The sequence below is a fragment of the Noviherbaspirillum aridicola genome (assembly GCF_019656455.1).
Lineage (GTDB): Bacteria > Pseudomonadota > Gammaproteobacteria > Burkholderiales > Burkholderiaceae_D > Noviherbaspirillum > Noviherbaspirillum aridicola.
In genome coordinates, this window is the sequence record NZ_BPMK01000004.1 from 56,770 (window position 1) to 262,437 (window position 205,668).

Genomic DNA, 205,668 nt, shown 5'->3' on the forward strand with positions numbered 1-205,668 from the left:
TACCGGCGGCGGCGGAGCAAGGTCGAGGCGCGCGGTCTGCGCTTCCTGGCCACCCGCTTCGCCGCGAAGGAAGCGTTTTCGAAGGCGATCGGACTCGGCATGCGAATGCCGATGACCTGGCGGGCGATGCAGACGCTGAACGCCCCGGGCGGCCGTCCCGTGCCGGTTGCAAGCGGCGCGCTCAAGGAATTCATGGAGGCGCAGGGGCTGACTGCGCAAGTATCGATAACCGACGAATCCGACTATGCGGTCGCCTTCGTCATCGTGGAGAAAAAATGATCAAGCACGCGGACAAGGCGGCACTCGGGCCGGTTATGCTGGATGTGGTTGGCACTTCCCTGACGGAAGACGATCTGCGTCGCATTCGCCATCCGCTGACCGGCGGCGTGATCCTGTTCGCCCGCAATTATGAGAACCGGTCGCAGCTGGTCGCCCTGACGCAAGCCATCCACGAGGCACGTCCCGGCGTGCTGATCGCCGTCGACCATGAAGGCGGACGGGTGCAGCGTTTTCGCGGCGATGGCTTCACCCGACTTCCGGCCATGCGCCGGCTGGGCCAGTTGTGGGACCGCGACGTGCTGGCCGCGGTCAAGGCCGCCACCGATGTCGGCTTCGTGCTGGCGTCGGAATTGCGCGCCTGCGGCGTCGACCTGTCCTTTACGCCCGTTCTCGACCTGGACTATGGCGAATCCGGCGTGATCGGCGACCGTTCCTTCCACCGCGATCCGCGCGTGGTCACGCTGCTCGCCAAGAGCCTGAACCATGGCCTGGCCCTCGCCGGCATGGCCAATTGCGGCAAGCATTTTCCCGGGCACGGTCATGTGAAGGCCGACTCGCACGTCGAGATTCCGGTGGACGAGCGCGGTCTCGACGAGATACTTGCCGACGATGCCGCGCCCTACAACTGGTTCGGCATCGGCCTGTCGGCAGTCATGCCGGCTCATGTCATCTATCCCAGGGTCGACAGGCACCCGGCGGGATTCTCGAAGAAATGGCTCGGGATACTGCGCCGCCAGCTGGCTTTTGCCGGCGTCATCTTCAGCGATGACCTGAGCATGGAGGGCGCGAGCGTGGCCGGCAGCGTGGTGGACGGCGCAACTGCCGCCCTGTCCGCGGGATGCGACATGGTCCTGGTCTGCAACCGGCCCGAGAAGGCGGACCAGTTGCTCGAGGGCCTGGACCCGAAGCTGGCGTCGGCCGAGTCGGCGGCCCGGATCGCCGCGCTCGTGCCGCAGGGCGAGCCCCTGGACTGGGACAGCCTGCAGCAGGACGGCCGCTACCGCGCCGCCCGCAAGACCGTGCAATCCCTGATGGACGATTGAAGAGGATCAGTCAATGCCGGAAACGACCAGCCCCGACGCGCGCGCGGCGCTGCTGGACACCGTCGCCAGCCTGCCGCACCTGCCGGGGGTCTACCGCTACTTCGACGCCGACAACAAGCTGCTTTATGTCGGTAAGGCGCGGGATCTGAAGAAGCGAGTGTCGAGCTACTTCCAGAAGACGCTTGCCAGCCCGCGCACGGCGATGATGGTGGAGCGCATTGCTCGTCTCGAGACCACCGTCACGCGCAGCGAAGCCGAGGCGCTGCTGCTCGAGAACAATCTGATCAAGACGCAGCAGCCGCGTTTCAACATCCTGTTCCGCGACGACAAGTCCTACCCGTATCTCAAGATCAGCGGGCAGGAAACGCCCCGCATGGCCTACTACCGCGGCGCGGTCGACAAGAAGAACCAGTATTTCGGCCCGTTCCCGAGCGCCTGGGCGGTCAAGGAATCCATACAGATCCTGCAGAAGGTTTTCCAGCTGCGGACCTGCGAAGACACTGTGTTCGCGAACCGCACGCGTCCCTGTCTGCTGCACCAGATCCAGCGCTGCAGCGCGCCCTGCGTCAATGCGATCAGCAAGGAAGACTACGCGCTCGACGTCGAGAATGCGGCGAAATTCCTGCGCGGACGCCAGAACGAAGTGCTGGCATCCCTGGAAAAGAAGATGCACGACTTTGCCGCCGAGCTCAAGTTCGAGCAGGCAGCGACAGTCCGCAACCAGATCACCGCGCTGTCGCGCGTTCTGCATCAGCAGAGCATGGAGACCATCGGCGACGCCGACATCGACATCATCGCAGTGGAAGTGCAGGGCGGGCGCGCCTGCGTCAACCTCGCCATGGTCCGCGGCGGACGGCATCTCGGCGACCGCGCCTACTTCCCCACCCATGTCGACGATGCGCTCGCCGCAGCGGAGGGGCCGGTCGAGGTCGAGGTGCTCAAGGCCTTCCTTGCGCAGCATTACGCCGACCTGTTCATTCCCGGCATCCTGATTCTCGGCGTCGAATTCGACGAGCCGGAGCTGATGATGGCGCTGACCGAGCAGTGCGGCCACCGTATCAATCTCGTATTCCAGCCGCAGGGCCAGCGACGGCAATGGCTGGAAATGGCGCAGAAGGGCGCCGGGATCGCGCTCGCCCGCCTGCTCGCCGAGCAGGGTTCGCAGCAGGCGCGCACGCGCGCCCTGGTCGACGCGCTCGGCATCGACGCCACCGATATCGATGCCTTCCGCGTCGAATGCTTCGACGTCAGCCATACCCAGGGTGAGGCGACCCAGGCCTCCTGCGTCGTCTTCCATCACCACGCGATGCAGAACGGCGAGTACCGGCGCTACAACATCAACGACATCACCCCCGGCGACGATTACGCCGCCATGCGCCAGGTACTCACCCGGCGTTATGAAAAAGTGGTCAATGGCGACGGCGTGATGCCGGACGTGGTGCTGGTGGACGGCGGCAAGGGGCAGGTGGAGATGGCAAGGCAGGTCTTTACCGAGCTGGGCCTGGACATCGGCCTCATCGTCGGCGTCGCCAAGGGAGAGGGGCGCAAGGTGGGCCTCGAGACCCTGGTGTTCGCCGACGACCGGGCGCCGCAGGAGCTGGGCAAGGAATCCGCCGCGCTCATGCTGATCGCCCAGATCCGCGACGAGGCACACCGTTTCGCGATCACCGGCATGCGCGCCAAGCGGGCGAAGGCGCGACAGACTTCGCGGCTGGAAGAAATCGAGGGCATCGGCGCCAAGCGGCGGCAGCGCCTGCTGGCCCGCTTCGGGGGACTGCGCGGCGTTGCCGATGCGAGCGTGGAAGAGCTGGCATCGGTCGAAGGCATCTCCCGCCAGCTGGCGGAACAGATTTACAAGCAGCTGCATTGAACAGCGTAGAATCCGGGGCAGCGGGAATTGCGGTGCGATCAATTTCCGCGAGATAATCAGCACATTTTTCAGGCCCCGACTCATGCCGTTCAACATTCCGATTCTTCTCACCTGGCTGAGAGTCGCATTGATTCCGCTGGTAGTGGGGGTGTTCTATCTGCCCGAAGCCTGGCTGTCCTCGCCTGCCAAGGCCGTCGCGTCCACGCTGATTTTCATCATCGCCGCGGTCACCGACTGGTTCGACGGCTTCCTCGCCCGGCGCTGGAATGAAACCTCGGCCTTCGGCGCCTTCCTCGATCCCGTTGCCGACAAGCTGATGGTGGCCGGCGCCTTGCTGGTCCTGGTCGAATTCAGCCAGGTCAATGCCGTCATCGCCTTCATCATCATCGGGCGCGAGATCGCGATTTCCGCGCTGCGCGAATGGATGGCCCAGATCGGCGCATCGAAATCCGTAGCGGTCAGTTCCATCGGCAAGATCAAGACGGCCGCGCAGATGACGGCGATTCCGCTTCTGCTCTACGGCGTGCACTACGACAGCCTGCTCGGCGTGATCGCCGTGCGCGAAGTCGGCGGGCTCCTGATGTGGGTCGCCGCCGTGCTGACCGTCTGGTCGATGTTCTACTACCTGCGCAAGGCCTGGCCGCTGATCAAGGAAAAGGCGGGGCGCATGATTTGAGAGGCGGGGCGTGTCACTTGACAAAAAAAGATACGTCTCTATAATGCTTCCCTGTTGTCGACGCGGGAATAGCTCAGTTGGTAGAGCGCAACCTTGCCAAGGTTGAGGTCGAGGGTTCGAGACCCTTTTCCCGCTCCAGGATTCTGAAGGGAAGCTTGTCGAAAGCTTCCTTTTTTGTTTCAACCGGGTGGGTGCCGAAGTACCGGCTCGCCCGATGAAAAGAGCAGTTTGCACGACGCGGGAATAGCTCAGTTGGTAGAGCGCAACCTTGCCAAGGTTGAGGTCGAGGGTTCGAGACCCTTTTCCCGCTCCAGATTCCGGACGCGCGCGACATAGCAAGCGAGTCCATGGCCAGACCCACTGCGGCAACATGCTCGCGGGTTTATGGTTAAAATGGCTTCCCATGGCGGGGTAGCAAAGTGGTTATGCAGCGGCCTGCAAAGCCGTAGACGCCGGTTCAATTCCGACCCCCGCCTCCATATAAATCAATGGGTTAGCTCCGAAAGGGCTAGCCCATTGTCGTTTCAACCCCCTGTGCTGCAGGGGGCACGCCCCCTCCCGCTACGCCCATGTAGGCCGTTGAGCCGCGCCGGGTCATTGGATTGGGGGTACTTTCGGTGTCTGTCTACGTCAAGCGCACGGCCAATGGCCGCTACCAGTTGCGCGTGCGCCACGCGCTGCTGCAACCCAACGGCGAGTTCTATCTCACCTTCACTGAAGAAGCCGATGCCCGCCGCTACGGCGACCAGCTCGATCATCTACTGGCGCGCGGCGTCGTGCCGAAAGACCTGCTGGAGCGGCCCGACACGACGCGCGACGGTTGGTCGCTGAGTCGCTGTATCGCCGAATACCTCCGGGTGGAGGACGTCAAACCGAGCGAAGCGGCCCTGCTGGCGACGGTCCGGCCGGAAGTCGGGCACGTAATGACTTGGGCGCTGAGCTACGACTGGGCCGAAGGCTGGGTGCGGACGATGAAACGGGAAAAGAACCTGGCACCCAGTACTATCCGTCACCGGCACGGCGCATTGGCGCGGTGTCTGGACTGGGTTATGCGCAAACATCTGCATGTCTTGGCAAGCAATCCGCTGAGGCTGCTCAAGCGCGGGTTTGCCACGTATTCAGCTGAAGACGGCCGGGTCGCCATCGCCCACGGCGGCACGCGGAAGCAGGACCGGGAACGAAATCGGCGACTGGCCGGCGACGAGGCGCAGCGCCTCACTGAGGCGGTCCGGGCCGACCCCGAACTCGAGCTGCTGTTTCACCTCGCGCTCGAGACCGCGATGCGGTTGCGCGAATGCTACACCCTGACCGTCGACCAGGTCCGGCTCGACCAGCGAACGATTCTGCTCGAGACGACCAAGAACGGCAGCAGCCGGCAGGTGCCGATGAGCCGACCGATTCATACGCGGCTGACCGCCTACCTTACCGCCCATCGCACGGCGATCGCCGACCGTGGCGGCCGGCTCTTCAGCTGCTGGGCCGGGCAAACGGACGAAAAAGTACTTGACCGGATCACGAGCCGGGTCTCGCATCGGTTCGCACTCGTCGTCCGCACTGCCGGCCTGCACGATTTCCATTTCCACGACCTGCGCCACGAAGCGACCTGCCGGCTGTACCTGCGCACGCATTACTCCGACGTGCAGATAGCGCGCATCACCGGCCACCGCGATCTGCGGATGCTCAAGCGCTACGCCAGCCTGCGCGGCTGCGAACTGGCGGAGGGAATGTGGGGCTGGGACGGGTGCAGTGCGGCTGGCGGTGAGCCGGCCGCCCGCACGCGGCGGGTCAAGAAATCGGCGCCCCGCTAAGCGGCGCGGGGCCCGGCCGCGCGGCGGCGGCCATCGTTCCGGTGGCCGGCGGCCCAGCCGAGCCCGATACCGGAAAACGACGTGCGCAGCGCATCCGTACCGGTTCCCAGGGGGATGCGGCGGGCGACAACGGACGGGTGCGACAGGACACGTCCCGATCTCGCCGAGTACACCGCCGAAAACGGCGCCTGTCATGTCCGGATGTCAGTGCCATGCCACTCCGCAGTTGCAATGTCCGGATCTTGTCGGGACCAGCCCCACATGCGGTCGGCCAGTTCGCTACCGCGCAGGCTCGCGTAGCGCTTGAGCATGCGGAAATCGCGGTGGCCGGTGATCCGGGCTATTTGCACGTCCGTGAAGTTCGTCAGCAGGTAAAGCCGGCACGTCGCTTCGTGGCGCAGGTCGTGGAAGTGGAAATCAATCAGGCCAACCGCGGCGACCGCGTCAGCATAGAGACCGGAGACATGGGCCGTGATCTTGTCGAGTTCCTCGTCATCGGTCTGGCCCTGCCACCAGCTGAAGAGCCGCCCGCCGCGCGCGGCAATTGCCTCGCAGTTCGCTGCGAGGTACTCGCTCAGCCGCCTGTGGATGGGCTCGCTCATCGGCACTTGACGGGTGTCGCGATTCGGGTTCTCGGTCAGGCAGATGGTGCGCCGGTCAAGCCAAATCTGGTTGACGCTGAGCGTGTAGCATTCGCGCATTCGCAGCGCCGCTTCGAAACCGAGATGGTGAAGCAGCTCAAGCTCAGGGTCTGCTTCCAGCTTCGCTTCCAATAGCTTCGCTTCATCCTCCGGCAGTCGCCGGTTGCGTTCCTGATCCTTCTTGACGGTTCCGCCGTTTGCGATCGCCACGCTGGCGTCGGTCTTCGAATACGTCGCATAGCCCCGCTTGAATAGACGGAGCGGGTTCGTCGCCAGAATCTCCGGATGACTGTTGGTGACCCAGTCGAGACACCGGGCGAGCGCACCGTGACGCTTTCGTATCGTGCCCGGCGTCAGGTTCTGCTCCCGTTTCATCGTCTGGTGCCAAGTTTCGGCCCAGCTGTACGACACGTCCGCAGTCGTGGCCTTACCGAGTTGACGGCGAAGCGTCGCGAGCAACTTGTAGTCACTGTGCTTCACGTCTACCGTCTTCAGGTACTCGTCGATGCACCGAGCAAGGCTCCACCCTTTCTTGGGGGCCGGCGCGATCAACTGGAGATCGGTGGGGACGATGCCCAGATCGAGGGTGGCCTGCAGACTGTCACCATATTCACGAGCCGTTTGCTTGTCATCGAACGTCGCGTAAAACTCGCCGTTCGGCGGAATCAACGGGTGGCGTACGCGCAGTTGATATTGATTCTTGCCCCGGGTTCTGACATAGACAGACATTCAATTCTCCTATAGATGAAAGTTGGCCCTGCATGACACGACGGAGCCGTCCTGTGATCACCGATGCGCGCACAGCGGCGGCTGCTCAGTCGCGCATCGGTCAGATTGATGCCGGTTAGGTCTTTTCTTGAAGGTCGGGCAGGGTGGGCAGGGGCCGCCTGCGCTTCTTGGCCTGGCGGCCCACGAACTCCGCCAGCGGCGTCGCCGCCGATGTCGCACGCTCGCGCCGCTGTTCCGCCTGTCGCGCGCTCTCAAGTCGCAGGTATTCGGTGACGGACTCCCGGAGGAAGACCCAGTTTTTCCCGATCTTCGCGCCGACGAGCTTTCCGGTACGAGCGTGTAGTTGAACGGCCGCAGAGGTCGTCTTGAGCAGCCCGGCCGCGGCGGCGACGCCAAGGAATTCCCGATCGCCGTCTGTTCGGCGCCGCCGCGCGCTAAAAAGCTTGCTCCGGACACGGCGCCACTGCGCGGGCCACCTGCTCGGATTTTTACCTTTACGGTTCGCCGAGTCGGGAGAGTCATCCTCTGAATATTGCGGCTCGTTCTTTCGTTTGCTCATCTTCGTTGTTGCTCCTCTCCCTGAGTACGGATATGCCAATGCTTGAATCGATCACTGCCGGTGCAGGCGCGCCCGACATGTCACCAGAATTAGCGACATCAGCATTAGAACCTATGCCGCAAAGCACTTTGCAGTATTAGTCTTCAGCTATTGGCTGTTGGCGTGCAATAGGTTTTGCCGAGTTGGTGAACATGGCATTTCGCTCCACGTTTGCAGGTATGGGGTGCTCCTGACCCCGGCTTTGTTAGCTGCGAAGTATTCAACTCGCGCGACTTGGCCTGATGTGGCAGCTGGTCGTCACACACACCTGCTCATCGCCGTCGACGAAAGGCCGTAGTCCATGAATTCATATCGAATCCTCGCGTTGACAGCGGCGGGCATACTCGCGGGAGGAGCGAGACCGTGTCCTCGCCGGAACGCTGAGAAGAGAGTGATGGGGTTGTTGCGCCGCCGGCGGAGACTGAAAGCGATTGTCGTACGCCAATCCCTGCTGTCATTTCCGCCCGCGTCCGTGACAAACCGACCGGCATCCCTTATCACGCAACGCTCATTCAGGGTGTACACCTTCCCTGCGAAAGCCGGGTCTGTTTGGACGTGACGATTTCGTGCCGTACGTACTGGTGACCGTCCAACCTAGCGATATGATGGTTAGCGCGGCCGTTCAGGCTAGGACGGAGTCAAGGGGGAGCGAATGCAAGGCAATGAGAGAGTGGATGCGGCAGCAAGTGCTCCTTGACCCTGCGACCCGTGCGGACCATTCCGCAAGTTAGCCTGCGCTGCGCCTGCCGGCCGGGCGGTTGGTGACAGGCGGACTTCGGTTAACGGGATTTGAAGGATGCCGGCACACTTTGGCATGGACGCAGTCCAACTGTCTTTAGCGAGGCGGTTTCGGTTGCCGCCGGCAAAGTGGGGATTTTATGAAGCGTATTGAGCGGGACGGCAAATTCTATCGCCTCAGGCGCGGCAAGCTAGTGGAGATTCCGGCCGAGTGGGTTGGCGAGGTCACGAGTAGGCAGTCCATTCGCAGCCGCCCCAGTAAACAGATCGGCAAGGTGGCGCGCGAGGTCAAGTATGACTACAACCATAACGTCAAGGATCGCGAGATCGAGATTGCGGACGAGTTTGCGGCGCAGGATCTGCGCGACATGCATCGGAAGCGCTTCTAGATACCCGACAGCTCCGCTACAGCCGGCAGTGAAAGGAACAGTAAAACCCAGCCCTGTTTTCATTTCTCCAGCCGCCGGACGATTGCCGCCGCTTACTACTTCCATTTCAAGTTCACTCCTCTCTTATCACAAAAAGGTTGCGCTGTGCGCCGTTCCACGGGCTCCATCCCGTCTCGATTTTTACCGGTTCCGGCAGACCCGTACCGCATACGGAGTCGGAGAAAATCCTTGGACAATATTTGCAGGCGCGGCCACAGCAGGGGCCGTAAATCGACAGATTCCGTGACAGTCACGCGTGACTGTCACGGTCTGGAAAAGGAGGGGCTGCAAATGATTGTTGAAGACGCCGACGACCAGTCTAAACCGGAACCTAACCGCAAGGCGCGCGCAGAAGAGGAGAAGCATTTGTCACGTGAACACGGTCTTCGCAGGGTTCGAGCGTATGTCGCAGCATCAGGCCGGAAGCAAGAACGTAGTCCCGACGCTGTGCGGCAAAAGCGCATGCGCGACAAACGCAAGGAAGCCGGACTTGTCTCGGCACCGATCCCGCAGCCGGTTGCTGACGCAATTCGTACGGAGGGAAGTTTTGACCAGTGGCTGGCCAAGCAGATCGCGACGAACACCGAAAAGCTACGAAAATCGCTTGCGACGATTGGGTCGGAGCAGCGACGGCTGATCAAACTCGGCCAGCGGGTCGACGCGACGACCGGGCTGCGGCGCTGGATCGTCGATAAATTGCTGGTGTAGCCTTTCTCGGCCTCCGAGATGTGCCTTGGAGGCCGTTCCACATGTCTGCAGGACGTCGCAAGTGGAAAGCAGCCGTGGCATCAATGGCAGATATGCAATGTCGACGCTCTGTGTCAACTAATCGCTGCCGGGTAAAGTGCCTGTTCAGCAGCCGTCTCACCGGGTCTTTGCGTTCTGTTGCTGTCGCCATGGGGGGCGGAGGTGGCTGATGTTTAATTCATGCTGATAATGCACCGCTGAGAGCACCTGGGACTGAACGATGTCGGTGATGGCACCGGCGCCGACATTCGTTCCAAAGACAAGCACGCAAACATACTCGGTGGAGCCAGGAATGCGGATCACGGCCCAAGGATCAGCTTCCAGTTCTGCATACGATTCGCGTATGCGCAGTCCGCGCGGCCACACTTTGTCAAGGATGATCCTTAGACCTGGCACGCCGCATTTTCGCAGGCCCTTCACGATAGTATGAAGCATGTACGGGTCGAGCGACCAAGCTTCCCGGTCCCACAGGTGGCGCAGCATACGGCCGCCGGTAGTTCGGAGACGAAGGGCGCACTCCTCGTTGCTGCAGAGCGCGCTGACGTCAACCTTCACTCGCCTAGTACGTACATCGGGACCGGGTAGGTGCTCATGAAGTGCAGTGGACCCGGACAATGGTGGACCGCTGGAGCCCGAAGCAAAGACGGAGTGCATTGCAGCCCTTTCTCAAATTAAGCGGGGATGAGCCAGGCAACGCTCGAATGAGCGCGGGTTGATAAGACCCGCGCGTCAACACCTTCAACTGAAACTCAAATCTAGCTGCAAAAATCGAGATCGCAAGTGGTTTTGTGGCTCCACCCACGATCCAAGGCTTTGTAGGGATTTGTCTTCTTCCTAATTGCCTCCGTAACGTCCCCGCGCCCCTACCTGGTGGGCCACGATGGAAGTCCGACATGATCAAAGGAGGACTCATGCATCACACTCTCGCTTATCTGGCCATTGCTAACGGCGCCCGTTCCGTACCGTCAGCTCAACGTGGATACCTGCTTCGGTCACAGATGCTGCTCGTCCGTGAGCTCACCACGCTCGCTGCGCGCTTGGAGGAAGAGGACGGGTGTTGGGACATGGAGCACCTGATTGCACGAGCAGTGACCCAGGCGATGCCCGGAAAACGGTCGGACCAGGCGCCGGTGGCCGCGGTGCTTCGTGCTCATGCAAGCGCGTTATGGCGCTGCGTAGATACCGACTTCGTGCACGCATGCAGAGGAAGTCATCCCCTGGACCCGGTAAAGGCGTCGGAGCGCGCTCGCCTTCCGAAGCTGGAAGCCCTTTATTTCCTTGGGCCGGAAGCCCTCGCTATTCTGCCCGAGGAAGAGAAAGCTGACTTCGTGGCCTGTCTGCAGGCAGTTCTATGCATTGAGTGCGAGCATTCCGTGCTGGTCTTCCGGCGCAACGGTGGACCAGCGCATCAACTACTGATCCACTACAGCGCGGCGCCGGAGTCGGAGGAGCTGAATCTGGCTGCCTCCGTGCAGGCGATGTTCATGAGGCTACTTGCAGCCCGTCGGCGTGCGCCGGGGACTGGTTCATAGCCATGTGGGATTACCACGCCGGGCGGCGTCATTCGAGCGCCGCCCGGCGTTTTCCGAACGAGGGCCGAGGACGACATCTTTCCCAAATTACGTTCTTCACTATGCATCACCAGAACTGAGGAATGATGCATAGTCGGTTTATTGAGCATTGCATGTTATCTCGGCCTCGTCGTAAGCATCAGCATTGCGATGGGGGACATCAAGTTTTTTCGCGAGAAGTTATAGGCTACGCTGTTCGCGTATGAAATGAGACCTGCCGCTCGCTCACAGTGGAGGAGTGTGATGAAAGTTCAGTTCTTGCACGTCGACTATGCCAAGCGGGTACGGGAACGTAGCTCCGCCAACAGGCGCAATGGCGCCGATCCCAATGGAGGTACTTTCCGTTCGGCGGGGTGGAGCGCCGCCGATCTCCTTGCCGAAGCCGAACGCATACCCGAGCACTGCCCCCACGTATGCAACCCACAGCCACCGATCGTCCTCCACGGCGTTACCCCCATGGCGGTTCTGCCAATAATTGGTGAATGGGTGCAGGCACAACAGAAAGCTAGTGCGACGTCGGAGCGGCCCCGGGGGCGCCGCTACCCGAAAAACCGGCCAGTAGTGGCGGTTGGCGTGATCTCCTATCCACAAGACGCCCGTGAACAGTGGCCGTCGTATCGGGACGCATGCATCGAGTGGCTTCGGAGACGATATGATGATCGTCTGCGAAGTGTAGTCGAACATGTCGACGAAGCTCACCCACATATCCACTATGTGCTGGTGCCATTGGAAAACGAGGGATTCGAAGCAGTGCACGAAGGTTATGCGGCTCAACTCAGGCGTCGAAGAGAGTTTTTTGCAGAGACCGGGACTCGTGGAAAAGGGGAGCGGCTTGGCACGTATCGGGTAGCAGCCATGCGTGCGCTACAGGATACTTTTCATCTCGAAGTGGCAATGCATTTCAATCTGGCGCGGACGGGCCCGAAGCGGGTCCGGACCAGTTACGGTGAGGCTAAGCGGCGCCGGCTCCAGGAGCAGGAAGCCGAACAGATCTCCCTTGAAGAGTGGCTCGGAGAACAGCAGGCGCAGAAGAAGGCGGAGGAAGTCGCGCAGTTGTTGGCGCAGCTGAGTGGGGATGACAACGAAAACATTGACGAATGGCGAGAGGAGGAGGCTTGTCGGCTTGCTCTTTGGGAACTGACGAAGGATGCAGTGAACACGGTGTGGAAGATTGGCCGGGCGTCCGACGTCCCGGCAGTTAAGGGGGCCGCTCAGATCCTCGTGCAACGCTTTAACGCCCTGGTGGAGCGCGGGAGGCCAGTCGCTGGCCGCATGCGTCGAATTCGGACCTAGAAAAATTGGCCGATAATGAAACCCCCGTTGGGGGCATGTTTTCTGGGTTCTTCTTGGTTTTTTCGGCCCTCTCCCTCTCCGCGCCGCGGCGGCAGGAGCATTTGCGTTACGCAGTAACGCGGCCTGTCAGTAGACCCCGTACTCCATCCGGGCAAGGAGGTCCATCACCAGCTGCGGCTCTGTCTCGAGGATGTCGACCGGGCGTTGCTGATTCAGGTCGACGGCGCCCGCATCCACTCGCGGGCGGCCGCCTCGCTTCCCAGGACCTGCATCGCGTAGGCCAGTGCTGCATTAGGTAGCTCCAGCCCCCCAAGGAAACCGCGTGGAAACTCGCTGGCGATCTCAACCAGGTGCGACAGCGTACCCAACGCGCGCACTTGGTCGCCAGTCAGTCCGCTTAAATCGAACTGCACCCTCAGATACTGGTATTTCTGCGAGCAGAGCACGGTTGTGCCGAACGCACGCGCCACCGCCTGCATCGCCTCGCGGTACTCCTGCCAATGCGCCGGTTCCATTTTCATGCTCGAGAAGATTTGGAGGCGGCAGTAACCGGATTCGAACCAGGCAGGCCGGGTAACTAGTCCGGCCGGATTGGGTATGACCCCGCTCCAGTAGCATGCTGCGCACACATACTACCCCGCGCCCAAGCGCGGCCCACTGCCTACCTCGCCAGTATAGTCAGTCCGAAACGGTTCGCGCACAGAACGTTTCGCAGTAACGTTGTGACTCGAAGCTGCGCCGCACCTGGGGCAGAACGCAAAAGGCTCACGTCGATGCCGCCATCAGCAAGGACAACCTGTCGCTCGATGGAAAGATACAACGGTAAGCCGCTATACATTACACTGCTGCACGTCCAGCAAAGCTTAGCGTTTCCGACACGCCGACACCTCCGCATGCATAACGAATCGAGTCCTTCCGGCAAACGCCCCCACCCGCCCGAGCTGCTGAGCGAGAAACTGACCGCGATGATCGAGGCCCTCCCGCCCTCCGGCGTCACGCTCAATCATCTGCTCGCGCTGGCCGGGAGGGACGGTCTGATGATCCTGACCGCGCTGCTGGCGCTGGTGTTTCTGATCCCGGTCTCGATCCCCGGCGTCAGTACAGTATTCGGTGGCGCGATCCTGCTGATTGCCGTGTGCCGGATGCGTGGGCGCGGCCTGTGGCTGCCGGAGCGACTGCGCACCAAGGTGATCGCCACCGATAAATTGCGACCGGTGCTGCAGCGGTCGCTGCGCTGGATGGGGTACCTCGAGCGCGTGTCCGAGCCGCACCGGCTGACCTGGCTGGTCCAGGGCAGCGGCGCCACGATGCTCAACAATGCGGCACTGGTCCTGGGCGCGGTGCTGCTGATGGCGCCGTTCGGATTGATCCCGTTTAGTAACACCTTCCCCGCGGTCGCGCTGATGTGCCTGGCGATCGGCCTGGTCCAGCGCGACGGCGTTTCCATCATGCTCGGCCACGTCGCCAACCTAGCCACGATCGGCTACTTCGGCCTGCTGCTGACTGGCAGCGGTCTGGCGATACGCGAGGCGTTCAACCGGGTCGCCGGCTAACCGCCGGCTGGAGCGGCCCGGCCCCGGCCGCGGGTGCGGCTAGCGCGCAACACCTGGTCCGGCCTGCTGCGCCAGATCAGACATCCCACCACCTCCCTTGATACGCTCATCCCTAATGCATCGCGCCCGCGGCGGGCGATACGCGGCGGCGGCGCAGGGTTTGTCGAGTGGGAGGAGAAAATGTCTTTGCGAGGGGAGATCCGCCAGATTGTCGTGGCACAGTCGATCTGGCTGGCGCTGGTGCTGTCCGTCCTGGCGGCGGTTTTTCGGGGGTGGATGGGACCGTGGCTGACAAGCCAGGGTGTGTCACCGGAGATTGGGCAGGGCACATTGGTGGTCGCCTGCCATGCCGCGGTGCTGCACGCGGCCCTGGTCATTCACAGGCGCGTTGGCAGGGTGCGCCGGCACGCGGAGCGTGTCGACCATGCGGCGGAGTGGCTGCAGCGCTTCGCCGGGCGGCGCGACGTCGCACGATAGTGCCGTCCGCCGGTGCTCCGGCTGGTCGCCTAAGAGCTTTTCGTTCAGGAGGTGCCAGTAGACGGACACGAAACGATGCCGCCTCGGGTAGTGCTCAGCGTTACGCAGTAACGGTCTCGACCAGCCAGGTCTGGGCGTACGTCTGGCTCATCTCGCCGCGCTCGAAGCCGCTGATGCTGATACGGTCGCCCTTGATGTAGATGACGGCCGCGTCGACCAGGGGTGGCAGCATGTCCCGGCCCAGATCCGGTGCAGTACATCCCAGCAGCCTGGCAACGCGCAGGAAGCGCCGGAGCAGCTCGTCCTTGTTCTCTTCGATGCGGAGCTCGCCGGCGACTGGCTGCAGCTGCGCGAGCTGCCATCGAGGCACCTGGATGCCGTCCCGCCACAGTCGGACCACATGCACATTCATCGTTATACCGTCAAATCGTCATACGGTCATACCATTTATGCCGTTACTGCGTAACGTGGCGTCAGGGGCGAGTTCGGGATTCCCCCTTTGCCTGCTCGATGTCGGCCAACACGCGCTCGATCGCCGCCACGGCGTGCTGGGGTGGTTCTGGCTCCTCGGGGCCGGCGGCAAGCAAAGCGCGGATGCGATCGGCGTTAGCCGCTAACACTTCGCCCGGTTCCATCACCCCGTACCGAAGCCTTGCCCATTCGCCCATGACGCGCTCCCGAGGATACACGAAGTACTGTATAAAAGAACAGTATGCGAGCAGGAAGTTCACCAGCTGTTTCGCGTACTAAGTAATCCGCATGCCGGGGCTATACTGACCGCATGGACCAGAAACTCGTGGACACAGCAACGCTCACCGGCCCCCTCCGTGTGCCAGGCCCGAGTAATTGGCGCGAAAAGTATCGAGCAGCCGTGGAAGCGCAATGCGCGCAAGATTTGATGTTGAAGTGCACGACTTGTGGGTGGATTCACATCGCCAGCAGCGAGCGGGATGCGGCCGGACGGGTTGCGTGTTTTTCGTGCGGGCGCAGTTATGAGCACTTTGTCCGCGCGAGCGTCGATGACGTATTGCAGGTGGTAGGTGCCGCAGCACAGGTCATTTCTACGCCTCCGCAATTTGGCGGTCCAGAACCGTAACTGCATAAAAAATAGGCAGAAGTTACTCACAAAAAACGTAGACAAGCCTGTGGGTATCCGCTGACTTGTTTGGATAAGTGTCTGAAATGAAACGGAAAAATTGCTTTGCACCAATCGCGGCAGCGGCCGGGTAATCCACAGGAATTGGCAAGACATTCACAGGTTATGGACTAGCGCGATCCACAGCAAACCCCCAGAATCGTGCACAGGATAGGCAGCGGCGGGAGAACGTGATGGACGATCTGATCGTAAGCGACCCGGACATTCTGGGTGGGACGCCTGTTTTCAAAGGCACGCGCGTCCCCCTCGCGATACTGTTTGAGAACCTAAAGGACAACCTCACGCTCGCCGAAATCATCAAGGACTATCCAACGCTCTCGCGCGATCAGGCGGTCCGGGCGCTGCGGGAAGCGCAGCGATACCTGGTAGCCGCCGCGCGACGCGTTACGCGGTGACGCTGCGTGGGCATCATTGGCAGTCACCGCGAGCGGTCGCATTGCATCAACCGTGACCATCACCGAGGAGAGTCCCGTGAAGATGCGGACCAGACGCCGCGTCTATGCTATTTCCCGCCGTGCCGGCCGGTGGCGTTGGCATGCTCAAAGCACTTGCAGGGCCGTTCCCCGAGCTCAGCTTTTGCCCGACCGGCGGCATCACGCAGCAGAGCGCCCCCGAATTTCTCGCACTGTCCTGCGTACCCTGCGTCGGCGGGTCATGGCTGACGCCGCAGGAACTGGTGCACGCGCAGGACTGGACTGCGATCCGGTCAATCGCGGCAGCGGCAGCTGCGCTGCGCCGGGCGGCCTGAGATGCCTGTGCCTCCCGCGCCTTCCAAGCGTATTGGACTGGCCGCCAACCGCTCCCACCATGCCGACACCCACGCCGCGCTGTCACAACTGCTGACCCACGGCCGGGACGCGATCGAACACTGGCTCCAGCCGACGCTTGTCGTCGTCGGCAGGACAATGGACGCGATAGAGAACTACGGATTATTGCCGGGCTACGGCCGCTTCGAACGGTTCCCGTACGGACGCGAGGGCGGACTCATGATGCTGGTGTCCCGTGTTGTCGATCCGGTTCCGGCTCGCGGCGTCGATGCCGTGATCTACCTGATTGACCCGGTCGATCCATCATCGAGCTTTCCGGAGGCCTCGGCACTTAAGCGACAGTGCATTATTCATGGCAAGCCGTTTCTGTCGACGCTGGCGAGCGCGCGGGAATGGCTCGATCTGGAGGCGATGGTAGCAGGCGCTCCGGGACCGGGCGCCGGCGGTCCTGATCTTGAGGAAGACTCGATTGCCCTGATCGCACACGACGCGATGAAGGGGCGGATGATCGAGATCGCCGAGAAGCATTTCGAACTGCTCGACCGATTCGCATTGCGTCATGCGACCGGCACCACTGGCGCTTTGTTAAACGAGCTAGCTGTGCGGCGAAAGGGCAAGGAAGGAGAGGGCTGGGTAAAGCCACTGCTTAGTGGACCGATGGGCGGCGATGCCCAAATCGCTGAACTCATCCTGCGCCGCCAGTGCGGCCGCGTAATCTTCCTAGAAGATCCGCATGTGGCCCGCCAGCACGAAGCGGATATCCAACTGCTGGAACGCGCGGTACGTACGGTTACTGAGTTTGCGGTCCACATAAGCGACGCCCGAACCGCTGATCGTTGGTTGAGTCTTCTGGGACAGTACCGGGCTGCTCCTGGCCGTGCCAGGCCACGAGCGTGATCGCTTCAAGTACACCCGCGTCACCCGGGAATTCGGTTCCGGCTCCCAGGGACGGCTGCATCATACTCAGGGAGTGGACTGTTCATTCCTTCGGATATGCCGCTAACACTTCCGCCTTGTTAAGGTAGCTTGAGATCCAGCAGGACGGAAAGCGCGTCTTGCTTATCCTGCACTGAAAGCGCCAGTTTTTCAGCCAAGGCGTGGGGAAATCTCCCCCGTGTCTGAATCTTTGGGGAACACGTTCATAGTGTATGCGAGGGACACGCACTCAGGACATCGCCCTGCCGGAGATTCGGGTTAGTTCATCGTAACCAACTCTGCGCGTCCCATGAGCACGTGCCAGATCCTTTTGTCATGCATCAGACGTCGGTCTACCGCATCCTTCCTGAAGACATCCAATTTCCCCCGGCGAAAAATCGGCATTCGGCCAGTTTGAACTCAAGCCGGTGCTGCTGAAGTCGGATGATCGAATGGCGGCTTTGGGTCGAGACCGGAAGTTCAACGAGTCATAGCGCGCTACCACCCGGAACCATGAGACCCTACGTGTCGAAAGGTTCAAGTAGGTCCAGCGGCGCTGATTTTTTTGAGCAGATTGCGGACGGTGCTCTTGTGCCACTGGCCGCCGCGCCGCGTGCGAATACCTCGCTCGGTTAGAGCTGCGGCTATCGCGCCCAGTGATGTGATGCCTTCCGCTTCTAAAGCATCAATGACTGGTCGGAGATCGGTTGCGTAGGCGTCCGTCTTTGTACGAATCACTCGTATTCCCGCCGCGTTTCCCTTGCGTGCCTGCTTCAATGCCGCTGCCCCGTTTGGGTTACCCAGAACCTTGCCTCGGCGTTTTGCTGCATCTAAAGCATCACGGGTACGTTTCGAGATAGCCTCACGCTCTTGCTGCGCCACAAGCGCCATGATTCCAACCGTGAGTTCATTCGCATCTGGCATATCCGTTGCAACGAATTTCACGCCGGCGTCGCGCAGTGCTAAAAGAAAGGAGGCATTGCGCGACAACCGGTCGAGCTTCGCGATTACAAGCATAGCGCCAGTCACTCGGGCGAGGTGGATGGCAGCAGCAAGCTCGGGGCGCGCGTTAATTCTGCCCGACTCAATCTCCACAAACTCTCTGTTGACCTTCGTGCCTTTGCTAGCAGCGTACGTCTGAATAGCATGACGCTGTGCTTCGATCCCTAATCCAGACTGGCCTTGTTTGACAGTCGAGACACGAAGATAGCTGATGATTTTTATGGTCATTTTGGCGAGGGTATAAAATTGCGCAACGCTCGTTAGGCAGTTCTATACCCTTTGAAAATCTTTGCAAGGGTGGCGCTTCCTCGGCTTGATGCCAAGGCTGGCTTCCTTCATCACCCGCGCCACGCGCTTGTGGTTGACGACATGCCAGCGAACTTTAAGCTCGCGGGTAACCCGGCGGGAGCCATCCCCGGGAAACTCATCCTGATATCGCCGATCAGGTCGACCAAGCGCGCGTCAGGAAGGTCGGCTTCGTTCGCAGTCGAGCGGTAATATTACGTGCTGCGCGGAAGATGGATCACTTGACACCCCCGCTGGATGGAGAGAGATGGGGGCCGCTGATGGGCGATGACGGCTCGTTGGCGCTCGCGGTTCTTGAACGCACGGTTTTTTACCAGGTCCAGTTCCATCGGCAGCCGGTCAACCTTCCGTTCCAGCGCAGCGATCATTGCTTCGTACTCTGCGATGGTGCTTGCGGTGGCCTCTTCCTGGTCGAGCTCGCCATTGCCGTACTGGTTCAGCCAAAGCTGGATCAGGTTTGCTGAAATGCGATACGTCTTCTGCGCCTCCCGGTGCCCCAGCTTGCCATCCCGGAGATCACTGCATAGCTGCAGTTTGAATTCCTGGCTGTGTCGCCGATAGGGTCCTCGTGCGGACATCTGCTGCTCCTTCCTTGAAAGCGCAGCAAGCGTATCAAATTCCCAACCCCTTTCCGCTCCAGGCGCAGGGGGCACTCCACTCCCAAAATGGGTCAATTTTCAGTGAACGTCAACAGGCCGCCCACTGACGGCCTTCTGTGCCTGCCAAGTATTCGCTTATCCATATTCTTTTACCCCCTTGCAGAGAAACCACAGCGTAGCAATTTTTTGCCCCAGGAGGAGTGATTACCCGGGGGCGTCGGGTCTAAACCGGGAGGTGTAAGCCCCAGGGCCCGAAGGTATAAGGGTTGGATAGACCGCGCGGAATGGTCCTACGGACGAATGGAGACCGGAAAGGGCCACGCTGCTGCGGGCGCTGAAAAGCTCTTCCGCTTTTTTTCCCTTGCCAGAACTCCCTTCGGCACTTTTCGCCATTTCTGGAATGAAGATTCCTTGCCAATACCGTAGGATGCAATCGATTCCAGGTGAATGAGCAGTAAGCCTTCGTCAGCCAGCGCTTCAGCGATCTGCTTGATTAATCCCCCTTCTAGCCGGGCTCGCCCTGCTAGAGCCCGAAGGTCTGCGTGGGATATCAGGAAGCGTCCCTTCACCTTTTCGCCAAACTCAGAACGATAAAGGTTGTTTAGGTGAAAGGCGATCTCACTTGGGGTCTTGTTTTGCATTGGGGCCTCAGGTAGGTGTTGGTTCGAAATCATTCATAACAATAAAGCGTGCAGGCGGGATTGCGTTCTTTCAAAGACGTTCGAGTAGGACTTTGGGTGCGGCGTCCAATGACCTCAACAGTACGTCGCTGCGCGGGAGGGCATTGTCGCGTTCGCGCTGCGAATCGACGTAGCTGGACAAGCGTCGAGCATCCTCGGCAGAGTCCGACACCAAGTCCTCATTGCTGCCGCATTCCACCGTTGCATTGCGTGGCCTTACAAAATTGTGGGCAGGGCATCACCGCAGTCTCCGGAATTCCCATGGCGCGAGCGGATCTGCGTCGCGCCAGAGACCTCTCTTTGCGCGGCGCGCGGCGCTTTCCGCGGCGCCATACGTGTTTTGGTCGCGCGGCGATTGTTCTGTTGCGTACGCCTTGTAATGCCACGCCATTCCGGCGCCGACCATATCGAGGTTGACGTCACGGCCGGAGACCCGGACCTTTCCGATAACGCGGCCGTAGCGGTCGGCCTTGTTCCATTCCACCTGCACGGTCTGGCCGAAAGCAAGTTCGGAAAGATGCTGCCGCGCCCGCTCGCCGAAAGCTTGCCGCCTTTCCGGGGCGTCGATGCCGGCCAGGCGGATCTTGTACTGCTGACGGCCCTCGACAAGCACCGTCAGCGTGTCACCGTCCGCGATCGATACGACACGTCCGGTAAGCTCGGCGGCGTGCAGGCCGGTTAGCGGCCACAGAAACGCAGAGGTCAGCACGGCCGAGCCAATCGCTTGCAGGGCCAAAATCATTGGCTGGCCTCTCGCTTGTAGAAGAATCCCTCGACCTGCCTGCGTGCCCGGTCGCGAGCATTGCCGTCGGCAATGGTGGTCGTCAGGTGGACGAAATGGCGGCACTGCGGATCCTGCTTCTTGCTCCAGTTGAGGATGGGTTGCATCGCCGCGGCAAAGTTGGCCGGTGTCAGGAAGCCGGAAGAAATGGCTTGCTCAAGCCCAGGTAGCGATCGCGCCTCCTGCTCGCGGTGCGGCAGCCATGCCTTGCTCACGACATAGCCGTCCGGCCGGGTCTCGACATTGATCAGGAATTCAATCTTGCCGTTCTCGTCAGGCCAGCAGGGAGGATGATCCACGCCACCCTTACGGTTGAGTTGACGCGTGAGATAGGCGAGCTGGCCTCGCAGGTCGGTGTTTTCTCTCTTCAGGTCAGTAGGATTGGTTTGGCTTCTGGCGAGCTGTTCGGATTCCCTGCCGCCGTCGACCAGCTGGCGAACGGCTTCCGATTCGGTTCCCGGTTTGATCTTCCGACCGAGCTTGTCCCTAACCTCCTGGTGCAGGGCATTGGTGGCCGCAATGGCGTTCCTCACCCGCTCCAGCGCCGCCTTGCGATCCTGTGTTTGGCGCGCACTTTCATCGGACGGGGCCCCATCCGGGTGTTTGTCGTCGCCGTGCTGATCCCCCTGGGCCAGCTTGAGTATTTGCTCCTGAAGCGCGAGGGCTCGCTCGATCTCCTCCTGGGTGACTTTCGCACCGTCGCTATTCGCTTCTTTCGCAATTTGTTCTCGAAGGGCGGTCAAGGCGGTAAAGCGATCGTTGAGTTCGCGCAGTTGCAGACGCAAGGCATCGCGCTCGGCGCGCGTCTGGACCGCCTCGCGCAGACGACTGATGGTCTGGTCGGGATCACCATGACTGCCGGCCAGCAGCGTGCCCTTCAGTTCCTGGCTGGCTTCCCGCATCGCTGCGATCACGCTCTCCGGATGCTTCACGGCCTCCGCCTCGGCAAGTCGCCGCCGGGCCTCTGTCTTCTCCTTGCTTTCGAGGAAAAGCATGTAACCCATGAGGAGCATGAGCAGAAAGACAAGGACGAACGCAACTTCGCTGAGCGATGTCGGGAAAACCTGGTCGTTCTTCTTTTTCAAAGTTCAGCCCCTTGGAGTGGGTACGCGGTCTGCCGCCCGTTCCACGGGAGCTCCATGCGCGGGATCCGGGTGTCCTGGCTGTCCGACCGTGTCGTCCGGCTTGACAAGCTTCAGTTCGCTGCCTGGTTCGCCGGTGACTTCCACCCTCACCGCCACCGCCCGAGCGGCCTGGTCCGCCACCGCCCCGAGCACTGCGTCGGTAACGAGGGCGGCCTGGGAGACCTGCGCAGCGTGCGTCACTTCCTGGACGTCGGCTCCAGGGCCGCCGGCCTGCGGTCGGACCGAGGTACTGAATCCATTCAAGCTGTCGATGGCGCTGGCTACCTTGCCGCTCGCGTTGCCGATCAATTGCGATACCGCTTGAATTCTTTCTGCCGCCTGAGTCGAGGCCTGTGCGGCGGCGGTGACGGCCGGAGTCACTTCGCGGACCGACGCAATGAGTCCCTCATTGCTGATAACCATGCCTTCCAGCTGGCGCACGCTGTCTCCCGCGACGGCGTTGGCTTCCTGCATCCGCTGGGCGACGATGAGTGCTGCTGCAGCGTGCCCTCCCAGGGCGGAAGCGAGTTCGCCGGTACTGCCGTATAGTTTTCCGGCCTGCTCATCCACCTTCTGCATGAGGCCGGCCGAGGCCGCCGCATTGGCATCGAGTTTCGTGACAAGAGCCGTCATGGCTTCCTGGATCTCGAGGCGCAGGGCGGTGCTCTCCTGGGACAGGGACAGAAGCTTGGCAAGCAATTCACTTGAGACCCCGTTGCTGGTGCCAATGGCTTGCGCAGCGGACTGCAGGGTTGCCTCAATCATCTCGAGGCGGGACGTCAGATTGACAAGCGATTTCAGCTGCAAGCCAGCATTTTCAACGATTGCGCGTTGCTGATCCGACAGCGTCAGGACCGCGGCCATCACGTCCTTGGTCAGTTCGGCTTTCGTGGTGATGTTCCTTAGCAGTTCGCCGATCGCGGTGGCCGAAGTGCGCACTTCAGTCGATACCATCTGCACGCTCTGGCCGAGGCCTGCAGCCTCATTTTTCAACAGTTCGAGTGGCGCCTTGAGTTCACGAGCAAAATAGTCGTCGGGGAAGGTCGTTTCTGCGAGGCGCTTTGTCACTGCATCGGCGAAGTCACTCACCCTGCGTTCAATGCCATCAAGATTTCCCTTGATGCCCGCGGTATAGATATCGACTGTCCTGGCCAGGCGTGACGTCGCCTGACCCACCTCCTTAATCAGTGCGGAAAAAGCGGCCTGGTTTTCTTTAGCAAGCTGTTCAAAGAAGCTGGCGAGGGATTGAGCATACTGCTGGCCGAGAGATTCAACCTGCCGGTTGACGTTCTGGGTGGTCATTTTTGCGGCATCCATCACCTGGTGCTCGAACTGCTTGAGGTTATCCACGACCGACTTGAGCTGCAGGACGAAGGCCCGGGTCGAATCGATCACCGCTTCCTCCGCATCCCTGAGGGCGTCGTCGGCGTCCTTCCGGAAGCTGACCAGATAAACGCGCACGCCCATGCCGACGACGGTGCTGACCATGGCGGCGCCGAAGCGCAATGCGATATTACGCATGCCCTCGCCAGCCGCGAGACTCGGCAGGTCGAACAGACAGGCGATGATCGAGGTCATCGTGAAGATGAATCCGATGTAGTAACAACTGTCGGCAAACTTCTCTTCCGACACGTCATGATTGCGGCAGTAATAGCCGAGCACGATATAGCCGGCCATGACGGCGAGCGGAATTGCCAGCCCGAGCAACCAGGGAGAATCCAGGAGCACGCTGGTAACCGACGACAGGATCTTGAGGACGAGCGCCAGTCCGAACAGGCGCTGGACGTTCAGTTTGACGGCGTGGTGGGAGGTGGTGTTCATATGGTTCTTATCCTCTGAAACAGGAGATCTCATCCCTTGATGGCGTTGACCGCAGTGACTTTGCCTTTTGCCTTGTACACGTACTCCTCCCAGAAGTACGCCAGTTCCTTCTTCTGCAGCTGCGGGGTGTGCATGAGGATCTGCAGCTCGACTTTGGCGCCTTGCAGATCCGTCATCGCCCGCGCTCCATAGGAGGATTCGGCGAACTCGGAAAATTTCGGCAGCCGCTTGTCCTTGTACATGCTGAACCCGGGCGTGTTGTGCAGCATGTCGGAGAAGACAATGAGCTCGCGCTCGCCACGTACATCATGCTTGCGGAAGCCGATGCTAACGAGCTGCAGCATCTCGAAAATTGGCGATGCTTTGCCTCGGCGGTCAGTGGTGAGATCGTCGGCGACGCCGACCATCGGGTCCAGATACTTTTCCTTGAATATCTTCCGGGCGCGCTCGGGGTTGCCTGTCTTGATGTCTACGTCGCTGCCGTCACCCGGGTTGCACCGCTCGGCCACCGGATCCGCGTTATCCTTGAAGTCCTCTTCCAGCGCATACACCGAGAGCAGGCCGCCCTTCGGAACCCGCTTCCGAATGATTTCTTCGTAGACGACGTCGAAGTCCTTGCGCTGCGTAAAGCTCATCGGGTCCGACTTGTCCACCAACACGATGGTGTGGCTGGTCGGACCGGTATTCGGGCAGAGGGTAACCGGATCGATTCCTTCGGACGTCGTCAGGGCGACATAGGCCATCGCGCCACCGGCCGCAACCACAACGCAGCCGAGCAGGCCGATGACGATCGTGTTCTTGCGCTTGCGTTCCTGGGCACGCCTGCCGGTGCGCCCCATTACCGGGCCTCCTCGAGCGTGCCTTGCGCGGCCGCGGGTACAGAAATTACCCGTCCCGCTTCAGCGTCGGAGGAGGTGCGCCTTCGAGTCGCGCCAGAGGAGCCCAGAAACTGGGCGTCGAGCGACTGCACCGCATCGAAGCGCTGATTGAAAGCCGTTTGTATGCGCGCCCGGATATCCTGCAACTCGTCGACGAAGGCTGCGAGCAGCTCTCTTTGCCGGGCAAGGTTTTTTTGGTCCTCGAGCGTGTCGAAATCCGGCATCTGCAAAGTGCGCAGTTGGGGCCAGATATCGAAATAGGCAGGAGCCGGGGCTCCAGCGCGGGCTATCTTGTTCTCGGTCCGGAATTCCTGGAGCAGCGCCTTCATCGCATCTTCCGCGCCGGCGATCGCATGCCGGAGGTCGTTGGCTGAACGAATCTTCTCGTCGATCAGGTTACTGAAGACGGCGACCGATGTGGTGGCGTGCGCCGCGGTCCGATCCAGCTGTTCGAGTGTGTTTTTCTTGGTCTCTTCCAGGAAGTCGTGAAGATCGTCGATTTCGGCGTTGTAATCGTCAGCGGCCGCTTCGTAGAGCCGCGACTTCTCGCCGTAACCGGGATAGGGATCGTCGGTCTTGTAACCGTCGGCGGTGGCGCCGATGCCGAAGGCCACGCTGACCATGAACAGCAGCCAGGAAGAGATGTCGCCGAGCTGGAAGGTCGACGCTACGATGGTCTGGGCGGCCATGTTCATGGCGTTGTCGACACCGCTGCTGAGGGCGTCGCGGTAGTGCGCAATGCCGAGCGAGATCGCGCAAATGTAGGCGACGCACAGGGTAACGGCGACGCATCCGAGCAGTTTGCGCAGCGGACTGACGTGGTGCACATTGCGAATCAGGTATGCGCCGAACATGAAGGATCCAGCAACGTTCGCGCCGGCGGCGAGTGCCGCGTGAATGAAACCGCCAGTGAGGCCGGTATCGAGACCCTTGGCGAAGAAGAACATGTTGACTGAGGCCTCAAAGACGATCATGGCAGCCGCGATCGCGTAGTGCAGGGCCTTCCCGCCATTCTCAGGGGCTTGGGACAGGCGCTCGATGCGGTTCTGGCGCTTGAAGTCGTCCAGTTCGCGCTTGCGGGCATTCGCTACTTCCGCCAAGTCGCGCAGCTGCGCCGACTTGGCAGTCAGCTCGGCGGCCGCGCGGCGTTCGAATTCTCTGTCGGCCTCGTGCGCCTGGTTGATTTCCTGCGTGATGTCCTTGCGTGAAAGCTCCTTGTTGAGTGAGGCCAGGCGAAGCTGCCCCCAGGCCGCATAGTCAGCCCTTGCCTCCTCGACCTTGCTTACCACGGCGGCTTCCGGGCCGGCCAGCGCGGTGTCGGTTTCCGCTGGCACCCGGACGGCGCCAAGGCGCGCCCCTTCCTGCTTGAGCTTGAGCGAATCGGAAATCGCGCGGATGTCGATCGGGTTCAGATCGGGATTCCACTTCTTGTGCTCCCTCCGAGGCGGAGACGCGATCCACTGCCAGATCGTGCGCAGAATCCCCATGCCGACTCCTTTGATTCTTCTTGATAGTGATGTGCAGGCGCGGACCTGCGGTCTGGATTGCTTTCCGTTGCTGCTATTGAAGTCGTAATTATCTAGTAACAAAGTGTTAGGACTTGGTGTTACATCAGGACTGCGGTTAATTTTTCTCAAACAAGGGATGAGCGCTAGCGCAGGGACTGGAACTTTTCTTCGGAACGCGCCCGGTCGGCTGCGTTTAATTCGTCGGGCCGCGGTCTGGTGCCGCGATTACGGGACGAAGTGCCATCACGTTTTGCAGCAGCGCCAGTGCGCCGCCACGCTTTAGCATGGCGCGCCTCTACTGCATTGATGCCGCGTGCCGTCGCGCGTTGACGCTTGCGCCGCGTCAGGGATTCCGACTGACTGTGAACCTATGATCGGGCAAAACAGGGGGCGACAATGTCTGGAAAGACCAGCGGGACCAGGACCTACGGCGAGCGCCTGAACGCGCATCTGCAGCGTTACAAGGAGGAGGTGCTCGGGCTGACGGAATCCGGGTACTGGTCCCATCAAGGGCGGCAGGTTGCGCATCCCCATATCCTTCCGCCCGCCCGGGGGCATCTCAACCTGCTGCCGGCATACCGGAGCGAGTGGGTGGCCTACTCAAGAGCAGCGACGCCCGCTATCACCCATCACAAGTATTTCCACCACCTGAATTCGTCGCAGGCCATGTGTTTCAATCTCTTCTTTCCGTTCTGTGCGGACGAGGGGAGGCACATGCCGCGCCTGCTCACCGCGCTAGGCCTTCCTGGCGGCACGGTGCGCGCGACATTCGAGAAGGTCTTCGACAAGGCCGAGAGCACCAACTTCGACTTCTTCCTTGAGTATGAAGACGGCCGCAAGGTGTTTTTCGAGCTAAAGCTGTCGGAGTCAGGATTTGGCACGGCCAGCCCTCGGCAGTGGGAGGAGAAATACCGGCGGAAGCTTGAATCATTCTATCGGGTGCCGTTGAGCCGCCTTGTCGATGCGCAATGGTTGGAGCCAGGCCGATTCATGCGTCACTATCAGATACTCCGCAACGTCTCCTATCTGGCAAGTCACGCCGGCAGCACGCTTTTCTTCGTGTTCCCGAGGGCGAATGACTGCCTGGCCAGGGACGCCGCGGCCATTCGCAAAATAGCCGCAGGTTCGCTGGGACATCGGGTCAGGATTCTGCACCTCGAGGACCTGGTGCAGGGCATGCTGACGATGACGCCCGTGTTGGCGCCGCAGCTGCAGGAACATTACGAGCACTTCAGGCGCAAGTATGTGATCTGAAGGGCTGCTCGTCATCCCGGCTGAAGACAGGTCACCTGGGCAATGAGCCGGTCTTTTAGAAGAGTGACCGAAAGTCGATGCATTTCGGCTTTCATCAATACGCAGGGCCCGGGCAGGGGGCATGATAGTCGAACCGCTCGCCAGAAGCGGAGCAGGCAGCAGGGAGCCCCCGCCGAGATGGAATGCTCTGCAAATGAATAAATCTTCCTCCGCGTTTCTGGTTAGTGTCCTTCTTTCAGTATTGATGGCCGGCTGCGGTGGTGGCGGCGGAGGCGGGGGCGACAATGCTGAGGCTGGCTCTGTGACGACGGGGAATACCTCGGGAGGTGCAAGTCCGGCGCCAACCGCGCCTTCGAGTCCTGCGCCCACACCTGCGGCGGGGAATGGGGAAGGATCACGGCCATCTCCTGGGACAACTTCACCGCCTGTCCATCAACCCGCGCCCGTACCTGGTACTGCCAGCCCTGGTACCGTGCCGGACGATCCTGCGCCCGGTGAGACAGGACCGTTCACTGCCTTCCTCAGCATCTCTCCGGAGCAGAACGCCGGACTTCGGGACATCGTGACGCTGGAGGTGCGCGGTGCGGGGATACGCAATGTCGAGCTCGTGCCGCCGGACAGCCCGGGGCCCGTCATTGCGCGCTTCAACGTGGTCAACGAGACGGTCGCGGTGCTGCATCTCGACACCCGCACGATGCTGAACGGCGTGCTTGTCGGCCGCATACTTGCCTACAGCGCGCCACCGGGGGAAGCAGGCGCGTCCATAGAAGTGATGCCGCGGCGCGAGTGGCGCCTAGTCAACGATCCCCAGCCGCCTTTGATCGGGGCTATCCCGCCTCGCAATTATCGCCCCTTCGTCATCATCCAGCCGCGTGAACTGCCGTTCGTCGATCCTGCGCCGCTGCGTGCGCTGTACGGTTTGGATGACGCCGCGCTGGCTGCACGCCTGGCAAGTGACGGTCCGGCCATCCAGGCCATGATGGACCGCTACCAGACTTCCCAGGTCTGGCTGGAGCCGACCGGCATAGACGGTTCAGGTCAGGGCGAGTGGTTCTACTGCCGCAACAACTTGACGGTGGTGGCCTGCCGGGGAGGCTTCATGGTTATGGCGGCGCGCATGGAATTGAACCGGCCCTGATTGTCCGGCGCAGCCGTTGCCCTTGGACGGCCTCGGTAGATTGGGAGCGGGCGTTTATTCGGCGCGAACGGACAGGTGCCAGACAAGATGATCAGGGGAGACGAGATGAATGGGAGTGGAAGCTTCACGATTGCCAACGACGAGACCTTGTGCGCGGCCATCCGGGCCACCCGGCAAACCCTGGTGTATGTTGCACCGGGGATTACCGAGCCAGTCGTGGACGCCATTTCCGAATGCCTCAAGACCAGGCCTCATCTGCTTGTCACGGCCATCATCGACCTCGACCCGGAGGTTTATCGCCTTGGATACGGTACCGAAGAGGGACTGAAGGCCTTGCAGAAACTGGCAGGGCTGCAGCAATTCGCGCTCCGGCAGCAGGAAGGCCTGCGCGTCGGTTTGCTGGTGACGGACGAGCGCACGCTGGTCTATGCGCCGACGCCCTTGCTTATCGAGGCCGGCTCGAAGACGGAACACAAGCCAAACGCCGTGGTAATCTCCCGTACCGCGGACCCGACCGCGGCATTGCTTCATGCCTGCGGCGCGCCCCACGCGGGTAATCCGCTCACCCCGTCCCCGCAGGAGTCAGAAGTAGGCCGACGGCCAGCAACGCCACAAACAGTGCAAGAATCCCTGGCCTCGTTGCAGGACTCGCCCCCGAAGAAGTTTTCCGTGGCACGCGCCGAACGGGTGTTCGAATCGAAGGTACAGTTCGTCGAACTCGAACTCACCGGCTACCGCCTTTCCGCAAAGCGGGTCAGCATTCCCAACGATTTGCTGATAGGCGAGGAGAAGGCGTTGAAGGAGCGCCTGAAAAACAGCTTTCTGCTGCTGCAAGGCGAGCAGGCCATCAAGGTACTGATCCCGCGGTTCGACCCGAAGACGGCGCTGCCCGTTTCGGGCGGAGACTCGGCGCCGCCCATGGAAGAGTGGACTGAAACGAGGCTGGACGAACAGCGCAAGGCGCTGTACGACGACTTCCTGATCAATGTGCCAAAGTTTGGCCAGATCATCATGCGCCGCAATCGGCCCGAGTTCGACCAGCGGGTCAGGCTGCTGGAGGCGCAGATTGCTGCCTTGAATACCGCGATACAGGCGCAACTCCAGGTCAAATTGCTCGGTGCCGTCCAGGCGTTGGCCCTGACCCTGCTGCCAAGGGTGCGCGACCGCCTGCCCCAACGCTACAAGCGCTTTCTGCCCGGCGGCATGCCCGGCGACGACGTCCTGCTCGGAATGCTGGAGCAAGACCTGGCAAGCAGCTTCGGCGGCAGCGCCGACGTATTCAAGGCGGAACTGCGCCATGTTTACAAGGACGTGACATACGAGTCGATCAGGGATCAAGGTTTTCGTGACGCCCTGTCAAAAGCGCTGCGGGACCGAGGGGGAGAGCGGCTGGCGGCGCAGCTGTTTTCAGAACACGATGCGGCGCCGGAAGTTGGTCCCGGCGCCCGGCGCGCTATATTGTGAAGCTTCGAGTCGACCGGCGCGGACAACGATAGCCTTCAAGCCAAGCGATCGTCAATCAACCGCTGCCAGGTGTGTTTTCACCGTTTGACATCGAGTGCCCGTAAGCACTGCTTCTCGCTCCACGCGGGCGGTTGCCAGTTCCGAAGCCTCAATGCCGGCCCCCGGTCCCAGTCGTACCAGGACGCCTGAGTCTCACATCTCTTGATCCGCTATTGCGCCTTGACGAGCTAGTTCTCGCGCCCCGCAAGCCGGAGCATCTCCAGCCTATGGGGCAAGGGTCGGAGGGCGGCGCCGTTCCCTGTTCCATACGGACGCTTAAATTACTTGAACGGGGAGCTCGAATTCGACCAGGACCGGACAATGGTCGCTCATCGCCCAGTTATATGACGCGCTGTTGAGCGGATAGGCGGAGGTCACTCGCTTCTCAAGCCGCTTGCTTACGAAGACATAGTCGTTTTGCCAGTCTTAGGTCTAACGAAGTATTCATGAAGTGGTGCTGGTCAAGCAGCGTCGGCCCCGCGGTCGCTCTCGTTCGCGACGAAGAGGAAACAGTCGCCCAGTCTGTCGGATGCTGGCAGGGATTCTACAAACTGCTGCATGATGCTTGGTCGGATGCCGTTCGCTTCCAGATAACGATACTGGAGTGCGTAGCCTTCGTAGACCCGGTTGCGTGAAGCGAACTTGCGCAAGACATCGATACCTGTTGTATCGGTAGTGCTCGGTTTCAGCTGAGGCAGGCGGAACGGCGACATCTGCGCGCGCAAATCGTCGACCCAAGCAATTCCTTTTTCCGTGCCATGTGCAAAATCCAGCCAGTCGACAATCTCCTCGGTTCGGATGCTCGCCGAGTAGGCCGACAGGAGAAAGCGCTCCGGGTCCTTGCCAAGCGCCAGGTCGCATCCAATGCGGCGGGCTGCCGCAGTCCAGGTTGCATGCGCGTCATCGAGATCGGATACCGCCGTGTCGCGCATGTCCAGTTCTGCCGAGCAGAGCGCATGCCCCAGCGCGGTAACGGTGTAGTACTCTTCGATCGCAAACACGTTTTCGATGCGGTCGACGGCCAACAGCTGGTCGCGGTAACGCTGGTGAATTTCACCGAGTGTCTGGCGCGCATTGATCAGAAGCGGGATGCGTGTCTTGTCCTCGAGGCCAGAATGGATCCCGGAGAGCGTCTTGAGTGCGGTGGCCAGCGCGGCCTTCTCCTGCGACTGCAGAAAAGTCTTGATTGCCTTAACGTCCTTGGCGATCTCATTGAGTTTCTGGTCAATCTGGTTCAGTTTCCTGGCAAGGAATACGAAGCCGGCGCTGCTTACCGCGAGCGTGAGCCCGGATAGAGCGATGGTGCCCTGAGCCAGACTGATCAGCTGCGATGTAGCCGCCTCGATGGCCTTGACGTCTTTGCCAATTTTGTACAGCTGGAAGCTGTTGACGGCATTGAGGACGAGACCGGCAGGGCCGGCAAGTGGAATGGCGGGCGCGGCGGCCAATGAGCTTCCGGCGTTGATGAGATGAGCAACGATTTGCCCCGATGGGTTGCGGATGACGCCGCCACAAATCTTGTAGGCGTTTGTGACGACGCCGTAGAGGACATGTTGGGGAACGGTGCGGGAGAGTGTGAAGCCTGCGAGTTCGCTAATCATGGTGGTTTGACGTTGCCAGTTATCAACAAGATTGTAGTACACGCAGGCGAGTGCAGCTATATAGCTCAGCTGACACGCTTGATATTTTGGTTGGCGTCCCCGGAAGGGACGGATGGCGTGCTGCGCGCACGCCTTCATGAGTTGGTGATTGCCCGCGCGTGAGGGAGTATGGCCTTAAGGCCCGGGGTTAAGGCGGGCTGGAGCAGACTGCGGCTCTAGCAGGCGGGAAGCGGGGGCGCCGTACCGCTGCTTGCGCCGTGGTAGCGCTGGCCGCGCTGGTCAGGGTGGTGGTCGACGTGGGCCGGAGTGGCTCCAGGGCGCGCAAGTTTCTGAGCTCGTGCTCGATAAGCTCGATCATCTGTGCGTGGGTGGCATCACAGCTGCGCCCGTCCACGTTGCAGTCCAGGCGGGAGTTCAGGGCCAGTGTGATAAACACCTGCGCGTCCCGACCTATGCTTGGCGCGCAGGCTGCGTTGTTGGACGCCGAGCATAGTCGCCGTAGGCGTGGCACCGCGAGCGAGACACGCACCAAATCAAGAGAATGCTAAAGGGAGCCGCCGCGCTCCACTACTTGCTCCTGCCGTTGCGTTTGTGCCGTGACCTCGGCCAAGAGCTCGTCCCAATCGTTTGACGGGTTACCTGATTTCAGCATCCTGGCGAAGGTCTTGGTGGCGTCAGACTTACTGCCGTAGGCGCAATGTGTCCTCGTCATTGATCCATCCATAGATGATGACCTTGGACTTGGTGTCGTACCGAAAGAACAGGCTGTACTGCTGGAACAGCTTCGCGCGAAACCAATTCTTGTACTGCTCACCAAGAGTGTCCCCTTGCCGGTATTCCTGGCGGCCCGGATCCTCCGGGATCACCTTGAAGATGAGATGGGTGATGGCGGCGAGCGGCTTCGCTTCCTTCTTTTTCTTGTATTGCTCAGCGTCGGCCTGTCGGAGCTTCTCGACCACGTCGAGCAGGCCCTCATATTGACCCAGGAACTGCGCGTGCAGGTAGATCCGCCAGCCGTTGACGACCAGCGGCTGCGGAGGAGGCGCCATCAATCGTCCTCGAGTGGCGCATTGATGTCGTATTCGACCCCGGCAGTCGCGGCCAGGCCCCGCTCGAGCAACGCGTCCGCGAGCAGCTTGCAAAGTGCCCGCGGCCTGAAGACAAGTCTTTCGACCGCTTCTGGGAGCGGGCTTCCGCGCAGGTCCAGGACGATCTTCAGCATCAGCCACTGGTCGAGGCCCGCTACGCCGGTCAATTCTTCACCGCCGATGATCGCCGGGATCTGAACGCGCACCTGATCCGTCACTTGCGCCACTCGGGTACGTAACGTGTGATTCGGATCGCTGCGTTCACGAAGGCTTTGATCTACTGGGATCAATCTCCCATATTTATGGGGGATTGTGAGCAGCGGAATGGCGGTCATGCGCCTTTCAGCTTAGTTTCCCTGACAACGTTATCTTGCCGGCTTGTAAGATTTGTGTCGATCTATCAGAATAGATCGTTCGGGCTCTTTTGGGAGGCAGTGGTGCAGACGCCAGGCCACTACCCATATTGAATGTTGAGGACGTTCAGCTTGAACGAATTCGAGAGATCCCTCGCTGCGAGAGTGAACCAATTGGAACGAGCTGGGCGACGCCGGCGGCAGTAATGGATGCGATGCCTAGCCCGATTGGAAGCGTGACGTGAAGTTATCCGAATCGATACCAAGACGAATGCCATCAGAAAGACGCGATACGGATAGCGGCGATAACATCTCGCGCACGAGATTCAGGATGAGCGCCCAAGAACGTCCTGCAGAGAGAGCGCCGGGCATGCGTCGCCTCGAAATGAGCGGCACCATGGTTTCGAAGACAGCAGGGGGCACCCAGACGGCTCACGCGAGAGATGATCGTCTTCTTGCCGGGCCGGTCTGGGGCGGAGGGGATTCGGCCGAGGAAAAGAATCCATGACTCACTTGTGCAGGAGTTATGAATGCGGGAAGCGCCACAGCAGGGAGGTGAATTTTTGCCCGTACTGCGGAGCTAGCCAGGCAAATTCTCCGTCTCGAACGCCCACCCCACGGCCGAAAAACGCTCGACAGGCATGGAGTGTATCGAGGAACGATTCTAATATCCTTGCCCGCGCGCCAGAACGCCGGGGGCCGCAAGATGCGCCGCAGGATAACGAACCAGGCAGTGAGATGGCGTCCAGTACAACTGGGACCGCTGCGACGGATCATGCTTCGAAAACTAGCCTTGAAGATCGTGGTAGCGGCGGACAGAGCGGTGGAAGCGAAGCACGTGGTCAGGCCAGGGGAAGTCCCAGGCGCTTGTACTTGTACGCCGGCGCCGCGGTCTTGCTGGTCCTGGTCATGCTAGTGGCCGCCCAGGCTCTTCTCGCACCCCAGAAACGGGAAGTTTTCGCGCAGGTGGCGGACGGGGAAAGTCAACTTGAATGTCCCGAGCAAGTAGACGCGAGCACCATCGTCGTCCTGGACATGCCCACACCATATGATGAGACAGTACGGAAGGAAGTTTCGGCACGGGTTGCAGAGCAACTGAGTGCAGGAGGCCGAGGCGTTCACCGGCTCACCGTATTTTCGACGCTGCAGAGCCCCGAACGGGCCGCCGCTCCGGTTACTTCAGTCTGCAGCGCAACGCCCGAGTGGAGCCGCCTGATCGGCTGGCTTCCCAATGCAATGCCCGGAACGCGCGGCGCGCTCATGAAGGCGCTTGACAACGCGGTACGTTTGGCGCAGCCCGACTCTGCCCGAATGCCAGTTTCAAGACTCTTAGCAGATATCTCGGTGACCCAGTATCTGCGCGCGCCGAGGAACACGATCACGGTGTTCTCGGATCTTCTGGAAGATTCGCCGCGGTTCAGCCTGCGCCGCTGCGATTCAGGCGAGTCCGCCGTTAGCAGCTACAGGGAAATGCGGCGCGGCGCGCTGGAGCGTCCCCAGTTCGGCAACACCTTCGTCTCGCTCAATCTCGCACCCGTGCTCGGAGTGACGGGCAAGACCATTGATTGCCGAAATCACTTTTGGAGATGGTTCTTCAGCGATATCGAAGGGCCGCAGGCCGGTTTGAATTTCAGCTATCTGCCCGGCGGGGTGGAATTGAGTGCCACTAAGGAAGAAACAACGAGATGACTAAGAATTATTTCCCGACGATGATTGGCGCAATGCTCACATCGGTAGTCGTGTTGCTGGCAACGGCCTTCGTTGTTCCGACGACCCCACCATTGGTAGCCATCGTCCTTGCTATTCTCCCGCTAGCGTATTACCACTTCAGATTGCTGTCGCAGGCCAAATCCGGTTTGTCCCAGGTAGAAATCGACAGCGTCTACTATTTTGGCTTCCTGATCACAGTCGCTGCACTGTGCATTAGCGCGTTCGTGGTTGGTGCCGAGGACGCAGCGGCACACGTGGAGACAGTTGTCCACCAGTTCGGGACAGGTTTGATTGCAACTGGATACGCCGTGGTCGCACGCATGCACCTGCAAAGCAAGTGCGTTCAGGTCAACGAGCTCAGCATGGATGAGCTGATGGACAAGTACGTCAGCAAGTCGGCAGAGCTGGTCACCAATGTGGAGACTGCAAGCAACCAGCTCGCTGCGTTTTCCAAGGAGATCGTCGCAAAAACGATCGAGGCTTCTGAATTGACCAGACGCGCCGCCGAAGAGAAGATGCTCGACGTGGCACAGGGATTTGCCGAGGAGATCGCCGATGTGCTGGCATCTGCCACATCGGGCACGCACGAGTTGCGGGTCCTGCTGAACAATACGGCATTCAATGGGGAGCGCCAACAGTATGTACAGAGCGTGAAAAATACGCTGGCCATCACGGCCGACCTCAACAAGGCGCTCGCAGAGCTCACGGCGAAGACCCGCGAGGAAATCGGGGCGGTCCAGAACGCTATTTCCGCCTCTTCCAACCTCGGCGCATGCCTTAACCAGGTGTCTCTCCAAATCAAGGTACTTGGCGGCCCTGGCGGCGATCTGGTGCAGTCTGCGCAGTCTCTGGGCAATGTGAACGAGAGCATTGCCGATACGGCTCGCATTATGGCCGGTTCAGCCGCTTCGCTACAGGAATTTGCGACGGCCGTCAGCGATGCCGGCCCGGCATTCAAGGGCATGCGTGCGGCGACCAAGCGCGCGGCGGACCAGCTGGAAACGCTTGAGGCAGCATCCGGCCGACTGGGGGGCGCAGTTGAGCACATTGCCGAGGCGGCAGAGGCGTCTGATGTTCTTGCTAGGGACATCCGCGGCCTGAGCGTTGTCATGCCAGTACTTGCTCAGCATGCGGGCAATCTGTCCGCGCAGCTGGAAAAGGCTGGCAACATCAGCAGCGGCTTCGGCAAGGAACTGTCCAGGCTTCCCGAGTACGCGCACTCCGTCGAGGCCCTGAATGCACGTATTGCCGCCTCAATTGAGAGCATCGGGCGCGAGGCCGAACGGGGGGCGGCGCAGGCAGCAAAGATTGTCGCGGCCGGGGAAAGCACGGCAAGGACGGCGCAGGATACGCAGAGGATGCTCGACCTCGCGGCAAAGCTCGACAGCACAGTCGTGTCGTTACAGGGAGCGTTCGACGCCTTGTCCGGCTCGGTGGCAAATGCACAGACCACCCTGCTGTCTTCGGCGGAGGACGTGAAGGCGCGCCTTGCGACCTCGGGCCGGTCCGTGGAGGATGAATTGCACCGTGCATCTGCTGCCGCGTTACAGTCCCTCGAACGCCTCAAGGCCGGCACCGACGCAGTGACTGCACCGGTCAGTGATAATCGAGTAACGGGACCTAGCAACGTACCTGCAGAAACAGCATGAAGCGATCAAACGATGTCTATTTCATCACCCTGATTGATCTCCTTGTGCAGATCATCTTCCTCGGTCTGCTCCTGTACGTATTGGCCAAGGCGGTACAGGAACGGGATGACAAGCGCCGTGCAGATGAGAAGGAGGCGACGGCGGCACTGCTCAAGGCGAGCGGGGTTTCGAGTATCACGGAACTTACGGATGAACTGACCAAGCTGGCGCCGCTAAAGGAACTGAAGGGCACGGCAGATTTCATTAGCCGCGCCGGAGGCGCCGCCGAGGTCAAGAAGGCCGCTGAACTTGTAGCGCAGGCAGGCGGCGTGGAGAACCTTTCCACGAAGCTGGCGGAGGCGCAGGCTGCAACTTCCGTGGTATCCGCCGCGGGCGGGATCGAGAAGGTCGCCGCCATCGTGAAGAAGCACGAGGAAGGAAGCGGAAAGCCGCCGTGCCTCTACACCGAAAGCGGAACGAAGAAGGTTGCGCGGCCGGTCGCCATCGTCCTGGCCGATGATTCGTCAATTACGTTCCAGGGGCTGACAAGCGACTTGGCATCAGTGCTCGGGTTGCTGGGCAAGCAGTATGACGCGGTCGAGCGGCTTTCGTTTGCAGAGTTTTCAGCGACGTTTTCTCCGCTGCTTCGTCTGAAACCGGAGTGCCGCTATACCTTGCGTTTCATTGAGAAGACAGATCTGGTGCATGCGCGCGAAGCGGCACGTGCTACCTTCAATCTCAGCATTAGGCGATCAAACTGATCGGCATTGGCCTTGAATCGTCGTGCCTGGAAATGAAGTGTCCGTTCAGGTGCACGGTGACATCGTGAAGCGCAGGGGGTATCGACATGACCAGGACAGGAATTGCCCTATTGTTTGCTCTCGCCCCTGGAACGGCCTTTGCGCACGGTGGTGGTGTCAATAGCGAAGGTTGCCATACTAACCGCAGGACGGGTGATTACCATTGCCACGGAGGCAGGCCAACAACGCCGTCGCTACCGCTGCTCGCGCCATCGAGCGGGCCGGCATCCGGAAACCGGTCATCGGCTTCGTCGTCCTGGAGAACGTCGCCGTTCGCGAACTGTTCGGAGGCCCGTGCGGCTGGTGCTGCGCCCGTACGTCGCGGCGATCCTGGTTATGGCCCTCACCTCGATCGCGACAATGATGGAGTCGGGTGTGAACCGTATCGTCGTTGAACGGAAGTGGCACCCCTAAGCACGGGTGCTCTCCCATCTAAGGCAAGGCAGGCGGCGGACCGAAGGAATTCCGGAGAAGCCCGGGCCCTGCTCAAAGTGTGAGTGGGCCGCGGACAAGACAAGCGCTACTTGCTCGCCAAAACGATGTCGTTTGCGTGTGGCCCGTGCACCAGCTGGACCTTCGAATCGGACTGGCTCATCACCTTATTGTTCACATACAGAAGGGTACGCGCGGTGTAGACGCCCTGAGGAGCGCTTTTCGGCAGTTTGAACGCGAAGGTATTCTGATACTGGCCTGCGCCACCGTTTTCATTGACCACTTTTGGGAGACGGTTAAATTCCTTGCCTTCCGGGTTGATCAGCACCAGCTCTTCCTTGATCTCCTTGACCGGGATATCGCGGCCCGGCACCACTTCGATGTTGGACCTGAGCTGAACATCGCTGCCGGCGCGGATTGCTTGTGATGGCGCAATCGCGGTCGCGTAGCGAACGACCGTGGGCTGCGGTGGCAAAGCACCGGCTTGGCGCCGATAGTCTTGCTCGACCGCCTCGGCGCTTCTCGTTTGTTGCGAGTGAGCGTTAATCGCCACGCAGGCGAGGGCACCAAGCGCTCCGCCGATTGCAGCGCCTGTTGCCATGTTGCGTGTGTTGCCCCCGGCGATCACGGCGCCAAGCACGGCACCGATGGCTCCGATTGCAGCCGCGTTGCATCCGCCGTCGCTCACACTCGCGTTCTGCGTACCGTCTCCGCCGCGGGGCGTTGCACATCCAGCGACAAAAACAGTCACTGCCAAAACACCGGACGCCGACTTCATGAATTTGCTTGCTGCCATGTTTGCTCCCTTGATGCTTATCCTGGTTGTTAACGAATTATTGTTTCTTCCTGCAAAGCCCTGAACTCCGCCGAGCGTGCCCGCTCCAGGAGGCTCCGCGCGCGACGGTTGTCGTGCTCAAGCCGCAATACGTTGTTCGCGTTGGTCATCGCTTCGCGATACCGCTGTGCAGCCAGTGCTGCTTCACCATCGCGCAACAGGCTGTCGATGAAGACTGCGTTTGGATTTGCAGCCGGAGTAGGCGCAGGCATGGATGAAGGAGCCGTAACCGGCGCTGGCGCAGCGATTGACGGAGGGGTAGCTATCGCAGCAGGTGCAGGCGTTGGCGTAGCGACGGGCGGCGGCTCGGCCGCCTTTTGCTGCTGGGTGGCGAGCGTTTCCTTCATCGCGAGGATGCGGTCGGCAAGTTCCGGGCGTTCCCTCTTTTCCAGTGCGGACAAGCGCTGTTGCACGCAAATCGCGTTGCCGCTCTCGAGGCAGGCTTGGGCCTCGTTCAACAGACGTGCTGCGTTGCCGGCCTGGATCTGCTCGCGCAGCTCACGCGTGTCGGCGTCTTCATCCCAGCGGCGAATAAATGCGGCCAGCCTGGACTCCGCCTTGTCGAATGCGCCAGTAGAGATCGCGTCCTCGACTGCTTTCTTGGCTTCACCCCAGGCCTGCTCGCGCTTCTGTCGCTTCGCGCACTCCGGGCCGTATTGACCAATAGCCTGACGCGCCTTCTGCATCTGCTCATCGGTGGCATTCGCATTTTGCATCTCGGCCAGCGTGGCTTTTGCTGCGTCAATCTTGCACTCGCTTGCGAAAGCGACTGCCGCCTTGGACTGTTCTTCGAGCTTTGTCTCATTGCCGACAGAGCCAAGCCAGTAAAGGCCAATCACGACCGACGCGAGAACCCACGGCCATTTCGATTTTTTGCCGCGTTTCTTCTCCGATGTCTCGGGTAATGTAGGCCCCGCGGTAGAAGGGGCCGGGTTTTCGGGGGCTGGCGTGGGAACCGGCGCCGGTGTCTCCACGGTCCGCTCGACTGGGGGCGGGCCGGCGCGCCGCTTGCGCTGAGGCGGTTTGACAGCTTCGAACGTGGCTACCGCAGGAGCCTCGACGACCGGTGCGACCGGGGTGGTGGGCTTTGCCTGTTCCTGAGCAGGCGGCTTTGCGGCATCGCGTGGTGCCGACTGGGCGGACTGATTTGTTCCGCAATACGGGCAATATGAGGCCGCCCGCGGGAACGCGCGACCACAGGTTTCGCTGATACAACGGTAGTTCACTGCTTCATCCACGGGTGGGCCTTACATGTAACGGAACATGACCTGGACCGAGGTGCCTCGCAGCGCGAGGCACCTCCGGCTATCTTCAGTCCTCGGGGTCGGGAATTTCATCTTCCTCGGGGTCGGGGATGGCTCCGGCGAAAAACGAAGCAAGTTCTGCTACGTCCTGCGCGAGCTTCCATTTGTCCGTCTTGGGATTCCATTCCATGTCCCAGACCTTGGTGTCAGCAGTCACCTCGCCGCGGGTGATCATCTCGGCTAGCTCGGCGAGGGGATAGGGGCCCTCCTGCTTCTTGTTGCGGAACACCTTGAATGCGGCGCGGGAAACGGGCGCTGGGGCCGGGCTACGGACAGCTGCGGGCATGCCGACCGGGGCAACTGCGACCGGAGCCTGGGAACCACCGATGAAGGATGCAGCAACCCGTTCGCCGGCGAGCACGGCGGCAGACGGCACGCGTTTGTCAGCGGGACTATCGACCTCCCAGCTGTAGCTGTCAGTAGCCGACCCGGGCACCGTATCGGTCCATTCCGCGATTGCCGCAGCCGCCGTTTCGACCGCCGCGGCCGTAATGGCAGGATTCTGCTGGCGCGCCCGCTTCAGCCATTCCTCATACAGGCGCTTGGCGGTAATGCTGGGCAGCGACGGCGCCGGAGTCTCGGCGCCGGTCTCGTCCTGCTCCATTCTCGGACGGTAGACCTGGTGCTGATAGTTACGCATCAATGCGGCCAGCAGCACGAGCTGAGACGGTCCCATCTGCGACAACTTGTTGTTAACCGCTGCGATGATCTGTTCGCGGTAGAAAGTCGGCAGTCCATTGGAGCGGATAGCGTACTCGTTCCCCATTTGGCGCCATTCACCCGAACCCGGCTCCACCTCGAAGACATATTGGCCCTGGGGCTGGAATGCGGCTTCGCGGTCGAACAGGTCGGCCTTGCGCTTCAGGACGCCCAGAGCAATCGCCTGCAGGAAGTATTCGAAGTCGTCGGCCAACCGGTTCAGCTCATCCATGGTCGGCGCAATCGGGTGACGGTAACGGGTTGCATCGAAGTGCACGTGAGTCGGGATCTTCGGGTTTTCCAGCTGATAGGAAGCGCGCCAGGTCGGCAGCCCGCGCATCACCGTCATCGGGTAACCCGACAGTTCGATATAGCAGGTTGCCTTGCCCGGAATGCCGGTGTTCACCAGGCTTACCAGGTCTCCCGTAAATGACCCGGCGGGAACCGATGCCTTGATCTCCGCTTCCAGGGCGCGCCACGCGGCACTGTCGCCAACCCCGATGAAGCATTTGAACTGGTCGGCACGCGGCGTGAACTCCGCGTTGAAGCGTGTATTGACCCACGGCATCGCGCTCTTTATCCAGTCGTTGAAAACGCGCTGGCGTTCGGCCGGCGGCATCGCCTGCAACTTGTCGAGCAAGGGGTCCACCTGTGTCGTTTCCCCGGCCTGGTCAAGCGTGACCTGTACCTGTGCGCGTCTGAACAGCTTGAGCAACAGATCGGCGCGCAGCTTTTCGTCGCCCAGCTGCGGGAACAGCTTGGCCGACCCGCCAAACTCCAACAGCACGTCTTCGCTCCATGCGCTGATGTCGCCCGACAGCTTCACCGGTTCCGGCGCTTCTTCGCTGGCTAGCTTGATATAGGTTGCGTGCTGATGCCGGGCCTCGTCGCGCAATTGCTGAATGCGCTGGTCAACGGCGCCGAGCATCGCGACCACGCACCGGCGTCCCTCCTGGAATTCCCCGGCGATGCCGGTCCACTGCGCCTGGCCGTTGTCGTCGACGCCCTGGACGTCGCCCAGCCATTTGGACAAAGCCTGCATCACTTCCGACGACTGCGCCGCGGCGACGGAACGCAGATGAAACCGCAGGTAGTCGGCCAGGTCACGCTTGATATGTCCCATCACTTCACGCGACTGGGTTTCCTTGCCGATGCCGAGGAACTTTTTGGTGGCCTGCGAGAGGTTGTCCAGCGATTCCTGGATCTGGCGGGTGCGCAGCGCATCCCGCACTTCACCGTAACGCTTGCTGTTGCGCTCGGCATTGACGAGATCGCGCTGGTGCAGGCGGGCCTTTACCTGTTCCAGCAGCGACAGCACGAATTCGAGCCCGCCCTGTTTGCGGTCATCCAGCAATGCATACAGCTGGCCGCGCGCCTTGTCCTTGATCTTGTCAGTCAGCTCCCGGGTGTGACGCTTGATGCGGTCCTCACTGGTTTCGGCAGTTGCCCCCGCTTCCCGGATCGCGTCGCGCTCAAGCTGCGGAATCAGTTCAGACACTTTTTCGCGCCACAGGCCGAGTTCGAAGCTGCCCATGATGCGCTCGATTTCGTCATGCACCTTGCTCTCGATGCGTTCGAGCAGCGAGCGTTCATCCTTGTCCAGCAACAGCTGGTCCGTCACGGCGTACTCCTGGAACGGGGTGACGTCGACGGTACCGCGCTTGAACTCGGGAAACTCGTCGAATGGCCGCTCGGACATCGCGAGGTGTTCCCGCATGAAGACATCGCGTTGCTGGTCGTTGGCGCGTCGCGCCAACTGGCCGTCGCTGCCCACCAGGCCGAAGAAGGCTTTTACCATCAAGCCGGACAGCTCATAGGCCCGGATGTCCTGCCGCAGGCCTTGCTGCGTATCCAGGGTCGACTGCCCGAAGGCGGAGTAGCCCTTGAAGTACGACAGGCGCATGTCGCCGAACCGCGCCTTCGGCACGCCGGGGTTGAACGGGCCGAGTTTGTGCTGCTGCTGGTTCACGGCAACCGAGCGCTTCTTGTTCGCAAAGTCCGCCGAGGCGAAATCGCTGAACAGGGAGTCAGCCACCATCTCGTACACGTCGCGCACATCTTCCGTGGTCTTGCTACCGACGTTGGAAGTGTCGACAAAATACACGTCATCGAACGGCGTGCCCTTGCCTTTGAGGCTGTCGATATCGGCCCAACGGACCTCGGCGTTCATGTCGCGCATCGCCGTTTCCAGTTCCATCAGGGTGGCATAGGCGTTAGCTTCCGTCCGTTCCTTGTTGGCCTTTGCGTAGCCGGACGGAAGGAACATGACCAGGTCGACCTGGTGGCCGGAGACTTCTTGGGCGGCGAGTGCCTTGGAAATCCAGCCGAGGTCGAGCGCGCTACCGGCACCGGTGCCTCCGGCGCAGGATGCGATGATGACAATACGGAACTTCGACGGATCGATCTGCAGGCCGAGCTGCTGGTACGCATCCTTGCGGACGTTGCCCGCGTTACTCTTCAAGAAAGACAGTGCGCTCTTGATCCGGCCGGTCAGCTTTGGATACTTGTCGAACAAATAGAGGCGCGAGATAGACCGGATCTGGCCGGCGCCCTTGGACGGGTCGATTCCGAGAGAACGCAGCTTGCGTGGTCGCAAGGGCATCCATTTTTCAATGAGCGGGAAGCGCGCCAGGCTGTCGTCCGAGTCATGGTACTGCGCCATGTCGAAGCCTTCGACGAGACGCTCCTCGTCGCTGAACTTTACCAGTTCGTACCAAGGATCGGTTTTCTGCGACTTGCCATCATCTATGACCGCACCGCTGTCCAGATCGAAATGCAGGAAGCGCGCCACTGGAAAATGACCGATCGATTCGACCCGTGTCGGCTGGCTGCGATTCCACACCGCGCTCAGGATCCGGCGCCGGATTCGCATCATTACTTCCATGCCGGTGCCTCCGGCGCCGATGAAAAGCGTCGGCCGCAGGTCGACCAGCTGATCGGTTTTCTTGTCTGCGGTACTCAGGTTTGCGTCTGCCATTTTGTTCTCTCGCGTAGAGGTCCCCGTTCCCTGGGATATGCCCGGGTGGAAGTGACCGTGTCGTCTGGTTTGATGAGGCGAAGGATCGATCAGCGGCGTCCGACAACGACCATTCCGACCAGCGCGGCCACACCGATCGCAACCAGCGGCGCAGTGGTGAACACGTTCAGAAAGCGTTGCGCGTTGACCAGTGCCAGGACAATCGCCGCGCTGAGGAAGCTCAGGCCAAGGAACAATAGCCAGCCGGCGGAGCCGGCGGTCGTCGGCGAGACGCGCTTGGCGACGAGATGGTTGGCATAGGCATTGCGGGCGAAGAAGAATGCGATGAGGAGTACCACGAAGATGCCGCCGCCGATCAGCATTTCACGCGACGACGTCGCGGAGGTGCCGACGAGATCGCCCGGGTTGACTTCGATCGTGTTGGCGGTCGGTTGTTCGGAACCGGCTTGGCGCTCGTTTGTGTTGGCACCGGGTAGCTTGAAGCCAGCATCGGTGTTTGCTTGCGCGAGGATGATTTCGTTGTTGTTGTCTGACATGTTAAATCTCCCTTGAGTCAAAAATCATTGGCCGAGGCGCACTTGCGCCCCTTCCCGTATATCGGTCAGCCGCACCTTGCCGAACCACTGTGTTTTCAGCTCCGCTACCTTTCTTCCGGCAGCGTCGTGTATTGGATAAACCTGGCGGGCCTTGGTCAGCACAGTGCGGGGCTGGCCGTCGACCACGAGCTTGACCGACCGCGCTTTGGTTGCCAGAAGCAGCGCGCCGACCGTCGCGAGGATGGCAGCGGCGGCTGCGGCGAGCAGGGCAATCAGGGGCATCAGGCCAAAATTCACCCGCACCTGGATCGGCAGCGAGATCTTCGAGCCCTTTACTTCAGCAGGCGGGATAAAAAGATCGGGCAACGGATCGCCGGGGAAGAGTTGCGCCATCCGCTCGCGGAACTGGGGCGACAATTCAAGCCGCTGTCCCGTCAGATCGAGCTCCAGCGTGCCGGGCAAGACGAATGCGCGGCCGGCCGCCGATATCGCCTCCAGAGACCAGGTATCCGGCATCTGTGCGACGGGCAGCTGCAGCGTCGAGGACAAGGGCGTCTGCTTGCCGGGTTGGAGCCCGGTTACGACGGTCTTGTCCACTGTAATCGGCTTGCGTTCGCCGGCGAGGACCGAGCTGGCGTTGACCTCCGCTTGGGCGATGGTGTAAGGGTAGATGCTGTTTTCGAGTGCCCACTGGACTTTGGCCACGGGCGTCTTGGCGTCGGAATTGACATCTGCTAGCAGCACGCCGCTTTGGCCCATCGAGAAGCCGACGCCCGGGGATTCGAAGACGCCCTTCGGGTGCAGCCGCACCGTGTCTGCGTCGAGCGGCTTCAGGCGCGCCGGGGATTCGGTGATGATCTTTTGGATGGCGCCGGACTGCACCAGTGCGTCGAGATCGCGGGCTCCCTGTTCCTGGATGCCAAAAACGTAGACCATCAGGCCGTTGGCCTGGAACGACTTGCTCTTCACGGGCATTTGCAGCGGGAAGGCAAGCACCTTCCGAATGTCCTGCCCGCGGTGAATCAGTTCATAGAATTCCCGGTTGCGCTTGGCCGTGGCCTGGTCGTTGTTGGGGCTGTTCTTGTTATTCGTGAAGAGCCACACCAGGCCTGGCTTCTTGCCTAGCGCCTGGTCGATTGCGGTTCTGACGGCTTCGTTCAGGTCGGTGTCGGCCAGGGTCGTGCGGTTCGGCTTGCGTCCCACCTCAAGATTTTGCAGCGCGCCGCTGACGCTGCCGCGAAGCGCTTTGGAATCGCTCGTTACCTTCGCCGACATCAGGGCTTTTGGTGAGGGCGCTCCCGGTTGGCTCTGGTTGAAGGAGGCGAGCACCATCAGGTCGTCGGGCCGCGCCACGGCCATAACCAGCTCGGTGACTAGCGGCTTGTACTGGGATGCGGGATCGGCGAAGAACGGTTCCATCCAGCCCGAGTTCTGGACAAGGAAGACATGGGACGCGGCGAAGGCGTTGGCAGCCGTCAATGCAGCAGCACCGACGGCGATGCGCAAGAATCGGCTCATCATTTGCCGCCTCCGTTCAGTCTCCAGCCGCGCATCTCTCTCCAGTCGGGATGGTGTAGCCAGAGATGGTCCTCATGGACGAACGCGGAAAGTTCAAGCGGCGTGGAGATGCGTGCACGGTCGAGCGTGATGATCTGGTCGCCGATCCACTGCAGCTTTGCGTCGCGCTCTTCGCGGCCGTCGAGCATGGCAGCGGCGGTGCCCACGAAATGATCGTAGCGCAGGACGAGACCGGTACGCTTGCGCCGGTCGCCGCTCTGGCTTAGCAGCACCGGAACCACCAGGGCGTGGGCGTCATTCTCGTCTTCGACGGTGCCCGCGTCCCAAGGGTCCTCCAGCACCTGGTGCCCGAGGCGAAACACAAAAGAGCCGAAGCCGAGGCGAGCGCCGTCTGTAACGGTAGATGGTCCGTCGGGCACGCCGAGCTGGACGTAGGTGAAGCCTTGTTCATTCTGGCCCATCAGCCACAGGCGTCCGTCGCGACTCTGCGTCGCGCCGCCGAATGAAAACCGCGGCTCCCAATCGGCGCGCCAGGGCAACCATTGCGGCTCGGCGCCCGGCTTCCATACAAGATGCCCGCGCTGATGCAGCCAGATGACCTGTCCGTTCAGGGTGATCGGCCGCGACCAGCCGTTGTCGGGCAGTTGTCCGCCTGCGCAGGGGTATACTTGGGGTTGAGGCGCTCGCGCCTTCGCAGTCCACAGGCGAACCCCGTCGCTATCCTTGTAGAGGCACGCAGTATGCTGCTGCACCTGGGCGGGCGCACTCACCAGCGGCTTTTCCCAGACCGGTCTCGTGAGGTAAGACGCGGTGACGGGGTTCAGGAACAGCCGGTAGAGGCCGCTGTCAGTCGGGACGAGTGCAATTTCCCCGGTCTCCGGCACAGCAGGGCGTATCCAGTAATAGGCGGAGCGGGTGAAGCTGAGGCCGGCAGCATCGCCGTCAGCCGCAATCCGGAGCCACTGTTTCTCATGCGGGTCCCAGTATTGCAACGCGTTCTGCTCGAACGAGAGCGCGATCAGACGGTCCGCGAGCAGCCCGAAGCGTGAAGACGCGAACACGCATGGTGCCAGGGGGGGCGACAGCATGGTGGTATCGGGGCGGCCGGTCGACTGTCCGGCCGTGCGGCCACGCACGATCGAATCAAGATTGACCGCCGTGATCGGAAGACCCTTTGGCGCCAGCTCGCTCAGGGAATGGTCCCCGCACGGCCCCCACCATTCGGGTGCCGGCTTCGCGTTAGAGGCCGCGTTGCGCAGCGGCTTCCCGCATTCCGGACAATGGGCAAAGTCGTCCGGAAAAATCGGGGCGCAGCTGCATTGCGTCGGCACCGATGCGCCGATCAGCTGCGCAATGTCCGCGGCCCGGCCGGTCGCTTCCGGGCTCCACGCGATTTCACCAAAATCCTTGGAGCGGGACAGCCCGAAACTGCCATTTTCGTCTTCCTGCCAAACGCCCTTCGGCGTTTCCCATGTAAATGCCATGCTGCCCTCTCAGTTCAGGTAGGCCTGCCAGCCCTGTTCGCCTTTGGCGAAACGCAGGGTCATGGGAAGCGAGAGCGCCCCCACGACCGGGACCTCTTCGGTGACAACGAGAACATCGCAAACATGTCCCGCCGGAGCATCCTGCTTCAAGCAATTACCTAGATTCACCGACGAGGGAATGGCGCCGAATGGGACCGCGGCACCAAACATGCCGCCGGCCTCAAAGAAGAGCCGTCTTACGGCGGTCGCGGCTTCGGCTTCACTCGGAGGGCTAGAACAGCCGGTCATGCTGATAACGCCTGCACATAGCAGGGACGCTGCAAGCCTGGAGCGCTTTGGGATGGGGTAGGAGTTCACAGTCGGGGCTTTACTGAGTGGTCGCGATTCTCTTAACTAGAACGAAAGCGACTTAGATTCGTGATTTGGCGCCTAACCAAACGCGGCGGGCTTGGGAAAGACGCAGCGTTCCGGCACGGACATGCCACGGGACGCGTTTTAGTAAACGATTCAGGTACTCGGGCGCCATACGATTCTGGGCGGGTGGGGACCCACCAGCCGTAATCCTTCTAAAAATTATAAGCGGTCGTTACAGGATGATACACATTTGGCGTTGCTCCGTGTTAATAAGCGTCGCAGTCGGCGCGCCCCTGTTGTGCCCTACCCAATTCATGGGATGGCGCTGTTCGCCGGCATGGCTTTTAATTCGTTCGACCCCGATGGCCGGAACGTACGATTAAGAATCAGGGCCTGGCTGTTACGCCGGGAAGAAACTCAATTCCGGTCCGGCGGACCAGTTCTTCATATGAGATCGGACGACTGACACGCGCCTCATTGGTGTTTTCCAGCCAGTGTGCCCAGGCGCGCCCGGTGCTCTTGTCGTAGACCAGCTTGTAGAGGTAGTCCGGCACCCATACCTTCCCGGGGCCGATGGTCTCCGCTTTCGCGTCGAATACCGGACCGCTGATGACGTATACATCGCCCGATGCACGCATTACATATTTGCGGGTCGCGAGTTCGATGCCCGCCCATGCCCTCTGGTTGTTTTTTGGCGCCTGAGGCACCATGTTCGCGAGCGAGAAACTCTGCGCCATTGCGCGCGTGCTCGGCATATTCGCCGCCGGCGCCATGTGTCCTCGGTCAAAACCGCTCCCCTTGTAGTCCTCAAGCTGCGCGCGATCGGCAAAGGGGAGGCGCGCATCCGCAAAGAAGCGATTGCTGCGTTTCTCATCCTGGGCGTCGATCAGCTGCTCCCGGCTCATGCGTTCGGCGACCAGCAGGGGCGTTTTTGTGACGCCGGAGTGCAGCACGGCGAACGCCTCATAGCACAGAGGCCGCGGCCTCCACTGCGCAAGATTGGCGATCCTTGGCGGGCTGCCATTGAGGAAAAACTGCGGGCACTCGCGGAAGTCCGGCGCGGGACTCGGGTGCGCGTGAACGCCGGTGGCGAGGAGCAGCGCGCCGAGGATAAAGCGCGCTGCTTGGAAAAGGGCCTTTCCGTTGTGTCCGGTGGAGTCTCTCATTGTAGGCGCGTGAAGATAGGACGGATGATGGCTGGCAGTGCGTGCAGAACCGGATAAGAAAGAAATGGCCGTGGGGAGCAAATCATGATTGCTGGCGTTCCGCCAGATCGCCGGCGCCGTGGGTGTCGGGCTATTGACTCCGGTCCAGCTGTTGAAGCTCCAGGAGCCTTGACGCATAAGCGTTGCTGAGGCAGCCGACATCGCTGCTGCAGGTGTTCCTGCTTTTTAGCCACTTTCGCTGGCTATTGACGAGTTCCGACTCTGCCAGTGGATTGGCTTTTTTAATCCGGTTGTATACGGCGGAAAGCTGTTCGTCATATACCGAAAGACGCTGATCTGCGCAGATGACGATTTCAGTCAGCGTAGACGCCTTTTTGCAGTCGTAACTGGCGGCGAGTGACGTACCGGGAAACGCGAGTGCAATAAGAAGTGCACCTGCGATGGCCGCGACCGGTTGCTGCATGTTGATTTCCCCCTCTGTCTGTTTTTTTGTGGCGGAAGTTTATTCGAAATCGGTTGAATCCGCTGCACTGGCGTCGGCTTTTAATTTGGAGACGGCGGTTCTCCATCCATCCTCTGCACTATTACCACCGCGTTTGTTGAAACTCTGAATCTAATCTTGAAGGGACGCTACGAACACTAGCGCTGCAGCAGTCTGCCCGTTGTCGGCCTGAAGCAGCACTTGGATATCACGTGGCAAAAATCTGGCGGCCGACGGACTGTTTTTTAAATGAGGCAAAGAGAATCTGGGTGCGGACGGCGTCCATACTGAGCTGTCGAGTGCATTGCTCAGGCTCTGTCGAGGCCGATACGAGCATCTCCGACGGAAGGAAATAGCGGATCGCCGTGATGAACCACGGCCGATGGCCCGACCTGTGTCGCCTCCGCGCTAATTGTGAAGATCATATATTTATGGGATTGACGTGACGGGACGTGTTGCCCACGATCTTGCCACTCCAATTATCGCTCATTCCCATGACCATCATCATCATTGCGCTTTTACATGCTGTTCCGGTGCTCATTGCCGCAACGTGGTTCAAGACCAAGTCCGCAGTGTTCATCACGGCAGCACTGATGGCCGTGTTCGGTTTTGCTACGGGTGGGCCCGCTTACGGGTTCATCGACCTGCTTGGAACCTCCGTCGGTGTCTGGCTGAGTCTGAAGATGGTTGGGGGCGGACGCGAAGCGTCATGAGGGTTACGGGCTCAATCCGGGTGGAAATGGGCCGCCTTCATTCGGTCGATTCGGTCTTTCGGTAGTTGAGGACCTGGGAGACGCAAGCAGACGAGTTTTGCGCGTACAACGAGCGAGCGTGCACGTCTATTTTGCCTTCCGCCTCTTCATGCGGAAATCCTGCTTTGATGAAGGTTCTTTAGAAAGAACATCTCGTCCACCAATTCCTGGTGCTCTATGGTCTTGCTGTCCAGGACGAGACGATTGGAGGCGCGTCCATAAGTCGGCGATGCAGGCCCGCCTCAGGGGCGCTGCAACGGATCGCTCTGGTCGGCTCCTTGCCCGTTCGCGTGTCCTGCGGCCGCTTGCGCTGCCTGGCCCAGCGTCGTTCCCTCAGGCCCCGTCCCTTGCTAGCAGCCGGCGCGACGAAGTCCGGACAAGGCGGACGGGGAGAGGAACATGGGTGAAGATGAGGAAGTTAGCGTTCCGCTCTCCACCGTGTTCTGCTCACATAGATTCCGCCTCAAACCGGGCGCTCATGGGAATTCATCATTCTTCCGGCGTCCCGGTTTCTCACGCAGTAACCGCTCAAAATACTCGTCGATCATCTCCTGTGTTTTTTTCATCCAGCGCGGGTCGTCCATCCCGGTGTAATCCGGCTTCATCCCAACAAATCGTTCACCCCCTTGCATCGCCTCCCTGGCCGACGTCCGTGCAACTTCACCTGCCCGACCAGGCCGCAACTTGTTCCCGCGGATCGGATGCAGGTAGGAGGCGGGGACAGGGCCGCGCTTGCGGCGGAGTCGCTTCCTGCCAATGGACCACGTCATTGTGTAGCCGCACCTGGGGAAGTTACTGCAGCCCTGGAAGGGACCGTACTTGCCGGTCTTCTCGACGATGGCGCCTGTTTTGCATTGGGGGCGCTGGCAGCAGACGCGGCGTCCCTGTCCGCTTGGAGTCGCGCCGGCACTCCATTTTGACAGTGACAATTACCGCGCTTGCGCTACGCTGAAGTCGAAATTCAGGAAGACAGCGTTCCGGCAAGTGGTTCCCAGTGTTCCAGCGTTCGCCGTCGCTTTTGGCGTAGGTTTGCTAAGTCAGGGCTGTTTTTCCCTTGAGAAGGTACTGTTGCGTCAGCAGTACCTTCGCAACGCGCGCCGAGCGACCGCGACCGGTGCGTGAAATGCCTCGACGGGTCTGTCTTGCAATACGCCTGTATACGTTTGGCAGCTCAGCTGCAAATTGGTGATGAGATTGCGGATCGAAGGGTGACGCATGCTGCAACTGGGCCACTTGAAGGAGCTTGGATGGTCAAGGCCTGAGCGGGCATTTTTCGAGCGGGCGCGTATGTTCTTGTGCCGCCAAGTGGCGGCGAAATGGTTACAATGTATAAAAAGCAAGAGCGAATCTTTTCTCAAGGGGTGGGCCATGCAGGAAAACGTACGTTTTGCAGACAACGCTGCCAAGATCTTCGTGTTCGACCAAGTGTATCCATTGGCAGCGGCCACCGAACAAGCGAACAAGAAAAAACTTTACGCGTTTGGCTTGGCCGCCAAACTCAATCCCTTCAAGCGGCCGAAAGAAGAGACCGTGCTTCTGCTCAAACACGAGCTGCGCTACGAGCCTTTCTGGCACGTCGCCACCAAGCGCGAGGTCGACTTTTCAAGGGAAATCAACTACCCAGTTGACGTCGGCAATGCCTATGCGAACAAGGTCGTCATCAACGGCACGGAATACCCGATCACCGAACAAGGGAACAAGCGGACGATTACGCTTGCCGCCGTGGAGTTCTGCCATCGCAAGATCCCTTATGAGGACTACCTGGATGGCCTGTGCCGCGATGTAAAAAAGGGCGCGCTGGAAAACTACATCCGCAAATACAAGTTGCAGGAACACGTCGAACTGCAATTGCCCGAAGCTGTCGCCTCACAGGTCCGCGTGCCCACGTTACTTCAAAAGGTCAACCAAACGTTGTCCGCGGAAGCCATCAATGCCCATGAATTCCAGCAGGACACAATCACCGTGGAGAAGGCCTACCTCTACTACCGGCCCGTCTTTGCTTTCCAGTATTCCTGGACCACTGAAGACAAGGTCGGCGTGATCGAAGTTGACGGGTTGACCGGCGAGGTCATTGAGAACGGGCAGTGGTTCAAGGATAAGATTGAGTCCATTGCGACGCGGGAAATGATGTTCGAAGCCAGTGCCGAGATTGCAAGTGCCTTTGTCCCGGGCAGTGGGCTCGCAGTCAAGGTAATCGAAAAAATCACGACAGGCAGTTGAGACGTTCTCTAGGACCGCAAGCCCGTCAAACTGCGTCTGGCCAACGTCGATGCTCCGAAAAAGTATCAACCCTTTGGCCAGCGACCGCGACAGTCACTTGCCGATCTATGCTGGAACAAGGATGCCGCTTACACGACGCAGGATATTGAACGTTATGGGCGCATCGTCGCTGTCGTTACATGTGGTGGTATTGAAGTCAACCGGGAGCAGGTCGAGCGCGGGATGGCCTGGGTCTACCCGCGTTATAGCAGGGACCGGTCTCTAGCCAGCGTACAAGACAATGCGCGGACCCGGCAGGCGGGGTTGTGGCAGGATGCCGATCCCATAGCGCCATGGGAATTCAGGAAAAACGGTCGTCGCGCTGATTGATACCCTGGCTTGCACTGCAATATGGGATGAATTTCATGTCCGTTCACTCGGCAGGCCTGCTGCGTGATCCATGTCGCTTCATCTACGGAGAGGTCCCGATTCTCGCATTAGTTGTATCTGCGGCAACGACCTGGCTTGCCGAGATACCCACGCTCTTGCCGCCTCGGACCGGATCGGTGACTTTTGAAGTCGTACCGGCATGCTAGAATTCGACAACTTCTTCGCGGTGCCGACCCTATTAGGGGGCAGCGGAGGGGGCGATAACGTAAGTGCTTGATTTTGTTGGAGGGAAACGGCCTGCAAAGCCGTAGACGCCGGTTCAATTCCGACCCCCGCCTCCACTACATTGATGGGTTAGCTCGAACAGAGCTAACCCATTTTTCATTTCAACGCCCCTGATTCGCAAGGCTTCCGCCACAAGCGAAGGCTTCCTTTCGTGGCAGGGCCCCGAAGACTACATCACGCCGTTTCCGGGATCCGTTCATCCCACATTTTCGAATCATAGAGTGTGCGATCGAGTCGTTGCCAACGCCTGCCCGAGGCGGCGCGACTTGACGTTTTTCTACCTTCTCGTTTTTCACTGGCCGCAGCGGCGCCTCAGGTCAAAACCCATGAAATCGCGGCAAACCACGGATAAGGTAAATCCAACAAATATGTTGCGAGAGTAAATTTTAATTTCGAGTATTAATTCACACATTTACGCGACGCAGGAGCGTTTGCAAATGGTGTGGACTAGCAGTGACCATTGCGAATGTGAAGGAAAATTAGTGTCGTAAAAACAGCCTGTTGCACCCAGCATTTCAGTTTTTCTCCTTCTGCTTTCCGCGGCGAAACTGTAGAATGAACTCGTGAAAACTATTAAATTTGTGAACGGGTGCAAATGTGAATGTTTTGGCTAGTAATTCCCGGCGGTCGCTGGCTGTCGTTTGTTCAACGCTTGTTCTCGTTGCTTTGTCAGGATGCGGGTCTCTCGCCCCGACTGCGGTGTCAAAGCAAGAACTGACCGACGGCCTGGCCACGGATCGCAAAGCGGCCCGTGCAAACGTCGAGCCGGTCACCGGGAAGCTGACGCTGGAAGAGGCGATCGCGCGTGCGCTGAAATACAACCTGGAGCGCCGCAGCCGGATGATGGAGGAGGCGATCGCCTTCAATCAGTTCGACGCGGGCCGCTATGACATGTTGCCGAAAGTGGTGGCGCAGGCGGGCTACCGCTGGCGCGACGAGGAACTGGTCTCCCGCAGCAAGGATTCGGTGACCGGACTGCCATCGCTCGCCAACCCCTTCATATCCAGCGAGCGTGCCGCGACGGTTTATGACCTCGGCATGACATGGAGCCTGCTCGATTTTGGCGCAAGCTATTATGGCGCGCGTCAGAATGCCAATCGCGTGCAGATTGCGGCCGAACGCCGGCGCAAGGCAATGCATCTGCTGATCCAGGATGTCCGCGCTGCCTTCTGGCGCGCCGCGAGCGCCCAACGCTTGCAGCAGCGGGTGGCGGAGACGATCAAGCTCGCCGGGGACGCTCTCGTGGACGCGCGCAAGGCTGAAGCCGAGCAGATGCGCTCGCCCGTTGAGAGTCTGCGTTACCAGCGTCAAGTGCTCGAGAATCTGCGTCTGCTCGAAGCGACCAATCAGGAACTTGCGACGGCGCGGCTGGAGCTTTTGCATCTGATCAACATGCCACTGACGACGCGTCTTGAAGTCGAAGAGCCATCGGAAGCGCTCAGCACCCGCATACTGGAGCTGCCTGTCGAGCGTCTTGAAGACGTGGCGATGGGTCTCAACGCGGACCTCCGAGAGCAGTTCTACAACGCCCGTATCGCCCGCGATGAAACGCGCCGCGTGCTGCTTCGGCTGTTTCCCGGTGTTTCGTTCAACTACAACCTGAAATACAGCACCGACAGTTACCTGGTCAATGAGCACTGGCAGGAAGCCGGCGCGATCATCTCGTTCAACCTGATGAACCTGCTGTCCGGCCCCTCCCAGATGCGTCTGGCGGATGCCGGCGTATCGCTGGCGGATCAGCGACGCATGACCGCTCAAATGGCCGTGCTTACACAGGTACACGTCGCCAGGCTGCAGTACGCGAACGCCATTGAACAGTACCAGCGCGCGGAAGCCGTTGCGGGCGTGGACGCCAAGCTGGACGACATCATGGCCAAGCGCGCGAGACTGGAGGTTCAGAGCAAGCTCGAATCGGTCGCCAACAACACTACTGCCATCCTGAGCCTGCAGCGCCGCTACCAGTCTCTCGTCCAGGCGCATACCGCCGCCAGCAGGCTGCAGGCCACCCTTGGCATGGAGCCTGAGTTCGACAGCATGGACGACATGAGCCTGTCGCAGCTGACGTCCATCGTCGCGCGCGCGCTCAAGTCCTGGAACCAGGCCGAGCTGCCAGATGGCGTGCGGATCGAGGAACCTCGGCAGGAACAAAACAAGAATTCCGGCCGTAGTTGACTTGGCGAATGCACCACAGGTCAATCGGGACCGGGCGTGGGAAACGCTCGGTCTGCTTCCAATACATACATCTCAACATGCCACATCTCCCGCTGGGCCTCGCTGCGCTCGTTGCAGCCCTGATGGCTGTACCCGTATCGGCGGCACCCGCATCGCCGGTTACTCAACCTGCCGCCGCCCCGTCGCCCGAGCACGCGATACGCGTACAACTCCTGCCCAGGCGTTATACGACGCTGGCTGCCGAAATCGGCGCCAAGGTTCAGCGGCTGCCCGTGCCCGAGGGCGAGCGCTTTCGGGCGGGCGATGTGCTCGTCGTGTTCGACTGCTCGATACACGCCGCCCAGTTGAAGAAAGCCGAGTCGTCACACTCCGCGGCCAGCCAGACCTGGGAAGCCAACAAGCGACTCGTCGAACTCAACGCGGCCGGCAAGATGGAGCTGAACGTCGCCAAGGCCGAGATGGACAAGAGTCAGGCCGAGGTCAGCGCCGCTGCGGCATTCGTTTCCAAGTGCCGGATACAGGCACCCTTTTCCGGGCGGGTGGCGGAACAGAAGGTGCGCGAGCAGCAATATGCCCAGCCCGGGCAGGCGCTTCTGGACATCATCGACGACGGCCAGCTTGAGATCGAACTCATCGTACCGTCGAAGTGGATGGCCTGGATGAAAACCGGGCTGGGTTTCCGTGTACGCATCGACGAGACGGGCAAGACGTATCCGGCCAAGATCAAGCGAGTGGGCGCCCGTGTCGATCCGATCAGTCAGTCCGTCAAAGTGCTCGCGGTCGTCGACGGAAACCACCCCGACCTCGTCGCCGGCATGAGCGGCCACGCACAATTCAACGTCCCCGCCACCGGGCAGTAACACGAATCCCTGAGAGTCGCCATGAAATCGAAACCGACCAAAAAGAAGAATGCTCCCGGCCTGGTGTACAGCGAAGCCGGGCCCCTGGTACTCGAACGCCGGCTCATGTTCGACGGCGCGGCCGGTGCCGAGGTGGCAAGAACAGTGGCACTTGCAGACCCGGCGGCCGCGCCGACCGACGGCGCGCATGCGGAACAAAGCGACCCCGGACATGCGGTGAACACGCTCGAAACCGCGATCGCGACTTCACAAGGGGAGGCAGCACCAGGTGCGGTACGGCTGGAACTGACGGAAGCAACGAGTGCTGCCCTGGCAGCGGCGGTTGCCCAGGCACAGCAACAGGTCGCGGCTTTCCTGAATCGGGATGACGCGCGCGAACTCCTGCTGTCGGTTTTCCCGGGCGAACAAGGCGATCAGGCGTCGAAGAACTGGGAAGCAGCGGTGGATGAACTGCTTGAGCAGAAACCAGGCGAGCTGACGCTTCCGATCGAGTTGCGCAGCGATGCCGAAATGGGCGGCGCGCTCGGGGCCTTCACGGCCAGCGATGCGTACGGCCGGGCGGCCATCTATCTGAACCGCGAATGGGTGCAAGCGGCGAGCGCGGCTGACATTACACGTGTGCTGACCGAAGAAATCGGTCACGCCATTGACGCACGCCTTAATGGCGCCATCGACACGGCCGGCGACGAAGGCCAGTTGTTCGCCGCCGTGGCGTCGGGAGCGCTGACGGCTACCCAAGCCATCGATTCCCGGCTGGATGCCGACCATGCGCGCCTGACACTCGACGGGCAGGCGGTCGACGTCGAACTAGCGACGCTGGACACCAGCGGGTGGATCACGATAGGACGGACGTCCGACCCGAACAAGGGCAATACCGATGGTGGCTGGACGGCGGCCGCACCCGATCTGGTGTCCGATGCCACGCATCCCACGCTGCAATACAAGATCACGACGGCAGGGGCAGAAAACTACCTGAACTTCAAGCTGCGTGCGGAGAAGGCGCCGCCCAAGGACCTGATCATCGATTATGGCCAGATCCTGTTCGATCTCACCGCCGACGGCATCCCGGAGTTCGCGCTGTTCCTGCGCGTGGTGCAGAACAATGGCTACAGCGCGAGCACGCAAGTGGACAGCATCACCGGCCATGTCACCAACGTCTCGTCGAACTACACCTACCTGGTGTACTTCGTGCCGCTGACTAAATCCTCGGCAGAATCCAATACCCGGCCCAACAATACCACCTACGCGACTCAGCAGCAGTACCTGATTTATGACTCGTCACGCGACCGCTCCGCGTCGGGCGGCTCTGCCACGCAAATTGCCGGCAACAACTACAACGCCAAGGTCGACGTCTTCTTCGCGCCTTCCAGCGAGCGGGATCTCGACGGCGACGGCATCACCGAGAATTACTACGTCGTCTCGTTCAAGGCGCAGGCCTACGCCGATTTCGCCAGCTACGTGACCAACACCTACCCGAATTTCCAGCCGGTACCGGTGACGAGCTGGCCGACAGGCGGCAGTTCCGCATCACCCGTGCTGTACGGCGCGCCCGTTTCCGCCACCCAGGCGAACTCGGTCAACGGCGACATCGGCGGCGGCGCCTACAACGGTTCGGAAACCTGGCGGGAAATCTTTGGCATCAATGACGCACCGGTAGCCAAGGACAATAGCTACTCCACGCTGGAGGACACGGCCATCAGCGGCCGCAACATCATCACCGACGCCGATCCTGTTGCGGGGACCGATTCCGACTTCGAAACCGCAACTTCGCTGCTGCGCATCGACTCCATCGACGGCACCTCGTTCATCCCCAACGGGACCGACAGCACCCACCTTGCCGCAAATGGCTGGATGCAGGTGAATCTCACCCGTGGCACGCTGTTCATCAAGGCCGATGGCACGATGGACTATCGTCCGGGCGCCAACAGCAACGGCAGCGACAGCTTTACCTACGTGGTCAAGGACGGCAGCGGCCGGGTCTCGGCCAGCAGTGCGACGGTGACGATCAACATCACGCCTGTCAACGATGGCCCGATCGCGGTCAATGACACTAACACCGCCCGTGAGGCGGGTGGAGTGAACAACGGCAGCGGCGGGGTGGACCCGACCGGCAACGTCATCAGCGGGGCGGTCACGCTGACTGCCGGGACCGACGCCAGCAAGGCTGCGGATTCGGACGTGGAGGACGCGGCTGCAGCACTGTGCGTGACTGCGGTGGCGAACGTCGCGGTGAGTGGAGCAGCAACGAGCGTCAACAACACGCACAACGATCTTGCGACATCGTATGCCAACGTTACCGGCATGTATGGCAGCTTGCGTATGCTTGCCGACGGTAGCTACCGCTATGTTGTGGACAACAACAAGGCCGCCGTCCAGGCACTCCGGCTGTCGACCAACACCCTCACCGAGACCTTCACCTACACGCTGACCGACACCAATGGGGCAACCGCGAAGGCGACGCTGGTCGTCACGATCACGGGCAACAACGACGCACCGGCCGCAAATGACGACTACAACTCGGCCAAGGAGTCTCTGCGCACGGACGGCACCGCCTATATGAGTGATGACTTGCTTGGCTCCCGGGCAGAGGGCAACGTGCTCAACAATGACACGGATGTCGACGCGAACCAGGAATCCAAGAGTATTGTCGGGCTGAGTGGGGCGGCGACGCTGGGCAGCGTTACGAGCTCCAGCAGCACGCCTACCCTCAAATTCACAGCGAACACGACTTTCAGGCCTGTTGGTAGCGGTGACGAAGCATGGTTGTTCATTGACGGGGTGTGGCGCGCGATGTTTTCGTCAGACGGACACCAAATTACGGCGACGGGCGGCTACAACGCTGCAGATCGGACAATTCCGCTCAGCGGCACCCCAGCGACGTACTACGATTCGGCCACCAGCCCTCGGAAAGCCATTTCCAGTCTCAGTAATGTCGAGGTTGGCTTCAAAGACTCCACTGAGACGACCACAGAGCAAGACGGTGGTAGTATGAAGGCGGGGAAGGTGTCGTCGAGTTCGAGCGGTACGTCCACCTTCAACCTGTCCGCGGTGCCCATCAGCGGCACTATCAAGCAAGGCATGACCGTGACGGGCGCGGGGGTGCCCGCCGACACCGTCGTCATCGCGGTAACCTATACCAACGGCGTGCCGACCTCGATCACGGTAAACCAGGTCATCAGCAGCGCGCCCGAGACAGTCCTCAGTTTTTCGGCCGCCGCCGGGACCACTCTCACCGGGCAGTACGGAACGCTGGTCCTCAATGCGAACGGAAGTTACACCTATACTCCTACGGCCAACGGTCCGCTAAGCGAAGCCGAGTCCGCCGTCGAGACCTTCCGCTACACCATGCAGGATGCAAGCGGCGTGACCAGCACGGCAGTCCTGTCCATCACGGTCTATGGATCGGGAACCAATGATCCGAACGCTGTCGCCGACACGGGCACGGCGGTCGAAGCGGGCGGTGCCGGCAATGCGGCGCCGGGTGCAACCGCCACGGGCAATGTCACGACCAACGACACGGTACCGACCGGCGGCAAGTACGTGATTGGCGCGCAGGCCCCAGGCGCGGCCTCCATGACTGACATCTTTGCCACCACCACTGGCAATACAACCAATGTCAACGCCTCGGTCACCCTGGCGTCGGTAGCCGGGATCCAGGTCGGTATGCGGGTGGTCGGCACCGGCATTGCCAACAACACCACCGTCACGGCCATCTCTGGCAACACGATAACGCTGAGTCAGAGTGCCACCGCAACGGGTACCGGCGTCTCGCTGTTGTTCGTCGCGCCCGTTGCGCAGGAGCTGACCCTGGCCGGCCAGTACGGCACCCTGGTACTTCACTCCGACGGCACCTATACCTACAGCGTTGACAATGCCAACAGCGACGTCCAGGCGCTGCGACTGGCCTCGGAAACCCTGACCGATACGTTCACCTATCGCCTCGCCAACGGCGCGTTCAGTGCCGGTAAGCAGCTACTGACGGACGTCAGCTCCCTCACTATCACGATTCGCGGCGCAGATGACGCGCCTGTCGCAACCGCCGACTACGGGTCCGCGCTGGAGGCGGGGGCGGGTGCAGGCAGCAGCGCCACCGGCAATGTACTGGTGAATGACCGTGACGCTGACGCCGGTGACGGCATGAGGGTCGTCGGCGTCGTCAATACCGATGCCGCGATCCCCGCGAATGTGACGGTCAGCACCAGCCAGAACGACCTCGGCAACGCCTACGCCGGTTCGACCGGACGCTATGGCACGTTGAAGATCCTGAGTGACGGCAGCTACCAATACGACGTCGACAATTCGAACCCCACGGTGCAGGCGCTGGAAGCTAACAGCACGCCGCTCACCGACACATTTACCTATACCGTTGCCGACAATATCCGCAACGCGACCGCAAACGGCAGTGCCGCACAGACCACGGTGACCATCAGCAGCGCCAACGCCAGCATCGTGGTTGGCGATTGGGTGAGTGGCACCGGTGTCGGCAGTGGTGCGAAAGTGGCCGCGATTACGCGGGACGCCGCCAATGCGATCACTACCATCATGTTGAGCGTCGCCAATACCGGAACGGTATCCGGCAGCCTGTCGTTCTACCAGACCTCGACGGCCACGCTGGTCGTCAGCATTACCGGTCAGAACGACGTTCCGGTCGCCGTTTCTAACACTTACCAGGCCACCGAGGACACGCTCCTGACCGGCAAGAACATCATCGCTGACGACAACAACGGTGCGGCAGCCGGCGGCGTCGATTATGACCTGGAGGGCATGAGCCTGAGCATTGCGAGCGTCAACGGTGTTTCGTTCGCCAGCTTGCAGGCAAGCACTGACAATGCCCATCCTGCCGCAAGCGGCTGGAAAATGGTCACGCTCGCCAACGGCGTGGTCTTCCTGAAGAGCAACGGCGATGCGGAGTACAAGCCATCGGCGAATTCGACCGCGGGCGACAGCTTCGTCTATACGGTCACCGATGGTTCCGCTGAGTCGTCCGCCGCGACCGCCACGTTCAATGTCACGGCGGTCAACGACGCGCCGACCATCGGCATGAATCCGGCGGGCGAAGTGCAGGAAGCGTCGACCAGCAATGGCACGGATCCCGATTCGCCTTACGAGTATCACGAAGGCCATTTCGTCATCGGTGACGTCGACGGATTGTCTGACATCAAGTCGATCACCTTCAAGAACACCGGTACGACTGACAAGACGCTGGTCATCGGGACTGGAGCTGGCGAGTTCGCCTCATTGGCAGCGATGGTCGGTCAAACCTTTACGACCGCTAATGGCACGGTCACCATCACCGGCTACAGCAACGGCGACTTCAGCTATCAGTTCAGGTTGACCAGTCCGACCGTCGACGCGGCTGGCGCGGCGGAGACCAACGGCTTCACGGTGGAAGTCAGGGACATTGCCAACGCCAGCGCGAGTGCAAGCGTGACGATCGACATCGTGGATGACGCACCCGCTCTGATTCCTGCCAACGTTTCCGCAGCAGACGTTATCACCGTCGACGAGACCAGCCTCGCCATTGGCAGTGCGAGCTTTGCCGACAATTTCAGCACCGCATTCAAGATGGGCGCGGACGGCGGCACCGTTGCTTATGCGCTGGTTCTAAGTGGCAGCAATGTCGGCTCCGGGCTATTCGCGATCGACCCGCTTGCGGCAAGCGGGAAGGGTGCCGAGATCCTGATGAGCCAGTCGGGCGACACCATCACGGGTACGGCGGGCGGCCAAACCTATTTCACGATCAAGGTCGACACCACGACCGGGGTAGTAGCTTTCCAGCAAGTCAAAGGCATCTGGCACGCGGACAACCGCAACCACGATGACGTTGCGACGCTGAGCACCGCCAGCGCGGGCGATCTCGTCATTCGCGCGACCGCCACCGATGGTGATTGCGATATGGTGAGCCATACCGTCGATCTGGGTAAGAGCGGCTCCTTCAGGATCAAGGATGACGGACCGGTGGTGACATCCGCCACGCCGGCGACGGCTGCAACCATCCAGCTCGACGAGAACAATATCTCATCTGGCAGCATGAGCAGCACGGGTGATTTCAGCGTGCACTTTTCCAACGCTACGTTCGGCACCGACGGCCAGGGGGCCGCCAGCTATTCCCTGCGCCTGTCGGCCGCTGCGGTGAATTCAGGCATCTATCTCACGGACCCCGGTGATACGGTCTCCAGCGACGGTGACGCGATCGGCCAGGGCGCAGAAGTGGTGCTGAGCATGAGCGGCGGCGAAGTCGTTGGTCTTGTCGGCGCACAGGCGGTCTTGCGCCTCTCGGTCGACAGCAGCACCGGCGTCATCACGCTCACGCAGTATGCTCCCCTCTGGCATGGCGACGCCGGGAATTTCGTGAACACGATGGCGCTCACTCCGGCCGCGGGTAGTCTGATACTCGACCGTGCCGTGTCGGATGCTGACGGCGATATCGCCACCGCGTCCTATGATCTGGGCGTCAATGCATCGCTGAAGTTCAGTAGCGATCCGGCACCCTCGGTGAACTCGATCCGCGTTAACGAAGGCTCGCCGTATGCGGTCTTCACGGTCACTGGCGTCGGCAACCAGCAGGTGAAACTGTCGCTGGCCGACGGCTCAGCCAGGATGGACACCGATGGCACCATCCAGACCGATGGCAGCGACGACTACCGTGGCAGTCTGCAGTATTTCAACGGCAGCAGCTGGGTCAACTACACGCCTGATGCGTTCGTGACCATTCCTGCGGGCGGGGTGCTCTATGTGCGCACCGCCATCGTCCAGGACACGGCGAACGAGGGCGACCATACCTTCACGCTGACGGCCACCGGCACCGGCGGCAACGCCGGTACCGGCACGGCCACCATCGACGACCACGGCGGCGGCGTGAAGTATCCGGACCTGCCGCCGGGCGGCACTCCGCCTACTGACACGACCGGACTCGATGATGACCGCGCACCGGGCGTGAATTCTATTCGCGTCAACGAAGGATCTCCGTACGCGGTCTTCACGGTCACTGGCGCCGGCAACCAGCAGGTGAAGCTGTCGCTGGCCGACGGCACGGCCAGGATGGACACCGATGGCACCATCCAAACCGATGGCAGCGACGACTACCGTGGCAGTCTGCAGTATTTCAACGGCAGCAGCTGGGTCAACTACACGCCTGATGCGTTCGTGACCATTCCTGCGGGCGGGGTGCTCTATGTGCGCACCGCCATCGTCCAGGACACGGCGAACGAGGGCGACCATACCTTCACGCTGACGGCCACCGGCACCGGCGGCAACGCCGGTACCGGCACGGCCACCATCGACGACCACGGCGGCGGCGTGAAGTATCCGGACCTGCCGCCGGGCGGCACTCCGCCTACTGACACGACCGGACTCGATGATGACCGCGCACCGGGCGTGAATTCTATTCGCGTCAACGAAGGATCTCCGTACGCGGTCTTCACGGTCACTGGCGCCGGCAACCAGCAGGTGAAGCTGTCGCTGGCCGACGGCACGGCCAGGATGGACACCGATGGCACCATCCAGACCGATGGCAGCGACGACTACCGTGGCAGTCTGCAGTATTTCAACGGCAGCAGCTGGGTCAACTACACGCCTGATGCCTTCGTGACCATTCCTGCGGGCGGGGTGCTCTATGTGCGCACCGCCATCGTCCAGGACACGGCGAACGAGGGCGACCATACCTTCACGCTGACGGCCACCGGCACCGGCGGCAACGCCGGCACCGGCACGGCCACCATTGACGACCACGGCGGCGGCGTGAAGTATCCGGACCTGCCGCCGGGCGGCAATCCGCCTACTGACACGACCAATCTGGATGACGACCGGCGGCTGAGCGTTACTTCGCGTACGTTCAATGAGGCGTCGCCGTACGTCGTATTCACAGTAAGCGGTGCGCCCGGCCAGCTGGTTGAGCTCGAACTGGGCAATACCACCGATGCGGCGGATAAGGATGCACTGCTCGGCGTAGATACCTCCGACGCGGGCGCCGGTGTACCTCTGCAGGTCTTCAATGGTGCGGCCTGGGTGAATTACATACCGGGCAGCCGGGTCGCAATTCCTGCGATGGGCAATACCCTGCTCGTACGAACCGCTCTCGTCAACGATGCCCAACTGGAGGGAGAAGAAACGCTCGTTCTGCGTGCCACCAACGGCAGCCGCATGACGGCAGAAGGGGTGGCGACCATCGTCGACAATGGAACGGGGGTAGTCTTTGGCCCGGATGGGACGCCGACCGGCAAGACGCCGGACGACGACACGCCCAAACCCCCGCCGCCGGAAACACCGGCCCCTGTCGTCGTACAGCCGGTAGTGGTGATGGCGCAAGTGCCTCAGCCTGTCGCCCAGCCCTTCATACCGGTAGAAGTGCCGCAGCGGCAGCCGGAGCCCGTGCCAGAACCGCCGGCGCTTGCGCTGGCCAATCGGATACCGGATCAGTTTGCGGAACGAGATGGCAACGCCCGCTTTGCGGTGCCCGAGGGGACGTTTGTCACAACCCGTCCCGGCGAGCGCCTCACCCTGGCGGCATACATGGCAGACGGCAAACCGCTGCCAACCTGGCTGTCTTTCAATGGCACGTCCGGGGTTTTCGACGGCAAACCGCCTCCGGGCTTCACCGGCGACCTGCAGATTAAGGTGATTGCACGCGACAGCGCCGGCAACGAGGTGGAGGCCATGTTCCGCTTCCATGTCGGGGACAAGGGCGTTTCCCCGGCCCGCGCCCCCGCGCAGCGCGCGCAAGAGGGTCAGACGAAGCAGGAGGTCAACCAACCGAAGAACCGGAGCCAGGAACCCGTATCCGGTCCCGACGCCGAGGTCGACGAGCGGGCCATGCCGGATGGCGCCGCCAATGCACCGGCGGTGTCGCCGACGGCGGCGAAACCGAGCGTGGGGCGCCCGAGTTTGCAACAGCAGGTGCGCGAACAGGCACAGCGCCTGCGTCCGCAGGTTGCCAAGCTACAGCCAGAGAAGGTAGGCTGATCGCTTGAACGCTCCTGGTATTGCAATGTTGGATAACGATTTACTGGCTGTACAGATGGAGCTGGTCCGGCGGGCGCGAGATGCGGATGATCTCGCGGCGCTCCAGTTCATCGTAGTCAACGATACACATCTGTTGACTCCCTATCGGCAGGCTGTCCTGTGGTTCAGGGGAGAGGGCGTGAAAGCGCTATCCGGGGTCCTGGAGCCCGAGCGCAACGCGCCTTATGTGCAGTGGCTGGAGACGTTGTGCAGTGTGTTGCCGGAGAACGAGCCGGCGACTCTCGATGCTTCATCGGCACCGGGTCCTGCCGCCGGAGACTGGGACGAGTGGCTACCGGCTCATGCCGCCTGGCTTCCTCTGCCCTCGTCACCGGGATCCGGCCTGGTGCCCGCAGGCGGATTGCTCCTTGCCCGGGATGAAGCATGGACCTCGGAAGATCTCGGCGCCCTCCGGGAATGGGTCGCGACGTGGCGCGTGATGCACCACGGGAAAGCCTTGCCCGAGCGCCGTCTTGGATGGCGCGCCCGCGCGGCTCGCTTGCGGGCGCGGATCGGCAAACGCGGCGTGGCGTGGATGGCTGGGGTCGCCCTCGTGCTTGCCGTGCCCGTGCCATTGACTGTGCTGGCACCGGGCGAACTGGTGCCCGCGGACCCGATCATGATCCGCGCGCCATTGGACGGCGTAGTGAGCAAGTTCCACGTGAGGCCTAACCAGCTGGTGACGAAAGGGCAGCCGCTGTTCTCGTTTGACGACATCGCGCTGGGCTCGCGCTTCGAAGTGGCCCAGCAGGCACTGCTCACGGCAGAGGCGGAACTGCGGCAGGTCGAACAGCAATCGATGAGCGATCCCAAGGCCAGGATGCAATTGCCCGCATCACGTGGCAACGTCACCGAGCGTCGGGCGGAGCTGGAGCTGCTTCGCGCTCAGCGCGGACGTCTCGACGTCCTGGCGCCCCAGGACGGTTACATCCTGTTTGATGATCCATCCGAATGGACCGGGCGGCCCGTCTCCACCGGCGAGCGCATCATGCGCCTGGCCTCGGCAGACGACCGCGAGATCGAAGCATGGCTGGGAATAGGCGACGCCATCCCGCTGCCAGCGAACGCGGATGCGAGATTGTATTTGTCCGCTTCGCCGCTCGACCCGGTGACAGGGTATGTGCACTTTGTGTCTCACGATGTCACCCGCCGGCCTGACGGACAGTACGCCTATCGCGTCCGGGCGCGGCTGGAGCAGGGCACCTCGCACCGTGTGGGTCTGAAGGGCACCGTGAGGCTGTCCGGCGAACGCGTGGCCCTCGGCTACTGGATCATCCGCCGTCCGCTGGCGACCATACGTGAACTCCTCGGTATCTGACATCCTGCTGCGCGCCGCCGGCGGCGCCCCTGCCAGGCATGCGCCGCCATGGCCGCAGCTGCGCCAGGAACTGGCCCTGCACCCTGGCCCCAGCCTGCGAAACGGACAGCCGTCGTGGACCTTGCACGACCCGGTGCGCAACCTGTACTTCCAGCTCGACTGGTTGAGCTTTGAAGTCCTGGCCAACTGGGACCTCGCGGATGTCGCGGCGATAGCACAAGCGATCAGCGAAGCGACGACCTTGCGGCCCACCGTGAAACAGGTGGAAGGCGTCGTTCGGTTCTTCGGGCAGAATCAGCTTGCCGCGGTACCCGGCGCAGACAATTCGCGCGAGCTTGCTGCCATGCTCGCTCGCGGGCGACATCGATGGTGGCAGGTGCTGCTGCATCACTACCTGTTTTTCCGGGTGCCGCTACTCAAGCCGGACGCCTTGCTCGGCTGGCTGATGCCCCGGCTCGCTTTCCTGTTCAGCCGCGGTTTCCTCAACCTCAGCTTGCTGGCCGGCCTGACCGGCGTGATGCTGGTGTACCGTCAGTGGAGCGAGTTCAGCAGTACCCTGGTGGATAACCTGAGCTGGTCGGGCGCGGCGGCGTGGGGAATGGTACTGGTTCTCGTCAAGGTGTTGCATGAATTCGGTCACGGACTCATGGCCAAGCGCTATGGCTGCCGGGTGCCGACCATGGGGCTGGCTTTCCTCGTGCTGTTCCCCATGCCCTATACCGACGTCAACGAGGCGTGGAAATTGCGATCGAGGCGTCAAAGGCTGTTGATCGGCAGCGCCGGGGTGCTGACGGAGCTGGTGATCGCGGCATGGGCCACGCTCTTCTGGGTTTTCCTGCCAGACGGCGTGCTGCGCCACATGGCATTCCTGCTATCGACCACGACGTGGATCAGCACGCTGGTGGTCAACTGCAGCCCGTTCATGCGTTTCGACGGCTACTTCCTGCTGTCGGATTTTCTTGAGTTGCCCAATCTGCACGCACGCTCGTTTGCACTGGCACGCTGGAAGCTGCGGGAACTGCTGTTCGATTTCAAAGACCCGCCACCCGAACATTTCTCGCCCGGCATGCGGCGAGCGCTGCTGTTCTTTGCCTGGTTCACCTGGATCTACCGGCTTGTCGTGTTCCTCGGCATCGCGGCGCTTGTGTACGGCTTCTTCATCAAGGCCGTCGGCATTCTTCTGTTTGCAGTTGAAATTATCTGGTTCGTCATCATGCCCGTCATGTCTGAAATAAAGGTGTGGAGCGCGCGGCGCGCTCAGGTATTCTCCAGCCGTCGCGCGCGCATCGGCGCGGTGCTTCTGCTGGTGGCGGCCGGTCTTATCGTTCTGCCGCTGCCGGGCCTGGTTCGCACGGCCGGCCTGCTGCATACCGGTCAGGAGTTACCCGTGCACGCGCGTGAAGCTGCGCGGCTGGCGGCATTGCACGTGAAGGACGGTGCGCGGGTGACGTCCGGCACGCCCTTGCTCTCCATGGACGCGGAAGCGGTGCAGCAGAAACTGGCTGCCGTGGAGGGACGGCGGCAGCGCTTTGAAGCGGAAGTGGCGGTGGCAACCTTCAACGTCGAGCGGCGAGTCCAGCTGCAGGTACGCGAAAGCGAATTGCTGACCGCCGAGCGCACCCGCAGCGCGCTGGAATCGCAGAAGCAGGAATTCGAGCCGGTTGCACGGGTCGACGGGACATTCCGCCTGCTCGATCCCGACCTTCGTCCGGGAACCTGGGTTTCTCGCAACGAGCAGGTGGCCACGGTGGTCACGGACGGCGCGTGGACCGTGGAATGCTATGTGGACGAGGAAAGCGTGCACCGCCTGACGGTCGGCGACACTGCACGGTTCTACCCCGACGGGCGCAGCGGTGCGGTGCTCGAATTGCGGGTGGCCGGTATTGACCGGGATGCGGCACACGTGCTTGATCAGCCTGTGCTGGCAAGCCTGCATGGCGGTTCGATCGAAGTGCGGGAAACAGAAGGAAGGCTGATCCCGGAAAAAGCCGCCTACCGCGTGACCCTGGAAGCAGTATCCCCCAACGAAGAGTTCAAGGGGCACACGTGGCGCGGGAAGGTAGTCATGAGGGCAGCGCCGGAGTCGCTTGCTGCGCGCTTTGCACGGGCAGCGCTCTCCCTGCTATGGCGCGAAGCCGGGCTGTGACGTCCCAATCCTTATCACATGAGGGGGCTGTACAGACGCAGGGCAACAGCAATCCGGACAGGAGGCGGCACCGGCATTGCCAAGGAGGCGGTCCGAAAACTCGCTCCCATTTGTCGCCGTGCAAGCTTGCGATTTTGACGACGCCGGCTGCCATGATAGAATCCGGCCGACTTTTCCACGTTGTCGAGCTTTGCGTGGGGCAGCGGAGGGGCTAGTGCTGTAAGCAGGCGCGTGGCTTGCATAGCCGTGGACGCCGGTTCAATTCCGACCCCCGCCTCCATTTCTTCAAAAAAGCGCCCCGTGCGCTTTTTTTTTACCTGCGTGGCTGCAAGTGCTGCGCGAGCCCGAGTGGTGAAATTGGTAGACACAGCGGACTTAAAATCCGCCGCTTACCCGAGAGGGGGCGTACCGGTTCGATTCCGGTCTCGGGCACCAATTAGCAAGGCGCCACCGCTCCGTCGGCCTGCCGGCAAGTTCATCCGTTAAGAATCCCGCCTCGACATTGCCCTGCGCGGCAGGACTTGCTCCCGCTCCATCCGCTTGCGTTATACTTTCCCCGGGTGCTCACATATTCAGTGTGGCAGGTTTTTGCGACGGTCGGGCCGCCTCGCGGCTTCTTGTCGCCCAATGAACGCACGCTACCTGCATCCGATCCTTCATGCCGCGCTCCCGCCGCGGCTCGCCTCCCTTAGACGACCAAACCCCGCGCCTCGCTTTTGCCGCGCGTTCCTCCGCTTTCGGCAAAGCGCCCGCGCCGTCATTTCCATTCACCGATAACAAGAGAGACAACACTACATGAGTGATATCAACCTCATCGCCGCCGTCATTTTCGGGTTGGCCCTCCTGCACACCTTTGCCGCAAAGTCGTTCGAGCGCATCGCCGACCGCAGTCCCCGGCACGCGGGCCTGTTTCACCTGCTGGGTGAAATCGAGGTCGTCTTCGGGTTCTGGGCATTCATCTTCATCGCCATCATGGCCCTCGTCGCGGGGGGAGACCAGGCGATCGAATACCTGGAGTCCCGGCACTACACGGAACCGCTGTTCGTCTTCGTCATCATGGTGGTGGCGGCTTCCCGGCCGGTACTGGAAGCGGTGAAGGCAGTCATCGGCGCGGCCGCGAAGGCGGCGCCGGTCGACACTTTGCTCGCCCAGGTATGGCTGTGCTTTGCGCTGGTACCGCTGATCGGTTCGTTCATCACCGAACCGGCGGCGATGACGCTTGCCGCGCTGATGCTGGCGCGCCTGGTTTTCCGTCCCGGCATGCCGGAGTGGCTCAAGTACGCCGCGCTCGGTGTGCTGTTCGTCAACATCTCGATCGGCGGGACGCTAACCTCATTCGCGGCGCCTCCGGTGCTGATGGTTGCCTCGACCTGGCAATGGGACAGTGCGTTCATGGCCGCGAACTTCGGCTGGAAGGCGGCCGCGGCCGTCCTCATCAATGCGACCGCGATCTCCTGGCTGCTGCGCAAGCATCTGACGGCGCCGGTAGAGGACATGGACGACAAGCCGCAGGTGCGCGTGCCGCCGGTGGTCATGATGATTCACCTGGTGTTCTTGGCCGCGGTCGTCGTGTTTGCGCACCATCCGGTCGTGTTCCTCGGGGTGTTCCTGTTTTTCCTGGGTTATACCCAGGCCTATGCGCAATACCAAAGTCCGCTCATTCTGAAAGAAGGCCTGCTGGTCGGGTTCTTCCTGGCGGGGCTCGTCGTGCTGGGCGGCATGCAGCAATGGTGGCTGCAGCCCATCGTTTCCAGCCTCGAGCCGACTGCCTTGTTCTTCGGCGCGCTGGGGCTGACGGCGATCACGGACAACGCGGCACTGACTTACCTCGGATCCCTGATCGAAGGGATTTCGGATCCCGCCAAGTACATGCTGGTGGCGGGCGCGGTGGCGGGCGGCGGCCTCACCGTCATCGCCAACGCCCCCAATCCGGCGGGCGTCGCGCTGCTGCGGGAAGGCTTCAACGACGGCAGCATCGGCATCGGCGGGCTGCTGGTCGGGGCGCTGCTGCCCACGGCTGTCGCGGCGGCTTTTTTTCTCCTTTTTTGAGCGGATGATCCCGTTCTCGCACTCGTGAGGTGAAGCGCATGGAAACGTCAGGACAGGATCGCGTGACCGCCCGTCACAGCAGTCGCGCCCCGGATTCGACGGAATCGGTCAGCGGCGCTCCCGGCACCGGAAGCGCCGCGCGATCCTGGCATGATCTCGACGCCGCCGAGGCGGTCCGGGCGCTTGGGGCGACCGTGGCCGGGCTGGACGAAACGGAGGCCGCGCGCCGGCTTGCGCAATACGGGCCGAATGCCTTGCCCCCGCCACCGCAGCGCAGCGCGCTGGTCCGCTTTCTCCGGCAGTTCCATAACGTCCTCATTTATGTGCTCCTGGGCGCGGGCGCAATCACCCTGATGCTCGGCCACATCGTCGATGCCGGCGTCATCGTCGGCGTCGTTCTGATCAATGCGGTGATCGGATTCATCCAGGAGGGAAAGGCGGAACAGGCGCTGAACGCCATACGCAAGATGCTGCCGCTGCAGGCGCAGGTGCTGCGCAATGGAAGACGGGAGATGGTCGACGCCGCCAGCCTCGTCCCGGGCGACGTCGTCTTCGTCTGTTCCGGCGACAAGGTGCCGGCGGACATGCGGTTGCTGGAAACGCGCAGCCTGCGCGTGGGCGAGGCGGTCCTGACCGGGGAATCGGTGCCGGTCGAGAAGCAGGCGGAATCCGTCGCCGCGGAGTGCGAACTCGGTGACCGCACCTGCATGGCGTATTCGGGAACACTGGTCACGTACGGGCAGGGCACGGGCATCGTGGTGGCAACCGGGGCGGCGACGGAGATCGGACGCATCAGCGGGATGCTTGCCAATGTCCAGGAACTGTCCACGCCGCTGCTCAGGAAGCTGGGCGACTTCGGACGCCGGCTGACGTGGGCGATACTTGCCGCGGCAGGGCTGATGTTCGCCGGCGGTACGCTGCTGCGGGGCTACTCGGCCAACGAAATGTTTCTGGCCGCGGTCGGTCTCGCGGTCGCGGCCATCCCGGAGGGGCTGCCGGCGATCATGACGATCACGCTCGCCATCGGCGTACGCCGCATGGCGGGACGCAACGCGATCATCCGTCGCCTTCCCGCGGCCGAGGTGCTCGGCTCGGTGACGGTGATCTGCTCCGACAAGACCGGCACCCTCACAAGAAACGAAATGACCGTGCAGCGCGTGCTGATCGCGGATGAAAGCTTCGAGGTCACCGGTGTCGGTTATGCGCCGGAAGGCGGATTTGGCAGCAAGGTGCTCGAAGCGGATGTCGCGTCGCATCCGGCGCTGCGAGACCTCGCGAGCGCGGCCGTGCTGTGCAACGATGCCAGCCTGCGTCTCGTCGAGGGCGTGTGGCAGCTCGCGGGCGATCCCACCGAGGGCGCCCTGGTCACGCTTGCAATGAAGGCCGGCGTGGACCATGAATCCGAAAAATCGATGCTGCCGCGCACCGACGTCATTCCATTCGAGTCCGAACACCGTTTCATGGCCTCGCTTCACCATGACCACCTCGGCCATGGTTTCGTATTTTTGAAGGGAGCGCCGGAGCGCGTGTTCGAGCTTTGCTCGATGCAGCGTCAGCAGGGGCACGATGTCCCCCTGCGTCGGGAAGACTGGCTGGAACGGATGGATGAGGCGGCGGCGGCCGGCATGCGACTGCTGGCCATCGCTGTCCGCCGTCAGCACGAGGTCGCGCGCGAACTGGTTTTCGCGGAGGTCGAGGCCGGTGGATTCACGCTGCTCGGCGTGGTCGGGATATCGGACCCGCCACGGGAGGAGGCCAGGCGGGCTGTCGCGGCCTGCCTCGCCGCCGGCATCAAGGTGAAGATGATCACCGGGGACCACGTGGCGACTGCCGCGGCCATCGGCAGGCAGCTCGGCCTCGCGCCGGATATCCGGGCCATGGCCGGTTCCAGCATCGAGGCGCTCGACGATGCCGCGCTGCAGGCGGTGGTGGCGAAGACCGACGTGTTTGCCCGCGCAAGTCCGGAACACAAGCTGCGGCTGGTCGGCGCCCTGCAGGCGCAGGGCAACGTGGTTGCCATGACCGGCGATGGCGTGAACGACGCGCCGGCGCTCAAGCGCGCGGATGTAGGCGTGGCGATGGGCTGCAAAGGGACCGAAGCCGCGAAGGAAGCGTCTGAGATCGTGCTGGCCGACGACAACTTCGCATCCATCGTTGCCGCCGTCGAGGAAGGGCGAACCGCCTTCGACAACATCCGCAAGGCCATGCTTTTCATCCTGCCGACGAACGGTGGCGAGGCCGGCATGGTCCTCATCGCGGTGCTGCTGGGGATGGCCCTGCCGATCACGCCGGTGCAGATCCTTTGGGTGAACATGATCACGGCGGTCACGCTGTCGCTCGCGATCGCCTTCGAGCGGTCGGAGGCCGACACCATGCGTCGTCCGCCGCGCGACCCCGGGGAGGCCCTGCTGTCGCCGTATCTGGTCTGGCGCATCGCGTTGGTCTCGGCGCTGCTCGTGGCCGGGAGCCTCGGTCTGTTCCTGTGGGAGAGCGCCAACGGCGCGGAGCTGGAGGCCGCCCGCACCGCCGCCGTGAACGCGCTCGTCATGGGCGAGATCGCCTACCTGTTCAACTGTCGGCATGTGACCGCCTCGTCGCTCAGCATGGAAGGCCTGTTCGGCAACCGCTACATCCTCGCGGCGATAGGCTTGCTCGTTGTATTCCAGCTGCTATTCACCTATCTGCCTGCGATGCAGGCGCTGTTCGGCACGGCGGGCCTGGAGGCGGGCGCGTGGATCAGGATAGGCGCGTTCGGGATCGTCCTGATGCTCATCGTCGAGCTGGAGAAGTGGCTGTTCCGGGGCCGGCGGTCCGCATAGCCGGGCCTGCTTGCAGCCATCCTGACGGCATCACAATTTCTCCGGCAGGCTAAATTTCGCTTCCCCACGCCCGTAAACGGCATGGGGGAATGCTCCCCGCATCCGGTTCGGACCATTAAAACAAAAAAGGGGACATATGAAACTGTCACGATTGGCAATCGGCGCGCGGCTCGCGGTCGGCTTCGCGCTTGTGCTGGTGCTGCTGCTGGTCATGGGCGGTGTCGGCATCCTGCGGATGTCGCAGGTCGAGGAGCGGCTGGAGAACATCGTCGGGAAGAACTATCTGAAGACCGAACTGGTGTCGACGATGGCGGAGTCGGTGCACGTGGTGGCGCGGGTCAGCCGCACCGTGGTCCTGATGAGCGATCCGGCAATGATCGACGCCGAGCTCAAGAAGATCGATCAGGCCAGGCAGACCTACGACACGGCGCTTGCCGCCCTCGAAAAGCTTGCCGGCACGCCGGAGGAGCTGGACTTGCGCAAGAAGATCGGCGGCATGCGCGAGACCACGCGGGCATTGAACAACCAGGTGGCCGAGTACGCGAAACAGGACCAGGACCTGATGGCCACGCAACTGCTGATCAAGGAAGCGGGAACGGCAACCGCGGCGTGGCAGGCGCTGCTGGACGACTACATCAAGCTCCAGAAGCGCATCAACCAGGAGGATCTGGACACGGCCAGGGCCGCCTACCAGGCGGCGCTGGTGCAGACGCTGGCGCTGGCGGCCATCGCCATCGCGCTCGGCATCGCCGCCGGAATCGTGATCACCCGCAGCATCCTGGCACAGCTCGGCTGCGAGCCGCACGAGGCGGTCGACGTCGCCAGCCGCATCGCCGCCGGCGACCTGAGCGGGGAGATCAGTCTCGGCAAGGCGCGCCAGGGCAGCCTGCTGCATGCGATGAAGCAGATGCGGGATAATCTCGCGCGCATCGTCGAGGAAGTGCGGGCCGGCACCGAAACCATCACCACCGCGTCGTCTGAAATCGCCTCCGGCACCCAGGACCTGTCCTCGCGTACCGAGCAGCAGGCCAGCTCGCTGGAAGAAACCGCCAGCTCGATGGAAGAGCTGACCTCGACCGTCAAGCAGAATGCCGACAATGCGCAGCAGGCCAATTCGCTCGCCCGCAGCGCGTCCGAGATCGCGGAGAAGGGCGGCGCGGTGGTGGAAGAGGTCGTCGCCACCATGGGATCGATCAACGCCTCCTCCCAGAAAGTGGTGGAGATCATCAGTGTGATCGACGGCATCGCCTTCCAGACGAATATCCTGGCGCTGAACGCGGCGGTGGAGGCGGCCCGTGCCGGCGAGCAGGGGCGCGGCTTCGCGGTGGTGGCGGCGGAGGTGCGCAACCTGGCCCAGCGCTCCGCGTCGGCGGCCAGGGAGATCAAGGCGCTGATCGCGGATTCGGTCGACAAGGTCGGTCAGGGCGCCCGCCTGGTGGACGGTGCCGGCGAAACCATGCGCGAGATCGTCACGAGCGTCAGGCGCGTGACCGATATCATGGCCGAGATTACCGCCGCCAGTCGCGAGCAGACGTCGGGCATCGAGCAGGTCAGCCACGCCGTCAGCCAGATGGACCAGGTGACGCAGCAGAACGCAGCGCTGGTCGAGCAGGCGGCAGCGGCTGCCACCGCCATGCAGGAGCAGGCCGCCCGCCTGGCCGATGCGGTCCGGGTTTTCAATACCGGCCGGGCCGCCGCCGCAGCAGCAGCGCCGGCGCCGGCGCCGGCAAGGGCGGTCGCACCGGTAAAGCGACCCGCGCCGGCGGTCGTGCCGGTAAAGCGTCCCGCGCCGGCGGCCGTGCCGGCCCCGAAAGCGGTTGCGCAGCTCCGCCGGCCGGCGGCGACGGCTGCGGGCGAGGACTGGGAAGAGTTCTGAGCGAGGGGGCGGGCGCGTGCAACGCGCGCCCTGTCGAGCGGCCGCTTGCCCGCGCCGGAAGGCGGGGAACGCGGCCGCTTTTCATTTGTCGGAAGAAACCGTAGGGGTCGGGGCAGGCGGAATTTTCCGATTTTCAAAAATCAAAGCGAAAGCGTCGCGGACTTTGTTTTTCAAAATCCGGGTGCGGTCAGGTTTTTGGAATTCGAATAATCTGCCGCAGCGATTGAGCGCAAAAGCAAGCCGGAAATCTCTACAATCACGCCGCATCCGGCGCACGCTGTCACTTCGGTAAGATGGCGGGGTGCGCGTCGTTCCGGCCTCGCATCCGGCCGGCACAGCTGACACAACAACAATCCCCGCATTCAACCCATCAGGAGATCAGCAGATGAGCAAGACCGTGTACACGCAGGAGCATGAATGGCTGCGCATGGAAGACGACGGCACCATCACCGTCGGCATTACGGATTATGCGCAGGACCACCTCGGCGACGTGGTCTTCGTCCAGCTGCCGGAAGCCGGCAAGACCTACGCCAAGGGCGATGAAGCAGCCGTGATCGAGTCCGTCAAGACCGCCGGCGAAATCATGATGCCGGCCGACGGCACGGTTACCGAGATCAACGGCGTGCTGGCCGACGAGCCGGGCAAGGTCAATGAAGACGCCCTCGGCGCAGGCTGGTTCTTCAGGTTCAAGCCGTCGCAGGCCGACGCGCTGGCAGGCTTCCTCGACGAGGCCGGCTACAAGGAATACATCGCTTCGCTCGGCTGACCGGGCGTTCCGCAACTCACATCCATATCGTCACAGAGGAAAACATGGTTCAGAAACGTGCCGCGTTCGACACCTTGCAGCAACACGCGGATTTCATCGAGCGCCATATCGGGCCGGCCGACGCCGATCAGCAGGCGATGCTCGAAATGCTCGGCTTCTCCTCGATGGAAGCGTTCATCGGCAAGGTCGTCCCCGGCACGATTCTCAAGCATGAGCCCCTGGCGCTCGGCTCGCCGCGCAACGAGCCGGAAGTGCTGGAAGAGCTGCGCGAGATCGCCTCGCGCAACAAGGTCTTCAAGTCCTTCATCGGCATGGGCTACTACAACACCCACACGCCGCCGGTCATCCTGCGCAACCTGCTGGAAAACCCCGCCTGGTACACCGCCTATACCCCGTATCAGCCCGAGATCTCGCAGGGCCGGCTCGAGGCGCTGCTGAATTTCCAGACCATGATCTCCGATCTGACCGGCCTGGAAATCGCCAACGCGTCGCTGCTCGACGAAGCCACCGCCGCCGCCGAGGCGATGACCTTCTGCCAGCGCGTGGCCAAGAGCAAGAGCAATGTCTTTTTCGTTTCCCGCGAATGCCTGCCGCAGACGATCGACGTGGTTCGCACCCGCGCCGAGCCGATCGGCATCGAGGTGGTGGTCGGCGACCATCGCAGCGATCTCGATGCGCTCGACTGCTTCGGCGTGCTGCTCCAGTACCCGGCTGTCGACGGCGACGTGCATGACTATGCCGAGACCGTCCGGAAAGCGCATGCGAAGAATGCGCTGGTGGTGGTGGCCGCCGACCTGCTGGCGCTGACCATGCTCACGCCGCCGGGCGAGTTCGGCGCCGACGTCGCCATCGGCACTGCCCAGCGTTTCGGCGTGCCGCTCGGCTACGGCGGCCCGCACGCCGCCTACTTCGCCACGCGCGATGCGAACAAGCGGGTGATGCCGGGCCGCGTGGTCGGCGTGTCGATCGACAGCCATGGCGACAAGGCCTACCGCCTGGCGCTGCAGACCCGCGAGCAGCATATCCGGCGCGAAAAGGCGACCAGCAATGTCTGCACCGCGCAGGTGCTGCTGGCCAACATCGCCAGCATGTACGCCGTCTACCACGGCCCCGCAGGCCTGAAAACGATCGCGCAGCGCGTGCATCGCCTCGCCTCGACGCTCGCGGTCGGGCTCGGCAAGCTCGATTGCGAAGTGCGCACCGCCGCGTTCTTCGACACCCTGACCGTGCGCGTGAATGGCCGCGCGGCCGCGATCCACGACAAGGCACGGGCTGCCGGCATCAATCTGCGCGAGATCGACCAGGACACGGTCGGCATCTCCGTCGATGAAACCACGACCGCCGCCGACATCGACACCCTGTGGTCGCTGTTCGCCGGCGCCGGCCAGGCCGCGCCCGCGTTCGCCGAGTGCGAGGCGCAGGCAGAGGACCGCATTCCCGCGGGACTGGTGCGCGGCACGGCCTTCCTGACCCATCCGGTGTTCAATACCCATCACTCGGAAACCGCGATGCTGCGCTATCTGCGCGCGCTGTCGGACAAGGACCTGGCGCTGGACCGCACCATGATCCCGCTCGGCTCCTGCACCATGAAGCTCAATGCGACCACCGAGATGATTCCGGTGACCTGGAAGGAGTTTGCCGCGATCCATCCGTTCGCGCCGCTCGACCAGGCCGAGGGCTATCGTCAGCTGACCAGCGAGCTGGAGCAGATGCTCGTCGCCTGCACCGGCTATGACGCCGTGTCGCTGCAGCCGAACGCCGGCTCGCAGGGCGAGTACGCCGGCCTGCTGGCGATCCGCGCCTATCACAAGAGCCGCGGCGAGGGCCATCGCAATATCTGCCTGATTCCGAGTTCCGCCCATGGCACCAACCCCGCGACCGCGCACATGGCCGGCATGCAGGTGGTGGTGGTCGGCTGCGACGCCAGCGGCAACGTCGACGTCGCCGACCTGCGCGCCAAGGCAGAGAAACATGCGGCCGACCTCGCGGCGATCATGATCACCTATCCGTCCACCCACGGCGTGTTCGAAGAGGCGGTCGGTGAAATCTGCGACATCGTGCACGCGCACGGCGGCCAGGTGTACATCGACGGCGCCAACATGAACGCGATGGTGGGCCTGTGCGCGCCCGGCAAGTTCGGCGGCGACGTGTCGCACCTGAACCTGCACAAGACCTTCTGCATTCCGCACGGCGGCGGCGGCCCCGGCGTCGGCCCGATCGGCGTCAAGTCGCACCTGGCACCGTTCCTGCCCGGCCACCGCATGCTGGAGCGCCGGGAAGCGCCGGTCTGCGCCGCGCCGTGGGGCAGCGCCAGCATCCTGCCGATCAGCTGGACCTACATCAAGCTGATGGGCGCACAAGGACTGAAGCAGGCCAGCGAAGTCGCCATCCTCAACGCCAACTACATCGCGCGCCGCCTGTCGGCGCACTATCCGATCCTGTACAGCGGCGAGGGCGGCCTGGTGGCGCACGAGTGCATCGTCGACCTGCGTCCGCTCAAGGACACCGGCGTCACCGTGGACGACGTCGCCAAGCGCCTGATGGACTTCGGCTTCCACGCGCCGACCATGTCCTTCCCGGTGCCGGGCACGCTGATGATCGAGCCGACCGAGAGCGAATCGCGTGAAGAGCTCGACCGCTTCTGCGACGCGATGATCGCGATCCGGGACGAGATCCGCGCGATCGAGAACGGCAGCATCAGCGCCGAGGACAGCCCGCTGCGCCATGCGCCGCATACCGCGATGGATATCGCCGGCGAGTGGGACCGGAAGTATTCGCGCGAGCAGGCCGTGTTCCCGGTGCGCTCGCTGCGCGGCAACAAGTACTGGCCGCCGGTCGGCCGCGTGGACAATGTCTACGGCGACCGCAACGTGGTCTGCTCTTGCCCGCCGGTCTCCGACTACGAGTAACGTCACCCGACAAGGACTGGAGCCGATGGCGATCAGCGCATTCGAACTGTTCAAGATCGGCATCGGTCCGTCGAGCTCGCACACCGTCGGCCCGATGCGGGCCGCGCTCATGTTCGTATCCGGACTGAAGGAGGCGGGGCTGCTTGCCCGCGTCTCCTCGCTGCGCTGCGAGCTGTATGGCTCGCTCGGCGCCACCGGCAAGGGCCATGGCAGCGACAAGGCGGTGCTGCTCGGCCTGCTGGGCGAAACACCCGACCAGGTCGATACCGACAGCGTGGAGGCGAAGCTGGCGAAGATCCGTGCCGACGGTCGCATTCGCCTCCTCGGCGAGCACGAGATCGGCTTCAGCGAGCGCGAACATCTGCTGATGTACCGGCGTGCGCTGCCCTTGCATCCGAACGGCATGCGCTTCATCGCGCTCGACGGCGACGCCGAACTGGCGGGCAAGACCTACTACTCCGTCGGCGGCGGCTTCGTGCTCAACGAGGACGAAGCGGGCGCCGAGCGCATCGTGCGCGATGCGACGCCGCTACGCTATCCGTTCCACAGCGCGGAGGAACTGCTCGCCCTGTGCCGGGACAATCGCCTGTCGGTGAGCCAGCTGATGCTGGAAAACGAAAAGGCCTGGCGCAGCGAGGACGCGACCCGGGCCGGCCTGCAGCGGATATGGCAGGTGATGCAGGAGTGCGTGCGCCGCGGCTGCGAGCGAGAAGGCGTGCTGCCCGGCGGCCTGAAGGTACGTCGCCGCGCGGCCGAACTGCATCGCAAGCTCAGCAGCACGCCCGAGGCCAGCCTGAGCGATCCGCTCACCACCCTCGACTGGGTCAACCTGTACGCGCTGGCGGTGAACGAGGAAAACGCCGCCGGGGGCAGGGTGGTCACCGCGCCCACCAATGGCGCCGCGGGCATTGTGCCGGCGGTCCTGCATTACTACCGGCGCTTCATAGGCGGCGCCAGCGACGAGGGCGTCATCCGCTTTCTATTGACCGCCGCCGCCATCGGCATCCTGTACAAGGAGAACGCATCGATCTCCGGCGCCGAGGTCGGCTGCCAGGGGGAGGTCGGCGTCGCCTGTTCCATGGCCGCCGGCGCGCTCGCGGAGGTCCTGGGCGGCACGCCGGAGCAGGTCGAGAACGCCGCCGAGATCGGCATGGAACACAACCTCGGCCTGACCTGCGATCCGATCGGCGGGCTGGTGCAGGTGCCCTGCATCGAGCGCAACGCGATGGGCGCGATCAAGGCGATCAACGCCGCGCGCATGGCGCTGCGCGGCGACGGCCATCATTTCGTCTCGCTCGACAAGGTGATCAAGACCATGCGCGAGACGGGCGCCGACATGAAAATCAAGTACAAGGAAACCGCGCGCGGAGGGCTCGCGGTCAACGTGATCGAGTGCTGAACCGGTCCGACAGAATTCAAACCAGAGGAAACATTCATGGATACCCCAGCCCAGCCGCTGTCCCGCACCCCGCTGTACGATCTGCACGTCGAACTCGGCGCCCGCATGGTGCCCTTCGCCGGCTATGAAATGCCGGTCCAGTACCCGACGGGCGTGCTGAAGGAGCACGCGCATGCCCGCACCCGCGCGGGTCTGTTCGACGTGTCGCACATGGGGCAGGTCAGGCTGTCCGGCGATGGCGCTGCGGCGGCGCTGGAAACCCTGGTGCCGGTCGACATCGTCGATCTGCCGCGCAATCTGCAGCGCTATGCGGTGTTCACCAACGAGCAGGGCGGCATCCTCGACGACCTGATGGTGTCGAACGCCGGCGACCATCTCTTCCTCGTGGTGAACGCGGCCTGCAAGGCGCAGGACGTCGCGCATCTGCGCCGTCACCTCGACGGCAAATGCAGGGTGGAAGAGCTTGCCGACCGTGCGCTGCTGGCGCTGCAGGGGCCCGAGGCTGCGGCGGTGATGGCGCGCCTGGCGCCGGAGACGGCGAAGATGATTTTCATGAACACCGGCACGGTCGTGCTAGCGGGTGCCGAATGCATCATCAGCCGATCCGGCTATACCGGTGAGGACGGCTTCGAGATTTCCGTGCCGAACGGGATGGCGGAAGAAGTCGCCCGCCTGCTGCTGTCGCAGCCGGAAGTCGCGCCGATCGGCCTTGGCGCGCGCGACTCGCTGCGGCTGGAAGCCGGGCTCTGCCTGTACGGCCACGACATGGACACCGGGACTACGCCGGTCGAGGCCAGCCTGGTCTGGGCGCTGTCGAAAGCGCGTCGCGCCGACGGCGCCCGTCCCGGCGGCTACCCCGGCGCCGAGGTCATCCTGCGTCAGCTCGCCGAGGGCGTGCAGCGCAAGCGCGTCGGCCTGCTGGTCAAGGACCGGATGCCGGTGCGCGAGGGCGCCGAACTGGTGGATGGCGACGGCAAGCCGGCGGGCCGCGTGACCAGCGGCGGGTTCGCGCCGACGCTTGGGGCGCCGGTGGCGATGGGCTATGTCGCCGCCGCGCTCGCTGCGCCGGGCACCGTGCTGCAGGCGATCGTGCGCGGCAAGCCGGTACCGGTCGAGGTGGCGAAGACGCCGTTCGTGCCGCAACGCTACTACCGCGGCTGAGGCGGCGATGAGCGACACCAAGACCGACAACCCGGCCGCCCCGCGCCCCGTCAGGGCGGGCGAGAAGCTGCGCGGCGCCGAAAAGATGGCGCGCATCCCGATCAAGATCGCGCCGACCGAGCCGTCCCAGTACCTGCGCAAGCCGAAATGGATACGCGCCGAGTTCACCGGCACGAAAGAGGTCCAGCGGCTCAAGGCGGTGCTGCGCGAGAACAGGCTGCACACCGTCTGCGAAGAAGCGAACTGCCCCAATCTGGGCGAATGCTTCCGCAGCGGCACCGCGACCTTCATGATCATGGGCGACATTTGTACCCGGCGCTGCCCGTTCTGCGACGTCGGTCACGGCAGGCCGAATCCGCTCGATCCCGAAGAACCTGCCAATCTCGCCCGCACCATCCAGGCCATGGGCCTGCGTTATGTGGTGATCACCTCGGTCGACCGCGACGACCTGCGCGACGGCGGCGCGCGCCATTTCGCCGCCTGCATCGAGGCGACGCGCCGGAGCAGCCCCGGCATCACCATCGAAATCCTGACGCCTGACTTCCGCGGGCGCACCGAAGTCGCGCTGGAAGTGCTGGCGCAAACGCCGCCGGACGTCTTCAATCACAACCTGGAAACCGTGCCGCGGCTGTATCGCCAGGCACGCCCGGGCGCGGATTATCAGGTCTCGCTGGCGCTGCTGCAGCGTTTCAAGCAACTCCATCCCTCCGTGCCCACCAAGTCCGGCCTGATGCTGGGACTGGGCGAGACGCTGGAGGAAGTGGAGCAGGTGATGCGGGACATGCGCGCGCACGACATCGACATGCTCACGCTTGGCCAGTACCTGCAGCCGAGCGCGCATCACCTGGCGGTGCAGCGCTATGTGACGCCGGAGGAGTTCGACGCGCTCCGGGTGGCGGGCGAGAAGATGGGATTCCGCCACGTGGCTTCCGGCCCGCTGGTGCGCTCGTCATATCACGCGGATCTGCAGGCAAGGGGAGAGTTCGGCAAGGAGGGCTGAGACTAAGTTTCCGCGTGGCAATTTTCCTTTGTTTCGTAGGTGCATGACAGTTGCGCTGGCTCAAATGTTTCCGGCCCTAAACCTGTAACAATTTTCCTGCCGGAAAAGCCTGATCAACTCTTGCACACGCGACCATGAAAAAGATTGCCCCCTCCGAACAGGTTATCGAAGACATTGTCGAAGCCACCCTCGGCGAGCATGCGTCTGCCCGTGAAAAGCACGTGCTGCGCGAGACTCTGCACGGCCTGGTACGTCTGGCCAAGGTGGAGCAGGTGGCGGACATCAAGGCCAATGTGAGGCGCCTCGCCGGCGCGCTCGAAACCCAGTCGGCCAGGCGCAGAGCCAAGGCCATCCTCATGGCCCAGCGCCTGCCCGGCCTGCTCGAACAGGCCCAGCAAGCCTTCGAATTCAAGCACTGAACCGGGCGGCGCACGCCGCGCCCTGCTCCGCCCGGGCGCCGTCTGCAGACGCCCGCGCGCGAAGGTACAATCCCTCGCCTGTGCGCATCTGCGCGCGCATGCCGAACCCATTCCCATGAAAGTCTATAACCTGTGCTGCGGGCAGGGCCATCGCTTCGAAGGCTGGTTCTCCTCCGAGGAAGACAGCCGCGCCCAGCTCGAGCAACAATCGATCGCCTGCCCGGTCTGCGACAGCAGGGCGATCGGGCGCGTGCCATCCGCGCCGAGGCTGAACCTGTCCCAGGGCGGGGCGCCCGTCGATCCGAGTGCGATCCAGGCCAAACTGATGACGCTGCTGCGTCAGGCCGTCGCCCGGTCCGAGGACGTCGGCGAGCGCTTCGCCGAGGAGGCGCGCCGCATGCATTACGAAGAAGCGCCCGGCCGCGCCATCCGCGGCACATCCACCGCCGAGGAATTCGCGGAACTGGTGGAGGAAGGCATCGACGTCCTGCCGCTGCCCGCCATGCTCGATCCCAAGCAGACCCTCCAGTAATTCCTGTTTTCCCTGTCGTGACATTTCGGCACCCTTGCCGGGAAATCCACTGTATAATTTTTTTGAACGGTCGTGCTTTTTGAGCCGGGACATTAGGAGACAGCATGGATTTGAACTACACGGCGGAGGATTTGGCCTTCCGCGATACCGTTCGCGCCTTCCTGGATGCGAACCTGCCAAAAGACCTGCAGCAGAAAGTCCTCAACCACAAGCGCCTGTCCAAGGAAGACTTCGTCCGCTGGCACAAGATCGTCGCCAGGCAGGGCTGGGTCGGTACCGGCTGGCCCAAGGAATACGGCGGCACCGGCTGGACCGCGGTGCAGCGCCATATCTGGGAAGAAGAATGCGCCGCCGCCGGCACCCCGCCCATCCTGCCGTTCGGCGTGAACATGGTGGCCCCGGTCATCATGGCCTTCGGTAACGAAGCACAGAAGAATTACTACCTGCCGCGCATCCTGAATTGCGACGACTGGTGGTGCCAGGGCTACTCCGAGCCCGGCGCCGGCTCCGACCTGGCCGGCCTGAAAACCCGCGCCGAACGCCAGGGCGACCACTACATCGTCAACGGCCAGAAGACCTGGACCACGCTCGGCCAGCATGCCGACATGATCTTCTGCCTGGTGCGCACCGATCCCAACGTCCGCAAGCAGGAGGGCATTTCCTTCCTGCTGATCGACATGAAGACGCCCGGCATCACCGTGCGCCCGATCATCATGCTCGACGAAGAGCATGAGGTGAACGAAGTCTTCTTCGACAACGTCAAGGTGCCGGTCGCGAACCTGATCGGCGAGGAAAACAAGGGCTGGACCTACGCCAAGTACCTGCTCGGCCACGAGCGCACCAACATCGCGGCCGTCGGGCGCGCCAAGCGCGAACTCGCCTTCCTCAAGCGCCTCGCCACCAGGAATCTGAAGAACGGCAAGCCACTGCTCGAAGATCCGATGTTCGCCGCCAAGGTCGCCAGCCTGGAAGTCGAGATCATGGCGCTGGAAGTCACCGTGCTGCGCGTGCTGTCGGCGGAGAACTCCAAGCGCGGACCCGGCCCCGAGGCCTCCATGCTCAAGGTCAAGGGCACCGAGATCCAGCAGGCGCTGACCGAACTGATGGTCGAAGCCGCCGGCCCGTCGGCGATGCCTTTCGATCCGGCCTACCTCGAGGGCGAGCAGGAGCAGAGCATTACCGGCGACAACGACGCCGCGCCGCTGCTCGGCTACTACTTCAACTTCCGCAAGACCTCGATCTACGGCGGCTCGAACGAGATTCAGAAAAACATCATCTCCCAGATGATCCTGGGATTGTGAGGCGACGACCATGGACTTCAACTACACCCCGGAACAGCAGCAATTCCGCGATGCCCTGCGTCGCTTCATCGACAAGGACTACGGTTTCGAGCACCGCAAGTCGATCATCCACTCCGGTGCCGGCGTCTCCGAGCAGGCCTGGAACACCCTGGTAGAGCTCGGCATGACCGCGCTTCCGGTCCCGGAGGAGCAGGGCGGCTTCAACGGCTCGGCGGTCGACATGCTGGTGGTGATGCAGGAGCTGGGCCGAGGCCTGGTGGTCGAGCCGTATTTCGCCACCGTGCTCGGCGCGCAATTCCTGAAGCTCGCCGGCGGCCAGGAATCGCTGCTGGAACAGGTCGCCACGGGCGAACTCAAGCTGGCCGCGGCGATCGGCGAGAAGCAGGCGCGCCATGACCTGCACGACATCCACACCTCCGCCGGGCGCGATGGCGACGGTTACGTGATCAGCGGTGCCAAGAGCGTGGTGATCCATGGCGGCCAGGCCGGCAAGCTGATCGTATCGGCCCGCACCGGCGGCGGCCAGCGCGACACCGACGGCATTTCGCTGTTCGTCGTCGATGCCGATGCGCAGGGAATCACCCGCCGCGACTACCGCACGCTCGACGGCCAGCGCGCGGCCGACATCGCATTCAGCAATGTCCGCGTGCCCGCGACGGCGCTGCTCGGCACGGAGGGCGCCGGCTGGAAGATCCTGGACGCGGCGTCCGACTACGGCGTGGCGCTGCTCTGCGCGGAAGCGGTGGGGGCGATGGACGCGCTCAACGCCGCGACCCTGGAATACCTGAAAACCCGCCAGCAGTTCGGCGTACCGATCGGGAAGTTCCAGGCGCTGCAGCACCGCATGGCGGAGATGTTCATGCAGGCCGAGCAGGCGCGCTCGATGGCGACGCTCGCCGCGGTGAAGGTTTCTTCCACCGACGAGGACGAGCGCCGCCGCTCCGTGTCGGGCGCCAAGATCCGTATCGGCCAGGCCGCACGCTTCGTCGGCCAGCAGGCGGTTCAGCTGCATGGCGGCATGGGCGTGACCGACGAACTGCCGGCCGCGCACCTGTTCAAGCGGCTGACCATGATCGAACTGACGCTCGGCGACACCGACCATCACCTGGCCCGCTTCGCCGCCCGTCCGGCGTTCCGCGAAGCCGCCTGAGAAGGAGAGAGGCATGCCGCAATTGAAATGGTACTTCGAGGATTTTGAGGTGGGCCGGACGATTGCGGCAGGCACGCGCACGGTCACGGAAGAGGAAGTGCTGGACTTCGCGCGCAAGTTCGATCCCCAGCCTTTCCATGTCGATCACGATGCCGCCGCCAGGTCGATCTATGGCGGCATCATCGCCAGCGGATGGCACACCTGCGGGATGATGATGCGGGTGATGGTCGATACCTTCCTCTGCGAGGCCGCGAGCCTCGGCTCGCCCGGCGTCGATGAAATCCGCTGGCTCAAGCCGGTGCGCCCGGGGGACACGCTGAGCATCACCAACACGGTGCTCGAGACGCGTCCCTCGAGCAGCAAGCCCGACCGCGGCGTGGTGCTCACGCTGTGGGAGGCGAAGAATCAGCACGGGGAAGTGGTGGCGACCATCAAGGGCATGGGCATGTTCGCCCGCCGCCCGAAGCAGGACTGATCACCGGTACCCGACAACGGATCCCCGATACCCGAAAAGGAGACAGAATGCGCCATATCGCATCAGTGGAGGAACTCAAGAGCCTGATCGGCCAGGAAGTGGCGGTCAGCGAATGGTTCGAGGTCACGCAGGAACGGGTCAACCAGTTTGCGGAAGCCACCGGCGACCACCAGTGGATCCACCTGGACGTCGAACGCTGCAAGAAGGAGTCGCCCTACCGGACGACGATCGCGCACGGCTTTCTGACGCTGTCGCTGCTGCCGGTGCTGATGCAGCAGGCGGTGTCGTTCCCGCCTTCCAGGCTGTCGGTGAACTACGGGCTCAACAAGGTGCGCTTCCCGTCGCCGGTGCCGGTCGGCAGCCGCGTGAGAGCGCGCGTGGTGCCGCTGGAGGTCGAACCGATCGAAGGCGGCTACCAGATGACCTGGCAGGTCACCATGGAGCGCGAAGGCGGCGACAAGCCGGTATGCGTGGCGGAGTCGCTGTCGCGACGCTACGAATAAGGTAGCAATGAAGGCCGCTGATGCGGCCTTTTTCCTGATCGCCCGGCGCCTCAGCGCTTTTCGTATTGCGTCGCGCCGAACAGGTTCTCCCTGGCCTTGTCGTCCACCAGCGGCTTGCGCGCGTCGGCCAGCACCTGGACGCCGCGCTGCACGGCAGGACGGGCTTCGATCTCGTCGAACCAGCGTTTCGCGTTCGGATAATCGGCCCAGTCTATGCCCTGGTTCTGCCAGGAGCGCAGCCACGGCCAGGTGGCGATATCGGCGATCGTGTATTCGTCGCCGGCGAGGTAGGCATGCTGCGCCACCTGCTTGTCGATCACGCCGTAGAGGCGCTTTGCCTCGTTGGTGTAGCGGTTCACCGCGTATTCGATCTGCTCGGGCGCATAGATGCGGAAGTGATGGGCCTGCCCCAGCATGGGTCCGACGCCGCCCATCTGAAACATCAGCCACTGCAGCGTGGTGAACTTCTCGCGGTCGGTATTGCCGAGGAACCTGCCGGCCTTGCTCGCCAGGTAGACCAGGATGGCGCCGCTTTCGAACAGCGCAAACGGTTGTCCGTCAGTACCCTCGTCGTCGACGATCGCCGGAATCTTGTTGTTCGGGGATATCTTCAGGAAGTCCGGCCTGAACTGGTCGCCGGCGCCGATATTGACCGCATGGACACGGTAGGGCAGCCCGCATTCTTCCAGCATGATGTGGACCTTGTGGCCGTTCGGCGTCGGCCAGGAATAGACGTCTATCATTGTTGTTCTCCCGGGTGTTTGCAAAGCGCCGCATGATTATGCAGCGCTTCGCAAAACCGCGCAGGAGAGGTCAGGAGCGGGTGACGGGCAGTTCCAGCTCCTTCGACGGGATGCTCATGTGCTTGGCCAGCTCCAGCTTGGCGATGGCGTTGCGGTGCACTTCATCCGGGCCGTCGGCGATGCGCAGCGTGCGGTTGCCCGCCCACTGGCCCGCGAGCGGGAAGTCGTCGCAGACGCCGCCGGCACCATAAGCCTGGATCGCCCAGTCGAGCACCTGCTGCGTCACGTTCGGCGCCAGCACCTTGATCATCGCGATCTCGGCCTTCGCATGCTTGTTGCCGACCGTGTCCATCATGTAGGCAGCCTTGAGCGTGAGCAGGCGGGCCGTGTCGATGCGGATGCGCGACTCGGCGATGCGCTCGTGCCAGATGCTCTGCTCGGACACGCGCTTGCCGAAGGCGACGCGGTCGTTCAGGCGCTTGCACATCAGTTCCAGAGCGCGTTCGGCCACGCCGATGGCGCGCATGCAGTGGTGGATGCGGCCCGGGCCGAGACGGCCCTGTGCGATCTCGAAGCCGCGGCCTTCGCCGAGCAGGATGTTGGAGGCCGGCACGCGCACATTCTCGAACAGGATTTCGCAGTGGCCGTGCGGCGCATCGTCATAGCCGAACACCGGCAGCGGACGCTTGATCGTCACGCCGGGGGTGTCGCGCGGCACCAGGATCATCGACTGCTGCTGGTGGCGCGGCGCGTTCGGATCGGTCTTGCCCATCAGGATGAAAACCTTGCAGCGCGGGTCGCCCGCACCGGAGATCCACCACTTGTGGCCGTTGATCACGTAATGGTCGCCGTCGCGCTCGATGCGGGTGGCGATGTTGGTGGCGTCGGAGGAGGCCACCGCCGGCTCGGTCATCGCGAAGGCGGAACGGATCTCGCCGCGCAGCAGCGGCTCGAGCCATTCGCGCTTGTGTTCCTCGGTGCCGTAGCGCTCGATGGTTTCCATGTTGCCCGTGTCGGGGGCGGAGCAGTTGAAGACTTCCGGTGCCCAGGGTACCCGGCCCATGATCTCGCACAGCGGCGCGTAGTCGAGGTTGGACAGGCCTTCCGGCGCACGCACCGACTTCGGCAGGAAGAGGTTCCACAGGCCGGCGGCGCGCGCCTTGGGCTTGAGCTCTTCGATCAGCCTGGTGGGAATCCAGCGGTTGCCCTGCTCGCGGCCGTTGCGGTCGACTTCTTCATCGAAAGCCTTCTCGTTCGGATAGATGTGCTCATCCATGAAGCGGATCAGCTTTGCCTGCAGCTCCTTGCAGCGGTCCGAATATTCGAATTCCATGTTGTCTCCTTGTGGGTGTGGTGTCTGTTCCGGTTCAGGCCTGGGAGGCGTACTTCCAGCCCATCTCCGCCATCGGCCGCGCCGCCTTGCCGGCCTTGAGCGCCTGTTCGCTCGATGCGGTGCCGTCGACGTAGCGCTTCATGATGCCCTGCAGGATGCCGGCCATGCGGAACATGTTGTAGGCGAGGTAGAAGCTGAAGTCTTCCTTGCGGATGGTCTTGCCGGTGCGTTCGCAGTACTTCGCGATATAGGCATCCTCGGAAGGGATGCCGAGCGATGCCAGGTCGAGGCCGGCGATGCCCCGGAACTGGCCGGGCGCGATATGCCAGCTCATGCAGTGATAGGAAAAATCGGCCAGCGGATGGCCGAGCGTGGACAGTTCCCAGTCGAGCACGGCCAGCACGCGCGGCTCGGTGGGATGGAAGATCATGTTGTCGAGACGGTAGTCGCCATGCACGATGCTGGTCTCGTCGCCCGCAGGGATGTGCTTCGGCAGCCACTCGATCAGATTGTCCATCGCCTCGATCTTCTCGGTCTCCGATGCCTTGTACTGCTTGGTCCAGCGGTCGATCTGGCGGGCGAAGTAGTTGCCCGGCTTGCCGTAGTCCGCCAGGCCGATGGCGGCGTAGTCGATCGTGTGCAGCTGCGCGATCACACGGTTCATCTCGTCATAGTGTGCGGCGCGTTCGGCCGGTGTCATGCCCGGCATGGACTGGTCCCACAGCACGCGCCCCGCGACGAATTCCATGATGTAGAAGGCGCGGCCGATCACCGACTCGTCGGTGCACAGCGCATACTGGCGCGCGGCGGGGAAGCCGGCCCTGTTGAGCGCGTCCATGACGCGGAATTCGCGCTCGATCGCATGGGCCGAGGGCAGCAGCTTGGCAGCGGGACCGGGCTTGGTGCGCAGCACATAGCTCTTGCCGCCCGCGGTGAGCTTGAAGGTGGGATTGGACTGTCCGCCGTTGAACTGCTCGACGTCGAGTTCGCCGGAGAAGCCTTCGACATGCTGACGCATGTAGGCCTGCATCGCGCCGAGGTCGAACTTCTGGCGCTCGGACACCGGACGCGTGCCCATGAATTCTTCAAACATCCTGTCTCCTTTGCCGATGAGTTGATTTGTTATCGGCTCATTCTACCGCATAAAAACGTACGGTCGTGCGATTCTTCCGATCGCTGCTCGCGCACGCTGCTTACCGACGGCGGGCCTTCATGTACTGCTCCAGCAGCACTTCCATCGTGGTGTGCCGCGACTCGCCCTGCAGGGTCGACAGCGGCGAGTAGTTGACCATCCTCACCACCCAGTCGGCATGGTCGTCGCCGACATCGATGGCGTTGATGCAGCCGGCGGTCTGCGCCAGATTGCCGAGGAAAATGCGCTGGTTGGTCAGCGCGTAGGAAAGGATGGCGCGGTTGACGCCTCCGTGCAGCACCAGCAGCACGGTATCCCAGTCGCGCTGCGCACGCAGGCGGTCGATCGCCGGATGGACGCGGTCCATCAGCTGGCCGACCGATTCGCCTCCGAGGAATTGCCGCGCTTCCGGCACGACGCCGTCGAAGGCGCCGACGAAGGCTTCGCGCAGCATTTCGTCCGGGATCGCCGACAGCTTGCCGCCGCGCAGTTCAACCAGCTCCGGCCACTGCTCGGGCGTGATGTCCTGCCCGGTCTCGGCCAGGACGCGGGCCGCGGTTTCCACCGTCCGCGGCAGGCCGGAGATGATGACGCGATCGAACCTGAGTCCGGCGGCGGCGAATACCTTGCCGGCGGCGCTCGCCTGCTCGCGTCCGAGTTCGTTGAGCGGGACCTGCTCGGGCAGGTAGGGTTTTCCTTCGCTGTCGAAATAGGTGACGCTGCCATGCCGCATCAGGTAGATGCGGCGTCGCTTGTGTTCGCTCATTTGTACTGGGGCTTTCGTTTTTCGAGGAATGCCGAGATGCCTTCCAGGCCGTCGCGGTGATGGAGGCTTTCGACGAAGTGCCGCTTCTCGCTCTCGACATGTTCGGCCAGGCTGTTGTCCTGCGCCTCGTGCGTGAGCGACTTGATGCGTTCCAGCGCATTGGGGGACATTGCCGCGAACTCGTCGGACCATGCGAGCGCGCTGTCGAGCGCGGTGCCGTCCGCGACGATGCGGTTGACGACGCCGAGTTCGTGCAGCCGGCGCGCTTCCACCGCCTGCCCGCCCATCAGGATTTCCGCCGCCAGCTGCCGCGGCAGGGCGCGCGTGATGAACCAGGAGCCGCCGCCGTCGGGCGTGAGCCCGACCTTCACGTACGCCATCACAAAGCGGCTGGAGGCGCCGGCCACGATCAGGTCGCAGGCCAGGGCGAGCGAAAAGCCGGCGCCCGCGGCCACGCCCTCGACGGCGGCGATCACCGGCTTCGGACAATCGCGTATCGCTTCGATCCAGCCGTTGAGCTGATCGATGGACTGCGCCTGCACCGAGGGATCCTTGCTGCGGTTTTCCAGCAGCCGGTTGAGATTGCCCCCCGCGCAGAAGAAGCCGTCGGCCCCGGTCAGCACCACCGCGCGTACGGAGTCGTCGCGTTCGGCGGTGGTCAGCGTCTCGATCGCCGCGGCGTACATGTCGGGATGCAGCGCATTGCGGGCACCGGGATTGGAGATGGTAAGGATCAGCGTATTGTCGCGGCGCGATGCCTGGAGTTCTGCGGACATGATGGGGGAGGCGATGCTCGTCTGGTTTCCGGTTGAGGGTGCACTATTATTGCCGAAATGCGGGAAGCCGGTTACGCGGGCCGGCGAGCGCGTCGCGCTGCCTTCGGTTAAGCTTGCCGCTGCCTATCATCAGAACGAACAAGGAGACATGATGCTCAAGCTCTGCGGTTTTGCCGTCAGCAACTACTACAACAAGGTCAAGTTCGCCCTGCTGGAAAAGGGTGTCGCGTTCGAGGAAGAGCTGGTCTGGACCGATCGCTCGCCCGAACTCATCAGGCGCTCGCCGCTGGGCAAGGTGCCTTTCTTCGAGACGGAACAGGGCACGCTGTGCGAGTCGCAGGTGATGATGGAGTACATCGAGGCAGCCTATCCGGAAAAGCCGCTGCTGCCCGCGGATCCCTTCGCCGCCGCCAAGGTGCGCGAGCTGATCACGTTCATGGAGCTGCACCTCGAGCTGGTCGCGCGCGAGCTGTATCCCGAGGCCTTCTTCGGCGGCAAGGTGTCCGACGAGGTGAAGGAACGCGCGCAGAAACTTCTCCGGCGCAATGCGGAAGCCTTCGGCCGGCTCGCGAAGTTCTCCCCCTATGTCGCCGGCGACAGCTTCACCATGGCCGACTGCGCGGCGCTGGTACACCTGCCGCTGGTCGGCATGGCCTCCAAGATCATCTATGGCGAGGATGTGCTGGCGGCGCTGCCGGTGCGCGAATATGCGAAGATGATCGGCGAGCGGCCGGCGGCGCAGAAGGTCAATGCCGACCGCAAGGCGAATCAGGAGTTGATGAAAACCCGCGGCAAGTAATCGTCATCCGTCGTCCAGGCGGTGCAGGGCTGCCGCGCCTGCACGCGCCGCAGGCGCAGGTCTGACCGCGCGCCGGCTCAGATCTTCGCCAGTCTCTCGAGCGCCGTGCGCAGCGTCTCGTCCTTCTTCGCGAAGCAGAAGCGGACAATGCCCGATTCGCGCGGCTGGTTGTAGAACGCCGAGACCGGGATGGCGGCAACGCCGATCTCCGTCGTCAGCCACGTGGCGAACTCCGCTTCCGGCAGCGAAGAAACGGCGGAATAGTCGACGCACTGGAAGTAGGTGCCGTCGCCGGGCAGCAGGCGCAGGCGCGTCGACCTGAGGCCGTCGCGGAACAGGTCGCGCTTGCGCTGATAGAACGCGGGCAGGTCGAGGTAGGGCGCCGGGTCGGCCATGTAGCGCGCGATACCATGCTGGACCGGCGTGTTCACGGTGAACACGTTGAACTGGTGGACCTTGCGGAATTCGGCCATCAGCGGCGCCGGCGCGGCGACGTAGCCGATCTTCCAGCCGGTCACATGATAGGTCTTGCCGAAGCTGGACACGACGAAGGCGCGGGCGGCCAGCTCAGGGTAGCGGCTCACCGATTCATGCCGCACGCCGTCGTACACCATGTGTTCGTAGACCTCGTCCGACACGATCAGGATGTCGGTGCCGCGCACGATCGCGGCCAGTGCCTGCATGTCGGCCGGACGCAGGATGGAGCCGGTGGGATTGTGCGGGCTGTTGATCATGATCAGGCGGGTCTTCGGCGACACCGCCGCCTGCACCTTGTCCCAGGGGACGGAATACCCCTGCGCTCCGACTTCCATCTGCACGAACACCGGTTTGCCGCCCGCCAGCTCGATGGCCGGGACATAGCTGTCGTACACCGGTTCGATCACCACCACTTCATCCCCGGGATGCACGCTGCACAGGATCGCGGTCAGCAGGGCCTGGGTCGCGCCGGCGGTGATGGTGATTTCCGCTGCCGGGTCGTAGGCATGGCCGTACAGCGTGTTGATCTTCGCGGCGATCGCTTCCCTCAGCGCGGGCACGCCGGTCATCGGCGGATACTGGTTCAGGCCTTCGCGCATGGCCGCGCCGACCGCATCCACCAGCGCCGGGTCGCACTCGAAATCGGGGAAGCCCTGTCCGAGATTGACCGCGCCCTTTTCGGCGGCGAGCGCAGACATCACGGTGAAGATCGTGGTGCCGACATTCGGCAGGCGGGAAGCCAGGGAGAGCGGGGCGGCGGTCATCGGTGCGTTCATGGTCGTAAGCGGCTGAGCGTGAAAGTAGGGATTTTAACCACCTGCGAGCCATTTTTCCGGCGTGACAATCGCGAACAGTCCGGCGCGGGCATTGCGCCTGGCGAGCTTGAGCAGGGCTTTGTCCTTGGTGATCAGCGCGTGCGCCCCGGCGTCGCGTGCGATTTCGAGGAATTTCTGGTCGTCCGGGTCGGAACAGACCGGCAGCCGGACAGCTTCGGGCGCGGGCTGCGCATCGACGCATGCGATCAGCGCATCGAATTCCGCGATCGCCGCCGGACGGGTTTCCGCGCTCAGCGGCAGGTGGCGATAATCGAGCACCTTCAGCCACTCGGTCCGGCAATCGCTGCGCGTCACCGCCTGCACCGATCCATCCCTGAGCGCCGACTTCAGCGCCTGCCAGCGCGGGTCGTGAAAGACGAAGAGATCGAGGCAGACATTGGTGTCGATCACTATCCTATTCTGTATCATTGGGGCAATTCTTCCGTTTCCTTGCTGTTCATGCTGCTCGTCATTTCTCCCGCCAAGTCCCTCGATTACGACACCCCCGCCCCGGAAGTCCAGCCCACCCTCCCGGATTTCATTCCCCACTCGGCCGAGCTGATCGGGATTCTCAAGGAAAAGTCGCCGGCGGAGCTGGCGTCGCTGATGTCCATCTCGGACAGCCTTGCGGTGCTCAATGCAGGGCGTTTCGCGAGCTGGTCGAGCAAGTTCACCGCCCGCAATGCGCGCCCCGCGCTGTTCGCCTTCAACGGCGATGTGTACGAAGGCCTCGATGCCCGCTCGCTCGGCGTCAAGCAGATCGACTACCTGCAGTCTCACCTGCGCATTCTATCCGGCCTCTACGGCGTGCTGCGTCCGCTCGACCTGATGCAGCCCTACCGGCTGGAGATGGGCACCCGGCTCGCGAACGCCCGCGGCAAGGATCTCTATGCTTTCTGGGGCAGCCTGGTGACCGAGGCCCTGAATGCCGGGCTTGCCGCGCGCAAGGCCAAAGCGCTCGTCAACCTCGCCTCCGACGAATACTTCAGGTCGGTCCGCCCCGCGCTGCTGAACGCGCCGGTGATCACGCCGGTGTTCGAGGACTGGAAGGGCGGGCGCTACAAGATCATCTCCTTCTACGCCAAGCGCGCGCGCGGCCTGATGGCCCGCTACGCGGCCCGCAAGGGCATCACCCAGCCGGAAAAGCTCAAGGCCTTCGACAGCGAGGGCTATGCCTTCGACGAGGCCGCCTCCGGCGAACTGACCTGGGTATTCAGGCGGCGCATCGAGGCCTGAATGAAAAAGGCCTCGCGCTTGCGAGGCCTTTCGTCGTGTCGACCTGGCGCTTACCAGACCTTCCACCAGGGCGTCTTTTCCCTGCGGCCGCCGGCGGCCAGGAATTCGCTGTTGGGGAAGGTGGCGCGCAGGATGCGCTCGCTGTCGTTGCGCAGCTGCGGCATGCCCATCGCCTCGTAGGACTTCATCATGATGAACAGCGCTTCCTCGATCGCGGGCGCGTCGCGGTATTCGGTCACCGCCAGCTGGGCGCGGTTGGCGGCGGCGACATAGGCGCCGCGGCGGTAGTAGTAGTTGGCGACGTGCACGTGATGCTGGGCCAGCGCGTTGACCAGATACTTCATGCGGGCGATCGCATCGGGCGTATAGGTGCTCGACGGGAAGCGCTCGGCGAGCTGCTTGAAGGACTCGAACGCGTCCTGGGCCGACTTCGGGTCGCGTTCGCTCGGGTCCTGGCGGCTGATGAAGTCGAACAGGCTGGCGCGGTCGTTGAAATTGATCAGGCCGCGCAGGTAGTACATGTAGTCGACGTTCGGATGATTCGGGTGCAGCTTGATGAAGCGGTCGACCGCGGCCAGCGCTTCCGGCTGCTCGCCCTGGCGGTAGTGGGCGTAGGCGATCTCCATCTGCGCCTGCTGCGCGTAGGTGCCGAAGGGGTAGCGCGCTTCCAGCTTCTCGAAATGCGAAATCGCCTTGTCGTAGTTGCCGGCGCTCAGTTCGTCGCGCGCCTCCGAGTATAATCTCGAGGCCGACCAGCCCCTGGTTTCGTCAACCTGTTCCGGCAGGATACCGCAGCCGGAAAGGCCCAGCGCCAGGCCAAGGGCCAGGACTCGGACGGCGGACTTCAACGATCTTTTTTGCATGACGTGTGCAGGTGCGCTACTGAACAAGGGGCTGATTATAGCCCATGCCACATTCCTGCAAACAACCAACCCACTTCCCATTTTGAGCAGCCTTCTTCCCGAAACCGAGTTCGACGACGTCGACGACGAAATATCCGCCGGCGGCCAGCCGGAACCGATCACGCTCAGGCTGACGCCCGAACACTGCGGCGTGCGCATCGACAAGGTGCTGTCCCAGCTGGTGCCCGAATTTTCGCGCAGCAGGCTGCAGCAATGGATCGAAGCCGGCCATGTGCTCGTCGACGGCCAGCCGGCCCGCGCCAAGGCCCTGGCGCTGGGCGACGAGACCATCGTCCTGCGGCCGCAGCTGGCGCCGGAGGACAATTCGTTCAAGCCCGAGCCGATCGATCTCGATATCGTGCATGAGGACGAGGCCATCCTGGTGCTCAACAAGCCCGCCGGACTGGTCGTGCATCCCGCCGCCGGCAACTGGTCGGGCACCCTGCTCAATGGCCTGCTGCACCGCTACCCGGACCTGGCGGGCGTGCCGCGGGCCGGCATCGTGCACCGCCTCGACAAGGAGACCAGCGGACTGATGACGGTGGCGCGCACGCTGCAGGCGCAGACCGATCTGGTGCGCCAGCTGCAGGCGCGCAGTGTCAAGCGGGAGTACCTGGCCCTGGTGTGGGGAACGCCGCATCTGAACGGGCGGATCGAAGCGGCGATCGGACGCCATCCGCGCGACCGCGTCAAGATGGCGGTTTCCACCCATTCTTCCGCCAGGCCGGCGGCCACCCAGTACCAGCGCATCGGCCAGGGCGCGCTCGACGGCAAGCCGGTGAGCCTGATGCGCTGCCAGCTCGAGACCGGCCGCACGCACCAGATCCGTGTGCATTTCCAGTCCGCCGGCTTCAGCCTGGTCGGCGATCCGCTTTACGGCAAGCCGCATCTGGCCGCGGTCTTCCCGCGCCAGGCGCTGCATGCCTGTCGTCTCGGCCTGCTGCACCCGGTGAGCGGAGAACATGAAGAATGGGCCGCCGGGCTGCCGGAGGACATGGCGGCGCTGCTCGCGCGCGCCGGTATCGACATCCCGTCGGTCTGAGGGGGAACGGCATGAATTTCATCATTCCCGACTGGCCGGCGCCGGCCAGCGTCCGGGCACTGTCCACCACCCGGGCGGGCGGCGTCAGCACGGGGCCGTATGCGGCGCCCGCGGGCGGCGGGCTCAATCTCGGCGTGCATGTCGGCGACGATCCGGAGGCGGTGGCGCGCAACCGTTCGCTGCTGCGCGCGCATGTGCCGTCCGAGCCGGCCTGGCTCAATCAGGTGCACGGCGTGCGCGTGGTCGACGCGGGCGATGTCGCGGGGGCCGCCGTCGATGCGGATGCCGCCATCGCCTCCGCCCCGGGCGCGGTCTGCGTGATCCAGACGGCGGACTGTCTGCCCGTGCTGTTCTGCGATACCGAAGGCAAGGCGGTCGGCGCCGCCCACGCCGGCTGGCGCGGTCTCGCCGGCGGCGTGCTGCAGGCGACCGCCGCGCGCATGCGGGAAGCGGGTGCCGGCGAGATCATGGCATGGCTGGGACCGGCGATCGGCCCGCAGGCTTTCGAGGTCGGACAGGATGTGGTGGATGCCTTCCCGGGCAGGTCGGATGCCTTCCGCCCGATTCCCGGCCAGCCGGGCAAATTCCTCGCCGACATCTATCTGCTCGCGCGCGCGACGCTGCGGGAAGCCGGCGTGGAGAAGGTCGCCGGAGGAGGGCGCTGCACGGTGAGCGAGCCCGACAGCTTCTATTCATACCGCCGCGACCGCGTCACCGGCAGGATGGCCAGCCTGGTCTGGCTGCGCTGACTCAATTCCCGGAATCGGGAGGCGGTGCGGGACGGCTTTCAGCCTCGCGCGCCGCTCTTTCTGCGTTTTCCGCAAGGATGCGTTTACGTTTGCGTCCGGAAGCACCCATCAAGTATAGAATGATTGTCACAGGTATCACACCGTAGAGCAGGAAGGTCATGACACCCGCGACCACCGTATGCTCGGTGATCGACATCATCAGGACGACGTAAATCCAGGCGATGGCGACGATGTGCATGACAGTGTGTGATTCCGCGGCAAACCGTAACCATACTTGAAATCGGAGACGCAAGCATGAATACCCTCCCGCCGAAGGCCGACCCGGCCGCCTGGACCAGGCAGTTCGCGACCCAGTTCGCCAACCCGGCCGCATGGCAGGACTGGTTGAAGCTGCAGCCGCCGATCGACACCCGGCCGATCACCGCCACCATCAAGGAATTCGGCGCCACCATCGATCCCGGCACGCTCGCCTCGCTGCAGTCGGAGTACATGCAGGAATTCGGCAAGCTGTGGCAGGAAGTCCTGCAGGGCGGCACGCCCTCGCTGACCGACCGGCGCTTCAGCGACCCGCACTGGAAATCGAGCCCGATGCACGCCTTCAATGCGGCCGCCTATCTGCTCAATGCGCGCTTCCTGATGGCCATGGCGGGCGCGGTGCAGGCGACTCCCCGCGCCAGGCAGAAGATCCGCTTCGCGGTACAGCAGATGGTGGATGCGATGTCGCCGGCGAATTTCCTGGCCAGCAATCCCGAGGCCCTGCAGAAGGTGATCGATACCCGGGGCGAGAGCCTGGCCAAGGGCATCACCCACATGCTGGAAGACTTGCAGAAGGGCCATATCTCGCAGTCCGATGAAAAGGCCTTCGAGGTCGGCCGCAACGTCGCCACCACCGAGGGTTCGGTGGTCTTCGAAAACCCGCTGTTCCAGCTGATCCAGTACAAGCCGCTGACCAAGAAGGTGTACGAGCGCCCGCTGCTGCTGGTGCCGCCCTGCATCAACAAGTACTACATCCTCGATCTGCAGCCCGAGAATTCGCTGGTGCGCTACGCCATCGAGCAGGGCCACACGGTGTTCCTGGTTTCCTGGTGCAACCCCGACGCGACGCTCGGCCACCTGAGCTGGGACGACTACATCCTCGACGGCGTGGTCAAGGCGATCGGCGTGGTCAGCGAAATCACCGGACAGGACCAGATCAATGCGCTCGGCTTTTGCGTCGGCGGCACGCTGCTGGCCTCCGCGCTCGCCCTGCTGTACGGGCGCGGAGAAAATCCCGTCGCCAGCCTGACCCTGCTGACCACGCTGCTCGATTTCTCCGACGTCGGCGTCATCGACGTCTACGTGGACGAGGCCCAGGTGGCGATGCGCGAACAGTCGATCGGCAAGGGCGGCCTCATGCCCGGCCGCGATTTCACGGCGACCTTCTCCAGCCTGCGTCCCAACGACCTGGTCTGGAACTACGTCAAGTCAAATTATCTGAAGGGCGAGGATCCGCCGCCGTTCGACCTGCTGTACTGGAACGCCGATGCGACCAATCTCCCGGGGCCGATGTTCTGCTGGTACCTGCGCAACATGTACCTCGAAAACCGCCTGCGCGAACCGGGACAGGTCAGCGTGGCCGGCGAGCCGATCGACCTCGCCGCGATCGACGCGCCGGCCTTCGTCTACGGCTCGCGCGAAGACCACATCGTGCCCTGGAATTCCGCTTATGCATCGGTCGGCCTGCTGAACCCCGGCAAGGCCGGCCGCAACCGCTTCATCCTCGGCGCCTCGGGGCACATCGCCGGTGTCATCAATCCGCCGGCCAAGAAAAAGCGCAGCTACTGGACCAATGAGCAGCCGGCGGCCAGCCACCAGCAGTGGCTGGCCGAGGCGACCGAGCACCCGGGCAGCTGGTGGCCGGAATGGGCGAAGTTCCTCGCCGCCCATGCGGGCGAACAAGTGGCGGCGCCCCGCAAGCCGGGCAGCGCGGCGTATGCGCCGATCGAGCCGGCCCCGGGACGCTACGTGAAGGTGAAGGCCGAATAGGAGAGGGAAAACGCGCGGGGGGAAACGGTCTCTTGTCGGAAAAACAAGAGGCCGTGCCGGCGCCTGCGGAATTGCATGTCAGCCGGTAGTTCCGCACTATAATGAGTCAGGCTTCGGGGCGAACGAACGTTCGCTTTTGAGTAATGGCAGCACGGGGCTGCGTAGATATGGAAAATTCGATGAATAGTGCAAAAAAGATTACAGAGCGCTTGATCAAGAAGTATCCGAACCGCCGCCTGTACGACACCCAGACCAGTTCCTACATCACCCTTGCCGATGTGAAGCAGCTGGTGCTGGACAACGAGGAATTCACCGTGGTCGACGCCAAGTCCGACGAAGACCTCACCCGCAGCATCCTGCTGCAGATCATCCTGGAGGAAGAAGCCAACGGCACGCCCATGTTTTCCAGCGGCGCGCTCTCGCAGATCATTCGCTACTACGGCCATGCCATGCAGGGCATGATGGGCTCCTACCTGGAAAAGAACATCCAGGCCTTCATCGACATCCAGAACAAGCTCGCCGAAAGCTCCAAGGGCTTTTATGAAGGCAAGCCCTTCAGCCAGGAGATGTGGACGCAGTTCATGAACGTCCAGGGGCCGATGATGCAGGGGATGATGAGCAACTACATCGAGCAGAGCAAGAACCTGTTCGTGCAGATGCAGGAGCAGATGCAGAACCAGACCAAGAACATGTTCGGCGCCTTCCCCTTCACCCCGCCCGACAAGAACCGCAAGTAGGCCGCGGCCCGGCCGCTGACGGAATGGCAAGACCACCCGGGGCTCCGGCTCCGGGTGCATGAACGGGTACAATAGCGGATTCGCCTGTACCCGTTATTCCTGCCATGTCCAACCCCTCCCAAACGCCGAAAGTCGGCTTCGTCTCGCTGGGCTGCCCGAAAGCCCTGGTCGACTCGGAACAGATCCTCACCCAGCTGCGCGCCGAAGGTTACGAAACCGCCAAGTCCTACGACGGCGCCGACCTCGTCATCGTCAATACCTGCGGCTTCATCGACGCCGCCGTGCAGGAATCGCTGGATGCGATCGGCGAGGCGCTCAATGAAAACGGCAAGGTCATCGTCACCGGCTGCCTCGGCGCCAAGAAGGACATCGACGGCAAGGACATCATCCAGAGCGTGCATCCGAAGGTGCTGGAAGTGACCGGCCCGCATGCGGTCGGCGAAGTGATGGCGGCGGTCCACAAGCACCTGCCCAAGCCGCACGATCCTTTCCTCGACCTGGTGCCGGCGGCCGGCGTCAAGCTCACGCCCAGGCACTATGCCTATCTGAAGATCTCCGAGGGCTGCAACCATCGCTGCAGCTTCTGCATCATCCCGTCCATGCGCGGCGACCTGGTGTCGCGTCCGATCGGCGAGATCATGCTGGAGGCGGAAAACCTGTTCAAGTCCGGCGTGAAGGAATTGCTGGTGATTTCCCAGGACACCAGCGCCTACGGCGTCGACGTGAAATTCCGCACCGGCTTCTGGAACGGCAAGCCGATCAGGACCCACATGACCCAGCTGGTCACCGCGCTCGGCGAGCTGGCGGCGGCATACGGCGCGTGGGTGCGCCTGCACTATGTCTACCCGTATCCGCACGTGGACGACATCATCCCGCTGATGGCCGACGGCCGGGTGCTGCCTTATCTCGATGTGCCGCTGCAGCATGCGCACCCGGATGTGCTCAAGCGCATGAAGCGTCCCGCCAACGGCGAGAAGAACATCGAGCGCATCCAGGCCTGGCGCAAGCTGTGCCCGGACCTCACCGTCCGCTCCACCTTCATCGCCGGCTTCCCGGGCGAGACCGAAGCGGAGTTCGCCTATCTGCTCGATTTTCTGAAGGAAGCGGAGATCGACCGCCTCGGCTGCTTCGCCTACTCGCCGGTGGAAGGCGCCACCGCCAATGCGCTGCCCGATCCCGTGCCCGAAGCGCTGCGCGAGGAACGCCGCGCGCAGGTGATGGCTTTGCAGGAAGGGATTTCGCGCAAGCGGCTGCAGCAGCGCGTCGGCAAGACCATCCGCGTGCTGATCGACGAGGTGGATTCCTCGGGCGGCGTCGGACGGTCCGCCGCCGATGCGCCTGAAATCGACGGCGTGGTCTACGTGAAGCCGCCGTTCGAGCCGCACCGCAAGCTCAAGGTCGGCGAGTTCGTCGACGTGCGGATCACCGCCGCCGACGCCCACGACATGTGGGCCGAGGCATGATGCGCCAGGCATTTCGCGCGGCGGCGCTCGTCTGCACGCTGGCCGCGCCGCTTGCCGGCGTGGCGGCCGATGCGAAGCAGCTGTTCATCGAGCCGGTCGCCCTGCGCGGCACGCTCGGCGGCGACCCGATCCAGATGAATCTGCGCGCCAAGGAAGAGTTTGCGGATGGCGTGGAAGGCGACTACTTCCGGTTCGGGCAGTCGCTGAAAGTGCTGCTCGCCGGCGAAATCGAGGGAGAGGACGTCTTCCTCGAAGAGTCCGAAAACGGCACCAGCATCTCCGGCGAGTGGAACGGCAAGCTGAGCGGCGACAGCTTCAGCGGCCAGTGGCTGTCGGCCGACGGCAAGGAAAGCAGGCCGTTCAGCCTGCGCATCGTCCGACCAGCGGACACCCGGCGCACGACGGGCGCGGCTGCGGCAAAATAACAGGACCCATCTCACCACGGAGCGAAGAGTGACCACCCGCAAGGCGCTGCAAACCTCCCTGATTCACACCGACTACCGGGCGCCGGAAGGCTTCGGCGCGCTGCCCCATGCCATTCATCACGCCTCGACGGTCCTCTTCAAGGACGTGGCCGCGCTGAGGGCGCGCAACTGGCAGGACAAGAGCGGCTACACCTATGGCCTGCACGGCACGCCCACCACCTTCACGCTGGAGGCGCGGCTCGCCGAAATCGAGGGCGGCAGCCACTGCGTGCTCGCGCCGAGCGGCCTGGCGGCGATCGCCATGGTGGATTTCGGCCTGCTGCGCAGCGGCGACGATCTCCTGATACCCGACAATGTCTACAACCCCAACCGGGAGCTGGGACGCTGGCTGGCGCAGGACTACGGCATCACCACGCGCTTCTACGATCCGATGGCCGGCGAGGGCATTGCGGAGCTGATCCGGCCGAATACCCGGCTGGTCTGGACGGAGGCGCCGGGATCGGTGTCGATGGAAGTGCCCGACATTCCCGCCATCTGCCGGGCGGTGAAGGCACGGCGCGAAGCCGGCCAGGATATCCACGTCGCGATCGACAACACCTGGTCGGCCGGCATTGCGTTCCGCGCCTTCGACCATGGGGTGGACATCGTGATGCAGGCGCTGACCAAGTATCAGTCGGGCGGCTCCGACGTGCTGATGGGGGCCGTGATCACGCGCGACCGCGAGCTGATGCGGCGGATGGAAATGGCGCACATGCGCATCGGCTTCGGCGTCGGTGCGGACGATGCCTATCTCGTGCTGCGCGGGCTGCCGACGATGAAGCTGCGCTTCGACGCGCATGATGCCGGCGCGCGCAAGGTCGCCGCCTGGCTGAAGCAGCGGCCGGAAATCTCGCGCGTACTGCATCCGGCCTTCGAGGACTGCCCGGGCCACGAGACATGGAAGCGAGATTTCAGCGGGGCGGGCGGACTGTTTTCCGTGGTCTTCGACGAACGCTATGCGGAAGCCCAGACCGACCGTTTCATCGACAGCCTGAAATTCTTCAAGATAGGTTACAGCTGGGGCGGCGCGCACAGCCTGTGCGTGCCGTATCGCATCCAGGACATGCGCCGCGGCTGGCAGGGCAAGGGGCAGCTGGTGCGTTTCAATATCGGACTGGAAGAGCCGGACGACCTGATCGCCGACATCGAGCAGGCGTTCGGGGCGCTCTAGCCGGTGGCCCGGGAGACTGCCCGGGCCGTCTCCGGCTAGATCTTCATCGGCTTGTTGTCGGTGAGGTCGAGCAGGCCCTTGATCAGACGGTAGGCCTTCCAGACCCAGGCGCCGGTCCAGATCAGCCAGGCGAGCGGAATGCCGATCACCGTGGCGAACAGGATGCCGCCGACGACCATCCAGAACAGGTACCACCAGAACGAGCGGATCTGCCAGCTGTGATGGCTGTGGACGAAGGTGCCGGCCGCATCATCCCGCTTGATGTAGTTGATGATCAGAGGGATCCAGGAAAAGGCGCCGAGCGAGAACAGGAAACTGATCCCGTGCAGCAGGTAAAGCCACCACGCGAGATTCTTGGCGGACTGCAAGCGCGAATCGAGTACGAGTTCCTGCGACATCTGGCCTCCGTGATGGTTACCTGCAAATAAAGATCACTCGAACAGCGATAAGATTCCGTCAAGTCCCACAAAATTCAAGGCCACGTCGGCCTGCGCACGGACCACCGGCTTGGCGCGGAAAGCGACCGACATGCCGGCAATCGCCATCATTTTCAGGTCGTTGGCGCCGTCGCCCATCACGATCGATTTCTTCGCATCAATGCCAAGCTGGGCGCAGACGCGCTCGACGGTCCGCTTCTTTTCTTCCGCATCGACAATGCCGCCGACCACCCTGCCGGTCAGCCTGCCGTCGACGATCTCGAGTTCGTTGGAGTGCGTGAAGTCCAGGCCGAGGCGCTCTTTCATCCTGTCGGTGAAGAAGGTGAAGCCGCCGGACACCAGCAGGGTCTTGAGGCCGGCCGCGCGGACCGCGGCCAGCATGTTTTCCGCCCCGGGCGACAGCCGCAGGCGTTCGTCGTACACGCGCTGCAGCGCGGAGGCATCCAGCCCCTTGAGCAGGGCCACCCGGCGTGCCAGGCTTTCGCGGAATTCGATTTCGCCCCGCATCGCGGCTTCGGTGATTTCCGCGACCTGCGGCTTGAGGCCCTGCATGTCGGCGATCTCGTCGATGCACTCGATGGTGATCAGGGTGGAGTCCATGTCCATCGCAACCAGGCCGAAGTCCGACAGCCTGCGCCCGGGGGCGGCAAACGCATAGTCGAGCCGGGCGGCAAGGCAGGCGGCGTCGATTTCCGCCTTGAGGCCTTCCGAGAACTGGACGTCCACGCAGCGCCAGGCATGGGCGCCGATCGGTTCGGTGCGGCGGCCGCCTGCGAGGCTGGCGATGCGGGAGACGGAGGCGGGGTCGGGGTTCAGGCCCTGGAGGATCAGATTCATGCGTTGGCTGTGAAGGTGGCGGTATGTCGTGCTGCCTGCTGGTTGTTCATTTCGTTGCTGCCGCCGGCGCGGACTGCAGCGCGCGTATCGTGGTCTTGACCTGGTTGACGCGCGCCGCGAGATCGGGCATCGCCGCCGTAATGCGCAGCTTGTCCTGGCCGTGCAGCCGGATGTGGCGATTCTTCTGCACGAGTTCGATGATGCGCATCGCGTCGACCGGCGGATTCGGCTGGAACTGCAGCACCGCCGACTCGGCGTGGGCATCGATTTTAACAATGCCGACGGCCGTCGCCGCGATCCGCAGCCGGTGGGTGTCGATCAGCGCCTTGGCCGGGTCCGGCAACTTGCCGAAGCGGTCGATGAGTTCTTCCTGCAGCGCGTCGACCTTGTCCTGGCTGTCGCAATTGGCGAATCGCTTGTAGAGCGAGAGGCGCTCGTGCACATCGCCGCAGTAATCCTGCGGCAGCAGGGCGGGCACATGCAGATTGATCTCGGTGGTGTGCGACAGCGGCGCGGCGAGGTCCGGCTCCTTGCCATTCTTGAGCGCCCGCACCGCTTCGTTGAGCATGTCGGAATACAGCTGGAAGCCGATCTCCTGCATTTCTCCCGACTGGTTCTCGCCGAGCACCTCGCCGGCGCCGCGGATCTCCAGGTCGTGCATCGCGAGGTAGAAGCCGCTGCCCAGCTCTTCCATCTGCTGGATCGCTTCCAGGCGCCGCTGCGCCTGCTTGCTCAGGCCGCTGACGTCATGCACGAGCAGGTAGGCATAGGCCTGGTGGTGCGAGCGGCCCACGCGTCCGCGCAGCTGGTGCAGCTGCGCCAGGCCGAACTTGTCGGCGCGGTGCATGATGATGGTGTTGGCGGTGGGGACGTCGATGCCGGTCTCGATGATCGTGGTGCACAGCAGGATGTTGTAGCGCTGGGTGACGAAATCACGCATCACTTTTTCCAGTTCGCGCTCATGCATCTGGCCGTGCGCGACCGCGATGCGGGCCTCGGGAAGCAGGGCTTCCAGCATGGCCTTGCGGTTGAGGATGGTTTCCACCTCGTTGTGCAGGAAGTACACCTGGCCGCCGCGCTTGAGTTCGCGCAGGCAGGCTTCGCGGATCACCGAGTCGTCCTCGCGACGGACGAAGGTCTTGATCGCGAGCCGCTTCTGCGGCGCGGTGGCGATCACCGAAAAGTCGCGCAGGCCTTCGAGCGCCATGCCCAGTGTGCGGGGAATCGGCGTCGCCGTCAGGGTCAGCACGTCGACCTCGGCGCGCAGGGCCTTGAGCGCTTCCTTCTGGCGCACGCCGAAGCGGTGTTCCTCGTCGATGATGACCAGGCCGAGGCGGGCGAACTTGACCTCGCTCGACAACAGCTTGTGCGTACCGATCACGATGTCTATCGTGCCCTCGGCCAGGCCCTTGATCGCGGTGCTGACTTCCTTGCCGGTGCGGAAGCGCGACAGTTCGGCGATCTTCACCGGCCAGTCGGCGAAGCGGTCGGCAAATGTCTGCGCGTGCTGTTCCGCCAGCAGCGTGGTGGGCGCCAGGATCGCGACCTGCTTGCCGCCCATGACCGCGACGAAAGCCGCGCGCAGCGCCACCTCGGTCTTGCCGAAGCCGACGTCGCCGCAGATCAGCCGGTCCATCGGCTGGCCGCTGGTCATGTCCTTGATCACCGCATTGATCGCCGCGCTCTGGTCGGGCGTCTCCTCGAAGCCGAAGCTCTCGGCGAAGGCTTCATAGTCGCGCGCCGAATACTGGAAGGAATGGCCCTGGCGCGCGGCGCGGCGTGCGTACAGGTTGAGCAGTTCGGCGGCCGTGTCGCGTATCTGCTGAGCGGCCTTGCGCTTGGCCTTTTCCCACTGGCCGGAACCGAGCGCATGCAGCGGCGCGTCTTCCGGCGATGCGCCCGAGTAGCGGGAGATCACGTGCAGTTGCGACACCGGCACGTAAAGCTTGGTCTCTTTCGCATACTCCAGGTGCAGGAATTCGGTTTCGCCTTCGCCGAGGTCCATGCTGACCAGGCCCATGTAGCGGCCGATGCCGTGATTCTCGTGCACCACCGGGTCGCCGACCTTCAGCTCCGACAGGTCGCGCACCATGTACTCGACCTGGGTCACCGCTTCCTGCTTGCGGCGTCCGGCGCGGCGTCCCGTGCCCGCGTAGAGTTCGGTCTCGGTGATGAAAGCGAGATCGCCGAATTCCGGCCCCAGTTCGAAGCCCTGTTGCAGCGGCGCAATGCCCAGCACCAGCCGGTCCCCGCGCGAGGCGAAGTCTTCGAAGCCGTCGCACAGCACGGGATGCAGGTCGAAATCGCGGAAATACTGTTGCAGCGTCTCCCGGCGGCCGCCGGAATCCGCGCACAGCATGACCCGTTTCCCGGTGCGCAGCAGGTAGGCGCGGAGGTTCGCCAGCGGATCGTCCGCCCGCCGGTTGACCGCGATATTCGGCAGCGGCGCGGACAGGACGGAAGGCTCGTCGGACTGCTCGATCACCCAGCGTCCGTGCGGTTTGGCCAGGGTGAAGAAATCCTCGTCGGTCAGGAACAGCCGGTCCGGCGGCAGCAACGGGCGTTCGCGGTCGGCCTTCAGGAATTTGAAGCGCGACTCGGTATCGCTCCAGAAGCGCCTGATCGCCGCCTCGATGTCGCCCACGGTGGCGAGCGCCGTCTCCTGCGGCAGGTATTCGAACAGGGTGGCGGTCTGCTCGAAGAACAGCGGCAGGTAGTACTCGATGCCGGCCGAAGCGATGCCGTTGCCGATGTCCTTGTAGATCGCATACCTGGACGGGTCGCCCTCGAATTCCTCGCGCCAGCGGCTCCGGAATGCAGTACGTGCCGCCTCGTCCATGGGGAATTCCCGGCCGGGAAGCAGACGCACCTCGGGCACCGGATAGAGCGAGCGCTGGGTATCGGCGTCGAAGGTGCGGATGGTCTCGATGGTGTCGCCGAACAGGTCGAGGCGGTACGGCAGCGCCGAGCCCATCGGGAACAGGTCGATCAGGCCGCCGCGCACCGAGTACTCGCCGGGCGACATGACCTGGCTCACATGCGTATAGCCGGCCAGCGTCAGCTGCTGCCTGAGACGTGCCTCGTCGAGCGTCTCGCCCTTCTTGAAAAAGAAGGTGTACGCCGCGAGGAACGACGGCGGCGCCATGCGCAGCAGGGCGGTGGCCGCCGGCACGATCAGCACGTCGCAGGCGCCGCTGCGCACCTCATGCAGCGTCGCCAGCCGTTCCGACACGAGGTCCTGGTGGGGCGAGAAAGCGTCGTAGGGCAGGGTTTCCCAGTCCGGCAGCAGGTGGCAGCGCAGTGCGTCCTTGCCGGCGAACCAGGGGATTTCATTGAGCAGGCGCTGCGCCTCGCTGGCGCCGGCCACGACCACCGTCAGCATGCGCTTCTGCTGCTTCAGTTCGGCCGCGGCGCGCGCAAGCAGAAAGGCATCGGCGGACCCGTGCGCGGCGGGCGGGACGAATCGGTGACCAGACCTGGGAAGGGATTTTTTGAGATCGAAGGACATCAATGGACAACACGCGACGGCGCCTGTGCGGCACATCGCGCGTGCTTCGACTGTGAGAAAATATCCGCCGATTATAAACCAGCTGCCTGATCCCGGCCGGAGGCGCCGGGCACGCATCGCCTTGCCTTCGCATGAATCCAGCCCGTCATTTCGCCCTCATCCCCGCCGCCGGCGTCGGCTCGCGCATGGGCGCCTCCCATCCCAAGCAATACCTCGACCTGGCGGGCAAGCCTGTCCTCGCGCATGTGATCGACACGTTTCACGCGGCGCCGTCGATTGCCGGCGTCGTCGTCGTGGTCAGCCCGGAGGATGGCTATATCGATGACCTGGCCGTGAAAGCGGGGCAGGCCTGGCCGCGCCTGAGCATCGTCCGCAAGGGCGGGGCGACGCGCAGGGAGTCGGTGCTCGGCGGTCTGCGCGCGCTCGCCGATCATGCCAACGAGGAGGACTGGGTCCTGGTGCATGACGCGGCAAGGCCGGGGCTGACGGTGGCGCTGATAGAACGGCTTGCGCATGCGCTGGCGGAGGACCGTGTGGGCGGCCTGCTGGCGCTGCCCGTGGTCGACACCCTCAAGCGCAGCGACGACGACGGACGCGCCGAGCGGACGGTGCCGCGCGAGCAGTTGTGGGCGGCGCAGACACCGCAGATGTTCCGCCACGGACTGCTTACCCGGGCGCTGGAACAGGCGCCGGACGTGACCGACGAAGCCGGCGCCATCGAGCGGCTCGGACTGAAGCCGAAACTGGTCGAGGGCAGCCCGCGCAACTTCAAGATCACGCTGCCGCACGATCTCGCCCTGGCCGAACTGCATATGAAAGGACTTGGATGAATCTTCCCCCGTACCGTGTGGGCCAGGGCTATGACTGTCATGCGCTGGTGCCCGGACGCAAGCTGGTCGTCGGCGGCGTGACCATTCCGCATGCCAACGGTCTGCTCGGTCATTCCGACGCCGACGTGCTGCTCCACGCAATCACCGACGCGCTGCTCGGGGCGGCCGGCCTCGGCGACATCGGCCGGCATTTTCCCGATACCGACGCCCGCTTTGCAGGCGCCGACTCGCGCGTCCTGCTGCGGGAGGCCGGAAGCCGGGTGGCGGAAGCGGGCTATGCGATCGGCAATATCGACTCCACCATCATCGCGCAGGCACCCAGGATGGCGCCGCATATCGCGCGGATGGCGGAAAACATCGCCGCCGATCTCGGCATTGCCCCCGGCCAGGTCAACGTCAAGGCCAAGACCAATGAAAAACTGGGTTTCGTCGGCCGCGAAGAGGGCATCGCCGCGGAGGCGATCGCCTTGCTGTATCCGAGCAGGACTTAACCGCCCCCTATGCCCCGCACGACCCGCCCGGTGCCTTCGCAGGTCGGGCACTGGCTGCCGTCGGCGCGCTTGCCGCGTCCGCCGCAGTCGTCGCACAAGTCTTCACCCGTGCCGGGCGCGCCGGGTTGCGCCTCATCCCCGGGCTTCAGGTGATTCGGGGTGCCTGATGAACTGGAAGACGAAGGTGTGGCCATGGCGATTCCTCGATATGGTTGACGCATCGCGAGCCGGTCCACGCCGGCGCGCACAGGCCTGTCCCGCAGGAACATGACAAGCGGTGTGATCCGGTCGGCCGGGGGAAGTTCAGGATGACGGCGCTCAGCCCAGGGTGCCGGTGACGGGAAAGTTGATGCGGATGCGCAAGCCGCCGTCGGGATTGTTGGACAGTTTGAGCGTACCGTGATGACGCTTGACGATACGGTCGACGATGGCCAGGCCGAGTCCCGCGCCGTTGGCCTGGCCGCGTGCGGCGTCGAGACGGGTGAACGGTCTGAGCAGCCTTTCCATTTCATGGTCCGGGACGCCGGGGCCATGATCCGCGAGTTCCACCACGACATTGTTCCCCTGCGTCTTGCAGGAGATGTCGATGCGGGCGATGCCGGTCTCCGGCGTCTTGCCGTAGCGTCTCGCGTTCTCTATCAGGTTGGCGATGATGCGCTTGAGTTCGGTCGCGTTGCCGAAGACGTTGACGTCCTTGGCGATGTCGCTGTGGATCTGCACATCCGCCAGCCGGGATGCCTCATGCGTGCACTCGTCGAGCAAGGCGGTGAGGTTGACGCTGGCGGAGTTGGTGGTATCCGAGGGTTTTGCGTACTCGAGGAACTGGCCGATGATCGCATCCATTTGGGCCAGGTCGGATTGCATGCCCTCCCGCGCGTCGTCGTTCAGGCCGGCCATTTCGACCTCGAGCTGCATGCGCGCCAGGGGCGTGCGCAGATCATGCGAGATGCCCGCCAGGATGACGGCGCGGTCGCTTTCGACGCGGTTGAGGTCGGCCACCATCTGGTTGAAGCTGCGGTTGGCTTCGCGGATCTCGGTCGGCCCGCGTTCCGGCAGCGGGCTCGGCGCCTTGCCCTTTGCGATTGCCCGGGTGGCGGCGGTGATCCGCGCCAACGGCTGGTTGATCAGTCGGGAGATGAACACCGCGCCCAGCAGCGAGAGCAACAGCGTCGCCGTGCCGAGCCCCAGCCACTGTATGCCCGACACGCCCTCTATCCGTTCGCGGTCGAGCCGCAGCCAGTATTCGTCGTCTTCGATCATGAAGCTGACCCAGAAGCCGGCCACGTCATTGACCTTGCCCGCGAACTTGGTCTGCTCGCCGAGCCTTGCCTTGACGTGTGCTTCGAGCACCTTCATCACATCCGTGGCGACGGCGGGCTCCACCACGTCGGTGGCTTCGAGCGGATAGATGCGGATGCCCTCGTTGCTCGCGAGATCGAACAGCAGCTCGCGCCGCAGATCGGGCGCGGAGTGGGTGAGGGCGGCGCGGGTGATGGTGACGATGGAAATGACCTGTGCGGCCATCTGCTGGGCGCGCGGCTCGCGCTCCACCACGCTGAAGCTTGCGACCCAGGTCGTCACGCTGGCGGCAATCAGGAACGCGAGCAGGAAGAAGGTACGCCAGAACAGGCCGCTCCTGAGCCAGCCGAGCCGGTTGCCGATCAAGGAAATCAAGGTCTTGCTTTAACGGGGCTGTCCTTCGGGGATGAACACATAGCCCAGGCCCCAGACAGTCTGGATGTAGATAGGATTCGACGGATCGGGCTCGATCAGCTTGCGCAGCCGGGAAATCTGCACGTCGAGGCTGCGGTCGAAGACTTCGTATTCCCGTCCGCGCGCAAGCTCCATCAGTTTCTCTCGTGACAGCGGCTGGCGGGCGTGGCGCGCAAACACCTTGAGCACCGAAAATTCGCCGGTGGTCAGGGAAATGGTATCCGGGCCTTTTTTCAGGGTGCGGGTGCCCAGGTCGAGAATGAAATCGCCGAAGGCGAAGGTCTGCGGCGTCTCCGAGGGGGCGCCGGGGATTTCGTCGGGGCCCTTGCGCCGCAGGACCGCATTGATGCGGGCCACCAGTTCGCGCGGATTGAAAGGCTTCGGCAGGTAGTCGTCCGCGCCCATTTCCAGGCCGACGATGCGGTCTACATCCTCGCCCTTGGCGGTGAGCATGATGATCGGCGTCTGGTCGCCGGCGCCGCGCAGGCGGCGGCAGATGGACAGGCCGTCCTCGCCGGGCAGCATCAGATCGAGCACGAGCAGGTCGTAGCGCTCGCGGATCCAGAGTTTGTTGAGGGCCTGGGCGTTCTCCGCCGTCACGACGTTGAAACCCTGTTCGCCGAGATAGCGCCGCAGCAGATCGCGCAGCCGAAGATCGTCGTCCACGACGAGAATCTTGCCCTGGTGGGCCGCAGTCCGGGCGGAGCCGGTAGTGCTGGTGATGTTGGTCGTATTCATGGCGCTATGGTAACTTCAGAAATTCCCGGGGCATTCGGGCCGGCGCAAGGCATTACAGAATGTTACATACTTTACCTCGGGCCCGTTATGGCTTTGCGGGATGCAGCTTAGACTCGGGTTAATGCTGCCTCGGGATTGGAAGTCTAGCGCAAAAGCGCTGCCGGGGCGGCCCATCGGAATCGAACCGCAGCCCGAACGCCATGCCATTCAAACCCGGTTTATCTCTACTGCTGATCACCTTTTCCGCGCAGGCCGGGGCTGCCGAGCCGGCCGTGTACAGCCGTGAGTCCCAGGAAGGCGTACGGACGATTCTCCTGCAGAACATGGCCCTGGATCGCTCTCCCGGCCGTCATCCGCCGGCGCAATTCCTGGCCCCGATGCCGGTCGAACGGCGCGCCGCCGAAAACGTCTTTCCCGATCCGGCCAGCGCAATGGGCGCTCGGCTGTCGGATGCCAATCCCTTGCCCCAGGAAAATGTCCGGCGCACCCGCAGCCTGAGCGTGGAAGAGCGCCGCGCGCTGCGGCGCCAGATCGACGAGGTCGGTCACGACATCTACGCGCCCCGGCGCTGACACGGCCGGCGCGCCAGCCTCTTCTTCACCCCGAACGGCGCCGGCGCGCGATGTCCGCGGTCAGCTTGGCCATCTGCTTGTACAAATTCCCGTATTGCTCGTCCCAGTCCTTCACCGCACGATACTGCCGCACGGCGGTGCCGAGATCGCCGCGCGCTATCGGTCCTGTCAGGGCCTGCGTGGTCCCGGCCCGGAACACGTTGTCGACCGTGCCGCGCACCAGCGGTTCCAGCATGCGCAGGGCGTGGTCGGGATCGACGCCTGCCTTCTGATAGGCGTGCTGGGCCACGTCGAGCAGGGTGACCAGGTAATTGGAGGCGAACACGGCGGCGGCGTGATACACCGTCTTGTGGCGCGCATCGACGGCCACGCAGCGGCCGCCGATGTCGGTGAAGGCCGGCTCGAGCAACGCCAGCGCCCGCGCGTCGCCCTCGATGCCGCAGAAGGTGCCGTCGAACGCGACGGCAGCCTGCGCCGGGTCGGCGAAACTGCGGATCGGGTGGACGCTTGCGCAGGCGGCGCCGAGACGGGCAAGCGGCGCGAGCACCTCGGACGACAGCGCGCCGCTGCAATGAAAGACGACAGCGCCCTCACTCACCGTTCCGGCACCGGCAAGCGCCGCCGCGACCGCGGGCAGGGCGTCGTCGGGCACCGCCAGCATCCACACATCGGCCGGCTCCATCTGGTCGAGCGTGTCCACCGGGGCGCCGGCGCCGATGAAGGCCGCCGCCTGGCGGGCGCTTTCCGGGCTGCGATTGCAGATTTGAATCGGGGCGAGCGAACCGCCTGCCGCCCACAGCCTGCCGAGCGTCATGCCGACCTTGCCGCCGCCGATGATGTTGAGGGTTCGTGGCACGCGCGCCTCCGGGATGCTAATTGATCCGCTCCAGCGCTTCCTGCTGCTCGAGCCATTCGTTTTCCAGTTGCTCCAGCTCCCTGGCGAGATAGGCCTGGTCCATGATCAGGGTCTTGAGCTTTTCCTTGTTGGCCTCGTCGTAGATGTCGGAGGCAAGCAGGGCCGCGTCGACGTCGGACTTTTTCTGGCTGAGCTTGGCCATCTGTTCGTCGAGCCGCTTGATGCGCGCTTCGATCGGCTTGCGCAGCGCGGACAGGCGCTGACGTTCCTCGGCTTCCTGGCGCCGCCGCTCCTGGCGGTCTTCCCGCGACTCGGGTGGCGGCGCGCTCGTTTCGGCGGGCGTCGCCGGTGCCGCCGCCGGTTTGCCGAGCTTGGTCTTGAACAGCCAGTCGCGGTAGTCGTCGAGGTCGCCGTCGAAGGGTTGCAGCCGACCTTCGGCGACGATCATGAACTGGTCGGTAGTGGCGCGCAGCAGGTGGCGGTCGTGCGAGACCAGCAGCAAGGTGCCCTCGAACTGGGCGAGGGCCTCGGTGAGCGCCTCCCGGGTTTCGAGGTCGAGGTGGTTGGTCGGTTCGTCGAGCAGCAGCAGGTTGGGACGTTGCCAGACGATCAGCGCCAGCGCCAGGCGTGCCTTCTCGCCGCCGGAAAAGGGCGCGATCTTGCTGGTGACCATGTCGCCGCCGAAGTTGAAGCTGCCAAGGAAGTTGCGCAGCTCCTGCTCGCGCACCGTGGGCGCGATATGGCTCAGGTGCCAGAGCGGCGATTCGTCATGACGCAGCATCTCGACCTGGTGCTGGGCAAAATAGCCGATCGACAGGCCCTTGCCGAGCTTCATGGTGCCGGCCAGGGGCGCGAGTTCGCCGGCGATGGTTTTCACCAGCGTCGACTTGCCGGCGCCGTTGACGCCGAGCAGGCCGATCCGCTGTCCGTTCTGCAGCGAGAAGTCGACCCCGGAGACGATGCGCTTGCCCTCGGGCGTGCCGTCCTGATAGCCGGCGACCACCTCTTCCATCACCAGCAGCGGATTCGGCGCCGACAGCGGTTCGCGGAATTCGAAGCTGAATTCGGCCGCGGCGCGCAGGGGGGCGGTCTCTTCCATCTTGGCGAGCATCTTCATGCGGCTCTGTGCCTGGCGCGCCTTCGATGCCTTGGCCTTGAAACGGTCGATGAAGGATTGCAGGTGGGCGCGCTGCCGCGTCTGCCGCTCGATCGCTGCCTGGGTCAGCGCGATCTGCGCTGCGCGCTGCCGCTCGAAGGAGGAATAGTTGCCGGTATAGCGCTTGAGCTTGCGGTCGTCGATGTGGACGATCACGTTCACCACGCCGTCGAGGAAGTCGCGGTCGTGGGAGATGATGATCAGGGTGCCGGCATAGCGCTTGAGCCAGTCCTCCAGCCAGATGATGGCGTCGAGGTCGAGGTGGTTGGTCGGCTCGTCGAGCAGCAGCAGGTCGGACGGGCACATCAGCGCCTGCGCCAGGTTCAGGCGCATGCGCCAGCCGCCGGAGAAGCTGGCGACCGGCTGTTGCAGCTGGGCCGCCGAAAAGCCGAGACCGGTCAGCAATTGCTCGGCGCGGGAGCGCACGGTGTAGGCGTCGGCGTCGGCAAGCGCGGTGTGCAGTTCGGCGATGCGGTTGCCGTGATGCTGATGGTCCGGCGAATTTTCCAGTGCGTCGAGTTCCGCCTGCAGCGCACGCAGGCCCACATCGCCGTCGATCGCGTACTCCAGGGCGGGACGGTCGAGTGCGGGCGTCTCCTGGGCGACGTGCGCCATGCGCCACTTGGCCGGGAATTCGACTTCGCCGAGATCGGCATGCAGATCGCCGCGCAGCAGTGCGAAGAGACTCGACTTGCCCGCGCCGTTGGCGCCGATCAGGCCGATCTTCTCGCCCGGGTTGAGGGTGAGCTCGGCTTGCTCCAGCAGGGGCTTGACGCCCCGGGTGAGGCTGACTTGTAGCAGGCGGATCATTTTTTCTGCAACTGCTCGGCGGTCAGCATGAAGACCGCATCGTCGCCCGAGCTGGTGGACAGCCAGGTCAGCTCATAATCGGCGAAAGCGGCCTCGGCATGCTCGCGCTCGTTGCCGATCTCGATCACCAGCAGGCCGTCCGGCGTCAGGCGTTCGCCGGCGCCCTCCACGATGCGGCGCACCAGGTCCATGCCGTCGGCGCCGCCGGCCAGCGCGAGCTGCGGTTCGTGCAGATACTCGGGCGGCAGGGCCGCCATCGAATCGGCGTTCACATAGGGCGGATTGCTGACGATCAGGTCGTAGCGCCGCTTCGGCAAGCCGTCGTACAGGTCGGACGCGACCAGGGTGATCCGGTCCTCGAGCTTGTAGTCGTCCACGTTGCGGCGGGCGACGTCGAGCGCTTCCGGCGAGATGTCGACCGCGTCGATGAGGGCGGCGGGAAAGGCATCGGCCAGCATGATCGGCAGGCAGGCGGAACCGGTGCACAGGTCGAGTATGTGGCCGACCTCGTCGGGTTCCCGCAGCCAGGGCGTGAACTGCTCGGGAATCAGCTCGGCCAGGAACGAGCGCGGAACGATCACCCGCTCGTCGACGTAGAAACGATAGTCGCCGAGCCAGGCTTCATGCGTGAGGTAGGCGGCGGGCACGCGATCCCTGGCGCGGCGCTCGATCACTTGCATCACTTCGTCGATTTCGTCGGCCAGCAGGCGCGCATCGAGGAAAGGATCGAGCGTGTCGAGCGGCAGCCTGAGGGTGTGCAGGATCAGGTAGGCCGCTTCGTCGAAGGCATTGCTGCTGCCGTGGCCGAAGAACAGGCCTTCGCGCGTGAAACGGGAGGTCGCGTAGCGCAGCAGGTCGCGTACGGTGGAGAAGGTATTCGTCATGGCGGCCATGTGTAAGAGAGTGCGCTGGCTTGCCGCTCAGCCCAGCAGGTTTTCCAGGGTGCGGCGATAGATGTTCTTGAGCGGCTCGATGTCGGCCACGGCGATGTGCTCGTCGATCTTGTGGATGGTCGCGTTCGGCGGGCCGAATTCGATCACCTGAGGACAGATCTGCGCGATGAAGCGCCCGTCGGAAGTGCCGCCGGTGGTCGACAGTTCCGTGTCGATGCCGGTTTCGGCCTTGATCGCGGCGCTGACGGCGTCGCACAGCGTGCCGCGCGGTGTCAGGAACGGATGACCGCTGAGCGTCCACTTGAGTTCGTATTCGAAGCCATGCCTGTCGAGGATCGCATGCACCCGGCGCTGAAGGCCTTCGACCGTGCTGGCGGTGGAGAAGCGGAAATTGAAATCCACCACGACTTCGCCCGGAATCACATTGGAGGCGCCGGTGCCGGCGTGGATATTGGACATCTGCCAGGAAGTGGGCAGATAGTATTCATTGCCCTCGTCCCATTGTTCGGCGGCCAGCTCCGCCAGCGCGGGGGCGGCGAGATGGATGGGGTTCTTGGCCAGCTGAGGGTAGGCGATGTGGCCCTGTATGCCCTTGATCACCAGCCTGCCCGACAGGGAGCCGCGGCGCCCGTTCTTGACGGTGTCGCCGATGCGGGCGCTGGAGGTCGGTTCGCCGACGATGCAATAGTCGAGCCGTTCGCCGCGCGCCTTGAGCCTGTCGCAGACGACCACCGTACCGTCGGTCGCCGGGCCTTCTTCATCGCTGGTCAGCAGGAAGGCGATGGAGCCGCGGTGATCCGGCCTGGCCGCGACGAATTCCTCGGTTGCCACGACCATGGCGGCAATCGATGTCTTCATGTCCGCCGCGCCGCGGCCATAGAGCTTGCCGTCGCGGATGGTGGGCTCGAAGGGCGCGCTCGTCCACTGATCGAGCGGTCCGGTGGGGACGACGTCGGTGTGGCCGGCGAACACGACCAGCGGCTGTGCATCGCCGCGGCGCGCCCAGAGGTTGGTGACGCCGCCGGATTCGATCGACTCGCAGGTGAAGCCCAGCGGGGCGAGCAGTTCGGCAAGCTTGCGCTGGCAGCCGAGGTCGTCGGGCGTTACCGAGGGCAGGGCGATCAGTTCTTGGGTCAGGGCCAGGGTCTTGCTCATGTTCGCTATCTGAAGATCTGTTGATAAAGCGCGTCGGAGAATCCGACGTGCGTGGCGTCGCCCGCGCGCAGCACGGGGCGCTTGATCACCGAGGGCGTCTCGAGCATCAGCGCGAGCGCGCTCTCGGCATCGGCGATCGCCGCCTTGCGCGCCTCGTCCAGGCCGCGCCAGGTCGTGCCCTTGCGGTTGACCAGGACTTCCCAGTCGACGTCGCGCAGCCAGCCGCGCACGGTGGCGGCATCGAGTCCGGCCTTCCTGAAGTCGTGAAAAGTGTAGGCGATGCCTTGCTGGTCCAGCCAGGTGCGCGCCTTCTTGACGGTGTCGCAGTTGGGTATGCCGTACAGGATGTTGGACATCAGACGTTGAGCGTGAATTCGGTAAAGGTCGGGCCGTCGTCCTTCTTCGGTTCCGGCTCCGGTTCGGGCTTCTTGCCCTGGGCATTGTTGATCAGCCAGTACAGGTTGCTGGCCGAATCGGCGTTGGCCAGCGCCTCGTCCTGGGTAATCACGCCGTCCTGGATCAGCTGCATCAGCGCCTGCTCGAACGTCTGCGAGCCGGGCGCCATGCTCTTCTCCAGCGCTTCCTTGATCTGGCCGATCTCGCCCTGTTCGATCAGCTCGGCGACGTGGCGCGTGTTGAGCAGCACTTCGACGGCGGCGCGGCGGCCGCCGTCCCTGGCCGCCACCAGCCGCTGCGAGACGATGGCCCGGATGGTTGCGGCCAGGTCGGGCAGCAGCGAAGGCCGCGTTTCGAGCGGGTAGAAGTTGATGATGCGGGTGAGGGCCTGGTAGCTGTTGTTGGCATGCAGGGTAGCCACCACGAGGTGGCCGGACTGCGCATAGGCGAGTGCGGCCGACATCGTTTCCTTGTCGCGGATCTCGCCGATCAGGATGCAGTCGGGCGCCTGCCGCAGCGCGTTCTTCAGCGCGACCTGCAGGCTCTCCGCATCGCTGCCGATCTCGCGCTGGTTGACGATGGATTTCTTGTTCCTGAACAGGAATTCGATCGGGTCTTCCAGCGTGAGGATGTGGCCGCTCTTGAAGGTGTTGCGATGGTCGAGCATCGCGGCGATGGTGGTCGACTTGCCCGAGCCGGTGGCGCCGACCACCAGGATCAGCCCGCGTTTTTCCATGATGACGTCCGCCAGCACCGGCGGCACGTGCAGGTCGGCGAGCTTGGGGATGTCGCCCGGGATGTAGCGGAACACCGCGGACAGGCTGCCGCGCTGGCGGAAGGCCGACAGGCGGAAGCTGCCGAGCCCGGACACGGGAATGCCCATGTTGAGCTCGTTGCGGGATTCGAGTTCCTGCATCTGCTGAGGGGAGGTCACTTCCGACAGCAGCGCCCGGATGGTGGCGCCGTCCATCTTCTGCTGGTTGACCGGGAACAGGTTGCCGTTGATCTTGATCTGGATCGGCGAGTTCACCGTCATGAACAAGTCCGAGGCATTCTTTTCCTTCATCAGCTGGAACAGCCGGTCCATTGCCATCTTGTGCTCCCCTCGGCGCGCCCGATCAGGCGTCGCGCAGCAGTTCGTTGATGCCGGTCTTGGCGCGGGTCTTGGCGTCGACACGCTTGACGATGACCGCACAGTACAGGCTGTACTTGCCGTCGGCCGACGGCAGGCTGCCGGACACGACCACCGACCCGGCCGGGATGCGGCCGTAGCTGACTTCACCGGTGGCACGGTCATAGATCTTGGTGGACTGGCCGATGTACACGCCCATCGAGATGACCGAGTTCTCTTCCACGATCACGCCTTCCACGATCTCGGAACGGGCGCCGATGAAGCAGTTGTCTTCGATGATGGTGGGGTTGGCCTGCATCGGTTCGAGCACGCCGCCGATGCCGACGCCGCCCGACAGGTGGACGTTCTTGCCGATCTGGGCGCAGGAGCCGACGGTGGCCCAGGTGTCGACCATGGTGCCTTCATCGACATAGGCGCCGATGTTGACGTAGGAGGGCATCAGCACCACGTTCTTGCCGATGAAGCTGCCGCGGCGCGCGACCGCCGGCGGCACCACGCGGAAGCCGCCCTTGGCGAAGTCTTCCGCGGTGTAGTTGGCGAACTTGGTCGGCACCTTGTCGTAGAACTGCATGCTGCCGCCGGCCGGCATCGGCACGTTGTCCTCGAGGCGGAAGGAAAGCAGCACCGCTTTCTTGATCCACTGATTCACCACCCAGCTGCCGCTGTCCTTCTGCGCCACGCGCAGCGTGCCCTGGTTGAGCTGCTCGAGCACATGGGCGACGGCGTCGCGCACTTCGGCGGGGGCCGACTTGGGGGAGAAATTGGCACGGTCTTCCCATGCCTGGTCGATGATCTGTTGGAGTTGTTGAGTCATTTGGCTTGTTGCAGGGTTGATTGAGGAATCAGGAAAGCTTGCGGGCGAAGTCCACGATGCGGCGCGCGGCCTCGAGGCATTCGTCGACCTCGGCCACCAGCGCCATGCGCACCCGGTTGCGGCCCGGGTTGATGCCGTGCGCTTCGCGCGCGAGGTAGCTGCCGGGCAGGACCGTCACATTATATTCGGCGTACAGGCGACGGGCGAACTCGGTGTCGGAGATGTCCGCCAGCCTGTCGACACGTGCCCAGAGATAAAAGCCGGCGTCGGGCAGGGCGACGTCGAGCACCTCCTGCAGCATCGGCGTGACCTGGCTGAACTTGGCGATGTACTTGGCGCGGTTTTCCTCGACGTGGGTTTCGTCGTTCCATGCGGCGGCCGATGCGGCCTGCACCGGCGGCGACATCGCGCCGCCATGATAGGTGCGGTAGAGCAGGAATTTCTTCAGGATGGCCGCGTCGCCGGCGACGAAGCCGGAACGCATGCCCGGGACATTGGAACGCTTGGACAGGCTGGAGAACACCACCAGGCGCGGGTAGCCGTCGCGGCCGAGCCGCTGCGCCGCTTCCAGCGCGCCGAGCGGCGCTTCCTGCTTGAAGTAGATCTCCGAATAGCATTCATCGGAGGCGATCACGAAGCCATGGCGATCCGACAATGCGAACAGTTCTTCCCAGTCGGCGAGCGTCAGCACGGCGCCGGTCGGATTGCCGGGCGAGCACACGTACAGCAGCTGCACGCGCGGCCAGACCGCTTCCGGCACGCTGCGGAAGTCGGGCGCGAAATTGCGCGCGGGGTCGGAATTCAGGAAATAAGGCTCGGCGCCGGCGAGATAGGCCGCACCCTCATAGATCTGGTAGAACGGATTGGGCGACATCACCAGCGCGCCCGGTACCGGATCGATCACCGCCTGGGCGAACGCGAACAGCGCCTCGCGCGAGCCGTTGACCGGCAGGATCTGGCTGGCGGGGTCGATCTTTTCGAGGCCGTAGCGGCGCCTCAGCCAGCCCGCGATCGCATTGCGCAGTTCTTCGCTGCCGAGCGTGGCCGGATAGGCGGCCAGGCCGCCGAGGCTCGCCGCCAGCGTCTCCTTGATGAAGGCCGGCGTCGGATGCCGTGGCTCCCCGATGCCGAGGCTGATCGCGCTGTAACCCGCAGCGGGCGTGACGCCGGCGAACAGCTGCTTCAGTTTTTCGAACGGGTAGGGTTGTAATTTGGATAAGAGCGGATTCACGGGGAGGGCTCGGGTGACGGGATCGGAATGCAAAAAGACCAAAGGCGGAATTATACAGTTCGCGACCTCGCGCCGGCCCGCCGATGCACGGGCGAAAGTGCCGTGGGGCAGACCCGAAATGTTATGATGGCGCCTTTCGTGCGGTACCCCGGTTCCGCCTGCTTATTCTGGAAAAGTCGATAACGTGCGTCTGAATTCCATCAAATTATCGGGCTTCAAGTCCTTCGTCGATCCCACTCATTTCCAGGTCCCCGGCCAGCTGGTCGGCGTGGTCGGACCCAACGGCTGCGGCAAGTCCAACATCATGGACGCGGTGCGCTGGGTGCTGGGCGAATCCAAGGCGTCCGAACTGCGCGGCGAGTCGATGCAGGACGTCATTTTCAACGGCTCGACCAGCCGCAAGCCGGCGGGACGCGCCTCGGTCGAGCTGGTATTCGACAATTCCGACGGCCGCGCCGCCGGCCAGTGGGGGCAGTATGCGGAAATCGCGGTCAAGCGCACGCTGACCCGCGACGGCACTTCGTCTTACTACATCAACAACCAGGCCGTGCGCCGGCGCGACATCCAGGACATCTTCCTCGGCACCGGTCTCGGCCCGCGCGCCTACGCCATCATCGGCCAGGGCATGATTTCGCGGATCATCGAGGCGCGCCCGGAAGACCTGCGCATCTTCCTGGAGGAAGCCGCGGGCGTTTCCAAGTACAAGGAACGCCGCCGCGAAACCGAGAACCGCCTGCATGACACCCGCGAGAACCTGACCCGTGTCGAAGACATCCTGCGGGAACTGAACGCCAACCTGGAAAAGCTCGAAGCCCAGGCCGCGGTGGCGCAGAAATTCCACGAACTGCAGGCCGATCAGGACGAAAAGCAGAAACTGCTCTGGCTGCTGCGCAAGAACGAAGCGAAGACCGAGCAGGAAAAATTTTTCCGCGATATCGAAAAGGCCCAGACCGACCTGGAAGAGCAGACCGCCAAGCTGCGCCACGTCGAGACCGAGCTGGAGCACATGCGCCAGGCGCATTATGCGGCGGGCGACCGCATGCACACCGCGCAGGGGCACCTGTACCAGACCAATTCCGAGATCGGCAGCCTGGAAGCGCAGATCCGCTTCGTGGTGGAGTCCCGCAACCGGCTGCAATCGCAGCTCAATTCGCTGACCGCGCAGCGTGACCAGTGGCAGCGCCAGGGCCAGCAGCAGCAGGAAGAGCTGAGCGAAGCCGAAATGCAGCTGGAAGAACGCGCGATGCGCGTCGAGCAGGCGCAGCATGCGGCGCAGAGCCAGCATGACAACCTGCCGGCGCTGGAGCAGGCATGGCGCGAGGCGCAGCTCAAGACCACCGAATCGCGCGCGCGCATCATGCAGGTGCAGCAGCAGATCGAGCTCGAGTCCGCCCATCAGCGCAACGCCTCCGGCATTCTCGCCAACCTGGCCTCGCGCCGCGAGCGGCTGATGCAGGAAAAGAGCGGCATGGCCATGCCCGACGGCACGCACCTGTCCAACCTGCGCATGCAGCTCGAGGAAAAACAGGCCGCGCTGGAAGAAGCGCGCGCCCAGCTGGAGGAGGCGCAGGAGCAGCAGCCAAGGCTGGAGGAAGAGCGCCGCGCCGCCCAGCAGCAGGTCAATACCGAGACCGCCAACAATGCGCAGCTCGAAGCGCGCCTCAATGCGCTGCGCCAGCTGCAGGAAAACGTGCAGACGCAGGGCAAGGTCCAGCCCTGGCTGACCAAGCATGAACTCGGCGAGCTGCCGCGCCTGTGGCAGAAGCTTCATATCGATCAGGGCTGGGAGACGGCGCTGGAATCGGTGCTGCGCGAGCGCACGTCGGCGCTGGAGATGTCCAACCTCGACTGGGCCAAGGCATTCTTCAGCGATGCGCCGCCGGCCAAGCTCGCCCTGTACAGCACCAGCGGCGCCACGCCGCAGAACATCGAGGCGCCCGCCGGCCTCAGGCCGATGCTGTCCCTGCTGCAGATAAACGATCCCGGCCTGCGCGCGCTGCTGCAGGACTGGCTCAATCATGTCTACGTGGCCGAGGATGTGCAGGCCGCCTTCGTGGATCGCAACAAGCTGCCGGTCGGCGGCTGCTTCGTGACCCGCCAGGGCCACGTGGTGGGGCGATCGAGCGTGCGCTTCTATGCGTCGGATTCCGAGCAGGACGGCATGCTGGCGCGCCAGCAGGAAATCGAAAACCTTACCCGTCAGCTGCGCGCGCAGCAGATGCTCGCCGATGAAGCCAAGTCGCGCGCAGTGCGCGCCGAGGCCGCGCTGTCGCAGGCCATGCAGCGCCTGCAGGAGCTGCGCCAGCGCGTCGGCACGCTGACTGAGGCGGCGCACAGCCTGCAGCTCGACGTGATGAAGCTCACCGAAGTGCAGGAACGCTTCAACCAGCGCAGCACCCAGATCGAATCCGACCTGGCCGAAATCGCCGCCCAGGAATCCGAGCAGCAGCAGGCCAAGGCCGAGTCCGAGGCCAAGTTCGAGCAGCTCGATATCGAGCTGGCCGAACTGCAGGAGGCCCACGAGGGCGGACAGACCGACTATCTGGCCAAGGAACAGCAGCTCAACGATGCGCGCCAGCGCCTGCGCGAGCTGGAGCGCGCGGCCCAGGAAGCCGAGTTCGCCGAAAAGGCGCAGCGCAGCAAGATCGAAGAGCTCAAGCGCGGCATCGCCACCGCCCAGGAACAGTCGGCGCAGCTGTTCGCCAGCATGCAGCAGGGCCAGCTCGAGCTGGGCAGCCTGGACGACCAGGCGGCGCAGGCCGGACTGCAGAGTCTGCTGGACCGGCGCACCGAGCAGGAAAGGGCGCTGGCCGATGCCCGCCACGAGCTGGACCAGCTGACCCAGAAGCTGCGCCACGCGGAAGAGGCGCGCATGCAGTCGGAGCGCAGCCTGCAACCCCTGCGCGACCGCATCATGGAGCTGCAGCTCAAGGAACAGGCGGCGCGCCTGAACCAGGAACAGTATGCGCAGCAGCTCGCCGAGGCGCAGGCCGACGAAGCGGCGCTGACGGAAAAGCTCAACCCCGACATGAAACCGTCATACCTGCAGGGCGAGGTCACCCGGCTCACCAATGCGATTGCCGCGCTCGGCGCGGTCAACCTGGCGGCGCTGGAAGAACTGGCGCAGGCATCCGAGCGCAAGAACTTCCTCGACGCGCAGCATGCCGACCTGACCGAGGCGATCACCACGCTGGAAGACGCCATCAACAAGATCGACAAGGAAACGCGTGAGCTGCTGCAGGACACCTTCGACAAGGTGAACAAGCATTTCGGCGAACTCTTCCCGATGCTGTTCGGCGGCGGCCAGGCCAAGCTGATCATGACCGGCGAAGAGATTCTCGACTCCGGCGTGCAGGTGATGGCACAGCCGCCGGGCAAGAAGAACGCCACGATTCACCTGCTGTCGGGCGGCGAGAAGGCGCTGACCGCGACCGCGCTGGTGTTTTCGATGTTCCAGCTCAACCCGGCGCCGTTCTGCCTGCTGGACGAGGTCGATGCGCCGCTGGACGACGCCAATACCGAGCGTTTCTGCAACATGGTCAAGCGGATGTCGTCGCAGACCCAGTTTCTGTTCATCTCGCATAACAAGATCGCGATGGAGATGGCGCAGCAGCTGATCGGTGTGACGATGCAGGAGCAGGGGGTGTCCCGCATCGTGGCGGTCGACATGGAGTCGGCCGCCAGTTTCGCGAGCGAGGCGCAGGCTGCGTGAGCCGGCCCCGCCCGGGTTCAGATGCGGGCGGAACGGGCGAGCGCGGCGCGCTTCTGATAGTAGGCGACATTCATCTGCGCTTCGCGGGCGCGCTGCAGTTCGGTTTCGGCGCACATCAGATAGTGCTTCTCCGCGCGCTGCAGCCACCAGTTCTGGATGCCGCGTACGAGCGGACTGAGCGACAGCATCGCCAGTTCAGGAAGCTTGACTTCTTTGGATGCGGAAATGTCAAACCTTGATTTGCTGGTATGCGTGTTCATGGCTGATCCTCGTTGTAGTGGTTACGACCTGGGGCTCGGCTGATGCGTCCTCCCGGAGCAGTTGTTATTCTTCTGGGGAGCAAGTCCTGCGGCATTGAGCGCGCTCAACCGCGCAACCCCGGCAGTTGGGCAATGCTCAATTGCGGGCGAACATTTTTTCCAGGCGGCATCCATGGGCTGTTCACCTTGACAACTTTATTGCCGCCTAATACCCTGAGGCCCTTGCCGCAGCGGGCACCACGCCCCGTCGCGCCAGCCTACCCACGATTTCTATAATGAGCCGAGCAGCGACAGAACGACGGGCACGAACCCGATGCCGAGAAAGCGGCATTTCCCCCTCCGAAAGCGAATCTTCCCGAGGACAGACGATATGACCGATTTACATGCCAGCCTGCTTGCCGTCGGCGGAACGATCGTCGTCGGCGTGCTGGGCTATAACAAGTGGCAGGAATACAAGGCCAAAAAGGCAGTACAGCGGGCATTTGCATCCGAGCACGACGATGTGCTGATGACGCCGGCGCACGAGGTTGGCGCGGCCGAGATTCCCCCCGAGCAGGAACGCCAGGAACCCGTTTTCGACGCCGGGCCGCCGGCCGCGGAGGACAACCCGGTGGCGGTCGCCGACGCGCCGGTTGCCGCGCAGGCCGCCGCGCCCGAGCCGGCGCCGGCCGTGCAGGAAGAGCTGCCGATCGACGAGCTGATCGACTGCGCGATTCCGCTGGCGCTGGAGGCGCCTGTGCGTGGCGAGCGACTGCTGTCCAAGCTGCAGGGCCTGCGCCATGTGGGCAACAAGCCGGTGCATTTCGTCGGCCAGCGCGAGGACGGCAGCTGGGGCGAGATCGGCCACGGCACGCTGTACTACGGTCTGTACGCCGGCGTGCAGCTGGCCAACCGCGCCGGCGCCCTCAACGAGATCGAATACTCCGAGCTCATCAGCCGCCTGCGCCAGGTCGCCGACGAGATCGATGCCGAACCCGAAGTGCCGGACATGAAGGAAGTCATGGGCCGCGCGCGCGCGCTGCATCAGTTCGTCGCCGAGTACGATGCGCAGCTCAGCGTCAATGTGCAGGGCAAGGGTGCGCCCTGGGCGATCGGCACGCTGCTCGGCGCGCTGGAGCGCCAGGGCTTCGATCTCAGGCCGGACGGCCGCCTCGTGATGCCGGACGGCGAGGGCGGCGTGCTGTTCTCGCTCTCGACCAACGTCACGCTGGCGGCGGAGACCACCTCGCGCCTGACCCTGCTGCTTGACGTGCCGCGCGTATCGCCGGCGCATGATGGATTCGGGGCCATGACCGCCTGCGCCCGCATGCTTGCCGCGCGTCTCGACGGCGTGGTGGTGGATGACGGCAGCCAGCCGCTGACGGACGCCGCGCTGGCCGACATCGCGCAGCAGGTGAACGACTTCTACGCGCAGATGGAAGCGGCGCAGGTTCCGGCCGGATCAACCCGCGCGCAGCGCCTGTTCAGCTGAGATGCAGCCCGATCTGTTCTCGGCGCCGGAGCCGCCGGAGGAGAAGGAAGGCTGGCCCGAGCGGGCGGCACGGCTGAAGGAGGCGCTCAACCGGCATGCCCATGCCTATTACGTGCTCGACCAGCCCACCATACCGGATGCCGAGTACGACAGGCTGTTCCGCGAGCTGCTGGCGCTGGAAGAGGCGCATCCGGATCTCATCACCCCCGATTCGCCGACCCGCCGCGTGGGCGGCGCGCCGCTCCCCGAATTCGCGCCGGTACGGCATGCGGTGCCGATGCTCTCCATCCGCACCGAGACCGATACCACCGAGGGCGGCGCCCTGAATTTCGATGCCAGGGTGCGCCGCGAACTCGGCATGGGCGCGGACGAGGAGGAAGTGGAGTATGCGGCCGAGCTGAAGTTCGACGGTCTTGCGATCAACCTGCGGTATGAACACGGCTTGCTCAGGCAGGCCGCGACGCGCGGCGACGGCGCGACCGGCGAGGACGTGACCCAGAACATCCGCACCATCCGCCAGATCCCGCTGCGGCTCAAGGACTGCAACGCGCCCGTGCTCGAGGTGCGTGGCGAGGTCTATATGCGGCGCGACGATTTCGAGCGCATGAACGAGCGCCAGCGGGAGAAGGGCGAGAAAACATTCGTCAATCCGCGCAATGCCGCCGCCGGCGCGGTCCGTCAGCTCGATCCGGCCATCGCCGCCCAGCGCCCGCTGAGCTTCTACGCCTACGGGCTGGGCGACGTGCAGGGCTGGAAGCTGCCGGCGACGCACGGCGCCACGCTCGACGCGCTCGAAGAGATGGGTCTTCCGGTCAATGCCGAGCGCCGGGTGGTGCGTGGCGCCGGCGGCCTCGTCGCGTTCCATGCGCATGTCGCGTCGATACGCGACCGGCTCGCATTCGACATCGATGGCGTCGTCTACAAGGTCAACAGCTATGCGCTGCAGCGCCAGCTCGGTTTCGTGTCGCGCGAACCGCGCTGGGCCGTGGCGCACAAGTATCCGGCCCAGGAACAGATGACCCTGGTGCGCGACATCGACGTGCAGGTGGGGCGCACCGGCAAGCTCACGCCGGTCGCCAAGCTGGAACCCGTCTTCGTCGGCGGCGTGACCGTGACCAATGCGACCCTGCACAACGAAGACGAGACCCGCCGCAAGGACGTCCGGGTCGGCGACACCGTGGTCGTGCGGCGCGCCGGCGACGTGATTCCGGAAGTGGTGTCGGTGGTGCTGGAGAAGCGTCCCGCCGACGTCGGCGAGCCCTTCGACATGTTCAGGCGCCTCGGCGGCAAATGCCCGGTGTGCGGCAGCCATATCGACCGCGAAGAAGGCGAGGCGGACTGGCGCTGCACCGGCGGCCTGGTGTGCGACGCCCAGCGCAAGCAGGCGATCGCGCATTTCGCCGGGCGGCGGATGATGGACATCGAAGGGCTGGGCGACCGCTATATCGAGAACCTGGTCGACCTCGGCTATGTGCACAGCATCGCCGACCTTTACCGACTGACGCTGGATGATCTGCTGGAAATGAAGCGCCGCGCCGACGAGCGCGACGGCATCACGCCCGAGACGGTCCAGAAAGGCAAGATCGCGACCAAATGGGCGGAAAACCTGCTTGCGGCCATCGAAGCCAGCAAGCATCCTCCGCTCGAACGGCTGCTGTTCGCCCTCGGCATTCGCCACGTCGGCGAATCCACCGCGAAGACGCTGGCGGACTGGCTCGGCTCGCTGCACAACATCCGCCGCGTGCCGGCGCCGCTGCTGAAAGTGCTTCCCGACATCGGCGACACCGTGGCCGAAGCGATCGCGGAATTCTTTGCCGAGGCCAAGAACCAGGATGCGCTGGACCATCTCCTCCAGGCCAGGGTGGCACCGGCGGGCGAGCATGCGCCCAGCGCCAAGCTGCGTTCCAGGCTGGCGGATGCGGACCTGCTGGCGGCCCTGCGCATCCCTAGGCTGACCGAAGCGCGCGCCCGCCAGGCGGCGGCACAGGGCATCACGCTCGGCGCCTTGCTGCACCCGGAGCGGATCGGGGCGCTGAGCCTGCCTGACAGCGTCAAGTCGCCGCTGCTGTCCTGGCTCGGCGAGGAAGCGCATCGGGAGCAGGTGCGCCGGCTCGACGCGCTGGTGGCCGACCTGCTGGCCCAGTTGCCGGAGCAGGCGGCGGACGAAGGGCGGTTCGCCGGCAAGACCTTTGTGCTCACCGGCACCCTGCCGAACATGACGCGCGACGAGGCGGCCGCGAAGATAGAGGCCGCCGGCGGCAAGGTGGCCGGTTCGGTATCGAAGAAGACCAGCTATGTGGTGGCCGGCGAGGAAGCCGGCAGCAAGCTGGCCAAGGCGCTGGAACTGGGCGTGCCCGTGCTGGATGAGGCGGGCCTGCTGCAACTGCTGGAGCAGGGATGAAGACTGTCAGAAAAGCCGTATTCCCCGTCGCCGGCCTCGGCACCCGCTTCCTCCCCGCGACGAAGGCCCAGCCCAAGGAGATGCTGCCGGTGGTCGACAAGCCGCTGATCCAGTACGCGGTGGAGGAAGCGGTCGCCGCGGGCATCACCGAAATGGTGTTCATCACCGGCCGCAACAAGCGCGCGATCGAGGACCACTTCGACGCCGCGCACGAACTCGAGGCGCAGCTGGAGGCGGGCGGCAAGACCGAACTGCTGGAAGCGCTGCGCGGCACCATTCCGCCGAACGTGCATTGCATCTTCATCCGCCAGCCCGCGCCGCTCGGTCTCGGCCACGCGGTGCTGTGCGCGCGTCCGGTGATCGGCGACGAGCCGTTTGCCATCCTGCTGGCCGACGACCTGATGGACGTGGATGCGGGAGACGCGCCGGTGCTGGCGCAGATGACACGAGTCTTCGCACGGGAAGGGGCCAGCCTGCTGGCGGTGCAGGACGTGCCTCTGCGGGATACGCGCCAGTACGGCATCGTCAGCGCCAGGCCGTACCGCGAAGGACTGGAACGGGTCGATGCCATCGTGGAAAAGCCCGCGCCGGACCAGGCGCCGTCCACGCTTGCCGTGGTCGGCCGCTATGTGCTGACGCCGCGCGTATTTCATCACCTGGAGCGGATCGGCCAGGGCGCCGGCGGCGAGATACAGCTGACCGACGCGATCGCCGCCCTGATACGCGAGGAACCGGTGCTCGCCTGCCGCTTCGCCGGCCGCCGCTACGACTGCGGTTCCAAGTTCGGCTACCTCCAGGCGACGGTCGCGATGGGCCTCAAGCATCCCGAGGTCGGTGCCGCCTTCGGCGCGTTCCTGGAGCAGCGGAAATGAGCGTCAGAACCATTTTGAAGATGGGCGATCCGCGGCTCCTGCGGCAGGCGGAGCCGGTCACGGCGTTCGACACGCCCGAACTGCATGCGCTGGTGGCCGACATGTTCGACACCATGCATGCGGCTAACGGCGCCGGCCTGGCGGCGCCGCAGATCGGCGTCAATCTGCAGCTCGTGATTTTCGGCTTCAGCCGCAACGAGCGCTACCCGGAGGCGCCGCCGGTGCCGGAAACCGTGCTGCTCAACCCGGTGCTCACGCCGCTCGGCGACGAGCAGAAGGAGGGCTGGGAAGGCTGCCTGTCGGTGCCTGGCATGCGCGGGGTGGTACCGCGCTGGACGCGCCTGCGCTATGAAGGTTTCGACCAGTACGGGCAGCGTATCGTGCGCGAGGCCGACGGTTTCCATGCGCGCGTGGTGCAGCACGAATGCGATCATCTCGCCGGCATACTCTATCCGATGCGGATAAAGGATTTCTCCCGCTTCGGTTTCACCGAGGTGCTGTTTCCCGGTCTCGATCCGGCGAGCGACGACTAGGCCCGGCAGGGCGGGTACGGGCAGGCCCGGCTTCCCTGCCATGCGCGTCGCGCAGTATCAGAACTGCTCGTCCGCCCGCAGATAGCGCCACTGGCCCGCCGGCAGGTCGCCGAGCAGCACGCGGCCAATGCGCACCCGCTTGAGTCCAGTCACCTTCAGCCCGACCGCTTCGCACATGCGGCGGATCTGGCGCTTGCGGCCTTCCTTGAGGACGAAGCTCAGCTGGTCTTCATTCTGCCATTTCACCTTTGCCGGCTGCAGCTTGCGGCCGTCCAGCGACAGCCCGTGATTGAGCAGCCGGAGGTCCGACTCGGGCAGGCGCCCGCCGCGCGTGTACTGCACCCGCACCAGGTATTCCTTCTCGATCGTGCTGTCCTGGCCGATCAGGTGCTTGGCGACGCGGCCGTCCTGCGTCAGCACCAGCAGCCCGACGGAATCGATGTCGAGACGCCCGGCGGGCACCAGGCTGCGCAGCTGGGCCGGGTGGAACTGCAGGGGCGTCTTGTCTTCCTTCCAGCGGTTCTCCGGCGTGACCAGGGTCACGGCAGGCTTGTAGCCGTCCTCTGCCTGGCCGCTGACGAAGCCGACCGGCTTGTTCAGCAGCACGGTGACGAGGCGTGCCTGCTGCGCGCTCGCCTGGCGGTCGACCGTGATGCGCTGGTGCGGCAGCACCTTGCTGCCGAGTTCCGACACGACCTCGCCGTCGACGCGCACCCACCCGCGCTCTATCCATTCATCCGCCTCGCGCCTTGAGCACAGCCCGAGTTCGGACATGCGCTTGGAGAGACGGACGAGTTCGCTGCTGCTGCCGGTTTGTTTCATGATTCCCATCAGACGCGCAATGCCTCCAGCAGCTCGGTCTCGAGCTGGATCTGGCTGCGCGCATTGTTGAGCACCGGACCATCGACCAGGAAAACGTCTTCGACGCGTTCGCCGAGGGTCATGATCTTGGCGGTGTGGAGGTTGATCTTGTATTTGGTCAGCACGTTCGCGATCGAATAGAGCAGACCGTTACGGTCGTTCGCCGATACCGAAAGCAGGTAGTACTGGCCTCGTTCATCGGGCCGCAGGTCCACCGTGGGCGTCACCGGGAAGGTCCGCGACAGGCGCGACAGCCGGCCCTTCACCGGCGGCGGCAGCGGCGCATGCTCGGACAGCAGCCGGGTCAGCTCGTGCTCGATCAGGCTGATGATGTCCCGGTAGCTGTTGGCGAAGGCGGGTTCCGTCACCAGGAAGCTGTCCAGCGCATAGCCGTGGCGCGTGGTGTGGATCTTGGCATCGAGGATGCTGAAGTTCTTGCGGTCGAAGTAGCTGCAGATGCGCGCGAACAGGTCCGGCTGGTCCTTGACGTAGACCGCGACCTGCACGCCTTCGCCGATCGGCGCCAGGCGCGCGCGCACCACCGGTGTCGCGCTGTCGATCCGGTTGTAGAAGCTGCGCGTCTGCCACGCGATGTCGCCGGCGTCGTGCCGCAGGAAGTAGGCGACGTCGAGCTGCTTCCACAGCGCGTCGTGCGCATTCTCCGGCAGCCCGTACAGCCGCAGGGTCTTGAGCGCCTCTTCCTGGCGGTTGCGCAGTTCGTGATCGGCCGAATGATCCTCGCCGCCGAGGACCCGCAGCGTCATCCGGTACAGGTCTTCCAGCAGCTTGCCTTTCCACGCGTTCCAGACCTTGGGGCTGGTGCCGCGGATGTCGGCCACGGTCAGCAGATAGAGCGCGGTCAGGCGCCGCTCGTCCTTCACCAGCGCCGCGAAGTTGCGGATCACATCGGGGTCGGACAGGTCCTGCTTCTGCGCCACCTGGGACATCGCGAGATGCTGCTCGACCAGGAACACCACCAGCTCCGTGTCTTCCCTCGACAGCTTGTGCTCGACGCAGAAGCGGCGTGCATCGACCTTGCCGAGTTCGGAATGGTCGCCGCCGCGGCCCTTGGCGATGTCGTGGAACAGCGCGGCGATATACAGCAGCCAGGGCTGGGCGAAATTGGCCATCAGCTGGCTGCAGAACGGATACTCGTGCGCATGCTCGGTCATCGTGAAGCGGCGCACGTTGCGCACCACCATCAGGATGTGCTGGTCGACCGTGTACACATGGAACAGGTCATGCTGCATCTGGCCCACGATGCGCCGGAAATTCGGCAGGTACCGGCCGAGCACGCTGGTCTGGTTCATCCCCCGCAGCGCATGCGTGATGCCGCGCGGCGCCTTGATGATCTGCAGGAAGAGGTCGCGGTTCACCGGATCGCTCCTGAACTTCGCATCGATCTTCAGGCGCGCATGCCACAGCGCGCGCAGGGTGCGCGCCGTCATGCCCTTCAGGTCCGGCCGTTGCGCCAGCAGCAGGAATACCTCCAGCATCGCCGACGGCGTGGATTCAAAGGTATCGTCGCTGGCGATGTCGAGGCGTCCGTCGATCTCGTTGAAGCGCTCGTTCACCGGCTCCGGCGTCGCGGCGCGCGGAAACAGCTGCGTCTCGATGTTCTGCAGCAGGATGGTATTGAGCTGGGTGACCGCCTTGGCCGCCCAGTAGTAGCGCTGCATCAGGTACTCGCTGGCGCGGCGCGTCTCGGTGGTCTTGAAGCCGAAGGATTCCGCGATCGCGGTCTGCACGTCGAAGACCAGTCGGTCCTCGCGCCGGCCGGCGTGGATGTGCAGGCGGATCCGGATATCCTTGAACGCGCGTTCCTTCTGGCTCAGCTGGCGCGCCTCGGTAGGCGTGATCAGCCCGCGCTCGGCCAGCTTGCGCCAGGAGTCGCCGAGGCCTGCCGCCTTGGCCACCCACAGGATGACCTGAAGGTCGCGCAGGCCGCCGGGACTTTCCTTGCAATTCGGCTCCAGGCTGTAGGGCGTGTCTTCGTATTTCACATGGCGCTGCCGCATTTCCAGCGTCTTCGCCTGGAAGAACGCCCGGGGATTGATCGCCGCGGTATGGCGCTCCTGGAGAAACTGGAACAGCTTGCGGCTGCCGCAGATGAGGCGGGCCTCGAGCAGGCTGGTCTGCACCGTGATGTCCGCCGCCGACTCGGCCAGGCATTCATCGACCGTACGGATGCTGTGGCCGATCTCCAGTCCGATGTCCCAGAGCAGCTGAACCAGCTCTTCCAGCTTTCCCTTCAGCTCCGGACCGGGTGCGGCCTCGAGCAGGATCAGGACGTCGACGTCTGAGTGCGGGAACAGTTCGCCTCGCCCGTAGCCGCCGACCGCCACCAGCGCCGCCGACGGCGGCAGCCCGGACTGCTGCCAGGCTTGGGCGAGCGCGTTGTCGACGATCTGGCGCAGGCTGACCAGCAGCTTCTCGGGCCGGCCGTGCTGCTGGAACGCCGCGATGGTCGCCTGCCGCCCGGCCTTGAGCTGCTCCCTGAGCGTCAGCGCGAGAGGCGGCATGTGTCAGCCCGCGGCTGCCGGGGCGGAGGCGGCCTGCACGAATGCCGGGGGCGCCGGCATGCCGGGGGAGACGGTCAGCACCTCATAACCGGTTTCCGTCACCAGCACCGTGTGTTCCCATTGCGCCGACAGGCTGCGGTCCTTGGTCTTGATGGTCCAGCCGTCGCCCATCTCGCGGATCTCGCGGCGCCCGGAATTGATCATCGGCTCGACGGTGAAGATCATGCCCGGCACCAGTTTTTCCAGCGTGCCGGGACGGCCGTAATGCAGCACCTGCGGCTCTTCGTGGAAGACCTTGCCGATGCCGTGGCCGCAGAACTCGCGCACCACGCTGTAGCCCGCCTTTTCCGCATGCTGCTGGATCACGTAGCCGATGTCGCCGAGGTGAGCGCCCGGCCTGATTTTCGAGATGCCGAGCCACATGCACTCATAGGTCACCTCGGTCAGCCGGCGTGCGAGGATGGACGGCTCGCCGACGTAGAACATGCGGCTGGTGTCGCCGTGATACCCGTCCTTGATCACCGTGATGTCGATGTTGAGCACGTCGCCGTTCTTGAGCACCTTGTCGCCCGGGATGCCGTGGCAGACCACGTCGTTGACCGAGGTGCAGATGGACTTGGGGTAGGGCGTGTAGCCGGGCGGTGCGTAGTTGAGCGGCGCCGGAACCGTGCCCTGCACCTCGACCATGTACTGGTGGCAGAGACGATCGAGTTCGCCGGTGGTGACGCCGGGTTTGACATGCGGTGCAATGAAATCGAGCACTTCCGCCGCCAGGCGGCCGGCGATCCGCATGCCCTTGATATCGTCTTCGGTCTTGATGTTGATGGAGCCCATGAGAGGTCTTGATGCGCCGGCTGGCGTGAAGAATAGACAAGGCGGAATTATAGTCGAGCAGACCGGAATCCGCAGGCGGGAGCATGTCCGCGCCTTGAACAATCCGCGGGAGTTAGGGTAGAATCTCGGGTTAGCTTGGAATGTCTCCTTGCTAACTGAACCAAACCTGAACCAAATCGCGAATCCGGCCGCAAAGGGTGCTCCGCTCACGCGGGGTGACTGGCCCGATTCAAGACCCAACCCTGGAGAAATTCATGTCCGTTACCATGCGTGAAATGCTGGAAGCCGGTGTCCACTTCGGTCACCAGACCCGCTTCTGGAACCCCAAGATGGCCCCGTTCATCTTCGGCCATCGCAACAAGATCCATATCGTCAACCTGGAAAAGACCCTGGGCATGTACCAGGAGGCGATGAAGTACATCCGCCAGCTGGCCTCCAACCGCGGCACCATCCTGTTCGTCGGCACCAAGCGCCAGGCACGCGACATCATCGCCGCCGAAGCGCAGCGCGCCGGCATGCCTTTCGTCGACCAGCGCTGGCTGGGCGGCATGCTGACCAACTTCAAGACCATCAAGACCTCCATCAAGCGCCTGAAGGACATGGAAGCCGCGATGGAAGACGGTTCGGTCGAAAAGCTGAGCAAGAAAGAAGCGCTGATGTTCCAGCGCGAGATGGAAAAGCTGCAGAAGTCCATCGGCGGCATCAAGGACATGGGCGGCATCCCTGACGCGATCTTCGTGATCGACGTCGGCTACCACAAGGGCGCGATCACCGAAGCCAGCAAGCTCGGCATTCCGGTCATCGGCGTGGTCGACACCAACCATTCCCCCGAAGGCGTGACCTACGTCATCCCGGGCAACGACGACTCCTCCAAGGCTGTGGCCCTGTACGCTCGCGGCGTCGCGGACGCGATCCTCGAAGGCCGTGCCAATGCGACCAACGAAGTGCTGGAAGCCGTCAAGGGCGGTTCCGACGAATTCGTCGAGGTCAGCGAGCAGGCCTAACAGCCCTGCGCCTGAAGTATCGGGCATCTGAAAAGGGGCAACAGCGGTTCGCCCCTTTTTTGTACCCGTGCTGAACGTATTTTGAATCGATGCGTCCGACGGACGCACTTTGTGATTAGGAGAAAGACATGGCGGCAATTACCGCAGCGATGGTAGGCGAACTGCGCGCGAAGACCGACGCGCCGATGATGGAATGCAAGAAGGCACTGACCGAGGCCGATGGCGACATGGCCCGCGCGGAGGAAATCCTGCGCGTCAAGCTGGGCAGCAAGGCTTCCAAGGCAGCTTCCCGCGTGACCGCGGAAGGCGTGGTAGCCGCGTACATCGCCAACGGCGTGGGCGCGCTCATCGAAGTCAACTGCGAAACCGACTTCGTGACCAAGAACGAAGAATTCATCGGCCTGGCCAACGCCGCGGTCAAGCTGGTCGCCGAGAAGAACCCGGCGGACGTGGCAGCGCTGTCCGCGCTGGACGCCGGCGGCAAGACGCTCGACGAAGTCCGTTCCGCCCTGGTCGGCAAGATCGGCGAAAACATGTCCTTCCGCCGCTTCAAGCGTTATGAGACCGGCAGCAAGCTGGTGTCCTACCTGCACGGCACCCGCATCGGCGTGATCGTCGAATTCGACGCCGCCGACGAGCAGGTCGGCAAGGATGTCGCCATGCACATCGCCGCCATGAAGCCGGTTGCGCTGTCCTCCAAGGACGTGCCGGCCGATCTGATCGAGAAAGAGCGTTCGATCGCGGCCCAGAAGGCCGCCGAGTCCGGCAAGCCCGCCGAAATCGTCGCCAAGATGGTCGAAGGTTCGGTGCAGAAGTACCTGAAGGAAGTCTCGCTGCTGGATCAGCCGTTCGTGAAGAACGACAAGCAGACCGTTGAGCAGATGCTCAAGGCGGCAGGCGCCAGCGTGAAGTCCTTCACCATGTTCGTGGTCGGCGAAGGCATCGAAAAGCGCCAGGACGACTTTGCAGCGGAAGTGGCGGCGCAGGTGGCCGCAGCCAAGCAGCAGGCGTAAGCAGCACAGCGGGCCGAAAGGCCCGTTTTTTCAGGACGCCCCCTCGGGGGCGTTGCTCTGCCGGGGCTCGATTTTCGCCGAGGCCGCCGCTACGGTGCGACAATGTGCGGCCGGGGTGAGCAGCCATCCGATGCGGTCTTACGCTGCGTCAACATCGGGACCCGCCGCAGATGCCTGTTTTCATCTAATCTTGGCCACACACGGCAGGTCGGATGCGGCGGGCGAACAGAACACCCATCTTGAACCGGTAACAATAGGAGTCCTGCCCCATGTCTAACCCAGCGTACAAACGCGTCCTGCTCAAACTTTCGGGCGAAGCCTTGATGGGCGACGACGCCTACGGCATCAATCGCGCGACGATCGAGCGGATGGTGGCGGATGTTGCTGAAGTGGCAAGGATGGGCGTGGAGCTGGCGATCGTCATCGGCGGCGGCAACATCTTCCGCGGCGTGGCTCCCGGTGCGCAGGGCATGGATCGCGCGACCGCCGACTACATGGGCATGCTGGCCACGGTCATGAATTCCCTGGCGCTCGCCGATGCGATGCGTCAGGTGGGTATCACGGCACGGGTGATGTCGGCGATTTCCATCGAACAGGTGGTCGAACCCTATGTGCGCCCCAAGGCGCTGCAGTATCTTGAAGAGGGCAAGATCGTGGTCTTCGCGGCAGGCACCGGCAATCCGTTTTTCACCACCGATACGGCCGCCGCGCTGCGTGGCTCCGAGATCGGCGCGGAAATCGTGCTCAAGGCAACCAAGGTCGACGGCGTCTATACGGCGGATCCGAACAAGGACCGCAACGCGGTGCGCTACTCGACGATCACCTTCGACGAGGCGATCGCCAAGCACTTGCAGGTGATGGACGCCACCGCATTCGCGCTGTGCCGCGATCAGAAGCTGCCGATCAAGGTTTTCTCCATCGTCAAGCCGGGCGCATTGAAAAATGTGATCCTGGGCGAGGACGAAGGGACCCTGGTTCACGTATAACTAGTCTTACTCGTAGCATGAGAGGAGTGCAGTATGTCAGTCGCTGACGTCAAGAAGAACGCCGACCAGAAGATGGCCAAGTCGATCGAGACCCTGAAGGCCAACCTGGCCAAGGTCCGTACCGGCCGCGCCCACACCGGCATCCTCGACCATGTGATGGTCGATTACTACGGAACGCCGACCCAGATCAGCCAGGTCGCCAACGTGACCCTGCTCGACGCCCGGACCATCGGCGTGCAGCCGTGGGAAAAGAAGATGCTGTCGGCCATCGAGAAGGCCATTCGCGAGTCCGATCTCGGCCTCAACCCCGCCACCCAGGGCGACCTGATCCGCGTGCCGACGCCGCCGCTGACCGAGGAGCGCCGCAAGGAATTCGTCAAGCTGGTCAAGGGCGAGGGTGAAGACGCGAAGGTCGCCATCCGCAACATCCGCCGCGATTCCAACGAAGCGCTGAAGAAGATGTTGAAGGACAAGGAGTGCTCGGAAGACGATGAGCGCCGCGCCCAGGACGACGTGCAGAAGCTGACGGACAAGTTCGTGGCGGAAGTCGACAAACTGATCGCCGAGAAAGAAAAAGAACTGATGACCGTCTGAGACGGCGCCAGCCGCGGCCGGCTCCCGCCGGCCAGGCCAGCCGTCCGGCATGCGCATGCGAATGCGCCGGAACCCCGGTTCAACCCCATTGAAAGCAGGCCCGACATGGATCACTCGAGCTCAACCCAGACTGTGCCGGCGGTTTCCTCCGTGCCCCGTCATATCGCCATCATCATGGATGGCAACGGCCGCTGGGCAACCAAGCGTTTCATGCCGCGCTTCGCCGGCCATGCCAAGGGCGTGGAGGCGGTGCGGGGCATGGTCGAGGCCTGCGTCGACCGCGGTGTCGAATACCTCACCCTGTTCGCCTTCAGCTCCGAAAACTGGCGCCGTCCCGCCGATGAAGTGTCGCTGCTGATGCGCCTGTTCGTGACCGCGCTCGAGCGCGAAGTCGCCAAGATGCACGCCAATGACATCCGGCTGAAGGTGGTCGGCGATCTGAGCCGTTTCGACCCCAAGCTGCAGGCGATGATCGCCAGCGCCGAGCGCCGTACCGCGGGCAACCGGCGCCTGACGCTGACCATCTGCGCGAATTACGGCGGCCGATGGGACATCATGCAGGCGGTGCAGAAGATGATCGTCGCCAATCCTGGCAAGTCCGATTTCAGCGAGGACGAACTGGCCGGCAACCTGTCGATGGCCTACGCGCCGGAGCCCGACCTGTTCATCCGCACCGGCGGGGAAGAGCGGGTGTCCAACTTCCTGCTCTGGCAACTCGCCTACACCGAGTTCTATTTCACCGAAACCTACTGGCCGGATTTCGATGCCCAGGCACTCGATCTCGCCATCGCCTCCTACCGGCAGCGCGAGCGCCGTTTCGGTCGCACCAGCGAGCAGTTGATCGAACAGAAGAAAGCGTCCTGATGCTCAAAACGCGCGTGCTGACAGCGGTCGTCATGCTGGTCGTCCTGCTGGCGGTGCTCTATTCGAACTCCTTCACACTGATCGCCGCTGTCGCCGCCGCGTTTTTTGCCGCCGCATCCTGGGAATGCTTCCGTCTTTTCCACAACAAGCGGCCGCTGCTCGGCGCCGTGGTCTGGACGGCGGCCTTCCTGTTCATCGTATTCCGCGGTGATGCAGCCGGCGCCCGGCTGCTGTTCATGCTGTGTGTCGCTATCTGGGCCGTGCGGCTCGCGCCGGCGCTGAAAGTCGGCCTGCCGCCGCTGGGCGGACTCGGCAGCCGCCTGCTCAACGGGATTTACGGCATCGCCATTCTCGGCTGTTTCGTCGCCATGGTCGCCCTGTTCCAGCTGTCGCCGCTTTACCTGCTGTCGGTGATGGCGGTGATCTGGGTGGCGGACATTGGTGCATATTTCTCCGGCAAGGCCTTCGGCAGGCGCAAGCTGGCGCCGTCCATCTCGCCCGGAAAATCCTGGGAAGGCGCGTTCGGCGGCTGGCTCGCGGTTCTTCTGATTGCCGGCGCGTCGGTGTTCATTCCCGCGCTGCAGCAGACCTTCGCCACGCAACTCGTCGCCAGCTGGGGCTGGGCGGCGTTCGCGGGCGTGATGACGCTGATGGTCGCCGCCAGCATCGTCGGCGATCTGTTCGAATCCATGCTCAAGCGCCGTGCCGGCATGAAGGACAGCAGCAGCCTGCTGCCGGGCCATGGCGGCGTGCTCGATCGCATCGACGCGCTGATTCCGACGCTGCCGCTGGCCGTGCTGTTCACTTCCCGCTTCCAGGTATAGCAGTATGCAAAGCATCACCATCCTCGGCGCTACCGGCTCGATCGGCGTTTCCACGCTCGACGTCGTAGGCCGTCATCCCGACCGCTACCGGGTTCATGCGCTGACCGCGCATGCCAAAGTCGCCGAACTCGCCGCCCAGTGCGAGCGCTTCCGGCCGCAGGTGGCCGTGGTAGGCAGCCCCGAAGCCGCAACCGCATTGGCCGCGCTGCTGCGCGAGCGCGATCTGCCGACCCAGGTGGCGTGGGGCGAAGCCGCGTTGTGCGAGGTCGCCTCGGCGCCCGAATGCGACGTGGTGATGGCGGCGATCGTCGGCGCGGCCGGGCTTGCGCCCACGCTGGCGGCGGCGCGCGCCGGCAAGAAGGTCCTGCTCGCCAACAAGGAAGCGCTGGTGATGTCCGGCCCGATCTTCATGGATGCGGTGCGCGACAGCGGTGCCACGCTGCTGCCGATCGACAGCGAGCACAACGCGATTTTCCAGAGCCTGCCGCAGGCATACAGCCGGGTACCGGAAAACCACGGCGTATCGCGCATTCTGCTTACCGCCTCCGGCGGCCCCTTCCTCAGGCGCGATGTCGCCACGCTCGAGGCGGTGACCCCGGAAGAGGCGGTCGCGCACCCCAACTGGGTCATGGGCCGCAAGATATCGGTCGACTCGGCCACCATGATGAACAAGGGCCTGGAAGTGATCGAGGCGCACTGGCTGTTCGGCGCCTCCGCCGAGCAGATCGAGGTGGTGATTCACCCGCAGAGCGTCATCCACTCGATGGTGTCCTACCGGGACGGCTCGGTACTGGCCCAGCTCGGCAATCCCGACATGCGCACTCCGATCGCGCACGCGCTCGCCTATCCCGACCGCATCGACTCCGGCGTCAGTCCTGTCGACCTGGCGCAGGTCGGCCAGCTCAATTTCCTGAAGCCGGATTTCCAGCGTTTCCCTTGCTTACAACTTGCCTACTCGGCATTGTTGGCCGGCGGTAGCGCCCCGGCTATACTCAACGCTGCCAACGAGGTCGCGGTACAGGCCTTCCTCGATCGCCGGATAGGATTCCGGATGATCGACCGCCTGATCGCAGATGTGCTCGAGCGCCTGCCCGCCGCCCCGCTGACCGATCTCGGATCCCTGCTTGAAGAGGACCGCCGTGCCAGGGAGACCGCACTATCCCTGATTTCCTGAACGCCTGCTGAACAACGGTGACGCCATGACCCTGCTGCATACCGTACTCGCATTCCTCGTCGCGCTGGCCATCCTCGTGGTAGTGCATGAACTCGGGCATTACTGGGTGGCGCGATGGTGCGGCGTCAAGGTGCTTCGATTCTCGGTGGGCATGGGCAAGATCATCTGGTCGCGCCGCTTCGGTCCCGACCAGACCGAGTGGGCGATCTCCATGCTGCCGTTCGGCGGCTACGTGAAAATGCTCGACGCCCGCGAGCAGGACATCAGCAAGCTGCCGGAATCCGATCTGAAGCGCGAGTTCACGCGCCAGCCGGTCGGCAAGCGCATGGCCATCGTGGCCGCCGGTCCGCTCGCCAATTTCATCCTCGCCATCGTCGTTTTCGCCGGGCTCTACACCCACGGCATGCCCGAGCCGGCCGCGCTGCTGCGTGCCGTGCCCGAGGCCACACCCGCGCATGCGGCAGGCCTGCGCGGCGGCGAGCGCATCACCGCAGTCAACGGCGAGGCGGTGGACGGCTGGACCGAACTGCGCTGGAAGATCATGCAGGCCGCACTCGACAAGGCCCCCGCCCAACTCGACGTGGTGCGCCGGGAAAACGGCGGCGAACGGACGGATGTCGTCACGCTCGGCTTCGGCTCGCTCGCGCCGGAGGATCTCGAAGGCGACTTCCTCGGCAAGCTGGGGCTCGACCTCGCGCGTCCGCCCGCGGTCCTGGGTCGGCTGGCGGAGGACGGTCCCGCCGCGCAGGCGGGTCTGCGCGAAGGCGACCGCATTCTCAGGATCGCCGGCGAGCCGGTCATGGACGGGCTCGCCTTCGTCGAGCGCATCCGCAGCGCGCCCGGCCGCAGCCTGCGTATCGAAGGCATGCGCGGCGATCAGCCGATCGACGTCAGCGTCACGCCCGAGAGCGTAGCCGCCAAGGGGCAGACCATCGGACGCATCCGCGCCGAGGTCGCACTGGCGCCGGAAATGGTGGTGGCGCGCGATTCCATCGGCGAGGCCACCGTCAAGGCGGTTCGCAAGACCTGGGACACCAGCGTCCTGACGCTGAAAATGCTTGGTAAAATGCTGGCCGGCGAAGTTTCTTGGAAGAATGTCACCGGTCCTATCACCATCGCCGACTACGCGGGACAGACTGCGCGGGTGGGATGGATCAGCTATCTGACCTTCATCGCCTTCATCAGCATCAGCCTGGGCGTAATGAACCTGCTTCCCATTCCGGTATTGGACGGGGGGCTTTTACTGTATTATTCGCTGGAACTTTTGACCGGCCGCGCCTTGCCAGAGCGCATCGGAGAAATGGCCCAGCGAGCAGGAGTGGGCATTTTGATGACATTGATGGCCGTCGCAGTCTTCAATGACATCATGCGGCTCATGTCCTGAGTTTTTGCCGCGGCACGCCGCGGCAGGGGCATTGACAATAAAACAACCGATGAAATTCACACTCGAGCGCAGCCAGCATCCTTTCTTCCCCCGTCGCCTCATCGCTATCGCCGCCTTCGCCCTGTGCACCGGGCAAGCGCTGGCAGTCGATCCGTTCACCGTCAAGGACATCCGCGTCGAAGGTATTCAGCGTACCGAAGCAGGTACGGTGTTCAGCTATCTGCCGGTGCGGGTAGGCGAGACCTATACCGATGAAAAGGGCGCGGCCGCGATCAAGGCGCTGTATGCGACCGGCTTCTTCAAGGATGTACGCCTCGAGGTCGAAGGCGACGTGCTGGTGGTGATGGTCGAGGAGCGGCCCGCGATCGCCGCGGTCGAATTCTCCGGCACCAAGGAATTCGAGAAGGATGCGCTGACCAAGGCGCTCAAGGACATCGGCCTCGGCGAAGGGCGGATCTACGACCGCGCGCTGCTGGACCGGGCCGAGCAGGAACTGAAGCGGCAATACCTGTCGCGCGGCCTGTACGGCGTGCAGATCACCACCACCGTCACGCCGATCGAGCGCAATCGCGTCAACATCAGCTTCGCGGTGGACGAGGGCGAAGTCTCCCGCATCCGCCAGATCAACATCATCGGCAACAAGGCCTTCTCGGAGAAGGAGTTGCTCGGCCTGCTGAACCTGCGCACCCCCGGCTGGTTCACCTGGTACACCAAGGCCGACCAGTACTCGAAGCAGAAGCTCACCGGCGATATCGAAAGCCTGCGTTCGTACTACCTCAACCGCGGCTATCTCGAGATGCAGGTCGAGTCCACCCAGGTGTCGATCACGCCCGACAAGAAGGACATCTACATCACCATCAATATCAACGAGGGTGACAAGTTCACGGTCGGCGACATCAAGCTTGAAGGCGAAATGCTCGGCCGCGAGCAGGAACTGCAATCGCTGGTCACGCTGAAGAAGGGCGACGTGTATTCCGGCGAAAAGCTGGCCGACAGCGTCAAGAAGATTTCCGAGCGCATGGGCAACTTCGGCTATGCGTTCGCCAACGTCAACGCCAACCCGGAGATCAACCGCGACAAGAAGGAAGTCTCCTTCACCGTTCTCGTCGATCCGGGCAAGCGCGTCTATGTGCGCCGCATCAATGTGCTCGGCAATACCAAGACGCGCGACGAGGTGGTGCGCCGCGAATTCCGTCAGTTCGAGAATTCCTGGTATGACGGCGACAAGATCCGGCTGTCGCGCGATCGCGTGGACCGTCTCGGCTACTTCAAGGAAGTCGGCATCGAGACGCCGGAAGTGCCCGGCACCACGGACCAGGTCGACATCAACATGACGGTGGCGGAAAAGCCGACCGGCAACATCCTGCTCGGCGCGGGCTTCTCCAGCAGCGAAAAGCTGATGCTGACCGGCTCGATCCAGCAGGCCAACGCCTTCGGCAGCGGCAACACGCTCGGCATCGACGTCAATACCAGCCGCCTGAACCGCACCATCGCGCTGTCGACCACCACGCCTTACTTCACCGACGAGGGTGTCAGCCGCAGCTACGAAATTTTCATGCGCACGACCCGTCCGCCCGAGGTGAACACCGGCGACTACCGCATTCGCACGACCGGCGCCAACGTCAAGTTCGGCGTGCCGTTCTCGGAGGAAGACACGGTGTTCTTCGGCGTGGGCGCCGAGCGCACGGAAGTGGAAACCTATCTCGCGGGAGACCCCGACCACAACGAGAGCCCCGAGATTTACCAGGAATTCGCGCGTGCCTTCGGCGACGGCCAGACCGCGTCCACCACCAGCTTCCCGCTGACGGTTGCGTGGCAGCGCGACAGCCGCGACAGCGCGCTCGTGCCGAGCAAGGGTCAGTACCGCAGGGCGAATTTCGATATCGCTCCCGCCGGCACGCTGAAATATTACCGGGCCAGCTATCAGCACCAGTGGTTCAAGCCGCTGTTCGGCGATGCGGTCACCCTGGCGCTCAACGGCGAGATCGGTTACGGTCGCGGCCTCGGCGGCAAGCCGTATCCGGTCTTCAAGCGGTGGTATGCGGGCGGCATCGGCTCGGTGCGCGGCTACGAGGGTTCTTCGCTCGGCCCCAAGTCTGCCCGTAACGGCGACCCCCTGGGCGGCGCATCCCGTATCATCGCCAATGCCGAGCTTCAGTTCCCGTTCCCGGGTTCCGGCAATGACCGTACGCTGCGCTGGTTCACCTTCGTCGATGCCGGCAACGTGTTCGAAGAGGGTTCGAAAGTGGATCTCGGCGAGCTGCGGTACTCCGCCGGCGCGGGCATCAGCTGGGTATCCCCGGTCGGTCCGCTCAAGCTCAGCTTCGGCGTGCCGCTCAATGCCAAGGACGGCGACAAGAAGCAGAGCTTCCAGTTCCAGCTGGGTACCGGCTTTTAGTCGGACACGGCAGGATGGCATAATAGTAATTTGATTTTCGCGGAGAACGGCCTTGAAGTCTTTCAACATCACATCGAAGATCCTCGGGCACATGGCTCTGGCCGCGGCCCTGCTGGTGCCGATGGCGGGACTGCATGCACAGGACGCGGCGAAGGTCGGCTTCGTCAACACCGAGCGGATCTTCCGCGAGGCGCTGCCCGCCAAGCAGGCCACGGCAAAAATCGAGCAGGAATTCTCGCGCCGCGAGAAAGAGCTGCAGGAACTCGCCGCCCGTCTGAAGTCCATGTCCGACCGGCTCGACAAGGATACGGCGATCATCGCCGAATCCGAGCGCCTGAAGCGTCAGCGCGAACTCGCCGACCTCGACAAGGAATTCCAGCGCAAGCAGCGTGAATTCCGCGAAGACCTGAATCAGCGCAAGAACGAAGAGCTGTCCCTGATCCTCGACCGCGCCAACAAGGTCATCAGGCAGATCGCCGAAGCCGAGAAGTACGACATCGTTTTCCAGGAAGCGGTCTACTTCAGCCCGCGCATCGACATCACCGACAAGGTGCTGAAGGCGCTCAACAAATAAATCGCATCCAGAGGCCAGTATGAGCAATCGACTGGGTGACTTGGTCGAACGCTTGGGAGGCCAACTCATCGGCGACGCGGAAATCAGGATCGAGGGCATCGCGCCGCTCGATTCAGCCGACGCGTCGCACATCACCTTCCTCTCCAATCCGAAATTCCGTGCGCAGGCGGCGTCGACCGGCGCCGCGGCGCTGGTGCTGTCGCCGGCGGACGATGCCGCGATCGGCGCCGACTATTCCGGTGCGAGGGTCGTCTGCAGCAATCCCTATGCGTGGTTCGCGCGTGCCGCCCAGTATTTCGTCGCGCTCCACGCCGAACCTGCGGTGCCCGGCATCGACCCGAGCGCCAGCGTCCATCCGCACGCCGCGGTCGCCGCCAGCGCGGTCATCGGTCCGCATGTCACCATCGAGGCAGGGGCAGTGGTCGGCGAGCGCGCGGTCATCGGGGCGGGAAGCTTCGTCGGCCGCGACGCACGCATCGGCGACGACAGCCGCCTGTACCCCAACGTCACCTTCTATGCCGGCTGCGTGATCGGCGCGCGCGGCATCGTGCATTCCGGCGCCGTCATCGGCGCCGACGGTTTCGGTTTTGCGCGGGAGAACGGTGTGTACATCAAGATCCCGCAGACCGGCCGCGTCGTCATCGGCGACGACGTCGAAATCGGTGCCAACACCACCATCGACCGTGGCGCGCTGGCCGACACCGAGATCGGCAACGGGGTGAAGCTCGACAACCAGATCCAGATCGGCCACAACTGCGTGATCGGCGACCATACCGCGATGGCCGGCTGCGTGGGCGTTGCCGGCAGCGCGAAGATCGGCAAGTACTGCACTTTCGGCGGCGCCGCCATGGTGCTCGGACATCTGACCATCGTGGACAACGTCCATATCTCGTCCGGCAGCATGGTGTCCCGCTCCATCTCGGAGCCCGGGCATTACACCGGCTTCTATCCGCTCGCGAAAAATGCCGACTGGGAAAAGTCGGCGGTCATCGTGCGCAATCTGTCATCCATGCGCGAGAAAATCCGCGAGCTGGAAAAAACCATCAAATCGCTTACAGAAAAAAAGCAATGAAAAGTCTCGACATCAATCAGATCAAGGAATATCTGCCGCATCGCTATCCGCTGCTGCTCGTCGATCGCGTGCTCGACTGGGAGGCGGGCAAGTCGATCACCGCCATCAAGAACGTGACGGTCAACGAAGAGTTCTTCAACGGCCATTTCCCGCACAAGCCGGTGATGCCCGGCGTCCTGATGATCGAGGCGATGGCGCAGACTGCCGCGCTGCTGTCCTTCCTGACGATGGGCCAGAAACCCGACGAAAACAGCGTGGTCTACTTCGTCGGCATCGACGGCGCGCGTTTCAAGCGCCCGGTCGAGCCGGGTGACCAGCTCAAGATGCAAGTCGAAATCCTGCGCACCGCGCGCGGCATCTGGAAATACAAGGCGCAGGCCACGGTCGACGGTCAGGTGGCGGTCGAGGCGGAGCTGATGTGCACGATGCGCAGCGCGAGTGACGCCAGCCAGCCAGCGGGGCAGTAATGACAGTTATCCATCCCACCGCAGTCGTCGATCCCAGGGCGGAACTCGATGATACGGTCGAGATCGGTGCCTATTCCGTCGTCGGTCCGGATGTCCGGATAGGCGCGGGTACGCGCGTGGGGCCGCATGTGGTGATCGATGGGCACACCACCATAGGCCGCGACAACCAGTTCTTCCAGTTCAGCTCCATCGGCGGCGCGCCCCAGGACAAGAAACATCGTGGCGAACCGACGCGGCTCGAAATCGGCGACCGCAACCTGGTGCGCGAGTTCTGCACCTTCAATTGCGGCACCGCCAACGACGCCGGCGTGACCCGCATCGGCAGCGACAACTGGCTGCTCGCCTACGTGCACATCGCGCACGACTGCGTGGTCGGCAACAACACCATCTTCTCCAACAATGCCAGCCTGGCCGGGCATGTGCACGTGGGCGACTGGGTGATCATGAGCGGCTTTTCCGCCGTCCACCAGTTCTGCAAGATCGGCGCGCATGCCTTCGTCGGCATGACCACCAGCATCACCCAGGACGTGCCGCCGTATGTCCTGATCTCGGGCAATCCCTCCGCCCCGCACGGCATCAACATCGAGGGCCTGAAGCGGCGCGGCTATACGCGGGAGCAGATCAATGCACTGCGCAACGCGTACAAGCTGATCTACAAGTCAGGCCTGCCGCTGGAGCAGGCGAAGCAGGAACTCGCACGCCTCGAATCCGAAACGCCGGAAGCAGCCGAGGCGCTGCGCGCGATGCGTGATTTCCTCGACAGCAGCACCCGTGGCATCGCCCGCTGACATCCGCCTGGCCATGGTGGCCGGCGAAAGCTCCGGCGATCTGCTCGCCAGCCGCCTCCTGTCCGGCCTCAGGCCGCATCTGCCGGATGCGGTCATCCATGGCATCGGCGGCCCACGCATGGCGGAGTATGGCTTTCGCAGCGACTGGCCGATGGAAAAGCTGTCGGTGCGCGGGCTGTTCGAAGTGCTGCGCCACTACCGCGAGATCAAGGGCATACAGACTGCGCTGCGCGACCGCCTGTTGCAGGAAAGACCGGCCGCCTTCATCGGCGTCGATGCGCCGGATTTCAATTTCGGCCTGGAAGCACCGCTCAAGCAGGCCGGCATCCCGACCATGCATTTCATCAGCCCGTCGATCTGGGCCTGGCGCGGCGGCCGCATCAAGAAGATCGCGCGCGCCGTGTCGCACATGCTGGTGGTGTTTCCGTTCGAGGAAGAGATCTACCGGCGCGCCGGCATCCCGGTGACCTATGTCGGCTATCCGCTGGCGGAAGTGATTCCGATGGCGCCCGACGTCGCGGCGGCCCGGCGCGATATCGGTCTGCCGGCCGAGGGCAGGGTGGTTGCCATCCTGCCGGGCAGCCGCATGTCGGAGCTCAAGTACAACAGCGCGTCCTTCGTCGGTGCGGCGGTGGAGCTTGCCCGGCGTGAGCGCGATGTCCGCTTCGTCGTCCCCATGGCGGGCGCCAGGCAGCGCGAGTATTTCACCACCCTGCTGCGCGACGCCGGCCTGGCGGAATTTCCGCTGCAGGTGCTCGACGGGCGTTCGCATACGGCGATCGCGGCCGCCGACGCGGTGCTGGTGGCCTCGGGCACCGCGACCCTGGAAGTGGCGCTGTTCAAGAAACCGATGGTCATCGGCTACAAGATGATGCGGGCCTCGTGGGAAATCATGCGGCACATGGGCTATCAGCCCTGGGTCGGACTGCCCAATATCCTGGCGCGCGAATTCCTCGTGCCCGAGTTGCTGCAGGACGCGGCCACGCCCATGGCGCTGGCGGACGCGCTGTCGGTGCAGCTCAACGACACGGCGCGGCGCGCGCGCCTGCAGCAGCGCTTCGTCGAGATGCATCACAGCCTGTTGCGCGATTCCGCCCGGGAGAGCGCGCAGGCCGTGCTGCGCCTGATCGGCCTGGAGCGCGGCGCATGAAGAAACAGGCACCCAGCCTGCCGCTGTTCGGCCATGCGGGCGAAGTCATCTGCGGCGTCGACGAGGCCGGGCGCGGGCCGCTGGCCGGCGCCGTCTTTGCCGCCGCCGTGATACTCGACCCCGCGCGCCCGATCAGCGGGCTGCGGGATTCCAAGAAACTCAGCGAGGCCCGGCGGGACCAGCTGGCCGACGAGATCAAGCGCAGCGCGCTGGCATGGGCGATCGCCAGCTGCAGCGAAGCCGAGATCGACGAACTGAACATCCTGCATGCGTCGATGCTGGCGATGCGGCGCGCGGTCGAGGGACTGCAGGTGGCACCGACGCTGGCGCTCATCGATGGCAACCGCTGCCCGGTGATGAAGGTGCGCTCGGAGGCGATCGTGCAGGGCGACGACAAGGTACCGGAGATCTCGGCTGCCTCCATCCTCGCCAAGACCGCCCGCGACGCCGCGCTGCGCGAGCTGCACCTGCGCTATCCGCTGTACGGTTTCGACCAGCACAAGGGCTATCCGACCGCGCTTCATCTCGAGCGGCTGCGCCTGCACGGCGTCACGCCCGTGCACCGCAAGTCCTATGCGCCGGTGCGCGCGCTGCTCGACGGCGGCTGCGAGGTCGAGGCGGGCGGTTCGCGGACACCAGCATGAAAACCATCACATCCCGCGACAATCCGCTCTACAAGCAGCTCAAGCTGCTGGCCGGAAGCTCCCAGGCGCGCCGCAAGGCGGGCCGCGCGGTGCTCGACGGCGTTCACCTGTGCGAGGTGTATCTGCAGCAGGCCGGCGAGCCGGAGATCTGCGTCGCTTCCGAGAGCGCCCTGGCATTGCCCGAAGTGGCGTCCATCCTTGATCGGTGCCAGTCGCACCGCGTGCAGCGCATTCTTTTGCCGGACAACCTGTACGCCGCGCTGAGCCAGGTCGAGCACGGGGTCGGCCTGATGTTCCTGGTCGAGGTGCCCGCGGCGCCGATGCCCGCGCGGCTGGACGGCCCGGCGGTGCTGCTCGATAACCTGCAGGACCCGGGCAATCTCGGCTCCATCCTTCGCAGCGCCGCCGCGGCGGGCATCCCCCGGATCTACTGCAGCAGAAACACCGTGTTCGCCTGGTCGCCCAAGGTGCTGCGTGCCGGCATGGGCGCGCATTTCCTGCTGCAGATTCATGAGAACGTGGATCTCGACGCTATCCTGCGGACGGCGGCGGTGCCGGTTGCGGCCACCAGTTCGCATGCCGACCACCGGATCTACGACATCGACCTGCGCGGGCCGGTCGCCTGGCTGTTCGGCAACGAAGGGCAGGGCGTGTCGCCGGAGTTGCTGGCGCGGGCCACGCACCGGCTCGCCGTCCCGCACCTGGGGGCGGTCGAATCGCTCAATGTCGCCGCCTGCGCGGCCGTCTGCTTCTTCGAGCAGGTGCGGCAGAAGACGGCCTGACGCTCACTGCGCGAAGGTCTCGCTCGGCACCCGGCATTCCTGGTACACCAGGCCGGGGGCGACATAGCGCTCTTCCTGATCGACGTCTTCCCGGCATTCCGGCGGGCAGACCCGGTCGAACTGATAGCTGCGACCCTGAATCATCACATAGCGGAAGATCGGCATGTCGCGGTAGGTGCCGATGGGCTCGGCGACTTTTTCCGGGTGCCACGCGCTGGCGGCGCTCCCGGCAATGTACGCCCGGCGCGCGTTGGCCACGCCGAGCGACTCGATGTCCGCTTCAACCCGTCCCAGACCTTCCTTGAGCGCCCAGAAGAAGAACAGCAGTCCGACCCAGAGGATCAGCTCCAGCAACACAAGATCCATCTCAAACTCCCGACAAACTCACTTACGTTATAGGCGGCGTGTAAGTTTCATGTAAGGGAGTTGACCGTCGGGCGGGTTGAAAATTCAGAACGACGAGAACAAAAAAACAAGCTACCAGGCGCGCTTGTCGGACTTGATCTCCTGCAGCACCATCGTTGCAATTTCTTCAATGGACTTCACCGTGGAGGACATGCAGCGGATGCCCTCGCGGCGCATCATCTTCTCGGCCTCGTTGACCTCGTAGCGGCACTGTTCGATCGACGCATACTTGCTGCCCGGGCGCCGCTCGTTACGGACTTCGGACAGGCGGTCCGGCAGGATCGTCAGGCCGAACAGCTTTTTCTTGTACTGCGACAGCGCCCCCGGCAGCCGGCCGCGCTCGAAGTCTTCCGGAATCAGCGGGTAGTTGGCTGCCTTCACCCCGTACTGCATGGCGAGGTACAGGCTGGTCGGCGTCTTGCCGGAGCGCGAGACGCCGACCAGGATCACGTCGGCCGACTCGAGGTTCTGGTTGGACTGGCCGTCGTCGTGGGCGAGCGAGAAGTTGATCGCCTCGATCCGGTTCTTGTAGTCGTCGGAGTCGGCGATGTTGTGGCTGCGGCCCACGGTGTGGGTGGAGCGCACGCCCAGCTCCTGTTCCAGCGGCTCGACGAAGGTCTGGATCAGGTCCATGTGCATGCCCTTGGAGTGCCGCACCACCGACGAGAGATCGGCCTTGACCAGGGTCGAAAACACGATCGGGCGCTTGCCGTCCCGCTCGAAAGCTTCATTGATCACCTGTACCGCGTGATGGGCCTTGTCCAGGGTGTCGATGAACGGCAGCCGGATCTCCTTGAAGCGCAATTCGAACTGGGTCAGGACGGCGTGGCCGAAGGTCTCGGCGGTGATGCCGGTGCCGTCGGATACGAAAAAAACCGTGCGGTCGGGAGCGTGAACAGGGTGCGCGGAGGGTGCTGCTTGGGTGTCTGGCATAATCTTGACCCGATATAAATCATGAAAAGTTCTAAAGAGTGTGACGCATGAAGCCGTTGCGCACTGTAAAATGACCGCCAATTTGAGACCCGATTCGCGACGATCTTGTGCTCCCGAAGAATAACAAAAAGACCTGGGCATAGAGGACTCCATGCAGATTTCCCATCATCAAAATAGAGGTAGTTATGTCCAACGCAGCACCGGCAGGGGCAACCCGGGAGGCTACTTACGTAGCTTCGTTTGAAAAACTCAGAATGACGGACGTCGAGTCCGTCGGCGGCAAGAACGCGTCGCTCGGCGAGATGATCAGCCAGCTCGCGGGCGCCGGCGTGCGCGTGCCCGGCGGTTTCGCGACCACGGCGCAGGCTTTCCGCGATTTCCTGTCTCACAGCGCCGGCGGCGGCGCGACGCTGGCCGACCGCATCGCTGATCGACTGGCCACGCTGAACATCGACGACGTGCGCGCGCTCGCGCAGGCCGGCGCCGAAATCCGCCAGTGGATCATCGACACCCCGTTCCAGCCGCGACTCGAACAGGAAATCCGCGAGTTCTACCAGCAGCTGGTCGCCGGCTCGGAAGCCGAGGTGTCGTTCGCCGTGCGTTCGTCCGCCACCGCGGAAGACCTGCCCGACGCCTCCTTCGCCGGCCAGCAGGAAACCTTCCTCAACGTGGTCGGCATCGACAACGTGCTGGAAGCGATCAAGCACGTGTTCGCATCGCTCTACAACGACCGCGCGATTTCCTACCGCGTGCACAAGGGCTTCACCCATGCGGAAGTCGCCCTGTCCGCCGGCGTGCAGCGCATGGTCCGCTCCGACGTCGGCGCGGCCGGCGTGATGTTTACCATCGATACCGAATCCGGCTTCAAGGATGTGGTGTTCATCACTTCCAGCTACGGCCTCGGCGAGACCGTGGTGCAGGGCGCGGTCAACCCGGACGAGTTCTACGTGCACAAGCCGATGCTGGAGCAGGGCAAGCTGCCCATCATCCGCCGCAACATCGGTTCCAAGCTGATCAAGATGGAGTTCACCGGCGAGGCCAAGGCCGGACGCTCGGTGAAGACGGTCGACGTGCCGATCGAACTGCGCAACCGCTACTCGCTGAACGACCAGGAAGTGGTCGAGCTGGCCAAGTACGCGGTCATCATCGAGAAGCACTACGGCCGCCCGATGGACATCGAGTGGGGCAAGGACGGCCGCGACGGCAAGCTGTACATCCTGCAGGCGCGTCCGGAGACCGTGAAGTCGCAGCAGAAGGCGACCGACGCCCAGCAGCGCTTCAAGCTCAAGAGCAGCGGCACGGTGCTCGCTTCCGGCCGCGCGATCGGCCAGAAGATCGGCGCCGGTCCCGTGCGCGTGATCAAGGACCCGTCCGAGATGGAACGCGTGCAGCCGGGCGACGTGCTGGTGGCCGACATGACCGACCCCAACTGGGAGCCGGTGATGAAGCGTGCATCGGCGATCGTCACCAACCGCGGCGGACGCACCTGCCACGCGGCGATCATCGCCCGCGAACTCGGCGTGCCGGCGGTGGTCGGCTGCGGCAATGCGACGGACATGCTCAAGGACGGCACCCTGGTGACCGTCTCCTGCGCCGAGGGCGACGAAGGCAAGATCTACGACGGCCTGCTCGAGACCGAAGTCACCGAAGTCTCGCGCGGTGAACTGCCGCCGCTGCCGCTGAAGATCATGATGAACGTCGGTAATCCGCAGCTCGCCTTCGACTTCCAGTCGATCCCGAACGGCGGCGTCGGACTGGCCCGCCTCGAGTTCATCATCAACAACAACATCGGCGTGCATCCCAAGGCAATCCTGGAATACCCGGGCATCGACGCCGACCTGAAGAAGGCGGTCGAGTCGGTGGCGCGCGGTCACGCTTCGCCGCGCGCGTTCTACGTCGACAAGCTGGCCGAGGGCATCGCCACGATTGCCGCCGCCTTCTGGCCGAGCCCGGTCATCGTGCGCCTGTCGGACTTCAAGTCCAACGAGTACAAGAAGCTGATCGGCGGCTCCCGCTACGAGCCGGACGAGGAAAACCCGATGCTCGGCTTCCGCGGCGCCGCGCGCTACCTGGCCGAAGACTTCGCCGAAGCCTTCCAGATGGAGTGCGAGGCGATGAAGCGGGTGCGTAACGACATGGGCCTCACCAACGTCGAGATCATGGTGCCGTTCGTTCGCACCCTGGGCCAGGCGCAGAAGGTCGTCGACCTGCTTGCCAAGAACGGCCTGCGCCGCGGCGAAAACGGCCTGCGCCTGATCATGATGTGCGAAGTGCCGTCCAACGCCATCCTGGCCGAGGAGTTCCTCGAGTATTTCGACGGCTTCTCGATCGGTTCGAACGACCTGACGCAGCTCACGCTGGGCCTGGACCGCGACTCCGGCATGGAATTGCTGGCAGCCGACTTCGACGAGCGCGACCCCGCGGTCCGGGTCATGCTGTCCAGGGCCATTGCAGCCTGCCGCAAGCAGGGCAAGTACATCGGCATCTGCGGCCAGGGTCCTTCCGACCATCCGGATTTCGCCGAATGGCTGATGAAGGAGGGCATCGCCTCGATCTCGCTGAACCCCGACACGGTGGTTGATACTTGGCAAAAGCTCGCCTCCGGGGCATGATGCCACCGAGGGGGGCATGACAGCCGAAAACGCGGGCTCCCGGGCCCGCGTTTTTTTTGGTTGCCACCGTTGTAATGAGGCAAAAGCAGAAGGAAAAGCGTTTGAGCATGCGTCGATTTGCTTTAGACTCTGTCCTGCTTTCTACCGGACAACAACCAAGAAAAACAGCAGTACCACTGACTTGGGCCCCCGCCAACCTCACGGTTGCGGGGGCGTTTTATTTTCGGGCCGGCGTTTCGTACGGGCGGCGAGGAGGGGCGGCATGAGCGGATGGATGATCTGGTTCGCGCTGGCGGGCGCGCTGGTCGTGTTCGAAATGTTGTCGGGCACGTTCTACCTGCTGATGATTGCGATCGGCCTGGCCGTCGGCGGAACCGCCGCGCTTGCCGGCCTCGATCCCACGCTCCAGTTCCTGCTGGCCGGCGTCACCGGCGTGATCGCCACCTTTGTCCTGTACCGCAGCCGCGCGGGCCGCGGTGCGCCGGCGCCCAGCGCACGCAATCCGGACATCAATCTCGACGTCGGCCAGGCCCTGACCGTTGGTGCCTGGAACAGCGATGGCAAGACCGCGCGCGCCGATTATCGCGGCGCGGCATGGGATATCGAACTGGAGCCCGGGTCGGAGCCTGTACCGGGCAAGTTCGTGATCAGAGAGGTTCGCGGCAGCCGGCTGGTCGTCGCGAATGCACAGTGAGGCAAGAAAGGACCGAGCATGGACATCAGTTTCACCGACCTGAGCATCATCGTCTTCATCATCGCCCTGGTGTTCGTCTACAAGACGATCCACGTGGTGCCGCAACAGCATGCCTGGGTGGTGGAACGCCTCGGCAAATACCACGCGACGCTCGGCCCGGGACTGAACATCGTATTGCCCTTCATCGACCGCATCGCCTACAAGCACTCGCTGAAGGAAATTCCGCTCGACGTCCCCAGCCAGGTCTGCATCACGAAGGACAATACCCAGCTGCAGGTGGACGGCATCCTGTATTTCCAGGTGACCGATGCGATGCGCGCCTCCTACGGCTCCTCGAACTACATCGCGGCCATCACGCAGCTGGCGCAGACCACGCTGCGCTCGGTGATCGGCCGCATGGAACTGGACAAGACCTTCGAGGAGCGCGAGCACATCAACCGCGCGATCGTCAGCGCGATCGACGAGTCGGCCGCCAACTGGGGCGTCAAGGTGCTGCGCTATGAGATCAAGGACCTGACGCCGCCCAACGAGATCCTGCATGCGATGCAGGCCCAGATCACAGCCGAGCGCGAGAAACGCGCGCTGATCGCCGCGTCCGAGGGCCGCAAGCAGGAGCAGATCAATATCGCCACCGGCGAGCGGGAGGCGGCCATCGCCAAATCGGAAGGCGACAAGCAGGCGTCGATCAACCGTGCCCAGGGTCAGGCGGCGGCCATCGTCGCTATTGCCGAGGCCAGCGCCGAAGCATTGCGCAAGACGGCGGCGGCGATCCGCGAGCCGGGTGGATCCGACGCGGTCAACCTGAAGGTGGCGGAGCAATACGTGAACGCCTTCGCCCAGCTTGCCAAGACCAATAATTCGCTGATCGTCCCGGCCAACATGAGCGATATCAGCGGCCTGATCGCGGGCGCGATGCAGGTGGCGAAGAGTCAGCAAAAGGCCTGATAACCCCCGCCCGGGAGCAGCGCTCCCGACAATGGTACTCGTCCGCAGACGCGGCTCCGTTCCTCAAGAGCGGAAGGAACCGCCACGCTTCGCGCGCCACTGACGTGTCCGTTTCAACTTCACGTACATACCATGGGCATCGCGACAAGTTGTGTTCGGATCCTCTGCTGCTTCAAGCCGGCGGACGATCACGAACAAGGAACCGGCGGCACGCAGGGCTCCCCAGCAGTGCAAGGTGGAGGTGATCTTTCACCGAGCTCCCTATCGCAGCGTGCACAATCGGCAACCGCGACGCATGCAAGGACAGAGGGTGGGGAAAGCGCTCCGCAACCGTTCGTCAGAGGCTTGCAGGACTCTGCGTCTCAGCCCTCTGCCGGGCATACAACCGGATCGCCGGCAAAGGATCTGCCGCTGTATGCCAGAAAGCAAAGACCGCGGTCGCTGGCCGGCTATCCTGCCCCGACCACCTCAAAGCACCGAGTCGCGCACAGACCTGCTTCAGCGCCGGTCGGGAAGGTTGCCGGCGGGCGGACATCCGTATCGTCTCGCGCGGCATCCCGCTCCGGCGTCCATCTGCCGGAACGGTCATCGGAGCCCTCCCTGCCAGCATCGGACCGTACCTCGACGGGGGGCGGCTCCGAGAGCTCGCATGTTCTATCGGAAGAGGGCGCAGGTAGCGCAGGCTCGCTGCATGGTGTGGCGGAGTATGACCAATTTGCCGGCTCCTCGTCTTACGATGCGTCGGCGTCCGGCGAATCCGCAACGGCAAGTGAATCATCAGGGGGAGATGAAAGCAGTGGCTCGTAGCATGGATCGGACCCGGATGCAGGCTCGGTCGCGGATGCGGTACCGGGCAGCGGGGGCTCAGTGGCCGGTCTTGGCGGTGCAAGCAACACAGATCCGGGCGTGGTCGAGGATTCACCAGGGGAGCCCGAGGCCCCGGTGCAGCCCACAAGACCGGGCCCCCGTACATGGCTGGGCTCTGAAGCAGAGTCCGAGCTTGAGCGTCTGGAAAAGCAGAGGCGGATGGATAGGCTCGCGTCGCCCGAGGAAATCGAAGCTCGACTGGCGAAGGAGCATGCAACCTCCGGGCTCGAAACGCTTCCGCCCGAACTCTTGCATCACATTGCCAGCTTCCTCACTTCAGGCGACCCGAAAGACCCGTATGCCCCAAATGACGCCCTGGCGTTTCGCCAGACAAGTCCGCACCTTGACAGAGTCTTCGCAGGTGCCACCCGTTGGCTGAAGGTGCAGCATGCGTATGAGCTGCAGCAGGCCCTCACGGCCTTCAAGTACTCGGGCATTACGAGACTGGATTTGTCGCACGGTGATTTCGAGGACCGTCACATTGCCATGCTGGCACAGGTGCCGACGCTTGAGTCCCTCAACCTGGGATATAACGAAAACATTACGGACGCGGCGGCGAACCATCTCAGGACGCTTCCCAATCTTACTGCTCTGAACCTCGAGGCCTGTGACCGAATTACCGAGAAGGCAGTGGCGATCCTGAGTGCGTCAACGACGATTCAGCGCTTGTGTTTCAGGTGGCATGCGAACGCCAAGAAAAGTATTGTTCCCTCGCTAACGCGTATGAAGGCGCTCAAGTACGTGGATTTGACAGGGGTTAACTGCATCAAACCCAAGCATGTGAACCAGTTGGCTAAAAGGCGAGTGAAGGTTGACCTGAGCAACTATCCCTGACCAGCCTTCTCGCGGCGCAAAATGCCTCCGGCTGCTCACGCCGCTTCACGTGGCGCGCGCGGTCCGCGGTAAGCGTCGTGCCTCTTTGCCCAGCGCCGCGCCGGGCACTCAGGCTCTCTACGGATAGCAGCGCGCCTAGCGGCGGTTCTGCTTCAGTATCGACTGCTGCTCCCGCTGCCAGTCGCGCTGTTTTTCGCTCTCGCGCTTGTCGTGCTGCTTCTTGCCCTTGGCAAGGCCGATCTCGCACTTGATGCGGCCCTTCGCGTAGTGCATGTTGATCGGCACCAGGGTATAGCCGGCGCGTTCGACCTTGCCGATCAGCTTCTTGATCTCCTCGGCATTCAGCAGCAGCTTGCGGGTGCGGACCGGGTCGGGGTGGATGTGGGTGGACGCGGTGGGAAGGGGGCTGATGTGGCAGCCGAAGAGGTAGACCTCGCCCTGACGCACGATGACGTAGGCTTCCTTGAGTTGGACCCGTCCGGCGCGGATTGCCTTGACCTCCCAGCCTTCCAGTACCATGCCTGCTTCGAAGCGTTCTTCGATGAAGTAATCGTGGAAGGCTTTCTTGTTGTCGACAATGCTCATTCGGGAATCGGGCGCCTCGGTTAGAATCAGGGTTGTCTATTCTAACAAACCGTTCGGAAACCGATGGCTGTCGTACACAAGTCCGTATTGCTTCCTTACAGCGCGCAGCAGATGTTCGCGCTGGTGGACAGGATCGAGGACTATCCGAAATTCCTGCCCTGGTGCGGCGGGGCGGACGTCCGCAAGCGCGAGGGCGACAAGGTGATCGCCAGCCTTTCCATCAACTACCACGGCATCAAGCAGACCTTTGCGACCGAGAACACCAACCGGCCGCCGCACGAGATCGTGATGACCCTGCTCGAGGGACCGTTCAAGCACCTGCACGGCACCTGGCAGTTCAGGCCGCTGCGCGAGGACGCCTGCAAGGTCGAGTTCGACCTGCAGTACGAGTTCTCCAGCCGCTTGCTGGAGGGGATCATCGGTCCGGTGTTCAGCATGATCGCCAACAGCTTCGTCGACTCGTTCAGCAAGCGCGCGGAGGTGCTGTATGGCTGAGCTGCGCGTGCAGGTCTGCTACGCGCTCCCCGACCGCCAGTTCCTGGAAGAGCTGCGCCTGCCGCGTGGCGCCGTTGTCCGCGACGCCCTCGAATCCAGCAGCCTGCGGAGGCAGTTTCCCGGGCTGGACCTGGCCCAGGCCAAGGTCGGCGTGTTCGGCAAGGCGAAGGACCCGCAGAGCCCTTTGCGCGACGGCGACCGCGTCGAAGTGTACCGGCCGCTGATCGCCGATCCCAAGGACTCGCGACGGCGCCGCGCCGCGAAGAAGGACGGCGGGCGCTAGCCGCCGGAACCGGCCGTCTCAGGGTGGCAGGATGCCGAGGCTGCGCCACAGGGGCAGCCGGGATTCCACGGTTTCGGTGATGCGCCGGCGTACTTCGGCCATCTGTTCCGCCTCCTTTTCGGTCGTGCCCGATTCCGGATTCGCGCACATCAGCTCGCCCAGCATCGACAAGTCCGGCGGGGCGCCGAAGCTGGCCAGATAGTGAAGGACGAGTCGCTCGAGTCGCGTCGCGGGCATGCCGCTTCCCAGCGAGGGCAGGGCGAGCACGTCGAAATCGTCATGCCGTTGCGCTTCCGCCAGCAATGCCTGATTCAGTCTGAGCGCCGGCGCCGCATCGGCCCCGGCTCCCCGGAAGAAAATGACGGCCAGGTTGGCCTTGTAACGGCACAGCAGCGTCGCGGCCGCGGCCAGGGTATCGATGCGGACGCCGGCAAGCCCGGGCGACGCCCGCAATTCCGCGAAGGTCCGGGGGCCGTCCGCCAGGGCATCGAGCACGGCGTTGAAAATCCTGGCGGTGAGTCCGGCCGCCACCTCCCCGGACCACTCCTCCAGCGCGATCTGATTCCGGGGCACGACAAGCGCCAGGCCGGCATTCTCCAGCGAGGCCGCGCGCGCCTCGGGCCGCATGCGCTTCGGCCCGAGCATGAAGATGTCGGCGCGGAACGAGACGTCGCGCAGATAGTCGATGCAGGTCTCCCGCAGGCAGGGGTCGGCGATCTCCGCGACCAGGACGCGACGTTCCGGGGACAGGACTATTTCGGGGAAGGCATAGTCAAGGCTTGCCCTGCCGACGAAGTCCAGCTTCGCCGCCATCATCTCCCGCATCACGTCGGCGTGGTAGAGAGGCGCCCAGTCCGCGTTCAGGTACTCGTGAACGAGGTAGCGCGGGTCGTCGTTCCGGAACCCGTCCAGCCGGAATTTCGCGGCGCCGTTGGACGTGAAGTAGTCCGCCTGGATCGCATCGAGGCGCATGGCGAGGCCGGCCGCGGCCATCAGACGTTCCGTGGCCGACCCGCTGGCGGCGGACGCGTGCTCGAGAAGGAGACGCTGCAACGGCAGCGCGCCCGCCCAGCCCGGCATCGCGTTGTAGCTCACGTAGACGATGCCGCCGGGCTTGAGCTGGCGTCCTATGAACTCGACGATATGCCGGCGCGTGGCCGGACTGACCCAGGAGTAGACGCCATGCAGCGTAATGAAGTCGAACATCGGCAGGTCCGCGATCTTGCCGCGCGCCAGATCTTCAAAACCGGCCTCGATCAGCGTGAGGTTGTCGAGTTTCGCGGTGCCGGCGAGTGTCCTGCCGCCGGCGATGTGTGCAGGATTGAAATCGACGCCGTAAAAGCGGCCGTGAGGATTGGTGGCGGCGAGCACCGACGCCGTCAGTCCGCGGCCGCAGCCAAGCTCCATGTACGTGAACGGGCGGTCGGCGGCCACCGCCTCATAACCGTGCAAGCGGCAGGCGAAGCTCAGGTATGGCGGGCTGATCTCCGGTCGGAAGGATGCGGTGTACTCGACATCCACGGTGTAGCCTTCGGTCCAATTCATATGATCTCCAACTGGGTTTGCACATGCCCGTATATCCCTGCGCGCCGGACGACCGCATGACGCCGCGAGAACTGCCGGGACGGTTCGCCTCGGGAGTCAGGCGCTCTCACGCCATCCGGAAGCGGCCGGTGCGGATGGCGCGCGGTCATGGATGGCGATGGTTCTTATGAGTAACGAAAGCGATGCCTGAGTTCGCCGTGGGCAGTGATTTGGAGATGAAGGCAAGCCCCGTCGAAGCGCGGCGACCGTCTCCGGAATTGCCGGAGACGGTGCGCGCAAGAGGCGCAAAAAAAGCCAGCCGTAGTCGGCTGGCTCGGAGGTCCTCGGCGCTGATCGCCTAACGCTAGCGTGGGATCGATTACCCCACCGTCCTCAGTTAGCGCTTGCGTCCGCAAGGGCAGTTGTCCCCCTGCCCATAAAGCCCTTACGACGGCAAGCCGCCGGTGTCCGAGAGGTAGGCGTCCTCATTCTTGCCCATATGGTACTTTCCGCGGATGATGTCTTCGACCAAATCATCGGTAACCCGTACTCCCTTGCCTTTCAAGCGGTTCCAATCGGGCTTGCCTGAGTCGGCGTTCACACGCTCCCCAATGTAGGTATCGAGGGCCTTCAACTCTTCCCTGCTGAGAACGCCATCCTCCCTCGCAAACCGAACATATAGCTGGTCCAGAATGTAGCCATTGTCTCCGAACTTAGCGAGCATATTATTGAGGTTTGGCAGGTCGGTAAGGTTTTCGTCCTCCATCACTTGTTTAAACGCCCAATAATACCTTACAACCCCGGTATCCGCGTGGTCGTTTGTGAAGCGCCACTTCAAGCGTGATTCGTCATTCTCGGATATGAAATCGTTCCCGATATATTGTTCCAAATACTTATTGCGCGCCTTGCAGTCAACTTTGCCGTTGTCCTTTACGAAGTGGCGGTTAAGTGCTTCCCAAACCTCAGGCAGTTGATCTTTAACATTCTGCGCCACGTGGTTCATCTCGGCAGTTGCATCCTCGCCAGGCTTGTCTCTGGTCTTAAACTTAGACTTGGACGGCGTGCTCGGAGCGGGTGTGCTGCTGCCGGCAGGTGTGCTGCTGTCGGCGGGCGTGCTGCTTGCCGGCGGCGTGCTGCTTGCCGGCGGCGTGCTGCTGGCCGGCGGCGTGCTGCTTGCCGGTGGCGTGCTGCTGGCCGGTGGCGGGCTGCTGGCCGGTGGTGTGCTGCTTGCCGGCGGCGGGTTGCTGGCCGGTGGTGTGCTGCTTGCCGGCGGCGGGTTGCTGGCCGGTGGTGTGCTGCTTGCCGGCGGCGGGCAGCTTGCCGGTGGCGTACTGCTTGCCGGTGGCGTGCTGCTTGCCGGCGGCGGGTTGCTGGCCGGTGGCGGGCTGCTTGCCGGTGGCGGACTGCTGGCCGGTGGCGTGCTGCTGACCGGTGGCGTGCTGCTGCCGGTGTGTGTGGTGGCAGCAGCAGCAGGTGTGTGTGTGGCCGCCGGTGGGCGTGCTGCTGGTGGTGGGCGTGCTGCCGCCTGCAGGCGTGCTGCTGCCGGTGGGCGTGCTGCTGCCGGTGGGCGTGCTGCCGCTGGTGGGCGTGTTGCCGCTGGTGGGCGTGTTGCCGCCGGTGGGTTTGCTGCCGCCGGTAGGTGTGCTGACGCCGGTCCCGGTATTGGTCCCGGACGGCTGCGGATCAACGATGTCCAGCAAAGACTTATCGTCAAGAACACCGTCCCAAATATCGAGGCTGTGCAAGACCCGTCGTGCCGCTTCCATGCCCTGCTTGTTGCCGTTTGCCCTGGCGATCTCGTATTCCTGACGCCAGGCAGCCATCTGCATCGTTATGGACAAGTCCACCGTTCTCTCCTGTTGAACAATTTGCTGGCCTCGTCTCACCAATGCCGAATCAACTGGACCTTGGTAAGCGCCATGGCCCCCTCTCACCATAAGTGGTGTTTCTGCCGCGCCGGTTCCGCCTGAAGCACAAAGAATGGCCGGCGCTTTACGGGGCCGGCGCGCCGCCAGGCCGAGGTGAGGCCAAGGGATAACACGGCCTCGTACCGCACGAGTCCGCGCGGCCAGGTGCGGCCGGAGAGGCGGCGCCGGAACTGATTTGCGCGTGAAGCATGGAGACCGCCGGACGTGCTTTTCAGGAGCAGGAAAGCACGCGGGGCGGCGGGAGAGGCCCGACGCGGGTTGCGCCGCCGGACACCCGATTCGATACCTTCTGTCCCTGGCTTTCCTGCGCCGCATATTCCCGCAGCGCAGCGGCGATCCGGCGAATCACGTCCGCCGATGTTTCTTCCGGCGCAGGCCGGAAAAGGCGCATCCGGGGATACCACGCTTGCTGTGCACCCTGTCGGCACCAACGCCAGTCGACAGTCGAAGGAGGAAGCAGCACCCACACCGGCATTCCGATGGCGCCGGCGAGATGGGCCGGCGACGAGTCGATGGTGATGACAAGATCCAGCGTCGCCATCAGGGCCGCGGTGTCGGCGAAGTCGCTGAGTTCGACGTCGGGGACAGCGAGGGGAAAGGCTTCGGCTTCGAATGCCTGCAACACGGCGTCGCCCTTCTGAAGCGCATAAAAACTTATGTTCGGCACCTGCATGAGCGGCGACCAGTCGCGCAAGGCGATCGAGCGCAGCTTGTCGTGCGTGTGCGCCGTATTGCCTTGCCAGACAAGCCCCACTTTGAACTTGCGGTCGGATTTCAGACGTTCGCGCCATTTGTCCACGAGGCCCGGCTCCGGGGTGAGGTAGGGCACGGGCGCGGTCATGGCGGACGGCGCGCCGCCGCAAAGGAGCATCATCGTGTAGTCGTCGACACTGAAGTCGCACTCGATCTTGTCGAGATCGATGGAGAAGATGTTGTGCACTTCGTCGGCGTCCGGATACCCTTGGTAAAGCCGGGTGAGTTCCGGCCAGACCGCCAGGATGACCCGTGCGGGACGATGTTCCTGCCGTATCTTGCGCAGGAAGCGCAGTCCCTGTATCGAATCGCCGAAACCGGCATCCTGAAAGACGAGCAGCGTCTTGCCGTGCAAGGGTTGTCCGTGCCATTGCGCGGCCGCGGTGCGACGCCTGGCCCAGTACACCTGCCGGCATGCAGCGGATCTTGCCGGGGTGGGGTTCCTGAGGTACAGGATGCACAGCTCCTGGCGTACGTGCTGCTGGTCGAAGTAGCCGGGATTGCGGTCTCGAATCGCTTCGAGTATGGCGGTCGCCTCGTCATGACGCTGCAGGCGGGTGAGGGACACCGCGTTGAAATACATCGCGTCCCAATCGTCAGGGGCGAACTTCAGTGCTAGTGCGAGAGCCGCATGCGCGACCTCGAATTCCTGGCAGTTGAACGCGCAGTAGCCGAGATGGGCGGCCGCGAAATGCGAAGGCTCCAGCCTGCATGCGTGCTCGAAACAGGCCGCGCCGGTACGGTAACGTTTTTCCAGATACAGCGCGTGCCCGAGGCAGAGCCAGGCATAGGCATGTTCGGGATTGAGATACGTGGCGATCTGAAGGTTGCGCAATGCCGCATTGAGGTTGCCTTGTTCACGGTAGAGGATGCCGAGTTCGAGCCGTGCTCTCCAATCCCAGGGGGATATCTCCACGGCCCTGCGCAGCGCATTGCCCGTTTTCGCTTGATCGCCGGCGGACTTGTAGCTCATGGCTGCGCGCAAGGGAATCATGGACGCATCCGGATACAGGGTCGATGCGGCTTCCCAGGTCTCGATCGCCCTTGTCCAGTCACCTGTCCGTTGCGCTTCATCCCCGCAGTGCAGCAGAACGCCGAGGGGCGGCACGGGCTGGGCGCACACTCCTTGCCATACCCTGAAAGCTTCCTTGTGGCGGTCGCGTCGGGCGAGCGACCAGGCCGCCAGATCCGAGTACCAGGTGAGGGCGCCGAGGCCGCAGCCTTCAGGCGGCGTGATCGTGTCGGCGAACTCGAAGCGCCGGCTGCGTTCCATATACCGGCGTGCGGCGAGCATCGAGCGGCCAAGGTGGTCGCCGGGCCTGGAGAGCAGATCGCGGTAGATGCGCTCGGCTTCGGGATAGCGCATGCCTTCGCATGCATGCAGCGCGGCGAGAAGCAAGCGGTCGGTTTCACCGATACGGCCGTCGGCCGCGGCTTTCTCCACCAGATCGCGCAGCGCCACGAGAAGCGCCTGAATGACGCTTGACCAGCTGCCGCGGCGCTCCTGGCGGAATGTCCTCGCATTCATGCCGGGAGGAGGAACGGATGACGCTGCCGTCAGCAGCCAGGTCGGGCGGCCGAAAGAGGCGGACAGGCGTGCGATCCCGACGTCCGCCGTGATCAGGAGGTCGAGCTGGCGGAGCACGGAGGTGAGGTGCGTCTCGTCGCTCGCGACGTCGGGCAGCGCGACGGCGTCCATTCCATCCGGCGGATGCGCACCCTCGGCCATGGCCTGGCCGGGCTGAAGAAGCACGAAGACCGTTCCGGGAACGTCGGCGAGCGGAGCAAACTCGGCCAGCGGCACGGTGGACAGCAAGGAGGCTGGCGCTCCCGCGTTCGCCCAGACGAGGCCGATCCTGAGTTTTTCCCCCATCTGAAGCAGTTCCGGGCTATCCGCAACGCGAGGAGCATTCAAGTCCGCGACCGTCGGATTGGCGCCCGCCGTCGCATTGCCCCATGCCCGCGAAGAGGACGCGGCCCCGTTCCCGGCGGCGCCGCACCCGGGCGCGACCGCTTCCTGCAACATCCTGTCGGCGCAATGCGGCAGCCCGGCCTGCCGTAGCGACTCCGCCAGGGTATGCGTCAGCATCGGATCGCCCGGGGACTTTGAGAGGGCATCGTGGCACAGGTCGGCGGCGTCGATGCAGTACCCCTGCAGACTGAGAGCGCGGGCGAGTCCGACAAGTGCCCCCGGACTTCCGGGGAGGAGCCGCAGCACGCGGCGGAATGCCTGCTCCGCTTCCTGCGGCTTCCCTGCAATAAGCAAGGCCCTGCCAAATTCCTCCCATTCCGGTGCCTCGCAGGGCGTCATTCCCAGTTGGCGGCGCAGCATGGCGATTTGCCACGGGGACTGGACCGGGGCCGCGGTCTCGTGCTCCTGATGCTTGCTCGCTTGTTTGGCTCTGTTCACGGGTGCCATGTCGAATTCCCGTTGGTCGGTTACCGCTGAATATGGATGTGGCGACGCCTTCTCCTGGCGTGGTTGTTATGGGTCGACGAAAAGTACGCAACGGTTCCATTCGCCAGTCACTATTGCCATGAGATGTGTGATAGCAGAGGGAGAGCCGCCAGCCCGGCCCGCGCGAACCGGCGAGCGAGCGGCGTCGCGGCAAGCGTGTTCACGGCCGCCGGCAGACGACCGACACGCTCTTGCAGGGCTGGCTGGAGGGGGGCTGGCGGGCCTTTCGGGTTTGCAGGCCCGGGGGGCAGGAGGCGTGGCGCGGCGCCGAGGGGGCGGCGGCTATTGGCAGCCGGCCAGCACGCGCCGGGTTTCCTGCAATTCCCGGGCGCGTTGTTCATCCGACAAGAAACCGCGCTCGCCGTCCTTGCCGGTGGTGCCGATCCGCACGCCGGATTCGAGCGTGCGCTGGTAGTCCGCCGCGCGCTCGCAGTTCTGCCGGCGGTCGGCGGCGACCTTTGCCTCATCGGCGGATTTTTTCTCCTTTTCCGCCTTTTCTGCCTGGCGCTTGCGGAATTCCGCGTTCTTCTCGGCGATGGTGGGAGCGGCCGCGGCCGTGGCGGCAGGAGCCGGCGGGCTGCCGCCCTCGGCGGCCGCGACGCCGCCGGGCTGGCGGAGGATGCGTGCCTTCGGCACCGATGCCGGCGGCGGACGGTCCGAGTACTGCTTCACGCCGCGGTCGTCGATCCAGGCGTACTGCGCGAGCGCGCTGCCGGCATGACCGAATGACAGCAAGGCGGCAAGGACGAGCAGGGAGGGCAGTGGGGACTGTTTCATGCAGTTTCCGTGAGCGAAAGGACAGGGGGATTTCGCCATGCTTTGGCGCCGGTGTCAACGACGGGCGGACGCTGCCTTCGACGGCGCAAGCAAATGCGACTTTGCCCGGGCAATTCTGTATAATGCCGCTTTGCGCCTATAGGAATCACTATGCGTCTCCTCCAGAAAGCACTCACATTCGATGACGTGCTGCTCGTTCCGGCCCACTCGGACATCCTCCCCAAAGACACCTCGCTGACCACGCGCCTGACGCGCAACATCACGCTGAACATTCCGCTGCTGTCCGCGGCCATGGACACCGTGACCGAGTCGCGCCTGGCGATCGCGATGGCGCAGGAAGGCGGCATCGGCATCGTTCACAAGAACCTGAAGCCGGAGGCGCAGGCGCGTGAAGTGGCCCGCGTCAAGCGTTTCGAGTCGGGCGTGGTGCGCGATCCGATCACCATCCCGCCGACCATGCGCATCCGCGACGTGATGGCGCTGTCGGAACAGCACGGCATCAGCGGCTTTCCGGTGGTGGAGGGACGCAAGGTGGTCGGCATCATCACCAACCGCGACCTGCGCTTCGAAGAAGAACTGGATGCGGAAGTGCGCGCCAAGATGACCCCGCGCGAAAAGCTGGTGGTGGTGAAGGAGGGCGCCGAACTGGCCGAGGCCAAGCGGCTGATGAACAAGTACCGCCTGGAGCGGGTGATCGTGGTCAACGACGAGTTCGAACTGCGCGGCCTGATCACGGTGAAGGACATCATGAAGGCGACCGAGCATCCGAACGCCTGCAAGGATGAGCACGGCAAGCTGCGCGTGGGCGCGGCGGTCGGCGTCGGCGCCGACAACGACGAGCGCATCGACCTGCTGGTGCGCGCCGGCGTGGATGTCATCGTGGTCGACACCGCGCACGGCCATTCCAAGGGCGTGCTCGATCGCGTCAGGTGGGTCAAGAAGAACTATCCGCAGGTGGACGTCATCGGCGGCAACATCGCCACCGCCGCCGCCGCCCGCGCCCTGATGGAGCATGGGGCGGACGGCGTCAAGGTCGGCATCGGCCCGGGCTCGATCTGCACCACCCGCATCGTCGCCGGCGTCGGCGTGCCGCAGATCACCGCGATCTCCAACGTGGCCGAAGCGCTCAAAGGCACCGGCATTCCCTGCATCGCCGACGGCGGCATCCGCTTCTCCGGCGACATCGCCAAGGCGCTGGCGGCGGGTGCGTCCAGCGTCATGATGGGCAGCATGTTCGCCGGCACCGAGGAAGCGCCGGGCGAAGTCATCCTGTTCCAGGGCCGCAGCTACAAGTCCTACCGCGGCATGGGCAGCCTCGGCGCGATGTCCGAGGGTTCCGCCGACCGCTACTTCCAGGACGCGGCCAACAACGCCGACAAGCTGGTGCCGGAAGGGATCGAAGGCCGGGTGCCCTACAAGGGCAGCGTGCTGGCGATTCTGTATCAGCTGGTCGGCGGCGTGCGCTCCTCGATGGGTTATTGCGGCTGCGCCTCGATCGATGAATTCCGCGAAAAGGCCGAGTTCGTCGAGATCACGGCGGCGGGCATGCGGGAATCCCACGTGCACGACGTGCAGATCACCAAGGAAGCGCCGAACTACCGCGCTGACTGAGCGGCGGCGACCGCCCGGTGCCCATGACAAGCGCGAACGCCAGCCGGCAGGCAGTGCAAGCGGCATCCGATGATGCGGCGGCCGGCGAGGACGCGCACCTGCTGCGCATCCGCCGCCTCGGCCGCCAGCTGTTCGGCGTGAGCGACTGCGTGATCGTGCTCGGCGGCGACGTCATGGCGGCCGATGCCGCGACCGGCGCCTTCTGCCGCAGGGCGGCGCCGTCGGGCGGGGCCGGCGTGATACCGGACGCGCTGCGGCACGAGGCGCTGGCGCGGGAGGCCGCGGTCAGCGGCGCGCCGCACCTGCGCTTTTTCGCGTCGCTGCCGGTCACCGGGCCTGACGGCGGGCATGCGGGCAGCATCTGCCTCGTCGACCAGGCGCCGCGCGCCGGCTTCGGCGACGACGCGCGCCGGCTGCTGGCGGACCTGGCGGCGCTGGTCGAGCGCGAGCTGGCGCTGCGTTCGATGAGCGCGGTGCAGCTCGACCTGCAGAAAAAGAACAAGAACCTGCGGCGCCGCTCCCTGGTGGATCCTCTGCTCGGCACCTGGAACCGCGGCGCCATCATGCGCATCCTCGCGATCGAGTCCGAGCGCTGCGCCAAGGCAGGCGTGCCGCTGTCGCTCATCGTTGCCGACCTGGATTACTTCAAGAAGATCAACGATACCTATGGCCATCCGGTCGGCGACACGGTGCTGGTGAAAGTGGCCAGCCGGCTGCGGTCCTGCATCCGCGCGCAGGAAGCGCTCGGGCGCTACGGCGGCGAAGAGTTTCTGATCGTGCTGCCCGGCTCCTCCCACGCGACCGCGCTGCAGGTGGCGGAGCGGATGCGGGCCGCGGTGGCGGCGCAGCCGGAGGCGGTCGGCGGCGACCTGCTGCGGCTGACGATCTCCGCCGGTGTGGCTTCGTCGGAGATCTTTCCCGACGCCTCCGCCGAAGACCTGATCAGCCGCGCCGACATGGCGCTTTACGTGGCCAAGGACGCCGGGCGCAACCGCGTCGTTCATGCAACACCGGATTTATCCTGATTCAACCCCCAAGCACATCCATGCATTCCAAAATTCTCATTCTCGATTTCGGTTCCCAGGTCACCCAGCTGATCGCACGTCGCGTGCGCGAGGCAGGCGTCTTCTCGGAAGTCTTCCCGCATGACGTCAGCGACGAGTTCGTGCGCAACTACGGCGCCGCCGGCATCATTCTCTCCGGCGGGCCCAATTCGGTGACCGAAGGCGACACGCCGCGCGCGCCGCAGGCCGTGTTCGAAGCCGGGGTGCCGGTGCTCGGCATCTGCTACGGCATGCAGACCATGGCCGAGCAGCTCGGCGGCAAGGTCGAGATGGGCAAGGTGCGCGAATTCGGCTACGCCGAGGTGCGGGCGCGCGGCCATACCGCGCTGCTCAACGGGATCAGCGATTTCGTCACCTCCGAAGGCCACGGCATGCTGCGGGTGTGGATGAGCCACGGCGACAAGATCGTCGACATGCCGCCCGGCTTCAAGCTGATGGCCTCCACCGAGAACTGCCCGATCGCGGGCATGGCCGACGAGGAGCGCCGCCTGTATGCGGTGCAGTTCCATCCCGAGGTCACCCACACCGTGCAGGGCAAGGCCATCCTCGGACGCTTCGTGCACGAGATCTGCGGCTGCAAGTCGGACTGGAACATGCCCGACTACATCGCCGAGGCGGTGGAAGCGATCCGCAAGCAGGTCGGCGACGAGGAAGTCATCCTCGGGCTGTCCGGCGGCGTCGACAGCAGCGTCGCCGCGGCGCTGATCCATCGCGCCATCGGCAGCCAGCTCACCTGCGTCTTCGTCGATCACGGCCTGCTGCGCCTGAACGAAGGCGAGATGGTGATGAACATGTTCGCCAAGAACCTCGGCGTCAAGGTGATCCGGGTGGACGCCACCGACCAGTTCATGGGCAAGCTCGCCGGCGTGACCGATCCCGAGGCCAAGCGCAAGATCATCGGCCGCGAGTTCGTCGAAGTCTTCCAGGCCGAGGCGGGCAAGCTCAAGAATGCGAAATGGCTGGCCCAGGGCACGATTTATCCGGACGTGATCGAAAGCGCGGGCAAGGGCAAGAAGACCGCGCACACCATCAAGAGCCACCACAACGTCGGCGGCCTGCCCGAGACGCTCAACCTCAAGCTGCTCGAGCCGCTGCGCGAGCTGTTCAAGGACGAGGTGCGCGAACTCGGCGTGGCGCTCGGCCTGCCGCACGACATGGTGTACCGCCATCCTTTCCCGGGTCCGGGCCTCGGCGTGCGCATCCTCGGGGAAGTGAAGAAGGAATACGCCGACCTGCTGCGCCGCGCCGACGCGATCTTCATCGAGGAACTGCGCAATGCGGTCGACGAGGAAGGCCGCTCCTGGTACGACAAGACCAGCCAGGCCTTCGCGGTGTTCCTGCCGGTGAAATCGGTGGGCGTGATGGGCGACGGCCGCACCTACGACTACGTCGTCGCGCTGCGCGCGGTCCAGACCCAGGATTTCATGACCGCGCACTGGGCGCACCTGCCGCATGAGCTGCTCGGCCGCGTCTCCAACCGCATCATCAACGAAGTGCGCGGACTCAACCGCGTGGTGTACGACGTTTCCGGCAAGCCGCCGGCGACGATCGAGTGGGAGTAAGCTTCGCCGCCGCCCCGGTCGCGGGCGGATGCGAAACATTTCAGGCGCGGGTCAGCGGACAGCCGTTGATCCGCGCGTTGCCTTTCTGCCGGCACGCGTCTCGCGTGCGGCGGAGGGCAGGGACAATATCGTGACTTACAGCGTTAAAGAGATTTTCTATACCCTGCAGGGCGAAGGCACGCATGCGGGCCGGCCGGCGGTGTTCTGCCGCTTCTCGGGCTGCAATCTGTGGAGCGGACGCGAGAGCGACCGCGCTTCCGCCGTCTGCCGCTTCTGCGACACCGACTTCGTCGGCACCGACGGCGAGCGGGGCGGCAAGTTCGCCGACAGCGAGCAGCTGGCCGCGGTGATCGACAGCCTGTGGCCGGCGCGTTACGGCAAGAGCCGCTTCGTCGTCTTTACCGGCGGCGAGCCGCTGCTGCAGCTGGATGAAGCCCTGATCGAGAGCATGCACGCGCGCGGCTTCGAGATCGCGATCGAAACCAATGGCACGCTGCCGGTCCCGGCCGGCGTGGACTGGATCTGCGTCAGCCCGAAGATGGGCAGCAGGCTGGTGGTGGAGAAGGGCAGCGAACTCAAGGTCGTCATTCCGCAGGAAGGACAGGACCTCGCCGCCTACGAGCGGCTCGACTTCGAACATTTTTATCTGCAGCCGATGGACGGACCCGACAAGGCGCGCAACACCGCGCTGGCGATCGAGACCTGCAAGCGGAACCCGCGCTGGAAGCTGAGCATACAGACCCATAAACTGCTGCAAATACCCTGAACAAGATGTTGACGATTACACGCAAGCTGGAATTCGATGCAGGACACCGGATCCCGGACCACAAGAGCCAGTGCCGCAACCTGCACGGGCATCGCTACACGCTGGAGATCACGCTCGTGGGCGAGGTGATCCAGCAGGACGGCAATTCCGACAACGGCATGATCATGGACTTCTCCGACGTCAAGGCGCTGGCCAGGCAGCACCTGGTCGACGTCTGGGACCATGCATTCATCGCCTATGAAAAGGACAGCGCGGTGCTGGAATTCCTGCACTCGCTGCCGGGCCACAAGACCGTGGTCATCAAGAGCATACCGACGGTGGAAAACCTCGCGCGCACGGCCTTCGACATTCTGCGCCCGGTCTACCACGACCGCTACGGCACGGGACTGCGCCTGCACAAGCTGGTGCTGCACGAGACGCCCAACTGCTGGGCCGAGATCACGGCGGACTGAGGCCGGGGATGGACGACGCGTTCTACATGCGGCAGGCACTGTCCCAGGCGGGCAATGCCTGGGCGCTGGGTGAGGTGCCGGTGGGGGCGGTGGTGGTGCGCGACGGCGAAATCATCGCCACCGGCTTCAATCAGCCGATCGGCACCCATGATCCGACCGCGCACGCGGAGATCATGGCCCTGCGCGCCGCGGCAACCATGCTCGGCAACTACCGGCTGCCCGGCTGCGAACTGTTCGTGACGCTGGAGCCCTGCGCGATGTGTTCCGGCGCAATGATGCATGCGCGTCTCAAGCGGGTGGTGTTCGGCGCGAGCGATCCGAAGACCGGCGTCTGCGGCAGCGTGACCGACCTGTTCGCCGAGCGCAGGCTGAATCATCACACCGAGGTGGTGGGTGGCGTGCTGGCGGAAGAATGCGGTACGGTGCTCAGGGAATTCTTCGCCGAACGGCGGCGTGCCGCGATGCGAAACGGCGCGGTGCCGCCGGAACCGGCCGGGAAATGAGCCGGTCATACGCCAAGGTCCGGGGCACAACGGGCCGGCCCCGGTCAGGGCGAGACGGTGGAGCGAACCCACATACCAGGACGGGGATGACACGTGCCAATCATTGAAGCCAATAACATCAAGCTCGCCTATGACATCCAGGGCCCCGCGGACGGCGAGCCGCTGCTGCTGATCGCCGGGCTGGGGATGCAGCTCACATCCTGGCCCGATGCGTTCTGCCGCGAACTGGCAGCGCAGGGATTCCGTGTGATCCGTTTCGACAACCGCGATTGCGGCCAGTCGTCACGCATGGAGCAGTACGGGAAGCCCAATCTGCATCTCGCCTTTTTCAAGACCATGTTTCACATGCCGCTGTTGTCCGGCTATACGCTCAACGACATGGCCAGGGATGCGGTCGGCTTGCTCGATGCGCTCGGCATCGAGCGCGCGCATGTCGCCGGCGCCTCCATGGGCGGCATGATCGCCCAGATCATGGCGGCGCGTCATCCCGAGCGCGTGATCACGCTGACCTCCATCATGTCCACCACCGGGCGGCCCGGTCTGCCCGGCCCGACCATGGCGGCCGCGAACGCGATGTTCTCCCGGCCTGCCAATCCGCGCGACCCGGAGTCGGTCATCGCGCACTATGTGCGGCTGTTCCGCGTGATCGGCAGTCCCGCCTATCCGACTCCCGAAGCCGAACTGGTGCGGCGCGTGCGCGACAACGTGCGGCGCGGCGCCAGCTTCAGCGGCACCAGCCGGCAGGTCATGGCAGTGGCCTCCACCGGCAGCCTGGTGCCGCAGCTGCGCACCATACGGCTGCCGACGCTGGTGATACACGGCAGTGACGACCCGCTCGTGCCGGTGGCCTGCGGTCGCGATACCGCGCGCACCATACCCGGCGCGGTCATGCATGAAGTCCCCGGCATGGGCCACGATATTCCCCCGCAGCTCGAAGTCGAGCTGGCACGCCTGATCGCCGCGCATTGCCGTCGCGAGTGGCCGGAACAGGCGCAGCGGGCATGAAACGCCGTACCGGCATCGCCGTCGTCGCCCCGGGCGGCTACGCGCCGCGTGACCGCGATCTCGGCAGGGCGGTGACGCGGCTGGAGGACCATGGCTGGCGGGTGAAGATGCTGGTCGAGCCCGGCGCTGCGTACCAGCGTTTCGGCGCCACCGACGACGGCCGCGTCGCGCAGCTGCATGCGGCCGCCGCCGACGAGGACATCGATATCGTGCTCGCGCTGCGCGGCGGCTACGGCATGTCGCGCATCCTGCCGCTGCTCGACCTCGACCTGCTCGCGGGAAGCGGCAAGCTGTTCGTCGGCCACAGCGACTTTACCGCGCTGCAGATGGCGCTGCTCGCGCACGCCGGCGCGCCCAGCTTTGCGGGACCGATGATCTGCGACGACTTCACCCGGGAAGATGCGAGCGGCTACACGCTCGACGGTTTCCGCCGCTGCCTGGCCGGGCCGGAGCATGCGGTGCGGTTTGCGCATCCGGCCAACCCGGACGTGGAGACCGAGGGGCTGCTCTGGGGCGGCAACCTGACCATGCTGGCGCATCTGGCAGGCACGCCGTGGATGCCGCATATCGAGGACGGGCTGCTCTTCATCGAGGATGTGAACGAACATCCGTACCGCGTCGAGCGCATGCTGCTGCAGCTGCATCACGCCGGCGTCCTGCGCCGGCAGCGCGCTATCCTGTTCGGCGACTTCACCGGTTACCGGCTCGCGGACTACGACAACGGCTACGATTTCGAGGCAATGCTCGACTACATCCGCGGGCTGACCGGCATACCGCTGCTGCGCGGGCTGCCCTTCGGGCACGTGCGCGACAAGGCGACGCTGGCGGTCGGCGCGGCGGCACGGCTGCAATGCGCCGGGGGCGAGTGCGTTCTGAGGATGAGCGGGTATCCGAGCCTGGCAGGGCGGGCGGCGGCGTGATGGCCGGGGGATAGTGAATCCCCCAAGCCGCGCGTGGGATCAGTAGGGCCGGCGTCCCTGCCGGCCCAGACCACGTGTGTCCGGAGAGAGGTGAATACGCGTGCCGCGCCACTCTGCGAAGCTCGTGCCACTTCCGCCGACCCGGCACGGAGGCCGGCCCCACTAGACCGCCGAAGGCGACGGCCCGACCAGGAATTTCGCGCGCAGCGCAAAACTCTCGCCGTGGCCGAGCACCGTCAGGCCGGGCTGATCGGGCATGTGGAAGGCATCGATCGGATGCGTGACGGGCTCGAAGCAGAAGAAGTCGCGGCCGGGCGGGCGGTAGAGCAGGCTGAAGCCATTGCAATCGGGCATGATCATCGTGATCGCAATGCCGCGGTCGGGGTAGTCGATCAGCGCCTTGCCGTTCCAGCCGGTGAAGCAGTTGTCGATCATGTCGCCGTCCAGCGGGGCGGGCGTTTCATAGTCCCATCCGGCCGGCAAGCGCGTCACGTGCCGGGTCGGAATGGCGTCGGCGCCGGACAGCCAGACCCCCTCCGCGTGAGCGCTGAACAGGGTCTGCGCATTGCGCACGAAATAGGGATGCAGGCCGAGGCCGTAGGGCAGGCTGGCCTCGCCGAGATGGGTCACGGTCAGGTCGATCTGCAGTCCGTCGGGCAGCAGCAGGAAGCTCTGCGTGCTGCGGTAGTGATAGGGATTGCCGGCGAAGTGCTTCGACTCCAGTGCCAGCTTGATGAAATCCTCGCGCCGTTCGCTCACCTCCCACGGCTGCAGCCAGCCATCGCCGTGGATCGGATACGGCTCGCCTTCGCGGTTGGGCTGTATCGGATGGAAGCGGCCATCGTGGTCGAAGCCGCCCCGGGTGATGCGGTTGGTCCAGGGCACCAGCGGAAAACAGGCAAAACTGTAGCGGTCCGCGCCCGCCCGATCCCAGGTCCGGAAGAGCGGCATCTCGCCGCCGTCTCCGCGCCAGTTCCAGGCGGTGACCGCGGCCCCCAGGCCGGGGGCGACTTCCAGCTTCTGCTGCGGGCTCTCTATCGTCAGGATATCGTCCGTCATCTGGCTAACCCTTGAACATCTGCGCCGGCATGCCGGCGACATCGATCTCGACGGCGAACAGGCCGCCCGCCAGGGGCTCGCGCTGACGCTGCTCGGCCGTGAGTCCGTCGGCGGCGGTGGTGATGTACATCGTGCGCAGGCCGGGCCCGCCGAATGCGCAGCTGGTGATCTGGCTGCAGGGCAGCTCGACCGTCATCGTCACCCGGCCGGCGGCGTCGCGGCGGGTGAGCCTGGCTGCCCCCCAGTGTGCCACCCAGAGGCCGCCGTCGGCGTCGGTGGCCATGCCGTCCGGCGAGCCGTCTTCCTTGTCGAACTGGACGAACAGCCGCTTGTTCGATGCCTCGCCGCTGTCGAGGTCGAAGTCGAACGCAAACATGCTGCCGTTGACGCTGTCGTTGTGGTACATGGTCTTCCAGTCGGCGGACCAGGCGGGGCCGTTGGTGACCGCGTAACCGCTGTCGATCCGCCTGCATGTCAGATCCGGCGCCAGGCAGTACAGCGAGCCGGTCTCTTCCTTGCAGCCGAAATCCATGGTGCCGGCCCAGAAACGGCCGCGCGCATCGCATTTGCCGTCGTTGAAGCGGTTGCCCGGCAAATCCTTCTCCACCTGCAGCAGGGGCGTCACCAGGCCATTGGCGGGATCGAAACGGGCAAAGCCGTGGCGCTGAGTGATCACCAGTCCGCCGCTCTCGCATTCCGCTATCGCCGACACGCCGCGCGGGATCTGCCAGCTGCGCTGTCCGTCCCGGCTGGAATGGCGGTGCAGGCTGCTGTTGAGGATGTCGACCCAGTACAGCGCCTCTTCGCGCTGCGACCAGAGCGGTCCCTCGCCGAGCGCCGCGCCCGCTTCCCAGATGCATTCAGGCTTCATCATTGGCGGCCCCGTCAGTGCGACTCGCGCGGCACCGGCGCGCCGCTGCTGCCAACCAGGAAATCGAGGTCGGCGCCGAGGTGCGCCTGCTGCACATGCTCGACATACATCTTCACGTAGCCGCGTTCCGGTACCGGCGGCGGCATCCAGTCGGCGCGGCGGCGCGCCAGTTCCTCTTCGCTGACGTCGAGATGCAGCCGGCGCTGGCTGACGTCGAGTTCGATCATGTCGCCATCGCGCACCAGCGCCAGCGGACCGCCGACCGCCGCCTCCGGCGAGGTATGCAGGACCACGGTGCCGTAGGCGGTGCCGCTCATGCGCGCATCGGAAATGCGGACCATGTCGGTGATGCCTTTTTCGAGCACCTTCTTCGGCAGGGGCATGTTGCCGACCTCGGCCATGCCGGGGTAGCCCACCGGGCCGCAGTTCTTGAGCACCATCACGCAATGCTCGTCGATGTCCAGGCCGGGGTCGTCGAGCCGCTCGCGCAAGTCTTCGATGGTTTCGAACACCACCGCGCGGCCGCGATGCTGCAGCAGCTGCGGCGAGGCGGCCGAGGGCTTGATGACGGCGCCGTCGGGCGCGAGATTGCCCTTGAGGACGGCGATGCCGGCGTTTTCCTTGAAAGGCGTGTCGATCGGCTTGATCACGTCGCGATTCCAGCAGGGCGCGTCCTCGATGTTCTGGCCGATGGTGCGGCCGTTGGCGGTGAGGGCGTCGAGATGCAGCAGGTGGCGGATCTCGTTCATCACCGCCGGCACGCCGCCCGCGTAGAAGAAATCCTCCATCAGGTAGTGGCCGGACGGCTGCAGGTTGACCAGGCAGGGCATGCGGCTGCCGATGCGGTCCCAGTCCTCCAGCGCGAGCTCGATGCCGATGCGCCGCGCCACCGCCAGCAGGTGGATCACGACATTGGTGGAGCCGCCGATCGCAGCGTTGACGCGGATCGCGTTCTCGAAGGCTTCGCGCGTGAGGATGCAGTCCATCGTCAGGTCTTCCTCGACCATCTGCACGATGCGGCGGCCGCTGAGCTGCGCCAGGCGGTTGCGGCGCGTGTCGGGAGCGGGGATGGCTGCGTTCCCGGGCAGGGACATGCCGAGCGCCTCCACCATGCTGGCCATTGACGAAGCGGTGCCCATCGTCATGCAGGTGCCTGTCGAGCGGTTCATGCAGGCTTCGGCATCGGTGAATTCTTCCTGCGTCATCAGGCCGCCGCGCACCATCTCCGACATCATCCACACGCCCGTGCCCGAGCCGATGTCCTTGCCGCGGAATTTCCCGTTCAGCATCGGCCCGCCGGACACGCCTATCGTCGGCAGCCCGCACGATGCCGCGCCCATCAGCAGCGAGGGCGTAGTCTTGTCGCAGCCCATCAGCAGCACCACGCCGTCGATGGGATTGCCGCGTATGGACTCCTCGACGTCCATCGAGGCGAGATTGCGGAAGAGCATGGCCGTCGGCCTGATCTGCGTCTCGCCCGGCGACATTACCGGGAACTCAAGCGGAAAGCCGCCGGCCTCATAGACGCCGCGCTTGACGAAGTCGGCAAGCTCGCGGAAATGGCTGTTGCAGGGGGTTAAGTCGGACCAGGTGTTGCAGATGCCGATGACCGGACGGCCGTCGAATTCATCCGCCGGGTGGCCGGCCTTCTGGGTCCAGCTGCGGTGTACGAAGCCGTCGCGATCCTGCTTCTCGAACCAGGCGCGGCTGCGACGTTTTGCTTTTACCGTGGTCATACCTTACTCGCAGGATGTGGGGGCCGTCTGTTTCCTCTGTTTCGGCCCAGCATCCACATTGATTGACCTTCGATGCGAAAGTTCAGGAGCGACAGAATGGGGCAGCAGAGTGTGGGGCAGCAGGGCGAGCAGGGACAGGAAGGACTGGCGCGGTTTCCGAGTCTTGCCGGCAAGCGGGTATTCGTCACCGGCGGCGGCTCGGGCATCGGCGCCGCCATCGTCGAGGCCTTCGCCCGGCAGGACGCGCAGGTGGCCTTCGTCGACATCGCCCGCGACTGCAGTCTGGCGCTGAGCGAGAAGATCGCGGCCGCCGGCAGTCCGCGCCCGCTGTTCCGCGAGTGCGACATCCGCGACATCCCCGCATTCCAGCGGACCATGCGCGAACTGGCCGATGAGAGCGGCGATTTCGACGTGCTGGTCAACAATGCCGGCAACGACCAGCGCCACAAGCCGGAAGAGGTCACGCTCGACTTCTGGAACAACGTGATCGCGATCAACCAGCGGCCGATGTTCTTCGCGGCGCAGGCGGTCATCGACGGCATGAAGCGGCGCGGGGGCGGCAGCATCGTCAATCTCGGCTCCACCAGCTGGCACATCGCCAATGGCGGCTATCCGGTCTACACCACGGCCAAGGCGGCGGTCAGCGGCCTCACCCGGGGCCTCGCGCGCGATCTCGGCCCCTACAACATCCGCGTCAACACGGTCACGCCCGGCTGGGTGATGACCGAGCGCCAGCTGAGCATGTGGGTCGATGCGGAGGGCGAAAAGCTGATCGACCAGAGCCAGTGCCTCAAGGGCAGGCTGATGCCGGAGCACGTGGCGCGCATGGTGCTGTTTCTCGCCTCGGACGACGCGGCGATGTGCACCGCGCAGGAATACATCGTCGACGGAGGCTGGGCATGAGCGCGGAAGCGCCGCTGCTCGGCATCGACTGGGGCACCAGCAACCGCCGCGCCTATCTGCTCGACCGGGATGGCAGGCTGCTGCGCCGGCATGAGGACGAAGGCGGGATCCTGCGGGTGGACGGGGACTTCGAGGGCTCGCTGGCGGCGCTGCTGCGGGTGCTCGGGCTCGCCGGCGCGGAGGTCGTCATGTCGGGCATGGTGGGCAGCCGCAACGGCTGGCAGGAAGCGCCGTATCTCGATGTCGCCGAACCCCTGTCCGCCCTCGGCGCGAGGATGGCGGAGGTGGGCACCGCGCTGCCCGGGGTGCGCTGCCGCATCGTGCCCGGCTATCGCTTTCTCGACCCGCAGAACGTGCCCGACGTGATGCGCGGCGAGGAAGCCCAGCTGCTCGGGACGCTGCGGCTGGGGGCGGACGAGGGCTGGTTCCTGCTGCCCGGCACCCACAGCAAGTGGGCGAGGGTGGAGCAGGGACGCATCATGGAGTTCTACACCTTCATGACCGGCGAGCTGTATGCCTTGCTGTCGCAGCATGGCACGCTGTCCAAGGTGATGGACGCGCGGCAGTCGGTGCCGGAAGCCTTCGCCGCGGGCATGCAGGCGGCGCGACACGCGCCGTTCACCCATGCCGCCTTCGGCTGCCGCGCGCTGGTGGTGACCGACATGATGCCCGCCGCGCACACCGCCTCCTACCTGTCCGGCCTGCTCATCGGCACCGAGCTGCACGACATACTGCGCCGCGCCGGCGGCAGCCTGCATGCGGTGCAGGTGATCGGCAGCGAGGCCCTGGGCAAGCGCTACCTGGAGGCGCTGCAGCTGGCCGGCATCGGCGCCCGCGCATGGCAGCCGGACGAAGTCTACGTCGCCGCGCTCGGCGCGCTGTTCAACATCGAGGAGTGAAGCCATGAAGGAACTGTTGCAGCCTTTCCCCATGCCCCTGATCGCCATCCTGCGCGGCCTGTCGCCGGCCGAGGCGCCGCAGGTGGGGAGGGTATTGTTCGACGCCGGCTTCCGCATGCTCGAAGTGCCGCTCAACCGGCCCGGCGCCATCGAGGCGATGCGCGCGCTGCTGCAGATCGCGCCGCCCGATGCGGTGATCGGGGCCGGTACCGTGCTCGGCGTCGAGGATGTGGAAGCGGTGCGTGCCGCGGGCGGGCGCCTCATCGTGTCGCCGCATTGCGCCGAAGACGTGATCGCGCACGCCTCCCGCCTGGGCATGCTGACGCTGCCCGGCGTGACCACCCCGACCGAGGCCTTCCTTGCGCTGCGCGCCGGCGCCCACGGCCTGAAGATCTTCCCCGCCGAGATGGTGCCGCCCTCCGCCTTCAAGGCGATCAAGTCCATCCTGCCGCCGTCGGTGCCGATGTTCCCGGTCGGCGGCATCACCCCGCAGAACATGGCCGAATATGCCGCTTCCGGCGCCGACGGCTTCGGTATCGGCGGGCAGCTGTACAAGCCGGGATGCAGCGAGACGACACTGCGGGACAACGCGCAGGCATTCATGAAGGAACGCCAACATCTGCTGCGCACGGCCCGCTGAAAAACCGTGCCGGAACGGGGGGGCGGCGGGCTTTCCGCGATGCGGAATGGTAGAATCACCGGTTTTCCGCATTTCTCGCACAAGAGGTCCTGTCCGTGCTTTCCACCGCTAACATCACCATGCAGTTCGGCGCCAAGCCGCTGTTTGAAAACGTCACCGTCAAGTTCGGCGAAGGCAACCGCTACGGCCTGATCGGGGCCAACGGCTGCGGCAAGTCGACCTTCATGAAAATCCTCGGCGGCGATCTCGAGCCGTCGTCCGGCACCGTCATGCTCGACCCGGGCGAGCGCCTCGGCAAGCTGCGCCAGGATCAGTTCGCGTTCGAAGACATGCGCGTGCTGGACGTGGTCATGATGGGCCACACCGAGATGTGGGCCGCGATGCAGGAGCGCGACGCCATCTACGCCAATCCGGACGCGACCGACGACGACTACATGAAGGCGGCCGACCTGGAGGCGAAATTCGCCGAATACGACGGCTATACCGCCGAGGCGCGCGCCGGCGAGCTGCTGCTCGGCGTGGGCGTGCCGATCGAACAGCACACCGGACCGATGAGCAACATCGCGCCGGGCTGGAAGCTGCGGGTGCTGCTGGCGCAGGCGCTGTTCTCCAACCCGGACATCCTGCTGCTCGACGAGCCGACCAACAACCTCGACATCAACACCATCCGCTGGCTGGAGGATGTGCTCAACGAGCGCAACTCCACCATGATCATCATTTCGCACGACCGCCACTTCCTGAACCAGGTCTGCACCCACATGGCGGACATGGACTACGGCACGCTGAAGATCTACCCGGGCAACTACGACGACTACATGATGGCGTCGGCCCAGGCGCTGGAGCAGCGGGCGGCGGCCAATGCCAAGGCCAAGGAACGCGTGGCCGAGTTGCAGGAATTCGTGCGCCGCTTCTCCGCCAACAAGTCCAAGGCGCGGCAGGCGACATCCCGCCTGAAGCAGATCGACAAGATCAAGATCGAGGACTTCAAGCCGTCCAGCCGCCAGAATCCCTTCATCCGCTTCGAAGGCGAGAAGAAGCTGCACCGCCAGGCGGTGGAGGTCGAAGGCATCACGAAGCGCTACGACCGCACCATCTTCAGCAACTTCAACCTGCTGGTCGAAGCGGGCGAGAAGATCGCCATCGTCGGCGCCAACGGCGCGGGCAAGACCACGCTGCTGCGCTGCATCGGCAGCCAGGTCTGCGGCCTGCAGCCCGACAGCGGCACCGTCAAGTGGGCCGAGCACGCCAACATCGGCTACATGCCGCAGGATCCGACCGAGGAATTCGCGCGCGACCTGAACCTGACCGACTGGATGGGGCAGTGGACCAAGGAAGGCGACGACGACCAGGCGATCCGCGGCATCCTCGGTCGCCTGCTGTTCTCGGGCGACGAAGTGAAGAAATCGGTGAAGGTGCTGTCGGGCGGCGAAAAGGGCCGCATGATGTACGGCAAGCTGATGCTGGGCCGGCACAACGTGCTGCTGATGGACGAGCCGACCAACCACATGGACATGGAGTCGATCGAGTCGCTCAACATCGCGCTCGACAAGTATGCGGGCACGCTGATCTTCGTCTCGCACGACCGCGAGTTCGTGTCGTCGCTCGCCACCCGCATCCTGGAGGTGAGGGACGGCGAGATCATCGACTTCCACGGCGGCTACGAGGAATACCTCGCCAGCCAGGGGATCGTGTAAGGCGGCTCAGGCGCCGAGATCGACCAGACTGTTCGGCTGCTTCTCTTCCGCGCCGAGCAGCCTGTCGAGACGGTCGCGCAGACTGCGCGCGGTTTCGTTGCCCTTGGCCTTCTGCACCGCGTCCAGGTAAGGCTGGCGCAGCTGGCGCAGTTCATCCAGGCTCGAAGCCTTTTCCACCTTGAGCTGCAGGGCATAGCCGCGCAGCCCGATCATGCTCTTGATGGTCTCGTTGTAGAACTGGTAGACCGCCATGAAGCGGTTGTCCGGCGCAGCGGTTTCCGCTGGTGCCGGTTCGGCGGCGGGCGCCGGCGCCGCGGGAGGCGGGGCGGGTTCGGGCTGGGCGATGGCATGGATGTAGCCGCCGTCGGCCAGCTCCGCCAGGCTGTCCGCGCCGAGGCCGAGGCCGGCGACCTTGTCCAGAAGCTCGTTCGCCGCCTTCTTGCCGTCGATCATGACGAGCAGCGGGCGCAGACGCGAGGACAATCCATATCTGCGCGAAGCGATTTCCTCGCGCCCCTTGTCGGTCTTGTCGTAGATGGCAGTCATGCGGTGTCTCCTTCACCTTGTCCGCGCGGCAGGCGCGCGCGTTGAACAACCTTGCTGACGCTCTCCCTTGTCATTTTTTAATTCTTTCAGGAAAGCACGCGAGACCTACTTATAATCCGGCAGGCCCAGCGCGTATTGATCTTTCTCATATTGCCGTATGGCAAGTATGCAGCCGCCCGAGGCGGTCGTAAAGATTTCCCGATGCGGCATTGCGTCACGGCGCGGCGCCCCCAATTACGTTGCCGCCCCGGTTTTCAAATGTCGGGCATACTTCCGCTACCTGTCGTCCCGCAGCGTCTTAATACTATGCAAACCGTACCGATCAAGAACGTCGAATTCGAACGCCCGCAGATGGAAAGCGGGACCAGTTGCGTCGCCCATGCCTGGGCGCGCGTCCCGGAATCGCTGGACCAGCCGCGCAAGGCCGAGCTCAAGGCGCGCATCAGGCGCCTGCTGGCGGAGAAGCAGGCGGTGCTCGTCGCCCACTACTATGTGGACAGCGACCTGCAGGACCTGGCGGAGGAAACCGGCGGCTGCGTCTCGGATTCCCTCGAGATGGCGCGCTTCGGCCGCGACCATCCGGCCAAGACCCTGGTGGTGGCCGGCGTGCGCTTCATGGGCGAGACCGCCAAGATCCTGAGCCCGGAAAAAACCATTCTCATGCCGGACCTCGACGCGACCTGCTCGCTCGACCTCGGCTGTCCGCCGGAAGAGTTCGCCGCCTTCTGCGATGCGCATCCCGACCGCACCGTGGTGGTCTATGCCAACACCAGCGCGGCGGTGAAGGCGCGCGCCGACTGGATGGTGACCTCGTCCATCGGCCTGGAGATCGTCGAGCATCTGCATGCCCAGGGCAAGAAGATCCTGTGGGCGCCGGACAAGCATCTCGGCGGCTATATCCAGAAGAAGACCGGCGCCGACATGCTGTTGTGGCAGGGCTCCTGCCTGGTGCATGACGAGTTCAAGGGCATCGAACTGGAACTGCTGCGCAAGGAGCATCCGCAGGCCAGGGTGCTGGTGCACCCGGAGTCGCCGGAAGCGGTGGTCGCCCAGGCCGACGTCGTGGGCTCCACCTCGCAACTGATCGCCGCCGCGAAGTCGCTCGATGCGCGGGAATTCATCGTCGCCACCGACAACGGCATCCTGCACAAGATGCGGATGGCGGCGCCTGGCAAGATCTTCATCGACGCGCCCACCGCCGGCAACAGCGCCACCTGCAAGAGCTGCGCGCACTGCCCCTGGATGGCGATGAACGGCCTGCAGAACCTGGCGGACGTGCTGGAAAGCGGCCGCAACGAAATCCACGTCGATCCGGAGATCGGCCGCAAGGCACGGGTCTGCATCGACCGCATGCTGGATTTCGCCGCGCAGCGCAAGGCGAACGTGCGTCCCGGCGCCGACCTGGCGAAAGAGCAGAAACTGTTCGCGGGGATCGGTCCGGCATGAGCACCCTGAAAAATCCGCACGCTCCCTTCGACCCGGCCCTGGCCGCGGCGTTTGAAGCCAACATCGCCGCCGCGCTTGCCGAGGATGTCGGCAGCGGCGACGTGACCGGCCTGCTGGTGCCCGAGCAGGAATGGGTCAAGGCGCGCGTGGTCGTGCGCGAGGACGCCGTCCTGTGCGGCGCGCCCTGGTTCGAAGGCGTGATGAAGCAGCTCGATGCCCGCATCCGCATCACCTGGCATTACGCCGAGGGCGACATGATGAAGGCCGACAGCGAAGTCTGCGCGATCGAGGCGCCCGCCCGGGCGCTGATGACGGCGGAGCGCAGCGCGCTCAATTTCCTGCAGCTGCTGTCGGGCGTGGCGAGCGCCACGCGGCGCTACGTCGACGTCATCGCCGGCACCCGTGCCGCGATCCTCGACACACGCAAGACGCTGCCCGGACTGCGGCTGGCGCAGAAGTACGCCGTCCGCGTCGGCGGAGGCAAGAACCAGCGTCTCGCCCTGTACGACGGCATCCTGATCAAGGAAAACCACATCGCCGCGGCCGGCGGCATTGCCCCTGCCATGCGCGCCGCCCTCGCGCTCAACGCCGGCGTATCGATCCAGATCGAAGTGGAAAACCTCGACGAACTCGCGCAGGCGCTGTCGGCTGGCGCCACCTCGATCCTGCTCGACAACTTCAGCACCGGCATGATGCGCGAGGCGGTGAAGCTGACCGCAGGCCGCGCGGTGCTGGAAGCATCGGGTGGAGTGAACATGGACAGCGTGCGCGCGATCGCCGAGACCGGGGTCGACCGTATCTCGATCGGCAGCCTGACCAAGGATGTGCGGGCGACGGATTATTCGTTGCGGGTGATCGGGTAAGTGGCGTAATCGCCGATTTCATCAAGAGACTACGCCAATCAAGTAGTGCCGGCCTCCGTGCCGGCACCGACGGCGGCGGTCCGGAGAACGAAGATACGCAGACGATGCCGCGACCTCCGCTGGGCCGGCAGGGACGCCGGCCCTACCACGCCAATCAGGTAGTGCCGGCCTCGTGCCGGCACCAACGGCGGCGGTCCGAAGAATGAAGATACCCAGGCGATGCCGCGACCTCCGCTGAGCCGGCAGGGACGCCGGCCCTACCACGCCAATGAGGTAGTGCCGGCCTCCGTGCCGGCACCAACGGCGGCGATCCGGAGAATGAAGATACGCAGGCGACGCCGCAACCTCCGCTGGGCCGGCAGGGACGCCGGCCCTACCACGCCAATCAGGTAGTGCCGGCCTCCGTGCCGGCACCAACGGCGGCAGTCCGGAGAATGAAGATACCCAGGCGATGCCGCGACCTCCGCTGAGCCAGCAGGGACGCCGGCCCATTACGCCGATCAAGTAGTGCCGGCCTCCGTGCCGGCACCAACGGCGGCAGTCCGGAGAACGAAGATACGCAGGCGATGCCGCGACCTCCGCTGAGCCGGCAGGGACGCCGGCCCTACCGCGACCGCAATGCCCGGACGCTAGCGCCGCTCCGGCGCGAGCACGGTCGGCAAGGCCTTCGGCAGGGTCTCGGGGAAGTCCTGGCTGTAATGCAGGCCGCGGCTTTCATGTCTCGACAGCGCGCTGTCGACGATCAGCGAAGCGACGTCCACCAGGTTGCGCAGCTCGAGCAGGTCGCGGGTGATGCGGAAATGCGCGTAGTACTCGTAGATCTCTTCCCGCAGCAGCCGGATACGGTGCTGCGCACGCTCCAGCCGCTTGGTGGTGCGCACGATGCCGACGTAATTCCACATGAAGCGCCGCAGCTCGTCCCAGTTGTGCGCGATCACCACTTCCTCGTCGGCATCCGTCACGCGGCTCTCGTCCCATGCGGGCAGGTCCATCGCCGGCGGCTGCGGCTGCGCCTCGATATGCTGGGCGGCGGCGCGGCCGAGCACGAGGCATTCGAGCAATGAGTTGCTGGCGAGACGGTTGGCGCCGTGCAGGCCGGTGTAAGCGGTCTCGCCCACGGCGTAGAGGCCGGGGAGGTCGGTGCGGCCGCAGATGTCGGTGACGATGCCGCCGCAGGTGAAGTGCACCGCCGGCACGACAGGTATCGGCTGTTTCGTGATGTCGATGCCCAGCTCCAGGCAGCGCGCGTAGATCGTCGGGAAATGCTCCTTCAGGAATTCCGGCGGCTGGTGAGTGATGTCGAGGTCGACATAGTCGAGGCCGCGCTTTTTCATCTCGAAGTCGATCGCGCGGGCGACCACGTCGCGCGGCGCGAGTTCGGCGCGCGGATCATGGTCGGGCATGAAGCGCTTGCCCGCCGCCGCGCCGGCCTCCGCCGGCAGCTTCAGCAGGCCGCCTTCGCCGCGTACCGCTTCGCTGATCAGGAAGGACTTGGCATACGGATGATAGAGGCAGGTCGGATGGAACTGGATGAACTCCATGTTGGCGATCCGGCAGCCGGCGCGCCAGGCCATCGCGATGCCGTCGCCGGTCGCGGTGTCGGGATTGGTCGTGTACAGGTAGACCTTGCCCGCGCCGCCGGTGGCGAGCACCGTATGGGCCGCCGCCAGCGTCGTGACGTTGCCGGTGTTGACGTCCTGTACATAAAGGCCCGCGCAGTAGGGCCGGCCTTCATGCCGTCCCAGCTTGTCGGAGCGGATCAGGTCGATCGCGAAATGATTTTCGAGGATGGTGATGTTCGGATGCGCGCGCGCTTTTTCTTCCAGCGTGACCTGCACCGCATGACCGGTGGCATCGGCGGCATGGATGATGCGGCGCTGGCTGTGGCCGCCCTCGCGTGTCAGGTGAAAACCGAGTTCCGCCTTCGGGTCGGGCGTGAAGGGCACGCCCTGTTCGATCAGCCATTCGATCGCCGCGCGCCCGTTTTCGATGATGTAGCGGGTGGCGCCCTCGTCGCACAGGCCGGCGCCGGCAACGAGGGTGTCGGCGATGTGCTGCTCATGGCTGTCGGACGAGTCGAGCACCGCGGCGATGCCGCCCTGTGCCCAGTTGCTCGCGCCGTCCAGCAGGCCGCGTTTGGAGACCACCACGACCTTGCGCGTGCGGGCAAGATGCAGGGCGACCGACAGGCCGGCGAGACCGCTGCCGACGATGGCGACATCAAATTTCATAAGATGGACCTGGTTCTGCTGTTGGGTCGAAAGGGAAGCCGACATCTTACCACCGGGTAAAGTTGAAGGCCCGGAGCGGCCCGGGCCCTGATAAGCTTGCGCACCTGTGCGACGTGATGCGTGGCGCAAGCCGGAGGAGTACAACAACTATGACTGGAAAAATAAGGAAAGTTGCGGCAGCCGCCGTACTGCTGGCCGCCGCTGCGGCGGGCGGCGCATGGTGGTACCGCTCGGCGACCCTGCCGCAGATGGACGGCACGCTGCAGGCGGCCGGCCTCGGATCGCCGGTGGAGATCGTGCGCGACGCGGAGGGCATTCCCCACATCTATGCGAAGACGGCCGAGGATGCCTGGCACGCGCTCGGTTACCTCCATGCGCAGGACCGGCTGTGGCAGCTGGAAATGAACCGCAGGATCGCGTCGGGACGCATGGCGGAAATCCTCGGGCCGAACGCGGCCGATACCGACCGTTTCCTTCGCACGCTCGGCGTGCGGCGCAACGCCGAACGCATCCTGCAGCGGCTGGCGCCGGAGACCCGCGCCGTGCTCGACGCCTATGCGCGCGGCGTCAATGCCTGGCTGAGCACGCGCAGCGGTCCGCTGCCGCCGGAATTCCTGCTCACCGGCGCGCCCGCGCCGGAGCCCTGGCAGCCGGCGGATTCGCTCGGCTGGCAGACCATGATGGCCTGGGACCTGGGTGCCAACTGGACCCAGGAATTGCTGCGCATGCGGCTGTCCCAGCGGCTCTCGCTCGACCGGATCAACGAATTCCTGCCGCCGTATCCGGGTGATGCGGTGGTGCCGACGCGCGATTACACCGTGCTGTACCGCGACCTGGCCGGCACGACCGCCCAGCTCGGCAGGGTGGCCTCGGTCGCGCCGCCGTCGCTGATCGAGGGCATGGGCTCCAACAACTGGGTGGTGTCGGGGGCGCGCTCGGCGACCGGCAAACCCTTGCTCGCCAATGATCCGCACCTGGGCCTGTCGGCGCCGGCGCTCTGGTATTTCGCCCACCTGTCGGCGCCGGGGCTCAACGTGATCGGCGCCACGCTGCCCGGCATCCCCGGCGTCGTTCTCGGCCGCAACGACCGCATCGCCTGGGGCTTCACCAATACCGCGCCCGACGTGCAGGACCTGTACATCGAGCAGATCAACCCGGACAACCCGCGCCAGTACCGCACGCCCGACGGCTGGGCGGAGTTCGCGACGCGCACCGAAACCATCCGCGTCAAGGGACAGCCCGACATCACGCTGGAGGTGCGCGAGACCCGGCATGGCCCGGTCATCACCGGAGCGCTGCCGGTGATGGCGAAGGCGCCGCTGGATGCGAAGAAGCATGTGGTGTCGTTCGCCTGGACCGCATTGCGCGAGGACGACATGACGCTGCAGGCCGGCGTGAAGTTCAATACCGCCCGCAACTGGCAGGAATTCCTCGAGGCCGCGCGCGACTTCGGCGCGCCGCAGCAAAGCATCGTGTATGCGGACGTGGACGGGAACATCGGCTTCGTCGCCCCCGGCCGCGTGCCGGTGCGACGGGCCGACAACGATCTCAAGGGCCTCGCGCCCGCGCCCGGCTGGGAGGCGCGCTACGACTGGAACGGCTTCATTCCCTTCGAGGAGTTGCCGCGGTCCTTCAATCCTCCGGAACATCAGGTGGTGACCGCCAACCACAAGATCGTTGGCGACGACTATCCGCACTTCCTGACCAGCGAATGGAGCCTGCCTTATCGCGCGAGGCGCATCTCGGCGCTGCTCGACGCCGCGCCGAAGCACAGCATCGACAGCTTCGCGATGATGCAGAAGGACACGCTGTCGCTGGCAGCCGAAGAACTGCTGCCGCTGCTGCGCGCGACCGAGCCCGTCTCGGAGCGGGGACGGAAAGCCCTGCAGCTGCTGGCGAACTGGCAGGGCGAGATGGCGGCGGACCGCGCCGAGCCGCTGATCTTCAATGCCTGGGTACGGATGGCATCGCGCCGCATCTTCGAGGATGAACTCGGGCCTGAGCTGTTCCGGGACTACTGGGAGCAGCGCAATACCCACCAGCCGACGGTCGACGTGCTGCGCGACCGGCAAGGACGGGGCCGCTGGTGCGCCGACACGGCCGACACCTCGTCAGCGCCGCAGACCTGCGCCCGCCTGCTGGCGCGCTCGCTGGAAGAGGCGCTGTCCGACCTGGAGCAGCGTTATGGCGCGGACATGTCTGCGTGGCGCTGGGGCGAGGCGCATGCCGCGCGCTCGGAACACCGGCCCTTCGCGCGGGTGGACATGCTCGCGCGCTTCTTCGATGTGCGCGTGCCGACGCCGGGCGATACCTACACGGTCAACGTGGGACGGCACAACCCGAAAGACGAAAAGCATCCGTTCGCCAACCGCCACGCTGCCAGCCTGCGCGCGCTCTACGACTTGTCCGACCTGGAGAACTCCCGCTTCATCCAGTCCACCGGCCAGTCGGGCAACCCGCTGTCCCCGCTGTACCGCAATTACGCCGCGCGCTGGGCGGAGGTGAAGTACCTGCCGATGAAAACCCGGCGCCAGGACGTGGAGCAGGGCGCGCTCGGCACGCTGGTGCTGCAGCCCGGGTAATGAGGAGAATCCGCAAATGAAAGCGCATCGTCTTGCGGCGCTGATCGCCGCGCTGCTGTCCCCGTTCGCCGGCGCCGCGTCCTGCGTCGACCCGCTCGACACCTTCGACAAGTACAACGAGGCGGTTCCCGAACGCCAGAAGAACGACATCCCCTCGGAATACTATGTGATGTCGTATTCCTGGGCGCCGCACCACTGCGCGGGCGCGGAGCGCCGCAGCAAGCAGCCGGGCGGCCGGAATTACCTGCAGTGCGGCAGCGGCCGCAGCTTCGGCTACGTGCTGCACGGCCTGTGGCCGCAGGGATCGAAAGCCAGACCGGGCCATTACCCGCGCGCCTGCGAGGGCGACCAGCCGCGCATCGACCGCAAGCTGCTCGAAAAGTATCTCTGCATGAGCCCGAGCGTGTGGCTGCTGCAGCATGAGTACGAGTATCACGGCACCTGCATGCACGACGAGGCGCTGGAAGACCCGAAGACCTATTTCGACACGGCGCTGCGCCTGCATCAGCAGCTGCGGCTGCCCGACCGGGAACTGCCCGACACGGCGGAGAGCCGTCGCTGGCTGCTGGCCAACAATCCCCACCTCCGGCCCGATGGCATCCAGTACTACGCCAAGGGGAAGGAATGGCAGTTTTGTTTCGATACCCGCTTCAGTCCCACCTCGTGTCCCGGCGCGTCCCCGGCGGGAAGGCCGGAAGCAAGGACGGAAGCCGATGCGTCCTGCAGGATCAAGGGCAACGTCAACCGGCGGGCCGGTACCCGGCTGTATTTCACGCCGGCGCATCCCGACTACGCGTCCGTAAAGATCAACACCGCCGACGGCGAACGCTGTTTCGCGACGGAGGAAGACGCCCGCGCGGCAGGATGGCGCAAGGCGCCTGAGTAAGGTCCGCATCTCTCCGGAGCCGATGGCGGGACCCTCCCGCCGCCAGTGTCGGCCGTCCGGCCCCGGGCCCGCGCAGCCCTCCACCCGGTGCGCGCGAGGGAACTGTTCCATCCGTCCCGCCACCCACGCGTCCGAAACGCGAAGCGCAAGCGCTGCAGGCACGCCGGCGGTTTCCACCGCCGCGTCTTCCCCATGTGCCCGCCTGCGCACGCCGCCGCATCGTGCACTTCCCTGCATACCAATCGGACTATCGGACCCGTTCAATGCCCTTTTCCTTTCCCGCCATCTTCACTCGTTCCCCCCTGCCCACGGCATCGCGCCGCGAGCATGACAGCGAACGTCAGCCGCTGCTGCCTGCACAGGCACACGGCCATGCCATCGCCCACGCCGCGAGTGAGCGGCCTGGCCGGCCAGTCATCCATACCAGCCCCTTGCATGCGTACCGGACCTCGCAGTTCGGGCGGCTATGGCATCAGTACACCCATCATGGGCTGATTCAGGAAAACGGCCGGCCCAACTTCGAACTCGCCCGCCGCATGCTCCACAAGCTGCTTTTCCGTACGGGGCTCATCTCCGTTGACGCCGCGGCGAACGTGGCCGCGGGCGTGATCGCCGGGCTGGTTTCGCGTGCCATCCTGACGCGTTTCACCAGCCATGACGCAAGCGTGCTGCAGGAAGCGGTCCTCAACTCGGTCCGCTTCCTCGTCGACAGGCAACCCGCGGCCATGACGGGACGGGCGCTCGGTGTCGACGAGAAAACCGCGCTGGGGCTGCTGTTTCTCGCGGTCTACCATCAGCAGCAGAGCGGGGGCCAGGGCATGGAGTTCGCGCTGGCCACGCAGCTGGCCGGCGGAACGACGGCCGCGGTCCATGCATTCGTCGACTTGGTCCGCCAGCTGTATCCCACCCGGAGCGAGGATCTCAAGGCGGTGTACGACACCATCATTGCCCGGGACGGGAAACTGATCGAGACCATGCCGGAGGACCGCAGATATTCCGTCATGGTCTTGCGGCGGGAGCTGGAGATGGCGCTGGTCGCTCCCGCAAGACGCGGCAAGGAGGTCGACGGCGAGCGCGTGCGCGAGCTGATCGAGGCGCTCGACGCTCACCTGCACATGTGGAAGAGCATGTGCGCCAGGCCGGTCAACATCTGGGGTTACGACACGACGAGCCCGGAGGACGTCCGCAAGAGGGAACGCATCAATTTTCTCGAAAAGCGGCTGAGCCAGCAGGTCTCCCGCGACAAGAACAGTCAGAAGGCCGTCGAGACGTTCATCGAGCGCATGCGCATGCAGCGGTCCAGCAAGTGGGACCCCGATGCCCACGGGGACAGCATGCCCAAGCTGAATGTGCTGCTCGGCGTGGGCGGGCCGGGGACCGGCAAGACCTATCTTGGCAAGCTGCTGGTGGAGTTGTCGGGCGAGGACGGCGTCGAAGTCGGTTTCAAGTACCTTGTCGGGTACATGGCGCCGCCCGACGAGGCGGACAAGCGGGGCGGAACATCGATTTCGCCCTTCAAGGCACACAGCCAGTTCTTCAACGTGATGATGAAAAGCCGTACCGCGCTGGTCATATGCAACGAGGCGGACCTCATCGGCAAGGGGGGCGAAGGCATGGGCACGAATCAGGGCTACGTGGATGCCGTCAAGCGCGCCTTCGACCCGGCGGGGCCGGGTATCATCACCCTGGAGAGCGAGCCGCGCTACTCCAACTACATCGTCGACTTGCGCAGCACGTCGTTCTATATCACCAGCAATCACGCGCCCACCGACCCGGCCATCATTCGGCGTTTCTGCCCCATTGAAATCACGGGCATCCCGCTGCCGGCCCGCCGCGAGATCGCCAGGAGCACAGTCGAGGAGTGCCTGCGCAACACGATCCCCGCGTACTTCGCCCTCAGCCCCGAACAAACCGCGTCCCTCCGGCGGGAGATGGCGAACCTGATGGAGTTCATCATCGACAAAAGCCTGGAGGACGCGGGGCCGTCGAACATGAAGGTGGCCATCGGCGATGTGCTGCGCTACATGGCCAGGGCCTACATGGACGGGACGAGAAATCTGGCGCCCGCATCGTCCGGAGATGACTTGCTGGCGGGCGTGCCCGACCCCGACCATGGACCGAGCTGGCCACAGGTCTCCGAGTCCGATATCGAGCTGGAACTGAGGAACGTCGTCGACGCGTCCTTCAAGAAATACCGCGAGGGCAGTGCAATCCTCAATATGCTCGACGCGGCGAAAGAGAAGCTCGAGGCGCTGGACAGGCAGGGTATGAGAAGGCTGGCGGAGTTGCCAACGGTCGAAGAGTATCTGGCGTCGGCGGAGGAGGCGAAGCTTTCGGCAAAGGACACGATTCTCTTCGTCGATAAAGCCTTGCAGCAGCAATGGAAGGAAGCGATCGACAACATGCCGCCGGATGCCCGGCGGTTCGCCGAGAAATTGTCGACCGCGGCGAAGAACAGCCTGACTTACCTGAACTATGTGGATGCGGCCGCGGCGAAGTCGAATGAATCGTACATGAACGCCGAGTTTTTCCTGAAATTTCTCGATCGGCTCGCGCGCACGCCGCTGCAACGCAAGAATCTGTCGCATTGGGAAGCGGGCGGCGATGTCGCGCAGCGCGAGCAGATTCACCAGGCGCTGGAGAGCATCGAAGGCCTTTTCGATAGCGACGTCAACAAGCGGCGCGTCAGCGAATTGCTGAGGTCCTACATAGACAGCACCGTGCCGCTGCCACCGGGCCAGGATGCGCCCGATCCTGCCCTGAAAGGAGCGAATACGCTCGTCATTACCGGCCCGGCGGGCGCGGGGAAGGACTTCCTGCCCCGCGAAATCGTCAGTCGGCTCGGACTCAGAGCCGTGCAGATGACCATTCCCCGGTTCCTGGCGATCATGCGGAATGAAAAAGTCAAGGACGCGCCGCAGCTTCCCAACTGTTCGGTGGACGAGGCCCTCGGTCCATGCAGCGAGCTGCTGCAGGGGGACGGCGACGCCGTGCTCGTCTTTTCGGGCGAGGAACTGGCGCAGCTGAGCGATGCGGACAAGATCGAACTCAACCGCCTGCTCTCTCCGAACGCGGTGAACCCGTCCATCACGCTGCGGCCCATGGGCGGCGTGTCCTTCCGGATCGACGTGGCGGGGCTGCTCAAGATCTTCACCATGCGCGAGCAGCTCGACGACGAACAGACGTTCAGCAACGCGCGGTCGATCACCATCGGCACGCTGTCGCCGGAAATGCAGAGGGAATCGGCCCGCCAGATCTTTGCCGCCCAGGTCGCGGGACTGGATAATTTCGATATTCCCCCCGAGGCCAGACGCAGGATCGTCGACGCCTGCGGCAGCATGATGGATTACGTCATCAGCGAGAACAACAAGATCGAGGGCGGGCCCGCGCTGCTGCAGAGAGTGTTCGCGGGCCTGTTCGCGGTCGAACGGAATGATTTCCAGAAGCGCGTGATGGAACGTGGCAAGCAGCGCGCCGACGCCCCGGCGCGGCCGGTGACCCCGGGGACGCCGCCCGGGTCCCGGGAGCCGGCGCAAACGAGTGCCCCACCGGAACACCTGATCGCCTATGTCGATTCAGTGTTTGCCGATCACAGGCAGGCGCTGACGAAACGGCGCGCGGCGGCCGGGGCCAGGGCCGAAGACAAGCCGAAGGCGGTGTCCGCACCGGCCGGCAGGCCCGTCGCCGCGCCGTCGCAGGCGAGACCGTCGGGCAGCGCCGAGATCGCCGGACTGCTCGCGCGGCTCGACCCCGAGCAGTTGCGGGAAGCGATCAGGACGCTGGCCGAAACGACGGGGGCCGACGAGCGGGTGCCTGCGGGCCAGCAGAGCATCCGCAAATTCTTTGCGCCGGTGCCGACGTTGATGGATGCGGTAAGCGCGGGAGACCTTGATCAGGTGGAGAAGATGCTCAAGAGCTCCGGCAGGCTCAAGTTACTTCAGCGCCCGAATACGGAGGGCGAAACGGTCCTGCATGTCGCTGCACGCCTGGGGAAACTGGAAGTGCTGGAGTTGCTTCTCGCGGACGGCCGCGCGCTGACCGCGATGCTTCCCGACGCCGGGGGCAGGACCCCGCTGCACGCGGCCGCTGCCGCCGGACAAGGCGGGTGTGCCCAAAGACTGATGGAGGCCGCGCCGGGCCAACTCGCGGCCCGGGATAACGATGGCAATTCCGTATTGCACCTGGCGGCGACGCGCGGGGATGAAATCCTGGTCGACCTTCTGCTGAAGGACGGCCGGGTGAATCCGACGCTGCAAAACAATGCGGGCGAGGTTGCGGCAGCGATCGCACTGAAGAATGGAAACCCCGATCTGGCGCGGCGCCTGCTGGGCTAGCCTGCGCGGCGGGTCCGGCCCCGCATCCGAACAAAAAAAAGCCGCCGGATAAACCGGCGGCTCGGAGAATCCGGGGCCCTGTTGAAGCCCCGGCGACGATCAAGCTGTCATTAGTCGTTCGCGTAGATGTCGCGATCCTTGGTCTCGCGCACGAACAGCAGGCCGATCACGAAGGTGAGCAGGGCGATCACGATCGGATACCAGAGGCCGTAGTAGATGTCGCCCTTGTAGGCCACCAGCGCGAACGAGGTGGTCGGCAGCAGGCCGCCGAACCAGCCGTTACCGATGTGGTAGGGCAGGGACATCGAGGTGTAGCGGATACGGGTCGGGAACATTTCAACCAGCATCGCGGCGATCGGGCCGTAGACCATGGTCACGTAGATCACCAGAAGCACCAGCAGCGCCAGCACCATCGGCTTGTTGATCTGAGCCGGATCGGCCTTGCTCGGATAGCCGGCGGCCTTGATGGCGTCGCCGAGTTCCTTGCTGAATGCTTTTTCCTTGGCGGCGGCTTCTTCCTTGGACAGGCCTTCGGCGCTGTACGCCTGGATCACCTTGTCGCCGATCTTCACGCTGGCGGCGGTGCCGGCCGGAGCCACTTCGTTGGAGTAGTTGACCGAAGCGGCGGCCAGCTTGGCCTTCACGATGTCGCAGGACGAGGTGAACTTCTTGGTGCCGGTCGGGTTGAACTGGAACTGGCAGTCGTTCGGGTCGGCAGTCACCACCACCGGTGCGTTCTTGATCGCGTTTTCCAGGGCCGGGTTGGCGTAGTGGGTCAGCGCGTTGAAGATCGGGAAGTAGGTGAGTGCGGCGATCAGGCAGCCGCCGAGGATGATCGGCTTGCGGCCGATCTTGTCGGACAGCGAACCGAAGACGATGAAGAACGGGGTGCCGATGATCAGCGATGCCGCGATCAGCAGGTTGGCGGTGGCGCCGTCGACCTTCAGCGTCTGCGTCAGGAAGAACAGTGCGTAGAACTGGCCGGTGTACCAGACCACGGCCTGGCCGGCGGTCAGGCCAACCAGGGCCAGGATCACGATCTTCAGGTTCTTCCACTGGCCGAAGGATTCGGACAGCGGCGCCTTCGAGGTCTTGCCTTCAGCCTTCATCTTGGCGAAAGCCGGGGACTCGTTCATCGACAGGCGGATCCAGACCGAGATCGCGAGCAGGAAGACCGACAGCAGGAACGGGATGCGCCAGCCCCACGCCGCGAAGGCTTCTTCGCCGACCGCGGTACGGGTGCCGAGAATGACCAGCAGCGACAGGAACAGGCCCAGGGTCGCGGTGGTCTGGATCCACGCCGTGTAGGCGCCGCGCTTGCCGTGCGGTGCGTGCTCGGCGACGTAGGTCGCCGCGCCGCCGTACTCGCCGCCGAGCGCGAGGCCCTGCAGGATGCGCAGCGTGATCAGGATGATCGGCGCAGCGATGCCGATCGAGGCGTAGGTGGGCAGCAGGCCGACGATGAAGGTCGAGATGCCCATGATCAGGATGGTGACCAGGAAGGTGTACTTACGGCCGATCATGTCGCCGAGGCGGCCGAACACCAGCGCGCCGAAAGGACGGACGATGAAGCCGGCGGCGAACGCCAGCAAGGCAAAGATGAACGCGGTGGTCGGGTCGGTGCCGGCGAAGAACTGTTTCGCGATGATCGCGGCCAGCGAGCCGTAAAGGTAGAAGTCGTACCACTCGAACACGGTGCCCAGGGAGGATGCGAAAATGACTTTCCGCTCCTCCGCCGTCATGCCGCGTACAGCAGTTGTTTGTACTGTCGCCATGCTTATCTCCTCGTTAATAATAAAAATGCATGCGCAGGTTTCCTGGCACGGTAGGAGTGTGCGACGCGAACCTTACGTCTGCCTTGCTCCAAACTTACAGAACCTTACAACTCCGGCAAGGTCGGAAAGGGCGGCCCGGCGCCGGTTTGCGCCGTTCGCGGCAGGCAATAATTTACGAACGATCGTGCTAAAACTATGCTATTCTGCGATTCAGCTTGTCTTCCGAACAGCATAAATAACCAAGTCTCGGACACCGATCCGAGCGCCCGACACTTCACTCAAGGAGCCAAAAATGACTGACGCCGTCATCGTATCCACCGCACGCACCGGCCTTGCCAAGTCCTGGAAAGGCGCATTCAACATGACCCACGGCGCCACCATGGGCGGCCATGTGCTCAAGGCCGCGATCGAGCGCGCCGGGATCGAGCCGGGGCTGGTGGAAGACGTGATCATGGGCTGCGCCACGCCCGAGGGCGCGACCGGCAGCAACATCGCGCGCCAGATCGCGCTGCGCGCCGGCTGCCCGGTGACCACCGCCGGCATGACCATCAACCGTTTCTGCTCCTCGGGCCTGCAGACCATCGCCACCGCGGCCCAGCGCATCATCGCCGGCGAGGGCGACGTCTATGCGGCCGGCGGCGTCGAGTCGATCTCCTGCGTGCAGAACGAAGCCAACAAGCACATGCTGGCCGAAGTCTGGCTGCGCCAGAACAAGCCGGAAATCTACTGGCCGATGCTGCAGACCGCAGAGACCGTGGCCAAGCGCTACAACATCAGCAAGGAGCGCCAGGACGAGTACGGCGTGCGCAGCCAGCAGCGCGCCGCCGCCGCGCAGGCCGCCGGCAAGTTCAACGACGAGATCGTGCCGATGACGACCATCATGGGCGTGGCCGACAAGGAAACCGGCATGCTGGTGACGCGCGAAGTCACCATCGCCGCCGACGAAGGCATCCGCGCCGACACCACGATCGAAGGCGTCTCCAAGATCCGCACCGCGCTGCCGGGCGGCGTGATCTCCGCCGGCAATGCCAGCCAGTTCTCCGACGGCGCCTCCGCCGCCATCGTCATGAGCAGCAAGCTCGCCGAGCAGAAGGGCCTGCAGCCGCTGGGCATCTTCCGCGGCTTCGCGATCGCCGGCTGCGAACCGGATGAAATGGGCATCGGCCCGGTGTTCGCGATTCCCAAGCTGCTGCAGAAGACCGGCGTGAAGATCGAGGACATCGGCCTGTGGGAACTGAATGAAGCCTTCGCGGTGCAGGTGCTGTACTGCCGCGACAAGCTCGGCATCCCCGACGACCGCCTCAACGTCAACGGCGGCGCGATCGCCGTCGGCCATCCCTACGGCGTGTCGGGCGCGCGCCTGACCGGCCATGCCCTGATCGAGGGCAAGCGCCGCGGCGCCAAGTACGTGGTGGTCACCATGTGCATCGGCGGCGGACAGGGTGCCGCCGGCCTGTTCGAAGTGGTGTAAGACACCGGACAAACGTGGGCGCTGCGGCGCCCACGTGCACATTCAACGCCAGTACCGTGCCGCGGCGCGTCTGCCGCGGCGCCTCCATCTGCAGGACAGATATCATGCAATCGAAAATCGTCTCCCGCCGCGACCTCGACTTCATCCTCTACGAACTGCTGCGCGCCGAAGAACTGACCGCGCGGCCGCGCTACGCCGACCACAGCCGCGAAACCTTCAATGCCGCGATGGATACCTGCGAGCGCATCGCTACCGACCTGTTCGCGCCGCACAACAAGAAGAACGACCAGGAAGAACCGCATTTCGACGGCGAGAAGGTGCACATCATCCCGGAAGTGAAAACCGCGCTGAAGGCCTTCTGCGAATCGGGCCTGATGGCCGCCGGCCAGGATTTCGAACTCGGCGGCATGCAGCTGCCGGTGCTGATCGAAAAGGCCGGCCTCGCCTACTTCAAGGGCGCCAACGTCGGCACCTCGTCCTATCCCTTCCTCACCATCGGCAATGCCAACACGCTGCTCAAGTGCGGCACGCCGGAGCAGATCGAGACCTTCGTCAAGCCGATGCTGGAAGGCCGCTTCTTCGGCACCATGTGCCTGTCCGAGCCGCAGGCCGGTTCCTCGCTGTCGGACATCGTCACCCGCGCCGAGCCCCAGCCCGACGGCACCTATCGCCTCAAGGGCAACAAGATGTGGATTTCCGCCGGCGAGCATGAGCTGTCGGAGAACATCGTCCACCTGGTGCTGGCCAAGGTGCCCGACGAGAACGGCAAGCTGATCCCGGGCGTGAAGGGCATTTCGCTGTTCATCGTGCCGAAGAAGCTGGTCAATCCCGACGGCAGCATCGGCGAGCGCAACGACGTGGTGCTGGCCGGCCTCAACCACAAGATGGGTTACCGCGGCACCACCAACTGCCTGCTCAATTTCGGCGAAGGCAAGTTCAGGCCGGGCGGCAAGGCGGGCGCGGTCGGCTACCTGGTCGGCGAAGTGCACAAGGGCCTGGCCAACATGTTCCATATGATGAACGAGGCCCGCATCGGCGTCGGCCTCGGTGCTGTCATGCTCGGCTACACCGGCTATCTGCACGCGCTGGAGTATGCGCGCGAGCGTCCGCAGGGCCGTCATCCGATGAACAAGGACCCGGCGCAGCCGCAGCTCCCGATCATCCAGCACACCGACGTCAAGCGCATGCTGCTGGCGCAGAAGTCCTATGTCGAAGGCGGACTCGCGCTCAACCTGTACTGCGCGCGTCTGGTCGACGAAGAGCGCACCGCCGAGACGCCGGAAGCGCGCAAGCAGGCCTCGCTGCTGCTCGACATCCTGACCCCGATCGCCAAGTCCTGGCCGTCGCAGTGGTGTCTCGAAGCGAACAACCTCGCGATCCAGGTGCACGGCGGCTATGGCTACACGCGTGAATACAATGTCGAGCAGTTCTACCGCGACAACCGCCTCAATCCCATCCATGAAGGCACCCACGGCATCCAGGGCCTGGACCTGCTCGGCCGCAAGGTGGTGATGCAGGACGGCGCCGCCTTCAGGGCGCTCGGCGGGGAAATACGCAAGACCATCGCCAGGGCGGGCGAGGTGCCCGAACTGGCCGGCTACGCGCAGGCACTGGCTGCGGCCGCGCAGCGCATCGAACAAGTCACCCGCTCCCTCTATGCCGTCGGCGACCTCAACAAGACCCTGGCCAACGCCAGCGCCTACCTCGAAGCCTTCGGTCACACCATGGTGGCGTGGATCTGGCTGCAGAAGGCACTGCTCTGCGTCAGCAAGACCGGCCACGACGAGGACTTCTACCGCGGCAAGCTCCAGGCCTGCGCCTACTTCTTCAAGTGGGAACTGCCGAAGGTCCACACCCAGCTGGACCTGCTGGAAAGCATAGACACCACCACGCTCGACATGCAGGACGAGTGGTTCTGAAGATCCGACCTCTGTAACCCGTAACCTGGAACCCGACACATGCGCAACGTACAACAATTATTCGACCTCAACGGCAAGACCGCACTCGTCACCGGCGGCTCCCGCGGCCTCGGCCTGCAGATCGCCGAGGCGCTCGGCGAGCAGGGCGCGAAGATCGTGCTGTCTTCCCGCAAGCAGGCCGACCTCGACGAGGCGGTCGCCCATCTGAACCAGCGCGGCATCGAAGCCAGCGCCATCGCCGCCGACCTGTCGAAGGAAGCCGCGGTGCAGCCGCTGGTGGATGAGGCGATGAAGCGCCTCGGCCACATCGACATCCTCGTCAACAACGCGGGCGCCACCTGGGGCGCGCCGGCGGAAGACTATCCGCTGGAAGCCTGGGACAAGGTGATGAACCTGAACATCCGCAGCATCTTCCTGCTGTCGCAGGCGGTGGGCAAGGCGTCGATGATCCCGCGCAAATACGGCCGCATCATCAACGTCGCCTCGATCGCCGGCTTGTCCGGCAACGGCCCGGGCTCGATGCAGACCGTCGCCTACAACACCTCCAAGGGCGCGGTGGTCAACTTCACCCGCACGCTGGCCGGCGAATGGGGCCGCTACGGCATCACCGTCAACGCGCTGGCACCGGGATTCTTCCCGTCGAAGATGACCAAGGGCACGCTGGAAGCGGTGGGCGAGGAAAAGCTCGCGCAGCGCGCGCCGCTGCAGCGCATCGGCGACGACGAAGACCTCAAGGGCGCGGCCATGCTGTTCGCCTCCGACGCCGGCAAGCACATCACCGGCCAGGTGCTGGCGGTGGACGGCGGCGTCTCGGCGGTGCACTGAGGGACGGCAAGCCGATGGATTTCAAGGAACCCAAGCCGTTCCCGGCCGAGATCCCGTTTCTGCACGATCTCGGCGTCGAGTTTCTCGGCATGGAAAACGGCGAAGCCGCGATCGCGCTCAACCTCGAAAAGCGGCACATGAACAGCTGGCAGGTGACCCACGGCGGCGTCACCATGACGCTGCTCGACGTGGTGATGTCCATGGCCGGCCGCTCGCTCGATCCCGATGCGCGCGGCGGCGTCACCGTGGAGATGAAGACCAGCTTCCTGCAGCCCTGCGGGCGCGCCGGCGGCCGCATCGTGGCGAAGGGACGGGCCTTCCATCGCTCCACCACGATGTGCTTCTGCGACGGCGAGCTGTGGGACGGCGACAAGCTGGTGGCCAAGGCGATGGGGACCTTCAAGTATCTCAAGCGCCTGGATGTGGCAAAAAAGCTCGAACACGAATAACCAAGTACAACAAGCATAGCGAGGCAGACATGACGAACACCTACAAGCGCCTGGTCCTGGCGTCCCGTCCCAGGGGGCAGGTCACCCCCGACAATTTCCGTCTCGAGGAAGTGCCGGTGCCGGAGATCGCCGACGGCCAGCTGCTGGTCCGCAATCACTACCTGTCGCTCGATCCCTACATGCGCATGCGGATGGAGGACGTGAAGAGCTATGCCGCGCCGCAGGCGATCGGCGAGACCATGATCGGCGGTACGGTGGGCGAGGTGGTCGCCAGCAAGCATCCGAAGTTCAAGGTCGGCGACAAGGTGCAGGGCATGTTCGGCTGGTCCGAGATGGGCGTGTCCGACGGCGCGCTGCTGCGCAAACTCGATACCACTCATGTGCCGCTGTCCGCCTATCTGGGCGCGGTCGGCATGCCGGGCATGACAGCCTGGTACGGCCTGACCCAGATCATGCAGCCCAAGCCGGGCGAGACCATCGTCGTCTCCGCCGCCAGCGGCGCGGTCGGCAGCGTGGTCGGCCAGCTGGCGAAGCTGCGCGGCTGCCGCGCGGTCGGCATCGCCGGCGGCGCCGAAAAATGCGCGTATGTGGTCGATGAACTCGGCTTCGACGCCTGCATCGACTATAAGGCCGGCAGGCTGGAGGCCGATCTGGCCGCCGCCACCCCGAACGGCATCGATGCCGTGTTCGAGAACGTCGGCGGCGATGTTTTCGACGCCAGCCTCGCGCGCATGAATCCCTTCGGCCGCATCGCCCTGTGCGGGATGATCGCCGGCTACGACGGCGAACCGATGCCGATCAAAAACTCCCGCGTCTTCCTCACCATGCGGCTGACGATGCGCGGCTTCATCGTGTCCGAGCACATGGACCTCTGGCCGCAGGGCCTGCAGGAACTGGGCGGACTGGTGGCGGCGGGCAAGCTCAGGTTCCGCGAGTCGGTGGCGCAGGGGCTGGAGGCGGCGCCCGAGGCCTTCATCGGCATGTTGAAGGGCAAGAACTTCGGCAAGCAGCTGGTCAAGCTGATCTGAGGCGGGAGTCGTCATGGCCGGCCTCATCCTGCATCATTACGCGAACTCGCCGTTTTCGGAAAAGATCCGCCTGATCTTCGGCTACAAGCAGCTGGAGTGGTCCTCGGTCACCATTCCCGCCATCATGCCCAAGCCGAACCTGACGGCGCTCACCGGCGGCTACCGGCGCACGCCGGTGCTGCAGAACGGCGCCGACATCTATTGCGACACCGCGCTGATCGCCGACGTGATCGAGCGCATCGCGCCGCAGCCGCCGCTCTGTCCGGCCGGTCTGGACGGCATCGCGCGCACCCTCGCGCAGTGGGCGGATGCCACCCTGTTCTGGACCGTGATCGCCTATGTCTTCCAGCCGGCGGCCGTGCCCCATTTGCTTGGCGGCCTGCCGCCGGAACAGATCAAGGCATTCAGCGCCGACCGCGCGGCGATGCGCGGCAATGCGCCCCGCATCGGCGCCGCGGACGGGACGGGTGCGCTGCGCGAGTATCTGCGGCGTCTCGAGGACATGCTGGCGGACAGGGAGTACCTGCTTGCCGCGCAGCCGACGATCGCCGATTTCTCGGTCGCGCACTGCATCTGGTTCATCCGCCTGGCCAAGCCGCTCGCGGGCATCCTCGACGCCTTTCCGAAGCTGCTGGCATGGGCCGACCGCATGCAGGCGACCGGACATTACCGGTACACGAGCATCAGCGATGAACAGGCGGTGGAGATCGCGCGGCGGGCGCAGCCGGCCGCCGTCGGCGACCGGGAGTTCGTCGATACCCACGGCATCGCGCTCGGCGAGCGGGTCAGCGTGACGCCGACCGACTACGCGCTCGACCCGGTCGAGGGCGAACTGGTGATCTGCGCGGCGAATGAATATGCTGTGCGGCGCGAGGACCCGCAAGCCGGCGAGGTGGTCGTGCATTTCCCGCGCATCGGCTTTCAGCTCAAGAAAATCTGACATATTCACAAGGAGACAGCATGAAGAACTTCAAGGACAAGGTTGCCGTCATCACCGGCGGCGCCAGTGGCTTCGGGCGCGAATTCGCGCTGATCGGCAACGGTCTCGGCATGAAGCTGGTGCTGGCGGACGTCCAGCAGGACGCGCTCGACAAGACCGTGGCCGAGCTGCAGGGGCTGGGCGCGCAGGTCGTCGGCGTGCTGTGCGACGTGCGCAAGGCCGAGCAGGTGCAGGCGCTGGCCGACACCGCGATGCAGAAGTTCGGCGCGGTGCATCTCGTCTTCAACAACGCCGGTGTCGGCAGCGGCGGCCTGGTCTGGGAAAACTCGATCGCCGACTGGGAATGGGTGCTCGGCGTGAACCTGTGGGGCGTGATCCACGGCGTGCGCACCTTCACTCCCCTGATGCTCGAATGCGCGAAGAAGGACCCCGGCTACGAGGGCCATATCGTCAACACCGCCTCCATGGCCGGCCTGCTCAACGCCCCCAACATGGGCATCTACAACGTCTCCAAGCACGCGGTGGTGTCGCTGTCGGAAACCCTGTACCAGGACCTGCAGCTGATCAAGGCGCCGATCGGCGCCTCGGTGCTGTGCCCGTACTTCGTCCCGACCGGCATCCATCGTTCCGAGCGCAACCGTCCGGACGACGTGAAGGAAGAGAGCGGCAAGACGCTCAGCCAGATCGTGGCGCAGGCGGTGTCCGACAAGGCGGTCACCTCGGGCAAGGTGACCGCGGCCGAGGTCGCGCAGCGCACTTTCGACGCCATCGCTTCCGGCCAGTTCTACATCTACTCCCATCCGCAGGCGCTGGGCAATGTGCAGACCCGGATGGAAGACATCGTCACCCAGCGCAATCCGAGCGACCCGTTCGCGGCCGCCCCGCAGATTCGCGAACTGATCCAGTCCAAGCTCAACATCCAGTAAGCGGAGGTCGATATGCCAGCTGCCATCCAGGAAGGTCAGTACGCACCGCTGCCGAACGGCACGCGCCTGCACTACGCAAGCGCCGGAGAGAAGGGCAAGCCGCTGCTGCTGTTCGTGCACGGCTTTCCCGAGTTCTGGTATGAATGGGAAGTGCAGCTGGCCGAATTCGGCGGCGAGTACTACGCGGTCGCGCCCGACCTGCGCGGCTTCAACCTGTCGGACATGCCGTCCGACGCCGCCGCCTACAAGCCCCGTCACATCGTCGACGACCTGCGGCTGCTGGCCGAGCATCTCGGCTACGAAAAATTCGTGATGGTCGCGCATGACTGGGGCGGCGCGATCGCCTGGAACTTCGCGATCGCGCTGCCGCAGCTGCTGCACAAGCTGGTGATCGTCAACGCGCCGCATCCCTATCTGTTCATGCGCGCGCTGGCCGGCGATCCGGCCCAGCAGAAGGCGAGCGCCTACATGAACTGGCTGCGCGCCGAAGGCTCCGAGGCCGCGCTGGCCAAGGACGATTTCAAGATGCTGGAGAGCTTCCTCAACGGTCTCGGCCAGTCGCCCACGCCGTGGTTCACCGACGAGGTGAGGAAGCGCTATCACGCCTGCTGGGCGCGCGGGCTGACCGGCGGCGTCAATTACTACCGGGCCTCGCCGCTGCATCCGCCCACCGCCGACCATCCCGGCCCGCTCAGGCTGGAACTGAAGGCGGACGATTTCCGGGTCAGGGTGCCGACCCGCGTGATCTGGGGCGAGAGCGATGTCGCATTGCCCAAGTCCCTGCTCGACGGACTGGATGAAGTGGTCGACGATCTCAGGGTCACGCGCATCCCGGAAGGCAGCCACTGGGTGATTCACGAGCAGCCCGCCCGGGTCAACGACCTGATCCGCGGCTACCTCGCGGACTGAGCGGCAATCGCGGATAATTCCGGCATCATCACCACGGAGACACGATTACATGGCACGCGCCGATTTTTCCTTCTTCCACACCCTGCGGGTGCGCTGGGCCGAAGCCGACATGCAGGGCATCGTTTTCAACGGCCACTATCTGACCTACTTCGACGTAGCGTTCACCGAGTACTGGCGTGCGACCGAACTGCCGAGCGTGCTGCAGCAGGCAGCCGACGGCCGCGAGATGTTCGCGCGCAAGGCCACGGTGGAATACCACGCGCCCGCGCGCTTCGACGACGTGCTCGACATCGGTGTGCGCTGCGCCGCCTTCGGCCGCAGCTCCATGCGCTACGTGCTCGAGATTTTCCGCGGCGAGGAGCACCTGATCTCGGGCGAACTCGTCTACGTCTATGCCGACACGTCGGCGCGCAAGGGCGTCGCCATCCCCGAGGACTGGCGGCAGACGATCACGCGTTTTGAAAGGCTCGCCCCGGCAACCGCATGAACAACACCGCCATCGAAACCGGCCCCTGGGAAGCCCTGCGCGAGGACGCGCAGGCGATCCGCTACCAGGTATTCGTCGTCGAACAAAAGGTGCCCCTCGAACTGGAGTGGGACGAGATGGATCCGCAAAGCCTGCATGCGGTCGCGCGCGACGCCGCCGGCAGGGCGGTCGGCACCGGTCGCCTGCTGCCGGACGGGCACATCGGCCGCATGGCGGTGCTGCCCGAATACCGTGAGTGCGGCATCGGCGGCGCCATCCTGCGCGCGCTGATGGAGAAGGCGCGCGCGCGAGGCGACCGCGAGGTGATGCTCAATGCCCAGACGCAGGCGCAGGGGTTTTATGCCGCCCACGGATTTTCCGTCACCGGCGACATCTTCATGGAAGCCGGCATCCCGCATGTGTGCATGCGGCATGTCTTCACGTCGGACCGGCGCTAGCTGTGATGTTTCAATAGGTTGTTCTGGTTCATTCGGATTGGATTTGAGAAACTGGAAATCGCCAAACCCCCAGTTCTCAAAGAAGCCAACCGAATGAACATCCATAAGAATGCCCGATTGACG

Annotated in this window: 176 protein-coding genes, 4 tRNA genes and 3 pseudogenes (1 of these 183 only partly in view); 113 read left to right on the forward strand and 70 right to left on the reverse strand. The window is 64.0% G+C overall.

The annotated features are described in order from the left end of the window. From acpS to NCCP691_RS05510, 8 genes are all read left to right on the forward strand, one after another. Window positions 1–279, forward strand: the 3' portion of a protein-coding gene (gene acpS, locus NCCP691_RS05475) for a holo-ACP synthase (RefSeq protein ID WP_220807251.1). Its footprint begins 114 nt before the window's first position; only the last 279 of its 393 coding nucleotides appear in the window; its start codon lies off the left edge, out of view; it ends in the stop codon at window positions 277–279. After that, window positions 276–1,322, forward strand: a complete 1,047-nt coding sequence (gene nagZ / locus NCCP691_RS05480) for a beta-N-acetylhexosaminidase (RefSeq protein WP_238482332.1) — start codon at window positions 276–278, stop codon at window positions 1,320–1,322. Before acpS ends, nagZ begins: the two co-directional genes overlap by 4 nt. Window positions 1,323–1,335: 13 nt before the next feature. Next, window positions 1,336–3,192, forward strand: a complete 1,857-nt coding sequence (gene uvrC / locus NCCP691_RS05485) for an excinuclease ABC subunit UvrC (RefSeq protein ID WP_220807252.1) — start codon at window positions 1,336–1,338, stop codon at window positions 3,190–3,192. Between the two features lie 82 nt (window positions 3,193–3,274). Beyond that, complete coding sequence (pgsA, locus tag NCCP691_RS05490) at window positions 3,275–3,868, forward strand: CDP-diacylglycerol--glycerol-3-phosphate 3-phosphatidyltransferase (RefSeq protein WP_220807253.1); 594 nt, start codon at window positions 3,275–3,277, stop codon at window positions 3,866–3,868. A 62-nt stretch (window positions 3,869–3,930) separates the two neighbouring features. Further along, window positions 3,931–4,006 (forward strand) — tRNA-Gly (locus NCCP691_RS05495). A 99-nt stretch (window positions 4,007–4,105) separates the two neighbouring features. Continuing rightward, window positions 4,106–4,181: transfer RNA gene (locus NCCP691_RS05500), tRNA-Gly, on the forward strand. 92 nt (window positions 4,182–4,273) lie between these two features. Further along, window positions 4,274–4,347, forward strand: a tRNA-Cys gene (locus NCCP691_RS05505). A gap of 138 nt (window positions 4,348–4,485) precedes the next feature. Next, entirely contained in the window at window positions 4,486–5,676 is a 1,191-nt protein-coding gene (locus NCCP691_RS05510; protein ID WP_220807254.1) for a site-specific integrase, read from the forward strand. Window positions 5,677–5,867: 191 nt separating this feature from the next. Here the strand turns inward: NCCP691_RS05510 and NCCP691_RS05515 are convergent, their stop codons facing one another. Beyond that, on the reverse strand, window positions 5,868–7,046 hold the full coding sequence (locus tag NCCP691_RS05515) for a site-specific integrase (RefSeq protein WP_220807255.1): 1,179 nt from the start codon (window positions 7,044–7,046) through the stop codon (window positions 5,868–5,870). Window positions 7,047–7,161: 115 nt separating this feature from the next. Beyond that, entirely contained in the window at window positions 7,162–7,605 is a 444-nt protein-coding gene (locus tag NCCP691_RS05520) for a helix-turn-helix domain-containing protein (RefSeq protein WP_220807256.1), read from the reverse strand. Window positions 7,606–8,522: 917 nt separating this feature from the next. Here NCCP691_RS05520 and NCCP691_RS05525 point away from each other — a divergent pair. Next, window positions 8,523–8,771 (forward strand): hypothetical protein, encoded by a 249-nt coding sequence (locus tag NCCP691_RS05525; protein ID WP_220807257.1) that lies wholly within the window; start codon window positions 8,523–8,525, stop codon window positions 8,769–8,771. A gap of 330 nt (window positions 8,772–9,101) precedes the next feature. Beyond that, the gene (locus tag NCCP691_RS05530; protein ID WP_220807258.1) at window positions 9,102–9,518 is read left to right on the forward strand and encodes a hypothetical protein; all 417 of its coding nucleotides are present in this window, start codon (window positions 9,102–9,104) and stop codon (window positions 9,516–9,518) included. A 156-nt stretch (window positions 9,519–9,674) separates the two neighbouring features. Here the strand turns inward: NCCP691_RS05530 and NCCP691_RS05535 are convergent, their stop codons facing one another. Continuing rightward, complete coding sequence (locus NCCP691_RS05535; RefSeq protein WP_220807259.1) at window positions 9,675–10,040, reverse strand: hypothetical protein; 366 nt, start codon at window positions 10,038–10,040, stop codon at window positions 9,675–9,677. A 428-nt stretch (window positions 10,041–10,468) separates the two neighbouring features. Here NCCP691_RS05535 and NCCP691_RS05540 point away from each other — a divergent pair, with 428 nt between their 5' ends. Together NCCP691_RS05540 and NCCP691_RS05545 are read left to right on the forward strand one after the other, a co-directional pair. Then, window positions 10,469–11,089, forward strand: a complete 621-nt coding sequence (locus tag NCCP691_RS05540; RefSeq protein WP_220807260.1) for a hypothetical protein — start codon at window positions 10,469–10,471, stop codon at window positions 11,087–11,089. A 282-nt stretch (window positions 11,090–11,371) separates the two neighbouring features. Continuing rightward, window positions 11,372–12,421, forward strand: a complete 1,050-nt coding sequence (locus tag NCCP691_RS05545) for a plasmid recombination protein (RefSeq protein ID WP_220807261.1) — start codon at window positions 11,372–11,374, stop codon at window positions 12,419–12,421. Between the two features lie 212 nt (window positions 12,422–12,633). Here the strand turns inward: NCCP691_RS05545 and NCCP691_RS05550 are convergent, their stop codons facing one another. Next, window positions 12,634–12,942 carry a hypothetical protein gene (locus tag NCCP691_RS05550; protein ID WP_220807262.1) on the reverse strand — a complete coding sequence of 103 codons (309 nt, stop codon included), beginning with the start codon at window positions 12,940–12,942 and terminating at the stop codon, window positions 12,634–12,636. Between the two features lie 372 nt (window positions 12,943–13,314). Between NCCP691_RS05550 and NCCP691_RS05555 the strand changes: the two genes are divergently transcribed. Both NCCP691_RS05555 and NCCP691_RS05560 read left to right on the forward strand, forming a co-directional pair. After that, window positions 13,315–13,974, forward strand: coding sequence for an exopolysaccharide biosynthesis protein (locus tag NCCP691_RS05555; protein ID WP_220807263.1), 660 nt, complete (start codon window positions 13,315–13,317; stop codon window positions 13,972–13,974). 180 nt (window positions 13,975–14,154) lie between these two features. After that, window positions 14,155–14,451 (forward strand): hypothetical protein, encoded by a 297-nt coding sequence (locus NCCP691_RS05560; protein ID WP_220807264.1) that lies wholly within the window; start codon window positions 14,155–14,157, stop codon window positions 14,449–14,451. Window positions 14,452–14,551: 100 nt separating this feature from the next. Here the strand turns inward: NCCP691_RS05560 and NCCP691_RS05565 are convergent, their stop codons facing one another. After that, window positions 14,552–14,863: a hypothetical protein gene (locus NCCP691_RS05565; RefSeq protein WP_220807265.1), complete on the reverse strand. Its 312-nt coding sequence runs from the start codon at window positions 14,861–14,863 to the stop codon at window positions 14,552–14,554. 61 nt (window positions 14,864–14,924) lie between these two features. After that, on the reverse strand, window positions 14,925–15,182 hold the full coding sequence (locus NCCP691_RS05570) for a hypothetical protein (RefSeq protein WP_220807266.1): 258 nt from the start codon (window positions 15,180–15,182) through the stop codon (window positions 14,925–14,927). A 598-nt stretch (window positions 15,183–15,780) separates the two neighbouring features. Here NCCP691_RS05570 and NCCP691_RS05575 point away from each other — a divergent pair. From NCCP691_RS05575 to NCCP691_RS05585, 3 genes and pseudogenes are all read left to right on the forward strand, one after another. After that, window positions 15,781–16,002, forward strand: a complete 222-nt coding sequence (locus NCCP691_RS05575) for a DUF433 domain-containing protein (protein WP_220807267.1) — start codon at window positions 15,781–15,783, stop codon at window positions 16,000–16,002. A 107-nt stretch (window positions 16,003–16,109) separates the two neighbouring features. Beyond that, window positions 16,110–16,355, forward strand: a pseudogene (locus NCCP691_RS05580) (keto-deoxy-phosphogluconate aldolase); the annotation flags it as partial. A gap of 1 nt (window position 16,356) precedes the next feature. Next, window positions 16,357–17,271, forward strand: coding sequence for a methylglyoxal synthase (locus NCCP691_RS05585; RefSeq protein WP_220807269.1), 915 nt, complete (start codon window positions 16,357–16,359; stop codon window positions 17,269–17,271). Window positions 17,272–17,826: 555 nt separating this feature from the next. On the opposite strand, the gene NCCP691_RS05590 is transcribed toward NCCP691_RS05585, so the two are convergent. The 9 genes and pseudogenes from NCCP691_RS05590 to NCCP691_RS05630 form a co-directional block, all read right to left on the reverse strand. Then, entirely contained in the window at window positions 17,827–18,519 is a 693-nt protein-coding gene (locus tag NCCP691_RS05590; protein ID WP_220807270.1) for a recombinase family protein, read from the reverse strand. 42 nt (window positions 18,520–18,561) lie between these two features. Continuing rightward, window positions 18,562–18,690, reverse strand: a pseudogene (locus NCCP691_RS21585) (hypothetical protein); the annotation flags it as partial. 101 nt (window positions 18,691–18,791) lie between these two features. Continuing rightward, the gene (locus tag NCCP691_RS05600) at window positions 18,792–19,175 is read right to left on the reverse strand and encodes a transposase (protein ID WP_238482333.1); all 384 of its coding nucleotides are present in this window, start codon (window positions 19,173–19,175) and stop codon (window positions 18,792–18,794) included. 311 nt (window positions 19,176–19,486) lie between these two features. Beyond that, window positions 19,487–19,837 carry a hypothetical protein gene (locus tag NCCP691_RS05605; protein WP_220807271.1) on the reverse strand — a complete coding sequence of 117 codons (351 nt, stop codon included), beginning with the start codon at window positions 19,835–19,837 and terminating at the stop codon, window positions 19,487–19,489. Window positions 19,838–20,114: 277 nt separating this feature from the next. Beyond that, complete coding sequence (locus NCCP691_RS05610; protein WP_220807272.1) at window positions 20,115–20,618, reverse strand: thermonuclease family protein; 504 nt, start codon at window positions 20,616–20,618, stop codon at window positions 20,115–20,117. Beyond that, on the reverse strand, window positions 20,615–21,742 hold the full coding sequence (locus NCCP691_RS05615; protein ID WP_220807273.1) for a magnesium transporter CorA family protein: 1,128 nt from the start codon (window positions 21,740–21,742) through the stop codon (window positions 20,615–20,617). The genes NCCP691_RS05610 and NCCP691_RS05615 overlap by 4 nt, the downstream gene beginning before the upstream one ends. Window positions 21,743–21,745: 3 nt before the next feature. Beyond that, on the reverse strand, window positions 21,746–23,602 hold the full coding sequence (locus NCCP691_RS05620; protein WP_220807274.1) for a hypothetical protein: 1,857 nt from the start codon (window positions 23,600–23,602) through the stop codon (window positions 21,746–21,748). A 29-nt stretch (window positions 23,603–23,631) separates the two neighbouring features. Then, entirely contained in the window at window positions 23,632–24,441 is an 810-nt protein-coding gene (locus NCCP691_RS05625) for a hypothetical protein (RefSeq protein ID WP_220807275.1), read from the reverse strand. Then, window positions 24,441–25,967: a hypothetical protein gene (locus NCCP691_RS05630; protein WP_220807276.1), complete on the reverse strand. Its 1,527-nt coding sequence runs from the start codon at window positions 25,965–25,967 to the stop codon at window positions 24,441–24,443. Before NCCP691_RS05630 ends, NCCP691_RS05625 begins: the two co-directional genes overlap by 1 nt. Window positions 25,968–26,384: 417 nt before the next feature. On the opposite strand from NCCP691_RS05630, the gene NCCP691_RS05635 reads away from it, so the two are divergent. From NCCP691_RS05635 to NCCP691_RS05645, 3 genes are all read left to right on the forward strand, one after another. Next, on the forward strand, window positions 26,385–27,242 hold the full coding sequence (locus tag NCCP691_RS05635) for a PGN_0703 family putative restriction endonuclease (protein WP_220807277.1): 858 nt from the start codon (window positions 26,385–26,387) through the stop codon (window positions 27,240–27,242). 472 nt (window positions 27,243–27,714) lie between these two features. After that, window positions 27,715–28,380 carry a hypothetical protein gene (locus NCCP691_RS05640; protein WP_220807278.1) on the forward strand — a complete coding sequence of 222 codons (666 nt, stop codon included), beginning with the start codon at window positions 27,715–27,717 and terminating at the stop codon, window positions 28,378–28,380. A gap of 87 nt (window positions 28,381–28,467) precedes the next feature. Further along, a complete protein-coding gene (locus tag NCCP691_RS05645) occupies window positions 28,468–29,844 on the forward strand; it encodes a hypothetical protein (protein ID WP_220807279.1) in 1,377 nt (458 codons plus the stop codon). A 500-nt stretch (window positions 29,845–30,344) separates the two neighbouring features. Here NCCP691_RS05645 and NCCP691_RS05650 read toward each other — a convergent pair whose 3' ends face one another. From NCCP691_RS05650 to NCCP691_RS05660, 3 genes are all read right to left on the reverse strand, one after another. After that, window positions 30,345–31,484 (reverse strand): hypothetical protein, encoded by a 1,140-nt coding sequence (locus NCCP691_RS05650; protein WP_220807280.1) that lies wholly within the window; start codon window positions 31,482–31,484, stop codon window positions 30,345–30,347. Between the two features lie 680 nt (window positions 31,485–32,164). Next, entirely contained in the window at window positions 32,165–32,533 is a 369-nt protein-coding gene (locus NCCP691_RS05655) for a type II toxin-antitoxin system YhaV family toxin (RefSeq protein ID WP_238482334.1), read from the reverse strand. Further along, window positions 32,533–32,907, reverse strand: a complete 375-nt coding sequence (locus NCCP691_RS05660; protein WP_220807281.1) for a hypothetical protein — start codon at window positions 32,905–32,907, stop codon at window positions 32,533–32,535. Before NCCP691_RS05660 ends, NCCP691_RS05655 begins: the two co-directional genes overlap by 1 nt. Before the next feature lie 912 nt (window positions 32,908–33,819). On the opposite strand from NCCP691_RS05660, the gene NCCP691_RS05665 reads away from it, so the two are divergent. The 4 genes from NCCP691_RS05665 to NCCP691_RS05680 all read left to right on the forward strand — a co-directional run bounded on the left by NCCP691_RS05665 (window position 33,820) and on the right by NCCP691_RS05680 (window position 37,458). Next, complete coding sequence (locus tag NCCP691_RS05665; protein ID WP_220807282.1) at window positions 33,820–34,614, forward strand: hypothetical protein; 795 nt, start codon at window positions 33,820–33,822, stop codon at window positions 34,612–34,614. Further along, a complete protein-coding gene (locus NCCP691_RS05670) occupies window positions 34,611–36,284 on the forward strand; it encodes a hypothetical protein (protein WP_220807283.1) in 1,674 nt (557 codons plus the stop codon). Before NCCP691_RS05665 ends, NCCP691_RS05670 begins: the two co-directional genes overlap by 4 nt. Then, the gene (locus NCCP691_RS05675) at window positions 36,281–37,024 is read left to right on the forward strand and encodes a hypothetical protein (protein WP_220807284.1); all 744 of its coding nucleotides are present in this window, start codon (window positions 36,281–36,283) and stop codon (window positions 37,022–37,024) included. Before NCCP691_RS05670 ends, NCCP691_RS05675 begins: the two co-directional genes overlap by 4 nt. 86 nt (window positions 37,025–37,110) lie before the next feature. After that, a complete protein-coding gene (locus tag NCCP691_RS05680; protein ID WP_220807285.1) occupies window positions 37,111–37,458 on the forward strand; it encodes an excalibur calcium-binding domain-containing protein in 348 nt (115 codons plus the stop codon). Between the two features lie 125 nt (window positions 37,459–37,583). Here the strand turns inward: NCCP691_RS05680 and NCCP691_RS05685 are convergent, their stop codons facing one another. The 9 genes from NCCP691_RS05685 to NCCP691_RS05725 all read right to left on the reverse strand — a co-directional run bounded on the left by NCCP691_RS05685 (window position 37,584) and on the right by NCCP691_RS05725 (window position 48,831). Further along, complete coding sequence (locus NCCP691_RS05685) at window positions 37,584–38,291, reverse strand: hypothetical protein (protein WP_220807286.1); 708 nt, start codon at window positions 38,289–38,291, stop codon at window positions 37,584–37,586. 29 nt (window positions 38,292–38,320) lie between these two features. Beyond that, entirely contained in the window at window positions 38,321–39,568 is a 1,248-nt protein-coding gene (locus NCCP691_RS05690) for a hypothetical protein (RefSeq protein ID WP_220807287.1), read from the reverse strand. 73 nt (window positions 39,569–39,641) lie between these two features. Continuing rightward, entirely contained in the window at window positions 39,642–43,310 is a 3,669-nt protein-coding gene (locus NCCP691_RS05695) for a tubulin-like doman-containing protein (protein ID WP_220807288.1), read from the reverse strand. 89 nt (window positions 43,311–43,399) lie between these two features. Further along, window positions 43,400–43,846, reverse strand: coding sequence for a hypothetical protein (locus NCCP691_RS05700; RefSeq protein WP_220807289.1), 447 nt, complete (start codon window positions 43,844–43,846; stop codon window positions 43,400–43,402). Between the two features lie 24 nt (window positions 43,847–43,870). Further along, window positions 43,871–45,367 (reverse strand): hypothetical protein, encoded by a 1,497-nt coding sequence (locus NCCP691_RS05705; RefSeq protein WP_220807290.1) that lies wholly within the window; start codon window positions 45,365–45,367, stop codon window positions 43,871–43,873. After that, on the reverse strand, window positions 45,364–46,848 hold the full coding sequence (locus tag NCCP691_RS05710; RefSeq protein ID WP_220807291.1) for a hypothetical protein: 1,485 nt from the start codon (window positions 46,846–46,848) through the stop codon (window positions 45,364–45,366). Before NCCP691_RS05710 ends, NCCP691_RS05705 begins: the two co-directional genes overlap by 4 nt. Window positions 46,849–46,857: 9 nt before the next feature. Beyond that, window positions 46,858–47,136 carry a hypothetical protein gene (locus NCCP691_RS05715; RefSeq protein WP_220807292.1) on the reverse strand — a complete coding sequence of 93 codons (279 nt, stop codon included), beginning with the start codon at window positions 47,134–47,136 and terminating at the stop codon, window positions 46,858–46,860. Window positions 47,137–47,588: 452 nt separating this feature from the next. Then, entirely contained in the window at window positions 47,589–48,368 is a 780-nt protein-coding gene (locus tag NCCP691_RS05720) for a DNA/RNA non-specific endonuclease (RefSeq protein WP_220807293.1), read from the reverse strand. A gap of 130 nt (window positions 48,369–48,498) precedes the next feature. After that, entirely contained in the window at window positions 48,499–48,831 is a 333-nt protein-coding gene (locus NCCP691_RS05725; protein WP_220807294.1) for a lysozyme inhibitor LprI family protein, read from the reverse strand. Between the two features lie 512 nt (window positions 48,832–49,343). Here NCCP691_RS05725 and NCCP691_RS05730 point away from each other — a divergent pair. After that, window positions 49,344–49,562: a hypothetical protein gene (locus tag NCCP691_RS05730; RefSeq protein ID WP_220807295.1), complete on the forward strand. Its 219-nt coding sequence runs from the start codon at window positions 49,344–49,346 to the stop codon at window positions 49,560–49,562. Window positions 49,563–50,077: 515 nt separating this feature from the next. On the opposite strand, the gene NCCP691_RS21500 is transcribed toward NCCP691_RS05730, so the two are convergent. Beyond that, a complete protein-coding gene (locus NCCP691_RS21500; RefSeq protein WP_274387224.1) occupies window positions 50,078–50,206 on the reverse strand; it encodes a hypothetical protein in 129 nt (42 codons plus the stop codon). Window positions 50,207–50,383: 177 nt separating this feature from the next. Next, window positions 50,384–50,530: pseudogene (locus tag NCCP691_RS21590) on the reverse strand (hypothetical protein); the annotation flags it as partial. A gap of 286 nt (window positions 50,531–50,816) precedes the next feature. On the opposite strand from NCCP691_RS21590, the gene NCCP691_RS05740 reads away from it, so the two are divergent. The 22 genes from NCCP691_RS05740 to NCCP691_RS05845 all read left to right on the forward strand — a co-directional run bounded on the left by NCCP691_RS05740 (window position 50,817) and on the right by NCCP691_RS05845 (window position 86,330). Further along, on the forward strand, window positions 50,817–51,821 hold the full coding sequence (locus NCCP691_RS05740) for a hypothetical protein (protein ID WP_238482335.1): 1,005 nt from the start codon (window positions 50,817–50,819) through the stop codon (window positions 51,819–51,821). A 36-nt stretch (window positions 51,822–51,857) separates the two neighbouring features. Continuing rightward, a complete protein-coding gene (locus tag NCCP691_RS21595; protein WP_373870324.1) occupies window positions 51,858–52,190 on the forward strand; it encodes a thermonuclease family protein in 333 nt (110 codons plus the stop codon). A 984-nt stretch (window positions 52,191–53,174) separates the two neighbouring features. Beyond that, the gene (locus NCCP691_RS05750) at window positions 53,175–54,647 is read left to right on the forward strand and encodes a TolC family protein (protein ID WP_238482336.1); all 1,473 of its coding nucleotides are present in this window, start codon (window positions 53,175–53,177) and stop codon (window positions 54,645–54,647) included. 122 nt (window positions 54,648–54,769) lie between these two features. Next, entirely contained in the window at window positions 54,770–55,507 is a 738-nt protein-coding gene (locus NCCP691_RS05755; RefSeq protein ID WP_238482337.1) for an efflux RND transporter periplasmic adaptor subunit, read from the forward strand. 21 nt (window positions 55,508–55,528) lie between these two features. Further along, complete coding sequence (locus tag NCCP691_RS05760) at window positions 55,529–64,468, forward strand: cadherin-like domain-containing protein (RefSeq protein WP_220807298.1); 8,940 nt, start codon at window positions 55,529–55,531, stop codon at window positions 64,466–64,468. 25 nt (window positions 64,469–64,493) lie between these two features. Further along, on the forward strand, window positions 64,494–65,825 hold the full coding sequence (locus NCCP691_RS05765; RefSeq protein WP_220807299.1) for an efflux RND transporter periplasmic adaptor subunit: 1,332 nt from the start codon (window positions 64,494–64,496) through the stop codon (window positions 65,823–65,825). Then, a complete protein-coding gene (locus NCCP691_RS05770; protein ID WP_238482338.1) occupies window positions 65,806–67,971 on the forward strand; it encodes a site-2 protease family protein in 2,166 nt (721 codons plus the stop codon). The genes NCCP691_RS05765 and NCCP691_RS05770 overlap by 20 nt, the downstream gene beginning before the upstream one ends. Before the next feature lie 342 nt (window positions 67,972–68,313). Further along, window positions 68,314–68,406: transfer RNA gene (locus NCCP691_RS05775), tRNA-Leu, on the forward strand. Between the two features lie 360 nt (window positions 68,407–68,766). Continuing rightward, entirely contained in the window at window positions 68,767–70,020 is a 1,254-nt protein-coding gene (locus NCCP691_RS05780; protein WP_220807300.1) for a putative Na+/H+ antiporter, read from the forward strand. A 38-nt stretch (window positions 70,021–70,058) separates the two neighbouring features. Further along, window positions 70,059–72,839 (forward strand): cation-transporting P-type ATPase, encoded by a 2,781-nt coding sequence (locus NCCP691_RS05785; protein WP_220807301.1) that lies wholly within the window; start codon window positions 70,059–70,061, stop codon window positions 72,837–72,839. A gap of 136 nt (window positions 72,840–72,975) precedes the next feature. Then, entirely contained in the window at window positions 72,976–74,715 is a 1,740-nt protein-coding gene (locus NCCP691_RS21505; protein ID WP_220807302.1) for a methyl-accepting chemotaxis protein, read from the forward strand. Between the two features lie 385 nt (window positions 74,716–75,100). Then, the gene (gene gcvH, locus NCCP691_RS05795; protein ID WP_220807303.1) at window positions 75,101–75,481 is read left to right on the forward strand and encodes a glycine cleavage system protein GcvH; all 381 of its coding nucleotides are present in this window, start codon (window positions 75,101–75,103) and stop codon (window positions 75,479–75,481) included. 44 nt (window positions 75,482–75,525) lie between these two features. Beyond that, the gene (gene gcvP, locus NCCP691_RS05800) at window positions 75,526–78,390 is read left to right on the forward strand and encodes an aminomethyl-transferring glycine dehydrogenase (RefSeq protein WP_220807304.1); all 2,865 of its coding nucleotides are present in this window, start codon (window positions 75,526–75,528) and stop codon (window positions 78,388–78,390) included. A 25-nt stretch (window positions 78,391–78,415) separates the two neighbouring features. After that, on the forward strand, window positions 78,416–79,789 hold the full coding sequence (locus tag NCCP691_RS05805; protein WP_220807305.1) for an L-serine ammonia-lyase: 1,374 nt from the start codon (window positions 78,416–78,418) through the stop codon (window positions 79,787–79,789). Between the two features lie 36 nt (window positions 79,790–79,825). Further along, window positions 79,826–80,950, forward strand: coding sequence for a glycine cleavage system aminomethyltransferase GcvT (gene gcvT / locus NCCP691_RS05810; protein WP_220807306.1), 1,125 nt, complete (start codon window positions 79,826–79,828; stop codon window positions 80,948–80,950). Between the two features lie 7 nt (window positions 80,951–80,957). Continuing rightward, window positions 80,958–81,950, forward strand: coding sequence for a lipoyl synthase (gene lipA, locus NCCP691_RS05815; protein WP_220807307.1), 993 nt, complete (start codon window positions 80,958–80,960; stop codon window positions 81,948–81,950). Window positions 81,951–82,084: 134 nt separating this feature from the next. Then, the gene (locus NCCP691_RS05820; protein ID WP_220807308.1) at window positions 82,085–82,369 is read left to right on the forward strand and encodes a hypothetical protein; all 285 of its coding nucleotides are present in this window, start codon (window positions 82,085–82,087) and stop codon (window positions 82,367–82,369) included. Between the two features lie 115 nt (window positions 82,370–82,484). Further along, window positions 82,485–82,901: a DUF1178 family protein gene (locus NCCP691_RS05825; protein WP_220807309.1), complete on the forward strand. Its 417-nt coding sequence runs from the start codon at window positions 82,485–82,487 to the stop codon at window positions 82,899–82,901. Window positions 82,902–83,005: 104 nt separating this feature from the next. Beyond that, window positions 83,006–84,202: an acyl-CoA dehydrogenase family protein gene (locus NCCP691_RS05830; RefSeq protein ID WP_220807310.1), complete on the forward strand. Its 1,197-nt coding sequence runs from the start codon at window positions 83,006–83,008 to the stop codon at window positions 84,200–84,202. Window positions 84,203–84,212: 10 nt separating this feature from the next. Further along, a complete protein-coding gene (locus NCCP691_RS05835; RefSeq protein ID WP_220807311.1) occupies window positions 84,213–85,352 on the forward strand; it encodes an acyl-CoA dehydrogenase family protein in 1,140 nt (379 codons plus the stop codon). A gap of 13 nt (window positions 85,353–85,365) precedes the next feature. Beyond that, complete coding sequence (locus tag NCCP691_RS05840; protein WP_220807312.1) at window positions 85,366–85,827, forward strand: MaoC family dehydratase; 462 nt, start codon at window positions 85,366–85,368, stop codon at window positions 85,825–85,827. 47 nt (window positions 85,828–85,874) lie between these two features. Further along, entirely contained in the window at window positions 85,875–86,330 is a 456-nt protein-coding gene (locus NCCP691_RS05845) for a MaoC family dehydratase (RefSeq protein ID WP_220807313.1), read from the forward strand. Between the two features lie 50 nt (window positions 86,331–86,380). On the opposite strand, the gene NCCP691_RS05850 is transcribed toward NCCP691_RS05845, so the two are convergent. The 5 genes from NCCP691_RS05850 to NCCP691_RS05870 form a co-directional block, all read right to left on the reverse strand. Next, window positions 86,381–87,073 (reverse strand): glutathione binding-like protein, encoded by a 693-nt coding sequence (locus tag NCCP691_RS05850; protein ID WP_220807314.1) that lies wholly within the window; start codon window positions 87,071–87,073, stop codon window positions 86,381–86,383. Window positions 87,074–87,143: 70 nt separating this feature from the next. After that, window positions 87,144–88,406 carry an acyl-CoA dehydrogenase family protein gene (locus NCCP691_RS05855; RefSeq protein WP_220807315.1) on the reverse strand — a complete coding sequence of 421 codons (1,263 nt, stop codon included), beginning with the start codon at window positions 88,404–88,406 and terminating at the stop codon, window positions 87,144–87,146. Window positions 88,407–88,440: 34 nt separating this feature from the next. Then, window positions 88,441–89,499: a phosphotransferase family protein gene (locus NCCP691_RS05860; protein WP_220807316.1), complete on the reverse strand. Its 1,059-nt coding sequence runs from the start codon at window positions 89,497–89,499 to the stop codon at window positions 88,441–88,443. A gap of 100 nt (window positions 89,500–89,599) precedes the next feature. After that, complete coding sequence (locus tag NCCP691_RS05865) at window positions 89,600–90,304, reverse strand: histidine phosphatase family protein (RefSeq protein WP_220807317.1); 705 nt, start codon at window positions 90,302–90,304, stop codon at window positions 89,600–89,602. Then, window positions 90,301–91,080, reverse strand: coding sequence for an oxepin-CoA hydrolase, alternative type (locus NCCP691_RS05870; protein ID WP_220807318.1), 780 nt, complete (start codon window positions 91,078–91,080; stop codon window positions 90,301–90,303). The genes NCCP691_RS05865 and NCCP691_RS05870 overlap by 4 nt, the downstream gene beginning before the upstream one ends. 151 nt (window positions 91,081–91,231) lie before the next feature. On the opposite strand from NCCP691_RS05870, the gene NCCP691_RS05875 reads away from it, so the two are divergent. Continuing rightward, a complete protein-coding gene (locus NCCP691_RS05875; protein WP_220807422.1) occupies window positions 91,232–91,879 on the forward strand; it encodes a glutathione S-transferase in 648 nt (215 codons plus the stop codon). A 77-nt stretch (window positions 91,880–91,956) separates the two neighbouring features. On the opposite strand, the gene NCCP691_RS05880 is transcribed toward NCCP691_RS05875, so the two are convergent. Then, a complete protein-coding gene (locus tag NCCP691_RS05880; RefSeq protein ID WP_220807319.1) occupies window positions 91,957–93,132 on the reverse strand; it encodes a pyridoxal phosphate-dependent aminotransferase in 1,176 nt (391 codons plus the stop codon). Window positions 93,133–93,165: 33 nt separating this feature from the next. Continuing rightward, window positions 93,166–93,600, reverse strand: a complete 435-nt coding sequence (locus NCCP691_RS05885) for a putative toxin-antitoxin system toxin component, PIN family (RefSeq protein ID WP_220807320.1) — start codon at window positions 93,598–93,600, stop codon at window positions 93,166–93,168. Window positions 93,601–93,630: 30 nt separating this feature from the next. Here NCCP691_RS05885 and yaaA point away from each other — a divergent pair, with 30 nt between their 5' ends. Next, complete coding sequence (gene yaaA / locus NCCP691_RS05890; protein WP_220807321.1) at window positions 93,631–94,407, forward strand: peroxide stress protein YaaA; 777 nt, start codon at window positions 93,631–93,633, stop codon at window positions 94,405–94,407. Window positions 94,408–94,457: 50 nt separating this feature from the next. On the opposite strand, the gene NCCP691_RS05895 is transcribed toward yaaA, so the two are convergent. Next, on the reverse strand, window positions 94,458–95,270 hold the full coding sequence (locus NCCP691_RS05895; protein ID WP_220807322.1) for an outer membrane protein assembly factor BamD: 813 nt from the start codon (window positions 95,268–95,270) through the stop codon (window positions 94,458–94,460). Window positions 95,271–95,325: 55 nt separating this feature from the next. Between NCCP691_RS05895 and NCCP691_RS05900 the strand changes: the two genes are divergently transcribed. Together NCCP691_RS05900 and pgeF are read left to right on the forward strand one after the other, a co-directional pair. Beyond that, entirely contained in the window at window positions 95,326–96,351 is a 1,026-nt protein-coding gene (locus NCCP691_RS05900; RefSeq protein ID WP_373870325.1) for an RluA family pseudouridine synthase, read from the forward strand. 11 nt (window positions 96,352–96,362) lie between these two features. After that, entirely contained in the window at window positions 96,363–97,100 is a 738-nt protein-coding gene (gene pgeF, locus NCCP691_RS05905; protein WP_220807324.1) for a peptidoglycan editing factor PgeF, read from the forward strand. Between the two features lies 1 nt (window position 97,101). On the opposite strand, the gene NCCP691_RS05910 is transcribed toward pgeF, so the two are convergent. Then, complete coding sequence (locus NCCP691_RS05910; RefSeq protein ID WP_220807325.1) at window positions 97,102–97,338, reverse strand: hypothetical protein; 237 nt, start codon at window positions 97,336–97,338, stop codon at window positions 97,102–97,104. 56 nt (window positions 97,339–97,394) lie between these two features. Here NCCP691_RS05910 and phaC point away from each other — a divergent pair, with 56 nt between their 5' ends. The 5 genes from phaC to NCCP691_RS05935 all read left to right on the forward strand — a co-directional run bounded on the left by phaC (window position 97,395) and on the right by NCCP691_RS05935 (window position 102,960). After that, window positions 97,395–99,125, forward strand: coding sequence for a class I poly(R)-hydroxyalkanoic acid synthase (gene phaC / locus NCCP691_RS05915; protein ID WP_220807326.1), 1,731 nt, complete (start codon window positions 97,395–97,397; stop codon window positions 99,123–99,125). 179 nt (window positions 99,126–99,304) lie between these two features. Further along, a complete protein-coding gene (gene phaR, locus NCCP691_RS05920) occupies window positions 99,305–99,862 on the forward strand; it encodes a polyhydroxyalkanoate synthesis repressor PhaR (RefSeq protein WP_220807327.1) in 558 nt (185 codons plus the stop codon). A gap of 104 nt (window positions 99,863–99,966) precedes the next feature. After that, window positions 99,967–101,325, forward strand: a complete 1,359-nt coding sequence (rimO, locus tag NCCP691_RS05925) for a 30S ribosomal protein S12 methylthiotransferase RimO (RefSeq protein WP_220807328.1) — start codon at window positions 99,967–99,969, stop codon at window positions 101,323–101,325. After that, entirely contained in the window at window positions 101,322–101,750 is a 429-nt protein-coding gene (locus NCCP691_RS05930) for a lipocalin/fatty acid-binding family protein (protein WP_220807329.1), read from the forward strand. The genes rimO and NCCP691_RS05930 overlap by 4 nt, the downstream gene beginning before the upstream one ends. A 28-nt stretch (window positions 101,751–101,778) precedes the next feature. After that, entirely contained in the window at window positions 101,779–102,960 is a 1,182-nt protein-coding gene (locus NCCP691_RS05935) for a cystathionine beta-lyase (RefSeq protein WP_220807330.1), read from the forward strand. A gap of 35 nt (window positions 102,961–102,995) precedes the next feature. On the opposite strand, the gene NCCP691_RS05940 is transcribed toward NCCP691_RS05935, so the two are convergent. The 3 genes from NCCP691_RS05940 to mfd are packed head-to-tail and all read right to left on the reverse strand — an operon-like array spanning window position 102,996 to window position 107,742. Continuing rightward, entirely contained in the window at window positions 102,996–103,358 is a 363-nt protein-coding gene (locus NCCP691_RS05940) for a DUF4870 family protein (protein WP_220807331.1), read from the reverse strand. 33 nt (window positions 103,359–103,391) lie between these two features. After that, window positions 103,392–104,234 (reverse strand): phosphoserine phosphatase SerB, encoded by an 843-nt coding sequence (serB, locus tag NCCP691_RS05945; protein ID WP_220807332.1) that lies wholly within the window; start codon window positions 104,232–104,234, stop codon window positions 103,392–103,394. 46 nt (window positions 104,235–104,280) lie between these two features. After that, window positions 104,281–107,742, reverse strand: a complete 3,462-nt coding sequence (mfd, locus tag NCCP691_RS05950) for a transcription-repair coupling factor (protein WP_220807333.1) — start codon at window positions 107,740–107,742, stop codon at window positions 104,281–104,283. 131 nt (window positions 107,743–107,873) lie between these two features. Here mfd and ispD point away from each other — a divergent pair, with 131 nt between their 5' ends. Continuing rightward, window positions 107,874–108,572 carry a 2-C-methyl-D-erythritol 4-phosphate cytidylyltransferase gene (gene ispD, locus NCCP691_RS05955; protein ID WP_220807334.1) on the forward strand — a complete coding sequence of 233 codons (699 nt, stop codon included), beginning with the start codon at window positions 107,874–107,876 and terminating at the stop codon, window positions 108,570–108,572. Next, window positions 108,569–109,063 (forward strand): 2-C-methyl-D-erythritol 2,4-cyclodiphosphate synthase, encoded by a 495-nt coding sequence (ispF, locus tag NCCP691_RS05960; RefSeq protein WP_220807335.1) that lies wholly within the window; start codon window positions 108,569–108,571, stop codon window positions 109,061–109,063. The genes ispD and ispF overlap by 4 nt, the downstream gene beginning before the upstream one ends. On the opposite strand, the gene NCCP691_RS05965 is transcribed toward ispF, so the two are convergent. The 3 genes from NCCP691_RS05965 to ompR form a co-directional block, all read right to left on the reverse strand. Continuing rightward, window positions 109,060–109,257 (reverse strand): hypothetical protein, encoded by a 198-nt coding sequence (locus NCCP691_RS05965; RefSeq protein ID WP_220807336.1) that lies wholly within the window; start codon window positions 109,255–109,257, stop codon window positions 109,060–109,062. The genes ispF and NCCP691_RS05965 overlap by 4 nt on opposite strands. Before the next feature lie 124 nt (window positions 109,258–109,381). Next, complete coding sequence (locus NCCP691_RS05970; protein WP_220807423.1) at window positions 109,382–110,734, reverse strand: ATP-binding protein; 1,353 nt, start codon at window positions 110,732–110,734, stop codon at window positions 109,382–109,384. 12 nt (window positions 110,735–110,746) lie between these two features. Beyond that, complete coding sequence (gene ompR, locus NCCP691_RS05975; protein ID WP_220807337.1) at window positions 110,747–111,514, reverse strand: osmolarity response regulator transcription factor OmpR; 768 nt, start codon at window positions 111,512–111,514, stop codon at window positions 110,747–110,749. Window positions 111,515–111,714: 200 nt separating this feature from the next. Between ompR and NCCP691_RS05980 the strand changes: the two genes are divergently transcribed. Then, window positions 111,715–112,086 (forward strand): hypothetical protein, encoded by a 372-nt coding sequence (locus NCCP691_RS05980; RefSeq protein ID WP_220807428.1) that lies wholly within the window; start codon window positions 111,715–111,717, stop codon window positions 112,084–112,086. A gap of 25 nt (window positions 112,087–112,111) precedes the next feature. Here the strand turns inward: NCCP691_RS05980 and NCCP691_RS05985 are convergent, their stop codons facing one another. Genes NCCP691_RS05985 through dapC form a run of 8 tightly spaced genes read right to left on the reverse strand, consistent with a single transcriptional unit; the run spans window position 112,112 to window position 120,529 of the window. After that, on the reverse strand, window positions 112,112–112,942 hold the full coding sequence (locus tag NCCP691_RS05985; protein ID WP_220807338.1) for a Rossmann-like and DUF2520 domain-containing protein: 831 nt from the start codon (window positions 112,940–112,942) through the stop codon (window positions 112,112–112,114). Window positions 112,943–112,958: 16 nt separating this feature from the next. Next, window positions 112,959–114,908 carry an ATP-binding cassette domain-containing protein gene (locus tag NCCP691_RS05990; protein ID WP_220807339.1) on the reverse strand — a complete coding sequence of 650 codons (1,950 nt, stop codon included), beginning with the start codon at window positions 114,906–114,908 and terminating at the stop codon, window positions 112,959–112,961. After that, entirely contained in the window at window positions 114,905–115,792 is an 888-nt protein-coding gene (gene prmB / locus NCCP691_RS05995; RefSeq protein WP_220807340.1) for a 50S ribosomal protein L3 N(5)-glutamine methyltransferase, read from the reverse strand. The genes NCCP691_RS05990 and prmB overlap by 4 nt, the downstream gene beginning before the upstream one ends. 36 nt (window positions 115,793–115,828) lie before the next feature. Then, the gene (gene dapE, locus NCCP691_RS06000; RefSeq protein ID WP_220807341.1) at window positions 115,829–116,956 is read right to left on the reverse strand and encodes a succinyl-diaminopimelate desuccinylase; all 1,128 of its coding nucleotides are present in this window, start codon (window positions 116,954–116,956) and stop codon (window positions 115,829–115,831) included. Between the two features lie 5 nt (window positions 116,957–116,961). Continuing rightward, the gene (locus NCCP691_RS06005) at window positions 116,962–117,312 is read right to left on the reverse strand and encodes an ArsC family reductase (RefSeq protein WP_220807342.1); all 351 of its coding nucleotides are present in this window, start codon (window positions 117,310–117,312) and stop codon (window positions 116,962–116,964) included. After that, window positions 117,312–118,445 carry a PilT/PilU family type 4a pilus ATPase gene (locus NCCP691_RS06010; protein WP_220807343.1) on the reverse strand — a complete coding sequence of 378 codons (1,134 nt, stop codon included), beginning with the start codon at window positions 118,443–118,445 and terminating at the stop codon, window positions 117,312–117,314. The genes NCCP691_RS06005 and NCCP691_RS06010 overlap by 1 nt, the downstream gene beginning before the upstream one ends. Window positions 118,446–118,470: 25 nt before the next feature. Then, the gene (gene dapD, locus NCCP691_RS06015) at window positions 118,471–119,298 is read right to left on the reverse strand and encodes a 2,3,4,5-tetrahydropyridine-2,6-dicarboxylate N-succinyltransferase (protein ID WP_220807344.1); all 828 of its coding nucleotides are present in this window, start codon (window positions 119,296–119,298) and stop codon (window positions 118,471–118,473) included. 28 nt (window positions 119,299–119,326) lie between these two features. Continuing rightward, entirely contained in the window at window positions 119,327–120,529 is a 1,203-nt protein-coding gene (gene dapC, locus NCCP691_RS06020) for a succinyldiaminopimelate transaminase (protein ID WP_220807345.1), read from the reverse strand. Window positions 120,530–120,713: 184 nt separating this feature from the next. Between dapC and smc the strand changes: the two genes are divergently transcribed. After that, window positions 120,714–124,241 (forward strand): chromosome segregation protein SMC, encoded by a 3,528-nt coding sequence (smc, locus tag NCCP691_RS06025; RefSeq protein ID WP_220807346.1) that lies wholly within the window; start codon window positions 120,714–120,716, stop codon window positions 124,239–124,241. A gap of 17 nt (window positions 124,242–124,258) precedes the next feature. Here the strand turns inward: smc and NCCP691_RS06030 are convergent, their stop codons facing one another. Then, a complete protein-coding gene (locus tag NCCP691_RS06030; RefSeq protein ID WP_220807347.1) occupies window positions 124,259–124,501 on the reverse strand; it encodes a hypothetical protein in 243 nt (80 codons plus the stop codon). Window positions 124,502–124,871: 370 nt separating this feature from the next. On the opposite strand from NCCP691_RS06030, the gene NCCP691_RS06035 reads away from it, so the two are divergent. Genes NCCP691_RS06035 through def form a run of 4 tightly spaced genes read left to right on the forward strand, consistent with a single transcriptional unit; the run spans window position 124,872 to window position 129,778 of the window. Next, window positions 124,872–125,972, forward strand: coding sequence for a cell division protein ZipA C-terminal FtsZ-binding domain-containing protein (locus tag NCCP691_RS06035; protein WP_220807348.1), 1,101 nt, complete (start codon window positions 124,872–124,874; stop codon window positions 125,970–125,972). A 1-nt stretch (window position 125,973) separates the two neighbouring features. Beyond that, window positions 125,974–128,373 (forward strand): NAD-dependent DNA ligase LigA, encoded by a 2,400-nt coding sequence (gene ligA, locus NCCP691_RS06040; RefSeq protein WP_220807349.1) that lies wholly within the window; start codon window positions 125,974–125,976, stop codon window positions 128,371–128,373. After that, window positions 128,370–129,245 (forward strand): UTP--glucose-1-phosphate uridylyltransferase GalU, encoded by an 876-nt coding sequence (gene galU / locus NCCP691_RS06045; protein WP_220807350.1) that lies wholly within the window; start codon window positions 128,370–128,372, stop codon window positions 129,243–129,245. Before ligA ends, galU begins: the two co-directional genes overlap by 4 nt. Then, window positions 129,242–129,778 (forward strand): peptide deformylase, encoded by a 537-nt coding sequence (def, locus tag NCCP691_RS06050; protein ID WP_220807351.1) that lies wholly within the window; start codon window positions 129,242–129,244, stop codon window positions 129,776–129,778. The genes galU and def overlap by 4 nt, the downstream gene beginning before the upstream one ends. Window positions 129,779–129,835: 57 nt before the next feature. On the opposite strand, the gene NCCP691_RS06055 is transcribed toward def, so the two are convergent. From NCCP691_RS06055 to map, 3 genes are read right to left on the reverse strand one after another with little or no spacing between them, the layout of a single operon-like run. Continuing rightward, window positions 129,836–130,600 carry a pseudouridine synthase gene (locus tag NCCP691_RS06055; protein WP_220807352.1) on the reverse strand — a complete coding sequence of 255 codons (765 nt, stop codon included), beginning with the start codon at window positions 130,598–130,600 and terminating at the stop codon, window positions 129,836–129,838. An 8-nt stretch (window positions 130,601–130,608) separates the two neighbouring features. Then, complete coding sequence (locus NCCP691_RS06060; protein ID WP_220807353.1) at window positions 130,609–133,161, reverse strand: [protein-PII] uridylyltransferase; 2,553 nt, start codon at window positions 133,159–133,161, stop codon at window positions 130,609–130,611. A 3-nt stretch (window positions 133,162–133,164) separates the two neighbouring features. Further along, entirely contained in the window at window positions 133,165–133,995 is an 831-nt protein-coding gene (map, locus tag NCCP691_RS06065; protein ID WP_220807354.1) for a type I methionyl aminopeptidase, read from the reverse strand. A 254-nt stretch (window positions 133,996–134,249) separates the two neighbouring features. Between map and rpsB the strand changes: the two genes are divergently transcribed. The 16 genes from rpsB (at window position 134,250) to NCCP691_RS06145 (ending at window position 149,713) form a co-directional block, all read left to right on the forward strand. Then, the gene (rpsB, locus tag NCCP691_RS06070) at window positions 134,250–134,999 is read left to right on the forward strand and encodes a 30S ribosomal protein S2 (protein WP_220807355.1); all 750 of its coding nucleotides are present in this window, start codon (window positions 134,250–134,252) and stop codon (window positions 134,997–134,999) included. Window positions 135,000–135,127: 128 nt separating this feature from the next. Then, complete coding sequence (tsf, locus tag NCCP691_RS06075) at window positions 135,128–136,012, forward strand: translation elongation factor Ts (RefSeq protein ID WP_220807356.1); 885 nt, start codon at window positions 135,128–135,130, stop codon at window positions 136,010–136,012. Window positions 136,013–136,281: 269 nt separating this feature from the next. After that, window positions 136,282–136,998, forward strand: coding sequence for a UMP kinase (pyrH, locus tag NCCP691_RS06080; RefSeq protein ID WP_220807357.1), 717 nt, complete (start codon window positions 136,282–136,284; stop codon window positions 136,996–136,998). A 33-nt stretch (window positions 136,999–137,031) separates the two neighbouring features. Beyond that, on the forward strand, window positions 137,032–137,592 hold the full coding sequence (gene frr, locus NCCP691_RS06085; RefSeq protein WP_220807358.1) for a ribosome recycling factor: 561 nt from the start codon (window positions 137,032–137,034) through the stop codon (window positions 137,590–137,592). 105 nt (window positions 137,593–137,697) lie between these two features. Continuing rightward, entirely contained in the window at window positions 137,698–138,456 is a 759-nt protein-coding gene (gene uppS, locus NCCP691_RS06090; protein ID WP_220807359.1) for a polyprenyl diphosphate synthase, read from the forward strand. Further along, window positions 138,456–139,280 (forward strand): phosphatidate cytidylyltransferase, encoded by an 825-nt coding sequence (locus NCCP691_RS06095; RefSeq protein WP_220807360.1) that lies wholly within the window; start codon window positions 138,456–138,458, stop codon window positions 139,278–139,280. Before uppS ends, NCCP691_RS06095 begins: the two co-directional genes overlap by 1 nt. Before the next feature lie 4 nt (window positions 139,281–139,284). After that, complete coding sequence (gene ispC / locus NCCP691_RS06100) at window positions 139,285–140,454, forward strand: 1-deoxy-D-xylulose-5-phosphate reductoisomerase (RefSeq protein WP_220807361.1); 1,170 nt, start codon at window positions 139,285–139,287, stop codon at window positions 140,452–140,454. Between the two features lie 25 nt (window positions 140,455–140,479). Continuing rightward, window positions 140,480–141,838 (forward strand): RIP metalloprotease RseP, encoded by a 1,359-nt coding sequence (gene rseP, locus NCCP691_RS06105; RefSeq protein ID WP_220807362.1) that lies wholly within the window; start codon window positions 140,480–140,482, stop codon window positions 141,836–141,838. A 49-nt stretch (window positions 141,839–141,887) separates the two neighbouring features. Continuing rightward, the gene (gene bamA, locus NCCP691_RS06110; protein ID WP_220807363.1) at window positions 141,888–144,236 is read left to right on the forward strand and encodes an outer membrane protein assembly factor BamA; all 2,349 of its coding nucleotides are present in this window, start codon (window positions 141,888–141,890) and stop codon (window positions 144,234–144,236) included. Window positions 144,237–144,327: 91 nt separating this feature from the next. Next, window positions 144,328–144,810: an OmpH/Skp family outer membrane protein gene (locus NCCP691_RS06115; RefSeq protein ID WP_220807424.1), complete on the forward strand. Its 483-nt coding sequence runs from the start codon at window positions 144,328–144,330 to the stop codon at window positions 144,808–144,810. A 19-nt stretch (window positions 144,811–144,829) separates the two neighbouring features. Beyond that, entirely contained in the window at window positions 144,830–145,882 is a 1,053-nt protein-coding gene (gene lpxD, locus NCCP691_RS06120; protein WP_220807364.1) for a UDP-3-O-(3-hydroxymyristoyl)glucosamine N-acyltransferase, read from the forward strand. After that, on the forward strand, window positions 145,879–146,349 hold the full coding sequence (gene fabZ, locus NCCP691_RS06125; protein ID WP_220807365.1) for a 3-hydroxyacyl-ACP dehydratase FabZ: 471 nt from the start codon (window positions 145,879–145,881) through the stop codon (window positions 146,347–146,349). Before lpxD ends, fabZ begins: the two co-directional genes overlap by 4 nt. Then, window positions 146,349–147,137: an acyl-ACP--UDP-N-acetylglucosamine O-acyltransferase gene (gene lpxA, locus NCCP691_RS06130; protein WP_220807366.1), complete on the forward strand. Its 789-nt coding sequence runs from the start codon at window positions 146,349–146,351 to the stop codon at window positions 147,135–147,137. The genes fabZ and lpxA overlap by 1 nt, the downstream gene beginning before the upstream one ends. A gap of 13 nt (window positions 147,138–147,150) precedes the next feature. Then, window positions 147,151–148,287 carry a lipid-A-disaccharide synthase gene (lpxB, locus tag NCCP691_RS06135; RefSeq protein WP_220807425.1) on the forward strand — a complete coding sequence of 379 codons (1,137 nt, stop codon included), beginning with the start codon at window positions 147,151–147,153 and terminating at the stop codon, window positions 148,285–148,287. Next, the gene (gene rnhB / locus NCCP691_RS06140; RefSeq protein WP_220807367.1) at window positions 148,284–148,931 is read left to right on the forward strand and encodes a ribonuclease HII; all 648 of its coding nucleotides are present in this window, start codon (window positions 148,284–148,286) and stop codon (window positions 148,929–148,931) included. The genes lpxB and rnhB overlap by 4 nt, the downstream gene beginning before the upstream one ends. Continuing rightward, window positions 148,928–149,713: a TrmH family RNA methyltransferase gene (locus NCCP691_RS06145; RefSeq protein WP_220807368.1), complete on the forward strand. Its 786-nt coding sequence runs from the start codon at window positions 148,928–148,930 to the stop codon at window positions 149,711–149,713. Before rnhB ends, NCCP691_RS06145 begins: the two co-directional genes overlap by 4 nt. Window positions 149,714–149,716: 3 nt before the next feature. Here the strand turns inward: NCCP691_RS06145 and NCCP691_RS06150 are convergent, their stop codons facing one another. After that, a complete protein-coding gene (locus tag NCCP691_RS06150; RefSeq protein WP_220807369.1) occupies window positions 149,717–150,079 on the reverse strand; it encodes a hypothetical protein in 363 nt (120 codons plus the stop codon). 111 nt (window positions 150,080–150,190) lie between these two features. Next, window positions 150,191–151,051: a posphoenolpyruvate synthetase regulatory kinase/phosphorylase PpsR gene (gene ppsR, locus NCCP691_RS06155; RefSeq protein WP_220807370.1), complete on the reverse strand. Its 861-nt coding sequence runs from the start codon at window positions 151,049–151,051 to the stop codon at window positions 150,191–150,193. A gap of 185 nt (window positions 151,052–151,236) precedes the next feature. Here ppsR and ppsA point away from each other — a divergent pair, with 185 nt between their 5' ends. The 4 genes from ppsA to NCCP691_RS06175 all read left to right on the forward strand — a co-directional run bounded on the left by ppsA (window position 151,237) and on the right by NCCP691_RS06175 (window position 157,003). Next, window positions 151,237–153,663 (forward strand): phosphoenolpyruvate synthase, encoded by a 2,427-nt coding sequence (ppsA, locus tag NCCP691_RS06160; RefSeq protein WP_220807371.1) that lies wholly within the window; start codon window positions 151,237–151,239, stop codon window positions 153,661–153,663. 262 nt (window positions 153,664–153,925) lie between these two features. After that, complete coding sequence (locus NCCP691_RS06165; protein WP_220807372.1) at window positions 153,926–154,357, forward strand: NfeD family protein; 432 nt, start codon at window positions 153,926–153,928, stop codon at window positions 154,355–154,357. Between the two features lie 18 nt (window positions 154,358–154,375). Next, complete coding sequence (locus NCCP691_RS06170) at window positions 154,376–155,302, forward strand: SPFH domain-containing protein (RefSeq protein WP_220807373.1); 927 nt, start codon at window positions 154,376–154,378, stop codon at window positions 155,300–155,302. A gap of 1,026 nt (window positions 155,303–156,328) precedes the next feature. After that, entirely contained in the window at window positions 156,329–157,003 is a 675-nt protein-coding gene (locus tag NCCP691_RS06175; protein ID WP_220807374.1) for a leucine-rich repeat domain-containing protein, read from the forward strand. Window positions 157,004–157,138: 135 nt separating this feature from the next. Here NCCP691_RS06175 and smpB read toward each other — a convergent pair whose 3' ends face one another. Next, the gene (gene smpB, locus NCCP691_RS06180) at window positions 157,139–157,588 is read right to left on the reverse strand and encodes an SsrA-binding protein SmpB (protein WP_220807375.1); all 450 of its coding nucleotides are present in this window, start codon (window positions 157,586–157,588) and stop codon (window positions 157,139–157,141) included. Window positions 157,589–157,651: 63 nt separating this feature from the next. On the opposite strand from smpB, the gene NCCP691_RS06185 reads away from it, so the two are divergent. Together NCCP691_RS06185 and NCCP691_RS06190 are read left to right on the forward strand one after the other, a co-directional pair. After that, window positions 157,652–158,083, forward strand: coding sequence for a type II toxin-antitoxin system RatA family toxin (locus NCCP691_RS06185; protein WP_220807376.1), 432 nt, complete (start codon window positions 157,652–157,654; stop codon window positions 158,081–158,083). Beyond that, window positions 158,076–158,366, forward strand: coding sequence for an RnfH family protein (locus tag NCCP691_RS06190; protein ID WP_220807377.1), 291 nt, complete (start codon window positions 158,076–158,078; stop codon window positions 158,364–158,366). Before NCCP691_RS06185 ends, NCCP691_RS06190 begins: the two co-directional genes overlap by 8 nt. 18 nt (window positions 158,367–158,384) lie before the next feature. Here the strand turns inward: NCCP691_RS06190 and NCCP691_RS06195 are convergent, their stop codons facing one another. From NCCP691_RS06195 to NCCP691_RS06215, 5 genes are all read right to left on the reverse strand, one after another. Next, the gene (locus tag NCCP691_RS06195) at window positions 158,385–159,911 is read right to left on the reverse strand and encodes a class I SAM-dependent methyltransferase (protein ID WP_220807378.1); all 1,527 of its coding nucleotides are present in this window, start codon (window positions 159,909–159,911) and stop codon (window positions 158,385–158,387) included. Window positions 159,912–160,335: 424 nt separating this feature from the next. After that, on the reverse strand, window positions 160,336–160,893 hold the full coding sequence (locus NCCP691_RS06200) for a hypothetical protein (RefSeq protein ID WP_220807379.1): 558 nt from the start codon (window positions 160,891–160,893) through the stop codon (window positions 160,336–160,338). A 43-nt stretch (window positions 160,894–160,936) separates the two neighbouring features. Beyond that, window positions 160,937–161,737 (reverse strand): hypothetical protein, encoded by an 801-nt coding sequence (locus NCCP691_RS06205; protein ID WP_220807380.1) that lies wholly within the window; start codon window positions 161,735–161,737, stop codon window positions 160,937–160,939. Window positions 161,738–162,029: 292 nt separating this feature from the next. Next, window positions 162,030–164,990 (reverse strand): tetratricopeptide repeat protein, encoded by a 2,961-nt coding sequence (locus NCCP691_RS06210; RefSeq protein WP_220807381.1) that lies wholly within the window; start codon window positions 164,988–164,990, stop codon window positions 162,030–162,032. A gap of 321 nt (window positions 164,991–165,311) precedes the next feature. After that, the gene (locus NCCP691_RS06215) at window positions 165,312–165,806 is read right to left on the reverse strand and encodes a DUF4124 domain-containing protein (protein WP_220807382.1); all 495 of its coding nucleotides are present in this window, start codon (window positions 165,804–165,806) and stop codon (window positions 165,312–165,314) included. Between the two features lie 150 nt (window positions 165,807–165,956). Here NCCP691_RS06215 and guaB point away from each other — a divergent pair, with 150 nt between their 5' ends. The 8 genes from guaB to ldcA all read left to right on the forward strand — a co-directional run bounded on the left by guaB (window position 165,957) and on the right by ldcA (window position 173,689). Next, window positions 165,957–167,417 carry an IMP dehydrogenase gene (gene guaB, locus NCCP691_RS06220; RefSeq protein ID WP_220807383.1) on the forward strand — a complete coding sequence of 487 codons (1,461 nt, stop codon included), beginning with the start codon at window positions 165,957–165,959 and terminating at the stop codon, window positions 167,415–167,417. Between the two features lie 23 nt (window positions 167,418–167,440). After that, window positions 167,441–168,442 (forward strand): GGDEF domain-containing protein, encoded by a 1,002-nt coding sequence (locus NCCP691_RS06225; RefSeq protein WP_220807384.1) that lies wholly within the window; start codon window positions 167,441–167,443, stop codon window positions 168,440–168,442. Window positions 168,443–168,462: 20 nt separating this feature from the next. Further along, window positions 168,463–170,043 carry a glutamine-hydrolyzing GMP synthase gene (guaA, locus tag NCCP691_RS06230; protein ID WP_220807385.1) on the forward strand — a complete coding sequence of 527 codons (1,581 nt, stop codon included), beginning with the start codon at window positions 168,463–168,465 and terminating at the stop codon, window positions 170,041–170,043. A 130-nt stretch (window positions 170,044–170,173) separates the two neighbouring features. Next, window positions 170,174–170,809 (forward strand): 7-carboxy-7-deazaguanine synthase, encoded by a 636-nt coding sequence (gene queE / locus NCCP691_RS06235; RefSeq protein WP_220807386.1) that lies wholly within the window; start codon window positions 170,174–170,176, stop codon window positions 170,807–170,809. Window positions 170,810–170,814: 5 nt separating this feature from the next. Beyond that, on the forward strand, window positions 170,815–171,261 hold the full coding sequence (queD, locus tag NCCP691_RS06240; RefSeq protein ID WP_220807387.1) for a 6-carboxytetrahydropterin synthase QueD: 447 nt from the start codon (window positions 170,815–170,817) through the stop codon (window positions 171,259–171,261). A gap of 8 nt (window positions 171,262–171,269) precedes the next feature. Continuing rightward, entirely contained in the window at window positions 171,270–171,764 is a 495-nt protein-coding gene (tadA, locus tag NCCP691_RS06245; RefSeq protein WP_220807388.1) for a tRNA adenosine(34) deaminase TadA, read from the forward strand. A 93-nt stretch (window positions 171,765–171,857) separates the two neighbouring features. Further along, the gene (locus NCCP691_RS06250) at window positions 171,858–172,769 is read left to right on the forward strand and encodes an alpha/beta fold hydrolase (RefSeq protein ID WP_220807389.1); all 912 of its coding nucleotides are present in this window, start codon (window positions 171,858–171,860) and stop codon (window positions 172,767–172,769) included. Beyond that, window positions 172,766–173,689, forward strand: a complete 924-nt coding sequence (gene ldcA, locus NCCP691_RS06255) for a muramoyltetrapeptide carboxypeptidase (RefSeq protein WP_220807390.1) — start codon at window positions 172,766–172,768, stop codon at window positions 173,687–173,689. Before NCCP691_RS06250 ends, ldcA begins: the two co-directional genes overlap by 4 nt. A gap of 162 nt (window positions 173,690–173,851) precedes the next feature. Here the strand turns inward: ldcA and NCCP691_RS06260 are convergent, their stop codons facing one another. From NCCP691_RS06260 to NCCP691_RS06270, 3 genes are read right to left on the reverse strand one after another with little or no spacing between them, the layout of a single operon-like run. Then, entirely contained in the window at window positions 173,852–174,748 is an 897-nt protein-coding gene (locus tag NCCP691_RS06260; protein ID WP_220807391.1) for an aldose 1-epimerase, read from the reverse strand. Between the two features lie 4 nt (window positions 174,749–174,752). Beyond that, window positions 174,753–175,622, reverse strand: coding sequence for an SMP-30/gluconolactonase/LRE family protein (locus tag NCCP691_RS06265; protein ID WP_220807392.1), 870 nt, complete (start codon window positions 175,620–175,622; stop codon window positions 174,753–174,755). 11 nt (window positions 175,623–175,633) lie between these two features. Beyond that, window positions 175,634–177,355 (reverse strand): IlvD/Edd family dehydratase, encoded by a 1,722-nt coding sequence (locus NCCP691_RS06270; RefSeq protein WP_220807393.1) that lies wholly within the window; start codon window positions 177,353–177,355, stop codon window positions 175,634–175,636. A 96-nt stretch (window positions 177,356–177,451) separates the two neighbouring features. On the opposite strand from NCCP691_RS06270, the gene NCCP691_RS06275 reads away from it, so the two are divergent. The 4 genes from NCCP691_RS06275 (at window position 177,452) to NCCP691_RS06290 (ending at window position 181,491) form a co-directional block, all read left to right on the forward strand. After that, complete coding sequence (locus tag NCCP691_RS06275) at window positions 177,452–178,258, forward strand: SDR family NAD(P)-dependent oxidoreductase (RefSeq protein WP_220807394.1); 807 nt, start codon at window positions 177,452–177,454, stop codon at window positions 178,256–178,258. After that, window positions 178,255–179,157, forward strand: coding sequence for a 2-dehydro-3-deoxygalactonokinase (locus NCCP691_RS06280; RefSeq protein ID WP_220807395.1), 903 nt, complete (start codon window positions 178,255–178,257; stop codon window positions 179,155–179,157). The genes NCCP691_RS06275 and NCCP691_RS06280 overlap by 4 nt, the downstream gene beginning before the upstream one ends. Before the next feature lie 4 nt (window positions 179,158–179,161). Beyond that, on the forward strand, window positions 179,162–179,797 hold the full coding sequence (locus tag NCCP691_RS06285; protein WP_220807396.1) for a 2-dehydro-3-deoxy-6-phosphogalactonate aldolase: 636 nt from the start codon (window positions 179,162–179,164) through the stop codon (window positions 179,795–179,797). 95 nt (window positions 179,798–179,892) lie between these two features. Further along, window positions 179,893–181,491, forward strand: a complete 1,599-nt coding sequence (locus NCCP691_RS06290) for an ABC-F family ATPase (RefSeq protein WP_220807397.1) — start codon at window positions 179,893–179,895, stop codon at window positions 181,489–181,491. A gap of 6 nt (window positions 181,492–181,497) precedes the next feature. Here the strand turns inward: NCCP691_RS06290 and NCCP691_RS06295 are convergent, their stop codons facing one another. Then, window positions 181,498–182,037, reverse strand: a complete 540-nt coding sequence (locus NCCP691_RS06295; protein ID WP_220807398.1) for a hypothetical protein — start codon at window positions 182,035–182,037, stop codon at window positions 181,498–181,500. Window positions 182,038–182,343: 306 nt separating this feature from the next. On the opposite strand from NCCP691_RS06295, the gene nadA reads away from it, so the two are divergent. Next, a complete protein-coding gene (nadA, locus tag NCCP691_RS06300; RefSeq protein ID WP_220807399.1) occupies window positions 182,344–183,483 on the forward strand; it encodes a quinolinate synthase NadA in 1,140 nt (379 codons plus the stop codon). Further along, entirely contained in the window at window positions 183,480–184,346 is an 867-nt protein-coding gene (nadC, locus tag NCCP691_RS06305; protein WP_220807400.1) for a carboxylating nicotinate-nucleotide diphosphorylase, read from the forward strand. The genes nadA and nadC overlap by 4 nt, the downstream gene beginning before the upstream one ends. A 629-nt stretch (window positions 184,347–184,975) precedes the next feature. Here the strand turns inward: nadC and nadB are convergent. Continuing rightward, window positions 184,976–186,577: an L-aspartate oxidase gene (gene nadB, locus NCCP691_RS06310; protein WP_220807401.1), complete on the reverse strand. Its 1,602-nt coding sequence runs from the start codon at window positions 186,575–186,577 to the stop codon at window positions 184,976–184,978. A gap of 149 nt (window positions 186,578–186,726) precedes the next feature. On the opposite strand from nadB, the gene NCCP691_RS06315 reads away from it, so the two are divergent. The 3 genes from NCCP691_RS06315 (at window position 186,727) to NCCP691_RS06325 (ending at window position 194,379) form a co-directional block, all read left to right on the forward strand. Then, entirely contained in the window at window positions 186,727–189,159 is a 2,433-nt protein-coding gene (locus NCCP691_RS06315) for a penicillin acylase family protein (protein ID WP_220807402.1), read from the forward strand. Between the two features lie 16 nt (window positions 189,160–189,175). Continuing rightward, window positions 189,176–190,045 (forward strand): ribonuclease T2 family protein, encoded by an 870-nt coding sequence (locus tag NCCP691_RS06320; RefSeq protein ID WP_220807403.1) that lies wholly within the window; start codon window positions 189,176–189,178, stop codon window positions 190,043–190,045. A 263-nt stretch (window positions 190,046–190,308) separates the two neighbouring features. Beyond that, on the forward strand, window positions 190,309–194,379 hold the full coding sequence (locus NCCP691_RS06325) for an ankyrin repeat domain-containing protein (protein ID WP_220807404.1): 4,071 nt from the start codon (window positions 190,309–190,311) through the stop codon (window positions 194,377–194,379). 110 nt (window positions 194,380–194,489) lie between these two features. On the opposite strand, the gene NCCP691_RS06330 is transcribed toward NCCP691_RS06325, so the two are convergent. Then, complete coding sequence (locus NCCP691_RS06330) at window positions 194,490–196,154, reverse strand: MFS transporter (RefSeq protein WP_238482339.1); 1,665 nt, start codon at window positions 196,152–196,154, stop codon at window positions 194,490–194,492. 292 nt (window positions 196,155–196,446) lie between these two features. On the opposite strand from NCCP691_RS06330, the gene NCCP691_RS06335 reads away from it, so the two are divergent. From NCCP691_RS06335 to NCCP691_RS06380, 10 genes are all read left to right on the forward strand, one after another. Then, window positions 196,447–197,625: an acetyl-CoA C-acyltransferase gene (locus tag NCCP691_RS06335; protein ID WP_220807405.1), complete on the forward strand. Its 1,179-nt coding sequence runs from the start codon at window positions 196,447–196,449 to the stop codon at window positions 197,623–197,625. A gap of 104 nt (window positions 197,626–197,729) precedes the next feature. Next, a complete protein-coding gene (locus tag NCCP691_RS06340) occupies window positions 197,730–199,544 on the forward strand; it encodes an acyl-CoA dehydrogenase (RefSeq protein WP_220807406.1) in 1,815 nt (604 codons plus the stop codon). 39 nt (window positions 199,545–199,583) lie between these two features. Next, entirely contained in the window at window positions 199,584–200,369 is a 786-nt protein-coding gene (locus NCCP691_RS06345) for an SDR family oxidoreductase (RefSeq protein ID WP_220807407.1), read from the forward strand. A gap of 14 nt (window positions 200,370–200,383) precedes the next feature. Then, on the forward strand, window positions 200,384–200,818 hold the full coding sequence (locus tag NCCP691_RS06350) for a PaaI family thioesterase (protein ID WP_220807408.1): 435 nt from the start codon (window positions 200,384–200,386) through the stop codon (window positions 200,816–200,818). Between the two features lie 29 nt (window positions 200,819–200,847). Further along, on the forward strand, window positions 200,848–201,846 hold the full coding sequence (locus NCCP691_RS06355) for an NADP-dependent oxidoreductase (RefSeq protein WP_220807409.1): 999 nt from the start codon (window positions 200,848–200,850) through the stop codon (window positions 201,844–201,846). Between the two features lie 13 nt (window positions 201,847–201,859). Beyond that, window positions 201,860–202,786, forward strand: a complete 927-nt coding sequence (locus NCCP691_RS06360) for a glutathione S-transferase family protein (RefSeq protein ID WP_220807410.1) — start codon at window positions 201,860–201,862, stop codon at window positions 202,784–202,786. A gap of 20 nt (window positions 202,787–202,806) precedes the next feature. Further along, window positions 202,807–203,712: an SDR family oxidoreductase gene (locus NCCP691_RS06365; protein WP_220807411.1), complete on the forward strand. Its 906-nt coding sequence runs from the start codon at window positions 202,807–202,809 to the stop codon at window positions 203,710–203,712. 12 nt (window positions 203,713–203,724) lie between these two features. Further along, on the forward strand, window positions 203,725–204,621 hold the full coding sequence (locus NCCP691_RS06370) for an alpha/beta fold hydrolase (RefSeq protein WP_220807412.1): 897 nt from the start codon (window positions 203,725–203,727) through the stop codon (window positions 204,619–204,621). 49 nt (window positions 204,622–204,670) lie between these two features. Continuing rightward, the gene (locus NCCP691_RS06375; RefSeq protein WP_220807413.1) at window positions 204,671–205,108 is read left to right on the forward strand and encodes an acyl-CoA thioesterase; all 438 of its coding nucleotides are present in this window, start codon (window positions 204,671–204,673) and stop codon (window positions 205,106–205,108) included. Then, a complete protein-coding gene (locus tag NCCP691_RS06380; RefSeq protein ID WP_220807414.1) occupies window positions 205,105–205,545 on the forward strand; it encodes a GNAT family N-acetyltransferase in 441 nt (146 codons plus the stop codon). Before NCCP691_RS06375 ends, NCCP691_RS06380 begins: the two co-directional genes overlap by 4 nt. Window positions 205,546–205,668 lie beyond the last annotated feature (123 nt).

Excerpts from the sequence above, each read along its gene's own strand:
- NCCP691_RS05990 (WP_220807339.1), bottom strand. The coding sequence starts at position 114,908 with ATGATCCGCCTGCTACAAGTCAGCCTCACCCGGGGCGTCAAGCCCCTG.
- lpxD (WP_220807364.1), top strand. The coding sequence starts at position 144,830 with ATGAGCAATCGACTGGGTGACTTGGTCGAACGCTTGGGAGGCCAACTC.
- NCCP691_RS05855 (WP_220807315.1), bottom strand. The coding sequence starts at position 88,406 with ATGGAATTCGAATATTCGGACCGCTGCAAGGAGCTGCAGGCAAAGCTG.
- ligA (WP_220807349.1), top strand. The coding sequence starts at position 125,974 with ATGCAGCCCGATCTGTTCTCGGCGCCGGAGCCGCCGGAGGAGAAGGAA.
- NCCP691_RS05575 (WP_220807267.1), top strand. The coding sequence starts at position 15,781 with ATGGACGATCTGATCGTAAGCGACCCGGACATTCTGGGTGGGACGCCT.
- NCCP691_RS06370 (WP_220807412.1), top strand. The coding sequence starts at position 203,725 with ATGCCAGCTGCCATCCAGGAAGGTCAGTACGCACCGCTGCCGAACGGC.
- queD (WP_220807387.1), top strand. The coding sequence starts at position 170,815 with ATGTTGACGATTACACGCAAGCTGGAATTCGATGCAGGACACCGGATC.
- NCCP691_RS05650 (WP_220807280.1), bottom strand. The coding sequence starts at position 31,484 with ATGATTAGCGAACTCGCAGGCTTCACACTCTCCCGCACCGTTCCCCAA.
- NCCP691_RS06175 (WP_220807374.1), top strand. The coding sequence starts at position 156,329 with ATGGATAGGCTCGCGTCGCCCGAGGAAATCGAAGCTCGACTGGCGAAG.
- NCCP691_RS05725 (WP_220807294.1), bottom strand. The coding sequence starts at position 48,831 with ATGCAGCAACCGGTCGCGGCCATCGCAGGTGCACTTCTTATTGCACTC.
- NCCP691_RS05705 (WP_220807290.1), bottom strand. The coding sequence starts at position 45,367 with ATGATGAGCCGATTCTTGCGCATCGCCGTCGGTGCTGCTGCATTGACG.
- NCCP691_RS05845 (WP_220807313.1), top strand. The coding sequence starts at position 85,875 with ATGCGCCATATCGCATCAGTGGAGGAACTCAAGAGCCTGATCGGCCAG.
- NCCP691_RS06195 (WP_220807378.1), bottom strand. The coding sequence starts at position 159,911 with ATGAATTGGACCGAAGGCTACACCGTGGATGTCGAGTACACCGCATCC.
- NCCP691_RS05820 (WP_220807308.1), top strand. The coding sequence starts at position 82,085 with ATGAAAAAGATTGCCCCCTCCGAACAGGTTATCGAAGACATTGTCGAA.
- NCCP691_RS05860 (WP_220807316.1), bottom strand. The coding sequence starts at position 89,499 with ATGTTTGAAGAATTCATGGGCACGCGTCCGGTGTCCGAGCGCCAGAAG.
- NCCP691_RS06030 (WP_220807347.1), bottom strand. The coding sequence starts at position 124,501 with ATGAACACGCATACCAGCAAATCAAGGTTTGACATTTCCGCATCCAAA.
- NCCP691_RS05635 (WP_220807277.1), top strand. The coding sequence starts at position 26,385 with ATGTCTGGAAAGACCAGCGGGACCAGGACCTACGGCGAGCGCCTGAAC.
- NCCP691_RS05840 (WP_220807312.1), top strand. The coding sequence starts at position 85,366 with ATGCCGCAATTGAAATGGTACTTCGAGGATTTTGAGGTGGGCCGGACG.
- NCCP691_RS05660 (WP_220807281.1), bottom strand. The coding sequence starts at position 32,907 with ATGACCGCCATTCCGCTGCTCACAATCCCCCATAAATATGGGAGATTG.
- NCCP691_RS05710 (WP_220807291.1), bottom strand. The coding sequence starts at position 46,848 with ATGGCATTTACATGGGAAACGCCGAAGGGCGTTTGGCAGGAAGACGAA.
- NCCP691_RS06365 (WP_220807411.1), top strand. The coding sequence starts at position 202,807 with ATGAAGAACTTCAAGGACAAGGTTGCCGTCATCACCGGCGGCGCCAGT.
- NCCP691_RS06190 (WP_220807377.1), top strand. The coding sequence starts at position 158,076 with ATGGCTGAGCTGCGCGTGCAGGTCTGCTACGCGCTCCCCGACCGCCAG.
- NCCP691_RS05730 (WP_220807295.1), top strand. The coding sequence starts at position 49,344 with ATGACCATCATCATCATTGCGCTTTTACATGCTGTTCCGGTGCTCATT.
- guaB (WP_220807383.1), top strand. The coding sequence starts at position 165,957 with ATGCGTCTCCTCCAGAAAGCACTCACATTCGATGACGTGCTGCTCGTT.
- NCCP691_RS05515 (WP_220807255.1), bottom strand. The coding sequence starts at position 7,046 with ATGTCTGTCTATGTCAGAACCCGGGGCAAGAATCAATATCAACTGCGC.
- yaaA (WP_220807321.1), top strand. The coding sequence starts at position 93,631 with ATGCTGCTCGTCATTTCTCCCGCCAAGTCCCTCGATTACGACACCCCC.
- NCCP691_RS05980 (WP_220807428.1), top strand. The coding sequence starts at position 111,715 with ATGCCATTCAAACCCGGTTTATCTCTACTGCTGATCACCTTTTCCGCG.
- NCCP691_RS05720 (WP_220807293.1), bottom strand. The coding sequence starts at position 48,368 with ATGAGAGACTCCACCGGACACAACGGAAAGGCCCTTTTCCAAGCAGCG.
- NCCP691_RS05865 (WP_220807317.1), bottom strand. The coding sequence starts at position 90,304 with ATGAGCGAACACAAGCGACGCCGCATCTACCTGATGCGGCATGGCAGC.
- dapD (WP_220807344.1), bottom strand. The coding sequence starts at position 119,298 with ATGACTCAACAACTCCAACAGATCATCGACCAGGCATGGGAAGACCGT.
- NCCP691_RS05805 (WP_220807305.1), top strand. The coding sequence starts at position 78,416 with ATGGCGATCAGCGCATTCGAACTGTTCAAGATCGGCATCGGTCCGTCG.
- NCCP691_RS05830 (WP_220807310.1), top strand. The coding sequence starts at position 83,006 with ATGGATTTGAACTACACGGCGGAGGATTTGGCCTTCCGCGATACCGTT.
- NCCP691_RS05540 (WP_220807260.1), top strand. The coding sequence starts at position 10,469 with ATGCATCACACTCTCGCTTATCTGGCCATTGCTAACGGCGCCCGTTCC.
- guaA (WP_220807385.1), top strand. The coding sequence starts at position 168,463 with ATGCATTCCAAAATTCTCATTCTCGATTTCGGTTCCCAGGTCACCCAG.
- NCCP691_RS05875 (WP_220807422.1), top strand. The coding sequence starts at position 91,232 with ATGCTCAAGCTCTGCGGTTTTGCCGTCAGCAACTACTACAACAAGGTC.
- NCCP691_RS06215 (WP_220807382.1), bottom strand. The coding sequence starts at position 165,806 with ATGAAACAGTCCCCACTGCCCTCCCTGCTCGTCCTTGCCGCCTTGCTG.
- NCCP691_RS06165 (WP_220807372.1), top strand. The coding sequence starts at position 153,926 with ATGAGCGGATGGATGATCTGGTTCGCGCTGGCGGGCGCGCTGGTCGTG.
- galU (WP_220807350.1), top strand. The coding sequence starts at position 128,370 with ATGAAGACTGTCAGAAAAGCCGTATTCCCCGTCGCCGGCCTCGGCACC.
- NCCP691_RS06145 (WP_220807368.1), top strand. The coding sequence starts at position 148,928 with ATGAAAACCATCACATCCCGCGACAATCCGCTCTACAAGCAGCTCAAG.
- NCCP691_RS05550 (WP_220807262.1), bottom strand. The coding sequence starts at position 12,942 with ATGAAAATGGAACCGGCGCATTGGCAGGAGTACCGCGAGGCGATGCAG.
- NCCP691_RS05630 (WP_220807276.1), bottom strand. The coding sequence starts at position 25,967 with ATGGGGATTCTGCGCACGATCTGGCAGTGGATCGCGTCTCCGCCTCGG.
- NCCP691_RS05910 (WP_220807325.1), bottom strand. The coding sequence starts at position 97,338 with ATGCACATCGTCGCCATCGCCTGGATTTACGTCGTCCTGATGATGTCG.
- NCCP691_RS06270 (WP_220807393.1), bottom strand. The coding sequence starts at position 177,355 with ATGACCACGGTAAAAGCAAAACGTCGCAGCCGCGCCTGGTTCGAGAAG.
- NCCP691_RS05785 (WP_220807301.1), top strand. The coding sequence starts at position 70,059 with ATGGAAACGTCAGGACAGGATCGCGTGACCGCCCGTCACAGCAGTCGC.
- NCCP691_RS06320 (WP_220807403.1), top strand. The coding sequence starts at position 189,176 with ATGAAAGCGCATCGTCTTGCGGCGCTGATCGCCGCGCTGCTGTCCCCG.
- NCCP691_RS06325 (WP_220807404.1), top strand. The coding sequence starts at position 190,309 with ATGCCCTTTTCCTTTCCCGCCATCTTCACTCGTTCCCCCCTGCCCACG.
- dapE (WP_220807341.1), bottom strand. The coding sequence starts at position 116,956 with ATGAGCAAGACCCTGGCCCTGACCCAAGAACTGATCGCCCTGCCCTCG.
- NCCP691_RS05880 (WP_220807319.1), bottom strand. The coding sequence starts at position 93,132 with ATGAACGCACCGATGACCGCCGCCCCGCTCTCCCTGGCTTCCCGCCTG.
- NCCP691_RS05555 (WP_220807263.1), top strand. The coding sequence starts at position 13,315 with ATGCATAACGAATCGAGTCCTTCCGGCAAACGCCCCCACCCGCCCGAG.
- ompR (WP_220807337.1), bottom strand. The coding sequence starts at position 111,514 with ATGAATACGACCAACATCACCAGCACTACCGGCTCCGCCCGGACTGCG.
- NCCP691_RS05765 (WP_220807299.1), top strand. The coding sequence starts at position 64,494 with ATGTTGGATAACGATTTACTGGCTGTACAGATGGAGCTGGTCCGGCGG.
- NCCP691_RS05755 (WP_238482337.1), top strand. The coding sequence starts at position 54,770 with ATGGCTGTACCCGTATCGGCGGCACCCGCATCGCCGGTTACTCAACCT.
- NCCP691_RS21500 (WP_274387224.1), bottom strand. The coding sequence starts at position 50,206 with ATGAAGCCGGATTACACCGGGATGGACGACCCGCGCTGGATGAAAAAA.
- NCCP691_RS06225 (WP_220807384.1), top strand. The coding sequence starts at position 167,441 with ATGACAAGCGCGAACGCCAGCCGGCAGGCAGTGCAAGCGGCATCCGAT.
- NCCP691_RS05780 (WP_220807300.1), top strand. The coding sequence starts at position 68,767 with ATGAGTGATATCAACCTCATCGCCGCCGTCATTTTCGGGTTGGCCCTC.
- NCCP691_RS05610 (WP_220807272.1), bottom strand. The coding sequence starts at position 20,618 with ATGATTTTGGCCCTGCAAGCGATTGGCTCGGCCGTGCTGACCTCTGCG.
- NCCP691_RS05740 (WP_238482335.1), top strand. The coding sequence starts at position 50,817 with ATGCTGCAACTGGGCCACTTGAAGGAGCTTGGATGGTCAAGGCCTGAG.
- phaR (WP_220807327.1), top strand. The coding sequence starts at position 99,305 with ATGAATAGTGCAAAAAAGATTACAGAGCGCTTGATCAAGAAGTATCCG.
- NCCP691_RS05835 (WP_220807311.1), top strand. The coding sequence starts at position 84,213 with ATGGACTTCAACTACACCCCGGAACAGCAGCAATTCCGCGATGCCCTG.
- NCCP691_RS06005 (WP_220807342.1), bottom strand. The coding sequence starts at position 117,312 with ATGTCCAACATCCTGTACGGCATACCCAACTGCGACACCGTCAAGAAG.
- NCCP691_RS06355 (WP_220807409.1), top strand. The coding sequence starts at position 200,848 with ATGACGAACACCTACAAGCGCCTGGTCCTGGCGTCCCGTCCCAGGGGG.
- ispC (WP_220807361.1), top strand. The coding sequence starts at position 139,285 with ATGCAAAGCATCACCATCCTCGGCGCTACCGGCTCGATCGGCGTTTCC.
- pgeF (WP_220807324.1), top strand. The coding sequence starts at position 96,363 with ATGAATTTCATCATTCCCGACTGGCCGGCGCCGGCCAGCGTCCGGGCA.
- NCCP691_RS05825 (WP_220807309.1), top strand. The coding sequence starts at position 82,485 with ATGAAAGTCTATAACCTGTGCTGCGGGCAGGGCCATCGCTTCGAAGGC.
- NCCP691_RS06375 (WP_220807413.1), top strand. The coding sequence starts at position 204,671 with ATGGCACGCGCCGATTTTTCCTTCTTCCACACCCTGCGGGTGCGCTGG.
- ispF (WP_220807335.1), top strand. The coding sequence starts at position 108,569 with ATGAATCTTCCCCCGTACCGTGTGGGCCAGGGCTATGACTGTCATGCG.
- gcvT (WP_220807306.1), top strand. The coding sequence starts at position 79,826 with ATGGATACCCCAGCCCAGCCGCTGTCCCGCACCCCGCTGTACGATCTG.
- NCCP691_RS05535 (WP_220807259.1), bottom strand. The coding sequence starts at position 10,040 with ATGCTGCGCCACCTGTGGGACCGGGAAGCTTGGTCGCTCGACCCGTAC.
- NCCP691_RS06260 (WP_220807391.1), bottom strand. The coding sequence starts at position 174,748 with ATGACGGACGATATCCTGACGATAGAGAGCCCGCAGCAGAAGCTGGAA.
- NCCP691_RS05940 (WP_220807331.1), bottom strand. The coding sequence starts at position 103,358 with ATGTCGCAGGAACTCGTACTCGATTCGCGCTTGCAGTCCGCCAAGAAT.
- NCCP691_RS05850 (WP_220807314.1), bottom strand. The coding sequence starts at position 87,073 with ATGATAGACGTCTATTCCTGGCCGACGCCGAACGGCCACAAGGTCCAC.
- fabZ (WP_220807365.1), top strand. The coding sequence starts at position 145,879 with ATGAAAAGTCTCGACATCAATCAGATCAAGGAATATCTGCCGCATCGC.
- NCCP691_RS05685 (WP_220807286.1), bottom strand. The coding sequence starts at position 38,291 with ATGGCAGCAAGCAAATTCATGAAGTCGGCGTCCGGTGTTTTGGCAGTG.
- NCCP691_RS05565 (WP_220807265.1), bottom strand. The coding sequence starts at position 14,863 with ATGAATGTGCATGTGGTCCGACTGTGGCGGGACGGCATCCAGGTGCCT.
- NCCP691_RS21505 (WP_220807302.1), top strand. The coding sequence starts at position 72,976 with ATGAAACTGTCACGATTGGCAATCGGCGCGCGGCTCGCGGTCGGCTTC.
- NCCP691_RS06335 (WP_220807405.1), top strand. The coding sequence starts at position 196,447 with ATGACTGACGCCGTCATCGTATCCACCGCACGCACCGGCCTTGCCAAG.
- nadA (WP_220807399.1), top strand. The coding sequence starts at position 182,344 with ATGCAAACCGTACCGATCAAGAACGTCGAATTCGAACGCCCGCAGATG.
- NCCP691_RS06340 (WP_220807406.1), top strand. The coding sequence starts at position 197,730 with ATGCAATCGAAAATCGTCTCCCGCCGCGACCTCGACTTCATCCTCTAC.
- NCCP691_RS05525 (WP_220807257.1), top strand. The coding sequence starts at position 8,523 with ATGAAGCGTATTGAGCGGGACGGCAAATTCTATCGCCTCAGGCGCGGC.
- NCCP691_RS06275 (WP_220807394.1), top strand. The coding sequence starts at position 177,452 with ATGGGGCAGCAGAGTGTGGGGCAGCAGGGCGAGCAGGGACAGGAAGGA.
- NCCP691_RS05930 (WP_220807329.1), top strand. The coding sequence starts at position 101,322 with ATGATGCGCCAGGCATTTCGCGCGGCGGCGCTCGTCTGCACGCTGGCC.
- NCCP691_RS05600 (WP_238482333.1), bottom strand. The coding sequence starts at position 19,175 with ATGTCCGCACGAGGACCCTATCGGCGACACAGCCAGGAATTCAAACTG.
- NCCP691_RS06185 (WP_220807376.1), top strand. The coding sequence starts at position 157,652 with ATGGCTGTCGTACACAAGTCCGTATTGCTTCCTTACAGCGCGCAGCAG.
- NCCP691_RS05625 (WP_220807275.1), bottom strand. The coding sequence starts at position 24,441 with ATGGGGCGCACCGGCAGGCGTGCCCAGGAACGCAAGCGCAAGAACACG.
- pgsA (WP_220807253.1), top strand. The coding sequence starts at position 3,275 with ATGCCGTTCAACATTCCGATTCTTCTCACCTGGCTGAGAGTCGCATTG.
- NCCP691_RS06170 (WP_220807373.1), top strand. The coding sequence starts at position 154,376 with ATGGACATCAGTTTCACCGACCTGAGCATCATCGTCTTCATCATCGCC.
- rpsB (WP_220807355.1), top strand. The coding sequence starts at position 134,250 with ATGTCCGTTACCATGCGTGAAATGCTGGAAGCCGGTGTCCACTTCGGT.
- lpxA (WP_220807366.1), top strand. The coding sequence starts at position 146,349 with ATGACAGTTATCCATCCCACCGCAGTCGTCGATCCCAGGGCGGAACTC.
- NCCP691_RS05645 (WP_220807279.1), top strand. The coding sequence starts at position 28,468 with ATGATCAGGGGAGACGAGATGAATGGGAGTGGAAGCTTCACGATTGCC.
- uppS (WP_220807359.1), top strand. The coding sequence starts at position 137,698 with ATGGATCACTCGAGCTCAACCCAGACTGTGCCGGCGGTTTCCTCCGTG.
- pyrH (WP_220807357.1), top strand. The coding sequence starts at position 136,282 with ATGTCTAACCCAGCGTACAAACGCGTCCTGCTCAAACTTTCGGGCGAA.
- gcvH (WP_220807303.1), top strand. The coding sequence starts at position 75,101 with ATGAGCAAGACCGTGTACACGCAGGAGCATGAATGGCTGCGCATGGAA.
- NCCP691_RS05530 (WP_220807258.1), top strand. The coding sequence starts at position 9,102 with ATGATTGTTGAAGACGCCGACGACCAGTCTAAACCGGAACCTAACCGC.
- NCCP691_RS05520 (WP_220807256.1), bottom strand. The coding sequence starts at position 7,605 with ATGAGCAAACGAAAGAACGAGCCGCAATATTCAGAGGATGACTCTCCC.
- bamA (WP_220807363.1), top strand. The coding sequence starts at position 141,888 with ATGAAATTCACACTCGAGCGCAGCCAGCATCCTTTCTTCCCCCGTCGC.
- NCCP691_RS06280 (WP_220807395.1), top strand. The coding sequence starts at position 178,255 with ATGAGCGCGGAAGCGCCGCTGCTCGGCATCGACTGGGGCACCAGCAAC.
- NCCP691_RS06315 (WP_220807402.1), top strand. The coding sequence starts at position 186,727 with ATGACTGGAAAAATAAGGAAAGTTGCGGCAGCCGCCGTACTGCTGGCC.
- NCCP691_RS06115 (WP_220807424.1), top strand. The coding sequence starts at position 144,328 with ATGGCTCTGGCCGCGGCCCTGCTGGTGCCGATGGCGGGACTGCATGCA.
- NCCP691_RS06210 (WP_220807381.1), bottom strand. The coding sequence starts at position 164,990 with ATGGCACCCGTGAACAGAGCCAAACAAGCGAGCAAGCATCAGGAGCAC.
- NCCP691_RS05585 (WP_220807269.1), top strand. The coding sequence starts at position 16,357 with ATGCCTGTGCCTCCCGCGCCTTCCAAGCGTATTGGACTGGCCGCCAAC.
- rseP (WP_220807362.1), top strand. The coding sequence starts at position 140,480 with ATGACCCTGCTGCATACCGTACTCGCATTCCTCGTCGCGCTGGCCATC.
- NCCP691_RS06285 (WP_220807396.1), top strand. The coding sequence starts at position 179,162 with ATGAAGGAACTGTTGCAGCCTTTCCCCATGCCCCTGATCGCCATCCTG.
- NCCP691_RS05620 (WP_220807274.1), bottom strand. The coding sequence starts at position 23,602 with ATGAACACCACCTCCCACCACGCCGTCAAACTGAACGTCCAGCGCCTG.
- lpxB (WP_220807425.1), top strand. The coding sequence starts at position 147,151 with ATGGTGGCCGGCGAAAGCTCCGGCGATCTGCTCGCCAGCCGCCTCCTG.
- NCCP691_RS06055 (WP_220807352.1), bottom strand. The coding sequence starts at position 130,600 with ATGAAACAAACCGGCAGCAGCAGCGAACTCGTCCGTCTCTCCAAGCGC.
- ldcA (WP_220807390.1), top strand. The coding sequence starts at position 172,766 with ATGAAACGCCGTACCGGCATCGCCGTCGTCGCCCCGGGCGGCTACGCG.
- NCCP691_RS06035 (WP_220807348.1), top strand. The coding sequence starts at position 124,872 with ATGACCGATTTACATGCCAGCCTGCTTGCCGTCGGCGGAACGATCGTC.
- NCCP691_RS06330 (WP_238482339.1), bottom strand. The coding sequence starts at position 196,154 with ATGGCGACAGTACAAACAACTGCTGTACGCGGCATGACGGCGGAGGAG.
- gcvP (WP_220807304.1), top strand. The coding sequence starts at position 75,526 with ATGGTTCAGAAACGTGCCGCGTTCGACACCTTGCAGCAACACGCGGAT.
- def (WP_220807351.1), top strand. The coding sequence starts at position 129,242 with ATGAGCGTCAGAACCATTTTGAAGATGGGCGATCCGCGGCTCCTGCGG.
- NCCP691_RS05590 (WP_220807270.1), bottom strand. The coding sequence starts at position 18,519 with ATGACCATAAAAATCATCAGCTATCTTCGTGTCTCGACTGTCAAACAA.
- serB (WP_220807332.1), bottom strand. The coding sequence starts at position 104,234 with ATGAATCTGATCCTCCAGGGCCTGAACCCCGACCCCGCCTCCGTCTCC.
- NCCP691_RS05715 (WP_220807292.1), bottom strand. The coding sequence starts at position 47,136 with ATGACCGGCTGTTCTAGCCCTCCGAGTGAAGCCGAAGCCGCGACCGCC.
- lipA (WP_220807307.1), top strand. The coding sequence starts at position 80,958 with ATGAGCGACACCAAGACCGACAACCCGGCCGCCCCGCGCCCCGTCAGG.
- NCCP691_RS05885 (WP_220807320.1), bottom strand. The coding sequence starts at position 93,600 with ATGATACAGAATAGGATAGTGATCGACACCAATGTCTGCCTCGATCTC.
- rimO (WP_220807328.1), top strand. The coding sequence starts at position 99,967 with ATGTCCAACCCCTCCCAAACGCCGAAAGTCGGCTTCGTCTCGCTGGGC.
- NCCP691_RS06360 (WP_220807410.1), top strand. The coding sequence starts at position 201,860 with ATGGCCGGCCTCATCCTGCATCATTACGCGAACTCGCCGTTTTCGGAA.
- tadA (WP_220807388.1), top strand. The coding sequence starts at position 171,270 with ATGGACGACGCGTTCTACATGCGGCAGGCACTGTCCCAGGCGGGCAAT.
- rnhB (WP_220807367.1), top strand. The coding sequence starts at position 148,284 with ATGAAGAAACAGGCACCCAGCCTGCCGCTGTTCGGCCATGCGGGCGAA.
- phaC (WP_220807326.1), top strand. The coding sequence starts at position 97,395 with ATGAATACCCTCCCGCCGAAGGCCGACCCGGCCGCCTGGACCAGGCAG.
- NCCP691_RS05760 (WP_220807298.1), top strand. The coding sequence starts at position 55,529 with ATGAAATCGAAACCGACCAAAAAGAAGAATGCTCCCGGCCTGGTGTAC.
- smpB (WP_220807375.1), bottom strand. The coding sequence starts at position 157,588 with ATGAGCATTGTCGACAACAAGAAAGCCTTCCACGATTACTTCATCGAA.
- nadB (WP_220807401.1), bottom strand. The coding sequence starts at position 186,577 with ATGAAATTTGATGTCGCCATCGTCGGCAGCGGTCTCGCCGGCCTGTCG.
- NCCP691_RS06150 (WP_220807369.1), bottom strand. The coding sequence starts at position 150,079 with ATGGATCTTGTGTTGCTGGAGCTGATCCTCTGGGTCGGACTGCTGTTC.
- NCCP691_RS06060 (WP_220807353.1), bottom strand. The coding sequence starts at position 133,161 with ATGCCGCCTCTCGCGCTGACGCTCAGGGAGCAGCTCAAGGCCGGGCGG.
- NCCP691_RS05670 (WP_220807283.1), top strand. The coding sequence starts at position 34,611 with ATGACTAAGAATTATTTCCCGACGATGATTGGCGCAATGCTCACATCG.
- NCCP691_RS06200 (WP_220807379.1), bottom strand. The coding sequence starts at position 160,893 with ATGAACCACGTGGCGCAGAATGTTAAAGATCAACTGCCTGAGGTTTGG.
- NCCP691_RS06095 (WP_220807360.1), top strand. The coding sequence starts at position 138,456 with ATGCTCAAAACGCGCGTGCTGACAGCGGTCGTCATGCTGGTCGTCCTG.
- NCCP691_RS06265 (WP_220807392.1), bottom strand. The coding sequence starts at position 175,622 with ATGATGAAGCCTGAATGCATCTGGGAAGCGGGCGCGGCGCTCGGCGAG.
- ppsA (WP_220807371.1), top strand. The coding sequence starts at position 151,237 with ATGTCCAACGCAGCACCGGCAGGGGCAACCCGGGAGGCTACTTACGTA.
- NCCP691_RS06295 (WP_220807398.1), bottom strand. The coding sequence starts at position 182,037 with ATGACTGCCATCTACGACAAGACCGACAAGGGGCGCGAGGAAATCGCT.
- NCCP691_RS05655 (WP_238482334.1), bottom strand. The coding sequence starts at position 32,533 with ATGGCGCCTCCTCCGCAGCCGCTGGTCGTCAACGGCTGGCGGATCTAC.
- NCCP691_RS06380 (WP_220807414.1), top strand. The coding sequence starts at position 205,105 with ATGAACAACACCGCCATCGAAACCGGCCCCTGGGAAGCCCTGCGCGAG.
- nagZ (WP_238482332.1), top strand. The coding sequence starts at position 276 with ATGATCAAGCACGCGGACAAGGCGGCACTCGGGCCGGTTATGCTGGAT.
- NCCP691_RS06345 (WP_220807407.1), top strand. The coding sequence starts at position 199,584 with ATGCGCAACGTACAACAATTATTCGACCTCAACGGCAAGACCGCACTC.
- prmB (WP_220807340.1), bottom strand. The coding sequence starts at position 115,792 with ATGACGAATACCTTCTCCACCGTACGCGACCTGCTGCGCTACGCGACC.
- NCCP691_RS05605 (WP_220807271.1), bottom strand. The coding sequence starts at position 19,837 with ATGCAAAACAAGACCCCAAGTGAGATCGCCTTTCACCTAAACAACCTT.
- NCCP691_RS05675 (WP_220807284.1), top strand. The coding sequence starts at position 36,281 with ATGAAGCGATCAAACGATGTCTATTTCATCACCCTGATTGATCTCCTT.
- NCCP691_RS05680 (WP_220807285.1), top strand. The coding sequence starts at position 37,111 with ATGACCAGGACAGGAATTGCCCTATTGTTTGCTCTCGCCCCTGGAACG.
- NCCP691_RS05700 (WP_220807289.1), bottom strand. The coding sequence starts at position 43,846 with ATGTCAGACAACAACAACGAAATCATCCTCGCGCAAGCAAACACCGAT.
- NCCP691_RS05895 (WP_220807322.1), bottom strand. The coding sequence starts at position 95,270 with ATGCAAAAAAGATCGTTGAAGTCCGCCGTCCGAGTCCTGGCCCTTGGC.
- NCCP691_RS05545 (WP_220807261.1), top strand. The coding sequence starts at position 11,372 with ATGAAAGTTCAGTTCTTGCACGTCGACTATGCCAAGCGGGTACGGGAA.
- mfd (WP_220807333.1), bottom strand. The coding sequence starts at position 107,742 with ATGTCCTTCGATCTCAAAAAATCCCTTCCCAGGTCTGGTCACCGATTC.
- uvrC (WP_220807252.1), top strand. The coding sequence starts at position 1,336 with ATGCCGGAAACGACCAGCCCCGACGCGCGCGCGGCGCTGCTGGACACC.
- ppsR (WP_220807370.1), bottom strand. The coding sequence starts at position 151,051 with ATGCCAGACACCCAAGCAGCACCCTCCGCGCACCCTGTTCACGCTCCC.
- map (WP_220807354.1), bottom strand. The coding sequence starts at position 133,995 with ATGGGCTCCATCAACATCAAGACCGAAGACGATATCAAGGGCATGCGG.
- NCCP691_RS06350 (WP_220807408.1), top strand. The coding sequence starts at position 200,384 with ATGGATTTCAAGGAACCCAAGCCGTTCCCGGCCGAGATCCCGTTTCTG.
- NCCP691_RS05695 (WP_220807288.1), bottom strand. The coding sequence starts at position 43,310 with ATGGCAGACGCAAACCTGAGTACCGCAGACAAGAAAACCGATCAGCTG.
- nadC (WP_220807400.1), top strand. The coding sequence starts at position 183,480 with ATGAGCACCCTGAAAAATCCGCACGCTCCCTTCGACCCGGCCCTGGCC.
- frr (WP_220807358.1), top strand. The coding sequence starts at position 137,032 with ATGTCAGTCGCTGACGTCAAGAAGAACGCCGACCAGAAGATGGCCAAG.
- NCCP691_RS05870 (WP_220807318.1), bottom strand. The coding sequence starts at position 91,080 with ATGTCCGCAGAACTCCAGGCATCGCGCCGCGACAATACGCTGATCCTT.
- NCCP691_RS05560 (WP_220807264.1), top strand. The coding sequence starts at position 14,155 with ATGTCTTTGCGAGGGGAGATCCGCCAGATTGTCGTGGCACAGTCGATC.
- NCCP691_RS05965 (WP_220807336.1), bottom strand. The coding sequence starts at position 109,257 with ATGGCCACACCTTCGTCTTCCAGTTCATCAGGCACCCCGAATCACCTG.
- tsf (WP_220807356.1), top strand. The coding sequence starts at position 135,128 with ATGGCGGCAATTACCGCAGCGATGGTAGGCGAACTGCGCGCGAAGACC.
- ispD (WP_220807334.1), top strand. The coding sequence starts at position 107,874 with ATGAATCCAGCCCGTCATTTCGCCCTCATCCCCGCCGCCGGCGTCGGC.
- NCCP691_RS06010 (WP_220807343.1), bottom strand. The coding sequence starts at position 118,445 with ATGGCAATGGACCGGCTGTTCCAGCTGATGAAGGAAAAGAATGCCTCG.